This window comes from Mycobacterium colombiense (genome assembly GCF_001953985.1).
GTDB classification, from domain to species: domain Bacteria; phylum Actinomycetota; class Actinomycetes; order Mycobacteriales; family Mycobacteriaceae; genus Mycobacterium; species Mycobacterium colombiense_B.
Genome location: NZ_MBEI01000031.1, coordinates 115,344 through 278,673 on the forward strand (window position 1 = coordinate 115,344; position 163,330 = coordinate 278,673).

163 protein-coding genes and 2 pseudogenes (1 of these 165 running past the window's edge) are annotated in these 163,330 nt (G+C 66.7%); 83 read left to right on the forward strand and 82 right to left on the reverse strand.

Translation table 11 applies throughout. The features are described from left to right. Together A5732_RS06525 and A5732_RS06530 are read right to left on the reverse strand one after the other, a co-directional pair. Nucleotides 1-768, reverse strand: partial view of a fumarylacetoacetate hydrolase family protein gene (locus tag A5732_RS06525; RefSeq protein ID WP_076101606.1) — the 5' portion only. 171 nt of this gene lie to the left of the window's left edge; the window shows 768 of its 939 coding nt (coding positions 1-768); its start codon is at nucleotides 766-768; its stop codon lies beyond the left edge, outside the window. After that, nucleotides 765-1,895 carry a VOC family protein gene (locus A5732_RS06530; protein WP_076101608.1) on the reverse strand — a complete coding sequence of 377 codons (1,131 nt, stop codon included), beginning with the start codon at nucleotides 1,893-1,895 and terminating at the stop codon, nucleotides 765-767. The genes A5732_RS06525 and A5732_RS06530 overlap by 4 nt, the downstream gene beginning before the upstream one ends. Before the next feature lie 98 nt (nucleotides 1,896-1,993). On the opposite strand from A5732_RS06530, the gene A5732_RS06535 reads away from it, so the two are divergent. After that, entirely contained in the window at nucleotides 1,994-2,644 is a 651-nt protein-coding gene (locus A5732_RS06535) for a TetR/AcrR family transcriptional regulator (protein WP_076101612.1), read from the forward strand. 56 nt (nucleotides 2,645-2,700) lie between these two features. Here A5732_RS06535 and A5732_RS06540 read toward each other — a convergent pair whose 3' ends face one another. Further along, nucleotides 2,701-3,537 carry a pyridoxamine 5'-phosphate oxidase family protein gene (locus tag A5732_RS06540; protein ID WP_249266862.1) on the reverse strand — a complete coding sequence of 279 codons (837 nt, stop codon included), beginning with the start codon at nucleotides 3,535-3,537 and terminating at the stop codon, nucleotides 2,701-2,703. Between the two features lie 70 nt (nucleotides 3,538-3,607). Then, nucleotides 3,608-4,945 carry an acyltransferase family protein gene (locus A5732_RS06545; protein WP_076101615.1) on the reverse strand — a complete coding sequence of 446 codons (1,338 nt, stop codon included), beginning with the start codon at nucleotides 4,943-4,945 and terminating at the stop codon, nucleotides 3,608-3,610. A gap of 92 nt (nucleotides 4,946-5,037) precedes the next feature. Here A5732_RS06545 and A5732_RS06550 point away from each other — a divergent pair, with 92 nt between their 5' ends. Further along, nucleotides 5,038-6,009 (forward strand): aldo/keto reductase, encoded by a 972-nt coding sequence (locus A5732_RS06550; protein ID WP_064954236.1) that lies wholly within the window; start codon nucleotides 5,038-5,040, stop codon nucleotides 6,007-6,009. On the opposite strand, the gene A5732_RS06555 is transcribed toward A5732_RS06550, so the two are convergent. From A5732_RS06555 to A5732_RS06565, 3 genes are all read right to left on the reverse strand, one after another. After that, entirely contained in the window at nucleotides 6,006-7,106 is a 1,101-nt protein-coding gene (locus A5732_RS06555; RefSeq protein ID WP_076101618.1) for an NAD-dependent epimerase/dehydratase family protein, read from the reverse strand. The two genes, A5732_RS06550 and A5732_RS06555, sit on opposite strands and share 4 nt — an antisense overlap. A 7-nt stretch (nucleotides 7,107-7,113) precedes the next feature. Continuing rightward, complete coding sequence (locus tag A5732_RS06560; RefSeq protein ID WP_076101621.1) at nucleotides 7,114-7,632, reverse strand: nuclear transport factor 2 family protein; 519 nt, start codon at nucleotides 7,630-7,632, stop codon at nucleotides 7,114-7,116. Between the two features lie 62 nt (nucleotides 7,633-7,694). Beyond that, nucleotides 7,695-8,501 carry an acyl-CoA thioesterase gene (locus A5732_RS06565; RefSeq protein ID WP_076101623.1) on the reverse strand — a complete coding sequence of 269 codons (807 nt, stop codon included), beginning with the start codon at nucleotides 8,499-8,501 and terminating at the stop codon, nucleotides 7,695-7,697. Nucleotides 8,502-8,631: 130 nt separating this feature from the next. Between A5732_RS06565 and A5732_RS06570 the strand changes: the two genes are divergently transcribed. The 5 genes from A5732_RS06570 (at nucleotide 8,632) to A5732_RS06590 (ending at nucleotide 13,102) form a co-directional block, all read left to right on the forward strand. Further along, entirely contained in the window at nucleotides 8,632-9,018 is a 387-nt protein-coding gene (locus A5732_RS06570; RefSeq protein WP_076101625.1) for a DUF1801 domain-containing protein, read from the forward strand. 79 nt (nucleotides 9,019-9,097) lie between these two features. Then, nucleotides 9,098-10,327: an acyl-CoA dehydrogenase family protein gene (locus A5732_RS06575; RefSeq protein WP_076101629.1), complete on the forward strand. Its 1,230-nt coding sequence runs from the start codon at nucleotides 9,098-9,100 to the stop codon at nucleotides 10,325-10,327. A 14-nt stretch (nucleotides 10,328-10,341) separates the two neighbouring features. Continuing rightward, the gene (locus A5732_RS06580; protein ID WP_076101633.1) at nucleotides 10,342-11,208 is read left to right on the forward strand and encodes a hypothetical protein; all 867 of its coding nucleotides are present in this window, start codon (nucleotides 10,342-10,344) and stop codon (nucleotides 11,206-11,208) included. An 85-nt stretch (nucleotides 11,209-11,293) separates the two neighbouring features. Then, nucleotides 11,294-12,223: a TIGR03564 family F420-dependent LLM class oxidoreductase gene (locus A5732_RS06585; protein ID WP_432760656.1), complete on the forward strand. Its 930-nt coding sequence runs from the start codon at nucleotides 11,294-11,296 to the stop codon at nucleotides 12,221-12,223. A gap of 96 nt (nucleotides 12,224-12,319) precedes the next feature. Further along, a complete protein-coding gene (locus A5732_RS06590; protein WP_065076399.1) occupies nucleotides 12,320-13,102 on the forward strand; it encodes an SDR family oxidoreductase in 783 nt (260 codons plus the stop codon). Here the strand turns inward: A5732_RS06590 and A5732_RS06595 are convergent. From A5732_RS06595 to A5732_RS06620, 6 genes are all read right to left on the reverse strand, one after another. Further along, entirely contained in the window at nucleotides 13,095-15,995 is a 2,901-nt protein-coding gene (locus A5732_RS06595; protein ID WP_076101636.1) for an RND family transporter, read from the reverse strand. The genes A5732_RS06590 and A5732_RS06595 overlap by 8 nt on opposite strands. Then, nucleotides 15,992-16,426: an MmpS family transport accessory protein gene (locus tag A5732_RS06600; protein WP_269203706.1), complete on the reverse strand. Its 435-nt coding sequence runs from the start codon at nucleotides 16,424-16,426 to the stop codon at nucleotides 15,992-15,994. Before A5732_RS06600 ends, A5732_RS06595 begins: the two co-directional genes overlap by 4 nt. 302 nt (nucleotides 16,427-16,728) lie before the next feature. Continuing rightward, complete coding sequence (locus A5732_RS06605) at nucleotides 16,729-17,337, reverse strand: TetR family transcriptional regulator (RefSeq protein ID WP_065029863.1); 609 nt, start codon at nucleotides 17,335-17,337, stop codon at nucleotides 16,729-16,731. 210 nt (nucleotides 17,338-17,547) lie between these two features. Then, complete coding sequence (locus tag A5732_RS06610; RefSeq protein WP_076056614.1) at nucleotides 17,548-18,474, reverse strand: alpha/beta hydrolase; 927 nt, start codon at nucleotides 18,472-18,474, stop codon at nucleotides 17,548-17,550. A gap of 71 nt (nucleotides 18,475-18,545) precedes the next feature. After that, the gene (locus tag A5732_RS06615) at nucleotides 18,546-19,217 is read right to left on the reverse strand and encodes an enoyl-CoA hydratase-related protein (RefSeq protein ID WP_076101641.1); all 672 of its coding nucleotides are present in this window, start codon (nucleotides 19,215-19,217) and stop codon (nucleotides 18,546-18,548) included. Nucleotides 19,218-19,256: 39 nt separating this feature from the next. Beyond that, a complete protein-coding gene (locus tag A5732_RS06620) occupies nucleotides 19,257-19,874 on the reverse strand; it encodes a TetR/AcrR family transcriptional regulator (protein WP_076056436.1) in 618 nt (205 codons plus the stop codon). A gap of 108 nt (nucleotides 19,875-19,982) precedes the next feature. Between A5732_RS06620 and A5732_RS06625 the strand changes: the two genes are divergently transcribed. The 3 genes from A5732_RS06625 to A5732_RS06635 all read left to right on the forward strand — a co-directional run bounded on the left by A5732_RS06625 (nucleotide 19,983) and on the right by A5732_RS06635 (nucleotide 22,332). Then, complete coding sequence (locus tag A5732_RS06625) at nucleotides 19,983-20,990, forward strand: CobW family GTP-binding protein (RefSeq protein ID WP_076056612.1); 1,008 nt, start codon at nucleotides 19,983-19,985, stop codon at nucleotides 20,988-20,990. Between the two features lie 26 nt (nucleotides 20,991-21,016). Further along, nucleotides 21,017-21,844, forward strand: coding sequence for an acyl-CoA thioesterase (locus A5732_RS06630; RefSeq protein ID WP_076101644.1), 828 nt, complete (start codon nucleotides 21,017-21,019; stop codon nucleotides 21,842-21,844). A gap of 257 nt (nucleotides 21,845-22,101) precedes the next feature. Next, nucleotides 22,102-22,332 carry a DUF6400 family protein gene (locus tag A5732_RS06635; RefSeq protein WP_231120100.1) on the forward strand — a complete coding sequence of 77 codons (231 nt, stop codon included), beginning with the start codon at nucleotides 22,102-22,104 and terminating at the stop codon, nucleotides 22,330-22,332. A gap of 865 nt (nucleotides 22,333-23,197) precedes the next feature. Here A5732_RS06635 and A5732_RS06645 read toward each other — a convergent pair. Together A5732_RS06645 and A5732_RS06650 are read right to left on the reverse strand one after the other, a co-directional pair. Continuing rightward, a complete protein-coding gene (locus A5732_RS06645; RefSeq protein WP_076056432.1) occupies nucleotides 23,198-24,310 on the reverse strand; it encodes an oxygenase MpaB family protein in 1,113 nt (370 codons plus the stop codon). Nucleotides 24,311-24,606: 296 nt separating this feature from the next. Beyond that, entirely contained in the window at nucleotides 24,607-24,852 is a 246-nt protein-coding gene (locus tag A5732_RS06650) for a hypothetical protein (RefSeq protein ID WP_076056431.1), read from the reverse strand. A 340-nt stretch (nucleotides 24,853-25,192) separates the two neighbouring features. On the opposite strand from A5732_RS06650, the gene A5732_RS06655 reads away from it, so the two are divergent. The 3 genes from A5732_RS06655 to A5732_RS06665 all read left to right on the forward strand — a co-directional run bounded on the left by A5732_RS06655 (nucleotide 25,193) and on the right by A5732_RS06665 (nucleotide 28,078). Continuing rightward, nucleotides 25,193-26,020 carry a DUF1906 domain-containing protein gene (locus A5732_RS06655; protein ID WP_076056418.1) on the forward strand — a complete coding sequence of 276 codons (828 nt, stop codon included), beginning with the start codon at nucleotides 25,193-25,195 and terminating at the stop codon, nucleotides 26,018-26,020. A 238-nt stretch (nucleotides 26,021-26,258) separates the two neighbouring features. After that, entirely contained in the window at nucleotides 26,259-26,717 is a 459-nt protein-coding gene (locus tag A5732_RS06660; RefSeq protein WP_076056416.1) for a DUF1942 domain-containing protein, read from the forward strand. A 110-nt stretch (nucleotides 26,718-26,827) separates the two neighbouring features. Continuing rightward, nucleotides 26,828-28,078, forward strand: coding sequence for an HNH endonuclease signature motif containing protein (locus A5732_RS06665; RefSeq protein ID WP_076101647.1), 1,251 nt, complete (start codon nucleotides 26,828-26,830; stop codon nucleotides 28,076-28,078). 79 nt (nucleotides 28,079-28,157) lie between these two features. Here the strand turns inward: A5732_RS06665 and A5732_RS06670 are convergent, their stop codons facing one another. From A5732_RS06670 to A5732_RS06695, 5 genes are all read right to left on the reverse strand, one after another. Next, nucleotides 28,158-28,766, reverse strand: coding sequence for an LGFP repeat-containing protein (locus tag A5732_RS06670; protein ID WP_076056412.1), 609 nt, complete (start codon nucleotides 28,764-28,766; stop codon nucleotides 28,158-28,160). Between the two features lie 743 nt (nucleotides 28,767-29,509). Then, nucleotides 29,510-29,641, reverse strand: a complete 132-nt coding sequence (locus tag A5732_RS27720; RefSeq protein WP_283160279.1) for an MFS transporter small subunit — start codon at nucleotides 29,639-29,641, stop codon at nucleotides 29,510-29,512. After that, nucleotides 29,638-31,035, reverse strand: a complete 1,398-nt coding sequence (locus A5732_RS06685) for an L-lactate MFS transporter (protein ID WP_076101821.1) — start codon at nucleotides 31,033-31,035, stop codon at nucleotides 29,638-29,640. Before A5732_RS06685 ends, A5732_RS27720 begins: the two co-directional genes overlap by 4 nt. Before the next feature lie 228 nt (nucleotides 31,036-31,263). After that, nucleotides 31,264-31,845, reverse strand: coding sequence for a dihydrofolate reductase family protein (locus tag A5732_RS06690; RefSeq protein WP_076101652.1), 582 nt, complete (start codon nucleotides 31,843-31,845; stop codon nucleotides 31,264-31,266). A 275-nt stretch (nucleotides 31,846-32,120) separates the two neighbouring features. Further along, nucleotides 32,121-32,549, reverse strand: a complete 429-nt coding sequence (locus tag A5732_RS06695; RefSeq protein WP_076056404.1) for a cellulose-binding domain-containing protein — start codon at nucleotides 32,547-32,549, stop codon at nucleotides 32,121-32,123. A 160-nt stretch (nucleotides 32,550-32,709) separates the two neighbouring features. Here A5732_RS06695 and A5732_RS06700 point away from each other — a divergent pair, with 160 nt between their 5' ends. Further along, nucleotides 32,710-33,159: a hypothetical protein gene (locus A5732_RS06700; RefSeq protein ID WP_076056402.1), complete on the forward strand. Its 450-nt coding sequence runs from the start codon at nucleotides 32,710-32,712 to the stop codon at nucleotides 33,157-33,159. A 93-nt stretch (nucleotides 33,160-33,252) separates the two neighbouring features. Here A5732_RS06700 and A5732_RS06705 read toward each other — a convergent pair whose 3' ends face one another. Beyond that, complete coding sequence (locus A5732_RS06705; RefSeq protein ID WP_076101655.1) at nucleotides 33,253-34,032, reverse strand: ArsR/SmtB family transcription factor; 780 nt, start codon at nucleotides 34,030-34,032, stop codon at nucleotides 33,253-33,255. Between the two features lie 64 nt (nucleotides 34,033-34,096). On the opposite strand from A5732_RS06705, the gene A5732_RS06710 reads away from it, so the two are divergent. Continuing rightward, the gene (locus A5732_RS06710; protein WP_076056398.1) at nucleotides 34,097-34,516 is read left to right on the forward strand and encodes a nuclear transport factor 2 family protein; all 420 of its coding nucleotides are present in this window, start codon (nucleotides 34,097-34,099) and stop codon (nucleotides 34,514-34,516) included. Between the two features lie 30 nt (nucleotides 34,517-34,546). On the opposite strand, the gene A5732_RS06715 is transcribed toward A5732_RS06710, so the two are convergent. Beyond that, a complete protein-coding gene (locus A5732_RS06715) occupies nucleotides 34,547-34,762 on the reverse strand; it encodes a DUF3072 domain-containing protein (protein ID WP_076056608.1) in 216 nt (71 codons plus the stop codon). A 201-nt stretch (nucleotides 34,763-34,963) separates the two neighbouring features. Between A5732_RS06715 and A5732_RS06720 the strand changes: the two genes are divergently transcribed. From A5732_RS06720 to A5732_RS06730, 3 genes are read left to right on the forward strand one after another with little or no spacing between them, the layout of a single operon-like run. Then, nucleotides 34,964-36,466: a DUF3375 domain-containing protein gene (locus A5732_RS06720; RefSeq protein ID WP_076056396.1), complete on the forward strand. Its 1,503-nt coding sequence runs from the start codon at nucleotides 34,964-34,966 to the stop codon at nucleotides 36,464-36,466. Next, nucleotides 36,463-37,173 (forward strand): DUF4194 domain-containing protein, encoded by a 711-nt coding sequence (locus tag A5732_RS06725; protein WP_076101659.1) that lies wholly within the window; start codon nucleotides 36,463-36,465, stop codon nucleotides 37,171-37,173. Before A5732_RS06720 ends, A5732_RS06725 begins: the two co-directional genes overlap by 4 nt. Continuing rightward, complete coding sequence (locus A5732_RS06730; RefSeq protein ID WP_076101662.1) at nucleotides 37,166-40,528, forward strand: ATP-binding protein; 3,363 nt, start codon at nucleotides 37,166-37,168, stop codon at nucleotides 40,526-40,528. Before A5732_RS06725 ends, A5732_RS06730 begins: the two co-directional genes overlap by 8 nt. Nucleotides 40,529-41,067: 539 nt before the next feature. On the opposite strand, the gene A5732_RS06735 is transcribed toward A5732_RS06730, so the two are convergent. Further along, nucleotides 41,068-42,072: an RNA polymerase subunit sigma-70 gene (locus A5732_RS06735; RefSeq protein ID WP_171974970.1), complete on the reverse strand. Its 1,005-nt coding sequence runs from the start codon at nucleotides 42,070-42,072 to the stop codon at nucleotides 41,068-41,070. 144 nt (nucleotides 42,073-42,216) lie between these two features. Here A5732_RS06735 and A5732_RS06740 point away from each other — a divergent pair, with 144 nt between their 5' ends. Further along, nucleotides 42,217-42,939, forward strand: coding sequence for an SDR family NAD(P)-dependent oxidoreductase (locus A5732_RS06740; protein WP_076056389.1), 723 nt, complete (start codon nucleotides 42,217-42,219; stop codon nucleotides 42,937-42,939). An 80-nt stretch (nucleotides 42,940-43,019) separates the two neighbouring features. Then, complete coding sequence (locus A5732_RS06745) at nucleotides 43,020-43,811, forward strand: SDR family NAD(P)-dependent oxidoreductase (protein ID WP_076101667.1); 792 nt, start codon at nucleotides 43,020-43,022, stop codon at nucleotides 43,809-43,811. An 81-nt stretch (nucleotides 43,812-43,892) separates the two neighbouring features. Here the strand turns inward: A5732_RS06745 and A5732_RS06750 are convergent, their stop codons facing one another. Then, nucleotides 43,893-44,204: a hypothetical protein gene (locus A5732_RS06750; protein WP_064954201.1), complete on the reverse strand. Its 312-nt coding sequence runs from the start codon at nucleotides 44,202-44,204 to the stop codon at nucleotides 43,893-43,895. Nucleotides 44,205-44,367: 163 nt separating this feature from the next. Between A5732_RS06750 and A5732_RS06755 the strand changes: the two genes are divergently transcribed. The 7 genes from A5732_RS06755 to A5732_RS06785 all read left to right on the forward strand — a co-directional run bounded on the left by A5732_RS06755 (nucleotide 44,368) and on the right by A5732_RS06785 (nucleotide 51,146). After that, nucleotides 44,368-45,063 carry a DUF899 domain-containing protein gene (locus tag A5732_RS06755; RefSeq protein ID WP_076056385.1) on the forward strand — a complete coding sequence of 232 codons (696 nt, stop codon included), beginning with the start codon at nucleotides 44,368-44,370 and terminating at the stop codon, nucleotides 45,061-45,063. Next, complete coding sequence (locus A5732_RS06760) at nucleotides 45,060-45,533, forward strand: SRPBCC family protein (RefSeq protein ID WP_076056383.1); 474 nt, start codon at nucleotides 45,060-45,062, stop codon at nucleotides 45,531-45,533. Before A5732_RS06755 ends, A5732_RS06760 begins: the two co-directional genes overlap by 4 nt. Nucleotides 45,534-45,697: 164 nt before the next feature. After that, on the forward strand, nucleotides 45,698-47,002 hold the full coding sequence (locus A5732_RS06765) for a cytochrome P450 (RefSeq protein ID WP_076101671.1): 1,305 nt from the start codon (nucleotides 45,698-45,700) through the stop codon (nucleotides 47,000-47,002). 204 nt (nucleotides 47,003-47,206) lie between these two features. Continuing rightward, nucleotides 47,207-48,670 (forward strand): biotin carboxylase, encoded by a 1,464-nt coding sequence (locus A5732_RS06770; protein ID WP_139334797.1) that lies wholly within the window; start codon nucleotides 47,207-47,209, stop codon nucleotides 48,668-48,670. Next, a complete protein-coding gene (locus tag A5732_RS06775; protein ID WP_076101673.1) occupies nucleotides 48,667-49,833 on the forward strand; it encodes a serine hydrolase domain-containing protein in 1,167 nt (388 codons plus the stop codon). Before A5732_RS06770 ends, A5732_RS06775 begins: the two co-directional genes overlap by 4 nt. A 113-nt stretch (nucleotides 49,834-49,946) precedes the next feature. Next, nucleotides 49,947-50,579, forward strand: a complete 633-nt coding sequence (locus A5732_RS06780; protein WP_076101676.1) for a maleylpyruvate isomerase family mycothiol-dependent enzyme — start codon at nucleotides 49,947-49,949, stop codon at nucleotides 50,577-50,579. Nucleotides 50,580-50,834: 255 nt separating this feature from the next. Continuing rightward, the gene (locus A5732_RS06785) at nucleotides 50,835-51,146 is read left to right on the forward strand and encodes a DUF732 domain-containing protein (RefSeq protein ID WP_076101679.1); all 312 of its coding nucleotides are present in this window, start codon (nucleotides 50,835-50,837) and stop codon (nucleotides 51,144-51,146) included. Here the strand turns inward: A5732_RS06785 and A5732_RS06790 are convergent. Then, complete coding sequence (locus A5732_RS06790; RefSeq protein ID WP_076101681.1) at nucleotides 51,101-51,811, reverse strand: TIGR03086 family metal-binding protein; 711 nt, start codon at nucleotides 51,809-51,811, stop codon at nucleotides 51,101-51,103. The genes A5732_RS06785 and A5732_RS06790 overlap by 46 nt on opposite strands. A gap of 45 nt (nucleotides 51,812-51,856) precedes the next feature. Between A5732_RS06790 and A5732_RS06795 the strand changes: the two genes are divergently transcribed. Beyond that, nucleotides 51,857-52,291, forward strand: coding sequence for a MarR family winged helix-turn-helix transcriptional regulator (locus A5732_RS06795; RefSeq protein WP_076101684.1), 435 nt, complete (start codon nucleotides 51,857-51,859; stop codon nucleotides 52,289-52,291). A gap of 80 nt (nucleotides 52,292-52,371) precedes the next feature. Further along, nucleotides 52,372-52,914 (forward strand): FKBP-type peptidyl-prolyl cis-trans isomerase, encoded by a 543-nt coding sequence (locus tag A5732_RS06800; protein ID WP_249266868.1) that lies wholly within the window; start codon nucleotides 52,372-52,374, stop codon nucleotides 52,912-52,914. A gap of 30 nt (nucleotides 52,915-52,944) precedes the next feature. Here the strand turns inward: A5732_RS06800 and A5732_RS06805 are convergent, their stop codons facing one another. Both A5732_RS06805 and A5732_RS06810 read right to left on the reverse strand, forming a co-directional pair. Beyond that, on the reverse strand, nucleotides 52,945-53,388 hold the full coding sequence (locus tag A5732_RS06805; RefSeq protein WP_076056365.1) for a limonene-1,2-epoxide hydrolase family protein: 444 nt from the start codon (nucleotides 53,386-53,388) through the stop codon (nucleotides 52,945-52,947). 98 nt (nucleotides 53,389-53,486) lie between these two features. Beyond that, nucleotides 53,487-55,772, reverse strand: a complete 2,286-nt coding sequence (locus A5732_RS06810; RefSeq protein WP_076056363.1) for a SpoIIE family protein phosphatase — start codon at nucleotides 55,770-55,772, stop codon at nucleotides 53,487-53,489. Between the two features lie 179 nt (nucleotides 55,773-55,951). Here A5732_RS06810 and A5732_RS06815 point away from each other — a divergent pair, with 179 nt between their 5' ends. After that, the gene (locus tag A5732_RS06815) at nucleotides 55,952-56,599 is read left to right on the forward strand and encodes a heme oxygenase (biliverdin-producing) (protein WP_065055177.1); all 648 of its coding nucleotides are present in this window, start codon (nucleotides 55,952-55,954) and stop codon (nucleotides 56,597-56,599) included. On the opposite strand, the gene A5732_RS06820 is transcribed toward A5732_RS06815, so the two are convergent. Further along, on the reverse strand, nucleotides 56,586-57,347 hold the full coding sequence (locus tag A5732_RS06820; protein ID WP_076101686.1) for an SDR family NAD(P)-dependent oxidoreductase: 762 nt from the start codon (nucleotides 57,345-57,347) through the stop codon (nucleotides 56,586-56,588). The genes A5732_RS06815 and A5732_RS06820 overlap by 14 nt on opposite strands. A gap of 12 nt (nucleotides 57,348-57,359) precedes the next feature. Beyond that, entirely contained in the window at nucleotides 57,360-57,824 is a 465-nt protein-coding gene (locus A5732_RS06825; RefSeq protein ID WP_076056359.1) for a lipocalin-like domain-containing protein, read from the reverse strand. Between the two features lie 245 nt (nucleotides 57,825-58,069). Here A5732_RS06825 and A5732_RS06830 point away from each other — a divergent pair, with 245 nt between their 5' ends. The 3 genes from A5732_RS06830 (at nucleotide 58,070) to A5732_RS06840 (ending at nucleotide 61,127) form a co-directional block, all read left to right on the forward strand. Beyond that, nucleotides 58,070-58,753 (forward strand): GAP family protein, encoded by a 684-nt coding sequence (locus tag A5732_RS06830; protein WP_076056357.1) that lies wholly within the window; start codon nucleotides 58,070-58,072, stop codon nucleotides 58,751-58,753. Between the two features lie 52 nt (nucleotides 58,754-58,805). Further along, nucleotides 58,806-59,573 (forward strand): class I SAM-dependent methyltransferase, encoded by a 768-nt coding sequence (locus A5732_RS06835; RefSeq protein WP_064954185.1) that lies wholly within the window; start codon nucleotides 58,806-58,808, stop codon nucleotides 59,571-59,573. Between the two features lie 96 nt (nucleotides 59,574-59,669). Continuing rightward, nucleotides 59,670-61,127 carry an aldehyde dehydrogenase family protein gene (locus tag A5732_RS06840; RefSeq protein ID WP_076056355.1) on the forward strand — a complete coding sequence of 486 codons (1,458 nt, stop codon included), beginning with the start codon at nucleotides 59,670-59,672 and terminating at the stop codon, nucleotides 61,125-61,127. A 5-nt stretch (nucleotides 61,128-61,132) separates the two neighbouring features. On the opposite strand, the gene A5732_RS06845 is transcribed toward A5732_RS06840, so the two are convergent. Then, entirely contained in the window at nucleotides 61,133-62,368 is a 1,236-nt protein-coding gene (locus A5732_RS06845) for an osmoprotectant NAGGN system M42 family peptidase (RefSeq protein WP_076056353.1), read from the reverse strand. Nucleotides 62,369-62,486: 118 nt separating this feature from the next. Further along, nucleotides 62,487-63,368, reverse strand: coding sequence for an HpcH/HpaI aldolase/citrate lyase family protein (locus A5732_RS06850; RefSeq protein WP_076056351.1), 882 nt, complete (start codon nucleotides 63,366-63,368; stop codon nucleotides 62,487-62,489). Between the two features lie 187 nt (nucleotides 63,369-63,555). On the opposite strand from A5732_RS06850, the gene A5732_RS06855 reads away from it, so the two are divergent. Continuing rightward, complete coding sequence (locus A5732_RS06855) at nucleotides 63,556-64,479, forward strand: class I SAM-dependent methyltransferase (RefSeq protein WP_076056349.1); 924 nt, start codon at nucleotides 63,556-63,558, stop codon at nucleotides 64,477-64,479. 26 nt (nucleotides 64,480-64,505) lie between these two features. Here the strand turns inward: A5732_RS06855 and zwf are convergent, their stop codons facing one another. Continuing rightward, nucleotides 64,506-66,005 carry a glucose-6-phosphate dehydrogenase gene (gene zwf / locus A5732_RS06860; RefSeq protein WP_076056348.1) on the reverse strand — a complete coding sequence of 500 codons (1,500 nt, stop codon included), beginning with the start codon at nucleotides 66,003-66,005 and terminating at the stop codon, nucleotides 64,506-64,508. 135 nt (nucleotides 66,006-66,140) lie between these two features. Here zwf and A5732_RS06865 point away from each other — a divergent pair, with 135 nt between their 5' ends. After that, the gene (locus A5732_RS06865) at nucleotides 66,141-66,323 is read left to right on the forward strand and encodes a hypothetical protein (RefSeq protein WP_040629827.1); all 183 of its coding nucleotides are present in this window, start codon (nucleotides 66,141-66,143) and stop codon (nucleotides 66,321-66,323) included. Nucleotides 66,324-66,353: 30 nt separating this feature from the next. Here A5732_RS06865 and A5732_RS06870 read toward each other — a convergent pair whose 3' ends face one another. The 3 genes from A5732_RS06870 to hrpA form a co-directional block, all read right to left on the reverse strand. Beyond that, nucleotides 66,354-67,331, reverse strand: a complete 978-nt coding sequence (locus A5732_RS06870) for a hypothetical protein (RefSeq protein WP_076056346.1) — start codon at nucleotides 67,329-67,331, stop codon at nucleotides 66,354-66,356. An 81-nt stretch (nucleotides 67,332-67,412) separates the two neighbouring features. After that, the gene (locus A5732_RS06875) at nucleotides 67,413-68,921 is read right to left on the reverse strand and encodes an FAD-dependent monooxygenase (protein ID WP_170880167.1); all 1,509 of its coding nucleotides are present in this window, start codon (nucleotides 68,919-68,921) and stop codon (nucleotides 67,413-67,415) included. A 114-nt stretch (nucleotides 68,922-69,035) separates the two neighbouring features. Then, the gene (hrpA, locus tag A5732_RS06880) at nucleotides 69,036-72,944 is read right to left on the reverse strand and encodes an ATP-dependent RNA helicase HrpA (protein WP_076101688.1); all 3,909 of its coding nucleotides are present in this window, start codon (nucleotides 72,942-72,944) and stop codon (nucleotides 69,036-69,038) included. 136 nt (nucleotides 72,945-73,080) lie between these two features. On the opposite strand from hrpA, the gene A5732_RS06885 reads away from it, so the two are divergent. The 4 genes from A5732_RS06885 to A5732_RS06900 all read left to right on the forward strand — a co-directional run bounded on the left by A5732_RS06885 (nucleotide 73,081) and on the right by A5732_RS06900 (nucleotide 75,961). Further along, entirely contained in the window at nucleotides 73,081-74,103 is a 1,023-nt protein-coding gene (locus tag A5732_RS06885) for a YihY/virulence factor BrkB family protein (RefSeq protein ID WP_076056342.1), read from the forward strand. Nucleotides 74,104-74,162: 59 nt separating this feature from the next. Then, on the forward strand, nucleotides 74,163-74,936 hold the full coding sequence (locus tag A5732_RS06890; protein WP_076101691.1) for an enoyl-CoA hydratase/isomerase family protein: 774 nt from the start codon (nucleotides 74,163-74,165) through the stop codon (nucleotides 74,934-74,936). Further along, complete coding sequence (locus tag A5732_RS06895; RefSeq protein WP_249266860.1) at nucleotides 74,933-75,193, forward strand: DUF3253 domain-containing protein; 261 nt, start codon at nucleotides 74,933-74,935, stop codon at nucleotides 75,191-75,193. Before A5732_RS06890 ends, A5732_RS06895 begins: the two co-directional genes overlap by 4 nt. A 105-nt stretch (nucleotides 75,194-75,298) precedes the next feature. Next, nucleotides 75,299-75,961 carry a cutinase family protein gene (locus A5732_RS06900; protein ID WP_065056928.1) on the forward strand — a complete coding sequence of 221 codons (663 nt, stop codon included), beginning with the start codon at nucleotides 75,299-75,301 and terminating at the stop codon, nucleotides 75,959-75,961. 6 nt (nucleotides 75,962-75,967) lie between these two features. Here A5732_RS06900 and A5732_RS06905 read toward each other — a convergent pair whose 3' ends face one another. Both A5732_RS06905 and A5732_RS06910 read right to left on the reverse strand, forming a co-directional pair. Next, a complete protein-coding gene (locus tag A5732_RS06905) occupies nucleotides 75,968-76,642 on the reverse strand; it encodes an IF2 family translation initiation factor (RefSeq protein ID WP_076101694.1) in 675 nt (224 codons plus the stop codon). A 27-nt stretch (nucleotides 76,643-76,669) separates the two neighbouring features. Continuing rightward, a complete protein-coding gene (locus tag A5732_RS06910; RefSeq protein WP_076101822.1) occupies nucleotides 76,670-77,227 on the reverse strand; it encodes a CsbD family protein in 558 nt (185 codons plus the stop codon). Nucleotides 77,228-77,440: 213 nt separating this feature from the next. On the opposite strand from A5732_RS06910, the gene A5732_RS06915 reads away from it, so the two are divergent. From A5732_RS06915 to A5732_RS06940, 6 genes are all read left to right on the forward strand, one after another. After that, complete coding sequence (locus A5732_RS06915; protein WP_076101697.1) at nucleotides 77,441-77,989, forward strand: thioredoxin family protein; 549 nt, start codon at nucleotides 77,441-77,443, stop codon at nucleotides 77,987-77,989. A 62-nt stretch (nucleotides 77,990-78,051) separates the two neighbouring features. After that, complete coding sequence (locus A5732_RS06920) at nucleotides 78,052-79,068, forward strand: zinc-dependent alcohol dehydrogenase family protein (protein WP_076101702.1); 1,017 nt, start codon at nucleotides 78,052-78,054, stop codon at nucleotides 79,066-79,068. A gap of 65 nt (nucleotides 79,069-79,133) precedes the next feature. Then, complete coding sequence (locus A5732_RS06925; RefSeq protein ID WP_065056931.1) at nucleotides 79,134-79,388, forward strand: hypothetical protein; 255 nt, start codon at nucleotides 79,134-79,136, stop codon at nucleotides 79,386-79,388. A gap of 281 nt (nucleotides 79,389-79,669) precedes the next feature. Next, nucleotides 79,670-79,918, forward strand: coding sequence for a DUF6480 family protein (locus A5732_RS06930; RefSeq protein WP_076056333.1), 249 nt, complete (start codon nucleotides 79,670-79,672; stop codon nucleotides 79,916-79,918). Nucleotides 79,919-79,982: 64 nt separating this feature from the next. Further along, the gene (locus A5732_RS06935; protein WP_076056331.1) at nucleotides 79,983-80,201 is read left to right on the forward strand and encodes a DUF3072 domain-containing protein; all 219 of its coding nucleotides are present in this window, start codon (nucleotides 79,983-79,985) and stop codon (nucleotides 80,199-80,201) included. After that, entirely contained in the window at nucleotides 80,198-80,449 is a 252-nt protein-coding gene (locus A5732_RS06940; protein WP_076056330.1) for a hypothetical protein, read from the forward strand. Before A5732_RS06935 ends, A5732_RS06940 begins: the two co-directional genes overlap by 4 nt. Before the next feature lie 18 nt (nucleotides 80,450-80,467). On the opposite strand, the gene A5732_RS06945 is transcribed toward A5732_RS06940, so the two are convergent. The 3 genes from A5732_RS06945 to A5732_RS06955 form a co-directional block, all read right to left on the reverse strand. After that, nucleotides 80,468-81,310 carry an MOSC domain-containing protein gene (locus A5732_RS06945; protein WP_076056328.1) on the reverse strand — a complete coding sequence of 281 codons (843 nt, stop codon included), beginning with the start codon at nucleotides 81,308-81,310 and terminating at the stop codon, nucleotides 80,468-80,470. 62 nt (nucleotides 81,311-81,372) lie between these two features. Next, nucleotides 81,373-82,143 carry a C39 family peptidase gene (locus tag A5732_RS06950; RefSeq protein WP_076056326.1) on the reverse strand — a complete coding sequence of 257 codons (771 nt, stop codon included), beginning with the start codon at nucleotides 82,141-82,143 and terminating at the stop codon, nucleotides 81,373-81,375. Nucleotides 82,144-82,278: 135 nt separating this feature from the next. Continuing rightward, the gene (locus A5732_RS06955; RefSeq protein WP_076056325.1) at nucleotides 82,279-83,661 is read right to left on the reverse strand and encodes a PPE family protein, SVP subgroup; all 1,383 of its coding nucleotides are present in this window, start codon (nucleotides 83,659-83,661) and stop codon (nucleotides 82,279-82,281) included. A gap of 455 nt (nucleotides 83,662-84,116) precedes the next feature. On the opposite strand from A5732_RS06955, the gene A5732_RS06960 reads away from it, so the two are divergent. Both A5732_RS06960 and A5732_RS06965 read left to right on the forward strand, forming a co-directional pair. Continuing rightward, on the forward strand, nucleotides 84,117-85,283 hold the full coding sequence (locus A5732_RS06960) for a glycosyltransferase (protein ID WP_076056323.1): 1,167 nt from the start codon (nucleotides 84,117-84,119) through the stop codon (nucleotides 85,281-85,283). 60 nt (nucleotides 85,284-85,343) lie between these two features. After that, nucleotides 85,344-86,387: a class I SAM-dependent methyltransferase gene (locus tag A5732_RS06965; protein WP_076056321.1), complete on the forward strand. Its 1,044-nt coding sequence runs from the start codon at nucleotides 85,344-85,346 to the stop codon at nucleotides 86,385-86,387. 9 nt (nucleotides 86,388-86,396) lie between these two features. On the opposite strand, the gene A5732_RS06970 is transcribed toward A5732_RS06965, so the two are convergent. Beyond that, nucleotides 86,397-87,887 carry an FAD-dependent oxidoreductase gene (locus A5732_RS06970; RefSeq protein WP_076056320.1) on the reverse strand — a complete coding sequence of 497 codons (1,491 nt, stop codon included), beginning with the start codon at nucleotides 87,885-87,887 and terminating at the stop codon, nucleotides 86,397-86,399. Nucleotides 87,888-87,949: 62 nt separating this feature from the next. Then, nucleotides 87,950-88,771 (reverse strand): hypothetical protein, encoded by an 822-nt coding sequence (locus A5732_RS06975; RefSeq protein WP_076101704.1) that lies wholly within the window; start codon nucleotides 88,769-88,771, stop codon nucleotides 87,950-87,952. Between the two features lie 168 nt (nucleotides 88,772-88,939). On the opposite strand from A5732_RS06975, the gene A5732_RS06980 reads away from it, so the two are divergent. From A5732_RS06980 to katG, 3 genes are all read left to right on the forward strand, one after another. After that, nucleotides 88,940-90,226, forward strand: a complete 1,287-nt coding sequence (locus A5732_RS06980; RefSeq protein ID WP_076101706.1) for a L,D-transpeptidase — start codon at nucleotides 88,940-88,942, stop codon at nucleotides 90,224-90,226. A gap of 90 nt (nucleotides 90,227-90,316) precedes the next feature. After that, nucleotides 90,317-90,757, forward strand: a complete 441-nt coding sequence (locus A5732_RS06985) for a Fur family transcriptional regulator (RefSeq protein WP_076101708.1) — start codon at nucleotides 90,317-90,319, stop codon at nucleotides 90,755-90,757. Nucleotides 90,758-90,806: 49 nt separating this feature from the next. Continuing rightward, nucleotides 90,807-93,047, forward strand: coding sequence for a catalase/peroxidase HPI (gene katG / locus A5732_RS06990; RefSeq protein WP_076056313.1), 2,241 nt, complete (start codon nucleotides 90,807-90,809; stop codon nucleotides 93,045-93,047). Between the two features lie 163 nt (nucleotides 93,048-93,210). Here the strand turns inward: katG and A5732_RS06995 are convergent, their stop codons facing one another. Further along, nucleotides 93,211-94,020 carry a DUF1906 domain-containing protein gene (locus tag A5732_RS06995; protein ID WP_076101711.1) on the reverse strand — a complete coding sequence of 270 codons (810 nt, stop codon included), beginning with the start codon at nucleotides 94,018-94,020 and terminating at the stop codon, nucleotides 93,211-93,213. Between the two features lie 321 nt (nucleotides 94,021-94,341). Between A5732_RS06995 and A5732_RS07000 the strand changes: the two genes are divergently transcribed. From A5732_RS07000 to A5732_RS07010, 3 genes are read left to right on the forward strand one after another with little or no spacing between them, the layout of a single operon-like run. Continuing rightward, entirely contained in the window at nucleotides 94,342-95,592 is a 1,251-nt protein-coding gene (locus A5732_RS07000) for a glycosyltransferase family 4 protein (protein WP_076056310.1), read from the forward strand. Further along, on the forward strand, nucleotides 95,586-96,344 hold the full coding sequence (locus A5732_RS07005) for a class I SAM-dependent methyltransferase (protein ID WP_076101713.1): 759 nt from the start codon (nucleotides 95,586-95,588) through the stop codon (nucleotides 96,342-96,344). The genes A5732_RS07000 and A5732_RS07005 overlap by 7 nt, the downstream gene beginning before the upstream one ends. Beyond that, nucleotides 96,331-97,407 (forward strand): prenyltransferase, encoded by a 1,077-nt coding sequence (locus A5732_RS07010; protein WP_076101715.1) that lies wholly within the window; start codon nucleotides 96,331-96,333, stop codon nucleotides 97,405-97,407. The genes A5732_RS07005 and A5732_RS07010 overlap by 14 nt, the downstream gene beginning before the upstream one ends. A 12-nt stretch (nucleotides 97,408-97,419) precedes the next feature. Here the strand turns inward: A5732_RS07010 and A5732_RS07015 are convergent, their stop codons facing one another. Further along, the gene (locus tag A5732_RS07015) at nucleotides 97,420-98,082 is read right to left on the reverse strand and encodes a class I SAM-dependent methyltransferase (protein ID WP_076101718.1); all 663 of its coding nucleotides are present in this window, start codon (nucleotides 98,080-98,082) and stop codon (nucleotides 97,420-97,422) included. Between the two features lie 125 nt (nucleotides 98,083-98,207). Between A5732_RS07015 and A5732_RS07020 the strand changes: the two genes are divergently transcribed. Then, nucleotides 98,208-98,900 (forward strand): cutinase family protein, encoded by a 693-nt coding sequence (locus A5732_RS07020; RefSeq protein ID WP_076101720.1) that lies wholly within the window; start codon nucleotides 98,208-98,210, stop codon nucleotides 98,898-98,900. 259 nt (nucleotides 98,901-99,159) lie between these two features. After that, nucleotides 99,160-99,813, forward strand: a complete 654-nt coding sequence (locus A5732_RS07025; RefSeq protein ID WP_076101722.1) for a carboxymuconolactone decarboxylase family protein — start codon at nucleotides 99,160-99,162, stop codon at nucleotides 99,811-99,813. 364 nt (nucleotides 99,814-100,177) lie between these two features. On the opposite strand, the gene A5732_RS26925 is transcribed toward A5732_RS07025, so the two are convergent. Continuing rightward, nucleotides 100,178-100,381 carry a hypothetical protein gene (locus A5732_RS26925; RefSeq protein WP_139334790.1) on the reverse strand — a complete coding sequence of 68 codons (204 nt, stop codon included), beginning with the start codon at nucleotides 100,379-100,381 and terminating at the stop codon, nucleotides 100,178-100,180. 258 nt (nucleotides 100,382-100,639) lie between these two features. Between A5732_RS26925 and A5732_RS07030 the strand changes: the two genes are divergently transcribed. Beyond that, complete coding sequence (locus A5732_RS07030) at nucleotides 100,640-101,488, forward strand: glycoside hydrolase family 16 protein (RefSeq protein WP_076101724.1); 849 nt, start codon at nucleotides 100,640-100,642, stop codon at nucleotides 101,486-101,488. A 9-nt stretch (nucleotides 101,489-101,497) separates the two neighbouring features. On the opposite strand, the gene A5732_RS07035 is transcribed toward A5732_RS07030, so the two are convergent. Both A5732_RS07035 and A5732_RS07040 read right to left on the reverse strand, forming a co-directional pair. Beyond that, entirely contained in the window at nucleotides 101,498-102,340 is an 843-nt protein-coding gene (locus tag A5732_RS07035; protein WP_076101727.1) for a class I SAM-dependent methyltransferase, read from the reverse strand. Between the two features lie 30 nt (nucleotides 102,341-102,370). After that, a complete protein-coding gene (locus A5732_RS07040; protein ID WP_076056296.1) occupies nucleotides 102,371-103,039 on the reverse strand; it encodes a hypothetical protein in 669 nt (222 codons plus the stop codon). A 192-nt stretch (nucleotides 103,040-103,231) separates the two neighbouring features. On the opposite strand from A5732_RS07040, the gene A5732_RS07045 reads away from it, so the two are divergent. Continuing rightward, a complete protein-coding gene (locus tag A5732_RS07045; RefSeq protein ID WP_044485686.1) occupies nucleotides 103,232-103,486 on the forward strand; it encodes a hypothetical protein in 255 nt (84 codons plus the stop codon). Nucleotides 103,487-103,558: 72 nt separating this feature from the next. On the opposite strand, the gene A5732_RS07050 is transcribed toward A5732_RS07045, so the two are convergent. From A5732_RS07050 to A5732_RS07065, 4 genes are all read right to left on the reverse strand, one after another. Beyond that, on the reverse strand, nucleotides 103,559-105,013 hold the full coding sequence (locus tag A5732_RS07050; RefSeq protein ID WP_076101729.1) for an aldehyde dehydrogenase family protein: 1,455 nt from the start codon (nucleotides 105,011-105,013) through the stop codon (nucleotides 103,559-103,561). 112 nt (nucleotides 105,014-105,125) lie between these two features. Beyond that, complete coding sequence (locus tag A5732_RS07055) at nucleotides 105,126-105,536, reverse strand: VOC family protein (RefSeq protein WP_064954148.1); 411 nt, start codon at nucleotides 105,534-105,536, stop codon at nucleotides 105,126-105,128. 4 nt (nucleotides 105,537-105,540) lie between these two features. Further along, a complete protein-coding gene (locus A5732_RS07060; protein WP_076101731.1) occupies nucleotides 105,541-105,993 on the reverse strand; it encodes a helix-turn-helix transcriptional regulator in 453 nt (150 codons plus the stop codon). Nucleotides 105,994-106,007: 14 nt separating this feature from the next. Continuing rightward, nucleotides 106,008-106,910: an NAD-dependent epimerase/dehydratase family protein gene (locus tag A5732_RS07065; RefSeq protein WP_076101733.1), complete on the reverse strand. Its 903-nt coding sequence runs from the start codon at nucleotides 106,908-106,910 to the stop codon at nucleotides 106,008-106,010. An 88-nt stretch (nucleotides 106,911-106,998) separates the two neighbouring features. Between A5732_RS07065 and A5732_RS07070 the strand changes: the two genes are divergently transcribed. After that, nucleotides 106,999-108,684, forward strand: coding sequence for a sensor histidine kinase (locus A5732_RS07070; RefSeq protein ID WP_253189019.1), 1,686 nt, complete (start codon nucleotides 106,999-107,001; stop codon nucleotides 108,682-108,684). Next, complete coding sequence (locus tag A5732_RS07075) at nucleotides 108,666-109,349, forward strand: response regulator (RefSeq protein WP_076101738.1); 684 nt, start codon at nucleotides 108,666-108,668, stop codon at nucleotides 109,347-109,349. Before A5732_RS07070 ends, A5732_RS07075 begins: the two co-directional genes overlap by 19 nt. On the opposite strand, the gene A5732_RS07080 is transcribed toward A5732_RS07075, so the two are convergent. The 8 genes from A5732_RS07080 to A5732_RS07115 form a co-directional block, all read right to left on the reverse strand. After that, complete coding sequence (locus tag A5732_RS07080) at nucleotides 109,261-112,200, reverse strand: RND family transporter (RefSeq protein ID WP_081396000.1); 2,940 nt, start codon at nucleotides 112,198-112,200, stop codon at nucleotides 109,261-109,263. The two genes, A5732_RS07075 and A5732_RS07080, sit on opposite strands and share 89 nt — an antisense overlap. A 116-nt stretch (nucleotides 112,201-112,316) precedes the next feature. Further along, nucleotides 112,317-113,684 carry a hypothetical protein gene (locus A5732_RS07085; protein WP_076101740.1) on the reverse strand — a complete coding sequence of 456 codons (1,368 nt, stop codon included), beginning with the start codon at nucleotides 113,682-113,684 and terminating at the stop codon, nucleotides 112,317-112,319. A 29-nt stretch (nucleotides 113,685-113,713) separates the two neighbouring features. Continuing rightward, nucleotides 113,714-115,075: a hypothetical protein gene (locus A5732_RS07090; RefSeq protein WP_076101742.1), complete on the reverse strand. Its 1,362-nt coding sequence runs from the start codon at nucleotides 115,073-115,075 to the stop codon at nucleotides 113,714-113,716. Between the two features lie 28 nt (nucleotides 115,076-115,103). Next, nucleotides 115,104-116,465: a wax ester/triacylglycerol synthase domain-containing protein gene (locus tag A5732_RS07095; protein WP_076101744.1), complete on the reverse strand. Its 1,362-nt coding sequence runs from the start codon at nucleotides 116,463-116,465 to the stop codon at nucleotides 115,104-115,106. A gap of 184 nt (nucleotides 116,466-116,649) precedes the next feature. Beyond that, the gene (locus tag A5732_RS07100; protein WP_076101746.1) at nucleotides 116,650-118,017 is read right to left on the reverse strand and encodes a hypothetical protein; all 1,368 of its coding nucleotides are present in this window, start codon (nucleotides 118,015-118,017) and stop codon (nucleotides 116,650-116,652) included. A gap of 153 nt (nucleotides 118,018-118,170) precedes the next feature. Then, on the reverse strand, nucleotides 118,171-119,514 hold the full coding sequence (locus A5732_RS07105; protein WP_076101749.1) for a hypothetical protein: 1,344 nt from the start codon (nucleotides 119,512-119,514) through the stop codon (nucleotides 118,171-118,173). Nucleotides 119,515-119,536: 22 nt separating this feature from the next. Continuing rightward, on the reverse strand, nucleotides 119,537-120,988 hold the full coding sequence (locus tag A5732_RS07110; RefSeq protein ID WP_076101751.1) for a condensation domain-containing protein: 1,452 nt from the start codon (nucleotides 120,986-120,988) through the stop codon (nucleotides 119,537-119,539). A 253-nt stretch (nucleotides 120,989-121,241) separates the two neighbouring features. Beyond that, nucleotides 121,242-122,426 (reverse strand): acyl-CoA dehydrogenase family protein, encoded by a 1,185-nt coding sequence (locus A5732_RS07115; protein WP_076056277.1) that lies wholly within the window; start codon nucleotides 122,424-122,426, stop codon nucleotides 121,242-121,244. A gap of 78 nt (nucleotides 122,427-122,504) precedes the next feature. Here A5732_RS07115 and A5732_RS07120 point away from each other — a divergent pair, with 78 nt between their 5' ends. Both A5732_RS07120 and A5732_RS07125 read left to right on the forward strand, forming a co-directional pair. After that, nucleotides 122,505-122,885 (forward strand): NYN domain-containing protein, encoded by a 381-nt coding sequence (locus A5732_RS07120; RefSeq protein ID WP_076101753.1) that lies wholly within the window; start codon nucleotides 122,505-122,507, stop codon nucleotides 122,883-122,885. Continuing rightward, nucleotides 122,882-123,850, forward strand: coding sequence for an NAD(P)H-dependent flavin oxidoreductase (locus A5732_RS07125; protein WP_076056274.1), 969 nt, complete (start codon nucleotides 122,882-122,884; stop codon nucleotides 123,848-123,850). Before A5732_RS07120 ends, A5732_RS07125 begins: the two co-directional genes overlap by 4 nt. A gap of 19 nt (nucleotides 123,851-123,869) precedes the next feature. Here A5732_RS07125 and tpx read toward each other — a convergent pair whose 3' ends face one another. Further along, nucleotides 123,870-124,364, reverse strand: a complete 495-nt coding sequence (tpx, locus tag A5732_RS07130; protein WP_076101756.1) for a thiol peroxidase — start codon at nucleotides 124,362-124,364, stop codon at nucleotides 123,870-123,872. A gap of 110 nt (nucleotides 124,365-124,474) precedes the next feature. Here tpx and A5732_RS07135 point away from each other — a divergent pair, with 110 nt between their 5' ends. Further along, nucleotides 124,475-125,425, forward strand: coding sequence for a GlxA family transcriptional regulator (locus A5732_RS07135; RefSeq protein ID WP_076101759.1), 951 nt, complete (start codon nucleotides 124,475-124,477; stop codon nucleotides 125,423-125,425). A gap of 19 nt (nucleotides 125,426-125,444) precedes the next feature. Beyond that, nucleotides 125,445-126,188: a DJ-1/PfpI family protein gene (locus A5732_RS07140; protein WP_076056268.1), complete on the forward strand. Its 744-nt coding sequence runs from the start codon at nucleotides 125,445-125,447 to the stop codon at nucleotides 126,186-126,188. 25 nt (nucleotides 126,189-126,213) lie between these two features. On the opposite strand, the gene A5732_RS07145 is transcribed toward A5732_RS07140, so the two are convergent. Further along, nucleotides 126,214-126,852 (reverse strand): winged helix-turn-helix transcriptional regulator, encoded by a 639-nt coding sequence (locus A5732_RS07145; RefSeq protein ID WP_076101823.1) that lies wholly within the window; start codon nucleotides 126,850-126,852, stop codon nucleotides 126,214-126,216. Nucleotides 126,853-127,003: 151 nt separating this feature from the next. On the opposite strand from A5732_RS07145, the gene A5732_RS07150 reads away from it, so the two are divergent. Next, complete coding sequence (locus A5732_RS07150) at nucleotides 127,004-127,411, forward strand: N-acetylmuramic acid 6-phosphate etherase (RefSeq protein ID WP_065126319.1); 408 nt, start codon at nucleotides 127,004-127,006, stop codon at nucleotides 127,409-127,411. 176 nt (nucleotides 127,412-127,587) lie between these two features. Here the strand turns inward: A5732_RS07150 and A5732_RS07155 are convergent, their stop codons facing one another. After that, a complete protein-coding gene (locus A5732_RS07155; RefSeq protein ID WP_064952901.1) occupies nucleotides 127,588-128,064 on the reverse strand; it encodes a nuclear transport factor 2 family protein in 477 nt (158 codons plus the stop codon). Nucleotides 128,065-128,121: 57 nt separating this feature from the next. Here A5732_RS07155 and A5732_RS07160 point away from each other — a divergent pair, with 57 nt between their 5' ends. Next, nucleotides 128,122-128,892, forward strand: a complete 771-nt coding sequence (locus A5732_RS07160; RefSeq protein ID WP_076101761.1) for an SDR family oxidoreductase — start codon at nucleotides 128,122-128,124, stop codon at nucleotides 128,890-128,892. Between the two features lies 1 nt (nucleotide 128,893). Here A5732_RS07160 and A5732_RS07165 read toward each other — a convergent pair whose 3' ends face one another. Genes A5732_RS07165 through A5732_RS07175 form a run of 3 tightly spaced genes read right to left on the reverse strand, consistent with a single transcriptional unit; the run spans nucleotide 128,894 to nucleotide 132,229 of the window. Next, on the reverse strand, nucleotides 128,894-129,667 hold the full coding sequence (locus A5732_RS07165) for a YqjF family protein (protein ID WP_076101763.1): 774 nt from the start codon (nucleotides 129,665-129,667) through the stop codon (nucleotides 128,894-128,896). A gap of 5 nt (nucleotides 129,668-129,672) precedes the next feature. After that, complete coding sequence (locus A5732_RS07170; RefSeq protein WP_076101766.1) at nucleotides 129,673-130,350, reverse strand: hypothetical protein; 678 nt, start codon at nucleotides 130,348-130,350, stop codon at nucleotides 129,673-129,675. Nucleotides 130,351-130,390: 40 nt separating this feature from the next. Then, nucleotides 130,391-132,229 (reverse strand): fatty acyl-AMP ligase, encoded by a 1,839-nt coding sequence (locus tag A5732_RS07175; protein WP_076101768.1) that lies wholly within the window; start codon nucleotides 132,227-132,229, stop codon nucleotides 130,391-130,393. 209 nt (nucleotides 132,230-132,438) lie between these two features. On the opposite strand from A5732_RS07175, the gene A5732_RS07180 reads away from it, so the two are divergent. Further along, a complete protein-coding gene (locus A5732_RS07180) occupies nucleotides 132,439-132,906 on the forward strand; it encodes an SRPBCC family protein (protein ID WP_064952906.1) in 468 nt (155 codons plus the stop codon). A 57-nt stretch (nucleotides 132,907-132,963) separates the two neighbouring features. Here A5732_RS07180 and A5732_RS07185 read toward each other — a convergent pair whose 3' ends face one another. From A5732_RS07185 to A5732_RS07205, 5 genes are all read right to left on the reverse strand, one after another. Beyond that, on the reverse strand, nucleotides 132,964-133,335 hold the full coding sequence (locus A5732_RS07185; protein ID WP_076101770.1) for a hypothetical protein: 372 nt from the start codon (nucleotides 133,333-133,335) through the stop codon (nucleotides 132,964-132,966). Nucleotides 133,336-133,496: 161 nt separating this feature from the next. After that, nucleotides 133,497-134,660, reverse strand: coding sequence for an LLM class flavin-dependent oxidoreductase (locus tag A5732_RS07190; RefSeq protein WP_064952908.1), 1,164 nt, complete (start codon nucleotides 134,658-134,660; stop codon nucleotides 133,497-133,499). A 167-nt stretch (nucleotides 134,661-134,827) separates the two neighbouring features. After that, a complete protein-coding gene (locus A5732_RS27290; protein WP_171974971.1) occupies nucleotides 134,828-135,232 on the reverse strand; it encodes a hypothetical protein in 405 nt (134 codons plus the stop codon). A gap of 630 nt (nucleotides 135,233-135,862) precedes the next feature. Beyond that, complete coding sequence (aceA, locus tag A5732_RS07200; RefSeq protein ID WP_065052293.1) at nucleotides 135,863-138,151, reverse strand: isocitrate lyase ICL2; 2,289 nt, start codon at nucleotides 138,149-138,151, stop codon at nucleotides 135,863-135,865. A 245-nt stretch (nucleotides 138,152-138,396) separates the two neighbouring features. Beyond that, on the reverse strand, nucleotides 138,397-139,110 hold the full coding sequence (locus tag A5732_RS07205) for an MBL fold metallo-hydrolase (RefSeq protein WP_076101772.1): 714 nt from the start codon (nucleotides 139,108-139,110) through the stop codon (nucleotides 138,397-138,399). A 95-nt stretch (nucleotides 139,111-139,205) separates the two neighbouring features. On the opposite strand from A5732_RS07205, the gene A5732_RS07210 reads away from it, so the two are divergent. From A5732_RS07210 to A5732_RS07230, 5 genes are all read left to right on the forward strand, one after another. After that, nucleotides 139,206-139,532, forward strand: coding sequence for an ArsR/SmtB family transcription factor (locus A5732_RS07210; RefSeq protein WP_076056252.1), 327 nt, complete (start codon nucleotides 139,206-139,208; stop codon nucleotides 139,530-139,532). Beyond that, nucleotides 139,529-139,945 carry an SRPBCC family protein gene (locus A5732_RS07215; protein ID WP_076101774.1) on the forward strand — a complete coding sequence of 139 codons (417 nt, stop codon included), beginning with the start codon at nucleotides 139,529-139,531 and terminating at the stop codon, nucleotides 139,943-139,945. Before A5732_RS07210 ends, A5732_RS07215 begins: the two co-directional genes overlap by 4 nt. Before the next feature lie 43 nt (nucleotides 139,946-139,988). Continuing rightward, the gene (locus A5732_RS07220) at nucleotides 139,989-140,435 is read left to right on the forward strand and encodes an SRPBCC family protein (protein WP_076056250.1); all 447 of its coding nucleotides are present in this window, start codon (nucleotides 139,989-139,991) and stop codon (nucleotides 140,433-140,435) included. A gap of 65 nt (nucleotides 140,436-140,500) precedes the next feature. After that, nucleotides 140,501-141,112 carry a YbhB/YbcL family Raf kinase inhibitor-like protein gene (locus A5732_RS07225; protein WP_076101779.1) on the forward strand — a complete coding sequence of 204 codons (612 nt, stop codon included), beginning with the start codon at nucleotides 140,501-140,503 and terminating at the stop codon, nucleotides 141,110-141,112. A 17-nt stretch (nucleotides 141,113-141,129) separates the two neighbouring features. Further along, on the forward strand, nucleotides 141,130-141,984 hold the full coding sequence (locus A5732_RS07230; protein ID WP_076101781.1) for a lipase family protein: 855 nt from the start codon (nucleotides 141,130-141,132) through the stop codon (nucleotides 141,982-141,984). A 10-nt stretch (nucleotides 141,985-141,994) separates the two neighbouring features. On the opposite strand, the gene A5732_RS07235 is transcribed toward A5732_RS07230, so the two are convergent. After that, the gene (locus A5732_RS07235; RefSeq protein WP_076101824.1) at nucleotides 141,995-143,572 is read right to left on the reverse strand and encodes a phytoene desaturase family protein; all 1,578 of its coding nucleotides are present in this window, start codon (nucleotides 143,570-143,572) and stop codon (nucleotides 141,995-141,997) included. Between the two features lie 112 nt (nucleotides 143,573-143,684). Between A5732_RS07235 and A5732_RS07240 the strand changes: the two genes are divergently transcribed. After that, nucleotides 143,685-144,284 carry a TetR/AcrR family transcriptional regulator gene (locus tag A5732_RS07240; protein WP_076101825.1) on the forward strand — a complete coding sequence of 200 codons (600 nt, stop codon included), beginning with the start codon at nucleotides 143,685-143,687 and terminating at the stop codon, nucleotides 144,282-144,284. Between the two features lie 21 nt (nucleotides 144,285-144,305). On the opposite strand, the gene A5732_RS07245 is transcribed toward A5732_RS07240, so the two are convergent. Then, the gene (locus A5732_RS07245; RefSeq protein ID WP_076101784.1) at nucleotides 144,306-145,175 is read right to left on the reverse strand and encodes a LysR family transcriptional regulator; all 870 of its coding nucleotides are present in this window, start codon (nucleotides 145,173-145,175) and stop codon (nucleotides 144,306-144,308) included. Between the two features lie 109 nt (nucleotides 145,176-145,284). On the opposite strand from A5732_RS07245, the gene A5732_RS07250 reads away from it, so the two are divergent. After that, complete coding sequence (locus A5732_RS07250) at nucleotides 145,285-145,677, forward strand: tautomerase family protein (RefSeq protein WP_076056244.1); 393 nt, start codon at nucleotides 145,285-145,287, stop codon at nucleotides 145,675-145,677. A 5-nt stretch (nucleotides 145,678-145,682) separates the two neighbouring features. Further along, nucleotides 145,683-146,663: an NAD(P)H-dependent flavin oxidoreductase gene (locus A5732_RS07255; protein WP_076101826.1), complete on the forward strand. Its 981-nt coding sequence runs from the start codon at nucleotides 145,683-145,685 to the stop codon at nucleotides 146,661-146,663. Here A5732_RS07255 and A5732_RS07260 read toward each other — a convergent pair. The 3 genes from A5732_RS07260 to A5732_RS07270 are packed head-to-tail and all read right to left on the reverse strand — an operon-like array spanning nucleotide 146,657 to nucleotide 149,531. Further along, nucleotides 146,657-147,370, reverse strand: coding sequence for a hypothetical protein (locus A5732_RS07260; protein WP_076101787.1), 714 nt, complete (start codon nucleotides 147,368-147,370; stop codon nucleotides 146,657-146,659). The two genes, A5732_RS07255 and A5732_RS07260, sit on opposite strands and share 7 nt — an antisense overlap. A 16-nt stretch (nucleotides 147,371-147,386) precedes the next feature. Further along, a complete protein-coding gene (locus A5732_RS07265) occupies nucleotides 147,387-148,832 on the reverse strand; it encodes a class I adenylate-forming enzyme family protein (protein ID WP_076101789.1) in 1,446 nt (481 codons plus the stop codon). Nucleotides 148,833-148,841: 9 nt separating this feature from the next. After that, nucleotides 148,842-149,531 (reverse strand): hypothetical protein, encoded by a 690-nt coding sequence (locus A5732_RS07270; protein ID WP_249266864.1) that lies wholly within the window; start codon nucleotides 149,529-149,531, stop codon nucleotides 148,842-148,844. Nucleotides 149,532-149,647: 116 nt separating this feature from the next. Here A5732_RS07270 and A5732_RS07275 point away from each other — a divergent pair, with 116 nt between their 5' ends. The 5 genes from A5732_RS07275 to A5732_RS07300 all read left to right on the forward strand — a co-directional run bounded on the left by A5732_RS07275 (nucleotide 149,648) and on the right by A5732_RS07300 (nucleotide 152,973). After that, nucleotides 149,648-150,130, forward strand: a complete 483-nt coding sequence (locus A5732_RS07275) for a carboxymuconolactone decarboxylase family protein (RefSeq protein WP_065054162.1) — start codon at nucleotides 149,648-149,650, stop codon at nucleotides 150,128-150,130. A 17-nt stretch (nucleotides 150,131-150,147) separates the two neighbouring features. Continuing rightward, entirely contained in the window at nucleotides 150,148-150,777 is a 630-nt protein-coding gene (locus A5732_RS07280; protein ID WP_076056237.1) for a nitroreductase family protein, read from the forward strand. Further along, a complete protein-coding gene (locus tag A5732_RS07285) occupies nucleotides 150,777-151,271 on the forward strand; it encodes an SRPBCC family protein (protein ID WP_076101791.1) in 495 nt (164 codons plus the stop codon). The genes A5732_RS07280 and A5732_RS07285 overlap by 1 nt, the downstream gene beginning before the upstream one ends. Before the next feature lie 70 nt (nucleotides 151,272-151,341). Beyond that, nucleotides 151,342-151,947, forward strand: coding sequence for a hypothetical protein (locus tag A5732_RS26935; RefSeq protein ID WP_081395998.1), 606 nt, complete (start codon nucleotides 151,342-151,344; stop codon nucleotides 151,945-151,947). A 60-nt stretch (nucleotides 151,948-152,007) separates the two neighbouring features. Next, the gene (locus tag A5732_RS07300; protein WP_076101794.1) at nucleotides 152,008-152,973 is read left to right on the forward strand and encodes an FAD-dependent oxidoreductase; all 966 of its coding nucleotides are present in this window, start codon (nucleotides 152,008-152,010) and stop codon (nucleotides 152,971-152,973) included. On the opposite strand, the gene A5732_RS07305 is transcribed toward A5732_RS07300, so the two are convergent. Continuing rightward, nucleotides 152,970-153,365, reverse strand: coding sequence for a phage holin family protein (locus tag A5732_RS07305; RefSeq protein WP_064951455.1), 396 nt, complete (start codon nucleotides 153,363-153,365; stop codon nucleotides 152,970-152,972). The genes A5732_RS07300 and A5732_RS07305 overlap by 4 nt on opposite strands. A gap of 47 nt (nucleotides 153,366-153,412) precedes the next feature. Further along, on the reverse strand, nucleotides 153,413-154,480 hold the full coding sequence (locus A5732_RS07310; protein ID WP_076056231.1) for an amidohydrolase family protein: 1,068 nt from the start codon (nucleotides 154,478-154,480) through the stop codon (nucleotides 153,413-153,415). Nucleotides 154,481-154,556: 76 nt separating this feature from the next. Between A5732_RS07310 and A5732_RS07315 the strand changes: the two genes are divergently transcribed. Then, entirely contained in the window at nucleotides 154,557-155,819 is a 1,263-nt protein-coding gene (locus A5732_RS07315; RefSeq protein ID WP_170880165.1) for an MFS transporter, read from the forward strand. A gap of 2 nt (nucleotides 155,820-155,821) precedes the next feature. On the opposite strand, the gene A5732_RS07320 is transcribed toward A5732_RS07315, so the two are convergent. Further along, the gene (locus tag A5732_RS07320) at nucleotides 155,822-157,126 is read right to left on the reverse strand and encodes a competence/damage-inducible protein A (protein WP_076101796.1); all 1,305 of its coding nucleotides are present in this window, start codon (nucleotides 157,124-157,126) and stop codon (nucleotides 155,822-155,824) included. A 36-nt stretch (nucleotides 157,127-157,162) separates the two neighbouring features. On the opposite strand from A5732_RS07320, the gene A5732_RS07325 reads away from it, so the two are divergent. After that, the gene (locus A5732_RS07325; protein ID WP_076101799.1) at nucleotides 157,163-157,657 is read left to right on the forward strand and encodes a macro domain-containing protein; all 495 of its coding nucleotides are present in this window, start codon (nucleotides 157,163-157,165) and stop codon (nucleotides 157,655-157,657) included. Here A5732_RS07325 and A5732_RS07330 read toward each other — a convergent pair. Further along, entirely contained in the window at nucleotides 157,636-157,959 is a 324-nt protein-coding gene (locus A5732_RS07330) for an MTH1187 family thiamine-binding protein (RefSeq protein WP_076056226.1), read from the reverse strand. The two genes, A5732_RS07325 and A5732_RS07330, sit on opposite strands and share 22 nt — an antisense overlap. 51 nt (nucleotides 157,960-158,010) lie before the next feature. Between A5732_RS07330 and dtd the strand changes: the two genes are divergently transcribed. After that, a complete protein-coding gene (dtd, locus tag A5732_RS07335; RefSeq protein ID WP_064951434.1) occupies nucleotides 158,011-158,442 on the forward strand; it encodes a D-aminoacyl-tRNA deacylase in 432 nt (143 codons plus the stop codon). A 66-nt stretch (nucleotides 158,443-158,508) separates the two neighbouring features. After that, nucleotides 158,509-159,288 (forward strand): annotated as a pseudogene (locus A5732_RS07340) (class I SAM-dependent methyltransferase); the annotation flags it as partial. A gap of 9 nt (nucleotides 159,289-159,297) precedes the next feature. Here the strand turns inward: A5732_RS07340 and A5732_RS07345 are convergent. The 3 genes and pseudogenes from A5732_RS07345 to A5732_RS07355 form a co-directional block, all read right to left on the reverse strand. Further along, nucleotides 159,298-160,450, reverse strand: a pseudogene (locus A5732_RS07345) (alcohol dehydrogenase catalytic domain-containing protein); the annotation flags it as partial. Between the two features lie 10 nt (nucleotides 160,451-160,460). After that, on the reverse strand, nucleotides 160,461-162,410 hold the full coding sequence (locus tag A5732_RS07350; protein ID WP_076101806.1) for a flavin-containing monooxygenase: 1,950 nt from the start codon (nucleotides 162,408-162,410) through the stop codon (nucleotides 160,461-160,463). Between the two features lie 107 nt (nucleotides 162,411-162,517). Then, nucleotides 162,518-163,330, reverse strand: an 813-nt coding sequence (locus A5732_RS07355) for an HNH endonuclease signature motif containing protein (RefSeq protein WP_142256567.1), incomplete at its 5' end; no start/stop codon positions are given.

Here is a 163,330-nt window from a genome sequence, read left to right on the forward strand (position 1 = left end):
CAGCGGCTTCGGCGGAGCGCTCAGCGCGGTTCCGGCCGGGGTTCCGGTGAGCACCAGATCGCCGGGTGCGAGCTCCTGAAACTGGGTGAGTGACTGCAGCGCCTGCAGCGGACGGTAGAGCATGTCGGGGTCGACGAGCGCGTTGTGGCGCTCGTCGCCGTTGACGCTCAGCCGCAGCCGCAGGTCGCCGAACCGCTTGAGTTCGTCCGCGCTGAGCAGCACCAGCTCCGGGCCCACCGGGGTGAAGGTCGGATACGACTTGGCCTCGTAGAACTGGGTCTGCGGAAGCTGCACATCGCGCGCCGAGACGTCGTTGGTGACGACCAGCCCGGCGATCAGGTCGCCGAGGTTGGCATCGGAGATGCTGGTGCCCACCGGGATCGTACGCCCGATCACCAGACCGATCTCAACCTCGTAGTCGAGGAGCTTGACGTGTGCCGGTTTGACGATGTCGTCGAACGGGCCGTTGATCGACGCCGACGCCTTGCGGAAGAAGGTCAGCGGAACCGACGACGGGTCCATGCCCGCGTCTTTGACGTGCGACTCGAAGTTGGTCATCTGGGCGATTACCCGGCACGGCCTGGTCACCGGCGAGACCAATCGCAGACCGTCGAGATCCACCAGGTCGGCACTGTTGGCGGCCGCGTCGATAGCGGCCCGGTCGGCCAGCAGCCCCGCGGTGCTGGTGGCGGCGGTCTCGATCTTCGCGGCGCCGTTCGCGGTTTTGAGCCACCAGCCGTCGGCGGTGTGGAGGACGGAGACGGTCATGAGGTAGGCACTTTCAGTAGTCCGGCCAGGCGGCCGATATCGAATTCGTTGCGTGTGCGCAGCGCGGTGGCGATCGAAACCAGTTCGTGGCGAGCGGATTTGAGGTCTGTGCCAAGGAAGTCCCGGCTCGCCGCGGGTCCCCACTGGGCCAATCCGGAGGCGGTGAACGGCGCCCATCCGGATTCCAGGGTGTTGTCGAACAGGTCGCCGTCGGCGAAGTGCTCGAACAGGTAGCCGTCGGGATCGCGCCAGTAGTCGAAGATCTGGCTGCCCTGAATGTGTCTCCCGATTCCCCAGGACCGGAAATAGCCACGCTCGCGCAGGTATTCGCCGCCGGCGGCCAGGGCGTCGAGGTCGCTGACCTGATACGCCGAATGAACGTAACGGTTGGCCGGGCCGAGCGCCAACGCCAGCGTGTGATGGTCGGCCGGGGTGAGGCCTCGATCGCAGCGGATGAAGCTCATCGTCGGGCCCCGGCCGCGCTGGCCGGGGAAGTACAAGAAGTCGCTGACGATCATCCCCAGGTTGTCCAGGTACCAGTTCAGCGCCTCGAGGTACTTCGTCGACTGCATGACCAGATGGCCCAGACGCAACACGCGGGCGGGCGCCCGTTGCGGACGCTGGGTTTCGTTGAGGCGTCGCGGTTTGACTCCGTAATTGAGCGAAAGAGGTTGCTGCGCACTGAGTTCAGGCAGCTCTATCATGCCGGCGGCAACGCTGACCGGCGTCCCGCTGGGGTCGACCAGATCGACCGCGAGGCCGCCGACGGCGTCGGGTAGCGGTCGCGTGCGAGCGCAGTGGGCATCGGCCAACCTCAGCACGTCGGCCTCGTCGCCAGCACGGAACGCCACACCGGCGAAGCGTCGCCTCGGTCCGCGACGCAGGATGAGGCACGGTCCGCCGGGCAACGTGCCACGCAACTGCACTTCGTCCGGGGTGCGCTGGGCCGTCTGAAAACCGAAGGCCCGCGCGAATGCCTCGGCGCGCGCCAAGTCCGGTCGCTCGAACACCAGCCAGGCGATGTCGACGACTTTGATCACCGGGTTGCGCGGCCGGCCGGGGTGCTCGCCGGGTAGCGCACCCTGCGGGCTGTGCGCATCCCACTGGGCGCTGTTGATCAGGTTCATCGGCCGTCTCCAAACTAACTGACGAAATCGTCACATACGAGTCAACGTTCAGTCAAGCTTTCTGACGGAATCCTCATAACTGATGCATACTGCTGGACATGAGCGCGATGCCCGACCGTCAGACGCCCAACCGCTTGGCGCGGCGCAAGCAGCGCACCCGCGCGGCGCTGGTCAGCGCCGCGATGCGGCTGATCGCCGAGGGCAGGGTCAATGTGCCGGTCCTGGAGATCACCCAGGCCGCCGACGTCGGGATGGGTTCGTTCTACAACCACTTCGACAGCAAGGAGCAGCTGTTCGACGCGGCCGTCGCCGACGTGCTCGACGCGTACGGGGCGATGCTGGACCGGCTCACCGAATCCATCGACGACCCGGCCGAGACGTTCGCCACCAGCTTCCGGCTGACCGGCCGGCTCTTCCGGCGTCGCCCGCAGGAGAGCCAGATTCTGTTGGCCAACGGGTTGGCCCTGTTGTCCGCACCCAACGGGCTGGCGCCACGGGCGCTGCGCGACATCAGGGCGGGTGTCGAGGCCGGCAGGTTCACGGTCGACGATCCCGAACTCGCCCTCGCCATGGCCGGGGGCGCGTTGCTCGGGCTGGGCAACCTACTGCGCGATCAGCCGGACCGCGACGACGCCCAGGCTGCCGACACGGTCACCGAAAGCGTTCTGCGGCTGTTCGGGCTCAGCGCCGCTGAGGCACGCGCGGTGTGTCGACGTCCGTTGCCGGACAGTGTCTTCGGCGAGGCTTAGCAGTTGTGACCCGACGCCCGATCAAGTTGTGGCTCAAGGCATGCCGATTGGCGTCGCTACCTATGCATGGCCAGGCCGGCCAGCGTTGCGACGGCGTCGACCGAGAATGCGACGTTCCTCCCGACAGCGCCATCATCACCGGCCGCGCCGGGACTGGTCCATCGCACGTGTGCGGTCCCACTGACCTGCAAAGTGGCGCCGGTATCGAAATCGAGGAACAGCAAGGCGGCTTTGTTATCGACCGCCAGGTTGCCATAGCTGTTGAACATGTTGTTCCCCGCGAAATCCGGCCACCACAACCGGTCCGGTGAGTCGACCCGGACGAATCCGGGCGGGCCTCCTCGGTGTGATGCATCGCTACCACGGCTGGGATGGCTTGTGCCCAAGAAGAACGTGTCGGACGTTGCGATCATCGCTCGATCGGAGGGGCCGAGAAACGCTGCGTGTCCCGGGCGTTTCGAAGGAGGGGCAGCAAGATTAGCGACATCGATCGCGCGGCGGTGAATGTACTTGGGGCAATTGCCGTACGACTGGTCAACGCGGACGGTCATGCTTTGGTGGTCAGCACCGACGAGTTCGCCGTTTATTCGTAGCCTGCGGCGGGTGGCGAAGTCGATGGCGATCAATCCGACCTGCTGACCGGTCCGGATCTCGTGCAGGGGATCCCCGTCACGGGGAGAGGCCGACACGCGCAAGACACCTTCGTGCCCGCGGAGAAAACCCGGTGCCGCGGCCAACGGCGAGACCCAGAGCACGCCGTTGTGGTCGCGTCCGGTCAGCGCGGCGAACCGCTGTGACGCGAGAAAGCGTGCCGCGCCTTGGGACAGTTCCGACGAGTCAAGCATGCTCTCCAGCCGCCCGGCCTCGGCTTCGACACCCGCTCGGCGCTGCATTGCGAGTTCCCCCTCATGGAACCCGGTCGCGAACATATCCGTCGTAACAACGTCACCGACGCAATGCTTCCTAGCGGGTACGGAAGCGCCCGGAAGGGGTTGGCGCAGGAGCTGCGGTGCGGGTCGCGGGGCGAATCGCTGCCAGCAGCGCTCCGGCCGCGAAGACCACTGCGGTCAGCCACGCAAAGTGCCCGTCGGGAGCGAAGCCCTCGGCGGCGATCATGGACAGCGCGTAGGCCGCCATCGCGGCACCGGCCAGCATCACCGGCTCCACCCAGCGCTCGGTGAGCGGGACACCGAGCAGGGGCAGGGGAGCGGCGAAAAATCTTCGCGCCCAGAACAGCAACACCATCTCGCCCGCGGTCACGACGCTCAGGATGACCACCCATTCCAGCCGGGCCAGCCACCAGGCCGCGCTGCCTTCGGGCGGCTGCGGCAACAGCCCGGCCGGATACCCGACGATCGCCACGATCACGACGGGAATCATGTGCCACAGGTAGAGGGCCATGATGTTGTTGTTGGCGACCGACAACACTCGCTCGACGCGCATGGCGCGTAGCGCGCGGTTGAGGGCGGGAGCGACCGCCATCGCGATTCCGGTTTGGGCGCAACCGAACGCCAACAGGGCCACGGTCGGTGGTGTCGTGTTGTCGATCGTCTGTCCGGGAACGCCGATCATGCTGATCGGATAAATCTTCAGCCAAACCAGCAGCGCCAGCGCCGCGGCGGAAACGCCGGCCAGTAGCCAGGGCCTGCGACCGGCGAATGACCCGCCGTGCCAAGCGATCCCGAGCTGATACAGCGTGCCCCACCCCAGCAGATAATTCACCCAGTTGAGGGAGTGCACATGCCCGGCGAGCCGGGCGACATCCACCGCCGCGACGGCCAACGCGAGCACCCCGGGCGCCAGCATTCCCCAACGGCGTTGTGCGACAATCGCAATCGGTGTCAGCGATACCACTACCAGATACACGGCCAGGAACCACAGGTGCATCGCCACCGCCCAGCCGGCGTACTCGAGCACCGAGCCGGCCACACCGCAGGCGCCCAGGACGACCACCACCAGCGACACCAGCACGATGTAGACCGCCGTCGGCCCGAGGACTCGCGCCAACCGGTGCTGCACCCAGGTTCGGCGCGAAACGCCGTCGGTGTCGTGGCGATGTGTCCAGGACACCGCGGCGGCGTATCCGGCAACCAGGAAGAACGCCGGAACCGCCTGGAAGGGCCACGTCAGCCACTGCGTCCAGGGCAGATCCACGAGCGGATTCTGCCGGCCGAATTGCCCGTCGTGGTAGGTCACCGATCCGGCCAGCCAATGTCCCAGCACGATCAGCACCACACCCGATACCCGGTAGTAGTCGACCGCCAGATTGCGGGCCGGCCGTGGGGTGTTTGCGCGGTCCATCAGATCGGGGGAAGCTCGACGCGGTACACAGCGCCACGGTACCGTCCGGCACTCAGCGGGGTCTCGCGCAACCGTAGAACAGGAGACATCCCATGAAATTGGCTCAACTCGCCGAGTTACAGGTCGGTCGCATCGGATTGGGTGCGATGGGCATGTCGGTGGCGTACGCCGGCGCGGGCAGTGACGACGCCGAATCGATCCGCACGGTTCATCGCGCGATCGACCTGGGTGTCACTCTGATCGACACCGCCGAGGTCTACGGCCCGTATGTCAACGAGGAACTTCTGGCCCGTGCCCTGCAGGGACGACGCGATCAGGTAGTCCTGGCAACCAAATTCGGCCTGATTTCGCACACCGGCCGCGACGGCCTCGACAGCAGCCCCGCCAGCATCCGCGTCGCCGTGGACGGTTCGCTTCAGCGGTTGGCGACCGACCATATCGATCTGTATTACCAGCACCGCCTCGACCGCCAGACCCCGATCGAAGAGACGGTCGGTGCGCTGGCCGAGCTGGTCGCCGCCGGAAAGATCCGGCACATCGGTCTGTCCGAAGTCGGCGTGGACACCATTCGTCGCGCCCATGCGGTGCACCCCATTACGGCCGTCCAATCGGAATACTCGCTGTGGACGCGCGATCAAGAAGACGAGATTCTGCCGGCGCTGCGCGAGTTGGGGATCGGGTTTGTCGCCTACTCGCCGTTGGGCCGCGGCTTCCTCACCGGCGCCATCCGCTCCACCCAGGAGCTACCCGATACCGACTACCGCAAGACCAACCCGCGGTTCTTCGACGACAACTTTCAGCACAACCTGCGGTGCGCGGACGAGGTGCGCGACATCAGCGCGGACGTCGGCGCGACGCCGGCTCAGGTCGCCTTGGCCTGGCTGCTCGCGAAAGGCCCTGACATCGTGCCGATTCCGGGAACCAAGCGTGTCACGCGCCTGGAAGAAAACGTCGGTGCCGACGCGGTGGAGCTGACCGCCGACCAATTGGCCAGACTCGATGGACTCACCCCGCCCGTCGGAGGGCATCACGCCGAGGCGCAAATGGCCTGGATCGATCGCTAGTCGACGCTGGCCAAAGCCGCTGTGCCATATTTCTTTTCGATCAGCGACCACGGGTCGGCATAGGGACCGCGTCCCTCGAGCCGGCGCTGAATGGAAAACACGGCCCGCAGCACTGGGCGTAGCACCGGGCCAAGCAGTCGCAGCACGATCCGCAGGCGGCCCTGCGATTCGGCCACCCACGCCAGTGTCTGGCTCCAGTCGTGCTCCTGAAAGTCCAGCAGCGCCTGCGCTTCGGTCGTGTCGTACCAGCCGGTGAAACTCCAGCCGCGGTCGTCGGCCGGGTCGCCGGGCAGGCCGGCCGAGGGGCCGAGCGGACCCAGGCCGGCGGCACTCATCAGGTCGTCCTGCAGGCGGTGCTGGAGCAGCACGTACGTTTCGTTGCCGCCGACGAGCACGACCCTGCCGGAGATGGTCGCCTCGCGATCGACGCCGTTGGCGAATGCCAGCGCCACGTCTCGCGCGTCCACGGCGTGAATGCGGTTGTCGCTCGGCATCGAACGCATCAGGATGAGGTAGTCGCCGTTGATGCCGGCCTGGGTGTCCGGCGAGATGACGCCCGCGAGCCGGAAGAGCGCGTACGGCACGCCGCTACCGCGGATGGCCGCCTCGGCGAGCACTTTGTCCTGGCCGTATTGGTCGATGGGGTTCACCGGGGTGTCCGGGGTGATCCGCTCTGGTTGGCGGTAGGGGTTGCGCGATCCGTACACCGCGGCGCTGGACGCCATCAGGAACAGAGGCGGGCGGGGGAGTGCCGAGCAGCCCGCCAAAAGGTTCTCGGTGCCACCGACATTGACCCGCCTGGCCAGTCCGGGATTGCGGTACGACGGTGGGGACACGATGGCGGCCAGGTGAACAACGGCCCCGGGCCGATGGGCGGCGATGAGAGCGTTGACCGCCTCGGCGTCCAGGAGATCGGTGTACGCGGGAATCAGCGTCCCCGGATGGCCGCCGGCTACGAGTTCTTTCTCGACTGCGACGGTGTTGTCGTTGCGAAGGTCCATCGCGATGACGGTCCGTCCCCGGTCCAGCAGGATCTGCGTGCAGCGCTTACCGACCTGCCCGAACGCGCCGGTGACCAACACTGTGTCGACGGTCATGGGCGCGTCACCGATCCATCAGACGGCCGGCGATCCGGCCGATGGCCGTGCGGACCCGGGGCGAGACGTAGATCGAGAAGAACGGCGTCACGATGTCCTCGCGGAGTCGAGTTAGCTTGGAGCTCTTGATAAGCCACTGGCCGGCGACGTTCTCGTAGGTCTCGTGGTAGTGGCCGTAGCCGACCAAGGTCACCCCGGGCCCGAATCGGACCACGTCTTGCAGCGCCCATATTCCGCGCGCCGTCGTCGCCGAGGTGAGCTCGATTTCGGGTGTGTGCACCTGGTGGGCGGTGGGCTGGGTCGGGCGGCCAAGGGCCCGACGGGTGAACGCCACGAAATCGTCGGCGCCGGCGATCACCTTGCCGCCGGCTTCGGACGTGTCACTGACGAAGTCGTCGGCGAAGATCGTCCGCCACGCCGCCCAGTCCTTGGTGTCCAGGTGGCGGCAGTAGCGGGCTTTGAGCTGCTTGATGGCTTCGATCGCCGGCAGCGTCTCGGCCACCAGGCCCTCCGCGCGCTCTGTCATTGCGGCTCGATTCTTTCGGTAAGCGTCCCGGCGTGACGTTTCACTGGCGAAGTGTAAACCCGTCACCCTTTGAAGTAGACGATCTGATGTGTGGTGGCCAGCAGCCCACCGTCGGCGGTCCACACCTTCGCGCTCTGGTCGAAATAACCGCGGGTGAAGCGGTTCGCGTGCGCGCTGGCCAGCACGAAGTCGTTGTGTAGGGCGTCGAGCTGGGACTGATCGGCGTGGAAATACGTGGTCAGCGAGATGGTCCCGGACGGCAGGAAGCCGCCGCGGCGCAGGAACACCCGCGGGTAGAAGATGTCGCACAGCGCGGCGAGCGCGGGGTAGTCGACCGGTCGTCCCGCGCCGTCGCGGACCCACAGGGTGGAGGTCGACGACGGGTTCGGATCCCCGCCTTTGCCGGGCATCGCGCCCTCGACGTAGCGCATGTCGTAGAGCCTGGTCCATCGAACGAGGCCCGGATCGACCGCGGGCACCTGCTCGGGCGCCGGCGCACTCGGCGGGCGGCTCTCCGTGTCGGCCCAACTTTCGCGCCGGACCGCGAAGATCGCGGTCGCCGTCGTCTTGACCACGTCGTCCTGGCTGAGCTCGACGATCCAGTGCTGATTGGTCCGGTTGGTGCGCGCGGCGCGCAGCGTGATGTCGAAGTCGCCGTCGGCGATGGGAGCGGCATAGTTGACGGTCAGGGCCAGCGGTTCCCCGATGCGCTCGGGGTGTGCATCGACGGCGCGCAGCATGACGGCGGCGGTGATCCCTCCGAACGGTCCGACCATGTTGGCCCACTCCGGGTGTGTGCGGCCGCGGCTGACGTTCGCGCCGATCGGGTCGAGCTGCAGGGCTTCGTCGAAGGGATGTGTGTCGGTCATAGTGATCGACCGCAGATTACTTGCGGGCGGCGGCGCCGCCCGACATGGGGTCTTGGCGTGTGGGCCGCGGCGGACACCATGGGTTGATGTACGGTCCGGCGAGCGACTACCTCACCGAAAGCGAGCCACGATGGCGAAACAGGACGACGCCGCAGCCAAATCTCCCGCCGAACTGATCGACGCCCGGATCAAGGAGTTGGGGGATTGGCGCGGTGAGACGCTCGCGCGCATCCGGCAACTAATCAAGAAGGCTGACCCCGACGTGGTCGAAGAGTGGAAGTGGCGCGGCGTTCCCACCTGGTATCACGACGGGATGATCTGCACCGGCGAGACGTACAAGAACGTCGTGAAGATGACGTTCGCCAAGGGCGCGTCGCTGCAGGACCCCGCGGGTCTGTTCAACTCCAGCCTGGACGGAAACACCAGACGGGCGATCGACTTCCACGAGGGCGACAAGATCGATGAGAAGGCGTTGACGGCGCTCATTCGCGCCGCGGTGGCGTTGAACCGCTCCTGAGACGCCAACCTGTACACCCGCGTGGCGGTGCTGTACAGTCGCCCAGCACAAGGTCGACGCTCGAATGAGAGGCCAGCCGGTGACTTCCGAGTCGGTCGAGGAATTTCGGAGCCGGGCCAGGGCCTGGCTGGCCGCGACCATGCCACGACTCGATCCGGCCAAGGCGGCGCAGCTGGAGCGCGATGAGTTGCCGTCCTGGCACCGGGCTCGCGAACTGCAAAAGCTGCTGTGGGACGGCGGATTCGCCGGGATCTGTTTCCCGCGGGAGTATGGCGGGCTCGGGCTGAGCTACGAATACAAAAAGGCGTTCGACATCGAGTCCCAGGGGTATGAGACTCCGCTCCTGCTCAACGTCCCGTCGTTCGCCATCTGCTGCGCAACGATTCTCGACATGGGTAGCGAGGAGCAGAAGCGCACGCATATCGCCGCCGCGCTGCGCGGCGACGAGGTGCTGGTGCAGCTGCTGTCCGAGCCCAACGGGGGATCGGATCTGGCGGGCGTCATCACCCGCGCCGAGCGCCGGGACGGACGATGGATCATCAACGGCGCCAAGACCTGGAGCACGTGGGCGTTCGCCGCCGACTACGGCCTGTGCCTGGCCAGGACCAACTGGGATGTGCCCAAACACGATGGGCTGACGATGTTCCTGGTGCCTTTGCACCATCCTGGCGTCACCATCAACCGCATCCAGCAGGTCAACGGATCCATCGAGTTCTGCGAGGAGTTCTTTGACGACGTCGACGTCGGCGACGATGCGGTTGTCGGTGAACCGGGCAAGGGATGGGACGTCGCGTCACGGCAGCTCTACCATGAGCGGCGCACGATGGGGGACGGCTCGGAATACACCAGCGGGCCGGGAATCGCTGAGGCCCACGATGTTTCGGTCGATCTGGTATCGCTGCTCGAAAAGACGAACCAGGCCGGGAACCAACGACTCGAGCAGATGGTCGGCCGGGCGCTGGTGCACCGGGCCGTGCACGGCCAACTCAGTGAGCACGTCTTCCACGCCGTGGCCGGCGGATCACTGCCGCCCGCGGCCGGGTCGATCATCCGCCTGTACATGGCCGAGGTGCACGACGTCGAGACCGATACCGCGCTGGCCGTGGCGGGCCCGGCGGCCGTGGTTGACGACGACGGCGGGTTGGTCGATATCGGGACGCGCTATCTGGGCCGGCAGACCGCGAGCATCGGCGGCGGTACCACGGAGATGGCGCGCAATGTGATCGGCGAGCGGGTGCTGAACTTCCCGCGCGAGCGTGCCGACGACCGCGGGATGCCTTTCAACCAGGTGCGCCGCGGTAAAAGCTAAGGAGGCGAACGGAATTGAGCGGTCAACTTCGTGACATCCGGGAGTTGATGGGAGACTCCGATGCCTACCGCGACGAACTGTACCGGCGTTGGACGGGCCTGCTGAGCTACCGCTACATCGGTCGCAAACACTCGTCGATGAACCTGGGCGAGACCGACGACACCGTCACCATCCGCCGCGACATGCGCAACGAGGCGGGCGGAATCATGGTGGCGCCGTTGGCCATTTCGTCCCCGGAGGGCTGTCAGACCGATATGGTCGCCGTGCCCAATCCGGTCATCGCGTCGGTACAGATCGTCGATCCCGGCTACGACGTCGACAGGATCGAGATCGTCGGGTCGGGCATCGTGCACCAAGGCCGCACCATGGGCTACGGGCGCTGCACCATCGTCGACGCCGACAACCCCACTCGGGTGATCGCCTTCAACGAGGGGCAGGGCGCGATCATCGGCATCCCGCCGGAAGGTCTGGACCGCATGGATGTTTCGGGCACCGAACTGGTGGTCGAGGACTCTCCCGATCTCCCGCCGCTGTGGCAGGCCTTCGGTGCCAGTCGGCGGGGCGACGGCCGCTGGATACTGCCCGAGCTGAGCACCGAACTCGCGTCCCCGGACGCCGCGCTGCACATCGGACCCCAGCACGTCGTCCTCGAAACCGCGGCGATCGATCTCGCCGCCGAGGTCGCCGGGACCAAAAAGCTGCAGGTCGTCAGCTGGCATGTGATGTTCATGTCGCGCGGCAAGGTGGGGCCGTTCCGGGTCGAGGGCACCGCCCATCCGGGCGGGCCCGGGCGCGTCGGCGTGCGCATGCTGCTGCACGACGAGGGCAACGCCGACAAGGCGGTCACCTCGGCCGCCGCCGTCTTCGACATCGTCGGCTGAGCCGGGTTCGGCCGGCCGACTTGAGAGTTGGTCGGGAACGCCCAGGCGGATCGCGCTAACCTTCCGGGGGACGCGAAGGAGCGTGATGGTCATGCAGGTTTCCATGTTCGGGCAACTCAGCGGATCGGGCAGCGAGTCGCCGATCGACGCCACGATCGCCAACCTCGCGATGCTTCGCGATGAAGGTTTCAAACGCGTGTGGATGAGCCAATTGCCTTACGAGCCCGACCTTCTCACGATCCTGGCCATCGCAATGCACGAAGTCGACACGATCGAGGTGGCCAGCGGCGTGGTGCCCATCCAGAACCAGCATCCGATGCAGATGGCGCAGCGCGCCCTCACGGTGAGCCTCGCCTCGGGTGGCCGCTTCACGCTCGGACTCGGCATGACCCACCAGGCGGTTACCGAGGGAATGTGGGGCATCCCGTGGGACAAGCCGGTGCGCAGGCTGAACGAATACCTCGACGGGCTGCTGCCGCTGCTGGCCGGTGAACGCGCCGACGCGACGGGGGAAACGGTGACCACTCGGGGCGCGCTGATGATCGCGGGGGCGCCGCGGCCCGACGTCTACATCGCGGCGCTGGGTCCCCAAATGCTCAAGCTCGCGGGGCGGCGCACGTCGGGCACCTGCACCTGGATGACCGGACCCGCGACGCTGGCCGGGCACGTCGCGCCGACGCTGCGCCAGGCCGCCGCCGATGCGGGACGCGAGGGTCAGGTGCGCGTCGCCGCGTCGTTGCCCGTCAGCGTCACCGATGACGTCGACGCCGCCCGCAAGCAGGCGGCCGAACAGTTCGCCATCTACGGCCAGCTGCCGTCGTACCGCGCGATGCTCGACCGCGAGCGCTACTCGGGGCCGGAGGATGCCGCCATCATCGGCGACGAGGACACGGTCCGCGGCCGGCTCGACGAACTGCGTGCCGCGGGTGTCGACGAGTACGTCGCCGCGGCATTCGATCCGTCGGCGGAGGGCCGGGCGCGCACGCGGGCGCTGCTTCGGGCGTACGACTTTTGACCGGAAGAGATCGTCCAGCCCGGTCCTTTGGCTATGGCCATACATAGCCTCCGGTACGTATGGTGCATAGACGAACTCACACGACAGGAGAACGCAGTGGCAGAACGGTTGGCGGGCAAGGTCGCGCTCATCAGTGGCGGCGCCCGGGGAATGGGCGCATCGCACGTGCGGTCGCTGGTCGCCGAGGGAGCCAAGGTGGTGTTCGGTGACATCCTCGACGACGAGGGCAAGGCGGTGGCGGCGGAGGTCGGTGACGCGACCCGCTACCTGCACCTCGACGTCACCAAGCCCGAGGACTGGGACGCGGCGGTGGCCACCGCCCTGGGCGAGTTCGGCCGCATCGACGTGCTGGTCAACAACGCCGGCATCATCAACATCGGCACCCTGGAGGATTACGCGCTCTCGGAATGGCAGCGCATCCTCGACATCAATTTGACGGGCGTGTTTCTCGGCATCCGCGCCGTGGTCAAACCGATGAAGGAAGCGGGCCGGGGGTCCATCATCAACATCTCCTCGATCGAGGGCATGGCGGGCACGATCGCCTGCCACGGTTATACCGCAACGAAATTCGCCGTTCGGGGACTGACCAAGTCAGCCGCGCTCGAGCTGGGCCCGAGCGGAATCCGGGTCAACTCAATCCATCCCGGGCTCATCAAGACGCCGATGACCGACTGGGTTCCCGACGACCTCTTCCAGACGGCGCTGGGCCGCGCGGCCCAACCGGTGGAGGTCTCCAACCTCGTGGTCTATCTGGCCAGCGACGAGTCCAGTTACTCCACCGGCTCGGAGTTCGTCGTCGACGGCGGCACCACCGCCGGCCTGGGACACAAGGACTTCTCCAACGTCGAGACCGGCGAGCAGCCGGACTGGGTTACGTAGCGGCGGTTACCGATTCGCGTTCCTTGGCCGGCTGGGGCCAGGGTGATGGAACCGGGCGCTGACGGACCCGTTGCGGCCACCAGAACCACTTGCCCAGTAGCGCGGCAATGGACGGTGTCATCAGCGACCGCACGATCAGGGTGTCGAACAGCAGACCCAATCCAATCGTGGTGCCGACCTGGCCGATGACCGTCAGCTCGCTGACCGCCATGGTCATCATCGTGAAGGCGAACACCAGCCCCGCCGACGTCACCACCGAACCGGTGCCGCCCATCGACCGGATGATGCCGGTGTTCAGGCCGGCGTGAATCTCTTCCTTGAACCTCGCCACCAGCAGCAGGTTGTAGTCGGCGCCCACGGCCAGCAGGATGATGACCGACATCGCCAGCACCATCCAGTGCAACTCGATGCCGACGAGGTGCTGCCAGATCAGCACCGAAAGCCCGAAGGACGCGCCGAGCGAGAGCAAGACGGTTCCCACGATGACCGCCGACGCCACCACCCCCCGCGTGATGAGCAACATGATGATGAAGATCAGGCACAGCGAGGCGATCCCGGCGATCAACAGGTCGTAGGTGTTGCCGTCGCTGAGGTCCTTATAGATCGACGCGGTGCCCGCGAGGTAGATCTTCGAGCCCTCCAGCGGAGTGCCCTTCAGTGCTTCGTAGGCGGCCTTCTTGATCGCCCCGATGTGCGAAATGCCTTCCGGCGACATCGGATCGCCGTCGTGGCTGATGATGAACCGCACGGCGCGCCCGTCGGGGGAAATGAAGTTCTTCATGCCCTTCTTGAACTCTTTGTTATTGAAGGTCTCCGGGGGCAGGTAGAACGAGTCGTCGTTCTTCGAGGCGTCGAACGCCTTGCCCATGGCACTGGAGTTCTTCTGCGCCTCTTTCTGCTGGTCCTGTAGCCCCTTCTGGGTCGAATACATGGTCAGCATCGTCGTTTTCATTGCCTTCATGTTCTCGAGCATGGAAGGCATCAGCGCCACCATCTGGGGCATCAGGGTGTCGAGATGATCCATGATCGGCAACAGGCTCTGGATGTCGTCGGTCATCGTGTCGATGCCGTCCAGGCCGTCGAAGACCGAGCGAAGCGACCAGCACACGGGAATGTCATAGCAGTGCTTTTCCCAGTAGAAGTAGCTGCGCATCGGGCGGAAGAAGTCCTCGAAATCGGCCATGTGGTCGCGCAATTCGTTGATATCGATGGTCATGTCATGCATCTTTCTGACCATGACATGCATGTCGTTGGCCATCTGCGCGGTGATGCTCGACATCTTCTCCATGCTGTCGATGGTCGTCTGCATCATGTCGGCCTGGTGCAGCATGTCGGCCATCTGATCTTCCTGGTACTTCTGGTTCATCTGCTGGCTGACGCCCTGCATGCTGATCTGAAAGGGAATCGATGTGTGCTCGATCGGCGTGCCCTGCGGACGGGTGATCGCCTGCACGCGCCCGATGCCCGGGACCCGGAAGACCGTCTTGGCGATCTTGTCGATCACCAGGAAATCCGCCGAGTTGCGCAGGTCGTGGTCACTTTCGATCATCAACACCTCGGGGTTCATCCGCGCCTGCGAGAAGTGCCGGTCCGCCGCCGCATACCCCTCGTTGGCTGGCAGGTCCGTCGGTAAGTATTTGCGGTCGTTGTAGTTGGTGCGGTAGCCCGGCAGGGTCAGCAAGCCCACCAGCGCGACCCCGATCGTTATGACCAGGATCGGACCGGGCCAGCGGACGACCAGCGCGCCGATCTTGCGCCACCCGCGAATCCGTTGCGTGCGTTTGGGTTCGAGGGTCTTGCCGAAACGCGTGGCCACCGCGACGACGGCCGCACCGAGCGTCAGGGCCGCTGCGACCACGACCACCATGCCAATGGCCAGCGGAATACCCAGCGTCTGGAAATACGGCAGGTTGGTGAAGTGCAGGCAGAATGTCGCGCCGGCGATGGTCAAGCCAGACCCGAGCACCACGTGGGCGGTGCCCTTATACATGGTGTAGTACGCCTCTTCGCGGGTCTCGCCGATGGCACGGGCTTCCTGATATCGGCCTATCAAGAAGATCGCGTAGTCGGTGGCGGCCGCGATCCCCAAGGTGACCAACAAGTTCGTGGCGAACGTGGAGAGCCCGATGAGGTTGAAATAGCCGAGGAACGCGACCATTCCGCGCGCGGCCGACAGCTCGAGCACCACCATCACCAGCGTGAGCAACACGGTGACGACCGACCGATAGACCAACAGCAACATGCCGATGATCACGGTGAACGTGGCGGCCGTGATCAGCTGCATGCTGCGGTCGCCGGCCTCGTGCTGGTCCGCTGACAGGGCCGCGGGACCCGTCACGTAGGCCTTCACCCCGTTGGGTGGGGGCACGCTCTTCACGATGTTCTGGACGGATTCCACCGACTCGTTGGCCAAGGCCTCGCCCTGGTTACCGGCGAGGTACACCTGGACGTAGGCGGCCTTGCCGTCGTTGCTCTGCGCGCCCGCTCCGGTCAGTGGATCGCTCCACATATCCTGTACGTGTTCAACGTGTTTCGTGTCGGCGTCGAGCTTCTTGACGATCAAGTCGTAGTAGGCGTGCGCATCCGCGCCCAAGGGATTCTGGCCCTCGAGGACGATCATGACCGAGCTGTTGGACTTGTACTCGTTGAACACTGCGCCCATGCGCTTGGTCGCGACCACCGACTGCGCGTCGTCGGGGGCCATCGACACCGAGCGCATCTTTCCGACCTCCTCCAGCTGGGGGACGGAGACGTTGAGCACCGCGATGATCGCGATCCAGCCCAGGATGATCGGCACGGCGAGCGTCCGGATGAGCCGGGGGATCTTGTCTCGCACGGGTTCGTTGACGACGGGAATGGTGTCGGTACGGGCGTCGTTTAGCGTTGCGCTCATGCGGATTTCACCATGCAAAAGGTCAGGGCGTGCACGCCGTGGGTGAGGTTCTCGTCCTTGACTTCGTCGTCGATCGTGATGCGGCAACCGAGGGAGTTGCCATCGCTTTGCGCTGACAGGTTCGGGAACACCGAGGGCGCGGTGGTGCTCAGGACCAGCGTCCACGGCAGCGGCGCGCCGTCGATCCGCCGCGGATCAGCGGACAGGTCCAAGTAGTTCACGTTGGCCTGGCTGGCCGAGCCGAAGACCTCGTATTTAACGACCTTGGGCTTGAAGGGCTTTGAGTCATCGAGCCGCGGGCTGCTCATGATGCCGGTGTCGTGCGCCCCGAAAAACGATTTGACCCGGACGACCGCAAAGCCGCCGACCACCACGACCGCCACGATCAACAGCGGCAACCAGGCGTTGCGCACAAGTCTTGATATCTGCACCTAGGTGATCCCTTCCCCGCCACGCAGTAGTGACGTGGATCAGCGTTTGCGCGACCGGAGGTCGTGGGCAGGTGAGTGCCCACAAGTCGCATTGCTCAACAACGAAGTACGTCGATTGCCACGGCTCGCGCGCGCTGGAGCGTCAAACGCGGTGAATGTTGCCCACCCACACCGGCTGACGCCCCCGGCACCGACACCCGGCTCAGCTTGTTGCTGAAGCCTCCCCGGGCACCGCCACCAGCGCATAGTACATGATGTGCATATCTTGCAGTGCATGCAACATTTGCTACTGGTGTTTCAAATCACTTTGTGAAGATGCTGTTCACCAGCGCCGCGGCACGCTCAACATAGGGCATCGGCGTGTCGGCGGTTTCATTTGCCTCGCCGCTCGCCCACCTTTCGATCCCGGAACGCACCGCCGTCAGCGCCAGTGCGGAGATCAGCGCCGCCATCTCGTCGTCCGGCTTCATCGCCTGGCGACGCACGATGATGTCGGTCAACTGTTTCTGAAACCGTTCCAAGTCGGCGAGGAACGCCGCCAGCACGGCGGGAGAGGTCTTGGCGAGTTCGAGCATGTGGGCCGCGTGCTCGCGTTGCGGGGGCACGTCGCGGAGGTGGTGTGCGGCCAAGGTGATCAGCTCCGCCAGCACCACCGAGTAAGGGGCGGGACCTGCGGCGACGAAGTCCGCGACCAGCTCCGGAGGTATGTCCGAGGGGCCGTAGGCGAGCGCGGACTCCTTGTTGGGGAAGTAGTTGAAGAACGTGCGCGTGGCAATGCCGGCTTCGGCGCAGATCTCGTCGACGGTGACCTTGTCGAATCCGCGTTGCAGCGTGAGGCGCACCGCGGCATCGCGGATGTCGGCGCTCGTCTGGCGGCGACGGCGCTCTCGTAGCCCTACGGGATTGCCCATCCCCCTATAGTTGCACGTTGTGCACACTTTGCAGTCAAAAGGTGCCGCGTTCGGGGTCGATGCGCGCGTGGTCATGCCCGGCAGCAAAGATTCGCCGATCGAGCCCGGTGGCCGATGCGACGCGCGGGCTGCCGTCGCCCTGCGGCATAAGACGTTGTAGCGCAACGTAATTCGGCTGAGTGCCGCGGATGATGCGCTGAATGATGGCGGTCAGCCGCTGGGCGCAAGCGCGCCCCGCAGGTAATCGCATTGGCTTTCAAAGAACCGCGTCGATATCGGCGCCTTCTCCGCGAGCTGATCGAACGCATGAAACGCGCCCGGGACGAACTCCTCGTGCACCGGCACGCCCGCCTCGCGCAGGCGTCGCGCGTACTCCACGCTCTCCTGATAGAAGAGGTCCAGCGTTCCGACTCCGATCCAGGCGGGCGGCAAGCCGGACAAATCCTTTCGGCGAGCCGGTGCCGCCTCTTCGGGGTCGGCCCCGTTGAGGTACCACTGCCAGGCCAGTTGATTGTCGGATTCGGTCCACATGATGCGCCGGGGGCCGTCGCGCCTGGCGCCGGTGCGATCGTCGAGCATCGGATAGACCAGCATTTGGAAGGCGATTCGGACGTCGTTGCGGTCGTGCGCTCGCTGAGCGACCGCGGCCGCGAAATGCCCGCCGGCACTGGCGCCACCGATGGCGACCCGATCCGGGTCGACCCACGGCTGGCGGGCCAGCCACAGCAGCGCTGCATAACAGTCTTCGACCGGTATCGGATAGGGGTGTTCGGGAGCCAATCGGTGTTCTACCGCCGCAATCGCGAACCCGGTGCGCTGCGACAGCTTGCGCAGGTACTTATCGTCCTGGGCCGCGTGCCCCATAAGGGTCCCGCCGCCGTGGATCCACAGCAGCGCGGGTGCGCGGTCGGGGAGGCCGGCCGGGCGATGCAGACGGACGGTGACGTGCTGGTTGACGGCGGTGACGGGCACGGTGCGGAGACGTCCCGCATTGCCCATCATGTTCATGACGGCACGCTGAAACTTGAAACCGCGGTGCAGGGCATAGCCGCGCGGCACGAATCGCGCGACCTTGCGAAGACCGGGGTCTAGAACTTGTGGGGACGTGAAGGCGTTGTCGGGGAGCCCGTTTGCCATCGAAAGCCCCTGTCCCTTGCGCCGGCAGACATCGCTGACCATACAGGAACGTGCTTGGTGTCCAAGGGCAGTTATTGCGACTCGTTCGGGTCGTCGACCAGCGCGTGTACCGCGCGATCGAACATGGTCTGCTTTATCGCGCCCAGCGTGCCCGGATCTTTGCCCTGCAGGGGGCGCACCAGTTCGAGGGCCGTGTCGGTGACCGCGTCCTCCGGGCAGGTGGCGTCGACGATGCCGAAGTCTTCTGCGTCGGGGCCGCTGAAACGTCGGCCGGTGGTCATCGAGGCGATGGCGGCGCGGGGCGTGAGTTTGGATTGGATGAGCGCGGCCATGCCGGGGTTGAACGGGATGCGGATGTCGACCTCGGGAAAGCAGAAGTACCCGCGGTCGGCGCGCATCACGCGAAAGTCGTGCGCCACGGCCAGCATCGCGCCGGCGCCGAACGCGTGACCCACCACCGCGGCCGCGGTGGGTAGGGGCAGGGTCAGCACGCGTGCCAGCAGCTGGTGCACCCGGCCGATGTACCACTGCCCCCGGTCGGTGTGCGCGCCCAGCCATTCCAGATCCAGGCCATTGGAGTAGAACTTTCCAGCGGCGGTTGTGATCAGCGCCTGGGCGCCGTCGGAGACGGCTTGGTTGAGCGCATCCTCGATGTCATCCAGAAAGGCAGGGGAGAAACGGTTCTCGTCCTCGCCCAGGCGAACGATGGCGATTTTGTCGGCGTAGTCCAATGTGACTGTCATGTCTTCCTCCTGAGTTGCGCTGATAGTTAGGACGTTTCGTCAACCGTGCCGCTGCCGCGGCGGGGGCCCTACCGTCAGCACGGCGCGCACGGCCGCGTGCAGCTGCGCACGCGCGGTGGCACTCCCGAGCCGGTCGCGGCGCAGCAGCAGCGCGGTGGGCAGGTCGACGACACAGCTCGTTATCGCGTCCACCGCCGCGGCATCCTTGCGGTCCCAGGCTGCGAGGGCCAGCCGCACCATGAACGCGACGAGATGCTTGTCGAGTCGCCGCAGCTCGTCGGCAACGTCGCCGGGAACGTCGTCGGCGAGCACTTCCTCGCGGCGCACGCGCAGCACGAGAGTCGATGAACCGGGATACCGCTCGGTGAACACGACCGCCGCGTCGGCGGCGGCCACCACGGCATCGATGGGGCCGCCGCTGGTCATTGCTTGGTCGGCCAACGAAGTCTGCACCGCCAAAAATCGCTGACCGGCCCGCAACCAAGCCTGGCCCATCAGACCGCCCCGCGACGTAAACGTGTGATACACAGCGCCGTTGGACATACCCACCGTCGCGCCGATCGCCCGGATGGTCACCGCGGCCGGGCCCGACCGCGCCACCAGGTCCTCGACGGCGTCGAGCACGACGTCGCGATCGTGGACACGGGGGCGTGGCATGCGGCCACTATAACAGAGCGCGTGCTCTGTTACTCTCGGCCGGCGGCTGAGCCGCTCGGGACCGCGGTTAGCATCGGGTGTCCGGATGTCGATGTGGAGGGCGATGCATTGGCTGCGATACCCGTCATCGCGCTCACCGGCCATCTCGGAGCCGGCAAGACCACGCTGCTCAACCACCTGCTGCGGCATCCTGGTACACGAATCGGTGTGGTGGTCAACGACTTCGGTGATATCAACATCGACGCCGGTCTGGTCGCGGGCCAGGTCGACGAGCCGGCCTCGATAGCCGGAGGATGCATCTGCTGCCTGCCCGACGACGGCGGGCTCGACGAGGCACTGATCAAGCTCGCCGACCCAGCCCGGGGCCTCGATGCGATCGTCATCGAGGCCAGCGGTCTGGCCGATCCGGTAGCGATCGCGCGGATCATCGGCTTCAGTGAGATCCGTGGCGTCCGGGCGGGCGGGCTTGTCGACGTCATCGATGCCGTGAACCACTTCGACACCGTCGACTGCGGCACATTGCCGCCGGTGCGCTACGGCGCGGCCTCGCTGATTGTGGTCAACAAGCTCGACCAAATCCCTGAGGAAGAGCGCTCGGCGCTGATGCAGCGCATCACACAGCGGGCGGCACAACGCAATCCGCGCGTACATGTCGTCGGCACAACGGCTGGCCGGATAGACCCGGGACTACTCTTCGACGCGTCCGCCGCGCCCGACCAGGCTGGTCAGCTCTCGTTTCTGGATTTGGAGCCCGAGCACGACCACGACCACGTCCACGCCGACGCCGTCACGGTCAGCAGCACCGGCTGCGTCGACCCCGATGCCCTGCTCGACCTTCTCGAAGATCCACCGGCACAGGTCTTCAGGATGAAAGGCATTGTGGCGGTGCGCCACCGCGCGACGGTCCGCGACCATGTCGTCAACCTAGTGGGCAGCGCGATCGATATCGGCAAGGCACCACCGGGCGCCGCGGCCAATTGTCTGGTGGCGATCGGGATGCATCTCGACATCGACGGCGTCCGTGCGCGACTCGACAACGCGCTGCAGCCCGCGTCCGCGCCGGCGTCCGCGCAGACGCTACGGCGGCTACAGAGGTACCGGCGACTCGGCGCGTGAGTAGCGATCCGGCAAGATACGTCGTGATGTCATCTTCGCTGGGCGACGTGCTCGCCACCTTGGAGCTCGAGAGGGTCGACCAGTGGGTCTTCGTCGGGCGGCAACTAGATGCACCCGCCAACCACATTCTCGGAGGCCATATCTCCGCTCAGGCTCTGCTGGCGGCAAGCCACACCGCGCCTGGTCGCACCCCGCACAGCATTCACACGTACTTCCTGCGGCCCGGCGATTCGCGCCGGCCGGTGGACTTCGAGGTCGTCGACCTCCAGGAAGGCCGGAGGTTTTCATCGCGACGGGTCACCGCGCGCCAGGACGGCAAAATTCTGATGGAGGCGATGTCGTCGTTCAAAGTCGCCGATCCTGCGCCCACTCAGGTCGTCTATCAACCACCCATGCCAGAGGCTTGCGACCCGGAGTCGCTGCCGTGGGTTGCGCCGCATCTGGCGGAGTCCGACGACAGCGTCCCGGCGCGCTGGTCGAGCCTGCGCTGGTTCGAGCGCCGGATCATCGACACCGAGGTCACGCCACCCGCACGGGCGCCGATGTGGTGGCGGCCCGACGGCGAGGTTCCCGATGATCCGGCGCTGACGGCCAGCCTGGTGGCCTACCTGTCGGCGGTGACCTTGACCGAGCCTGCGTATGCGGCGCGCGGTGGTGTCGGGGCTTCGGCTCAGCGTGATCATTCGGTGTGGTTCCACGCGCCGGCCGCGCTGTCGGACTGGCTTCTCTACGATCGGTCATCCCCGAGCTGCGCGGGGTCCCTGGCGCTGGCGAGTGGGACGATGTTCAATCGCAGCGGCGAATTGGTGTGCACGGTAAAACAAGAGATGTACTTCCCACCGCACACCGCCTGAGGCTCGTCAAAAGCTCTGTCCTGCAGGGATATTCGTCACAGTGACGTATTGTCGGCGATAGGCGGGAAAGGGGAGCGGTGGGTTCGCGGGCCCTTCCGGGCGTGCGGCAGCCCGGCGACCCGTGTTGTCGCCGTCGCGTCCGCCCGTGCCGAGTGTGACGAACCTCAACCGCCAACAGTGACGTAGGTCATAGACCCATCGGCGGCAATCGGGTCATCCTGGGCCCTTCGTTTGCATATCTAATGGCTGGGAGCGCGATGGCCGACCTCGACTTTGCCTATGACCTGACCCTCGACGAGGCGCGCAGGCGCAGCGCGATGTTCGAAGCGATGGGTGACGACTGGGACCCGATCGCTGTACTGAGCGAGGAAGATCAGGCGTACGACATGCTGTATTCGAATCTGGATGAGGAGCAGCAACGGGTCTACGACGAGTTGGTGCGCGCCGGCGTTCTGCCCGAACGGACCGCTGCTCGTGCTACCGATTGATCCGACCGCCGATCGCGGCCGCCGCGCATGGTTGCCCTGCCCGCGCTGCGATCACGGCGCCACGTGTGGTGACTGCCGAAGCACCCGCAACTGCGATACGCATTGGCAGTATCTCCTGAGTAACAAGGGCACCCTGGTGCATCTGCAGTGCTCGGATTGCGGCCATCTCTGGTCGACCGACACGCACCGCCGCACACGCCCCAGGTCGTGGAGGCACAAGCCGAACTAACACCGGCCAACGCCGCGTCTCAACACCATTGCGCCGCAACGATATTCGTCACAGTGACGTATCGAGGGCGAAGAAGTGGGAGGAGGGGATTGGGGTGTCCCGGCGGTGCGGGTAGGCAGAACCCTTGTTGGGAACCATTGCTTTGACGGCGCCCCGCTTGCGACTCGACCCTGATGGCCCGGCGTGCCGACGGCCGGTGTGGCGCATCGCTGAGCGACCGCCGGGGATGCCTCGCGGTGACGTCTCGAAAGCGCCTGCGGTGCACGGCGATTCGTCACAGTGACGTATTGATCCCTGTGCCGCTTAGAAGGCGGGAGGGGTAAGCGGTGGCCATTCGGTGGTCGGTGCTCGAGTTGATCGCCGGCCATCGACCCGCGGCGTCCGCGGGCCTCCAAGCCCGTCGACAATGCCTTATCTGCACGGCGACGGGCGAGGCCGCGCAGAGTTGCGGGCGACCGGGTAAAACGGCAGGTAACCGACCAGGATGGCTTGAGCTCGGTGTTAGCGCTTGCCGATAAGCGACATTATGTCAAGTTGGATATCGCCTAGTGCAACCGCTCTACCAGCTTGAATTCAGCGAAACCACCGTACCCCGGGACAGGCAGTGCGGCGGGTTAAGCCGGCGGCCCAGCAACCTTATCTGCTGGAAGCAAGCACCCCATTTGCCCCGTCTGGTGGTGTCGTTTCGCGCGCGGCGCGGCGGGCGCGACTTTCCCGGAGTGCTTGCTGTGCGGACTCCAGGGTGATGTTGCGTGGATCGACCTGTTCCCGCTTGAAGCCTTCCACCGCAATCGGCAAGTAGAGAAACTTCAGCGGGACGAGGCGCTCGAGGGCTGCATAGAACCGCCGATACATATGCATAAAGCGGCGCGCCATCTCCTCGTCCTCGGGCGTCCACTCTAAGTTGAACAGCTCCCGCACATGGGGCGGAAAACTGTTGACCACGACTTGTCGCCGCGCCGCCACCCAGGGCCACACTGTCTTTTTCAGGACCGGAGGCCACCACCGCGGCGCCGGGCGGCGCTCCACAAATTGTTCCAGCATGACCTGACTTACCTGTGAGTTCACCAAGTAATTACGCTCGATGTTTTCCAGATACTGCTCGAAATCGTCGTAGGTATCCGGTTGAGGGCTATCGTCGACGCCCCACATGCTGTACCACTCCTTGGATTCCTCGAATATTTGCTCCTTCATCGCCCGTGGCATGGACCCGTCGAAATACAGCTGCTCGGTGATTATTATCAATAGGTGATAAAAGAAGGTGACGTGTGCGAAATAGAAGGTATCCGCATTCAAAGAATGATACGTGCCGTCCTGCAATGTGCCTTTGACGGACTTGTGCATATTCCGAGTCTTCAGTCCGTATTTCTTCGCGTCTTCCGGAGCGTCGTACACCGTACCGTAAATGTACTCACGAGATCTCTGACGGCGTACTTTGTATATCTTCGACCGTGCGCCGAGAGAACTGTCACCAGTGAAAAGAACAGAATTCGCGGTCGCTTTCGCCATCTGCGGCCACGCCCCCGCAATGGTGCCCACTACTCCGCTGCCGAAAAATATCACATCAGTACGCCCCCAGTACTTCCATATCAGGGAGCCGGCGGGAAGCGGATGCTGAGTAAGATCTTTCCGTGACAAACTGTCGTCGCCGGTAAATTCTGTCACCTTAACATCGTCCGAAATCACGAGCTCTGGATCAAATGTTGTCTGCATGATTTTCCTGAGCGCCCTGAGACCCCGGACCGCCATGTAAAACTCCTTGCGTTGCCGATACTCGTCACTTGATTGAGCTCAGTACCCGGCCGTTTCCACGCCCGGCCTCGGGTAGCTGATCGACTATCAGCTAACCACCGCTATGCCGACTGTGTCTTGGGTTTCGAAGGCTCTGTCGTTCCTCGTCGTTCCTCCGCGGGTAGCTCATCGAACAGCGGAGTGTTACCAGTAAAGCGAGCTGATGGCGCTGAGTTCGTTTTCGTTCGACCGCGGCTTCAACCGACGCTAGCCCCGACTGAGCGGCTACCACTGTGGCGCGAAGCTGCGTCGGGCTAACCCATTGTCAAGATTGCGCCCGCGGCGATGCCAATCACTGTCACAAGGGATACGAAAATCACCGTGATCGCCGCGCGCACGATCTCTTCTTCCGTGAGTCTCGGGCGCGGCTTCAATTCGACGCGGACGGTATCCCTTGGGCAGCCAATTGCGTTCAGTTTTGCGACCGCCAAAAGGAGATCGTCACGCCCGTCAGCTGCGTCTTCCTTGACTGTGTTGTGCGCGGCGATTGTGGTCGTCATATCAGTCCCCCGGGCTTGTGGACGCGCATTGGCGTGACTCGACGGTCGAAAGCTTCGGCTTTCTCGTATACCCGACGATACGAGTGCGAGATCACGATTGCGGTAACGATCCTTAACGGTGACAGCACACAGTCCTGCTCCCGCACTGCGTGGCGAGCAGTGACGCTGGGCGATCGTAAGATAAGCCTGACATCAATCTGCTTGCACGGCGGGTTGTTTCGCACGCGGCTTCCGAGATTATCGCCGAACGGTCACCCCTTGGTATCTATTTGGGAATGCAACCGCGTTTCGGCTGGCGCGGGTCTATCGGTAATAACAGTTACATCGTTAACATCGCGCGATGCAGAGTTTGCCCCCGCCGGCCAGCGAAGTGCGACTGGGCACGGTTTCCCGGCGCGACGCGCTGCGCTATGCGGCCGCGTTGGCCGGCCTGGGCGCTGCATCGATAGCCTGCGGCATGCCCACGGCGGCTGCCGCCGCTCCCCCTCAGCTGATCGACTTCGCTGCGCGCCAGATCCCGGCGCAGCAGATCCGCGCTGCCGGCTATAGCGGCGTAATCAACTACGTTTCGATGTCACGTCCCGGCTCGTCGTTTGGCGCCAAGCCGATCACTCGGTCCTACGCCGACTCGCTGATAGCCGCGGGCTTGGCGATCGTCAGCAACTACCAGTACGGCAAGCCGGGTGGGTCGGCACCGTCAGACTTCACGCGGGGCTACGCGGGCGGCGTCGCAGACGCGCGCACCGCCTGGAGTTTGCACACCGCGGCAGGCGGCGGCCAGAGTGCGCCGATTTTCTTCACCATCGACGAGGACATCAATCGCGACACCTGGAATCACACCGCGCTGCCGTGGTTTCGCGGAATCAACTCGGTTCTTGGGGTTCAGCGCACCGGGGTCTACGGAGGCGTCAGGGTGTGCCAGTGGGCCGCGGCCGACGGCGTTATCGGGTCTTCGAGCACACCTGGCCGTCGGTGGGCCTGGCAAACTCGAGCCTGGTCCGGTGATCAGGTCCACCCCGCCGCCGTTCTCTACCAGCGCGTCGTGAGCACCGCGTCCAATCCCGGGCCGAAGGTCGGCGGACTCGAAGTGGACGTCAATGACGTCCTGGCCCCCGACTGCGGCCAGTGGAACCTCCATGCGGGTCGCCCAAGGGGCGATGTGCGATAGGTGTTGATGCCCGGCGCGACGGCGGCCGGGCGGACGACTGCCGCGCGGCGGTACGCGATTGTTCTCATGGGCTTCCTTTCGCGCGTTACAGAAAGCGAGCCAGGGCACCTGAGTAATCGGTGCGCAGGATCCGGCAGGCGATATCCAGCAAACATCAGGTTTGAAATTTCGGGCTTTGGATAGACCTCACTAAAGCTGCCGCTCCTGGATAGCCGGCACCTTAAGAAGGGAGCCCGACGTGGCATTCTCACACATTGCATTGAAAACAACGGCAGCAACAGCTGCATTGGCGGCGGCCGGAATCCTCGCGGCAACGCCAGCATTCGCCGATCCGCAAGTGCTGCAATTCGGCCAGCAGGCAGAGCTTTCCAGTAATGGTGGCACTATCGACTACATCGTGAGCAACCTGCAGCCCAGCGGCCACAACGACGGCATCTGGTACTCCGACGTCACGGCCAAGGGTGTGAGCGGTAATGCAACTCCGAACATTGCGGACTTCAACGCTCGGGCTGTCAACAGCTCCACGTTCGCGGTGATGAAGGGCAATCAGACCGACGGCCTTCCTGAGGGGCCACTCCCCTTAGGCACTCCGGTTACGGGGCGCATCTACTTCGACGTTCGCAGCGGTACGAACCCCGACAGTGTCGTCTACCGGGACGCCGGAGGCACGGACAAGGTTGTCTGGAAGGGTCCGTAACTCGCCCACCTAGTGCCTAGTGCGCAGACTTAGCGCACTCCCGCGGTACGCCCACAGTCTCCGCAGGGGATGTGGCCAAACTTGTCATACCTCCCTGCAATGCTGAGGTCATGTCCCCGGCCGCGACTGCAGTCAGAGTCGAAGCACGCCCTAACGAGCGTCTCGAGGTGCTCTTCGACGAGCTGGCCGAGTTGACCGGTCAGCGCAACGCGATCGATGGACGCATCGTCGAGATCGTCGCGGAAATGGAGCGCGACGAGCTCTGTGGTGCTACCGGGGCGCGGTCTATTGCGGCTCTGGTGGCCTGGAAGACCGGCTGCTCACCGAGTAACGCCGACACGATCGCGACCGTGGCGCACCGGCTCGACTCGTTTCCCCGCTGCGCCCAGGGCATGCGGGAAGGCCGCTTCTCGCTGGACCAGATTGGCGTGATCGCGCAGCGAGCTGGCGATGGATCCGACGAGCACTATGCGGAGCTGGCCAGCAGTGCCACGGTCAGCCAACTGCGTACCGCGGTCAAGTTGGAGCCGCGGCCCGAACCCGGTCCTCGGCCCGAACCGCAGCCAACGATTACCAAGACCGCCAACGCCGAGTTCGCCTGTTGGAGAATCACACTCCCACACGACGACTCGGCGAAGTTCGACGCCGCGCTGCAGTCTCACCATGATGCGCTGATCGCCGAGTGGAAAGACGCCTGCGACCTCAGCAGCGAGGTGACAGGTTTGCAACTCCCAATGCCGACGAACGTCGATGCGTTCCTACGGCTGGTCGAGGCCGGATGGGATGCGGAAGCGGAGCGTCGACCCCACGGGCATCGCACCACGGTGGTAGTGCATCTGGATGTCAAGGAGCGCGTCGCCTCCCTACATTTGGGCCCGCTGCTCACGAGCTCCGAACGGCGGTACCTCACGTGCGACGCCACCTGTGAAGTGTGGTTCGAACGCGGCGGCGACGTGATCGGCTCCGGTCGGTCGACTCGCGTGATCAGCCGCCGGCTCCGCCGCGCGCTCGAGCATCGGCACCCCACGTGCGCTGTTCCCGGTTGCGGAGCCACGCGCGGTCTGCACGCGCATCACATCCGGCACTGGGAAGACGGCGGCGCTACTGAGCTGGACAACCTCGTGCTGGTGTGCCCCTATCATCATCGTCAGCATCATCGAGGCGACATCACCATCACCGGGCCAGCCAGCCACCTCGTCGTGACCGACAGCGCGGGGCACGAACTCCACCCAGGATCGTTGGCCCGGGTGCCGAAGTGCCCTCCACCCGCAGTCGCGCCATGTCGAGGACCGACCGGAGAACGGGCCGACTGGTGGTGGTACGAACCGTTTCAACCCCAACCGCCACCGACGACCAACTGACGTTCGGGACGACGCTCGGGCACCCGCCTGATCGCCTCGCATCAAATTCACGAGCAATTTGATGAACGCCCGATTCGGCCTACAGCCCGGACGGTACGACCTTGCCGTTTACCGTCACGTCGACCTGGCCGGTCTTGGGGTTGTACTCGATCTTGCCGTGCTCAAAGTTCGACACGAGCAGGTCACCGACGGCGTTCTGGTCGCTGATTGGGAGGCCCAGCGGACCCGCCGAACCGTTAGTACCGGTGGTCGCAGGCGTGCCGTCCGGGTTGCGTGGGATATTCCAGGCCTCCCGGATCTTGCCCAGGATGATGTATGCGGGCGTGCCGGCCTGGTCGTTCTTCGCGGTGATCGCGCCGCCCTGGAATTGCTGGAATACCACGCCACTTTCCCGGGTTCCCGCGTTGCGGTCGCCAGTCAGTGGCTTGCCGAGAGCCTGCTTCTGCTCCTCGGTTGCCGATGAGTACTTGGCAGCGATCGGGCCGGTCAGAGTCACCTCGACGTCCCTCTCCCCGGTGAGCTTCACCTCGGTGGGCTGCGCTGGGGATTTAGACGTGGTGGTGGCCTGCGCCCCGACCTGAGGCGACGCCGACGCGTCGACGCTCTTGCCATTGCTGCAGCCCCCAGCGATCAGCGCGACGGCGGCCAGGCCGGCGACTGCCGCGTGGCGGTATGCGATCGTTCTCATGGGCTTCCTCTCGCGTCTTCCTGTGGTGTGGGTCCAGCGGCGGCTGACTTCCTCGCCCGGCCGCGACTTCGAACGAACTTACGCCGCGGTCATAGGCGCCGAGCTAGCGCACCTGAGCGAGGAGCACCGGTGCTCGACGGAATCCACCAAGTACGACTGGATGATTCGCGGGCGATGCGACCACGTCTTGGATGCCGTACTGCCTTGCTTTCGCGGGACCCGTGTTGCCTTCGCGCCGGCGACCAAAAGACTCGTTGAGCGCAAGGATTGGATTTGGCGCCCGCGCCGTTGTATAGGCAAGGATGGCTAATCTCGCATCCGTCGAGTCGATTCAGCACCTGCACGGAGTCCAGATGAAGCTAGAGCATTTTCGGCGTTGCGCTGTCGTGTTGGGCTTTACGACGGTGCTTGCATCTTCTGTCCCCGTTGCCAGCGCTGACCCACCAGATCCGCACACGCCGGACATCACGAAGAGCTACTGCCCGGGTGGGCAATGGGGTTACGGCAGTTTGGGAGTGTGCGACGGCGAGAAGTACCCCGACGGCTCCTACTGGCACCAGTGGTTGAGAACGAACATCGGCGGGCCGAGGTTTCACTACGACTGCGTCGGCGGCGACGAACCTCTCCCGGGCCCGCCACCGCCCGGTGGATGCGACGGGGCAATCCCACCCGCGCCGCCCGACCCGTCCGCGACCTGACCCCAGCTGACGCGGTGGATCCATTGTCCCGTCATGTGCCGTCCATCAATTGCCGAATAGCTGGGTCGCCTTCGTTACCAGCTCCACGCCGCCATACCCGAACGGGAGGCCGACCCATAGCCACGACACCGCGACGAGGGCGAGTTGGCCGCGCCGTTCGGTTTGCGATTTGGTCATGGTTGTTTCTCCGGTTGCCGCTGGAAGACCGTCGTTGGCTCGAGTAAGGCGTTCTCGGGCAACGCGAGCTCGTGGTGTTTGGTAGCCACGGGCCTGATCAGTTCGTTGCAGACCACGCCGGCGAGTAGCAGTGCAATCATCACCGCGAACGACACGATGTAAAGATCCGGGCCGTGCTTTCCCATCGTCTTCTGCGAGTCGGCGATCGCGTTGACGATCAGTGGTCCCAGCACGCCGGCAACTGACCACGCGGTGAGCAGTCTGCCGTGGATGGCACCAACCTCGTAGGTGCCGAACAGGTCGCGCAGGTAGGCCGGGATCGTGGAGAAGCCCGCGCCGTAGAACGACAGAATCAGCAGCGTGCAGACGAGGAAGGTCACCTTGTTTGAGTTGGTCGTCAACTCCATGGCCAGATACAGCAAGGCGCCGCCGCCCAGGTAAAGCCGGTACATGTTCTTGCGGCCCAGCAGATCTGACAACGACGACCAGCCGATCCGGCCCGACATATTGGCTAACGACAGCAATGCGACATACCCGGCGGCTGCCGACGCCAGCGCAGCCGATTTGGGGACAGTCGGGAAGAAGTCCTGATAGATCGGTGCGGCCTTCTCGAGGATGCCAATCCCAGCGGTCACGTTGAAGCAGAGCACCACCCACAACAGCCAGAATTGGGGCGTTTTAATCGCGTTGGCAGCCGATACATTGGCTGCGCTGATCAATGTTCCGGGCTTGTACGGTTCGGGTTCCCAGCCCTCCGGCGTCCACCCGGGAGCCGGCACTCGCACCAGCATCGAACCCATCGACATGAAAACGGCATAGGCGCAGCCCATCACGAGGAAGGTTTTCGCAACACCGTCAGCGGTGCGGCCGAACACATCGAGCAAGGTGCTTGTCCACGGCGACGCGATCAGCGCTCCACCGCCGAAGCCCATGATGGCCAGGCCGGTCGCCATGCCCGGCCGATCTGGGAACCACTTGATCAGCGTGGAGACCGGCGAAATGTAGCCGATACCGAGCCCTACCCCGCCAACCACTCCGTAGCCGAACACAACGAGCCAGTATTGATGCAGCGTGACGCCGACTGCCGCGATCACCAGCCCGCTGCAGAAGCAGGCGGTGGCCACGAACATCGCCCAGCGGGGGCCGCGGTGGTCGACGCGCGTGCCCAGCGCCGCCGCCGAAACGCCCAGCATCACAATGCCGACCGTGAACGGCAGCGCGCTGGCCGTACCGGAGATATGCAGCGTTTTCTCCAGTGGAATCTTGAATACGCTCCAGGCGTAGACGGAGCCGATGGCCAGGTGGATGGAAAGCGCCGCCGGGGGTACCAGCCAGCGGTTCCATCCGGGCTTGGCAACGATTCGCGAACGGTCTAGCAAACCTACGGTTGTCACGAATCCCTCTTCTCGGGCCGCCGGGTGGGAGCTCCGTCCCGTCGCCACTATCGGATCTGCGAAACCGTCGGGTCAATATCGCGTCGTCTATCGTCTTATAGACGAAATCTATTGAACGGGAAGCGATTTAGGCCCTAGCCGAGATGCGGCATACGCCGACCTGTGGTATGAGGTTGCCTGTTCCGCGGCGCACAAGGTGTTGATGCCCAGTACGCCAAGCCGACGGGCTCAGACATGCAGGGTGGGCCGGTAGGTGAGCTCTTGGATGTTGCCGTCCAACGTCCTGCTTTCGATCAGCTCGAGGTCGAAGTCGGCCGCACCCTGGAAGATTGGGTTATCACCGGTCTGGCCGGTGATCACGGGAAACAGCGTCACCTGGACGCGGTCGACGAGGCCGGCGGCCATCAGCGCTCGGTTCATCGAGAGGCTGCCGTGCGAGCGCAATGGCATCTCGGACTCCTCCTTGAGTCGGGCGACGATGTCGACGGCGTCGCCGCTCACGACGGTCGCGTCAGGCCAGTCGAGAGGTCCATCCAGGGTGGTCGACACCACTGTCGCCGGCAGGTGCCTCATCAGGGTCACCCACGGGTCGCGCACCTCGGAGTCCTCGCTGCTCTCGGCGAGCATTTGTGCGAATAGCCGGTATGTATTGGCGCCGAATATCATTCGCTGCTTCTCGCCGTACAGCGCGAGGCGGTGGTCGAGCAGTTCGGGGCCTTGCTTGCCCCAGTAGCCGCCCCAGTCGCCGCCGTTGACGCCGCCGAAGCCGTCGAGGCTGGAAAAGACGTCGAAGGTGTAGGTAGCAGTCATTGATGCTCTCCTCGGATGCGGTTGATGGCGTGTTGGGGATACAGACCGGAAGCCATGGCGAAACTAATCGCCTATGAACACTCCCGGACCGCGGCTGTCCGCGGGGTACCGGTGACTCAACCCGCCGAACCGCGCCCTCTAGTTCGAACGCAGCCGGCGACCTTCAACCCGAATGGATGCTCTCGAAAGGGCGCTGCTCGCACGGCGACGCGCGGAGTCCCACGGCAATGCGTTCGGCCGTACGAAAGCCGTCGCGCCCTAGTGCGCATTCGCCTCTAAGTGCACGGATATTGCCCGTTGAGCACGCAATTCGCCGGTGGCGAGTAGGAACCGCTCAGCACGCCTCTGAGACCCCCGGTGGCCGAACCGCCGGGTGGTATCACGCGATTCCAATTCGCGGGGGTGAGTACGTAGTGCGTGCCGGATTGGGTGACGGTGCTATTCCACGTGTGCAAGACGGATTGTCCGGGCGGCATGTCGAATTCGAGCTTCCAATCGGACAGCGGCGCCATGCTCGCGTTGGTAACGGTGAAGTTGGCGATGAAACCGGTCTGCCACGTATGTGCCACCGACAACGTCGCCGCGGCCGCGGCCGCGTGGGCCACCGGGCTGATGGTCAGCCCGAAACCGGTAACCAGCAGTGCCGACACGGTTACGTGAAGCGCTGTGCGCCAGCGCTTCACGTAATTATTTCGTCGGGCCATAGCAGCCAACACTATAGCCAAACGCGCGATATCGGCGCTCGCGCCACGGGTAAGCTGCAGTACCTTTGCTGAACCGAAACCGTGATGAAATTTTGGGTGAAACTCGACTGGGCGGCCCGAAAGCCCCCGATCCCAGCGCCGGTCATCGTAGGCTCCGGGCATGCGTTCGCGTCGTCATGCCGTCGGGGTGATTATCAGCGTTGTTGCGACTGGCGTCGTCGCCGCGACGGGATGCACCAAGAACACCGCCGGACACGCGGCACCCACCAAGAGCGGTGTGGGCAACTCGCAGATCAGCGCGTCGGCGCTGCCGTCGCCGACCTCGGTGGGGCCAACCGGTCAGCCAGTCGGCACGGCGATAATGAAGGTCAGTGGTGGCAGCGCCCCGGTAACGATCCGTTACCGGATTAATGGGGGCCCGGAGCAGACCGAGACCAATGTGCCCCTGCCGTGGGAAAAGCAGTACTCCGTTTACAACGAACTGGAGTCGCAGGTAACGGCCGACGGCGGGGACGTCGCCCTCACCTGCACGATAACCATGGATGGCGACAAGCTGGTGTCCCTCAAAAGCGAACCGCGGCCGGTATGTAACTTCGCCTACTGGGGCTAGTCACCACTCGCGGATCGGCCGGCGACGACTGAGGCAATCGAGCCCTGGTGATTAAAACCCTTCTGTCCGAAGCGCTATCGGTCCCCTGCCCCATCAGTCCCAGTCTTCCGCCACGCCGAAGGCATCGCTAATCCCTTGACGTCCGGTGTCGGTGAGCACGACCGCGCGGCGTTGGTTGATACGACGGATCCAGTCGAGGTCGAACATGCGTCGGGTAAGCGCCACGCCGAGCGCGCCCGCGAGGTGGTGTCGTTGTTCCGACCAGTCCACGCAGTAGCGGATCATCCGCTTGTTGTCGTTGCCGAGGTCTATACCCAAGGCGGCCAATGTTTCTCGTCCTCGCGGAGTCAGCCGGTAGGTCAGGTCGGATCCGGGTGTCGACAGCCGGTCGGCGACGGCCTCTTCGGGACGGTAGCGTCCGTCGCCGCCCGTGAGCAGATCGTGGTCCAGCATGGCGCTCATGACGGCCACCCCCAGCCGGCCGGCCAGATGGTCATAACAGGTGCGGGCCCTCCGCAGCGTGTGCGCACGCGTGCCCTGGCGCAGCGAGCGAATCGGCTCGGGCGCAGAGATTCGGGCGAGCGCCTCCAAAGCTTCGGCGACAGGCGAGCCGGCCAGACGAAAGTAGCGGGCACGACCTTGGCGGTGCACGGTCAGCAGCCCCGCGCGCACCAGCTGGGCAAGATGCTCGCTGACCGTGGAGGCCGCCACCCCGGCTTCGGCGGCCAGCACGCTGGCGGGCAACGCGCGCCCGTCGAGCAACGCCATCAACACCCGCGCCCGGGTGCGCTCGCCGATCAGCGCGGCAACGCCGGCGATGTTGGCGTCACCGCCATGCCCGGCGGCGATGGCGACAGCGGGATCGATGGACATGCCACCACGATAGGCGGCATTTATTTCGGCCGGCACCGAAGTAATTCGGCGTAAGGATGGGGTTATGGACACCCACGACACCACCGCGATCGAGGCAGTGATGCACGCTTGGGAGCGCGCACTGGCCGCCCACGACCTGGACGCCCTGCTGGCCTGCTATGCGCCCGATGCGACCTTGGAAAGCCCAGTGGCTGCGCACATTACCGGCGGGGACGGGATCCGCCGAGGCCACTCCGAACTGCGGCCGTTCCTGGCCGAGGTGGTAGCTCGCACCCCGAAGCTGCGCACCTATCACCGGGCCGGGTTTTTCACCGACGGTCGCCGCGCGACTTGGGAGTATCCGCGTGTGACCCCCCAGGGTGAGCAGATGGACTTCGTCGAGGTCATGGAGATCGAAGACGGCTTGATCCAGGCCCACCGCGTGTATTGGGGCTGGCGCGGCGTCCAGGTCCTGATCAACGACGAATACCACCGGGATTCTTGAGTTTTCGGCCAACGGCGGCGTGCGGCGGGCTCAGTTCACCCCGCGCCCGGTGCTTTGCTGCAATTCATCAATCATGCTGGACGCCTGGGCTTTGGTCAGGTCATCGGGGACTTCCCGGCCGGCCTCCTGTGCGAGTGTGTGCAGGTAACTGCGCTGTGGTCCCGTCATCGGCTCATCACCCGTGGTCCAATCGGATGGATCCTTTTCCGCCGTTTCGTTCGGCGCCTGTCGGGTGTCTTCGCTCATGTCGCCATCACCTCCCACCCCGGAATAACCATCGCACACTTGTTCGAAACATGTTCTCCAGCGGCGGTCTGCAACAGGTGACCACTGGGGTTTGAGCGATGCATGAGAGAGCTGTGACCAACCCACTCAAACCAGCCCCCGACACTCCACGCACCGAACGGCGATTGTCGGCGCCGTGCCATATCTTGGACCGTCCGAGAGATGATCGATCGAGACGGAGGGCATGTGCTGGACGACGACACCACGCTGTCGCCTGCCGACCTGCTCGAACTCAATCGTGGCCTTCAGGGCTCGCCGACGGTCCGCCTGCTGGCGACGCTGAACCTCAACCTCTACGCCACCCTGATGGAGCGCCAGCTCAGCGGCGGCGTGGTTCCCGAGACTGACCTTGTCGTACGTCTCGAGCGCGACCTCGCCGAACTCGATCAGGCCGGCGAGCAGTCCGGCCTGGCCCTGATCAAGTCCTGGGCCAGCCAGGGTTGGCTGCACCGCGTCGCCGACCAGCGCTCCGGTGTCGAGCGCAACCTGTGTTACTTGACGCAGGAGGCGCGCCGGGCGCTCGACTTCCTGCGCGGCATGCGGCGGCAGGACACCATCGCCACCGGCGGCTCGATCAACGGCATCGCATCCCGCCTCAAGCAGGTCGCGCTGCGCGTCGGCAATGACCCCGACCGCATCCGCGCCGGCATAGCAGCCGAAATCGCCGCGCTCCAAAGCGAACTCGACGCGCTCGAACAAGGTGTCACAGCGGCCGAGCACAGCCACGACGTCGACCTCACCGACGCCTACGACGAGGCCCACGCCATCGCCCTGCAGATGGAACGACTGATCACCGACATCGGCCAGTACGGGACCCTGATCGAACGAGCCACCGCCGCCCTCGACGAGCCGATCGACAGCAACGTCGAATACCGCGACCGGCAGCGACGCATGTACGCCGACTACGAGGCCGCCTGGGAATCCCAGGGCCGCGACTCGCACCGCGCATTCCTGCGCATGATCAACGACCCCGACCAGCGCGCCGAGTTCGAAGCCGACGTCGCCGCCGTCGCCGAGGCGCTTCCCGCCCTCGACCCCGCCCTGCGCAAGGTGATGGCCGGCTTCTTCGAACTTGTCGGTCATCAGATCGACGAGGTGGAACGCATCCAGCAGCGCTGCGCGCAGCGCGTCAAACGGTTCACCGCGTTCGGCACCCTCGAGCAGAGCCGCGGCGTGGCCCGTCAGCTCAACGAGGCCATCGGCGCCGCCCGCAACCTGCTCAAAGCATCGCTGACCGACTCACGGCTGGACATCGAACTTCCCCTGGCCCGCCACGCGTTCAGTTCGGTTGGCGCGCTGAGCTTCCGGATTGGTGACCTGTCCAACCCGAAGCCCGCTCAGGTCGCCGAGGACGAGGTCGACCTGACCAGCTTCGCCGCGCTCACCACCCAGGTCGACGCACCCGCGATGTCGGAGATGATCAACACCGCAATCAGTTCTGGGTCGAGACTGTCCCTGCCAGATGCGGTCGCGATGCTCGATTCGGCCTACCTCGGCCACGTCATCGTGCTGTGGTCCTGGGCGCTCAAACAACCGGAATCCGCACAGGGTTCCGAGTCGGTCACGGTCCGCTTTCAGTCCCTGGACGGGCGCGACCGCGAAATGGAGGTGCCGCACTTGATGTTCACCGAGCCGGTTTCCACCCTGCTGGGGGCCACCGCGTGACCGTCGAAGAGACCGTCGACTACAGCGGGTTCTCCGCACTCCCCCAGGTCGACCAGACGGCCCGCGCCCCGCACCAGCGCCGACCGCGGTTCGACGGCGACGTATCCGAGCTGCCCGACCGTGCCTGCTGGGCGCTGCAGCAGCTGCTGACGCGCCGCTACATCAGTGCCGAAGCCGATCGCGACGTCTACACCTGGGTGCTGGAGTACCGCGCCCAACTGTCGGTCAGACTGTCCGAACTGGATCTGTTGCTGCGCGTCGTCGAGGGCGCCGACGTCGCGTTCGTCGAGCAGGCCCGCTACGAATCCGCCCGGGGCGTAAAGCTTTTGCGCCGTGAGCCACTGCGCACCTATGACTCGATCCTGGCGCTGCACCTGGCGCAGATGATGCGCGCTTCTGGTGACCAGGCGGTTGTGATCAGCCGCGACGAAATGCATGGGCTGTTCTCCGGCGTGCTCAACGATGTCGACCGCGACGCCGTCACGTTCGCCGCGCGCATCGACGGCGCCATCGCGCGGCTGGCGTCTCTGGAGATCTTGCGCAAGACCCGCGACGACGAGGACAGCTACACCGTGAGCCCGGTCATCAACGCAGTCATGACGGCGTCGGTGATCACCGAGCTGCAGCAGCAGTTCGAGATCCTTCTGGGCGGCGGCGTGTCCGAGGAGCAGTGTCCCGACGACGAGGAGGAACGCGAGGATGACTGAACAGTTCCACCTGTCGCGCCTGCAGGTCATCAACTGGGGTGTCTTCGACGGGTATCACTCCATCCCGTTCAGCGAAGGTGGCGCACTGATCGCCGGCGCCTCCGGCAGCGGCAAATCCTCACTGCTGGACGCTATTTCGCTCGGCTTCCTGCCGTTCAACCGGCGTAACTTCAACGCCTCCGGCGACAACACCGCCGCCGGGTCGAGCGCGGGCCGGCGGACCGTCGACAAATACGTCCGCGGCGCCTGGGGTCAGCGCAGCGATGCCGGCACCAGCAAGGTCATGTACCTGCGCGGCGACGGCACCGCGTGGTCGGCGATCGCCGTCACCTACCGCAGCAACACCGGCCGCACCGTCACCGGCCTGGTGCTCAAGTGGCTCACCGGCGAATCCCGGTCGGATTCCTCGAGCCGGTTCGCGCTGGCCGACGGCGACCGCGATATCGAGAACGTCTGCAACCGCTGGGCCGCTGCCCGCTTCGACGCCGCGGTGTTCAAAGACGACTGGCGATTCTCCACCAAGGTGGAATCGCAGTACCTCGCCCAGCTGTACGCCACCATCGGCATCCGTGCCTCCGACGCCGCGCAGCAGCTGCTCGGCAAGGCCAAATCACTGAAAAGCGTTGGCGGGCTTGAGCAGTTCGTCCGGGAGTTCATGCTCGACGAGCCCAGCAGCCTGAGCCGGTTGCCCGAAGCGCTCAAGCAGATCGACCCCTTGGTCGACGCCCGTGAACTGCTGGCCGTCGCGCAACGCAAGCGCAAGATCCTCGGCGACATCGAAAAGATCCAGCAGCGCTACGCCTCGGAGTCCTCCGACCTGGGCATCATCGATCTCGTCGACCAGCCGATGGTCCGCGCCTACACCGATCACGTCCGGCTCGCGCAGTGCCCCGCGCAAATCGAATCGCTCGACGCAACCATCGATCAGCTCGGCAACGAATACGAAGACGTCACCCGCCAGCTCAATCTTGCCAAGGCCGAGGGCGATTCGCTGAACGCGCAGATTAGCGGATCAAGCACCAGCCTGGGGCCGCTGCAGTCGCAGGTGGCCGCCGCCGAGGCGCACGCCGAACAGGTGTCGCGCCGGCGGACCGCCTACGAATCCATGCTCAACACACACGGTCTCGACATCCCGGACACCGCCGACGAATTCTGGAATCTGCGCGAGGAACTCAGCACGCGGGCCACCGAGTTGCTGGCCAAACTGGATCGCGGCAGGGAAGCCTCGACCGATGCCGAGTACGCCCAGAAGGTCGCCCGCATCGCCCGCGACGACGCCGCCAAGGAACTCAAACGCGTCGAGCGCGTGGGCTCGGCGCTGCCGGAGTTCGCGCTCACCATGCGCGAACAGATCTGCGCCGCTGTGGGTATCGATCCCGGTGAGCTACCCTACATCGCCGAGCTGATGGATCTGCGGCCCGAGCAGAGCCGCTGGCGCGTCGCGGTCGAAAAGGTGCTGCGCGGTGTGGGTTTGCGGCTGCTCGTCCCCGACAGTCACTACGCGGCGGTGCTGCGGTTCGTCAACGAGACCAACATGGGTGGGAGACTGCAGCTGCACCACGTCCGCGTCCGGTTCGTCGGCGCGCAGGTCGCCGAGGCCGAGCCGAACACGTTGGCGGGCAAGCTGTTCGTGGTCGACCCCACCCATGACTGCGCCGCCGAGGCCGCCGACGTCATCGCCGCAGCCGGTGATCACATCTGCGTCGACACCCCCGATGTGTTCTCCCGGTTCCGGCGCGCCGTCACCGACACCGGCCTGTACAAGGACTCCGAGCGCCTGGCCATCAAGGACGACCGACGGCCGCTCAAGCAGGCCGATTACATCTACCAGGGCGATGTCGCCGCCAAGGTCGACGCGCTGACCGTGGATCTCGCCAACGCCGAAGAGGCGTTTCGCCGGGCCCGCAACGTCGCCGACGAGATCGCCGCCGAGCGTCAGCAGTGGCGGGACCGGGCCGCGGCGTTCAAGGCGATCTGCGATCAGTTCGAGCAGTGGACCCACATCGACACCGAGACCGCCGATGGGCACGCCGACCGGCTGCGCGAGCAGTTCGAGCTGCTGCTGGCCGACAATCCCGACATCGAGGCGCTCACCGCGCGCGCCGAGGAGTGGTGGGAACAGATCCAGGCGCTGATGACCCGCCGCGGCGCCATCCAGACCCGCCGCGACGACCTCGACGGTCGCCGCACCCAGCTGCTCGAGTTGCAGGAACGGCTCGCTCCGGCATTCGTGTCCGAGCCGCTGACCGACCTGCTGAACCGCTACGCCGCCGACGTGCCGGTTTCGCTCGACATGCTCAACCCGGAACCGCACCGCGACGCCGTCTTTACCGCGATCCGGCGCGAACGTGAGCAGCTCCGCGAAAGCCGCAGGCGCTCATACGATGAGCTCGCGCGCATTCTCAACACCTTCGACACCGCGTTTCCCGACGCGATCCCCAACGACAGCGACGTGTTCGACGAGCGCGTGCACGATTACGTCGCGTTGTGCCGCCACATCGACGAGCGGGAACTGCCCGAGGCCTACGAGCGGATGATGCGGCTGGTCACCGAGCAGGCGCCCGACGCCATCCTGACCCTGCACCGGGTGGCCGAGCAGGAGGCCCGGCGGATCAGCGAGCAGATCGAACGGGTCAACACCGGCCTGGGGGCGGTGGAGTTCAATCGCGGCACCCGGCTCACCCTGCGCGCCACCTCGCGCAGCCTGACCGCGGTCGCCGAGCTCACCGAGATCGTTCGGGCCATCTCGCGGCGCATCGCCGAAGTCGGCCTCGGCGACAAGCAGGCCATCCTGGACCAGTACGCCGACATCTTGCGGCTGCGCAACCGGTTGGCGTCGACCGCACCGGAAGACAAGGCCTGGACCCGCGACGCCCTCGACGTTCGCAACCGGTTCACCTTCGACTGCGCCGAATGGGACGTCAGCAGCGATGAGCTGATCCGCACCCACAGCAACGCCGGCGACAACTCGGGTGGCGAGCAGGAGAAGCTGATGGCCTTCTGCTTGGCCGGTGCGCTGAGCTTCAACCTGGCCAATCCCGAAAGTGCCGACAACAAACCGGTTTTCGCCCAGTTGATGCTCGATGAAGCATTCTCCAAGTCCGACCCACAGTTCGCGCAGCAGGCTCTGCAGGCGTTCCGCAAGTTCGGTTTCCAACTGGTGATCGTGGCGACCGTGCAGAACGCCACTACCATCCAGCCCTATATCGACAGCGTGGTGATGGTGTCCAAGCGCGAAGCCACCGGCCGCAACTCTCGCCCGGTGGCGACTGTGAGCACCAAGACGATCACGGACTTCACAGCGCTCCGGCACGAGATGCGGACGTCGGCTGCGCTGGTCCCGGCCGGGGTCTGACGCCCGTCGCTGAGACGGAGCACCTACCGCCAGCAGCTTTTTGGGATCGGTAGCCGAGCAAAAACGTAAGACTTTCGCAAGCTTTCGGCGTTAAATGCCTGATAGCAGCGAAAGGACGATGCTGTGGACACTTCCCGGACCCTGAGGAATGTTGTTGGTGCGGCCCTGTTGTCGGGCGGCCTCGCGGTGGCCGGAATGGCACTCGCACCGGGTGGCGCACACGCCCAGCCCGGCCCGTTGCCGGCCACGCACGGCTTCGTACCAGAAGACGGGCCGGTACCGCCCGGCGCGAGCGGGCCCTACACCTGTTGCCCAGAAGACCAAAAGACCGGGCTGCACCCCCAGACGGGCCGTGGATGCCCGGGGACGCAAGTCAACTGGGACGCGAGTCAGTGCCACACCTGGTACGGCGTCGTCTGGGGACATGGCAACGCCGCCCCCGGTATTTGGGAGGGTGGCCCACCGCCGCCCGAGGCGACGCGGAAGCCGTGGTGCGGATTCCCCTTCATGTGTTCGGGAACCCCGTGATCCCGCCCCGATCAGTTCGGCAGTGAGCGTGGGAGTCCCCAGTGCGGCAGTAGGTCGTTGTCGAAACGGGTGAGTGCGCTGATGCGGCCGCCCGCAAGGGTCAGCACAAGCAGCCCCGCCCCGCGCTGGACGTTGCCGCGGCGAGCGCGGAGGTAGGCGCCGAAGGCGGGTTGGCCGTTGGCGCGGGTGGGAATCAGGTGATACGCGCGGGCTGTATGAAAGATGCTGGCGTAGAAGCGAGCCACGACGTCGCGTCCGTGGTATTCGAGGGGAATCGGCGGCATGGAGACCCGGACGTCGTCGGTGAGCAGGTCGACGAGGGCGTCGACGTCGCCGTCCTGGTAGGCGCGGACGAATTTCGTCACCAGCGCCTGTTCGGCTGGTGAGTCGGGAGCGGGGGGCGCTTCGGCTTCGTGTTCTGAGAGGTGACGCCGTAGGCTGGAGCGAGCGCGCTTCAGCGCGCTGTTCACTGATTCGACTGTGCTGTCCAGCATTTCGGCGACTTCGCTGGCGTGGTAGCCGAGCACTTCGCGCAGGATGAGCACTGCGCGCTGGCGGGCCGGTAGCACGTTGAGCGCGGTCACGAACGCCAGTGAGATGGCCTCGGTTTGCTCGTAGCGTGCTTCCGGTCCCGGCGGTGCATGCAGCGCGCCTTCAAGGAGAGCATCAGGATATGGCTCAAGCCAGGTGATTTCGCCGAGTCGGGTGGGCTCCGGCGGATTAATCCCCGGCACGTTCCACGCCTTGGCCGGGCGTCGACTGGTCATGCGCAAGGTGGTGAGGCAGCGGTTGGTGGCGATGCGGTAAAGCCAGGTGCGGATCGAGGCGCGTCCCTCGAACCCGTCGATGCTCTGCCATGCCGAAAGTAGCGTGTCCTGCAGCGCGTCCTCGGCGTCTTGCAACGACCCGAGCATCCGGTAGCAGTGCACCAACAGCTCGCGGCGGTGCGGCCCCGTCAAGCGCCGGAACGCCTCCCCATCGCCGGCCCGCGCCCTGGCTATCAATTCGGTTGCCATCACCTACCACTTCGCTTCCTTCGTCTCGTTTACATATATGGACACCGGCCGGGCCCAAAAATGGGCGCGCCATGGGCGCCCAGTTTCTGCGCCACGCGGCATCCATACGTCCGACCGCTACTTGCTTGGATTAAAGGAGGACGCATGACCATCGCTGGAAAAACCGTCTTGGTCACCGGTGCCAACCGTGGCATCGGGAGGGCCATCGTCGAGGAGGCTTTGCACCGGGACGCCGCGCGGGTGTACGCCGGTACACGCCGGGCGGTCGCCCACCCGGATCCACGCGTGCAGGCCCTGAGGCTGGACATCACCGATGCAGCGCAGGTTGAGCACGTCGCCAGGGAAGTCGAATCCCTCGACATCCTGATCAACAACGCCGGGGTGGCACTCTACGACGACCTGAGCGATCGCGCCGTGCTCCAACAACACCTCGCGGTCAATCTCTTCGGCACGTATGACCTGACGCGGGCATTGCTGCCGTCGCTGATTCGGTCGCGGGGAGCCATCGTCAACAACCTCTCGGTGAACGCGCTGGCCCCGCTGCCCCTGATTCCCGCCTATTCCATCTCCAAGGCGGCCGCATTCAACTTGACGCAATCCTTGCGGGTTCTGTTGTCAGGACAGGGTGTCCGCGTTCACGCGGTACTGACCGGCCCGGTGGACACCGACATGACCCGAGGGCTCGACATACCCAAATCGGCTGCGGACTCCGTGGCGCGCGCCATCCTCGACGGGGTGGAGCAAGGGGCCGAAGAGATCTTTCCCGATCCGATGTCGCAGTCGGTTTCGCGGAGCTGGCACAGCGGCGCGGCCAAGGCGCTCGAAGTCCAATACTCCGGTCTGATGAATCCGGAACCGGCCCGCTAGACCTGCAAGTGCCACTAATGAAAGCCGAAACACATTCAGCCGCAACCAATCCGCCGCTTGACGGCGGAAGGAGGACCACAATGCTGCTCGACAACAAGACCGCGATCGTCTACGGCGCCGCAGGTGCGGTCGGCGCCGCGGTTTCCCGCGCATTCGCCCAGGAGGGCGCACGCGTCTTTGTGACCGGTCGCAACTTCGAGGCGATCAACACCGTCGCCAAGGAAATCACCGCTGCCGGCGGAACGGCGGAAGCCGCGCAGGTTGACGCGCTCGACGAACAGGCGGTGGCGGAACACCTCGATGCCGTCGCCGACAAAGCGGCGACGGTCGATATTTCGTTCAACGCCATTGGGATCGCGCAAGATCATCTGCAGGGAACACCGCTGACCGAGCTGTCACTCGAGAACTTCTCGCTGCCACTCACTACGTACGCTCAGGCGCATTTCCTCACCGCCCGGGCGGCCGCACGACACATGATCCCCCAGAAATCGGGAGTCATCCTCATGCACACACCCGAGCCCGCCCGACTGGGCATACCGCTGCTCGGCGGCATGAGCCCGGCGTGGGCCGCGATGGAAGCACTCAATCGGGCGTTCTCGGCGGAATGGGCGCCGCACGGCGTGCGCGCCGTCTGCCTACGCACCAGCGGCATCGAAGAAACCTCGACCATCGACGTCGTCTTCGGCTTACACGCTCGCGCATACCACACCACCCCAACGGAATTCGCGGCCAAGATGGCCGCCAACAGTCACCGAAACCGGGCGACTACCCTGGCGGAACTCGCCCAGGCCGCTGTATTGGTGGCTTCCGATCGCGCGTCGGCCATGACCGGGACTGTCGCCAATCTGACCGGTGGGATCATCGTCGACTGAGCGGCAATCGCGAAGTCATCGTGGCACAGGCACTGCGAGAAATACTCGGGTTCGTTGGGGGACGGCGCTTCAGCGTGCGTATCAGCCGCCGGCGGGCGGCCGGCATTCGTTGGCGCCCGGATCCCACCACCAGCCGTTGTCGCATGCGAGCGGTTGCGGCCCGACGCCGAGGGGCCTGCACACGTTGGCGGTCGGGTCCCACCACTGGCCCGGGTCGCAGGCCAAGGGTTGCGGCCCGACTCCGAGCGGTCGGCAGACCTTGCCGGTCGGATCCCACCACTCACCGTCTGCACAGTCGGCCTTGCTCACCGCGGGCGTCATGATCGTCACGGCCGCCATCGACACGAACGCCAACATGACGATGACTACAAAATGGCGAATGAACGTCTTCATCGGGGCCTCCCATCGTTCTTTCAGTATCGAACCCAGCACGGGGCATGCCGGTCAAGAGCATTTCTCGCGATCGAGTAGTCCGGTGGCGTCTTTTCCCGATGAATTTGGGGCCGTCGCGCGGTCAGACCTTCCAAACGGACAAATCGAGAGCAAAGGTGGAGCCATGGCCACGAAAAATACCGCGTTGCCGCCGGTCGTCGATCACCACACCTGGCGCGCCGCGCTCGACGAATTACGCAAACGCGAGAAAGCCGCCACCCGCGAGCTGGATGCGATCGCCGCCCAGCGACGGCGGCTGCCGATGGTCGAATTGCCCGATTACACCCTGGTCGGTGCCGACGGTCCGATCCGGCTGGCCGACGTCTTCGAGGGCCGATCGCAGCTGATCGTCTATCACCACATGTGGTCCGACGGCGCGCAGTGGCAATGCGGCGGGTGCACCGGCTTTACGTCGCAATTCACCCGACTGGAATTCCTCGACAATTACGACGCCCGATTCGTCATCGTCACGAACGGACCGATTGAGGAAGCACTCGCCTATAAGCACCGGGTCGGCAATCGCATGGACTGGTATTCGTCGTCGCAGAGCACGTTCGCCGCCGACATGGACGCGCCGCCGGGCGGTGGATTCGGCGTCAACGTGTTCTTACGCGACGGCGAGACGGTGTACCGCACGTGGCATACGAACGGGCGCGGCACCGAGCAGCTCAGTCACTCCTTCGGGTTGATCGACATTCTGCCGTGGGGTCGTCAAGAGGAATGGCTCGATTCGCCCGAGGGTTGGCCCTCGCGGCCCACGTACTCGGGATGGCTCGACTCCCCCGACATCGCGGCCGCGTACGGACCGGACAAATCATGAGTGCCGACGAACGGTACGCCGTCACCCGCACCATCGCCGCGACCCCGGCGGAGGTTTTCGCCGTCCTGGCCGACCCGTCCCGCCACCAGAACACCGAGCCCACAGACTGGGTCCGCGACGCGGTGGCCACCGAGCCGATCACCGCCGCGGGACAGATATTCGCGATGAACATGTACCTCACGCAGGCGGGGGGCGACTACGTCACCTACAACCTGGTCAATGTATTCGACAGGGACCGTGCCATCGGGTGGCTGCCGGGGATCCTCGACGATTCGGGTAACCACACCCCCGGCGGTTGGTTCTGGCGTTACGACCTCGCCCCGAACGGTGATCGCACGGACGTCACCCTCACCTACGACTGGAGCGGCACACCACAGACGTTCCGGGACCGCGTCGGCCAGATGCCGATTTTCGCTGAGAATTATCTCGCCGAGTCACTGGCCACTCTCGAGCGATCGGTCGCGGGCTGAGCAATCAGCTGCCTAAGCACCCGCTCCAATAACAGATTTCGCGCGGAGCCCACGCTCGAGCGCGGATCCCGCAGCACGCGGCAGCCTTAACTCGCCCGCCGGCGTCGGCGACTGTGGCGTGCGCGCCTCTATCCATAAGGCTTGGCAGAGCGAACAATGCGGGGATGGACCTCAAAACCCGGTCGCATTGGCTGCTCGGGTACGGGCTGGCTCGCGCGACACTGAAGTTGCTCGCCCGCCGGGGCGATCCCTTCGCCGAATTGGTGATCGATAACCACCAGCCCGACAACGCACATCGCCTCATTGAGCAGATCCGCGAGCGGGGCCGTATGTCGGCGGTGATCGGCGGCTGGGTCACCGCCGATGCGCAGCTCGTGCGTGAGGTGTTGCGCGACGATAGGTTCCGAACCGCTAAACCCCACGATCGGTCGCCGTTTCGGATCGCTCAGTGGGCGCAGGCGAAGACGAATCCCGGTGTGCTGAACGGCCTGGAGCCACCGTCGTTGCTCGTCATCGATCCGCCCGAGCATGAGCGCCTACGACGGCTGGTCTCGCGGGCGTTCACCCCGCGGGCGATCGACCGACTGCGCCACCGCATCCAGGAGATCGCCAACGCCGCGGTCGACGATCTCGACGGCGACGCTGATTGCGACCTGATCGCCAACTATGCCTCGCGAATCCCCATCGAGGTCATCGCCGAGATGCTGGGAATCCCCCGCGAGGAAATCCCCTATCTGCACGCGTTGGCCGACCCGGGCGCCAAACTGCTCACCACCACGGTGCCGTCGTGGGCGGATTTCCAGACAGCGCTCACGGCATTGCGCGAGTTCGAAAGCTACAGCGGCGCGCACATCGAGCGGCTCCGTCGCAGTGGCGGCGACAGCAGCATCTTGTCTGCGGTCCTTCAGGAAACCGAGCTGACCGCCCTCGAAGTCAAGATGTTCGCGGGCCTGCTGCTCGGTGCCGGGTTCATCACCACCACCCACGCATTCGGGAACGCCGTCGTGACGCTCGTCGATCACCCCGACCAGTTGGCCCGCCTTCATGCGAATCCCGAGGGCTGGCCCAACGCGGTCGAAGAGACGCTGCGCTACAACTGCGTCGCTCAATTCGGCGCTCGGGTGGCCACCCAAACATTGCAGATCGACGGCCACACCGTGCATGCAGGCTCCACCGTCTTCCTCAGCATCGCCGGAGCCAACCGCGATCCGGCCGTCTTCGAACGCCCCGACGAATTCGACACCACCCGTGTCAACGCCCGCGAGCACATCGGCTTCGGCACCGGTGTTCACGCCTGCCTCGGTGCGCCGCTCGCCCGCATGGAGCTGAACGTCGGCCTACAGGCGCTTTTTGAACGCTTTCCCCAACTCGCACTCGCGGGCGCACCGATCCCGAACGACAGCACCCTGTTGCACGGAATCAAGTACCTCCCCGTCAACCTCGGACCCGCCAGGGTCAGCGCAGGCTAGCCGACACCCCCGCAAGCCAAATTGGTTGTAGGACAAGGGAATAAACGATGGACAAAGCCTAAAGGCAAGGTGCACCGTCCGGCCGCCTTTCGGCGTTCGGTACCGCTCCCCCTTCGACACGGACGCCGACAGGGCGCACACTTGTCGAATGGAGGTATGTCAATTCATCGCCGTTGCGCTGACCGCGCCACCTCTGGCCACGTGATGGGGGCCGAGCCACGCCGGACGTTGAACGGCCTTTCGGACATACGCGCGTTCTTTCACACGAACAAGGTGCCGCTGTACTTCATCTCGCCGACGCCGTTCAACCTGCTCGGCGTTGACCGATGGATACGAAACTTCTTCTACCTGACCTACTTTGACTCTTTCGAGGGCACACACTCGCGCGTGTTCGTGCCCCGGCGGCGGGACCGCCGTGATTTTGACTCCATGGACGAGGTGTGCAGCCACCTGCTGTCCGATCCCGAGACGGTCGAGTTCATCGCCGGTAAAGGTCCCGGTGGCAAGTGCTGCTTTGTCATGCTGAACGAGGAAATCCAGGCCCTCGCGCGGTCGGCAGGCCTCCAGGTCATGCATCCGCCGATCGAGCTGCGCCAGCGCCTGGGCTCCAAGATCGTCATGACGCGTCTGGCCAACGAGGCGGGTATACCGAGCGTGCCGCACGTGATCGGGCGGGTCGGCTCCTACGACGAACTACTGGCGCTCGCACAAAACGCCGGACTGGGAGACGACCTCGTCATCTCGGCCGCGTACGGCAACGCCGGCAGCGGGACGTTCTTCGTCCACGGTCAGCGCGACTGGGACGAGCATGCCGGTGACCTGACCTCGCAGCCCGAACTCAAAGTCATGAAGCGCATCCGCAACGTCGAGGTGTGCCTCGAGGGAGCCGTGACCCGCCACGGCACCGTGGTCGGCCCCGCGATGACGAGCCTCGTCGGTTATTCGGAGCTGACTCCGAGCCGGGGCAGCTGGTGTGGCAATGACATCTGGCGCGAGGTGTTGCCGCCCGCCCAGACCCACGCCGCGCGGGAAATGGTGGCAAAGCTGGGCGACGTCATGCGCGGCGAGGGTTACCTCGGCTACTTCGAGGTGGACCTCCTGCATGACCTGGACTCCAACGAGCTCTACCTCGGCGAGGTGAACCCCCGCCTGTCCGGTGCCAGCCCGATGACGAATCTGACCACCGAGGCCTACGCCGACATGCCGCTGTTCCTCTTCCATCTGCTCGAGTACATGGACGTGGAGTACGAGCTCGACATCGATGAGATCAACTCGCGCTGGGAGTGCGGCTATGGCGAGGACGAGGTCTGGGGTCAGGTGATCATCACGGAGACGTCGCCGGACGTCGAGCTGTTCACCGCGACGCCACGCACCGGGGTATGGCGCATCGACGACGACGGTCGGGTCTCCTTTTCGCGGACCGCCAACGACTGGGCCACGCTGCTCGACGGCTCCGAGGCCTTTTACATGCGGGTCGCGGCGCCTGGCGACTTACGTTCCGAGGGCGCCCAGCTCGGCGTGCTCGTCACTCGCTCACACCTGCAGACCGACGACTATAAGCTCAGCGAGCGCTGCCAGCGCTGGGTCAAGGGCATGAAGGCGAAGTTCGTCTCGACGCCCCTGACGCCGGCCGCGCCGATCGTCTCGCGGCTCGTCGCACGAGCGTGAAAGGCGCCCCGGCGGGTCTCTCTCTGGACAACTGGCTGTCGGCACCCTACGCGCATTGGTCCTTCCAGCACGTCGAGGACTTCGTGCCGACCGCGGTGATCTCGCGCGGGACGGGACCAGTCGCGGCGTTGCCCGGGGCCGCATCTCCCTTGGCCGAGATACCTCTGGTCACCGCCGGCGAGGTCGCCACCACCGTGGGCGGGGTGATGGCCGCCACCGCAACGGACGGATGGGCCGTCGCGCACCGGGGATCGTTGGTGGCCGAGGAGTACCTCGGCGGCATGGGCCCAAAGACCCGACACCTCCTGTTCTCGGTGAGCAAGTCGCTGGTCGGGGTGGTCGTCGGTTCGCTGCACCAGGACGGTGCGATCGCGCTCGATGCGCCGGTCACGAAATATGTTCCGGCACTGGCTAATTGCGGTTACGCGAGCGCGACGGTGCGGCACCTGCTGGACATGAGGTCGGGCATCGGCTTCTCGGAGAATTATCAAGACCCGGCCGCGGAGATACATTTTCTCGACCAGGCGATGGGCTGGGCGCCCAGGAGTAGTCCCGATGCCCCCGCCACGTTGCAGGAATTCCTGTTGACCTTGCGGCAGAAGTCCGCTCACGGCGGCCCGTTCGAATATCGTTCGTGTGAAACCGATGTGCTGGGCTGGATCTGCGAGGTCGCCGCCGGCGTGCGAATGCCCGAACTGATGTCGCAACTCATCTGGGGTCGCATCGGCGCCCAATGCGATGCCACCCTGGCTATCGACCCAGTCGGCACCGGGTTCTTCGACGGCGGCATCAGCGCCTGTCTCACCGATATGATCCGGTTCGGAACGCTGTTCTTGCGCGACGGTGTCTCGTTGACCGGCCACCAAGTGGTGTCGGCGGCGTGGATCGCCGACACCCTCGACGGTGGGCCCGACTCGCGCCAGGCGTTCGCCGCCAGCCCCGACGACAACGAAATGCCCGGCGGGATGTACCGCAACCAGATGTGGTTCCCCTATCCGGGCGACGATGTCGTGTTGTGCCAGGGCATGTGCGGTCAGATGATCTACGTCAACCGTCGCGCGGAACTGGTCGCCGCCAAGCTGTCCACCCAACTGGACTCGCACGAACCGCACATGCTCGACACGTTGCGGGCATTCGATGCGGTGGCACGCGAATTGGATTGACCGGCTGGCCCGCCGGTTCCGCGGTATCCCTACCCACCTTCTACTGATCGCCTGATGAACCAGGTGTACCGCGACCTAGACGACGTCGGTAGCAGGTCCATAGAGTAGCTGGTGTGGACGACGGTCAGGTTTTCGCAGCTATCGCTGACGAGCGTCGGGCGCTAGCTGATTTCCTCGATACCCTCACCGACGAGCAGTGGGCGGTGCCTTCGTTGTGCCAAGGCTGGATGGTGAGCGACGTCGCCGCACATCTGGTGATGCCGCTGATCACCTCGAAACCAAGATTCGTGATAGAGATGGCCAAAGCTCGGGGCAACTTCGACAAGGCGAACATTGCGCTAACGGCCCGCGTTGTTCGCAGCCATTTCAATCACTTTGCCGAACTATTGCGCGGGAACGCCGACAGCCGGTTCACTCCGCCCGCTATCGGTCCGCAGGCGCCGCTGACCGATGTCGTGGTCCATGGCCAAGACATTCGCCGGCCCCTCGGCCAAAGCCGATCCTTCAACGTAGACCGACAACGTGTCGTCCTCGACTTCCTCGTCACGCCAACAGCGAGACGAATGTTCAGAAGCCCTTCCGGGATACGTTGGAAAGCAATCGATCTCGACTGGTCGCATGGAAACGGCCCTCAAGTCGAAGGTCCAGCAGAGGCACTCATGCTGACACTGAGCGGCCGCCCGGCCGCGCGGGCCGACTTATCCGGCGAGGGCACGATGCGACTCCCTAACCAGTTCAAACCTTGACCTCGACCTTGCGGGTACTGCTCCGGCCGGTAACGCTCGCTTCTGCTCAGCGACCAACAGGAAGCCACAATTCCCCAGCGTGCGAGAGGGCTACCGGGCCATGGCTAATGCGAGGAACTGAGCTGTTCCCGATGGCTGTCCTTTGGGCCTTTCGCTATTCTTCATATTCGCGCGGCTTTGGACCGGCACGCTTCTGACTCCAGGGAGAAAGAAATGCCCTCACCTCGAAGGCTGGCCAGAATTGCTGTCCCCTTCATGGCTGCCGCCGCATTTGCCAGCAGCGCCGGCATTGCTTCCGCAACACCGCAAGACGATGCGTACCTCGCGCAATTGCGCGCCGTCGGCCTCACCTGGCCGCCGAAGACAGAAGAGGCACTGATCGCCGAGGCGCACGATGTGTGTTACGACCTCACTTGGGGTTGGACGCCGCAACAGATCGCCGACGACCTGCACGCCCGCTTGGACACCAAGGGTGTGACGTTGCTCGACGTCGGAAGCCTGGTCAACGCCGCCCATTCGATCTATTGCCCCGGCAACGTGTGTGACGCCCCCAGCCTTTGCACCTGAGGCCGCACGACATTGGCCGCAGGAGGTCTACGCCGGTTGTTGTCGGCTGAACTCCATGCCGGCGAGCGTCCGAGATGACGCAATAGGCGGTCGAAGCCAGTGCCGTCCGGCACTTGGTCGAGCGCCGGCCCAAACGGGGCGGAAGCACCGGTGCGGTAGTTTCCGCCCGGAACTTGCAATCCGAGCGCCAGCGCCGTGTCAATCACGTTGTCGGGCAAGTTTAATGGGACGCGAACTGCGCGGGCCACATCCCAGCCGTGCACGACGTAGTCGACGAAGTGAAACCCGATCGCCTGCTCGAAGGGAAACACGGCACCCTTGCCGAAGTCGGGTAATTCGAAGGGCACGCCGAGCGTCTCGTCCGCGGCGATTGCCGTGAGCAACTCGCAAGCGGCGGCCGCATAACTGCCTGCGGGGTCGGCCGCTACCGCGTCGATTACCGCAGAGGTCTCCCACACCGCGGGATCGGCGCCGGCGCCGTGAGCGGCCGCCGTGAACCCTCGATGCTGCGCGGTCATATGGGCCAGCAGTTCAAGCAGATTCCAGTCGCTGCATGGGGTTGGGCGCTCGAGGTCGCTCGTGCTGACCTTCTGAACAATGTCGATGGTGGCCATCACTGCCTCGCGGTGGTGTGTTCGCAGAGTATCTATTGTATGCGGAGTCATATCGTAAGCATACGCATATAATCGTGTTTCCTCTACTATCGCGCCATGACCAAAGGGCGGCCCCGACCTGATCTTGCCGCGATGCTCGGACCGTTGGTGCGCGAACTCGTGGCTGCCGAGCTGCCGATTCTTGAGCGCCACGGGCTATCGATGTGGGGTTATACCGTGCTGACCGAGCTGGACAACTCGCCGGTGCGGACTCAAGCCGCCCTGGCCGCGGCTATCGGCGCGGACAAGACCCGCATCATCGCTGTCCTCGACGATCTGCAGCAGCTCGGGTACATCGACCGCCGCCCCGACCCCGACGACCGTCGGGTCCGGCTGCTTGAGCTGTCCGAGCGCGGACGGACGATCAAAAGACAGGCGCAGCAAGCGATTCAGCGTGGCGAAGAGCGTTGGCTATGCCAGCTGGCTCCGTCGGACCGCAAGTCGCTGTTGCGCATACTTCAACAACTCACGCCTCGCCCACCCGATGATTGACCCTACCGGGCGATTTGTGGTGCCCCGCGACTCTTGAGCAGCAATGTGGCTGTAGCGTGACGGCCGTGAAACCCTCCCGGATGTATTCCTCCGTCGCGCTCGCGGCTTCCGTCGCAGCAACCGTCATGACGTTCGCCGGCGCCGGCACGGCCACCGCGGCGGGCTCATGCCCCACCGCGGCGCCGCAGAACGGCGGAACGCCCGACTGGACACTGAGCGGCACCACCGGCAGCGTCGCGGTCACCGGATCCACGGATACGACCGCTCCGCTGGTCAACGTGACCGCACCGTTCAGCGTGGGCCAGACCCAGGTGCATACGCTGCACGCCGGAGACGGGCCGGTGGTGTCCAACACCGCCAGGGTCTCGGTCTGCTACATGGGCGTCAACGGACGTGACGGGTCAGTGTTCGATAGCAGCTACCAGCGCGGCGCCCCGGTCGACTTCCCGCTGACCGGAGTTGTGCCGGGCTTCCAGAAGGCCATCGCAGGCCAAAAGGTCGGGTCGACGGTCGCCGTTGCGATGGTCCCCGCCGATGGCTACCCCCAAGGCCAGCCCAGCGCCGGGATCCAGCCCGGTGACTCGCTGGTGTTCGCGATCAAGATCCTCAACGCCTCGGGTTAGCTCGACCCGTCAAATCCCTTGTGCCAAAGGTCAATCGACTAACGGCGCGAACATGAGCGCGGGATCTATGCCGAGTTGTTGGGCGATGTGAGTGGTGTCCCAATACTCACGCCAGTGCGTGATCGCACCGTCGCGCACCTCGAAGAGCGCCGTGACGTGGAACGTGACCGTTACGCCGTTCATCGCGTTCACGTCGACCCGCTCGACGACGACGGTGTCGCCGTCGGACACGATCGTGCGTATTTCGCTGCCCTCGATCATGCCCGTCGACAGGGTGTTGTGCTTTTCGAGTTCCGCGCGCGCCGCGTCACGTCCGCGGACGATCGGTGAGAGCGGCACGTGGAGCTGCCAGACGAAGTCCTCGGCCATGAGGGCCGTCATGGCGTCTATGTCCATGCTCCGGCCGTAAGCGGCGTGTATAAAATCGACCACGATCTTTTCGTTGTTGTTCTTTGTCACAACACTTTTGGCCATCTCATAGTCCTTTAGGGGCGGTTACGGTTCGTTATTCGTCGAACTGTAGATGGCCGTCGCCCGATTAGGCGCTGATATACGAATCGCTTAGCGAGGGTTCAGGGACGCCGCAGCGTGATGATGGTGACGTCGTCGTCGGTGTGGCCCGATGCCATCGCCGTCCAGATTCCGGTCGCGGCGATGTCGCCGGCCCGGCCGAGGTTTTCGGCCAGCAGGTCGAGGCCGTCGTCGATCGATTCACCGCGACGTTCCACGAGGCCGTCGGAGAACAGCACCACGCCGTGTCCGGGTTCGACGGTGAAGGTGCTGGGTGCGTATTTCACGCCTTTGACGCCGATGGGCGGCGAGAGCTTGATCGGTGCCGGTACCGCCGGCGCGCGGGAGTTCGTCAGGTAGGGCATCAAGTGACCGGCGGACGCCGCCTCCACCCGGCCCGAGTCGAGGTCGACCCGCGCGGCGATGACGGTGGCGAACGCGCCGCGAAGCATGTGCAGGCAGAAGTCGTTGAGCTGCGCCAGCGCCTCGGCCGGTGCGGCGCCGGCGAACAATTGGGCGCGCAGGGCGTTGCGGAGCGCGGCCATGGTGCCGGCTGCGGCGATGCCGTGCCCGGCGACGTCGCCGATCAGCACGATCAGCCGGCCGTCGCGGAGCTCGAACGCGTCGTACCAGTCGCCGCCGACGTTGTCGCCCGCCGCCGGCTCGTAATGCGCCGACAGTTCCCAACTTTCGAGCGCCGGGATCGACTCGGGCAGCAGGCTGCGCTGCAGCGTCTCGGCCACGCGCAGCGCTCCGCGCGTGCGGCGGTACAGCGACTCGACCAGGTGGCGCCGCAATGACCCCGCGGATTCGGCCTCGCTCTGCGACCACGGCTCGCTGCGCTGGTGGACGATCTCGCGCCACCGGTCGAACGACTTGCGCGGGCTGAGCCGAAGTTGGTCACCTTCGCTGACCGCGATCGCCTTGTTGTACGGGTCGCCGCCCCAGTCGACCGAGCGCAGCACCTCCCGCCGGAACCAGATGGCGTATTGCCCGTCAGGCAGGTTGAGCACCAGCGCCCCGGCGGCCACCTGGGGATCGAGATCGAGTTCGGGCAGTGCGCCCGACAGGCACTCGCTGCTCGCGATGTCCTCGTCCACGTCACGCGCCCAGGCGGCGACGGCCGCCACGATGTCCGGTGGTGGAACCGAGCCACGCATCCGCAGATCGCCCCCGATGTCGATGACCACGCCGTCGGCGGGCACGAGGTCGAGCAGGTCGGGAGCGCCGAGCAGCGCCTCCGACAGCGGTTCGCCATCGTCCAGCGTGGCGGCGAGGAGCTTGGCCAGGACGGCCTGCGCGGCCAACCGCTTGTGTAGTTGTTCGTCCTCGAATCGGTCGACGAGTCGCAGCGACAGGGTTGAGCCGAGGAACTCGGCCGCCGCCCGGGTGCCGAACGGCGGCAGGTGCGGACCTGCGTAATGGTGACAGGCGATCAGCCCCCACAGCCGCCCCTGCCGCAGCAACGAGATCGACATCGACGCGTGCACACCCATGTTCTGCAGATATTCGACATGGATGGGCGACACGCTGCGCAACGTGGCATACGTCAGATCCAGCGGCGTGTTGTTCACCGGGTCGACGCTCGGCACCAGCGGTGCCGGCGTGTAGTCGACGTCGGAAATCAGTCGAATCCAGTTCTTCTCATACAGCGCGCGCGCCTGCGCCGGGATGTCGGTAGACGGGTAATGCAGGCCGAGGAAGGAGTTGAGGTTGTCGCGCCTGGACTCGGCAACAACCTCGCCGTTGTATTCCTCGTCGTAGCGGTACACCATGACCCGGTCGAAGCCGGTCAGATCGCGGACGGCACGCGCGGCGGTGGCGTACAGCTCGGTCAGCGTGGAGGCCCGGTTCAACTCCTCCACCGCGCCGCGGACCGCCTGATACGTGTTGGGGAAGGAGAACGGCCGCTCGCCGTAGGCGATCTCGAGCTCCACCAGCACCACACCGCCCGGCTCGCGGTGCAGGATCGCGTCGAAGGCCCGCGGCTCGCCGGCGACCTCGATGGTGAGCTCGAGCGGATTGTTCTGGCGCAGGCTGCCGAAGGTCGCCGCGGCCTGCTCGATGCGGGCGGCTTGCTCGGAACCGATGAGCGCCGACAGGTGCCGGCCCAGGACGGCGTCGACGGGACGGCCGAGCAGCTCGGCGACGTTGGCGCTGACCTGGCGCACCTCGAACGCGGGCTCACGCACCACCGCGAGCACGCCGCGCGGCTGGATGCTGCCGGGGATGTGGATCGGCTCACGCGCGCAGTTGTCCAGGTCGATCGGGGTGCCGACCGGTACGAGATCGTCGATCGACTGATCCGCGGGGGCCGATGGCCACGCGGACCGCTCGTCGTCGGTCACGCGAGCGGCCTTATCGGATTTGTGAGGTGTAGCAGCCAGATCTCCAAGCTATCAATGTGTGTCCCATTCTGGACCAGGTCAGCCGCGGTTCGCGCTTCCACGTGGATGTGGCCCGGGCTGATTCGCATCCGCCGCGGTAACGCGCCCCGCCGCGATCACCAATGTAATCTGAGCAGGTCATGTGCTCGATCGCCGTCCCAGCAAGTCGCCGCCTGTCGGTCGCGATGAAGGATGGCTCGGCGGCCGAACACGACGCCGCCGAACAGAGCCCGTTCATGTCCGAGCTGCTCGCCGGACGGATTGGCGCGGCGGGCTATTCCGACTATCTGCTGCGGTTGCGCGTGGTGTACGCCGCCCTCGAGGACGCCGTGCGGGCCCGGTGTGACGACTCGATGGTTGCCGCTGTGTACGACCCCGCGCTGGAGCGCTTGACGGCTATCGATGCCGACCTCGAGCATTGGCTGCCCCAGGGTGCCGCACGCGATGTCGACTCCCCCGCGGCGGCGGCCTACGCCGAGCGGCTCGGCGCGCTTACGTGGGGAGGTGCGCTGGTCGCCCACCACTACACGCGCTATCTCGGCGATCTCTCCGGAGGCCGGGGCATCGGCAAAATCCTGGACCGCACATTCGATCTCGGCGGCGCCGGCCTTGCGTTCTACGACTTCCCGGTGCGGCCCAAACCCTACAAAGACGCCTATCGCGCCCGCCTCGACGCCCTTGCCGCCGACACCGGTGAAATCGATCGCATCGTCGGCGAGGTGAAGTTCGCCTTCGGCCTGAACCAGGCCATCTTCGATGAATTGGCCGACAGCGTCATACCTGGTTGAATCCGCCGTCGGCGGTGACAGTTGATCCGGTGCTGAAGCTGGACAGATCGCTGGCCAAAAACACTGCGGCATTGGCGATCTCGGTGGGATCGGCGAAGCGGCCCAGCGGGATGGTGGCGATGCGTTCGGCGCGGAACTCTTCGATCGAAGCGTCGGGATCGGTCTGTGCGGCCAGCGCGTTGCTTCCCGGCGTGGCTGTGGAGCCTGCCACGATCACGTTGACCCGGATGTTGCGGTCGGCGAGTTCACTGGCCCACGCGCGGGCCAGTGACCGGACGGCCGCCTTGGTGGCGGCGTAGATGCTGAGCCCGGCGCGGCCCCGGTCGGCGGTGGTGGAGCCGGTCAGGATGACGGAGGCGCCGTCGTTGAGCAGCGGCAGCGCTTTCTGCACGGTATAGACGACCCCCTTGACGTTGGTGGTCAGCAGCGCATCGAGATCGTCGTCGGTGATCTCCCCCAGCCGCGCCACCCTCGTCGATCCGGCGTTGGCCATCACGATGTCGAGACCGTTACCGGCGGCCGCGACCTCGGTGTAGAGCCGGTCCAGGTCCTCCGGTTTTCCGACGTCGCCGCGCACTGCGGTGACGCGCGGGCCCAATGTGCTTGCCGCATCGTCGAGTTCGGGCTGGCGCCGGCCTGTGATGAACACCCGGTCGGCGCCCTCGTCAAGGAACCGCTGTGCGGTGGCAAGCCCGATCCCGGAGTTGGCGCCGGTGATGACGGCGATCTTGTTGTCGAGCAATCCCATTCGGTTCTCCGGCTATCCTTGTTTCGCGCGCTGCCAGATCAGGCGGCCGTTGCGCAGCTTGCCCTTGATGAGCACGGGCTCGGCGGGGCCGAGCTGTAGACGGTCATCGCCGACTTGCGCTGCGCGATACTGGGTTCCACCGATCCAGTTGGGTAGCAGGCTGACATCGACGTGGTGGGCGATGACGCCGCCGTCGAGAACGCTGTATGGGCCGGCGTAGGCGAGATAGCCCCTGGCCGACGCGGCCAATTCGTCATCCGTGGCGATTTGAAGATCGCCGCGGGCGATCGGCGCGCGGTCCGCGCGCATGAGCTGGGCGGACATGTAGCCGTCCGCGGTGTACATGATGATTCCGCGCGCGTCGGTTCCCAGCGGATAACGCACATTCGAGCCATCCACGTCGGAGCTCTCGTAGGACTCCAACGTCCAGGCCCCGACGAGGTACTCACGCAGATCCCGCGTGGTGAGTGTGGTCATCGTTGGCGCCCCTCCGTGATGTGCTGTGACCGCTTGACCGCGTCCGACGCATCGATAATGCCGCGCATAACCTGTCCCAACGCCATCGCCCCCGCATCACCCGGGGCAACCGGCGGCCTCGCCCGACAGGTTCGGACCGAACTAAAGTCTGCGGCATGATCGCCGCTTTCGTCCTGTCGCCGTGGTCAGTGCGCCGCCCGCCGCGGGCAGCCGGTGAATCCGGACGCTAGGCCCGGTACAGACGCGTGGCGGCCCTGGCGCTGGCGCTGGCCGGACTGGCGTTCCTCGACTCGCTCAATGTGCTCAACGTCGGAGTGGTCTCGGCCGTCATCTTCGACAGCCGGCTGGCTCGCCGGTCACCGATTCCCGGCGCCCTGAGCTACGTCGCGGGCGTATTCGCGGTGACGACCGCCTTCGGCGTGTGCGCCGTGCTGGGCATCGGCTTCATCACCGAGGTGCTCGACTTTCATCTGACGCCGGCCATTCGCTTCCGGGGCGAACTGCTGCTGGGGCTCGTCCTGGTCGGCTTGGCCTACTTCCCGCTGACCGCACAATCGTCGGCACCCGGCTGGGCGCTGGCGGCGATGCGGCAACGGCCGTGGCTGCTCGGATTCCTGGGGCTGGCGGTGGGCAGTGGGCAGGCTCCGACGGCGGTGCCGTACCTCACCGGGTTGGCGATGCTCGCCGCGCTGCACCCGCGACCGCCGTTCTGGCCACTGGTCATCATCGCCTACTGGGCGATCGCCCTGTCGCCGCCGCTGCTGATCCTTGCCCTCTCGCTGAGGAAAACCATGCGAGCCAGGCGCATTCAGCGCGCGATCGTCCGGGCGCTCAGCCGCTACGGGCCGATGTCGGTGCGGCTGTTGTTCCTGGTTTTCGGAACCGGGCTCATCGCCGATGCACTCGTCAATCACAGCGCACTCTGGTGACGCACCAGAACTTCTCATGTCTCGCACAGCGAGCCGGATTACCTTGTCGCGTGTGACTGATCGTCGAGAGCGCGCGATGTCCTTCGGTTCGATCGCCGAGGACTACGACGGGCTGCGACCGCACCCGCCGCAGCAGGCGGTGGACTGGTTGTTGCCATCCCGCTGTGAGGTGGCCGTCGACGTGGGTGCGGGCACCGGGTTGTTCACCCGCACGCTCGTCGGCCGCGCGGCGCACGTCGTGGCCGTCGAGCCCGATGCGCGGATGCGCGCGGTGCTGGCCGAGCGGTCTCCCGGGGTTCGCGCCGTGGAGGGCACCGGCGAGGCGATTCCCCTTCCCGACGATTCCGCGGACGCGGTGTTCGTCTCGTCGGCGTGGCACTGGATGGACCCCGAACGGGCGGTGCCCGAGATCGGCCGGGTATTGCGCGACGGCGGGCGGTTCGGGCTGATCTGGACCAGTCGAGATCGCGACGTCGACTGGGTTCGCGACCTCGAGGTGCTGCCCAAGGACGACACGTCCGAACTGGATGCGCCCGACCGCTTCCGGCGGCGCCACGAGAACGTTGTCCTGCCCGATCCGCAGATTTTCCACAACGTCGCGCGGGAGACGTTCGGGTTCGTGCGGACCATGAGGATCGACGATGTCGTCGCGATGCTCGGCACCTACAGCCGGGTGATCATCGCTTCTCCGGATGACCGCGCGCAGCGGCTCGCCAGCGCCCGAGCCGTCCTGGCCGAGCGATTCCCCGGCGCGGAAGCCATCGACATCCCGATGCAGTCCCGGTGCTGGCGCGCCGACCGGATCGCCCGCGGTCGGTAGGGGCCGCGCCGGTGTCTGTTTTCTTCCGAATGTCATAGACAGCACGGGGTTAACCGCGTAACTTCTGCCGCAACCAGCCCGGCGAGGAGAAGACGCATGACAGTGCAATCCGTACTGGACGAGGTTCGGGAACGCCCCGGTACCGGTGACGTGATCCCGATCTTCGATCCCTCCACCGAGGAGCAGATCGGCTCGTTCACCGACTGCGGCACCGAAGCCGTCGACGAGGCGGTTGCGCGCGCGAAAGCCAGCGCGGAGTCCGGGATCTGGTCCGGCAAGCCCGATTACGAGCGGGCCAAGATCCTGTGGCGCGTCGCGGACCTGATCGACGAGAACGCCGAGTTGCTCGCCGAGCTCGAAATGCTCAACGCCGGAATGTATCCCGCTCAGGCGGAGATGCAGGTGAAGATCGGCGCCGAGTGGTTCCGCTACTACGCCGGCTGGTGTACCAAGATCGACGGCATCGCGCGGGATGTCAACACCGGTGGCCTGACCGGCGTCGACTCGCACATGCACACCTACACGGTGCGCGAGCCCTACGGCGTGGTCGGGCTGATCTTCCCGTGGAACGGGCCGGTGTTCAACTTCTGCGCCAAGCTCGCGCCGGCGCTCGCCGCGGGCTGCAACAGCGTGGTCAAACCCGCTGAGGAGACGCCACTTTCAGCGCACGTCCTCATGCGCCTGCTGGCCGAGGCCGGGGTGCCCGACGGGGTGGCCAACCTGGTCAACGGTTACGGGCACACCGTCGGCGCGGCCATCACCGCGCACCCCGACGTGGAAAAGGTCGCCTTCACCGGCTCGACGGAGGTCGGCCGCGCGATCGTGCACGCCTCGGCGGACAGCAACCTCAACAAGGTCACCCTGGAGCTCGGCGGCAAGTCGCCGGTGCTGATCTTCGACGACGCGAAGCTGAAGAAGGCGATCCCGATGTCGGCGTTCGGCACCTTCGTCCACTCGGGGCAGGCCTGCGTGTGCGGATCGCGCATTCTGGTGCAGCGCGGCGTCTACGACCAGGTGGTCGAGGGCATGGCGATGGTCGCCAACGCCATGAAGATGGGCGGCCCGAAAGAAGAGGGCACCATGAGCGGCCCGCTGATAAGCCAGAAGCAGCTCAAACGCGTGCTGGGTTACCTAGAGCAGGGCCGCTCCGATGGCGCGGAGATCGTCACCGGTGGACACCGGCTCGACCGCAAGGGCTACTTCGTGCACCCGACGGTCGTCACCAACGTCGATCCCGACACCAGCCGGCTGTTTCAGGAGGAGATCTTCGGGCCGGTCGTCACGATCCTGCCCTTCGACGACGAGGACGAGGCCGTCGCGTTGGCCAACAACAGCACCTACGGGCTGGCCGCCACGGTGTGGACCAAGGACCTCGGTCGCTCGCACCGGCTGGCCAAGCGGCTCAAGGCCGGGACCGTCGGGCTCAATTGCGCTTTCCCGTACGACCACTCGATGCCGTTCGGCGGCTACAAGCAGTCCGGCTGGGGCCACGAGTCCGGCAAGGCCGGCATCGAGACCTACCTACAGACGAAGATCGTCTGGGCCCAGATGTAGCGGCGTCAGGCCTGGGGGCCCTCCGAGGGTGGCCAGACCGTTCCGGGCGACGCTTCGCCGGGGCTTTCGAAATCGCCGCGGGCCAGCGGCACCCACCGCTCGCTGGGCGCGGGCTGCTCCGACGACGGAAAGTCGCGCAGAGCGCCCGTCGGCTTGGCATCCCATTTTTCGAACGTCAACGGTGTCTGCAGCCAGCAGTGCAGGAGGTTGTAGGCGGCTTCCAGCGAATCGATGTGCGTGCGCTCCCAGCCATGACTGCCGTCGAGGCCGAAGCCGACGAGCGCCGCGCGGGTGTTGGCCCCGGCCTCGATAGCCGCCGCGGCGTCGGAGCGGTAGTAGCGAAAAATGTCGCGGGCGAACGGAATTCCATGCTCCTGCGCGAGCCGGCAGAGTTTCCGCGTCAGGTGGTAGTCGAATGGGCCGTGCATGTCGGCCATCGGGATCGTCACGCCGTCCTCGAGTGAATGCTGGCCGGGCGCGCAGACCGCGTTGTCCACCGAGACCAACTCGGCGACATCCGCGGGCAGGCCGTGACTGGCTCCGTGGCCGACCTCCTCGGTGATGGTGACCATGATGGTGGTGCGGTGCGGCAGCACCACCTTGTTCTCGGAGAAGTTCTTGGCCAGGGCGAGCGCGATCGCGACGCCCGCCTTCCCGTCCAGATGACGGGAGACGACGAAACCGTCGGCGGTGAGCTCGGGGCTGGTGATTAACGCCACGAAATCACCGACCTGCAGGCCGAGCCGAACCAGGTCCTCCCGCGTCGAGACCCTGCGGTCGATGCGGACCTCGACGTGCTCCCAGTTGGTGGGTTGGGTGTCGATCTCGTCGCCGAATGCGTGCCCGCTGGCTTTCAGCGGCATGACCGTGCCGGTGATGAACGCGTCGGGGTCGTCGATGAAGATGCGCACACGGGCGCCGGCGGCGAACCGCGCCGAAAAGGTACCGACGGGAACGATTTCGAGGCGGCCGTTGTCCTTGAGGTTGCGGACCATGCAGCCGATGGTGTCGGAGTGCACCACCAGGGCCCGGTCGATGGTCGGGGACTCACCGGGCAGTTCGGCGGTCAGCGCGCCGCGCCGGGTCAGCGTGAACGGCACCCCGAAATGGTCGAAGATGTCGCCGATCACCTGCATCACTGCATCCGTGCGTCCCGCCGGGCTCGGGGTCTGCAGCAGCGCGAGCAGTGTGTCGATCATCCAGGTGCGGTCGGCCTCGGCCATGCCCGCGGTCTGGCCCACGTTATCTCCTCTCGAGCGGTCGCCGAACGCGTTCAACCTACCGTGTGGGCGGCACCCGACGCCCGTTGCGGGCCGCCGCCGCGCACCCGCCCCCGCGCGCCCGACATGTCCACCGGTCCTAGGAGGCGGATTCCATCTTCGAGATCAGATCCGCGAGGGTCAGGATTCGCTGGGCGTCGCGGACGTGCAGGCTCTCGATCATGCGGCCGTCGACCGTGATCACGCTGGTCCCGGCCGCCTGCGCCTGCTCGTAAGCCGAGACGATCTTGCGGGCGTCCTCCAGCTCGTTATGTGACGGACCGAACAGCTCATTGGCGGGGGCGATCTGCGACGGATGGATCAGGGTCTTGCCGTCGAATCCCATCTCGCGGCCCTGCTCGGCCTCGGCCCGGAATGCGCCCTCGTCGGTGATGTCGTTGAAGACGCCGTCCAAGATCACCTTTCCCGCCGCCCTCGCTCCCAACAACGCCAGGCCGAGGGCGGGCACGGCGGGTGCGCGCCCGGGGACGTGCAGGCCGTGCAACTCGTTGACCAGGTCGTTGGTGCCCACCACCAAGCCGGCCAGGCGATCGCTGGCCGACGCGACCTCCTCGGCCCGCAGGAAGGCCCGGGGCGTTTCGATCATCACCCATAACTGCAACGACTTCGGCGCCCCCGAGGCGTCGAGCGCCTCGGCCAGAGCTTGAACCTGTTGACCCGTCTCGACTTTCGGCACCAGCACGCCGTCGGCCGTCGATCCGGCCACGGCGGCCAGGTCGTCCCGGTGCCATTCGGTGTCCAAGCCGTTGATCCGCACCACGACCTCGCGGGGCCGGTAGCTCCCCGACGAGATCGCGTCGCACACCGTCGCCCTCGAATCGGCTTTCGCGTCGGGTCCCACCGCATCCTCGAGGTCGAATATCAGCACGTCCGCCGGCAGCGACTTACCCTTCTCCAGCGCGCGGGGCTTGTTGCCGGGCAGGTACAGGGCTGATCGGCGCGGGCGCAGGGTCGGTGCCATGGAGTGATTCGCTTTCGGAGTCGTCGTGCAGGGGGGACGAGAGCCAGATTGCCCGCGCGGCGGGTGCGTGGTGCGCGCGGCATAGCCAGAAAGTACCCTTCGGTACCGGTGGTGTAGTCGCCGGTGGTGAGCGGCCCCGAGGGCGAATTGGCCGACGCGGCGGGTGGATCCCGGAAGGGGAAATGCAATGTCATCATCTGGCTCGGCGCGTACCGAGGGCGACAGCTGGGACCTGGCCTCTAGCGTCGGGGCGACCGCGACGATGGTCGCGGCCTCCCGAGCGCTGGCATCGCGCGAGCCGGATCCACTACTCGATGACCGGTTCGCCGAACCGTTGGTGCGGGCGGTCGGGCATCCCTTCTTCATCCGGATGCTGGACGGTCAGATCCCGCTCGACACCGACGACATGCCGATGACGCTGCAGCAGCGGCGCGAGCAGATGACGGTACGGACCAGGTTTTTCGACGATTTCTTCGGCGCCGCCACCGCCGCCGGAATCCGGCAGGCCGTCATCTTGGCCGCCGGACTCGACGCGCGGGCCTATCGGTTGTCGTGGCCGTCGGGCATGGTGGTTTTCGAGGTCGACCAGCCTGAGGTGATCGCCTTCAAGACAGCCACGCTCGCCCAGATCGGCGCGGAACCGACTGCCGAGCGCCGGACCGTCGCCATCGATCTCCGCGATGATTGGCCAACGGCACTGCGCGACAGTGGGTTTGACACCGACTCGCCCACCGCCTGGATCGCCGAAGGCCTGCTACCCTATCTACCGCCCGATGCCCAGGACCGGCTGTTGGACAACATCACCGCGCTCAGCGCGCCGGGCAGCCGGCTGGCCACCGAGAACATCACCGACATGAGCGTCTTCACCGACGAACGGGCCCGGGCGATGCGCAGCACCTGGCGCCAGCACGGACTGGACATCGATGTCGCCGAGCTGATTTGGCTCGGGGAGCGCCGCCCCGCCGCCGAGCACCTGGGTGCCACCGGCTGGAATGTGACTTGCCACCCCACCGAGCAGGTCTATGCCGATTACGGATTCGTGCTGCCGGACAACGCAATCCTCAAGCAATTTCGTCACGCGATCAGTTACCTCAGCGCCGAATTGGGCTGAGCTTCGGGAAGTTTTGCAGACTTCCGCTAAGCCCTGGCCTCGCGCCACTCCCGCTCGAACGGCAGCCGCCACGCATTCGGCGCGATCAACTGGTGAATCGCGTTGGGGCCCCACGTGCCCGGCTGATACAACTTGGCAGGCGGCGGATCGGTGAGCAGGTCTTCCGAACGCTCCCATAAGGATTCGATGCCTTCGGCGGTGTTGAACAGCGTGTGATCGCCGCGCATCGCATCCAGGATCAGTCGTTCGTAGGCCTCCAGCACATCGACGACGGTCTCGATCTCCTGCGACGAGAACTGCATCGACAGCTTGTCCAGCTTCATGCCGGGGCCGGGCCGCTTGCCATAGAAGGACAGCGACACCTTCGAGTTGTCGGCCAGGTCGAAGGTGAGGTGATCGGGACCCTGGGTGCCCACCCCGGATCCGGGCGGGAACATCGTTCGGGGGGCCTCTTTGAACGCGATCGAGATGACGCGGATGCCCTCGGCCATCTTCTTGCCGGTGCGCAGGTAGATGGGCACCCCGGCCCACCGCCAGTTGTCGATGCCCACCTTGAGCGCGATGAACGTCTCGGTGTCGGAATCCTTTGCCACGCCGTCCTCGTCGCGATATCCGTTGTATTGACCGCGCACCACGTTCGACGGCTTGACCGGCAGCATCGACCGGAACACCTTGTTCTTTTCCTCGCTGATGGCAAACGGTTCGAGCGCCGTCGGCGGCTCCATCACCACGAACGCCATCACCTGGAACAGGTGGGTGACCACCATGTCCTTGTAGGCGCCGGTATCTTCGTAGAAGTTCGCCCGCTGATCCAGGCCCTTTTCTTCGGGGATGTCGATCTGGATGTGGTCGATGAAGTTGCGGTTCCAGATGGGCTCGAAGAGGCCGTTGGCGAAGCGGAACGCCAGGATGTTCTGTGCGGCCTCCTTGCCCAAGAAGTGGTCGATGCGGAAAATCTGGGATTCCTCGAAGGTTTCGTGCACGAAGTCGTTCAGCGCCACCGCGCTGGCCAGGTCGGTGCCGAACGGTTTCTCCATCACCACTCGTGAGCGTTCGACCAGCTTGGCGTCGCGCAGCATGGAGATGACGGCGCGCGCCGCCTTGGGCGGCACCGACAGGTAATGCAGTCGCCGGACGTTGGGCCCCAGGTTCTCCTCGGCCTGCGCCACCGCCTCGGCCAGCGCCTCGGGTCCGGCGCCCTGGGGGACGTAGGTGACGATGTTGGCGAAGTTCGACCACTGTTCGGGCGTGAGTTTGTGCGTGCCGAAGGAATCGATCGCCTTCCTGGCGAGATCGCGGAATTCGTCTTGACTCAGGTCTTCCAGCGACGTGGCGACGATCTGGATATCGGGCGCCAGTTCGGACTGGTCCAGGTACGCCAGGCCGGGGAGCAGCTTTCGTTTCGCCAGGTCGCCCGTCGCCCCGAAAAGGACGATGACGTGCGGGTCGAGCGGGTCGGCGTGGTGGCGACGCTGGCGTGCGTCAGGAGCCGGGTAGGCGATGGTCTGGGGTTTCTCGGTAGCCACTCTTGCGATACTTCCACCGCCACGGCGCTGTGTCTCGTTTCGTTTTACGGCCGCCGGATCTGGTTAGCGAACGCGCGATCGGGTATTGAATAGCGGCGGGTTCCCGGCGCCGGGGCCCGTCCCCCACCAACGCCCATGGAAAGCGACATGACCAAACCCGACAAAGACCCGCTGAGCCGCGCTCAGGAGCTGGAAAACATCGTCGATCAGCTCGAGGAAAAGGTTACTGAGGAGAGCGAAGCCGAAGGCGTTCCCGGCAACCGCAGCGACCGGGAACAAGCGGCTGTCCGCGGCACGACCAGCGAGCCGCCGGACTAGCGGGTCGCCGGCCTGGCTCAGTGAGCAGCGTCATTCGCTCGGTATATCGATGGCGTGCGCCTTCAGCGTCGCCAGTAGCTCGGCCGACGGCCATTCGTCGGCCCGGTAGCGGACCGGATTGATTCCCGCGACGGGAAGGATGCCCACCACATCGACCACCGTCGGGAACGGCACGGTGAACTTGTCGGACACATTCGACGGCTCGCCCACCACGAACGTCACGTAATCGGTCTGCGGCAGCTCCCACGGGATCCCCTGGCCCCACACCGCATTGGTGCGCCGGCCCCAGGCCGTCTCGATCATCTGCGCGTCGCCGACGTATTGAGGGAACAGCTCGCGCTCATAGTGCTCCCGCAGGAATTCGGCCTGGTGCTTGTATTCCGCTGCGGCCAAAAGGGTTCGGGCCCTCAGCGCCAACCCGCGCAACGGGTGCGGGCCGGCCTGATCGAACGGCGCGATGATGCTGCCCACGATGGTGTAGCCCTGCGGCGAGATGGGCTGATCGGCGTCGTGGTACATCTGCTCGGCGACCTCGAAGAGGTCCGCGGCGTTGTCGGGCGCGTCGGTGCCCAGCAGTAGCACGCCATCGCCCGGGAAAAACACCAGTGGGCGGGGGCCGCCCGCCACCGCCAGCGAACCCAGCCAGCCGGTGGCCAGGATCATCGAATCGATGTAAGTGCCGCCGTCCGCGTCTTTCAACAGGTACTTCTCGCCCGGCTGGAAGGCCTGCTGACGCGTGGAAAGGTTCTCCCTGGCCACCGCGAACGCCTGATCGCCGGTGATGCCCCAAGCGCCCGTTTCCGCCGGCGACACGACGGCCCGCACGGTGGGGAGGTCGACAACCACCATCTCGTTGATGAAGGGGAACACCGGGCGGACCCAGGGCTGGGCCCCGCTGTTCACCAAGCCGTTGACGTAGCTTTGCGGCCGCAGCACCGGCCGGAGCAAGGGTTGGGCCTCGGCCCAATTCATGGGCGGAGTCGGCGGTTGCTCGGTTGCCATGTCCACGGTCGGCGCTTCCTGCTCTTGAACAGCGAACACGCACGTTACACCCTGCCCCGGCCAGCACAAGTCACCCTTTTGGCCGTCTCACGTCGCGGTCGCCGGCCCGAACCAGGTGGCGAGGGCGTCGCGTAGCGCCGGGTCGGTGCCGGCACCCGCCCAGGCGACGTGCCCGTCCGGCCGGATCAACACCGCGGGCGGCACGCTCACGGCGCCGAGCACCGGAAGCGCGCACCGCTCAACATGTTTCGCGTCCACCGTCGGAACCCGGTCCGCCCAGGGCGCGATGTCGATGCCGCCGGTCTCGCCGAAATTGAGCAGCACCGGGCGGGCGTCTCGCAGCAGGTCGAACACGCGCAGCGAACCGCCGGGGGTGAGCAGGTTCAGGTCGGGCATGCGGCGTCCCACCAGCGGGTGTCCCTCGCCCAGGTCGTAATGGATGTCCAGGCCGGACATCATCGCGGCGAAGCAGGTGCGGGGTTCGTCCATGGCGAGAAGGTCGGACACGGTGTCGCGCAGTGCCTGGGCGCGCTCGTCGGGGTGAAGCAGCGCCATCTGCGCCAATGCGTTGCGCAGCACCCGCCGGGCAACCGGGTGCCGTTCGGCGTGGTAGCTGTCCAAGAGGCTGTCGGGCGATGTCTTGTTGACCACCTGGCCCAGCTTCCAGCCCAGATTCACCGCATCCTGCACGCCGGTGTTTAGGCCCTGCCCGCCCACCGGGTGGTGGATATGTGCGGCGTCGCCGGCGAGCAGGACGCGCCCGCGGCGGTAGGCGGCGGCCTGCCGCGCCGCGTCGGTGAACCGGGAAAGCCAAGTGGGACTGTGGATTCCGTAGTCAGTCCCGTATACGGCGACGAGCGCCTGGCTCAGGTCGCGCAGCGTGGGTTCGGTGGCCGGTCCAAGCTGCGCCTCGGTGACCATCACCCGAACCGGTCCGCCCTCCTCGGCGGTGGACAGGGCATGGACGCCGAGCGCGTCGTGGCGGATGCCCCACTGCGGGGATTGCCCGGTGCCCCAATCCATTTCGACCTCGGCGAGCAGATAGCTGGTCGTCGCGTCCCATCCGGGGAATTCGATGCCGGCCGCCTTGCGGATCACGCTGCGTCCTCCGTCGCACCCGACGAGGTACTCCCCCCGCATCATGCGGCCGTCGGACAGGCCGACGTCGACGCCGCTGCCATCTTGGGCAAACGTTGTCATCTGCGCGCCCCGGTAGATCGGCACGCCGAGCTCGCCGACCCAGTCGGCGAGGATGCCTTCGATCTCGTTCTGCCACAGCGCGAGTCCGTAGGGGTGCCGGGTGGGAAAGTCACTGATGTCCAGCCGGATCTGGGAGAACCCGGCGACCTGCGCCACCTGGCCCCGGGACAGGAACCGATCGGCGATGCCACGCTGATCGAGAACTTCGATGGTGCGGGAATGCAGGCCGCCGGCCCGAGCTCCGATCAGGTCCTGGCTGGCGCGCCGCTCCACAATGGCGGCGTCGACCCCCGCCAAAGCCAACTCACCGGCCAGCATCAGCCCGGTCGGGCCGCCCCCGCCGATCAGCACCGCGTGCTCGACGCCGCGGTTCTCCGATACCCCCGAAACATTCACTTCGCCACCCCGATTCGCCTGAATTCCGGTCGAAGACAGCGATTTTGCACCATCACCCGGGTCTTGCGGCAAGCCCCGGTATGCGCTATAGGTTGAAAGTGGCGGGGAAAGCAATCACCAGCGGTCGCGTACCGCGTCGATCGCGCGGTAGATGCGCTGCTCGCTGACCGGGCGAGGCGTGCCGAGTTGCTGGGCCCACAGGCTGACCCTGAGTTCCTCGATCTGCCGGGCGATATCGCGAACCTCGACGGCCTCCCTCGCCGGCCGCGGCAGCTCCTGCACCAGCTCGTCGAAGGCCTGCTGCACGGCGTGCACTCGCTGCATGCGCTCCCGATCGGCCTGGGCGGCGCGAGGCAGCCCGTCGAGGCGGCGGCGAATCCCGAGCAGGTAGCGGGTGAGATCCGCGAGCCGCGCGGCCCCGGTGGCGGTGACGAAACCGGCCGGCAACAGCCGATCCAGCTGCGCACGGATGTCGGCGATCGCGTCGGTGTGCGCGGGCGGCGGGTTCGCGGGCAGCAGGAGTTGCACCTCCTGAGCGGCGGCCAGCACCCTCTCGACACGGCCCACGATGTCGACGGTGGTGGGCAGCAGCGACTTTGCCGCCCGCTGTTGCAGCGCGACGAACTCCGCGCGCGTCCACACCGGCGCCGACACGAGCGCGTCGGCCGCGGCGTCGGCGCAGTCGTCCAGCAGCGCGGGCAGATCGCCATCCGGATTGGTGCCGAGAGCGAGTCGGGTCCGTGGATCGAGTTGACGGGCAATGGCTTTGACCGGTGAAGCGACGCTGAGCCGCACCAACCGCCGGATACCGGGCCCCATCGCCTGATCCTGCTCGGCCGACGTGGCGAACACGCGAAGGTCGACAGCGCCGCCCGCGTCGACGAAGGCGGGAAAGCCTCGCACGGTGCGTCCATCGATCGTGCGTTCGACGACGCGCGCCAATTCCTCGAGGTCCTCGGGCCAGCCGCGCAATCCGGTCCGCTCCAGCTCCCCGGCGACCGCATGCGCGACGGCCTGCCGGGCCGGCGCCGTGAGCCGCTCCTGCAGCGCCCGCAGATCCTTGCCGCGGGCCACCTCGGCGCCGTCGCCGGACTCGACCGCGAACGTCACCCGCAGGTGCGGGGGCAGCTTGTCCAGGTCGAAGGCCTCGATAGGCACCAAAACCCCGGTGCGACGGCGTAACTCGCGTTGCAGCGCCGGCAGCAGCGGCTCGGCGGCCGGATCGATTAACGCCAGCACCGCACGGGCCGTGTCGGGGGCGGGAACGAAATTGCGGCGCAAGTCTTTCGGCAGTGAGCGGATGAGCGCGGTCACCAGTTCCTCGCGCAGCGCCGGCACCTGCCAGGCGAACTCGTCGCCGCCCAAGCGCGCCAGCACGTCCATCGGCACGTGCACGGTGACGCCGTCGTCGGCGGCGCCGGGCTCGAACCGGTAGGTCAACGGCAACGCGACACCGCCGGTGCGCCAAGTGCTCGGCCGGTCCGCGTCGGCGGTCTCGTCGGTGCGCAGCAGGTCGGTGCGGGTGAACGTCAGCAGGTCCGGTGTCTTGTGGCGCTGCTTCTTCCACCACGCGTCGAAGTGTCGGGCGGAGACGACGTCCGCGGGGATCCGGGCGTCGTAGAGCGCGTACACGTCGTCGTCGCCGACCAGCAGGTCGCGGCGGCGGGCCCGCTCCTCCAGCTCCTCGAGCTCGGCCCGCAGCCGCGCGTTGCCCGCGAAGAAGTGATGGCGGGTGTGCCACTGGCCCTCGACCAGCGCGTGGCGGATGAACAACTCGCGCGCCACCACCGGCTCGATGCGCGCGTATCCGACGCGGCGGCGCGCGGCCAGCGGCAGCCCGTACAACGTCACCCGTTCGTAAGCCATCACCTCGACGCGTTTGGCGTCCCAATGCGGTTCGCTGTAGGTGCGCTGCACCAGATCGCCGGCGACGCGCTCCACGACCTCGGGCTGGATGCGCGCGGCGGTGCGCCCGTACAGGCGGCTGGTCTCGACCAGCTCCGCCACGACGACCCAGCGCGGCGGCCGTTTGGTGAGCGCCGAGCCGGGCGCCAGCACGAAGTGCGAGTTGCGCGCGCCCAGGTATTCGCGGGTGTCCTCGCGGCGCATGCCCACATGTGACAACAGCCCCGCCAGCAGCGCCGCGTGCACCCGCGCCGGGTCGGCCGGATCCTCGGACGCGGCGTCTTCGACGATGCCCAGGTCGCGGGCGATGCTGCGCAGCTGCCCAACCAGGTCCTGCCATTCCCGGATGCGCAGATAATGCAGGAACTCCGAGCGGCACATCCGGCGAAACGCATTGCCGGATAATGACTTCCGCTGCTCGCGCAGATAGCGCCACAGGTTGAGATAGGACATGAAGTCGGAGTGCTCGTCGGCGAAACGGGCGTGCTTTGCGCGGGCCGCCTCCTCGCGGTCGCTCGGGCGTTCGCGCGGGTCCGGGATCGTCAGCGCCGCGGCCAGCACCAGCATCTCGCGCACGCACCCCTCGGTCCGTGCCTGCAGGATCATCCGGCCCAGCCTCGGATCGACGGGCAATCGCGCGAGGCGGCGGCCGAGATCGGTGATGGTGCCGTGCTGGTCGAACGCGCCGAGTTCGGCCAGCAGTTGCACGCCGTCGCGGACGGTGCGCCGGTCCGGCGGATCGAGGAAGGGAAACTCCTCGATGTCACCGAGCTGGAGGGCGGCCATCTGCAGCAGCACGGCGGCGAGGTTCGTCCGCAGTATCTCGGGTTCGGTGTACCGCGGCCGCGCCGCGAAGTCCTGCTCGGAGTAGAGCCGGATGCACACGCCGGGCGCGACCCGGCCGCAGCGGCCGGCCCGCTGCGCGGCCGACGCCTGCGAGATGGGCTCGATCGGCAGCCGCTGCACCTTCAATCGCCGGCTGTAGCGCGAAATCCGGGCATTGCCCGGGTCGATGACGTAGCGGATCCCCGGCACGGTCAACGACGTCTCGGCGACGTTGGTCGCCAGCACGACGCGGCGCCCGCTATGCGGCGCGAACACCTTCTGCTGCTCGGCGGTGGGCAGCCGCGCGTACAGCGGGAGCACCTCGGTGTGTCGGAGCCCACTCAAAGCCTCTGCGGTGTCACGGATTTCGCGCTCGCCGGAGAGAAAGACCAGGATGTCGCCCGGCGGCTCGGCCTCGAGTTCACCGATCGCGTCGACGATCGCCTCGACCTCGTCGCGGGTCTCGGTGCGCACGATCTCGTGGTCCGGGTCGTCCGGATCGTCGTCGGAGGCCGAAGCCACGGCAACCTCCAGCGGCCGGTAGCGCACCTCGACCGGGTATGTGCGGCCGGACACCTCGATGATCGGCGCGTCCCCGAAGTGCGCCGCGAAGCGCTGCGGCTCGATCGTCGCCGAGGTGATGATCACCTTCAGATCGGGTCGCCGAGGCAGCAACTCACGCAAATAGCCGAGCAGGAAGTCGATATTGAGGCTGCGCTCGTGGGCCTCGTCGAGGATCAGGGTGTCGTAGCGCAGCAGGCGGCGGTCGCGCTGGATCTCGGCGAGCAGAATGCCGTCGGTCATCAGCTTGATCAGGGTGCGATCGCTGACCTGGTCGGTGAAGCGCACGGTATAGCCGACGGTCTCGCCGAGCGGGCTGCCCAGCTCATCGGCGATGCGCTGGGCGACGGTGCGGGCGGCCAGCCGGCGGGGCTGGGTGTGGCCGATGGTTCCGCGAATGCCGCGGCCGGCCTCGAGACAGATCTTGGGCAGCTGGGTGGTCTTCCCCGACCCGGTCTCCCCCGCGATCACCACCACCTGATGTGTCCGGATGGCTGCGGCGATGTCCTGCCGCCGCTCGCTGACCGGCAGGTCGGGGTAGGCGACCGTGGGGACGGCGGCTTGCCGGGCGGCGACGACCGTGTGCGCCGCGGCGACCTGTTCGGCGAGCTGCCGCAGTTTCTCGGGCGAAGCGCCACGGAGGTTCTTCAACCGCCGGCCGAGGCGGGCGGCGTCGCGCAAGGGCAGACCGTCGAGTTGTTTGCGCAACTGCGCTACAGACGGTTCGGCCACCCCGCACAGAATAGGCACTCGCGCGGCCGCATCCGCACCGCGTCGGCTGACGTGCTGGGTTGATCGGCGCCAAATCCGGGTATCACGTGGCGAGTGCATCGAATTGGATGCCGGCTGGCGGGGGAAGTGATCGGCGATGGTCGGTTGGCTGGACGAGCTACAGCGGCGTAATCGACTCGTCGGTGTGCTCGTAGCTGTCGTCTACAAATACAACGACGATCAGGGCGGCTACCTCGCCGCCCTGATCACCTATTACGGGCTGGTGTCGCTCTTTCCCCTGCTGCTGCTGTTGACCACCGGCCTGGGGGTGGTGCTGGCCGGCCGGCCCGATCTGCAGGCACAGGTGCTGCACAGCACCTTGAGCCAGTTCCCAGTGCTCGGCGACCAGCTCCATCACCCCCAGGGGCTCAGCGGTGGAGCGGTGGGCGTGGCCGTGGGCCTGCTCGGCGCGCTCTACGGCGGTCTGGGCGTGGGACAGGCGCTGCAGAACGCGATGGACACGGTGTGGGCGGTGCCGAAGCACAAGCGCCCCAACCCGATTCGGTCCCGCCTGCGCAGCCTGCTGTTGTTGTTGGTACTGGGTTCGGCCGCGATCACGGCCACCCTGCTGGCCGCGGCGGGCCACGCCACCGGAGCGCTCGGCATTTTCAGCAAGATCGGCCTCGCGCTCGCCGCGGTGGCGATCAACGCAATGATCTGCCTGGTGGCCTTCCGCGTGACGACCGCGCGCGCCCTGACATACCGACAGGTGCTGCCCGGAGCGGTTGCCGCGGCGTTCATTTGGCAGATGCTGCAGTGGTTCGGGGCCGGCTATGTGGCGCACACCGTGAAAAAGGCCAGCGCCACCAACAGTGTGTTCGCGCTGGTGTTGGGGGCGTTGGCGTTTCTGTTCCTCGCGTCGGTGGCGCTGGTGATGTGCGCAGAGATCAACGTCGTCCTGGTGGAGCGGCTCTACCCGCGCGCGCTACTGGGCGCGTTCAGCGACGACGCGGATCTGACGTCGGCGGATCGGCGGACCTATACGAAAAAGGTCAAAGCCGAACGGGTCAAAGCATTCGAGCGGGTACATGTGCACTTCGACGACATCAAGCGGTTGCCCGCGAAAACGGTTGGGCGCCTTGGGGTATTCCACGACTCTCACCGCCCGCGCACGCCATGAGAAGGGGCTTGTTCCCGGCTTGTGGCGAGGTTGTGGGCCCCGCGCAATAGTCTGCAGTCATGAGTCTGGTCACCTATGAGCTGCAAGACCACGTTGCCACCATCACCCTGAACCGCCCTGAGGCGCGCAACGCCATCAACGGCGCGCTGCGCCAGGATCTCAACGCCGCCTGGGATCGCTTCCGCGACGACCTGGACGCGTGGGTCGGGATCCTGACGGCCAACGGCAGCGTCTTCTGCGCCGGCGGCGACCTCAAGGACGGCGAAGGCTCGGTCGGCACCTTCGGCGGCACCTTCTGGGAGAAACCGACCATCAACTCGTTCGAATCCGGCATGGAATTGTTCAAGCCGACCATCGCCGCCGTGCACGGCCCGTGCATCGGCTACGGCGTGACCGGCGTGCTGTTCTGCGATTTCGTCATCGCCAGCACCGAGGCGACGTTCTGCTTCCCGGAGGTGTCCATCGGCGTGCCCACCATCGTCGGAGCCATTCGGCTCCCGCACCGGGTGGGTTGGGCCAACGCGATGGAGCTGCTGCTGACTGGCAAACCCATGAGCGCCGAGCGGGCCAAGGAAATCGGCCTGGTCTGGAAGCTGGTCGAGCCCGACGAGCTGCAGGCCGAAGCCCGGGCCTGGGCGCGCACCCTCACCGAGGCCGCACCGCTGGCCCAGCGGGCGACCAAAGAAGTGGCGTGGCGCACCGCCGACATGGGCTGGATCGAATCCGTGCGCTTCGGCGAGACCATGCGCAAGGTGGCCGGTGCGACCGAGGACGTCGCCGAGGGGCTGCGCGCCTGGGCCGAGAAGCGCAAACCGCAGTGGCGCGGCCGGTGACCGCCCCGATGAGGCAGCGGCTCGAGTCCTCGATCCGGGCGCTCGCCGAGCAACGTGGCCCGTGGAGCAGCATCTGCCCGTCGGACGCCGCCCGCGCGGTCGGCGGCGACGATTGGCGCGAGCTGATGGACGATGCCCGGGCAGCCGCCCGGCGGCTCGCGAGGTCGGGCGACGTGGAGATCACGCAGCGCGGCAAGGTCGTCGACCCCGACGCCGACTGGTCCGGGCCGATTCGCATCCGAACCACCGGGCGATAGGCATTACGTTGCGCTGCAACGTCATTCGCCTGCTCGAGCGGCGGCTTCTCGCCCCGGCGTCAACCGCCGGGACGGCCACGACCGACGATATGACAGGATCTCGGCATGAGTGCACGCAGATTTGCTCGCTGGGTTGGTATCTCGGTTGCGACGACGTGGGCGCTGCTGAGTGCACCCATCGGAACCCCCACCGCCGTCGCCGATGGCTGCTCGGACGTATCGGTGGTTTTCGCCCGGGGCACCCACCAGGAGCCCGGCCTGGGCAACATCGGACAGGCGTTCGTCGACTCGCTCACGTCGCAGCTCGGCGGTAAGTCCGTCGACGTCTACGCGGTCAACTATCCCGCCAACGACGACTACCACAACAGCGCAAACGCCGGGGCCAACGACGCCAGCGCACACGTCCAGGACGTCGTCGCCAGCTGCCCGAACTCGAAGATCGTGCTCGGCGGCTACTCGCAGGGCTCGACGGTGATCGACCTGGCCACCAACGCGATGCCGCCCTCGGTGGCCGACCATGTCGCGGCCGTCGCCCTGTTCGGCGAGCCCACCAGTCAGTTCTCCAGCATGCTGTGGGGCGGCCAGCCGCTACCCACGATCAACCCGGCGTATGGCGCCAAGGTCACCAGCATTTGCGCGCCCGACGACCCGATCTGCTCCGGCGGCGGCAACATCATGGCGCATGTTTCCTACATCGACGCCGGGATGACCGCTCAGGCCGCGACGTTTGCGGCCAACAAGATCAACCAGGGCGCCCCGAGCGTCTGACACCCGTCAGTCGTTAGCCCGCTCCTCCTTGCGTTGCCGCTTCTCGGCGGCCGCCAGCTGCGCCACCCGATCCGCCTCGGCGCGCTGCTCGGCGGCCTCGCCGAGCTTGTCCTCGGCTTGCGCGACTTTGGCCGCGGAAGCCTTCGCCGCGGCCTTCTCGGCGGCTTGAGTCCTGTCCTGAACCTGGCGCTTGGCCGAGTCGACCGTCTGCTTGCGCTGGGAGGCGGTCTCGTCGGCGCGCCGCTTGGCCGCGGCGCTCTGCTGCTGCGCCGACTGCGCCGCTTCGCGTTTGCGCTGCTCGGCGCCGATTCGGACCTCTTTGATTTTCTGCTGGGTGGCCTTCTGCGTTTCCTCGCGCACCTGGACTGCCTCGTCGCGGGTGCTCCTGAGCTTGGCGTCGGCCTGTGCCTTCCGGACCGCGGACTGCGCGTCCAGTTGAGCCGCGCGGCCCAGCGTGTCGCTGCGTTCGACCAGGGCGGCTCCCCGCTCGGCGAGCGCCGCGTCGCCGAGCACACTTCCGACGGTGCTGTCGAGCATGCCCAGCGAACGCTCGTACAGCAGTCGCGCCGGCGCCTCGGTGGCGATGCGGTTGACGACCTGGTCCTCGATCAGCTGCAACGGGAATCGGGCGAGTTGGTAGTGAAACCGCAGGACTGCCAGCGGGACTTCGGAAATTTTCATCAACTTCTCCTGGGGTGAGGCCCGCCGTCAGGGCAGGTCGGCTTCGTCGGTCACGTTCTGGGCCTGGCGCCGCAGCCGGTCGGCCTCCGACCCCTCGTTGCGGGCGACCTGAACCGAGCTCTGGTGCTCGGCGACGGCGTCGACGACGTCCTCGGACGCCTCGCGGATCTCCGCGCGCTCTTCGGCCTTCGCCAGCTGGATGTCGCGCTGCGCGTCTACCTCGGCCTGGGTCTTCTCGGCGGTCGCCTGCTGATGCGCCGCCCGGTCGGCGGCACGCTTCTGGGCGGCCTCCTGGGCCTCGATCGAATCCTCGGCGGCCACGGCCTGCGCGTTCGCCGTCAGGCGCTGTCGGGCGCCTTCGACCTTGACTTCGGCCGCGTCCTCCCGGGCCTGTTTGGCCTGGGCTTCGGCTATGGCCTCGGTCGCATTCGCTTCTTTGCGTTCATGCGCCTGGGTCTGCTCGAGTTGCCCCTCGGCGGTCAGCGATTCGTTGCCCGTGACTGCGCCGACGACCTCTTTGGCTTTGCCCTTGACCGAGTCGATCAGGCCCCTTCGCGCTTCGTCGGCCTTGTTCTGCTCACTCATCATTCTCCTTGCGGCGTTGGCCAAAAACGTTCGTTCGTGTCCGGTGTGTGATTCCACGAACTGGGCCGATCAAACCCGGACTTGTGTTGTGTCACCCGGCGCCCAACGCGCGAATCGCGCTAACCGCTCGCAATTAACCGACAGCACAACATGTCTCGTGGTCAAAGCTCCGCGTGGTGCGCGAACAGGTCATCTGGCGATACTCTGGCCGGCATGGCCATCGAGTCCACTATGCTCGCCCTCGGTACCGTCGCCCCGGACTTCGCGCTGCCCGAGCCGGCTACCGGCCGCACGCTCAGTCGCGACGATCTGACGGGCCCAGCCCTGGTCGTCACCTTCATCTGCAATCACTGCCCGTACGTGAAGCACGTCGCCGACGGCCTCGCCGCGCTCGGTCGTGACCTCGCCGAGCAAGGCGTTGCGATGGTGGGCATTTCGAGCAATGACGTGGCCACCTATCCGCAGGACGGGCCCGATCAGATGGTCGCGGAGGCACGCAGCCATGGCTGGACGTTCCCGTACCTCTACGACGAAACCCAAGACGTTGCCCGCGCTTACTCGGCCGCCTGCACGCCCGACACCTTCGTGTTCGACGGCGAACGCCGGCTGGTCTACCGCGGCCAGCTCGACGACTCCCGGCCCAAAAACGGCCGGCCGGTCACCGCCGCGGACGTCCGCGCCGCGGCCGGCGCGGTGCTGGCCGGGCAACCGGTGAATCCCGAACAGCGCCCGTCCATCGGGTGCGGCATCAAATGGCGTTGAGGCACGGTTAACAACATCGATTTCGGGTAGCTGGGCTCCCACGACCGCGAGAGCGAGGCGTTATGCGAGGAGCTGTGATCTACGGCGCCGGCGATGTCCGATTCGAAGACCTGCCGGATCCCGAGATCGTCGCCCCCACCGACGCGATCATCCGCACCACCGCGACCTGCGTGTGCGGCTCGGATCTGTGGGACTACCGCGGCATCAACCCCGTTCCCGAGCCCAAGCCGTTCGGTCACGAGTACTGCGGTGTCGTCGAAGCCGTCGGCAGCGACGTCACCTCGGTCAAGCCCGGCCAATTCGTGATCGGATCCTTCTACGCCTCCGACGGCACCTGTCCGAATTGTCGCAACGGAGTTCAGAGTTCGTGCGTAAACCGCGTGCTGATGGGCGGCTGCCAAGCGGAGTCCGTGCGCATCCCCTGGGCCGACGGCAGTCTCGTGGCACTGCCCGACCAACCCGACGAGGAATCGATCCCGGACTTACTGACCCTGTCGGACGTGATGGGCACCGGGTGGTTCGCCGCCGAAGCGGCCAACGTCGTTCCCGGCATGACGGTGGCCGTGGTGGGTGACGGCGCGGTGGGGTTGTGCGCGGTGCTGGCCGCCCGCGAAAAGGGCGCCGAGCAGATCATCGCGATGAGCCGCCACGAGCCCCGCCAGCAGCTGGCCCGTGAATTCGGCGCCACCGACATCGTCACCGAACGCGGCCACGACGGGGTCGCGGTCATCAAGGAGATGACCGAGGGCGTCGGCGCCGACGCCGTGCTGGAATGCGTCGGCACCGGCCAAGCCATGCAACAAGCCATCCAGTCGGCTCGTCCCGGCGCGTTCGTCGGGTTCGTGGGCGTGCCCCACGATGTCGCGATCACCGGCGAGCAACTCTTCAGCTCCCAGGTCGGGCTGCGCGGCGGACCCGCCCCGGTCCGGCACTTCCTGCCCTCCCTCATCGAGTCGGTGCTCGACGGAAAAATCAACCCCGGCAAGGTGTTTGACCTGCGCCTGCCCCTCGAGCAGGTCGCCGACGCCTATCGGGCCATGGATGAGCGCCGCGCCATCAAGGCCTTCCTGCAGCCCTAGGTGAGGTCGGTCACTGCGCCGGCCGACCGGACGCCCGCCGCGTCTTTTCGGCTAACGTCGACCGTATGTCCAAAGTCTCCGGCAACGACCTGATCGACGACGTCACCCCTGGCGACATCATCGCCGTGGACCGCGGCGCGGGTGAACAGCCCTACAAAGTCGTCTTCAAGGATCCCAGCGACGCGGGGTACCTCATCACATTCGAGACCGACGGCGGTGAGACCTTTCAGCTCGATCTGGCGGCCGGCACCCGGGTGAAACGGTCCCTCGAGGCGAAATGGGAATCCGCGCAGAGCCCGACCCCCAACTCGGAGAGCTGAAGCCCGCCGTCGGCACGGGCCCGTCCCGGAACGCGTTGGCGGACAGTCCTTTCGATGACCGACGCGCACGCATCGGGGATGGCCTGGCGCTGAGCCACGGATGACGCCGGCAACTCCTGACGTACCGGGCGTTTGGGCGCCCTCTGGGCGGGTACCGCCATGCCCCGACGGAGGGAGCGCGCGGTGAGACCTGGTCAAGGGCCGGAAGAACACTTGCATCTGGGCGGTGACATGGGCGCAAGCTTGCGGCCCCGCCCACAACGGCGCGGCCGGTGTCAACCATGACCGCGCAACCTCCAGACCCTGACCCGACGCAAATACCGGGGCTGGAGCCAGGAGGAGGTGCCGCACCGGGCACCACTCCCCCGGCCGCGCCCCAAACCTCCGGGGTGTCCGAGCCGCAACCGCCGAACACCCGGCGATTCACGCCCAGCTCCGTGCTCACCGTGGTCGCCGTCTCCATCTTCGTCATCGCGTTCATCGCGGTGGCGGTGCTGATGGTGATGAAGATCGTTGCGGCGACCGGTTAGCATGCCGAAACCATCCACGACACTTCCTGATTACGTCGGCTTCCTAGCGGGCATAGCCAGATGCATGATCGACGATGCCGCGCGGGCGCCACAGGAGAATCCGGAAAAGGACCGGTCGCAGTGGGTGACCGGCGACGAACCCATGACCGGGCCGCAGCGCAGCTACCTGAACACGCTGGCGCAAGAAGCGGGCGAAGAGATCCCGGACAACCTCACCAAGGCCCAGGCCTCCAGCCTGATCGACGAGCTCCAACAGCGAACCGGGCGCGGCGGCGGGTCATGACCATCGGGGCCGAGGACGTGCGACGGCTACTCGCCAGCCCGGACGCGGACGCGACGCTGGTGGTGATCGAGGGGCGCGCCGCGGTCGTCGCGCCGGCTGATCTGGACTCGACCGAGTACCGAGGGGCCCTACAGGTTGCGACGCGCCAGGAATTGGTGCAGCGAGTCGGACACGAGGAGCTATCGGACCGCGAGGTAGCCGAGCAGGCCGAGGAACTCGACACGGCGCTGCGCAACTTGGGCGGCTGACGCGTTGCTGCGGAGCCGCTATGGCCCGATGGTGACTGGGTCACCGACGCGGACAACGCCCTGGGACACCACCGCGAGGTAGGCCCCCGCGCATGGTTGCGCGCCGTGACCGCCTGTGTTCAAACGGTTTTCGGCCGCGGGGATGCGAAGCGCCTGCGGAGCTCGCGGCAACGGCCCGTGTTCGAGGGTGGGGACGACGCAGCGCGACGTGGCCGTCAGGACGCGCAGCCGCGCCTCCCCGACCGCGATTTCGCTGCCCACCCAGTCGTTTTCGGCGTACGGCGGATAGTCGGGCGGCGTCGCGATCACCAGATTCGGGCGGTAGCGCAGCGCTTCCACGCCGATGTGTTCGAGGGTGGCCGTCGTGATCGCATGCAACGGGGCTTCGTCGGTGAACGACTCGCCCGGCGTGGCCGCGGCGATCCGCAGGATGCGGCCGTCGACCTCGGCGTCGAGGCCGAGTTCCAGCAATTGCTCCGGATCGGGGCGCACCAGTGTCGCGCCGTCGGGGCGTTGGGTCACCAGCCGGATCCGCCGGCCGGTCAGCCGCGAGATCAGCTCGTCGACGCCCGGATCGTCGGCGGCCACGTCGGTCCCGTCGGGCAGGCTGATGCGCACGCCCTGGGAGTCGGCGTGTGCGGTGCACGTCAACAGATCACGCCACAGCCGCGGATTCTTGGCGCTGGCCACGTGCCCGGTCTCATCATCGAGCAGCGCCAGCCGCCGGTCACCCTCGGCGCCGCGCTCGTCGACCAGCAGGCGATCGAGGGCCTCGCCGAGCATCGACTTCACCGGATAGCGAAGCAACGCCTGCACCCGCATCCCTGCGGCATCGGAGGCCTGGGTGGTCGAGTTGTCCATCACGCGCCTTCACTGAAGTTCCACTGCTCACTGTGCCCGAAATGGCCTGGCACCACCAGGGATCAGCCGGGCGCCGCGGTCACCACGATCGACTGATCACTGGTCTGCCAGGCCGTCATGAACGTGCCGAAGCTGACCTGTTCGTCGGCGTGGTCGATGCCGGGGTCGTTGAGGTGCACGATCTCTTTGGCGGTGTCGATGCCCGTGACGACCAGGAAATGGTCACCCTTGGTGCGCTGGTCGTCGGCGTTCAAGATGACCGAGGAGTTGACGAAGGCGATGATCTTGCGGTCCTTGGCCAGGTATTGCTCGAGGAGCGGCAGTCCGTTCTGATCCCGGTCGGAGGTGGAGGTCATCTCGGACTTGATCCCGAAGTGGTCGAGCAGGATCACCAGGTCGGACATCGAGATGCCGGCGTCCGGGCCGGAGTGGCTCGGGTCGTTGCGCGGTGCGTAGATAGGTCCGGGATTGGCGCCCGACGGCGTCGACTCCGCCAGGTCCAGCATCTGCCGTTCGGTGGGTGCGTGGCCGGTGACCTCGCCCACCACGTCGGCGATCGAGACGAGTCCGCAGTTGTCCTCCAGCGATTGCGCCACCCAGTACTTCGCCGCGGCGGCGGGGTTGCCGTACATGCCGGGGGCGGTGGTTGCCGGTCCGGTTCCTGGCGCGGACGATGAATTAGTCTGTGCCGCAACGACTGTGGTCAACGAGGTGGTGGCGGCCGTGGTCGCCGGCGGGGCGCCGCCGCACCCCGAGACGAGCGCCGCGGTCAAACCGATGCATGCGCCGATCACCGCGGCGCGGGCCGCGGGGGCGCTCGGAAATGTGAGCATGAGCGAGACAGGTCCCGTCGACGGTCGAATGGCCAGCAAACGGTAGCACCCGCAGCGCACCACTAGTGCCGAATAACCCGTCAACCTTTGTGCTCGCCCGGGTTGACCGACGAACGCACAGCGCCGGGCCCCGGATCAGCTTGGCAGCAGGCGCTTTTTCTGCTCTTCGAATTCCTGCTGAGTCAAAATTCCCGCGTCGCGCAGCGAAGCCAGTTCGCGCAGCTCGGCGGCGATGCTCGTGATCGGGCCGCCCGCGGCAACCTGCGGCGGTGTCGTCGACTCGGTCTTCGGCTCCTTCGGCGCCTCGCGCGTCGCCTTCTCGATCTCGCCGGCTCGGGCCCGCTCGCGGCCCAGCGCCCCGCCGGTACCGGCCATCGCGCGCCCGGCCATGCTGGCCACGGCCATCTCGCCGAACAAACTCCCGGTGCCGGCGGGCGCGGCCGCGGCGGCGGCTTCCGCGGCGGCACCGGCGCTGGTGGCCGGAAGGACCAAGGCGGCCGGACGAATCGCCGGGGCGGCCGCAGCCCAGCCCGGAGGCACCGACAAACCGCCGACCGTGTTGGCCTGACCCAGCCCCGCCGACGCCAACGTTCCGAATCCGCCGGCCGGGTTCGTGATGACCGGGAATGGCGAGGGCGGCACGGCGCCCGTTCCGGGCCAGGACTGCACCCCGGCCCAGCCGCTGATGATGTCGTCGGTGTGGAAACCGGTCAGTGCGCCGGCGATGTCGAAGGGCAGGGCGATCGTGGCCGCGGGTGCGTCGACGCCGAGGCCGGCGACGGCGGCCGGCGCGTCAAGGAAAACCGTGATGAGATCGGCCTCGAGATTCAGCAGGTCCGTCGCCGAGGTCGGCGTCAATGCGGCCGGGCTGACCGCGGCGCTGTTCAGCAAGTTGGGGACCGCGGAGAACGATTGCTGGGTCACCGCATTGCGTGCGGTCCCCGCGGCGGTGCCGGTGGCCTGGGCCACCGCTTCGGACTGGCCGGCGCCGGAATTGCTGGTCGGGTCGGGTTGGGCGAACGGTGTCAACCGCGTCGCCGAGGCCGTCGTACCCGCGTAGCCGAACATGGCCGCAGTGTCTCGCGCCCACATCTCGCCGTACTCCGCCTCGGTCGCGGCGATCGCGGCCGTGTTCTGGCCCAGGATGTTGGTCGCGACGAGCGCCGCCAGCTGGGTGCGGTTGGCCGTGACCACCGGGGGCGGCACCGTCTCGGCGAACGCCGTCTCGTACGCGAAGGCCGCCACCCTGGCCTGGTTGGCGGTTTCTTCGGCCTGGGCACCCGTGGTCCTCATCCACTCCAGATAGGGGGTGATCGCTGCGACCATGGACGCCGACGACGGGCCGACCCATGGGCCGGAGGTCAGGGCCGTGATCTCGGCTTGATAGGAGTTCGCGGTCGTTTGGAGTGCGGCGGCCAATTCATCCCAGGCCATCGCGGCGGCCAGCATCGGCCCCGACCCCGGACCTGCGTACATGCGCGCGGAGTTAACCTCCGGCGGCAGTACTGCGAAGTCCATGTCGTTCTCCTCCGATCGCTTACGTCAGCCGCGAGGGCATCGACGGACGCGATGCGCGTCGTATGGGGATAGCCAACCCAGCAGCAAACAAATCGCATTCCCTCCCGTGCTGCCAGTGCCGCGAACGAAGACAACCGTCCCCAGTGCTAGCGGACCGGCCTCACACGTTCGCAGGTGCCCCCACGTCAACGAATACAGCGAAATTGTTGCCGAGGGTTAACGATAGGTTACCTGCACATGACGGCCGAAACTCACAAGGGTTAGGCGCGTATTGCGCAAATCACTCTCAGCCGGCTCTCAACGAGAGCGGACCGGTCCCGCCCAGTGTCCGAAGGACCGGTTGGTGTTCTAGGACTCCGCAAAAGTCCTGTTCAGAGGGGCGGGGCCGCGCCCAGCGGGTCTGAAGGCGCCCGCTCTGCTTGGATTTGTGGCGTCCCCGCGAGTGAGGTTTGTTGATGAAAATTGTGCTGGCCGCCTACGGCAGCCGTGGCGACGTCGAGCCCTGCGTAGCCGTCGCACGGGAGTTGCACGGCCGAGGGCACGACGTGGTGATCGCGGTGCCGCCAGACAAGCTCGACATGGCCGAGTCGGCGGGGCTTGCCGCGGTCGCGTACGGGCCCGACAGCCGCGAGCAGATCAACATGGCGACCAATTTCGTCCGCAACGTCGGGAATCCGATCACCGCATTGCCGCAACTCATCGAGCGCGTCACGACGGTGTGGACCGGCAAGAGCGAGACGCTGACCTCGGTGGCGGCCGGTGCCGACCTCCTGGTGGCCGGCATGAACGAGCAGCGGCTGGCCGCCAACGTCGGGGAGCGTTTCGGCATACCGCTGGCGGCGCTGCACTTCTTTCCTGCCGAGACCTTGGAACTCGGCCGGCTGCAGTCAGAGGTCACCGGCGCGGCCGAAGCGGCACAGCGTCGAGCGCTCGGTCTGCCCGACAATCCGTCGACGCGGCCGGCGCTCGAGATTCAGACCTACGACGAGCTGTGGGCGCCCGAACTGGCAAAGCGATGGGCCGGGCCGGAATACCGACGCCCCTTCGTCGGTGCGCTGACCCTCGGGCTGCCGGCCGACGCGGACGACGAGGTGTTGTCCTGGATCGCCGGCGGGACGCCGCCAATCTACTTCGGATTCGGCAGCACGCCGGTCACCTCCCCCGCCGAGACGGTCGCGGTGATCAGCGCGGCCTGCACGCAAATCGGCGAGCGGGCGTTGATTTGCAGTGGCCCAAACGATTTCACTCATATCCCGCCCGCCGACCACATGAAGATCGTGGAGGCGGTGAATCACGCCACCGTCTTTCCGGCGTGCCGAGCGATCGTGCACCACGGCGGCGCCGGCACCACCGCCGCGGGCATGCGGGCGGGCGTGCCCATGCTGATTCTCTGGCTCTGGCTCGATCAGCCGATCTGGGCCGACGCGGTCGGTAGGTTGGAAGTCGGCGTGGGGCGGGCGTTCTCGGCCTCCACCTTGGACTCGCTGGTCGCCGACCTGCGCTCGGTGCGGTCGGCGCACTACCTCAGCCGTGCCAGGGAGGTGGCCACCCAGATGACCACGCCCGACCAAAGCGTCGCCGCGGCGGCCGACCTTCTCGAAGGCGCCGCCCGCCGGGCGTAGCCGCGCCGCCCGTTCCGTCCAGCGGTGGTGCAAAGCCCCCCGGTCGTGTAAAAGGTTCTGGTGCAGGATCCGCCGAAAAGGTCGTTCGACCCGTCGATGCTGCGCGAGGCGATGATCAGGCGGCTGTATCGGCGATTGTCGGCCGAGGGCCACATCCGGGTGCCTGCGGTGCCGGGCCTGATCGACGAGTACGTCCAGTTGTGCAACAACGTCTGCGCCACCCTGGGTGTCTGGTGTCCTCCCGAACAGTCCGCACAGTTGCGGGCCGCGCTGGTGGCCGAGTTGGCGAAGGCCTTCAAGGCCTCCCCCCGTTCCGAGGTCCTGATCTCGTATCAGGCTCCGTTCGGCACCGGGGTGAATTTCCGGGTCCAAGCCGATTGGCGCACGGTCGAGGCCGACTACGACCAGTGGATGGCGATCCGCCCGCCGCCGCTGTTCGGGACCGAGCCCGACGCGCGCGTGCTCGCGCTGGCGGCGGAGGCGGCCGATCCTTCGGTCTATCGGGTGCTGGACGTCGGCGCCGGAACCGGACGCAACGCGCTGGCCCTGGCCCGGCGCGGGCACCCGGTCGACGCGGTCGAGATGACCGCGAAGTTCGCGGAGGTGATTGTCGCCGAAGCCGCCGGCGAATCGTTGGGCGTGAACGTCATTCAAAGCGACGTGTTCACGGCGATGGAGGGCGTACGCGATCGGTATCAGCTGATGGTGGTCTCGGAGGTGGTCTCGGACTTCCGCACGCCGCACGAGTTGCGCGGCATGTTCGAACTCGCCACCGATTGCCTGGCCCAGGGTGGCCGCTTGGTTTTCAACACCTTCCTGGCCCGCGACGGCTACGTTCCCGACGACGTCGCGGTGCAACTCAGTCAGCAGTGCAACAGCATGATCTTCACCCGCGATGAGGTGACCGCCGCGGCGGCCGGCCTGCCGCTCGAGCCGATCGCCGACGACTCCGCCTACGAATACGAGAAGGCCGGGTTGCCGTCGGACGCCTGGCCGCCGACGGGCTGGTTCGAGGGATGGGCCGGCGGCCTCGATGTGTTCGACGTCCAGCGCGACGATTCCCCAATCGAGTTGCGCTGGCTGGTGTTTCAGAAGGCGGGCTGACCGCGGCGGCTAGGCGGTCAGATCGCGGGTCGCCGGGCCCTCGAGCAAGGTGCCGTCGGGTGCGAACCGCGAGCCGTGCAGCGGACACTCCCACGCGTTGTCGGCGTCGTTCCAGTTCACGATGCCACCCAGGTGCGGGCACACCGGCGAGACGCGGTGCTCGGTGCCGTCGACCCGGCAGCGGGCCTCCAGGTGCCAGGGCGGGCCGCTCACCACGCCGCCTTCGCCGTCGGCGGGGCTGCGGCGGTGAGTCCGTATCGCCGGGGTGATCCAACCCTTCGTCAGGTTGAAGCCGACCTCGAGGTTGGCTTGCAGGGCCGTCGCCAGACCCGTCAGCTCGTGCGGACTCCAGCTGGCGAACGCGCGGGCCCAGTCCATCCGCCCGCCCAGGATGCGGCTGGACAGCGCCAACGCCGCGGCCGGACCGTTGGTCATCCCCCACTTGTTGAAACCCGTTGCGACGAAGATGCTTTCGGTGTTCGGCAGGATGGGGCCCACGTACGGCAGATGGTCGACGGGGGTGTAGTCCTGCGCCGACCAGAAGTGGGTCTGCACCGCACCCGGATAGTGCTTGCGCGTCCACGTCGACAGCTCGTCCAGCGCCTCGGACGGACTCTTCTCACGACCCACCGTGTGCCCGGCCCCGCCGACGATCAGCCGCTCCCCGTCGGCGACCGGCGCGTAGCGCACCGACCGTGTCGGCGAGTCGGTGGAGATCATCATCGGCCGGGTGATGTTGCCCGGAACCTTGAAGGCCAGGCAGTAGGACCGGCTCGGCTTCACCCGCGCGAAGTATCCGCCGCGATCCAGGATCGGGATCCCGGTGGCGAGCACCAGTTGGGCCGCCTGAAGTTCGACGTCCCGCTGTGCGGCGTCGTTGACATGCACGCGCACCCTTTTGCCGCGCCACGACACTCGCCGCACCCGGGTGTGCTCGACCAGCCGTCCACCGCGATTCAGCAGCTCGACGGCCAGCGAGTCGAGGAAGGACATCGGATCGAACTGCGCCTGATCGGCCAGCCGCACGCCGCCGTGATAGGCAAACGGCACCTCGGCATCGTCCTCCCACACCGCCGGCAGGCCGACCGCCTGACACGCCGCGAGCTCGGCGCGCGCCGACGGGACGCCCCGCACGGACTGGGCGTAGGTGTAGGCATCCTCGCGCTGCACCGCCACGCCCTGCGCCTCGCAGTGACCGAGCACCCACTCCTGGCCTTCGCGATTGCCGTCGACGTATGCGCGTGCGACATCCCGGCCGTGCCGTGGCAGCACCTTGGAAAGCTGACTGCCCTGCAGCAGGCTGATTTTCGCGGTGGTGTTTCCGGTCGCGCACGCGCCGACCGTGCGCGCCTCCAACACCAGCACATCCTTGCCCGCGCGGGCCAGCAGCACCGCCGTCATCAGGCCGGTGATGCCGGCGCCCACGACGATGACGTCGGCGGACGCGGATCCCTGATCAAGCCGGCTTGGGGCCCAAGGCTGTTCGGAGCGTTCGGTCATCCACAAAGAAGTCACGGCTGAGCTGATACCCCGGACCGACCCGGGGAAACGCCGCGACCAGCTCACGCCCGCTTCAGCCGGGCTTTTGCCTCCTTCACGGCGTCCGCGGCGGTTCGGGCGGCTTCCCTCGCCTTGTCGTAGTCCTTTTCGGCGGCGCTGAGTTCCCGCTCGGCCGCCCGCAATGCCCGGGCCGCATCGTCGCGTTGCTGTTGGGCGGCATCCCGCTGGGCCTGTCGCTCTTTAACCAGGTCGTCGGCCTCGGTCTTGGCGCGTTCGGCGGTGGCGACGGCCGCGCTCAGTCTCTCGCGCCGTCGCTCCTGTGCCTTGTCGTCCGCCGACCGCTTCGCGGGCCGCTTCCGCGCCGGGGCGCTGCGTGGCTTCGCCGGTTCGCTGGGAGTATCCACCGATTCCGGCACCGCGTCGCCGAAGGCGCCGAAACCCGACCACTGCTCGGGCCGGGCCAATCTGCCCAGCCGCCCGCTGATCTGCGGGTCGGCGATCGCGGCCTGCAGCGTGCTGGTCACGTCTTCGCGCACGGTCGCCGACGGTTGCGTCAGGTCGGCCGCCCGCAGCGCCTTACGGGTGAGTTCGTCGATGAGTTTGTATTGCTCGGCCGACAGTTCCCGGATGCGCCCGCCGTCCATCGCTGCGTGCGCGGCGCGCAAGCGCTCCCCGAGGTCCGCCAGCCGCTGCCGGGTGTCGGCGTTCCGGAGGGCCAACCGGTTGACGATCCACGCCGCCGTCGTCGGTTTGTTGGCGGCGGAAATCCGTTTCGCGGCCTCGGTATCGCCGCGCTGCTTGGCGTCGGCTGCCAATCTGGCGCGCTGCGCGGTGAACTCCTTCGGTGGCACCTCGTAGAGGCTGTCGAGTTCCTCATCGGCCATGCAGCCATGATCTCTCGCGGACCGCCGGTGGTGGCCAACAGTGACGAAGCCCAACCGCGCGACGGTTTAAATACCGCCCGTCGCGGGATACCTCATCTACAACATCGACATCGCCGGGCAGAAGTTCGCGGCCTGCGAGTAAACAGAAGGCAGGGTTTCGGCAGCTTCATGACGTCCAAGTTCAGCGATCAGTTCGTCGGCCCGATCCTCCGGATGAGCCGCGCTCGCCAGCTCCTGCTCGCGCTGTGCGTCATCGTCGCCGTGGTGGGTGCGATATACGTTGCGTCAACCTCGCACTGCTCCGGCGACGGCTGCAGTCAATCCAGTGCACCCACCAAAACCGCTGAGCCGGCCCAAATAACGATCACCCCGGGTCCCAACGCCCATGATGTCGACCCCGTTGCGCCGGTCATGGTCAAAGCCGACAACGGGACGCTGACGGGCGTCGACATGGTCAACGAGAGCGGCAAACCGATCGAGGGTGTCATGACCCCGGACAACACCGTGTGGAAGCCCACGGTCCCGCTGGGCTACGGGCGCACCTACACGCTGACGGTCCGCAGCACCGGCGTCAGTGGCGTTGCCGCCAAGCAAGTTTCGTCGTTCTCCACGCTGAAGCCGTCCAATCAGACCAAGGTGTCGTTCACCACCACGTCGGAAGCCACGTTGCGCGATGGCGGCACCTATGGCGTCGGAACCGTGATCGTGGCGCACTTCGACGAGAAGATCGCCGACCGTGCCACGGCCGAGCGGCAGCTGTCCGTGACCACCGACCCGAAAGTCGAGGGTTCCTGGTATTGGGTCGACGACCAGAACGCGCATTGGCGGCCCGAGCGCTACTACGCGCCGGGCACGAACGTCACCGCCGAGGCGAAGATCTACGGAATCGCCTTGGGTGACGGCCTGTTCGGGCAGGACGACACCAAGGTGTCCTTCCGTGTCGGCGATGCGCACATATCGATCGCCGACGACGCCACCCACCAGGTCAGCGTCTTCAGCAACGGAAACCTCCAGCGCACGATGCCGACAAGCATGGGAATGGGCGGCACCGAAGACGTCGGCGGCAGGACCATCTCGCTCTGGACCCCGTCCGGCGTCTACACGGTCCTGGACAAGGGCAACCCCGTCATCATGGATTCTTCGACCTTCGGCCTGCCCAAGAACTCGAGGCTCGGATACCGCGAGACCATCAACTGGGCCACCAAGATCAGCTCGGACGGCATCTATCTGCACGAGCTCGACGCGACGGTCTGGGCCCAGGGACATCGCGACACGTCGCACGGCTGCCTGAACCTCAATGCCGACAACGCGAAATGGTTCTTCGACTTCTCGGTACCCGGCGACGTGGTCGAAGTCCGCAACAGCGGCGGGCCTCCGCTGACCCTGGCGCAGAACGGCGATTGGACGCTCAGCTGGGACGAGTGGCGCAAAGGCAGCGCACTGAAGCCGACCTGACCGTGATGCAGCTCATTCGTTACCCGCAGTTGTGCCCCACTTCACAATAAAGTCTTGACTCGTTCCAAATAAGTGCGTCATATTGGTGGCGTGTCATCGACGGCCGATTACGCGGACAGGTTGCGGATGGCCGATCTGCGGGTGACCCGGCCCAGGGTTGCCGTGCTCGAAGCCGTGGACGCCCATCCGCACGCCGACACCGAGACGATCTTCTCGGCGGTCCGCGTCGGCCTGGCCGATGTTTCGCGCCAAGCCGTCTACGACGTGCTCAATGCGCTGACCACCGTCGGTCTGGTGCGTCGCATCCAGCCCTTGGGCATGGTCGCGCGCTATGAATCGCGGGTCGGCGACAACCACCACCACGTCGTCTGCCGATCCTGCGGGATCATCGCCGACATCGACTGCGCCGTCGGCGACGCTCCCTGCCTCACCCCCTCGGACGACGACAACGTTCTTGATGGCTTCGTTCTCGACGAGGCCGAAGTCATCTACTGGGGCCTGTGTGCCGATTGCTCGACGGCAGGTTCCTAGATCACAGCCGTGATCGCAGCCCGATTCACCCACCCCCGAAAGGAATGCTGTGTCATCTGATACATCCGCTAGCCGTCCACCCCAACCCGACGCCGGGACGGCGAGCAAAAGCGAAAGCGAAAACCCAGCAATCCCTTCACCGCAGCCCAAATCGAATGCGCCACTGACCAACCAGGACTGGTGGCCCAACCAGGTCGACGTGTCCAGGCTGCACCCGCATGTCGCCCAATCCAATCCGCTCGGTGAGGACTTCGACTACGCCGAGGAGTTCGCCAAGCTCGACGTCGATGCGCTCAAGGCCGACATGGTCACGCTGCTGACGACCTCGCAGGACTGGTGGCCCGCCGACTACGGCCACTACGGCGGCCTGTTCATCCGGATGAGCTGGCACGCCGCCGGCACGTACCGCATCTATGACGGCCGCGGCGGTGGCGGCCAGGGCATGCAGCGCTTCGCCCCGCTCAACAGCTGGCCGGACAACGCCAGCCTGGACAAGGCGCGCAGGCTGCTGTGGCCGCTGAAGAAGAAGTACGGCAACAAGGTGTCCTGGGCGGACCTGCTGCTCTTCGCCGGCAACGTGGCCCTGGAATCGATGGGTTTCAAGACGTTCGGCTTCGCCTTCGGCCGCGAAGACGTCTGGGAGCCCGAGGAAATCCTGTTCGGTGAAGAAGAGGAATGGTTGGGCACCGACAAGCGCTACTCGGGCAAGCGCGATCTCGCGCAGCCCTACGGCGCCACCACCATGGGCCTGATCTACGTGAATCCCGAAGGGCCCGAAGGCAAGCCGGACCCGATCGCAGCCGCGATCGACATCCGCGAGACCTTCGGCCGGATGGCGATGAACGACGAAGAGACCGCCGCGCTGATCGTCGGCGGCCACAGCTTCGGCAAGACCCACGGTGCCGGTGACGCCGACCTGGTCGGCCCCGAGCCCGAGGCCGCCCCGATCGAACAGCAGGGGCTCGGCTGGAAGAGCGCCTACGGGAGCGGCAAGGGCAAGGACGCCATCACCAGCGGCCTCGAGGTCGTCTGGACGCCGACGCCCACCAAGTGGGACAACTCCTTCCTGGAGACGCTGTACGGCTACGAGTGGGAGCTGACCAAGAGCCCCGCCGGGGCCTGGCAGTTCACCGCCAAGGATGGCGCGGGCGCGGGAACCATCCCCGATCCGTTCGGTGGGCCGGGGCGCGCCCCGACGATGCTGGTCACCGACATCTCCTTGCGGGAAAGCCCGATCTACCGCGACATCACCCGGCGCTGGCTCGACCACCCCGAGGAGCTGGCCGACGCCTTCGCCAGGGCGTGGTACAAGCTGCTGCACCGCGACATGGGTCCGGTCTCCCGCTTCCTGGGACCCTGGATCCCCGAGCCGCAGCTGTGGCAGGACCCGGTTCCGGCCGTCGACCACGCGCTCGTCGACGACAAGGACGTCGCGGCCCTGAAGAGCAAGGTGCTCGCATCCGGTCTCTCCGTCCCCCAGCTGGTCAAGACCGCCTGGTCGGCCGCGATCAGCTACCGCAACACCGATAAGCGCGGTGGTCCCAACGGCGGGCGGCTCCGCCTCCAGCCGCAACGGAGCTGGGAGGTCAACGAGCCCTCCGAACTGGACAAGGTGCTGCCCGTGCTGGAGCAGATCCAGCAGGACTTCAACGCCTCGGCCTCCGGAGGCAAGAAGATCTCGATTGCGGACCTGATCGTGCTGGCCGGTTCCGCGGCGGTCGAGAAGGCGGCCAAGGACGCCGGTTACGAGATCTCGGTGCACTTCGCCCCCGGGCGCACCGACGCCTCGCAGGAGACCACCGACGTGGAGTCCGCCGCCGTGCTCGAACCGCGGGCCGACGGGTTCCGCAACTACGCGCGGCCGGGCGAGAAGGCCCCGCTCGAGCAGCTTCTGCTGGACCGCGCGTACCTACTCGGTGTGACGGGTCCGGAGCTCACGGTGCTCGTCGGCGGACTGCGTGCGCTGGGCGCCAACCACGGCGGCAGCAAGCACGGCGTGTTCACCGACCGGCCGGGCGCGTTGACGAACGACTTCTTCGTCAACCTGCTCGACATGGGCACCGAGTGGAAGGCTTCGGAGACCGCGGAGAACGTCTACGAAGGGCACGACCGGGCATCCGGCGCGCTCAAGTGGACCGCGACCCCGAATGACCTTGTCTTCGGCTCGAACTCGGTGCTGCGCGCATTGGCCGAGGTCTACGCCCAGGACGACGCCCAGGGCAAGTTCGTGGAGGACTTCGTCGCGGCGTGGGTCAAGGTCATGAACAACGACCGATTCGACCTCAAGTAAGAACGGGTCTTGATCGAAAGCGGCACCCCGCGAGCGATCCGCTCGCGGGGTGCCGTTGTTTCACGTCGGGGTCAGCGATCCCGCGACACGTAAACCACGCACACGACACGCCGCAATCGGTCGCCCTGATTTATGTCTCGTGTAGCGGAGAGGGACGTCCGGGTCAGCGATCGAGATCCCACTGCCCGAAGTCGGCGGCGAGGACGTCGTCGACGTCGACATTGATGCCGCCCAGCAGCGGCCCCGGATTTCCCGGACTGTTGACGACCGTTTGGTAGAGAACCGCGGCCGGTTCGCGATCGCCGTGCGACCAGGACCTCGTCTGCCACACCCATTGGTGTCCGGCGCTGGTGGACGGACCGACGACACCGTCCCTGATCGCCCATCCGCACACCTGGGCGTCTCCGTAGATGCCGGTGCGGCCCACGCCCAACACCGAGTTGATCCCTCGAAACCATTGGACACCAGCACTATTCCAAGCGTTGGCGTCGATGGCGTCGTCGACGCTGAAGAAGATGGGCGCCGAGTTGGGGCCGCCCGCCGCGGAGTGCAATTGCATGGCCGTGTGGGCGTCGGCCACGCCGCCGTCAAAGCCCCGGGTGAAATCCGACGGGTCGGGCCAGCCGGGCTTGCCGTACTGGAAGTTGCTGACGATATGCAGCCCCGCCGCGCGCAGCGCGTCGGCGTAGTCCCGGGTCAGCGGTTTGGCCTCGAAGTTGGCGCCCGGCCGCGACTGCGACACGTAATTCACCACGCCGTCGTAGCCGGCCGACTTGATCTCGTCGGGAGAGATCCGGCGCTCGGCGAAATCGATCAGCCTCATGCCGGTCGCCGACGCCGTCGGGGCCTCGGCGCCCGCGCCCAGGCTCAGTAGGGCCGGCGCCATGGCATAGGCGCCGGCGTATTTGAAGAGGTCGCGCCTCGAAGGCGATCGCCGATCGCCGCGTCCACCAGGTCCGGCCGAATCCCGCACCGCGCGATGGTAACAAAAGCCCACGCCTTCTTTCGGCCGTTCTTCGCCGGTCAGCGCAGGTCAACTCCGGGGGCCGCGCGGCCGGAACCGACCGGTCGGAAAGATGGCGGGTATCGCGCAGTGGCATGATCTTTGCGTGCCGGACATCCTGGGGACCGCCTACGCGCGGGACGGCGGATCTCCGGCTCGTTGCGCTCGATTAGGTGATCGAACTATAGTCTGGACACATGTCCAGTTTGCTGTCACGGAGTTCGGGAGCCCGTTGACCGCGATGGATTCGGCGCCATTCCGCGGTCATTTTCCAGCAAAGAAGAGTTGAGTATGCGAATTGCCCTGCTGTCCTACCGTAGTAAGACCCATTGCGGCGGACAGGGCGTCTACGTGCGCCATCTCAGCCACGGTCTGGTGGAACTCGGTCACGACGTCGAGGTGTTTTCCGGACAGCCCTATCCCGACCTGCTCGACCCGCGGGTCCGGCTCACCGAGGTGCCCAGCCTTGATCTGTATCGGGAGCCCGACCCCTTCCGGGTACCGCGGCCAAGCGAGATTCGTGACTCCATCGACCTCTTGGAACTGCTCACCACGTGGACCGCGGGCTTTCCCGAACCGCGAACGTTCACGATGCGGGCCGCCCGGTTACTTGCCCAGCGGACAGCGGATTTCGACGTCGTCCACGACAACCAGAGCCTGGGCACCGGACTGCTCAGCATCGCCGAGGCGGGACTTCCCGTCGTGGCCACCGTGCACCACCCGATCACCCGCGATCGGGTGCTGGACCTGGCCGCCGCGCGATGGTGGCGAAAGCCGTTGGTGCGCCGCTGGTATGGGTTCTTGGACATGCAGCAAGAGGTCGCCCGGCACATCCCCGACCTGTTGACTGTCTCGTCGTCGTCGGCCTCGGACATCATCGCCGACTTCGGCGTGACACCGGAGCAACTTCACGTCGTGCCGCTGGGGGTGAACACCGAGCTGTTCAAACCGGGAACCGGTCCCCGCGAGCCCGGCCGCATCATCGCGATCGCCAGCGCCGACACCCCGCTCAAGGGTGTGCGCACCCTGCTGCAGGCGGTCGCCCGGCTGCGCACCGTGCGTGATCTCGAGTTGCGGTTGGTCGCCAAGGTGGAGCCCAACGGCCCGACCCATAAGCTCATCGCCGAACTCGGGATCTCCGACATCGTGCACATCACCAGCGGGCTGTCCGACGCCGAGCTGGCCGCCCTGTTCGCGTCCGCGGAGGTCGCCTGCATTCCTTCGCTCTACGAAGGGTTTTCGCTGCCCGCCGTGGAGGCCATGGCCAGCGGCACCCCGATCGTCGCCAGCCGGGTCGGCGCGCTGCCGGAAGTCCTTGGGACCGACGGTGCTTGCGCCGAGCTGGTGCCGCCCGCCGACGTGCATGCGCTGACGCACGCGCTCGGTGAACTGCTGGACTCCCCGGAAAAGCGCCGCAGCCTCGGCAAGGCGGGCCGCGCCCGTGCCGTCAACGTCTTCAGCTGGGAAGCGGTGGCCGCTCAGACCGTTCGGGTCTATGAGCGGGCGATCGCACGCAACGCGCAGAGCGGAGCCCCATGCTGACAGTCGATTTTGACCGGCTCGGGATCGGGCGGTCGACCAAGGTCATCGACGTGGGATGCGGAGCGGGCCGGCACGCGTTCGAAGCGTATCGGCGCGGCGCAGACGTCGTCGCCTTCGACCGCGACGAAGCCGAATTGCGTTCGGTGGACACCATCCTGCGTGCGATGGCCGAAACCGGTGAGGCGCCCGCCGGCGCCTCGGCCAAGGTGGTCGTCGGTGACGCGCTCAAGCTGCCGTACGCCGACCAGACGTTCGACTGCGTCATCGCGTCGGAGATCCTGGAGCACATTCCCCAAGACGACGCGGCGATCGCCGAGCTGATCAGGGTGCTCAAAGTCGGTGGCACGCTTGCGGTCAGCGTGCCGCGGTGGCTGCCCGAGCAGGTGTGCTGGTGGCTGTCCGACGACTACCACGCCAACGAGGGTGGCCACGTACGCATCTACCGGGCCAGCGAATTGCGCGGCAAGATCCTCGGCGGCGGACTGGAATTGACGCACACCCATCACGCCCACGCGCTGCACTCCCCCTTCTGGTGGCTCAAATGCGCTGTCGGCGTGGAGAACACCGACCACCGCGCCGTGACCACCTACCACAAGCTGCTGGTGTGGGACCTGATGCAGCGGCCGAAGATCACCCAGCTGGCGGAGACGCTGCTCAATCCGCTGGTGGGCAAGAGCGTAGCGATGTACTTCGTCAAACCGCAGGAGGCGAAAAGCAAAGCGACTGAAGGGTATTCAGTTGCATCGGTCTAACCCGCCCGCAGTTCCGGGGGTCCTCACTCCCGAACAATGCCGACAGACCGCGCTTTCCATCGCCGCCGCACAGGAACCATCGGGTGCCATTCCCTGGTTCGAGGGCGGCCATACCGATCCGTGGGATCACGTCGAGTGCGCGATGGCGCTCACCACCGCCGGGCTGCTCGAGCCGGCGCGGGCCGCCTTCGACTGGAGCCGCCGAACCCAGCGCCCCGATGGTTCGTGGCCCATCCAGTTCCGCGCGGGTGTCGTCGAAGACGCCAACAGCGACAGCAACTTCTGCGCCTACATCGGCGCGGGCGTGTGGCACCACGTGCTGGTCACCGGCGATGAGACGTTCGCGGCCGAGATGTGGCCGGTGGTGCACAAAGCGATCGACTTCGTCATCGACATGCAACTCGGCTATGGCGAGATTGGTTGGGCGCGAAGCGAAGCCGGTGTGCTGCCGGAAGCCCTGCTGACCGGGTGCTCGAGCATCTTTCACAGCATCCGCTGCGCGCTCGCCCTGGCCGCCTTGGTCGAGGACCCGCAGCCGGAGTGGGAGTTGGCGGTGGGCCGCCTGGGTCACGCCATCGCCGCGCACCCGGACGCGTTCACCGAGAAGGACCGCTACTCGATGGACTGGTACTACCCCATCCTCGGTAGCGCCCTGCGGGGTCCGGCGGCGGCCGCGCGCATCAAGCAGCGTTGGGACGCCTTCGTGGTCGACGGCCTGGGCATCCGCTGTGTCGGCGATCGTCCGTGGGTGACCGGTGCCGAAACCTGCGAGCTGGTGATGGCGCTGGACGCCATCGGGCAGCACGCGGACGCGCACCGGCAGTTCGCCGCGATGCAGCATCTGCGCGAGGCCGACGGATCGTATTGGACGGGACTGGTTTTCGCGGACGGCAAGCGGTGGCCCGAGGAGCGCACCACCTGGACGGGTGCGGCGATGATCCTGGCGGCGGACGCCCTGTCGAACACCACCGCCGGGGCGGGAATCTTCCGCGGCGACGAGCTGCCGGTGGGCCTGCAGACCGACTTCGATTGCGAATGCGTCGTCACCGGTCCGGGCCGATAACCCGCTGCTCCGCTAGAGCTGCTCCCCCGGCTCACCACTGACACGTTCGAGCAGCCGCAGCGACCCGGTGGCCGACACCTCCCGGAACTGTCCGGAATCGAGTGCGCGGCAGTAGATGTAATACGGTGGCCGCCCGCCGTCCTTCGGGTCGGGGAACACGTCGTGGATGACCAGCGCCCCACCGGTGTCGACCCATTTGGCCCAGCCGTCGAAGTCCTGGTTCGCGGCCGCCTCGCTGTGGCCGCCGTCGATGAACAGGAACTGCAGCGGCGCGCGCCAGGCCCGCGCCACCAGCGGTGACTTGCCGACGATCGCGACGACGTGGTCGTCCAACCCGGCGGTATCCAGCGCACGGCGAAACGTCGGCAGCGTGTCGAACAGGCCCGTGGCCTCATCCACCATCGACGCGTCGTGATACTCCCACCCGGCCTGGTGCTCCTCGGAACCGTGATGGTGGTCGACCGTGTAGACCACGCCACCGGTCTGTTGCGCCGCCGCACCCAGCAACAGCGTGGATTTACCGCAGTACGTGCCGATCTCGACGCCGATGCCGCCGCCGAGGTACCGCAGCGCGGCGTCGTACAGCGCGCGGCCCTCGTCGGCCGGCATGAAACCTTGCACCTGTTCGGCCAGCGCGAACAAGCGCTCGGGCGCACCCGCGTCGACGTGACTCATCAGCTGAACCTATCGTCTCGATCGGCGCCGCCGACATCGTGGTCGTTGTTCGCGCTGAGCGATCAACCACGATCTGTATCCCGGCTGCCCAGCGGGCGGAGCGGGTTCGCTCTACCATCATCTTCGTGCGCGCCTTGCTTGTCCGTGAATTTGCTGGTGTCGGCGTTGTCGCGGTGATGGCCGCGGCCGCCCTGATGTTGCCCGCCGCGGTGCTGCCGCCCGGCGCGCCGGGGGCGGCGCCGCCGGCCGGGGCCGCGAACTGCCCGCCGGTGCAGATCGTGTTCGCCCGCGGCCGTAACGAATCGCCCGGGCCGGGCGTGCTGGGCAACGCGTTCATCAGCGACGTCCGGTCCAAGGTGAACCGGACCGTCGGCGTATATGCCGTGCAATACGGGGCCGACACCGAGGTCGCCCAGGGCGCCAACGACATGAGCCACCACGTCCAGGACATGGTCAACAACTGCCCCGACACCCGACTGGTGCTGGGCGGCTACTCGCTTGGTGCGGCGGTCACCGATGTCGTGCTGGCGGCGCCCATCGGCGCATTCGGTTTCGACAGCCCGCTGCCGCCGGGCATCGATCAGCACATCGCCGCGGTCGCGTTGTTCGGTAACGGAAGCCAATGGGCGGGTCCGATCACCAACTTCAACCCGACCTACAACGACCGGACCATCGAGTTGTGCCACGGCGCCGATCCCGTCTGCAACCCGGCCGACCCGAACACCTGGAAGGAAAACTGGCCACAGCATCTCGCCGGCGCCTACATCGACGCGGGTATGGCCAACCAGGCCGCCGACTTCGTCGCCGGCAAGCTCTGACCCGCTTCGCCCTACGGCGCCCTCTCTCCCGACCATTAGGCAAGGCTGAAATCCGCTAGCGGATGTGCTAGCTGATTCGCGCGTCGACCGCCGAGTATGCGGGCCGGCAGTGGCCCGAGGTCCGTGATCGCGTCCCTGGCCGAGGACTTACCGCCCACTGAGCTGCTGGCGCGAACTGCGTTGCGGCAGTCGCGGAACCTAGGATCGAGAGCAATCTGCGGTAATGCCACATTCGTGCCGCCAGCTGAGAGGAGACGCGATGCCGCGTCTTAATCCAATCCCGCGGGGTGAAGTCAGCGACGAATTCACGCTGAAGATGTACGACTTCATGTTCGGCGATCGTGATCCGGTCGCGGAGCCGGGCGCCGTGGGCGGCACACCCGGCAATTGGTGGACGGTGATGGCACAATCGCCCGCCGCGCTGCGCCATGCGGTGCGCGGCTTCCGCCTCTACCGCGAAGAGGTATCCATCCGCGCCGATCACCGCGAGCTGGGCCAGGTCCGGGCGGGCTGGGTGGTCGGCAGCCAGTTTGTCTTCTCGCAACACTGCAAGGCGTGCCGGTCGGCGGGACTGTCCGAGGAGAAGATCGCGGCCATACCGTCCTGGCAGACCGCCGAGTGTTTCGACGACACCGAGCGGCTGTTGCTGGCGTATGCGGACTGCCTTGCGGTACAGCATGGTCGAGTGCCAGAGCGGTTGTTCACCCAGTTGCGGGAAGTCTTCACCGACACCGAGATCCTCGAGTTCACCTACACCACCACGATGTACGTGATGCACGCGATCATGTCTAGGGCGCTGCGGCTGGAGTTCGACGACGTCGACGACCCGATCGTCGAGGTCGACGATTCGACGGGCGGTGGTGTGCTCGATATCGGAGCCGCGACCTCCGGACGTGACGACGTGACGCGCTAAGCGGTTTCTCGACGGCGCGGAATGGGCCCGGCCTTTCATGCTGCGCGCACCAGCCCACATAGCCGAGGATCAGCCGCGCTGAACACCCCGCCGACAATGATCAGACCGCGTTGAGTGCAAATTGCGGCCGCGAAGGCGAATGCCGCGGTTAGCGGAACGGTGCGTCGCCACCGCTTCCCCGGCGTTGGACATTGGCAGCTCTCATCCAATAGTTACTACGAGCAGTAGTAGCTATTGGGGACGCCTCTAAATACCTCAACTAGAACTTGAGAGTTTCGGCCGATCCGGCCGGATTAACTGTTTGCTCCGGGCCTAATTTTTCGGGCCCGGATGCGAACGGGGTCACGCCAATTGACTGACGAATTCAGGCGGGAGTGTTGCCGCTGGAGTACAGCTTGAAGTTGCGCACCATCGGAACCACCGGGTTACCAGCTGCGGCGCGCTGGCGGGCGCGGAAAGACGGATGACGGCGCATTGCCTCGTTGCGTTCGCGTTCGCGACGTTGAGCGGCGGCCCATGCTGGATGCGACTGAAGGAATATAACCGTGCCTTCTTGTGTATTCGCCACGATCGTCACTCCTCTCAGTACCACCCGCAAAAGCTACAACAGTGTGGTTATCGGATCGTGATTCCAGAATGCCCGCCGAATCCTGAGACCAAACCACCAGTCAAGGTGAGAATTGGCCATGAATTCGCGAACGTAATCCGTTGCCACTGCTGTGCTGTCGTCCGTGCTGGTACGACCGCGATCAGAACGATAGCGACGGGCACCGACAAAATTCCCGTTTGAGCCTCGTGCACGGTTGGCTGCTAGGGTCCATTGCTTATGCCGGAGATCGATCGCCGCCGCATGATTCTGACAACCGGGATCGGCGTGCTGGCAGCCACGCTGCCCGCCCCGAAAGCCTGGGCCTACCCGCCCCGACAGGACGAACCTCCCGGGCGGATTCCGCCGCCCGCGGCGCCCAGCGGCCAAAACGGGAGCTACATCTTCTCGGACGAGTTCGACGGCCCGGCCGGTTCGGCCCCTGACCCGTCGAAGTGGGCGATCGCGAAGGCCCGCGAGACCATCAAGGATCCCACCTTTTGGGAGCAGCCCGAACACATCGGGCAGTACCGCGACGATCGCCGCAACGTGTTCGTCGACGGCAACTCCAACCTCGTCCTGCGCGCCGCCAAAGACGGTCCGACCTACTACAGCGGCAAGGTGCAGAGCAATTGGCGCGGCGGCGTCGGCCACACCTGGGAAGCTCGGATCAAGCTGAACTGCCTGACCCCCGGCGCCTGGCCCGCGTATTGGCTCGGCAATGACGATCAGGGCGAGATCGACGTCATGGAGTGGTACGGCAACGGCAAATGGCCGTCGGCCACGACCGTGCACGCGAAGGCCAACGGCGGCGAGTGGAAGACCCACAACATCGCGGTGGACAGCGGCTGGCATACCTGGCGCACGCAGTGGGACGAGGCGGGCATCCGGTTCTGGAAGGACTACACCGACGGCGCTGCGCCCTACTTCGACGTGCCGGCGAGCTCGCTGCCGGACTGGCCGTTCAACGGGGCCGGCTACACGGTCTATCCGGTCTTCAACCTGGCGGTCGCCGGATCGGGTGGCGAAGACCCGGGCCCGGGCACCTACCCCGCCGACATGCTCATCGACTGGATACGCGTCTGGTAGGCGGCACTCTCAGTGCGTCAGCAGCGCGACCGCAGACGTGGGTTTGCGGCCCGGCCGGCGCAAATCCGATCGCCGCCAGGTAAGCGGGCGCATCCAGATAGGTAAGCGGTGGAGCCGGTTGGCGGCTTCGAGCACCGACTCCGCTTCGAGGGTCCGCCAGCCCAGGTCTTCGAAGAAGGCCAGCCCGTTGTCTGGTGCGAACTTGAACGGCGCGTTCTCCGAAATCCCGGCGAAGTTCTTGTTGATCCGCTCTCGCAGGCCGGGAAAGGCGAAATCGATCATCCACCAGGCGACCTCGGGTCGCTTGATCGCGCCCGAAAGGGCCGCGACGTCGGAGGCCTCCAGGTACATCGACAGGCCCTCGGTCAGCACGAAGGCATTCGTCGCGCCGTCCAGGGCCTCGTCGAAGAAGCCGTCTCGGGCGTGCGGGTCGGCGAGGTCGACCGCTATGCGGTTGAGCGCGCAGCGCGGGGCCTGATCGGCAAGTGCTTGCGTCTTTTCGGCGAGCAGCTTGGGGAGATCGGCCTCGATCCAGGTGAGATCTGGTGGGAGGTCTAAGCGATAGGGCCGGGTGTCCAGGCCGGCGGCCAGATTCAGAACGCGGTCACAGCCGTGCGCGAGTGCGTCGGCGATGGCATCGTCGATGAGCTTGGTCCGTGCGACCAGCCACCAACCGCTGCGATCCGTCCACGGAGCGTTGTCGACGATCGCGCGGCCCTGTTCACCGGCGAGGCGCTCGGCGAGGTGGTCGTTGAACAGCGCATCGGGGCGGGCCGATTCGGTCGCCCGGTGCAGCGCCGTCCATCGGGCCGTATCGGAAACATGGGTGATGGTGTGCGCCGGACCAGACATACGTTGCGTTATAGCAGTACCGTCCGCGCCCTACTGACCAGCCCTGCCTCCGGCGAACCAGGCCTCGGTGACGGTGCGGGTCGCGGGCGGTGGAAGGACGGCGTCCGGTGCGCCGAGGCGGCCGACCTTGACGGTCCACGCCGGCGACGAGCGGTCGATGCAGGATCCGGCGCCCTGGCTGGGCAGCCACAGCACGGCAAGGTCGCTGCCGCATCCATAGACGCCGGTGTACCCGTCGGCCCGGCCACCCCACGCGCCGCCGTTGCGCAGCAGGCAGCGGGTGCCGTCGTCGAGGGTGAGCGCGAACGGATCCGGGGTGGCCGTCGGGTGCACGGGCGGAAGCTGGCCGTCGAACGTCACCCGGTGCATCTGCATGTCCCACGGATTGTCCACGCACAGAAGCGATCCCGGCGTCGATGGCCAGCAGGTACCGGCTCCGGCCGCACTCGGCGAACAGTAGTAGACGTTGTCGGCAACCGCCGACGGTGACGGTTGCGAGCAGTCGCTGGCCTGCCCGACGTTGCCAGGCCCGGATGCCACCTTGTAGCCGTTGATCGCTTCGCCGCTGGGTCCGACGGCCATCACGGTGATCACCTGGGTGGCCGGCGGATCCGCGCCCGCACTGCCGGAGGCCGAGATCGCCATCAGCGCGGCCAGCAAGGCGATACAGACCTGCGCCATGCGGTGCACCACGTTCATCGAGCCAATCCTTCTGCCGGCCCCCTTTGTGCAGAGTAGAGCGCATCCGAGGCCGGCGGCCCGGAATCGGTGGGTCCGTTGTCGGCATCCGTTCAGGGCCGCGTGATTGGGATCGGTAGCCGAGGGACGGGTCTGTACTTACCGCAACGACGCCGCCACTCAAGGCGGCGCCCCACGAAAGGAAGACAGCAAATGAACATCGTGCCGACCAGCATCCAAGAGCAGATCAACCGTGTCGATCGCCAGCGAAGCCTGTACATCGGGATCAGCACCGGCCTGCTCGCGATCTGGAGCGTTTACCGGCTGATCTGGATGCTTTATCTCGGAATGACTTTCGGCTGGTTCTTCGGCGCGATGGCTTTCCAGGTGGTGCTGTGGGGTGTGATCGGGACCGCCGCCGCGGTGGCCTCCGTCGGGTTCCTCACCCGCTACAACAAGGGATCTTGACTCGTCTGACGGCCGTCGGAGAAGTCCCGGACCTGGCTGGGGTCCGGGACTTTCCGTTGTGCGACAACGGGTTCAGAGCTGAGCCCAGACCGACTTCGTCTTCAGGTAGATTTCGAGGCCCTCTTTACCGAACTCGTGACCCCAGCCGGACTGCTTGTAGCCGCCGAACGGCACATCGTGGTCGAAGACCAACTGGCAGTTGACCTGAACACTGCCGGCCTGCAGCCGCCTCATGATGCGGTGGGCCCGGCCCAGGTTCTCCGTCCAGGCGGTGGCCGCCAGGCCGTAGGTGGTGTCGTTGGCCAGGGCCACGGCCTCGTCCTCGTCGTCGAACGGCAGGATCGTGACCACCGGCCCGAAGATCTCCTGCTGGTACAGCCGCATGCTGGTGTCGACGTTGGTGAGCACCGTCGGGTGCACGAAGTAGCCCTTGCGGTCCAGGCGGTGCCCGCCGGTGACCACCTCGACGCCGTCCCTCTTGCCCTCGTCGATGAAGCCCATGACGCGGGTCAACTGCTTCTCGCTGATCAGCGGGCCGCTGACGCAGCCCTCCTCGCTGGGGGCGCCCAGCTTGAACGAATTCGCCATCATCGCAATGCCTTCCACGACCCGGTCGTAGACGCCGCGCTGGGCGAAGATGCGCGACCCGCACACGCAGCCCTGGCCGGAGTGCACGAAGATGCCCAGCGAAGCCATCATGATGGCGTTGTCCAGGTTGGCGTCGTCGAAGATCAGCACCGGCGATTTGCCGCCGAGTTCGAGCGTGACCTTCTTCAGGTTGTCGGCCGAGGCACGCACGATCTCCTTGCCGACCTCGGTCGAGCCGGTGAAGGCGACCTTCTGCACATCGGGGTGCGCGGTGATCGCGGCGCCCGCGGTGTGGCCGTAACCGGTCAACAGGTTGACGACGCCCTCGGGCACGCCGGCCTCGTGGATGAGCCTGTCCAGCAGCAGCGCCGACAGCGGCGTCTCCTCGGCCGGCTTGACCAGCAGGCTGCCGCCCGCGGCCAGGGCCGGAGCAAGCTTGGCGCTGGCGTTGAAGATCGGGCCGTTCCACGGAAAGATCAGGCCCACCACGCTGTACGGCTCTTTGAGCGTGTAGGCGTGCATGTTGACGTAGTTGTCGGTCGCGATGCCGTCGGTCTTCACGTCGTACGCGACGCCGTTGATCTTCGAACACCAACCGGCGTAGTAGCGGAAGAACTCCGAACAGGTGGACATCTGCAACTGGGCCTGCATCAGCGGCATGCCAGTGTTGAGCGAGTCGAGCTGGGCGAACTCCTCGGCGTGCTCGTCGATCAGCTCGCCGATCCGCCACAGGATCTTGGCCCGCTCGCGGCCCGGAAGGTCCGACCAGATCCCCGACTCGAAGGTCGCCTTCGCTTTCGCCGCGGCCTCGTTGACCGCTTCTTGGCCGCAGTCGGTGAATTCGGTGATCGTCTCCTCGGTCGCGGGATCGATGACCGAGATGACGTCACCCGTTCCGGGGCGCTTGCGAATGTCGTCCAATACCGCCTGCACCGTCATCTGATCCCTTTCGTATTGCCGGTCGTGGCGCCCCGGCGCCCAATGCGCTCAGTGCTGAGCACTTGCCTAGCATTGTGCACACGGCTGGTCAAGCATCCGCACGCGGATCCGCTCAGCGCAGTTGTTGGATGCGGATGAGGTTTCCCGCCGGGTCCCGGACGGCGCAGTCGCGAAGCCCGTACGGCTGGTCGGTGGGCTCCTGGACGATGTCGACGTCGCCGGCCTGCAGCCGTTCGAAGGTGCCGTCGAGGTCGTTGGTGGCCAGCAGCAGTGTGGCGTAGCTGCCCTTGGCCATCATCTCGGCGATGGTGCGGCGCTCGTCGTCCGTGATGCCCGGGTTGGCGGCGGGCGGGTTCAAGACGATGGACGTGTCCGGCTGGTTCGGCGGACCGACCGTGATCCAGCGCATCGTGCCCTTGCCGACGTCGAGGCGGACCTCGAATCCCAAGACGTCGCGATAGAAGGCGAGCGATGCTTCCGGGTCTTCATGGGGAAGGAAGCTCGAGTGAATGGTGATGGTCATGCGGTCAGGCTAGGTGCGGCCCGACGGCGGATGCTTCTCGATTCCTGATCGGTCTCGTCACCTGTTTGGCAACGCACGGCGGCATGCCCGCCAGCGCGCCGGACGCTCGGCGCCGATACGTGCTGGGCGGCACACCGACCAGTTCGGTGAATCGGGTGCTGAAGGTGCCCAAGGACGAGCATCCGACCGCGAAGCACACCTCCGTGACGCTCAGATCGCCGCGGCGCAGCAGTGCCATCGCCCGCTCGATGCGTCGCGTCATCAAGTAGGAGTACGGCGATTCGCCGTAGGCGCGCCGGAATTCGCGGCTGAGGTGGCCGGCGGACATGTGCACCCCGCGCGCGAGCGCTTCGACGTCCAGCGGCTGCGTGTACTCCCGGTCGATGCGGTCGCGGACGCGGCGCAACAGGACCAGGGTGCGCAGGTGCTGCGCCGCTGCGTCGGGAGTATTGGCCACGGGCGATGCCGCCTCTAGACGGCGACGAGCTCGGGGTGGAACTTGGCCGCCATGCGGCGTATTCCGTCGCGCCAGTCGACCGAGGTGCCGCCGATGAGTTCGTGCATCCGGTCGATGGTGGTGGGGTTGCCGCGCAGCGCCTGGTCGCTCGCCTCGAACATCGGCTCCCTGCCGACGAGCGAGCCGAGGTAGTCACACCACTCCTGCAGGCTGACCGTCTGGTCGCCGCACCAGTTGACCGTGGTCGCCGGGACCGACGCGACCTCGAGCAGCTTGGGGATCGTCGCGATGATGTCGTCCTCGTGAATGGGGTTGTAGCGGGCGGGTTCACCGGGTGGAACGGGAATCGGGATGCCGCCCAACATCATCTCCATGTGGTAGAACGGCCAACCGCCGTTGTCGCCGTAGGGAACGTTGAGCCGGGCGATCGTGGTGGGCACGCCGACGACGCGCGCCACCGACCGGGCGACGACTTCCCCGGCGATCTTGGAGATGGAATAGGTGGGGAACAACGGCTTGTGGTTGTCGCCCAGGGCGGACCGCTCGCTGCGGGGGTCGTCGTCCGGGGGGTCGTACACGGCGGCCGACGAACAGTGCAAAAACGCCTTCGCCTTGCGGCAGTGGGCCATCAGCAGGCCGACCGACTCCGCATTGGCCGCCAGGTCCTTGTCCCAGCTTCCGCTCTTGGCCACCGCCAAGTTCAGGACATAGTCGAAATCCGTTGGCAGAGCGGTGAAGTCACCGGCGGCCAGATTCACCTTCTCGCAGCGGATCCCGGCCTTCTCGAGGCCTTCGCGCGCGGCGGGGTCGGTGAAACGGGCGATTCCCCAGACCTCGTTGTCGGCGGCAAGCGCCCGGGCGATGGGGGTGGCGATTTGACCGGTCGGGCCGGTGATCAGGATTTTTGAGCCGCGCATGCGCGCAATGGTAACGAGGAGCGGCGCATCCCGACAGAGATCATCGTGCTTTCGCGCATTCTGCTCACCTGCGCGGTAGTGTCTGTCCATGGCTCCCAGGGGTCGCATCGACTTGCGACTCGCCACCCAGGTGATGCTGCTGCAGCTCGTCATCGTGACGTTGACGCTGATCGTCGCTTTCGGGCTCTTTGCCGCATTCAACCGGGCGCGCTTGGACAGCCAATATCACGTTCACGCCACGGATATCGCCCGCGTGGTCGCCTCATCCCCCACGGTGGTCACCAACATCGCGCGCTACGACGGCGCCCCAATGACCCCGACCCCGCAGCTGATCGACGAACTCGCCACGGGTCCGATCCAGGGCGTGGCGTCCCGGGTCCAGGAGCGCACCCATGTGTTGTTCGTCGTCATCGCCAACGTGGACGGCATCAGGGTCGCCGATCCGCAGCGCGACAGGTTGGGTCGTCATATCAGCGCCGACATCGCGGCACCATTGGCCGGGCAGGAGATGGCAGCACATGACGACACCGTTCTCGGGCGGGCCATCGTTGCGAAGATCCCCATCTTCGAGCCGGGTACCAACCGGGTATTGGGGGTAGTCGTCGTCGGCCTGTCCACCAAGGCATTTGATGAGCAGTTTTCGAAGAACCTCCGCGTGTTGGCCGCGATGGCCGGCGCTCTGCTGGTCATCGCTATTGCCGGCTCGGCGGTGTTGGCCCGGCGCTGGCGAGGGCTGACATTGGGTCTGCGGCCGGCGGAGATCACCGGGCTGGTGCGAACCCAAGCGGCGGTGCTGCAGGGCATCGGCGAAGGCGTGCTCGCCGCGGATACGTCCGGCTACACCACGTTCGTCAACGACGAGGCATGCCGGCTGCTCGAGATCGCCAACAAGACGGGACGGCCGGTCGACCAGATCGGCCTGACCCCACGGATTCTCGACGTGTTCGAGGCCGCCGATTCGGCCCCGGTGTTGGCCAGCGTGGGCGAGCGCATCGTCGTCGTCTCGGCGCGGCCGGTATCGCGCGAAGGACGGGCGCTGGGAACGGTTTTGGTGGTGCGGGACCGAACCGACGTGGAATCGCTGACGCGGCAACTCGACGCGGTGCAGGTGATGAGCACTGTGCTGCGCGCACAGCGCCACGAGTTCGCCAACCGTCTGCACCTGCTGAACGGGCTGTTGCAGGGCGGTCATGTGGATGAGGGATTGCAATATCTGGAAGAAATTCTCGGGTCGGGCCCGCTGGGATCCGCGCTGCCCGGCATCGAGGCCATCCGCGATGCGTATCTGCAAGCATTCCTGGCGGCCAAGGGCGCGGCGGCCCGCGAAGCCGGGGTGACGCTGACGATCGGCGAAAACACCTGGGTGTCCGGCCGTCTCGGGCTGCCCGTCGATGTGACCACCGTGGTGGGTAACTTGCTGGACAACGCGATCGATGCGGCCCGGACGGGCGGCAACGATGTGAAGGAAGTGGAAGTCGAACTGCTGCAGAATGGTTCGACGTTGCATATCACGGTCGCCGACAGCGGCGACGGTGTAGCACCCGACTTCGTCGATCACCTCTTCACCGAGGGCACCACGACCAAGCCGGACTCCGGAATACCTGGCGGCCGCGGCATCGGGCTTGCGTTGTCGCGCCAGATTTCTCGCGCGCTGGGCGGTGACCTGTGGCTGGCCAGCGCCGGCGACGCCGAACTGCGGTTGCGCGGTGCCGAGTTCATCGCCCGGCTGCCGGGCGTGATGGTAGAGGAGGAGCAATGGGCGACCCAGACCTGACGGTACTGGTGATAGACGACGACTTCCGCGTGGCGAATCTGCACGCCGAGGTCGTCAACACGCTTCCCGGTTTCGCGGTGCGCGGCACGGCGAACACGCTCGAGGCCGCGCGGAAGGCCGATCCCGTTGACCTGGCCCTGGTCGACGTCTACCTGCCCGACGGGTCGGGAGTCGACTTCGTCCGCGAACGTGACGGCGACAGCATGGTGCTGAGCGCGGCCACCGAGGCGGCGACGATCCGGGCTGCGATGTCCGCCGGGGCGCTGAGCTACCTCGTCAAGCCGTTCGCGCCGCCCGAGTTGGCCGCGCGGCTCGCCGGCTACGCGCGCTACCGCAAGGTTTTGGCCGGCCCCAACCTGACCGCCGGCGACGTGGACACGGCTCTAGACGCGCTGCGGCCCAGGGTCGCTCCCCCGCCGGCCGCCACCATCGCGGCCTCATCGACGAAACAGCTTGTGCTGCAGGCATTACGAACGGCCCAGCAGCCGATGTCGGCGGCCGAGGTCTCCGCCGCGATCGGAATATCACGGGCGACCGCGCAACGGTATCTGGCGGCACTGGCCACGGCCCGCGACGTCACCGTCGGCTTGCGATACGGGACGACCGGACGACCGGAACAAGAATTCGCGGCCGCCGCCAAGCGGCCGGGCGGGCCCCCGCGTTGAGTGCCTGTCGGTCGGCGTGATTCTTCTGGGACGGCCACCAGTTGGCTTTCCCGACCAATGCCGCCATGGCCGGCACCGTGACGGTGCGAACCACAAAGGTGTCGATCAACAGGCCCATGCCGATGATGAGCCCGGTTTGCACCATGGTCGACAGGCTGCCGAACAACAGACCGAACATCGAGGCGGCGAAGATGATGCCGGCCGAGGTGATGACGCCACCCGTGGAACGGACCGCCCGGATGATGCCGGAGCGGATGCCCGTGCGGGACTCTTCACGAATTCGCGTGATCAGCAGCAGGTTATAGTCCGCCCCGACGGCGACCAGCACGATGAACGCCGTCGCCTGCACGTTCCAGGACATCCCCTGATGCAGCAGGAACTGGAAGAAAACGACTCCGAGGCCCATCGCCGACAGATACGAGATCACCACGGAGGCAATCAGATACAGCGGTGCCACGATCGCGCGGAGCAAGATGACCAGGGTGATGAAAACAACGAGGAGCGTCATGATGACGATCAGCCGGAAGTCGTCGTTGTAGTAGCTGCGCAACGTGCTGTACATCGCGTTGGGTCCGACCACCGATATCGATGCGTCCGCGAGCGCGGTGTTCGGCTGGGCGCCGCGCGCCGTGTCCAGAATCGATGACACCTGGTCCAGCGCGGCGGAACTGAAGGGGTCGAATCTCGTTTCGACCAAATAGCGCACCGAATGGCCGTCGGGCGAGAAGAACAACTTCGCTGCCTTCTTGAATTCGTCCGAGGTGAGCACCTGGGACGGGATGTACACGCCCGACATCGAGGGCTGCGTGGCGTCACGCTTCATCGACAGCAGCAGGTCGGCCGCCTGGTTCATGCCCAGGCCCATCTGCTTGACCTTGTCGACGAGTGCACGCACGCCGTCGGCGAGCCGCCGGCTGCCATCTGCGAGCTGATCGGCCGCTGCCTGCATTCCCGCAATCTTGCGCTGCATGCCGGCGGCGTTGTCATCCAGCGCCCGCAGACCATTGCTCGCCGTTGCCAGCTGCGCGGTCAGAATCCGCACCGCCGCCTGCATGCCCTGTACCGCAGGCTGCTCGGTCGAACCGTCGAACATCGGGCCGGCCGCCGCGGCGACACTGTTGGCCAGCGCGGAGACGGACCCGTTCGTGAGCCCACGGACGTTGTCCAGGGCGTTCGCCGCGGTGGCGAGCTGCTGCTGCACCTGGTTCAGGGCCGCGGTGAGATGGGTCATGGGTCTACTGGCGCCGCAGATTTGGTCGCGCACCTGCGCGAGGGCCGCCGCCAGTTGGTCCGCGCCGTTGGTCAGCGCGTCGAGGTCACTCGTCCTGTCATTGATCTGTGTCGAGGCGTCTTCGAGCTTGCCGCCGACCGCTCCGGCTTGAAAGCTGATCTTGGCCTGATCCAGCGGCTGGCCGCTGGGTCGCGTGATGCCGCGCACCGCAACGATATTGGGCAGCTGAGACACCCGCTGAGCCATCTGGTCCAGATCGGCCAGCGCACGCGACGTCCGCAGGTCGTGCGGGGACCGAACGTAGACGTACTGCGGCAGCAACATACTTTTCGAAAAGTGTTCTGCCATCGTCGAAAAGCCGACGTTGCTCGGCGCCGACCGCGGCAGCTGCAGGCGGTCGTCGAACGTGGGCCGCACGAACGCCGCGCAACCGGCCAGCGTGATCAACAACGCGAGACTTCCCAGCAGATGCGCTTTGGGCCGACGAACGAGCTGAACGGCTGAGCGCTGCCACAGCCGGCCGGTGAGCGCCGCTCGCGGCGTCACCCATCCGCGCCGGCCGGTGAGAACGAGGATGGCGGGCAACAGCGTGATCGCGGCGAGAAACGCGATGCCGATCGAAATCGCAAGCGCCGGGCCGATACTCGTGAACGCCGGCAGGCGGGTGAATATCATGCCGAAGAAGGTGACGGCGACGGTGGCCGCCGACGCCGCGATCACCTCACCGATGGAGCTCAGTGCTCGTTGCACGGCCAGGTCGGAGTCAATGCCGGAGCGGAGGTGCTCGTGGTAGCGGCTGATCAGGAAGACGGCATAGTCGGTGCCGGCGCCGAAGATCATGGCCGTCATCAACGCGATCGTCAGCGACGACACCCCGAGCCCGAGCTGAACGAGTCCGGACACCACGCCCTGGGCAGACGCCACCGAAATGCCGATGGTGATCAACGGCAGCAGCACGGTCACGGGTCGCCGGTAGATCACCAACAAGATGACCAGCACGAACAAAGCGGTGACCATCTCGATCGTGCGCATATCGCGAGCGGTGACGATCGCCAGGTCGCCGGCCATGGCACCCTGCCCCGTCACCTGTGCGGCCAGCGGCGTGCCCGCAGTGGAGCGTTTCGCGATTTCGGTGATCCGCTGGTAGGCCTGGGAAGAGTCGGGCGACCCGACGGGCGCCCGCAGGATCACCGCCATGTAGAACGCTTTGTTGTCCGGACTGATCAGCAATGAGCGCAGCGCGGGTGTCGTGACGATGTCCTGCACGCCGGCCACGTCCTTGGTGTCGTCGCGAAACGTGGCGGCCAGCGTGCGGTAGGCGTCCTCGTCGGCCGGTTGCAGGCCGCGGTTGTCGGTGAGCACGACGATCAAAATGTTCTGGCCGGATTCACCGAAGTCCTTGGCCATCTGCTCGGTCGCGGCCATGGCCTTGGGCGGCAGCGGCTGCACCGTCTGGCCTTCGACCACCTTCGTCAGCGGGGGGAAGGCCACGGTCAGCACGGCTACCGTAGCGACCCAGGCGGCGATGATGAGCCAGGGCGCACGCGTGACGAAGCGACCCAACACCGAGAACACGCCGCGAGGTGCCGAGATGTCAGGGACGTCGGGCTTTTTGGTCATGGTGACACCCTTCATTGGCGAGCCGCGCGGTTCGAAGACACCTGGCGCGTTACTTGTCGAGACCGAACTTATGGAACTGCCGGCACCCGTGTCGCGCTTGTAAGCGATAGTCGGAATTACCGACGATCTAGCGGTTCTGCGCGTTGTGCTCGCACCGGCCCCGGGCATGGCCAGCCGATCGTGGCGGTGAGCGAGAAGTCGCTGAGGACGCGCGAAATATGTTGCCGTAAGCTGGCATTCGAGTTGGCGCGGCCCTCCTCATGCGCAACGACCGAGACGAAGACCCGTCCGTGCGTTCTTCCCGACAGCACCCCCAGCAGTCCGCCGGTCTGGTGCACCGTCGCCTTGGTCACCCCCGGGACGAGCAACCTGACGGCGAAGTGGTCGGCATCCGTGCCGTCCGGCCGGGTGGCGGCCGGGTTGACCGCGCCGAGGTTGGACGACCCGCTCGTCGTGGCGCCGCCGAGGGCCACGCCGGCCAGGCGCCTGATGAGCCACCGCGGCGTCAGCGGAGCCAGCGGCAGCAGCGCCAATCGTTCGTCGGGGGCCTCCTGATGGCGGATCAGCGCTTGTTTGATCGCGGCCCGGATCTCACGCAGATCCGTTGGCGCGCCTGCGGGGTCGACCTCGATGTCGACACTGGTGATGGCGTTGGCGCGAGTATCGCCGTCGGCGCGTTCGTTGACGGGTATCGCCAACGTGGCTACGCCGTCCCCGGCGACCCGCCCGAGTCGCTGGGCGAGGCCACCCGCCAGTCCCGCGAGCAGTGCGTTGCTGGTGCCTCCCAACGACTGGGCGCGGGCATCCCACTCGTCGGCGTCGACGAAGATCGTTGCCTTCGCGAGCTCAACGCGTTCGTCTGGTCGGACCAACGGCTCACGCGGTGCGCGGGGCGGCTCTGTGCCACGCGACGCGAATCGTGCCGCGGCGAGGACGGCGCGGCCGACGGCGGGGACATCGCGCGCGGTCTGGCGGGCGTCCTCGCGGAGCGCCCGCCAGCGCCGGCGTGATCCGGCGGCGGGCCAGCTGATGGGGTCGTGGCGCCCGGTTGCCGCGTCCGCCAACGCCTCGCACAACCCGACGCCGTCGATGAGGCTGTGGGAGATGACGAAGCTCACTCCGGCGCCACCGCCGGTGAACGGCAGCACCGCGAGGTGCCATCCGGGCCCGTGCTCGGAATCCAGCGGGGTGTTGGCCTGCTCGCTGAGCCAGGCGTCGAATTCTTCGCGTGCGCGGGGCCTTTCGGCGATTGCGAGGTCGGACTGATCCTTGGGGGCGACCCAGCGATGGCGTCCGAACGGCAATCGCGACCGTTCGATGCGCCTCGACAGCCGTCCCCGCTGAAGATGCCGATGGAACTGGCGTAGACCGTCGATGTCGATCGCTCGGTGGTAGATCCACACGCACTGCAGCAGGTTGGTGGTGCCGGTCGCCCGCTCGCCGAGAAACGCGCTCTGGTCAACCAGGTCGATGACGTTGTCCATTTTGCTCGAGCTCCTTTTTCCTGGCTTGCCTACGCCGTCAGGCCGGCCACTGACACCGGACGTGGCCAGCCGATCGTGGCGGTGAGCGAGAAGTCGGTGAGGGTTTTCGAAAGGTCTTGCCCCAACTTGTCATTCGAGTTGGCGCTGCCCGGCTGATACGCAAGGACCGAGACAAAGACCCGACCGTGCGTTCTTCCCGACAGCAGCACCAGCAACCCGCCGAGCCGGTGCATGACGGCCTTGGTCACACCCGGGCCGAGAGGCTTCATGACGAAGTGGTCGGCGTCGGTTCCGTCCGGCCGGCGGGAGGCCGGATCGACCGCACCGAGGTTGGAAGAGATGACGCTGGCCGCACCGTTGGCGGAAACGCCCACGCATCGCCGGACCAGCCACTGCGGCAACAGAGGAGCGAGGTGCAGTAACTCCCACCGCACGTTGGTCTCATCCGCAGAACGGATCAGCGCCCGCTTGATGGTGGCCCGGATCTCGCTCAGATCCGTCGCCGCGGGTGCGGGGTCGACGCTGAAGTCGACGTTGGTGATGGCGTTGGCGCGGGTATCGTCGGCGGCGCGTTCGTTGACGGGCATGGTCACCGCGACGGAACTGTCCGCCGCGATCCGCCCCACTCGCTGGGCGAGTCGAGCCGCCAGTCCCGCGAGCAGCGTGTTGCCGGTCCCGCCCAGTGACTCTGCGCGGGCGTCCCATTCGTTGGCATCGACGAAGATCGTTGCCGTTGGCAGGGTGATGCGCTCGTCGGCCGGGCCCGAGATGACGGGCGGCTTGGCAACGGGCGCCGTGGCGCCGGCGCTGCTACGTCGCGCCAGTCGGGCCGCGGCCACGACGGCACGCCCGATGCCGGGGATGTCGCGCGCGGTTTGGCCGGCGTCCTCGCGGACGGCTCGCCACCATCCGCGTGACCCGGCCGCGGGCCAGTCGATCCGGTCGTGGCGGCCGGTTGCGGCGTCCGCCAACGCCTCGCACAACCCGACGCCGTCGCTGAGGCAGTGCGAGATGACCAGGCTGACCGCCGCGCCGCCGTCGGTGAACGGCAGTACCGCAAGGTGCCAACCGGGTCCGTGCTCGGCGTCAAGAGGAGTGTTGGCTTGCTCCCCCAGCCAGCCGTCGAGTTCTTCGCGCGAGCGTGGCGTCGCGACGACCTCCAGGTCGGACTGACCCTTCGGCGCCACCCAGCGATGGCGTCCGAACGGCAAGGGCGACGGCTCGATGCGCCTCGACAGCCGCCCCCGCAGGAGATGGCGATGGAACTGGCGCAGTCCGTCGATGTCGATCGCGCGGTTGTAGATCCACACGCACTGCAGCAGGTTGGTCGCGCCGGTCGCGCGCTCGCCGAGAAACACCGTCTGGTCGAACAGATCGAGTACGTTGTCCATTTCCCGCGCTCCTTTTCTTGTCGTTTGCTTATGCCGCCAGATCGGCCACTGACGCCGGGCCTGGCCAGCCCGTCGTCGCGATGAGCGAGAAGTCGCGCAGAACGCTCGAAATGTCATGCCGCAGAGCGTCGTTCGAGTTGTGGCGGCCCGGCTGATACGCAAGGATCGAAACGAAGATCTGTCGGTGCACTCTTCCGGACAGCAATGCCAACACCCCGCCGGTGCGGCGCATTATGGCCGTGGTCACGCCCGGGTAGAGGGACTTCATGGCGAAGTAGTCGGCGTCTGTGCCGTCCGGCCGGATGGCGGCAGCGTCGACCGCACCCAGGTTGGATGACACGACGTTGGTCGTACCGCCGGTGGCCACGCCGACCAATTGCCTGACCAGTCGCCGAGGCAGCAGCGGAACGAGGGGCAGCAGCGCCCACCGGTCGTCGGGCACCTCCCGGTGCCGGATCAGCGCTTGCTTGGTTGCGGCCCGGATCTCGCCCAGGTCCGTCGCCGCGAGTGCGGGGTCGACCGTGATGTCGACGTTGGTGATGGCGTTGGCGCGGGTGTCGCCGGCGGTGCGTTCGTTGACGGGTATCGACGGGGTGGCCCGGCCGTCCGCGGTGAGCCGTCCCACCCGCTGGGCGAGGCGGGCCGCCAGTCCCGCGAGCAGGGTGTTGCTGGTTCCTCCGAGAGCCCGCGCGCGGGCATCCCACTGATCGGCATCGAGAAAAATCGTTGTCGTTGACAGAGTGGCAATCTCGTCGGGTCCGGGGGTCGGCGCCGCCGGCTGGGCACTGGGCGCCGCGGCATGGTCGCGGTGCCGTCGAGCGAATTGTGCTGCGGCGACGACGGCGCGGCCGATGTTGGGGATGTCGCGTGCGGTCTGGCAGGCGTCTTCGCGCAGTGCCTGCCACCGCGGACGTGATGCGGCGGCGGGCCAGCTGTTCGGGTCGTGTTGTCCGGTGGCCGCTTCCGTCAACGCCTCGCACAACCCGACGCCGTCGATGAGGCAGTGCGAGACGACCAGGCTCACCCCGGCGCCGCCGTCGGTGAACGGTAACACCGCGAGGTGCCATCCGGGTCCATGTTCGCCGTCCAACGGGGTGTTGGCCTGCTCGGCCAGCCAGGCGTCGAATTCCTCTCGTGCGCGCGGCCTCTCGACGATCTCGAGGCCGGGCTGATTGGTGGACGCGACCCAGCGATGCCGGCCGAACGGGAGGGGCGAGCGTTCCATGCGCCTCGACAACCGTCCCCGCTGCAGATGGCGGTGGAACCGCCGCAGGCCGTCGATGTCGATGGCGCGGTCATACATCCACACGCACTGCAGCGCGCAGGTGGCTCCGGCCGCCCGCTCGAAGTCGAAGTAGGCCTGGTCATACAGATCGAGTACGTTGCTCATTTTTCTTCAGTTCCTTTTCGCCTGTCGCGGTGAATCGTTGGGGCGCAATGCGTTTTGTCTCGCTTGAAGTGACGGTATGGCTCCGCGTGCCGCCCTGTCGCGCTTGTGCTTGATAGTCGGACTTAGCCGCGATTCCGCGGTTTCGCGCATTGTGCTCACCCAAGAAGGGCGGGCCTTTGTCCGCCTACCGCGCGCCCGCCGACTGGCTCATGGCGCTCCAGCCCGTGGTGGCGGTGAGCGAGAATTCACCGAGAGCGCTCGAAACATGCTGTCGCAAATCGTCGTTCGAGGTCAGCCGGCCCGGCTGATACGCGAGAACCGAGATGAAGACCTGCCGGTGCACGGTTGCGGAGTGCACCACCATCAGCCCGCCGAGCTGCTCCATCATCGCCCGGGTCAGGCCCGGGTAGCGAGACAGCAGGGCGACGTAGTCGGCGTCTGTGCCGTCCGGCCGATTGGCTGCCGGAGGGGCCGCACCGATGTTGGATGCGACCACGACGTTGGTCGCACCGCCGGTTGCCACGCCGACCATTCGCTTGATCAGCCGCTCGGGCAGCAGGGGAACCAGCGGCAGCAGCGTGCGCCGTTCGTCGGGCACCTCCCGGTGGCGGATCAGCGCCTGCTTGGTTGCGGCGCGGATCTCGCGCAGGTCCGTGGTCGCGGGTGCCGGGTCGACGGCGATGTCGACCATCGTGACGGCGTTGGCGCGGGTGTCGTCGGGGGTGCGCTCGCTGACGGGGAGCGCCAAGGCGACCGAACCGTCCGCGCCGACTCGCCCCACTCGCTGGGCGAGCCGGGCCGCCAGTCCCGCGAGCAGCGTGTTGCTGGTCCCTCCGAGTGAGCGCGCGCGGGCGTTCCAGTCGTCCGCGTCGAGAAAGAACGCCGCCGTTGGGAGCGTGACGATTTCGTCGGCTCCGGCGATGAGCGCGGGCGGCGTGGAACCGGACGGAACGACCGATCCGGCACTGCGGCGGTCACGACGAGCCGATCGCGCCGCGGCCACCGCAGCGCTCAAGGCCCGGCGGATGGCGGGGATGTCGTGCGCGGTCTGGCGGGCATCCTCGCGCAGGGCCCGCCACCGCGAGCGTGACGCGGCGGCGGGCACGCCGACCGGGTGGTCGTAGCCGGACGCCGCTTCCACGAGCGCCAGGCACCCTCCGATGCCGTCGGTGAGGCAATGCGTGACAACGAAGCTCACCCCGGCGCCGCCGTCGGTGAACGGGAGCACCGCGAGGTGCCATCCGGGTCCGTGCTCGGCATCCAGCGGGATGTTGGCCTGCTCGCCCAGCCAGGCGTCGAATTCTTCGCGCGGCCGAGGCGTCGCGATCTCCAGTGCATCGCGATCGCTGGGCGCGACCCAGCGATGCCGGCCGAACCGCAGGGGCGAGCGCTCGATGCGCCTCGACAACCGCCCCTGCTGCAGGTGCCGATGGAACCGGCGCAGACCGTCGAGGTCGATCGCGCGGTTGTACATCCAGACGTTCTGACCGACGCCGGCCGCCGCCCCGAGGCGAAAGAAGGTCTGGTCGACCAAATCGAGTACGTTGTCCATGTCGGAGGGTCCTTTTTCAGGTGCCATTTGCCCTGGCGGCGAATGACATTGGGTGTTCGCTCGAGATTCAACGTAGGGCGCGACTTCCGTCCTGTCGCGCTTATGAGCGTTAGTCGGTATTAGCGGCGATCGGCCCGATTGTGCGCATTGTGCTCACTGCGCGGAGACCGGGTCGTCGCATGGCCAACCCATCGTCGACGGGAGTGAGAATTCGTCGAGCACGCTCGAAATGCGTCGCCGCAGAGCGCTGTCCGAGTTGACGTCGGCCGGAATATACGAGACCACGGAGACGAAGACCCGTCCGTTCATTCTTCCCGAGAGCAGGGATAGCAGCCCGCCGAGCTGGCGAATCATGCCCGTGGTCATCCGCGCGCTCAGCGACCGGATGGCGAAGTGGTCGGCGTCGGTGCCGTCCGGCCGGTTCGTGGCGGGTTCCACCGCACCGATGTTGGATGAGCCGACGGTGGCCGCGCTGTTGGTGGCGGCACCGACCCATCGCTTGCCGAGGCGCTCGGGCACCAGGGGCATCAGCGGCAGCAGCGTCCATCGCGCGTCGGGCTGGTGCTGCGAGCGGACCAGCGCCTGCTTGGTCGCGGCGCGAATGCCGCGCAGGTCCGTGGCCGCGTGGGCGGGGTCGACCGTGAAGTCGACGCTTTTGATGGCGTTCGCGCGGGTGTCGCCATCCGTGCGCTCGTTGATGGCCATCGTCACAGCGACCGAGCCGTCCGCTCCGACGCGGCTGACTCGCTGGGCGAGGCGGGCCGCCAAGGCCACGAACAAGCCGTTGCCGGTCCCCGCGAGTGCCTGTGCGCGAGCGTCCCATTCGCCGGCATCGACGAAGAAGGTCGCCGTCGGGAACGTGATCTCCTCGTCGACCGCGACGGTCGGTGCCGGGGCCGCCGGTCCGGTGGCGGCGCTGTCGCGAAGGAATCGTGCGGCGGCGAGGGCGGCGCGGCCGATCGATGGGATGTCGTGCACGGTTTGGCGGGCGTCTTCGCGCAGTGCCTGCCAGCGCCTGCGGGACCCGGTGGCGGGCCAGTCGACGGCGTTGTCATCACCGGTGGCCGCGTCAGCCAAGGCCTGGCACAGCCCGACGGCGTCGGTGAGGCAGTGCGAGGCGATCAAGCTGATCCCGGCGCCGCCATCGGTGAAGGGAAGCACCGCGAGGTGCCATCCCGGTCCCCGCTCGGCATCGAGTGGGGTGTGCGACTGCTCATCGCACCAGGCGTCGAATTCCGCACGCGGCCGGGCGGTTTCGACGATCTCGATCGCCGGCTGATCGCCGGGCGAGACCCAGCGGTAGCGGCCGAACGGCAGGGGCGAGCGCTCGATGCGCCGCGACAATCGGCCGCGCTGGAGGTGGCGGTGGAACCGGCGCAGGCCGTCGATGTCGATGGCCCGGTCGTACATCCACATGCACTGAATCACATTGGTCACACCGGCCGCCCGTTCGACGCGAAAGAAGGTGTCGTCGACCAGGTCGAGTACGTTGTCCATGTTCATCGATGTCCCTTCGTCGTCACGCGTTGATGGCTGCGCGGTGGCCGCAGTTCGCGTGCGCGGCAACCGCATCCACCCAGTCGGAGGTGGTCTTGACGGCCCGGGCGAACGACCGGGCCAGCGCCTCGAGATAGTGCTGCACCGACGCGCGCGCCTCGGCGTTGTCCGGGAAGGAGATGGTGGCCGTGGTCTTGTCGGCGTGGCGGTTGATCCACAGGTTGATCCCGCCGTGCGACAGGTTGTCCGCGTAGGTTCCGAAGTTGTACTGGTCCAACAGGTCCGCGGCCGGCACGGCGCGGAAGTCGATGAACGACACCATCATCGCACGGGCCGTCGGTGCCTCGATCCACAGCCCTTGCGGGTCGGCCAGCTCGATGGCCCGGTCGAGCGGGACGGCGGCGAGATGCTTGGCGCCGTCGAATGATTCCTGTGCGGCCCGTGCCGCCTCCGGGAAGGAGCCTGCGACGGTCGGCACGGTGACCGGGATCAGGCTGGCGAACCAGCCCACGGTCATCGAGTCCAGTGCCGGCGTGCGCGTGTCGTACGGCGTGAAGCCGTGAAACGTGTCGTCGCCGGTCAGCTCGTGCTCGGTCAACGCGGCGCACGCCAGGACTCCCCCGCTGAACCGCGCCCCGGCCGCGCGGCAGGCGGTGTCGAACGACTCCGTCTGGGTCGCATCCAACAGGTCGACGGTCAGGAAGTCGCCTGCGGTGTCGGTCTCGGACGCGGGCAGCGGAAGCGGAAAGCTGGGCCACTCGCCCGCGGTGGCGCGCGCGAACTCGAGCCACGCCTCGACCTCGGGGGAGGCCAGGGTCAGCCTTTCCAGGTTGTCGCGCTGGCGTTGCGCGTAGCCGCGATAGCTCGCAGTCTGCGGAAAAATGGCCGGCCCCGCGACGCCGTTCGCAATGGCCTGGTATGTCGACTGGATGTCGAAGAAGATCAGCCCGGCAGACATGCCGTCGATGTGGAGATGATCGACGCTGGCGTAGAAGGAGAAGTAATCGGCGTGCTGGACGATGCCGAAGGTGAAGCAATCCCACTCGAGCGTGCCCGGTGTCGTCGTCAACGCGTGCTCGCGTATTTCCTCGGGTGTCAGGTACCCGAATTCCCTTGGGGCAAAGTCGATGACGTCGGGGTCGTCGATGGTCCGGCGGATAACGACCTCGTCGGCGAATTCGAACGCATCGTGGTAGGTGTCGTGCCGGCGGACGTGCGCATTGATGGTCGCCGTCATCGCCGCGACGTCGCACACGCCGGGGATGTCCCACGCCACCACCATCAGCCGGGGAAGCTGCCTGCCCGTGGCTTTGCCGTTGTAGGCGGCGCGGAGGTGCCGGGCTCGCTGGTAGCTCGGCGGCAGATCGCTGCGCCGTGCGTTTTGCGCCGCTTCCCGCGCCGCGGGTGAGGCCATCCAGGTGGTGACCGAACCCGCCGGTGGCTGCCATCCGGTGATCTTGCCCAGCGTGACCATGTCTGAATCCTGTTCTCTGCGATGCCGACCTTCGGTGCGCGGCGCTGAACTCCGGAAGTGCTATCGGAGAAGGGATTTCACGCTGCGGCCGGGTGGCGTATTCGGTTATCGGTGAAACCGAAGTTACGGCGCGCCCGCACCGGTGTCGCGCTTGTGGGCGATAGTCGGGATAACCGACGATTTCGGGGTTTTGCGCATTGTGCTCGGCCGCGGCTCAGTGGAGCCGACGCGAACTCGAGCCGACGTCAGTGACTTACAGGCCGGGCTGGTCGTCGATGATGCCCAGCCAGATCTGGGCGACGTCGATGGCCACCTTCTCGCTGATGAAGGCGTGCTGTGTTCCGGTGTAGATGTCCCGGAAGGCGCGCTCCAGCCGGCTGCCCTCCCGGATCGAGCTGGTCCCGGCGACCAGGTGGGCCCATTCCGCGCAGCCGCGGGCCACATCGGTGGCATAGACGGCGGCTACCCGCATGTCGGCGCGAAGCGCCGGTGTCAGGTCCTCCCCGGACGCCACCGCCGCCTCGGCGGTGGTGAACGCGTCGAGCACCAGCAGGCGGGCCGCACGCCAGGCCGCGCGATGATGCGCCAGCCCCTTCTGGAAGGTGGGCCGGCTGGCCAGTGCTGCCATGTCACTCATCCGGAATTTCGTCGCGGCCAACTCTTGAACGTCGTCGAGCATGCTCTTGGCCACGCCGAGCGCCCAGGAGGCGTGCCCGGCGGCGGTCACGGGCATCAGCCCCATCCGGGTGGCCGGCGAGGTCCCCCGGTAGGGCTGTCGCACGAACAGTTCGAACGTGCGGCTCTCGGGCACGAACAACTCCTGGGCGCTGTAGTCGTAGGAGCCGGTCCCCTTCAGCCCTTGGACGAACCAGCCGTCGTTGAAACTGATCTCCTCCCGCGGAATCACGGCGACCCGCATCTCGGGGAAACCCTCACTGATCCAGCGCATCTCGCCGTTGTCCATCGGCAGGAAACCGGCGGCGACGTATTGCGCGTGACCGGTACCCGAACCGAAGTTCCACGCCCCGGTCACCCGGTAGCCGCCGTCGACGGCGGCGCCTTGCCCGTTGGGAAAGAACTGGCCGCCCAGGGTGACCCGGTTGTCGTGTGCGGTAAACACTTCGGCGAAGCCCTCGTCGGGCAGGTAGGCCGCCGCGGCAAAGGACGACGGCAGGTTGGCGATCCCGACCCAGCCGAATGACCCATCCTGCCAAGCCATTTCGATCCAGGTTTCGATCATCTCGGTGAACGACGGCTCGACACCGCCGGCCGCGACCGGGTTGAACGCCGACATCAGCCCGCTTTCCCACATCGCGTCGACGATCGCCGGGGTCAGGGTTCGCGCCCGCTCCGATTCGGCGGCTTCGGCGCGCACCAGGTCCCGCATACCGCGGGCCAGCGCGATCACCCGGTCTTCGGTGTCGGCGATCGAGGTCATGAGGGTGACCGTATCAACCACTGCCGGCTTCTCGAACGAAAATCAATCGGCCGCGCCGGGTCGTTTACCGTGTGGGTTGTGCGCTGGATCGTCGACGGCATGAATGTGATCGGAAGTCGTCCCGATGGCTGGTGGAAAGACCGCAACGGTGCCATGGTCACATTGGTCGAAAGCCTGGACCGATGGGCGTCGGCTCAAGGAGAAACGGTGACAGTGGTTTTTGAACGACCGCTTTCGACGGGCATCACCTCATCGGTGGTCGAGATCGCGCACGCACCCAGGGCGGCCGCGAATTCGGCCGACGACGAGATCGTCCGGATGGTCGCGGCGGACGCCGCGCCGCGCGACATTCGCGTGGTGACGTCCGACCGAGCGCTGACCGAGCGCGTGCGAAGTCTCGGCGCATCGGTCCACCGGTCGGAGGGCTTCCGCGACCTGATCGATCCGCGGGACCGATGACCACCGGCGGCCCGAGTCCGGCACCCAACCGGGTCTGCGCGCTCGCGCACATCGACATCCCGATCATCCAGGCACCGATGACCTACATCGCCGGCGCCCAGCTGGCGGCCGCGGTGTCCAATGCCGGCGCCCTGGGCATCATCGAGACCACCTCGGACCAGGGGCGTGCCGACCTGCGACGGGTGCGCGAGCTGACCGGCGGTGCCGTCGGCGCGAACATCGCGTTGCTGTTCAACCGCGACCCCGCGATGCTGGATCTGCTCGTCGCCAACGACATTCGGTTCGTCACCACCTCGGCCGGCAGCCCGTCGGTGTTCACCGAACGTCTGCACGACGCGGGCATCACCGTGTTCCACGTGGTGGGCACCCTGGCCGCGGCCAAGAAGGCCGTCGATGCCGGAGTGGACGGGCTGGTGGTCGAGGGTGTCGAAGGAGGTGGATTCAAGAACCGGTTTGGCGCGTCGACCATGGTGCTGCTGCCGCTGGTGGCGGCACACGTCGACATCCCGATCGTGGCCGCCGGAGGGATCTGCGACGCGCGGTCCATGGCGGCCGCGTTTGTGCTCGGCGCCGAAGCCGTGCAGATGGGCACCCGGCTGCTGGCCTCGGCGGATTCGCCGGTGCACGGCAACCTCAAGCAGGCGGTCGTCGACGCCGACGAGACCGGCACGGTGATGCTCCCCCTCGACGGCACGCGAATGATGCGCGTCATCCGCACCCCGGCCGCAGAGCGGCTCGACACCGCGACATCCGCCGAAGCGGGCGCGGCGGCGCTACAGCGCGTGCAGCGGCTCTACTTCGAGGGCGACCTGGACGCCAGCGTCGCCAACACCGGCCAGGTGGCCGGGCGCATCCAGGATCTGCCGCCGGCCGCCGACATCATCGACGAGATGTGGCGAGGCTGCCGCGAGGTGCTGGCGGCCACGTCGGAGCGGATGGGCCGGGCCGAACTCGAAGAGGCCTAGCCCGGGGCGGGCGGGAAGGTCAGCCCGCCGCCCCCAGCGCCGCGTCGTAGTTGGGCTCCTGCGCGATCTCGGGAACCAGCTCGGTGTAGACGACGTTGCCGTCGGCGCCGACCACCACGATCGCCCGGGCAAGCAATCCGGCCATCGGACCATCGGTGATGGTGACCCCGTAGTCCTCACCGAAGCTGTCGCGGAAAGCCGAACCGCTCTTGACGTTCTCGATGCCCTCGGCGCCACAGAATCGCGCCTGCGCGAACGGCAGGTCCTTCGAGACGTTCACCACGGTCGCCCCGGCCCCGGCGGCGCGCTCGTTGAAGGTCCGCACGCTGGCGGCGCACACCGGCGTGTCGATGGACGGAAAGATGTTGAGCACCAAGGGCTTACCGCCGAACTGCTCGCTGCTCACCGGGGCCAGATCGCCGCCGACCAGACTGAAGGCCGGGGCTTTGGATCCGACGGCAGGCAGCTCGCCGACAGTGTTGATCGGGTTTCCACGCAACGTTATCTGTGCCATGGGCAACAGTCTGCCAAGGCCGCCGTGGCCGCCGTGGGGCAGGTCCTATGTCCTAATCAGTGGGATACATGGCGTAGACGACAGGCCCCGGCGTGCCCAACACTGAATCCATGCCTCGCAAGGTGGTCATCGTCGGTTTTCCCGGCGTGCAGGCGCTGGACGTGGTGGGCCCGTACGACGTGTTCACCGGCGCATCGCTGTTGACGGGCGGCGGCTACGACGTCGCGATGGCCTCGGTCGGTGGCCAACCGGTGCAGACGGCCACCGGGCTGGCTTTCGTGGCGACCCCGTTGCCGGACCCGGACGACCCGGTTGACACCGTCGTTCTCCCCGGCGGCGCCGGCGTCGACGCCGCCCGCTCCGACGCCGACCTGGTCGCCTGGATCAAGTCCGTCGCCACCCATGCCCGCCGGATGGTCACGGTGTGCACCGGTGCGTTTCTCGCCGCGGAGGCGGGCCTGCTGGACGGGCACCGGGTGACCACCCATTGGGCCTTCGCCGAGCGGTTGGCAAGTGAATTCCCCGCCATCGACGTCGATGCCGACCCGATCTTCGTGCGAAGCACCGACACCCTATGGACCGCCGCGGGCGTCACCGCGGGCATCGACCTCACGCTCGCGCTGATCGAAGACGATTACGGCACCGAGCTCGCGCAGACCGTCGCCCGCTGGCTCGTGCTGTATCTGCGCCGGCCGGGCGGCCAGACGCAGTTCGCCGCGCCGGTATGGATGCCGCGGGCCAGACGGGACTCGATCCGCGAGGTGCAGGAGACGATCGAGGCCGAGCCGGGCCGCCCGCACAGCATCGACGAGCTGGCTCGCCGCGCTGCGATGAGCCCGCGGCACTTCACCCGGGTATTCACCGCCGAAATCGGTGAGGCGCCCGGCCAATACGTCGAACGCATCCGCACCGAAGCCGCACGCCGTCAGTTGGAGGAGACCGACGACACCGTCGTCGCGATCGCCGCTCGGTGCGGCTTCGGCACCGCGGAAACCATGCGACGCAATTTCCTTCGCCGCGTTGGTATTTCGCCCGACCAATACCGCAAGGCGTTCGCCTGACATCGAAAGGACGATTCTGATGACCCAAATCGCCATCGTGGCCTATCCGGGATTCACCGCGCTGGACATGATCGGTCCCTACGAGGTGCTGCGCAACCTGCCGGGCGCCGAGGTGCGCTTCGTGTGGCACCAAGCCGGACCGATCACCGCCGACTCGGGGGTGCTGGTCATCGGCGCCACCCACTCGCTGGCCGAAACCCCCTCCCCCGACGTGATTCTCGTTCCCGGGGGCCCGTCGACGCCGGTTCATGCCCGTGACGACGCGCTGCTCGACTGGCTGCGGCAGGCGCACCACAGCGCGAGCTGGACGACGTCGGTGTGCTCGGGGTCGGTGATTCTGGCGGCCGCCGGCCTGCTCGACGGCCGCCGGGCGACGTCGCATTGGCTGACGGTTCCCGCGCTGAAGGCATTCGGCGCGGTTCCCGTGGCCGACGAACGGATCGTGCACCAGGGTGACATCGTCACCAGTGCGGGCGTGTCCGCCGGGCTCGACCTCGCGCTGTGGCTGGCCGGCCAGATCGGCGGCGAAGCCCGCGCGAAGGCAATCCAGCTCGCGCTCGAATACGACCCACAGCCGCCGTTCGACTCGGGTCACATGTCGAAGGCGTCGGCGACCACGAAGGCCGCCGCGACGGCGCTGCTGTCCCGCGACAGTGTCAAGCCCGCCAACGTGAAAGCCACTACCCTGCTCGCCTGGGAGCAGGCGCTGGGCAAGGTCCGGTCGCGGCGCCGGGGGCGCCAGCCGGATCGCTCGCCGGTCTAGTCGCGCCCGACGCGGGCCGCGAGCATCACGCGTCTGCCGCAAGTCCAGACGGTGCCGGCAGGGGAAATAGCTGCCGGAACCTCTCGACGAGGGCACGGTCGCCGACGATGCGCAGCGACCCAGAGTCAACCATCTGGTCAAGGCCATTGTCCGTGCGGAGCAACGCGAGCAGCGTGGCCTGATCGGTTTCCAGTGTGACGTCGGGGTGATGGCTCTCGCCGCGCGTGAGGTCAAGCTCACCGCCGGTGATGCGGAGCTGGAATGGCTGGTCGCTCAGGCGTATCGCGATGGTTGCGTCCAACCCGGACGCGGCTCGGCGGTCGAAGAGAGCAGTCAGGGAAAGCATCAGGGAATCGACGCCAAGTGGCGCGTCATAGGGCATGGCCGGTGAGCGACTCGCCCAGCGGGCCAGTCCGAGCACGATTGGCGCCAATTCGGCCCCCCACGGCGTCAATTCGTAGACCCAGGACGCGCCAGGTGGGGCGAGGCGACGCCGATGCACTACTTGCACGCCGCTGAGTTCGCGCAATCGCTGGGTCAGCACATCCGGGCTGACACCGGGCAACCCGGCGAGCAGATCGGTGAAACGTTTTGGGCCCAGTAGTAATTCGCGAACCACCAATAGTGCCCAGCGCTCGCCGACAAGATCCAGCGCATGCGCCACCGCGCAGCCGGTGTCATACCTCCGTCTACCTGCCATGCGACCCATGCTACCAGCGGCGATCGTATTTTCCAAGTTACTACTTGGAATTTCCAACTAAGCGGTCTACTCTCAAACTCGTTCCACCTGAACGACCATCAAGGAGACGAGAGCCATGCCCGTATTCACCGTCGACGCCCCGATCGGGGCGTCCCAGAACGCCAAGCAGAAAATGTTGAAGGAGATCACCGACGCGCTCGATGAGGCCTACCCCATTCCCGATACCCGCGGGTGGCTGCGCGAGTACCTGGCCGACAACGTGTCCCAAGACGGTCGGGTGCGAGCCGAGCCGGTGCGGCCGGTGGTGTCCCTCGAGGCACCGGAACTGACCAACCTCGATGCAAAACGCAAGCTGGTGCAAAAGATCGAGGCGGCCGTCGGCGCGGCCTATGACGGGATCGCCAACATCGAGGAAGTCCTCGTGTTGATCAACCACTACCCGTTACGGGACGTCGGCTGGAGGGGGAGCCTTCAATCCGACAAGCCGGAAATTGTGGAAGCCGTTGCCGCGCTGAATCGCTGAGATCCCAGGCGGCCTTGCGGATCGGCTTGGGCCAGGGTGCGTAGGCCATGCCCTGGTCCAAGCCGGTGTCCGCGCGGTAGTAAGGCTATCGAGGTGGGGTGATCTGTGTTGGCGCCAGAGCATCGAAATGATTTGTGGCACAGCATTACCCAGGGGCAGGGCCCCTAGCCCCGACGCTAGGCGCCGGGCTGCAGGATCTCGGTCGTGGCGAGCTGGCCGCCGGCCTGCATCCACGCCGCAACGACGCCGGGAGCGTCCCGGTCGGGGTTGTAAATGTCTTCCTCGCTGGAGAACAGGCCGTCGCCGGCGTACACCAGCCGGGTCCAGTTCGGAAACCAGAACGGTTCGCCCTTCGGATCGGTCGGGTGGTCCAGCAGGTTCTTGATCATGACGACGACGGCGTCGTTGTCCTCGTCGTGAGCCACCCAGTCGTTGGGGAAGCGCATGTGCGGGAACGGCGCCATCACCGCGACGATCCAGTCGCGGACCGCCTCGCGCCCGTGAAAGACGCCGTAGTGATGCTCGGTATAGACGACGTCCTCGGTGAAGAGGTCCGCAAACGGCCGCCAGTCGCCCGAAGCGCTGCACCCTTCGACGACTTTGGTGTAGTTATCGACGGCTTTGTCGATTTCTGCCCTGGTGAATTTGCCCATGCGGACACACTAGAACGTGTTCCGGTTTTGGGCCGCTCGTATGAATGGGGATCTCGGATGAACGTGATGGACTTGTTCGGCCTGCGCGGCAAGAGGGCGTTGGTCACCGGGGCGTCCAGCGGCATCGGCAGGAAGGTGGCCCAGGCCTACGTGCAGGCCGGGGCGGACGTGGCCATCGCGGCGCGGAATGTCGAGGCGCTGGAACGCATCGCCGGCGAGCTGGCGGCGGACGGTGCCGGCAAGGTGGTGCCGATCCGATGCGACGTGACCCGGCCGGACCAGGTGACCGGCATGGTGGACCGGGTGATCGCGGAGCTCGGCGGCATCGACATCGCGGTCTGCAACGCCGGCGTCATCGACGTCGTCCCGATGCTGGACATGTCGCCCGAAGAATTCCAGCGCATCCAGGACACCAACGTCACCGGTGTCTTCCTCACCGCGCAGGCGGCGGCCCGGGCGATGGTGGCCCAGGGGCGTGGCGGTGTCATCATCACCACCGCCTCGATGTCGGGCAGCATCATCAACGTTCCTCAACAGGTCGGCCACTACTGCGCCTCCAAGGCGGCCGTCATCCACCTGACCAAGGCCATGGCGGTCGAATTCGCGCCGCACAACATTCGGGTCAACAGCGTCAGCCCCGGCTACATCCTCACCGAGCTCGTCGAGCCGTTGACGGAGTTTCACCGCCAGTGGGAGCCGAAGATCCCACTCGGGCGCATCGGCCGCCCCGAAGAGCTCACCGGCCTCTACGTCTATCTGGCCAGCGAGGCTTCCAGCTACATGACCGGATCGGACGTCGTGATCGACGGCGGTTACACCTGCCCCTAGCTCACCGGATCGGCCGGGGCCGCCCGAAAAGCGTTCGCACACCGCCGGAATACAGCGCGCGCAACCGCTCGCCGGCCGGCCGTACCCCGGCGGCCCGCACCAGTTCGCTGTCCAGCTCGACGATTTCGGCCGCACGAAGGGGCCAGCGCCCATGCTCGTTCGGCACCCACCACGTCCGGCCCGCCTTACGCGTATGCGCGCCCCACCGGGCCGTCAGCCAGACCTCCAACGGCGTCGGCTCGACGACCTCGCCCACGGCGATCTCGATCCGGTTGCGCAAGCCGCGCCGGGGCCATCGGCGCACACTGTCATACACGACACGGTCGCCGTCGCGCCGCATCCGCATTCGGGCCCACGTATACGGGACGCCAAGACCGATGCGGGTGACCGGCACGACGGCTAACCGCGCCGTTTCCAGCGACCGGAAGAGCACGCCGCGGCGGCCGGCTTCATCGATCGAATACAGGCGGACGTTGGTCTCCAGGAAGCTGCCAAAGTACGGAAGCGGAAGCGCGGAGCCAATTTTGGTGCTGCTCATGGCAAACGGAATCAGCCCGACATACGTCAACCCATCGGCAAAGATGTCGGGACGGGTGCCGGGCGGGTACATCTGTTCGACGCTTTCGGGGCGCACCGGCCAATGGATGAACGTCAGATGACGCCAGTGCTGGTCGAACGTCACCGGCAGAGGAAGCGGCGGCGGGGTGAGCGGATACCCCTCGAGCCCGTGCGGCCCATTGGGTTCGGCGGCCGGCGGGCCGGGTGTTGCGCTCACGAGCCTTATCCCTCCAGCTCGCCGGATATCCCGCGCTCGAGGTTCGCCTGTGTCGCCGACGGCAGCACCAGCAGGCCGTCGAGTTCGTTGCGGGCCACGTCATAGGCGCGCTGGCGTTCCAGCGGCGCCGCTGCGGGGTCGGCCGCGACCCGTAACAGGCTCTGCGCCCGCGTAATTCGCTGCTGATCCGACCGGGAGAAATCGTTGCGGCGCCGGCGGATCGCTTCGGCCTCGGCGGCGTTGAACGCGGTGACGTAGTCCTCGACGGCGGCCATGTATCGCGCCGCGCCTTCGCGGTCGTCGAGCAGATCCTCGGCCTTGACGGGGCGCAGGAAGTCGGCCCGCAGCTTGGCTTTGTGGAACGCGATCGTGTTCGCGTCGCGCATGTCGGTCATCAGGGGGAAGTCCAGCAGCTTGGCGACGTCGAGTTCGTACTCGAGCCAGCGCTCGTCCGTGCGGGCGTGCTCGTCGAGGACGCGGCGGATCGAGCGCCACTGGGCCGCCTGATTCACGCCGGCCCCATCCGCGGCGGGCGTCTCGGGTGTTGGTGTTCGGCCGATTTCCCGCGCCCGTTCGTCGGTGCGCCGGCGGTAGGCGCCGAACGCGCGTACCGCGGCGACGATCGCGCCCGTCAGCGGCAGGATCAAGATCAACAGCTCCGCCAACCGGAATATCAAGCCCACCTGGCCAGGATGCCAGGAACTCCCCGGTGTTGACTCCCGGTTAGCGGACGCCCAGGGAGCCGTCGAGGTACTCCGCCCGGCAGGCCCTGCGGGCCAGCTTGCCGCTGGTGGTGCGCGGGATTGCGCCGGCCGGCAGGAGACGGACGTCCGAGACGTTCAGGCGGTGCCGCTGCGCGACCGCCGCGCGGATCGCCTCGATCGCCGGCTGCGGATCCTGACGGCTGGTGCCCGCGGCGCGTTCGGCGATCACGACGAGCCGGGCGGCATCCGGGTCATCGCCGTCCGCCACGGAAAACGCGGTCACGTACCCGCGCCGGACGATTTCCGACGCCTCGGCGACGGTGGCCTCGATGTGTTGCGGGTAGTAGTTACGGCCGTCGATGGTCAGCAGGTCCGCGATCCGGCCGGTCACATACAGCTCGCCGTCCAGGTACACCCCCAGGTCGCCGGTGCGCAGCCAGGGGCGGTCCGGATCGGCGCCCACGCCGTGGCTGCCCTCCGCGAGCCGCGATCGCAGCTCGGCCCCGAACGCCCGCCGCGTCTCGCCGGGCAGCCCCCAGTAACCGCGTCCGACGTTATTGCCCTGCAACCAGATTTCGCCCACCGCGCCGTCCGGCAATTCGGATCCGGTCGAGGGGTCGACGATCACGGCCCATTCGCTGCGCGCGACCTGGCCGCACGACACCTGCGCGACGGCGTTGGGAAAATCCGCGTCGACGCGCACCGCGTGTCCCGCGCCCAGCCGTTCGGAGTCGAAGTACACCGCCGTCGCCTCGGCGGCGGGGGCGATGGTCGCGACGAACAACGTGCCCTCGGCGATGCCGTAGGACGGCTTGAACGCCGTGCGCGGCAACCCGTACGGCGCGAACGCCTTGTTGAAGGTGCTGATCGCATCGATGCTGACGGGTTCGGAGCCGATGATCAGCACCACGTTGCGCAGATCGATGTCCGCACCGCGGCCGGGCAGGCCGCGCTGCGCGGCCCACTCGTAGGCGAAGTTCGGTGCGGCGGTGACGACGTTGCCCTGCCGCGACCCGTCGGACAGGGCCTGAATCCATCGCTGGGGACGGCGGACGAACGCGGTGGGAGACATCAGTGTGGAGTGGCCGCCGTAGACGGCCGGGAAGCCGATCATCGACAAACCCATGTCGTGGTAGAGCGGTAACCAGCTGACGCCGTGGGTGTTTCGGTCCAGCAGGTCGATCGACAGGATCATCTGTACCAGGTTGGTGCCCACCGCGCGGTGGGTGATCTCGACCCCGACCGGCGGCCGGGTCGAACCCGACGTGTACTGCAGGTGCGAGACGTCATCCATGCCGAGCTCGGTGGGCACGAACGACTCCCCCGCCGAATCCGGTATCTCGTCGATGGCGATCACCCGCGGCCGGCGCAGGTGCGGGTGGCCGGCCAGGAACTTCTCCACCGCCGCCCGGGCGGACGTCGTCGTGAGTAGGACCGTGGGCTCGGAATCGCGCAGCGCGGTATCGAGCCGTTCGGCGTGCCCGGGCAGTTCCGGGGCGAACAACGGCACCGCGATGGTTCCGGCCTTGACCGCCGCGTAGAAGCCGGCGACGTAGTCGATGCCCTGCGGCGCGAGGACCGCAACGCGCTCACCGTGACCGGCCACCTGCTGGATGCGCGCGCCGATGGCCTCCAGCCGGACGCCGAACCGGTTCCACGTCACCTCTTCGGCGTCGCCGTCGGCCGAACGACTGTAGTCGAGGTAGCGATACGCCACGGTGTCACCGACGTTCGCGATGTTGCGGTCGATGAGCGAGATTAGATTGACCCCGGGCGGCATCATGACCCGGCCGGCCGCGTCCAGGCAGTCTTCGATCCGAAGTAGGCCACCGGCACCTGGGCCGTCCTGCCGATCCATTACTGCAGTCTAGGCAAGCCGATGCGACGGTCCCTGTGCGGTGAATCGGCAAACATCAAGAGCGGCGGACGCATTCGCCGGTTCCGGCAGACGCTCGATCACCGGGTTGACAGAGGCGATCCACCCGCTCCGGCCGACGCCCGGCGTGGGCGGTAGCCTACCGGCGAGCGGCGTCCACGGCCGTCCGTCTGCTACCACCAGGAGTTGTCATGCCGGGCCGGAACTTTTCCTTCGAAATCACCCGCACCAGCAGCGCGCCCCCCGCGACGGTCTTCCGGCTGGTAGCCGACGGCGCCAACTGGTCGCAGTGGGCCAAGCCGATTGTCATGCACTCGAGTTGGGCTCGCCAGGGCGATCCCGCGCCGGGCGGCGTCGGGTCCATCCGCAAGGTGGGCATGTGGCCGGTCTACGTGCAGGAGGAGACGGTCGAGTACGAGCCGGACCGTCGCCACGCCTACAAGCTGGTGGGCCCGGCCACCCCGGCCAAGGACTACGGCGGCGAGGTGGTCCTCACGCCGAATGCGTCGGGCGGGACCGACATCCGCTGGACGGGCTCATTCACCGAAGGCGTTCGCGGGACAGGCCCGCTGATGCGCGCCGCCATGGGCGGAGCGGTCCGGTTTTTCGCGGGCCGGCTGGTGAAGGCGGCCGATCGCGAATCCACCGGCGGCCGGTAGCTTCTCGCATGGCGCATGACGGCCGCGCGCAGCGGCCGCCACGTTCCGATTCACGATTTACGGGTTGTTGAACTGGTTCTCGTAGGTCTGTTGCTGCTGCATGTCTTGATTGAACTGCTGCTGGGCCTGCTCGTTTTGCTCTTCGGCCTGTTGCATCGACTGCTGCAGCTGCTGCTGATTCAGCTGGGCCTGGTCGTCACCGCCATCGGCCGCGAGGCCGCCGCCGGCGAGGCCCGGCGGCGCCTGGGGTGAAAAGGCCATGTCCGTCAGGCGCACCGATCCGGATCCGAGCGTGGTCCCGGGGGTCTGGGGCTGCGCCGCGTCGTAGAGGGCCAGGACCGCCAGGGTCGCGGCGCCCGCGAGCGTGAGGCGCAGTAGTCCCCGGCGGCGTCCGCCGGCGGTCGTGGGGCCAGCGGTGTTGGCGGTCATCCTCCAGGTATGCGCCGCGTCCTTAGCTGCCCCCTGGGACCCGGCTGTCGGCTTGATATGAAGCCGCGCGGCGGCCGCGCCCGGCCCGCGTCGGAAAGCCACGCCGCATCCCAGCGAAATGCGGGGGCCGCCAAGGGAATTCGCGCGGGCGGGGTGCAGCGCTACTTCGCGTCGACCTCGTCCTGGTACTTCTTGGTCATGTGCGCCACGGCGTCCAACTGTGACTGCGCGAGGTTCTCCCGGGCCTGGCCGGCGCGCGCGGCGGCGTCCAGTGTCGGCTGCGCCTGCCCCTGGAAGTGCGGCATCACCTCGGCGGCGAACAACTCGGCGGACCGCCGGGTGGCGGCCGGGTTGGCCCACTCGTGGCCCATCTGCAGCATGCAGCCGAAACCGCCGGACTGATCCCACAACCGCTGCACCTGTTCGCGCGCCCGCTCGGGCGTGCCGATGACGCCCGCCCCGTTCTCATTGATGACGTCGATCATTTCGTCGAGCTGCTCGCCGGGCATCGTCATCTGCGGGAACGCGGCCACCTTCTGGAAGTAGCGGAACCACGGCTCGATGCCGAACTTGACCTCTTCACGGGCTTGCTTTTCGGTCTCGGCGAGGTGGAACAGGCCGACCAGGCTCCAGTTCTTGCGGTCGACCTGCGTGCCGAATGCCGCGGCGCGCTCCTCGACGATGCCCCAGTGGTAGGACAGCGCATTGAAACCCTCGACGGTCAGGGTCGCGCCGATGGACAGCAGGCCGATGCCGTGCTTGCCGGCCAGCCGCGCGCCCGTCGGTGACGCGACCGCGGCGACGGACAGCGGGATCCCGCCGTCGGAGTACGGGGCAAGCTGCAGCTTGGCATCGAAGAGTTGGTGGGTTGCGGTCTTGGCGCTGACCGTCTCCCCCGCCAGCAACCGCACGACGATGTCGAGGTTGGTTTCCAGCAACTCTCGGGTGTCGGTGGGGGTGAGCCCGATCATCGACGAGTCGCTGGGCAGCGAGCCGGGCCCCACGCCGCCGATGATGCGGCCGTGCGTCAGGTGGTCCAGCAGCATCAGCCGGTCGGCGACCCAGAGCGGGTTGTGATACGACAACGAGATGACCCCGGTGCCGAACCGGATCCGCTTCGCCCGTTCGGCGGCCGCGGCGATGAAAATCTCTGGGGAACTGATGATTTCGCTGCCGGCCGAGTGGTGCTCGCCCAGCCACACTTCGTCGAAGCCGAGGGCGTCGAGGTGCTCGACGAACGCCAGATCCCGCTGCAGGGCCAGCGTCGGGTTGGTGCCCGCGCGGTGGAACGGGGCGATGAAGTATCCGAACCTGAGCTTCGACATTGAAGTCCCCTTGCATCCGAGTTGCGGAGAACCATAACTCGGATCGCGGGCTCGCCCTAGGCCGGACAAAAGGGTTCAGCCGATGGGGCCAGGTAATCCCGGCCCCACCGGCTAGGGAAACAAGCTGTTGTGGTGCGTTTCAGCGCCGGCTCAACGCGGGTCGGCGATCAGTAGCCGCCGCAGACGTTGCCGACGCAACCGCCACCGCCGCCCGGTCCGCCGCCGCCACCGCCGACGCCGGGAATGCTGCCGCCGCCTCCGCCGGGGCCGCCGCCACCGGTCGGGCCGCCGGGCACGCCACCGCCGCCTCCGCCGGGGCCGCCGCCACCGGTCGGGCCGCCGGGCACACCGCCGCCGCCTCCGCCGGGGCCGCCGCCACCGGTCGGGCCGCCGGGCTCGCCTCCGCCGGGTGCAGGTGCAGTAGTGGGCGCAACGCTGGACGACGGCGTGGTCGTCGGGGTGGTGGTGGTGCTGCTCGGGCCGCCCTTATGGCCGCCGCCGCAGGCGACCGACAGCACGAGCATCGCCGCACCGCCGAACAGCGCGACCGTCGTCCTCGGTCCAGATCTCATCAGATCCCCCAATCTCCACTTGCGTCACTTCGCCCCGCCCACTTTTTCTTACCCTCGGGCGCGGCCGCGCAAACAGATTTCGGCGCCGAGATTGTGCCAGACGAAGACGGCCCATCACTCTGATGTGATGGGCCATCGCGAACGGTGATCGGCTAGCAATTAGCTCCCAGGATGCAACCGGCGAGCGTGGCGATGTGTACGCCTGGCGCGGGCGCGGCGGGTTGCGTCGTCGTGACACCGGGTGACGGATGCGTCGCCGCCGTCGATGCGCTGCCCGTGGGGCTAACACCGCCGGCACCGAATCCGACGGTCAAAACAACCGCTGCCGCACCACCGAACCCGGCGATCGCCTTCTTGATTGGGGTTCTCATCAGGGGCTCCTCCCTGTTCTGCGCGTTTGTTAAATCCGAACGCACGTTTGTTACAGGCTAATTCTATACCTGGGCAACTGTTTGCACGGTAAATTTTCGGCATCGGCACGGTGGCGAAACGATGCGGGCCGAACACGCGCGCGAAGGGATGGCACGAACGGGGGCCAGCACCTTAAGCGAAAGCGGGCCGGCCTGGATCGATAGCGGCGATCAGCGGCCGCCGCGCGCGTCGATGGGGCGACCGCTGTCGGTCCGCTGGCTAATTTTCTTTCGTGATCAGCTTGCGCAGCGCGACCCGGTCGGGCTGCAGCAACTCGGCGATGCGGGGCCGGTTCACCTCGGCGACGATGATCTCGCCGACCTCCTGGTAGACCTCGCTGAAGATGCCATGCGATTTCATCTTCTCGGTCTGATACTGGTTGTCCTCGGTCGGCGTCACGTAGATCACCGCGTCGGCCTTGAAGCGATGCACCAGCCAGAGATGGATCAGCGTCATCAGCCGCTTCTGCCGGAGCTTCTCGGCGAAGGTGTTCTGGTCGCGCACCTGAAGGATGCTGCGGCCGTGCCGGTCCTTGATCGGGTCGACGACGACGTTGGCCAGCTGCTCGTCGTCGTTGCCGTAGATACCCAGCTCGAGCACGTCCGAGCCGGCCCGCCGGGGCCGCAGTTGCACGCGGAGTTTCTCGCCGAGGCTGTAGTTCTCGCTCCACATCGCCAGCCACTCCTCGAGCAGCTTCTTCGGCACCTCGGTCTGCACCAGGTGCTGGTGCTGGGTCGAGCCCTCGCCCATCGCCTTGGTGGTCGCGGTGCGGCCCGAGGAGGCGGTGAGCGCCGCGTCGCTGCGCGGGCCGCCGACCAGGGTTTGCGGTGTGCGGTAAGGCGATTCGACCAGGCGCATCTTGCGCTGCAGGCGCGCCAGCGCCAGCATGCCGTCCTGTTGCAGCGAGGTGGCGAACTCCTCGGCCGCGACGCCGTCGATCTGGTGGCCGCCATAGGTGATGAAGTTGAAGACGAAGCCCATCTTGCCCAGTTCCTCGGGGAACTGTTTCATCTGCTCGTCGGTCATGCCGGTGGTGTCCCAGTTAAACGACGGCGACAGGTTGTAGGCCAGCATCTGGTCGGGGAACTCGGCGTGGATGGCGTCGGCGAACTGCTTGGCGTCGGCCAGGTCGGCGGTCTTGGTTTCCATCCAGAGGATGTCGGCGAACGGCGCGGCCGCCAGTGATTTGGCGATCGCGTACGGGATGCCGCCGCGGATCTGGTAGTAGCCCTCAGGGGTCTTGGACAGCTCGCAGTCCCAACCGGGGTCGACGCCCAACTCTTTCGCCTTGGCCTTCGCGGAGTAGAGGGACGCGCGCGCCGCGAAGGCTCGCCACTCGTCGACGCTCATGTCGGCCGGCTCGCCCTCGCTGGCATCGAATTCGAGCACCTCGGCCACGGCCTCGCCGTAGGTCATCAGCCCGGCGTCATCCTCCCAGGCCGCCACGAACCGCGACTCGACCTGGTCGAACAGGTCGTCGATCGACTTCTGGCCGTTCTCGCGCCACGCGTTGACGGCGTCGGAGATCACGCCCTGGATGCCCTGGCGTTCGAGCCAGTCGCCGGCCTCGGCGTATTCGCCCTCGGGCAGCGCATAGAGCAGGTGACCGTTGAGGTCTTTGACACCCAGCTCGTAGAAGCGGCGCACCATCGCCAGGAAGCACGACTTGTAGGACGGGATGTTGAGGTTGGTGGCGCCGAGCAGGAACGGTTGGTCGCGCTCGTCGGCCCGGCTGTCGAGCAGGTTGGCCGCCTCGGCGTCGGTGCGGGCGACGATGATGCCTGGGACCTTCATGATGTCGAGCTGGAAGCGCGCCGCATTGAGGCGTTTGATCTGCTCGTCCGACGGGACCAGCACCTTGCCGCCCTGGTGGCCGCACTTCTTGGTGCCGGGGCGCTGATCCTCGATGTGGTACCCGGGCACGCCGACCTCGGCGAACCGTCGGATCAGGTTGCGCACGTGCGGATCACCACCGTGGCCGGTGTCCGCGTCGGCGATGATGAACGGCCGGTAGTCGTACTCCGTGGCGGTGGCCCGCTGCTGCTCGCTCATGTTCAGGCGCTGGTACTGCTGGTTGCGGTCGGCGGTCAGCAGCGCACGCACCAGCACCGCGGCGTCGTCGGGCACCTGACTCAGCGGGTAGCTGGCGAGGTCGGGTCCGGGATCCTCGGTGGTGGAGCCCTTGGCGGACGTCGCCCAACCACCCAGATAGATCCCCTCGATGCCCATGCGCTTCATTGCGACGGCCTGGCCCGGCGAGTACGGGCCGAACGTGGTGATGCTCTTCTTCTCGGCGAACAGCTCGCGCAGCCGCTCGTAGAAGGCGGCCGCCGCGTTGCGGGCGACGGTGTAGTCGGTGGGGATGGTGCCCCGCTGCTCCGCTACCTGGCGAGCCGTGAAGAGGCGCGTGATGCGAGAAAAGCGCGGGTCGTCGAAGTATTGCTGCGTGGCAGCGACCTCGTCGTCAAACGATGGCCGGACTTGGGTGTCCCTATCAATGATCGCCATGTCTTCCGCTCCTCTTCGCACACGATTCCACTGAACGTGAGTCTATCCCCGGGAACGGCAGTTCAATCAGGGGTCGAGGGACTGGACCCAAAACTGTTGCCGCACCCAGTACTTGCGAGAGCTATTCGGCGCCGGGTCGGTGATCGGCGGGGATCGTTCGCTGGCTGGGATGCTCGCCGAGCCGTGTGCCGCGCCCTGGTCGGCCGTCAACGCTTGGGAGACAATACTTTTCGGCATAGTCTCGATCACCTGGCGGCTGCACGACGGGACAGCCAGTCCCGCTGGCGCCGCACGAACCCCGCGTCGACGACGTCGCCATGGCCCGGGACGTAGATCGCGCCGGGGCCACCGACCGCCAGCAGCCGGTCCAGGGTCGCCGGCCAGGCCGCGACATCGGAGTCGGCGTCGATCGCGGGGTCGCCGGACTCCTCCACCAAGTCGCCGGTGAACACCACGACCCGCTCGCGATCGTCCCTCCCGGCCGCGACCACCGCCAAGTCCGATGCGGTGTGGCCGCGGCCGAGGTGGGTGATCGTCACCGTCCGGTCCCCCAGGTCGACGACCGCGTCGTAGCCGCCGCGGTGCGCGGGCCGTAGCGCGGCGATCGCCGCGTCAACCTCGGCGGGGTCGGCGCCATGCCGCAGGGCGTCCTCGCGGAGCTGGTCGGTCGCCGAGGAAAGGTGTTCGGCCACCTCGGGGGCGCTGTGCACCCGTGCACCGGCGAACTGCGATGAACCCAGCACGTGGTCGAAGTGCTTGTGCGTCAAGACAATATGGTCCACCGGGCGCCCGGCGAGCAGCCGGACGTCCGCGTCGATCGCGGCCGCCTCGGTGAGCGTGGTTCCGGTGTCGACGAGCAACGCCCCGCCACTGCCGCACACCAGCCCGATGGTCACGTCACAGAACGGGAGCCGGCAGCGATGCACACTGCCGGTCAGTCGTTCCCAGGCGAGATGCACAGCCTCCGAAGGTAGCCGCGCCGACTTCCGGTCGCCGCCCCTTTCCCCCGTGACGTTATGTCAGAAATAGTTGACATGTCGGGAATGTCCGACATATGTTGCGGGATGTGGGCAGTGTCGATCGCGTCTTTCTCGCCTTGGCCAACCCGGTGCGCCGCGAGCTGCTGGAGATCCTCTTCGACCAACCGCGGTCGGCGGGGGAACTCAGCGAGCGGTTCGAGCTCAGCCGGCCGGCGGTCGCCGAGCACCTCAAGGTGCTGCGCGAGGCCGGCCTGGTGGCCGACCAGCCGCACGGGCGGCATCGCATTTACCGCCTGACCGCGGAGCCGTTGGCGGAGCTCGGCGAGTGGCTGCATCCCTTCGAGAAGTTCTGGCGTGCCCGACTGGCCAAGCTCGCCGAGGTAGCAGAGGAGCTGAAATGACCGAAACGTCACGGTTCGCGACCATCCGGGTGGATCAATTCGTGGCGGCGCCCATGGCAACGGTGTGGCGATTGCTGACCGAACCCGCGCTGCTGAAGCTGTGGTGGGCCGAGGGGCAGGTGGCCGCGGTGGTGGGACACCAGTTCACTCTTGATATGCCGGGCTACGGCAAGCAGCCGTGCACGGTGCTCGAGGTCGACCCGCCGCACCGGTTCGTCTATACGTTCACCGCCGCCTGGACGCTGACCTGGCGGCTGGAAGCCGAAGGGGACGGCACCCGAGTGTTCTTGGAACACAGCGGCTTTGACCTCGACGACGATCGCATGGCGCGGGCGTTCGAGCGGATGGGACCGGGATGGCGCGACGTCGTGCTCCCCCGGCTCGCTCGGATTGGCGCCCAACCAAGTCCTTGACGCGCCTGGTTTCGAGCCGCACCGCACCGGCTATTTCCCCGACATGGCTATCACCGATTCCCGCGAAGTCGTCATCGAGGCGACGCCCGACGAAATCATGGATGTGCTGTTCGACATCGAGTCGTTGACAGAGTGGTCGTCGGCGCACAAGAAGGTCGAAGTGCTCGAGCGCGACGACCAGAACCACCCGACCAGATCCAGACAGGTGGTCAAACTCGTCGGCGTCAGCGACGAACAGGAGCTGGCGTACACCGTCCATGACGACGGCGTGGGCTGGACCCTGATCAGCGCGAAACAGCAACGCGCTCAGGAGGGTCGGTACACGCTCACCCCCGAAGGCGACTCCACCCGGGTTCACTTCGAGCTGACGGTGGACCTGGTGGCGCCCGTGCCCGGGTTCCTGGTCAAGAAGGGGGCCAAGAGCCTGATGGACACGGCCACCGAGGGACTGCGCAAGCGGGTGCTCGAAGTCGAGAAGCGCGGCAAGTAACGCCACCGCGCCCGGGTGAAATCGGGTCCTTCCCCACCGCGGGCGCGCGAGTCAGACTGTTATTCATGGAATCGACACCGGCGGGCACGCTTCATCGGATCGCGGCGATCGTCGGTGCGCTGGCGATCGCGCCGGGGCTGGCCGGCTGCGGCGGCCAAGGTCATAGCCATCAGACCACACCGTCGACGCCGAAGATCACCACCCTCGGCCGCACGGCGGCGCCGAACGCGCCCGGGGACGGGCCGATGACGATCAGCAGCCCAGCCTTCGCCGACGGTGCGCCGATTCCGGTGCAGTACACCTGCAAAGGCGCTGACCTCGCGCCGCCGCTGGCCTGGTCGGCGCCGCAGGGCGCGGCGCTCGTCGTCGACGACCCCGACGCCGTCAACGGCCTGTACATCCACTGGGTCGTCGTCGGGATCGCCCCCGGCTCGGGCAGCACCGCCGACGGTCAGACCCCGGCCGGGGCGACCGCCCTGCCGAACACGGCGGGCCAGTCCGCTTACAAGGGTCCCTGTCCCCCGGCTGGAACCGGCACGCATCACTACCGGTTCACCCTCTACCAGCTGCCCAATGACTATCAACTGGCCGGCGGCCTGGCCGGCGTTCAGGCGGCGCAGACGATCGCCGGCGCGGCGACCGCGCAGGCGCAGCTCACCGGAATGTTCGGCGGCTGAACCCGAGCGGGCCCGCCATGCCAACACCACCGACGTTAGACGTAACGCAGGCAATACAATTCGCTCAGCTCGTCAACGCGACCTACGGGACGCCGCCGGGCGATCTGACCAATAGGGCGGGTGAGGCGCTGAGCGCCGGCGGCGTCGACTACACCGTGGTCACCACGATCTACGCCAACGATCTGGCGACCGACATGAACCCGGCCCGTGGCGTCGCTGAAGTGTCCATTGGGCTGATCTGCCAGCAGGACAAGACCGGCGACGTCGCGATCGCGATCCGTGGCACCGAGGGATGGCTGGAGTGGATTCACGACGTCGACTTTGTCCAGGTGCCCTGCCCGTTCCTGGCCGGTGCCGGCCACACCGAAGACGGCTTCACCGACATGTACGAGTCCCTGCGGACCGGAGCCACACCGGGTTCGCCGACGGTCGTCAACGCGCTCGGGAACCTTACGTTCCCCCAACCCGTCGGCTCGGTGACGATTTGCGGGTACAGCCTGGGAGGGGCCCTGGCGACACTGCTCGCCCTGGATGTGGCGGCGAATACCGCGTTTACCAGCCCGGCCGTCTATACCTATGGCAGTCCACGCACCGGCGATTCGCTGTTTGCGGCCACGTTCGACCAGGTAGTCAAAAACTCGTGGCGCGTCGCAAACCGCCTGGACATCGTCCCCGCGCTGCCCCCGCCCCTCGCCTACGAACACGTCCTCAATCCGGTCGAGCTCATCCCGGTCCGCTTGGCTCCGTGGCCTCCGAAGGCGCTGGTGAAATACACGGTGTCGTGCGAACATTCGCTCGCGACCTACCTGTATCTGTTGTCGCTCCAAACCACCGGCGCGGCCCTCCCCCTGGAACCCGGCTGCCAACCCTGATCACCCCGGCTCAGGACGCGTCGTCGAGCACCTGATAGGCGGCGTTGTAACCGGGGGTGAAGGTGATGCCCGGTCCGCCATGGCATCCGGCGCCGGCGAGATACAGGCCGTCGATTCCGATGGGCATATCCAGGAAGCCCTTCGGGCCGGGCCGGTTGGGACCCATCAGGTCGGGGTGCAGCAGCCCGTGGCAGAAGTCGCCCGAGGGCGCGCCGAACATGGTGTTCATGTGGTAGGGCGCGAACGTGATGTGGCGTATCAGGATGTCCTTGAAGTTCGGCGCCAAGCGGGTGATCTTGTCGATAACGCGTTGCGCCATCAAGTTTTTGAGGTGCCCGTGCTGGTCGCGGCTGACCTCGACCGGGAACGCGTAGGCGAACGCGCTCGCCGCGTGCTTGCCGGGCGGCGCCATGCCGGGATCGTGCACCGATGGGATCTGCATTCCCATCGACGGATTGTCCGGAACGACGCCACGCCGGCAGTTTTCCCAGTGCAGCTGTTGGGATTCGGGTGATCCGAAGATTCCGACCGACTGTTGCATGCCGTCGGCGTTGAGGAAGTCGTACGGCGGGGCGAATTCGGGCAGCCCATCCAGGGCGAAGTGGATCTGCACGAACGAGGCCCGGTGGTCGCGCCCGGAGACGCGTGAGACCAGTTGTGCCGGAACATGTTCGGGAGCAATCAGTTCGGTGAGCGTGATATCCGGCGACAGGTTGGATACCACGATCGGCGCCGATATCGTCGATCCGTCGCGCAGTCGCACACCGGTCACTTTGCCGTCGTCGACGAGGATCTCGTCGACCTTGGCGCGGAACCGGATCTCGCCGCCGTGGGCGACGAAGAGCTCGCGCAGATGTTCGGTGAGTGCGCCGATGCCGCCCTTCAGCTTCGTCATCATCGCGGTGCTGGCCGCGTCGTCTTGGGGCACGGCTAAAGCAAACGCCAAACAGGTTGCGCTGCCCGGTGTGTACGGGCCGCGGTAGGTCGAGTTGACGGCCAGGAAGGCCAGCATTCCGCGCATGACCGCGTGCTTGTCTTTGTCGGGTAGGTAGCGGTCGATCACGTCCATGGCCGAGCCGAACAGCATCTCGTGAATCGCCCGGCGCTCGGCGTCGTCGGTCGCGCAGGCATACATCTCATCGAGCGTCTTGGGCGGCCGGCGGACGTCGAAGCGGCCCAGCGCCTTCGCCGGCCCCTGACTCCAGCCGATCAATTCGGCCATGCCGGTGACCGCCTCGAGGCCGTGCCTCTCGCTCAGATGCGTCATGAGCCGCATCGGGTCACGGTAGAAGATCATCGGCTCCTCGCCGTGTTCGCCGATGTTGATGGACATCACGTCGGGCTCCACCGCCGGCAGCGTATCCAGCCCGAGGTCCTTGGTGAGCTGGCTCGCCATGGGGAACTGCACCGAACCGGCGATCTCGTACCGGAAGCCGTCGATCAGTTCGACCGTCGCGGCCATGCCGCCGCCGTAGGTGTTGGCCTCTAGGCACAGAGTGTGCAGGCCCGCGCGTTGCAGAATCGCCGCGGCGGTGAGCCCGTTGTGCCCGGCGCCCACCACGATTGCGTGGTACTCGGTATTGGTCACGATGTTGGCCCTCGCCTCCGTCGGGTGATCGCGTGCCAAGAATATGTCAGTACTGACACAATTGGAAGATGTCAGTCGTGACCCGCTCGCCTGGGATACGATCACCGCTGAGATGACCGCCCCGGGCAACCGTCATGAACAACGACGACGATCGACGCATGAGGCACTTCGCCAAGCGGCGTTGAAGAGCTTCGCCCACAAGGGGTTTGCCAACGTCACCGTCACCGAGCTGGCCCGCGAGGCCGGTGTCACCGAACGCACCTTCTTCCGGCACTTCCCGACCAAGGAAGCCGTGCTCTTCCAGGACTACGAGACCCAGTTGGAGTGGCTGGCCGAAGCGCTTGCCCAGCGACCGACCTCGGAATCGCTGTTCGACGCGGTGCTGGCCAGCGTCGCCGCATTCCCGCACGACCTCGAAGTGGTCCGGCAGGCCGCGACCGCCCGGGCCGAGCTGATCAGCGCCGAGCGGATCGCCGGTCACCTGCGGGTCGTGCAGTCGTCGTTTGCCCACGTGCTCACCGACTTCGTCAGGCGACGCAATCCGGATCTGGCCAGCATCGACCTGGCCGCCGAGGTCGCGGGTTCCGTGATTGCCGCGGCCCTCGTTGCGGCAGTGGAGAATTGGGGCCGCCGAGGTTGTTCCGGCGACCTCGGTGCAGATGTGGCCGCGAGTTTGGAACTGGTGCGTTCCGGTCTGGCGTCACTCGCCTGATGGTTCGCGTCCTCGGGGGCTTTAGTGCTCGGTCGCGGCGTCCACGGCCGCCTCGATGAACCGGCGCAGCGCAGGGCCGTTGGCCCGCTTCAAAAACGCCAGGGCGACCGGAATGTCGGGAGCACCCGACAGCGCGACGAACCGCACACCCGGGTGGATGTTGCGTCTGATGGCGACGTCGGGAATGACCCCGATGCCCCGGTCGGCGGCGACGCATTCGATCCACTCGTCGAAATTCGTTGTCTCGACCACCGTTTCGGGTCCCGCGCCTGCGGGCCACGACCAGGGTCCGGTCGTGCCACTGGCGGTGTTGACCACGAGTGGCCACCGTGGCACCTCGGCCCAGTCCAGCTTCGCACGCTCCGCGAGGGGCGAATGAATCGAACACACCGCCACGCGTGGCTCGTCGAAAAGGTGCACGATCCGAACGGAGGTCGACGTGACATGCCCGCGCACCAGGGCGACGTCGACCCTTCCCTGCTGGACCGCGCCGAGCGCGTCGTCGGTGCGGATCAGGTTGACCGTGGTCCGGGCGGCCCGCTCGAATTGCGCGACGGTGTCCTGCGCCCACGGGTCGGGCAGCAGCCAGCTGAACCCGAGGCGGATGCTCGCCTGTTGCCGGACGGCGTCCACACCGCGCCCCAACTCGGCAAGGACGCGTTCGACGTGATCGAGGAAGATCCGCCCGGCCTGGGTGGTCGCCACGTGTCGCGAACTGCGGTCCAACAGCGTCGCTTCGAGCGCGTCCTCGAGCTGCTGGATGGTTCTGCTCAGGGCGGGCTGGGTGATGCTGAGTTCCTCGGCGGCCTGCGTGAACGAGGCGAGGCGTGCCACCGCTTCGAATGTCCGCAGGTGGCGCAACTCGACTCGGCCGGCCTGCACCGCGTCCATGCCTGATGAGCATAGATCGCCTACAGAAGGCATTTCACGCGGGATTCCGGTGGACCTACCGTCGGTTGCAAAGGATGCGCAATCCGCGCGTTGTCCGCAGGAGGAAAAAATGCCGCTGTTGTACATCGACCTCGTCGAGGGCCGTTCGCCGTCGGAGGTTCGTGCGCTGCTGGACGCGATCCACGAGACGGTGGTCGAAGCGTTCGGCGTCCCGGAACGGGATCGCTACCAGGTGGTGCACACCCACCCGGTCCACGAGATCGTCACGCTGGATACCGGCCTGGGCATCGACCGTTCGTCTCGCCAGGTGGTCTTGCACATGGTGAGCCGGCGACGTCCACGCGAGCTCAAGCAGAAGTTCTATGAGCTGCTGGCGTCCCGTCTCGCGGATCGCTGCCGGCTCGACCCCGCCGACCTGATCGTCTCGGTCACCGAAAACGACGACGAGGATTGGTCTTTCGGCCACGGTAGGGCGCAGTTCCTCACCGGTGAACTCAAGTGAGCGCGATTGATTTGACGACGCGGCTCACCGAGTCGTTCGGAATCGAGCAACCGATCGTGCTCGCGCCGATGGCGCTGGTCTCCGGCGGTCGGCTCGCGGCGGCGGTGACGCAGGCGGGCGGCCTGGGCCTCATCGGTGGCGGCTACGCCGACGCCGAATGGCTGCGAACCCAGGTCGGCCTGGCCGACGGCGCCCGGGTCGGATACGGGTTCATCACCTGGAGCCTGGCCCGCAACCCGGGGGCGCTCGACATCGCACTGGAGCAGCGGCCGGCGGCCGTGATGCTGTCGTTCGGCGAGCTACAGCCTTTCGCCGACCGCATTCACGCTGCCGGCGTCCCGCTGCTCGCGCAGGTGCAGACCCTCGATCAGGCAGGCCGGGCCTTGGACGCCGGGGCCGAAGTCATCGTGGCTCAGGGCGGCGAGGCCGGTGGCCACGGCATGAGCGTGCGGTCGACCTTCACCCTGGTGCCCGAGGTCGTCGACTTCGTGGCCGATCGCTCGCCCGACACATTGGTGGTGGCCGCGGGCGGCGTGAGCGATGGTCGCGGGCTGGCGGCCGCGCTGGCACTGGGTGCCGATGGCGCGGTCGTGGGAACCCGGTTCTGGGCGACGCCGGAGGCGCTGGTCTCACCGCGCGCGCAGCAGCGCGCCGTGGCGGCCGGCGGCGACGACACCCTGCGCACCCGCGTCTATGACCTTGTGCGCCGCCTCGAATGGCCCACCGGATACAACGCGCGGGCGCTGAGCAACGCCTTCCTGGACACCTGGCACGGCAACGAGGCCGAACTGTCGGCGCAACTGCCAGCAGCGATCGGCGCCTACGAAAAAGCCGTCGCCGCAGAGGATTTCGACACCGCCGCCATACTGATCGGCGAGGGGGTGGGGCGGATACGCGAAGTCCGTCCCGCCGCTGACATCGTCTCCGAAATGGTCGGCGAAGCGGCCCACATCCTGAATCGGGCGGCCGGATCAACAGCTCAGTAAAGGGGTGACCAGTCCGAGGTGCGCAACAGCCGGCTTTCCCATTGATCGCGGAACTGCAAAGCGTCGAACATGTAGCTGCCCGGCGCCCGGTGCTCGGGCGGGATCTCCTTGGTGAGCAGGTGGACGAGCGCCGCGTAGTTGTTGGAGTCGTCAATCCGTTGCCACAGCATCGCTTCTCGCCGACGATAACTTCCGTGCGCGACCTGAAAGCAGGCCTGAATATCAAGGATTCGCATCCGTTCCGGTGCCCGGGACAGCGGCCGATAGTAGATCTCGTCCCAGGAGCGGATGTACTCGTCGAGCGGCGCGTAGGGCCACCCGGTGTCTTCCATGAACAGTGCCAGGGGGTGAGTGGACCCATCGGTGGGCACCGTCGTCAAGTCCACGGTCTGAAGCGGTGACCACGACACCGGCAGCAGGATCTTGCCGCTCACCTCGTGACGCAGGTTGTCCATCTCGCGCATCCAGGGTCGGAGGTCACCGCTCTGCGCCCGGCGGGCAAGCCTCTCCCAGGCGGCGCCGTCGACGATGCCCGTGATCGTGACCACGTTGTACGACATCCCCGATCCGTGGGCGTGGTTGGCGTACCAGAGCAGCCGAGCGTCGTCCTGTTCGGCCAATGTCGGCATCCAGCCCTCGCGGTAGGCGGCCTCGAAATCGTCTTGGTGCGCGCCGACGACTTTGTGGGTCTCGTGGAGGAAGAGCATTGGAACTCCCAGGGTTTCAGGCGCCGGTCGCAATCAGCGCTGCGAGCTCGCGGCGGTTGATCTTCCCGGTTGAGTTGTAGGGGATGTTGTCCACGATCGCCAGCCGCTCGGGCAGCTTGAAGTAAGCGATCAACTCGCGACAGTGCGCGCGCAGCTCCTCGAGAGTCACTGGGGCGCACGCCACAACCGCGGCCCCCACCCGTTGGCCGAGCTCCTCGTCGGCGACGCCGATAACCGCGACATCGCGCACCGCCGCGTGGGAACGAAGCGCCTCCTCGACTTCGGTCGGGCCGAACTTCTCGCCCCCGCGGTTGATGGTGTCGCTCAGCCGTCCACTGGGGAAGATGTATCCGTCGGAGTCCTGGCGGGCGAGGTCGCCGGTGCGCAACCAGCCCGCGGTGACGTTCTGGGTTGTGTTCACCCACAACTCGCCGACGGTTCCGATCTCGACGTCGCTTCCCGTGTCGGGGTCCACGACGCGCACCTCAACTCCGGGTAGCGGCCGCCCCACGGAGCCCGCGCGAGCGGGATCTCGGTGATCGTCAGGCATCAGTGTCGTGTACGCGCCGAGGGTCTCGGTCTGACCGAATACGTTGGCGAACGCCACATGTGGAAGCGCGGTCATCGCCCTGCGCACCAAACTGACAGGTGCGGCGGCGGCCCCGTAGGCGATGGCGACTAGCGACGTCAAATCCGTTGCGGGGAAGTCGGGATGGTCGATGATGCGCTGCAGCATCGTCGGCACCATGAACGTGGTCGTCACGCGGTGCTGTGACACCAGGCGTAGCCACTCGCCGGCGTCAAATCGCTGCTGTACCACCGAGGTATTGCCGGAGTACAAGCTGCCGAGGATGCCCAGCGCGCCCCCGACATGGAAGAACGGGACGCACATCATCCCCACCGACGGCCTGGCCTGCGCGCGAAATGGCGCCGCCATCCCTGTGATTCGTCGGGTGAGCTGCGCGCTGGTGATGACGACCGCCTTGGGGAGTCCCGTTGTCCCGCTGGTGAAAAGGATCAAGGCGTCCCGGTCGTCGGCAGCGGCGACGGCTTCGTCGCCGGGCCCGACGGTGATCGCGGCCAGGTCCGCGTGGGTCAACACCGTGGGTACGCCGGCTTCGCGGAGCCGGTCGGCGTACGTCGCACCCGCCACGGCCACGCCGGCGCAACCGGCGTTGTCGAGCAGCCCGCGGATCTCCGGCGGGGTCAGCGCGGGGTTCATCAGCGCGGCCGCGGCACCTATGCGCGCGGCTCCCAGCAAGGTCGCGATCGACAACAGGCTTCCGCCGTCGAGGACGGCGACACGCTGGCCGGCCCGCACACCACTGGCGGTCAGGCCGGCTGCGCACTGGCGGACCGTATGCGCCACTTCGCCGTAACCGATGGGCTGCCCATCGATGATCAGCGCGGTCCGGGCGGGCTCGCTGGTTTCGGCGGTGTCGAGGATCGTCCCGATGTTCATGCGTGCCGTTCAGTACAAGGGTGACCAGGCGGAGGTACGCAGCAGCCGGCTGGTCCACTGGTCGCGCAGGTCCAGGGCATCATGCATCCAGGTTCCCGGGGCGCGGTATTCGTCCGGGATCCGCGTTCGGAGGAGTCCGAGGAGTTGCTCGGGTCGCTGGATGCGCTGCATCAGGATGACCTCGCGCCGAAGATGACTGCCCAGAGCGGGCTGGAAAGCCGCCTGAATCGTCAGCATCGCGGACGGCCGTTCGAGGCCCGGGGCATACACATCGCTGCAGCGGTCGATGTATTCCTCGAACTTGTCTTGGTAGGGCCACATGGTGTCTTCCATGTAGAGGCTCAGCTCGTGTTCTCGCCCGTCGACCGGTATTTCGTCGAACATCACGTTCTGCATCGGCGACCACGGAAGTGCTACCAGCAGTTTGGCTTCGACGTCGTGCCGCAGTTCGTCCAGTCCGCGCATCCAGGTCTGCAGGTCGCCTCCTTGAACCCGCAGTGCAAGACGCTCCCACGCCGTCCCGTCCCTGACGGCGGTGACGGTGACGACCGTGTAGGACGGGCCACTGCCTTGGGCGTGGTCGGCGTACCACAGCAGCCGTGCGTCGTCGCCGTCGGCGAGCTTGGGCATCCAGCCGTCCCGGAACGCGGCCTCGAAGTCGTCTTCGTGGCGGCCGCGCACTTTATGCACCTCGTGCATGAACAGCACGCCGAGACGGTAACTCCAAACCCATTGTCCGGTCTATGCCTGGCCTCGACGACCACGATCTGGTTTGCTCAGCTCAGTACGTCTCTTCACCGGGCAGGAGTTCGCTGATGGCCCGTCTCAACGTGCCGGACGGCCCCGGCGGCGAAGCCGCCATGATCTGGACGCTGCGGCCGCAACTCGGCGACATGGTCGAACACATGATCCGCGGCGCCTATCAGCAGAGCATCCTTCCGGCCGACGAGCGGGAGCTCGCCCGGATGCGCATCGCCCAGATCAACGACTGCGTGGCCTGCTCGGATTTTCGCGCCCAGTCGGTGCTGGACGCCGGTGTGGCGCCCGAGCTGTACGACAATGTCGCCGCCTACGCCAGTTACCCGGGATACACGCCGCGCCAACGCCTTTGCATCGAGTACGCCGAGCGCTTCGCCACCGATCACGCCTCTCTGGATGACGCCTTCTTTCAACGACTTCGGGAGTCGTTCTCCGACGAGGAGATCCTGGACCTCACGCTGTGCGTTGCCGTCTTTCTCGGCCTGGGGCGCTCGCTGAGCGTGCTGGGCGTCGACCAGTCCTGCGCCATCGACCTCTGACAACCCGGAAGGAACCAATGGACATCGCCACCGTCGACGAACTGCTGAGCACCACGCGGTCGGTTCGCAAACGCCTCGACCTGACCCGTCCGGTCAGTCGCGAGGTGATCCTGGAGTGCATCCAGCTGGCGATGCAGGCGCCGACGGCCAGCAACACGCAGGACTGGCGCTGGCTGGTGATCACCGATGCGGACAAGCGAGCCGCGATCGCCGAGATCTACCGCAGCATCGGGGCGCAATACCTGGCGTACGCGGCCGACAACGCGACGGACCCGCAGACGCAGCGGGTGTACCGGAGCGCGATGAGCCTGACCGAGACGCTGGCCGACGTGCCGGTGCACGTCATTCCGTGCATCGATCAGCGCATCGACGGCGCGGCATTGGGCATTGCCGCGGCGGCCTGGGCATCGATCATCCCGGCGGGCTGGAGCTTTCTGCTGGCATTGCGCTCGCGGGGGCTGGGATCGGTGTGGACGACGATGCATCTGTTCAAGGAGCAGGAGGTCGCCGAGCTGCTCGGCATTCCGCCCACCGTCACGCAGGCGGCGCTGTTCCCTGTCGCCTATACGGTCGGCACCGACTTCCGGCCGGCCAAGCGGCCCCCCGCGGAGACCATCACGTTCTGGGACAGTTGGGGAGACGGCTGATGCAGTCCTACACCGTGCGATTCCACGTCGACGCTCCGCCGCGGAAGGTCTGGCGGGTGCTGCATCCGCCGCCGCCACCGAATGCCCCACGCCCGCGGGTGGTCACCTGGCCCACCGGCAGCATGGAAATCCTCAACGAGGGCAACGAAGCGGGCGAGGGCTTGGTCCGCACCTGCATCTTCGAAGTGCCCAAATACCTGCTGACCGGCGGCAGGGCCCGATCGTGGGAAACGGTGACCGAGGCAGAGCTCAACAAGCTCTCGCGCTACGTGGCCGTCGGCGCCCCGCTGTGGTCGCGCGCCGAGGGCTATCACCGGCTCAAAGAGCAGCCCGACGGCACCACCGTGGTGACGTTCCACGAGACCTATCACGCCTACAACCCGGTGCTGCGCTTCTTCCTCGAACGCCCGGTGCACGCGAAGATCTCCCGCGGCAACCTCGAGACCTACGAGCACGCGCTCGGTTACGCGGGCCGAGTGCGGCGGCTTGCCTAGCGGTAGTTGCCGCAGGGCCGATTTCACAGGGATATGAATTAGGTTCTTGACCCCGGTACCCTCGATGTCTATGGGTGGAGTACCTACTGCGGCGAGGTTGCTTGCCGCGAGCCTGATGATCGCGGGCTGGGCCGCGTCCACCGTGGTCGCCAGCGCCGATCCGGACGAGACACAGGGACCGGCGCCGGGGGCATCCGCTGCACCGGCACCGGCCGCTTCTCCGGCGCCGTCGCCGGGCGCCCCGCCAGAACCAGCCGGGCCGAAGACCTCCATCGACAAGGACGGCATCTACGCGGTGGGAACTGACATCGTGCCGGGCATCTACAGCTCCGGGGGTCCCGTCGACAACGGCACCTGCTACTGGAAGCGGACCAGCAACCCGGACGGCGCCCTGATCGACAACGCCATGTCGAAGAAGCCGCAGGTAGTGCAGATCGATCCGGGCGACAAGGCGTTCAAGACCTCGGGCTGCCAGCCCTGGCAGCTGACGCCGGACGCGGTTCCGCCCTCCACCGCGCCGCCCGCGGGTGTGCAAGGCACGCTCGGCATCCTCAACAGCCTGCTGGGCGGTCAACAGCAGGCGCGCCCGGCCTCGCCGGCCCCCCAAGCCCCGGCCGCCTCACCGGCCCCGCAGGCGCCGGCGGCTTCACCGGCCGCGCCGGCCCCGCATTCCTGACCCGCCTCAAGGGCACTCGACGCTGACCCGCGACGGGCCTCTTTTCGCTACCGTGGCGCCGTGGCACATTCGGAGCGGATTGTCGTCGTCGGTGCCGGCGTCAGCGGATTGACGTCGGCCATCTGCCTGGCCGAGGCGGGCCGGCCGGTCCGGGTATGGGCGGCCGCGACGCTGAAGCAGACGACGTCGGCGGTGGCGGGCGCGATCTGGCTTCCCCCCCGGCCCGCCGAGCGTGCGGCCGAGACGCTGGGCTGGGTCGAGCACTCGCTGCGGGTGTTCACCGAGCTTGCCCAGGATCCCGACTCCGGGGTGCAGCTGGCGCCGGTGCTGGCCGTCGGTGAGCTGAACGCCAGTCAGGCGATGTCGCCGTCGGCGGCGGCGCTGATCCCCGACCTGCGCCCGGCCGACCCGGCCGATGTCCCCGAGGGCCTCGGCGCCGGATTTCGCGCGACCGTGCCGATGATCGACATGCCGCACTATCTCGATTACCTGACCCGGCGCCTGGCGTCGGCCGGCTGCGAAATCGAGGAGCGTCCCGTGCAATCGCTCGACGAGGCCGCCGACGCCGCCGCAATCGTCGTCAACTGCGCCGGGCTGGCCGCCGGCTCGCTGACCGGTGATGACACCGTGCGGCCGTTGTTCGGCCAGCACGTGGTGCTCACCAATCCCGGTCTGCGGCAACCGTTTGTGCAAATCAATGACGGTCCGGAATGGACCTGCTACTTTCCCCACCCGGAGCGGGTGGTCTGCGGCGGTATCAGCATCCCGGACCGCTGGGACACCACGGCCGACCCCGACCTGACCGAACGCATCCTGCAGCGCTGCCGCGGCGTCGAGCCGCGGCTCAACGACACCGAGGTGATCGAGGTGATCACCGGGCTGCGTCCCGACCGTCCGTCGGTGCGGGTGGAGGCCGAGCCGCTGGGGCGGGCGCGGTGCATCCACAATTACGGGCACGGCGGCAACGGCGTCACCCTGTCCTGGGGTTGCGCGCGCGACGTCGTGAACCTGACAAAAGATGGCTAGCGCCCGGCGCCGGTACGCCGAATCACCAAGGACAGCAACCAACTAACGATCGACAGCACGATCGCGGCCCAGATCGCGGTCCACCAAAAGTGATCTATCTGCAGGCCCCAATGCGTGGTGTGCTCGGTGATCCGCGCGGTGATCCAGAGCATCAGCGCATTGACGACGACATGAAACAGGCCGAGCGTCAGGATGTACAGCGGGATCGACAAGATCTGGACGATCGGCTTGATGAAGGCGTTGACCAGACCGAAAATCACGGCGACGACGAAGATGATGCCGACCCGCTCCAGCTTCGTGTCTCCACCCACGAAGCGCAGGCCGTGCACGAAAAGGGTGACGATCCACAACGCCAATCCGGTCAATGCGGCGCGCAACAGAAAAGGACCCATGCCCGGAAATCCTGCCATCCGCCCGGCCGGGAAGTAAGCCGGAAAGCTCAGTTCAGGTTGTAGAAGCGCTGCGCGTTCAAGCCGCCGATCTTTTCCCGCGAGCCCTCGCTGATGTCACCACGGGTGCGCAGGTGCTTGGTGCTCTCCGGCCACTCGCCGTCCCAGTGCGGGTAGTCGCTGGCGAACATGATGAAATCGTCGCCCAGCACATCGATCACGCCGGGAAGGATCGGTTCCTCCGGCTCGCACGTCACCCAGATGTTGCCCGCGGCCAGATAGTCGTGCGGGTCGCGACGCCAGCCGCGCTCCACCCAGTCGCCGCGCTTCTCGTAGTGTTCGTGCAGCCGATCCATGAAGAAGGGCACCCAGCCCGCGCCCGCCTCCAGGAACGCGACCCGCAACTCCGGATGGCGCTCGAAGACGCCGCCGGACACCATCGCGGTCATCGCCGTCATCTGGTCGAACGGAAAACTGATGCAGTGCACCTGGATGTAGTTCGTGAAGCGGTCCACGCCGATCTTGGGCAGATGAATGCCCGGGGCGCCGTGCACGCCCAGCGGCATGCCGAGCTCGACGGCGGCGGCGTAGAACGGGTCCAGGTCGGGATGGTCGAGGTTGCGGCTCTTGAGCGCCGGCGGCACCAAAGTCGCAATCAGCCCAAGCTCTTTCGCCTCCGTCATGATGTCGATGGCCACCCGGCCGTGCTCGATCGGTGTCACGGCGACGCCGCGCAACCGCCCGCCCGACGAGGCGCAGTAGTCCGCGATCCACTGGTTGTACAGGCGGGAGAAGCCGGCGGCGAATTCCGGATCCTCCAGACTCGGCGCGCACAGCCCCATGCTCGGATACAGCACCATCGTGTCGATGTGATCGAGGTCCGCGTCGCCCAGCACGCCCTCCGGTGAGCGGCAATTGATGTCAGGCGCCTTGCTGATCCCATGCTCGGGTGGGCAGCCCGCGCCCGGGCCCGTGTCCTCCGGGTAATTGCGGCCCTCGAGCGTCAGCCCCGGCCGCCCATCCGTGCTGAGCTTGACGTGCTGCGGCCAGCGTTTGATCGCTTCGATTGCCAGCGAAGAATTCTCGGCCACATGCCCATCGGCGTCGATGATCCGCATGTATCCGGAACTTACTCCGGGAGTCCGCATGGTGGAACAGGTCGCGGTATCGCGCCGTGTACTGCACGATGCTGACGTGACCACACAACGGTTGACCGCCGATCAGCGGAACTCCTTCATCGCGGCGCTCCTGGGCTGGACGATGGACGCCTTCGACTACTTCATCGTGGTGCTCGTCTACGCCGACATCGCCAAGACGTTCCACCACAGCAAGGCCGAGGTCGCGTTCGTCACGACGGCCACCCTGATCATGCGGCCCGTCGGCGCACTGCTCTTCGGGCTATGGGCCGACCGCGTCGGCCGGCGGCTGCCGCTGATGGTCGACGTGATGTTCTATTCGGTGGTGGGCTTCCTGTGCGCGTTCGCGCCGAACTTCACCGTGCTGGTCATCCTGCGCCTGCTTTACGGCATCGGCATGGGCGGTGAGTGGGGGCTCGGCGCCGCGCTGGCCATGGAGAAGGTTCCCGTCGAGCGACGCGGGTTCTTCTCCGGGCTGCTGCAGGAGGGGTACGCGTTCGGCTACCTGCTGGCGAGCGTGGCCTCGCTGGTGGTGATCGACTGGCTCGGCCTGTCGTGGCGGTGGCTGTTCGGCTTGAGCATCGTTCCCGCGCTGATCAGCCTGGTCATCCGGTACCGGGTGGAGGAGTCCGAGGTGTGGGAGGCCGCGCAGCACCAGATGAAGCTCACCAGCACCCGAATCCGCGACGTGCTGCGCAACGGCGCGATCATCCGCCGGTTCATCTACCTGGCGTTGCTGATGACGGCGTTCAACTGGATGAGCCACGGCACGCAGGACGTCTACCCCACCTTCCTGGGGGCGCACACCAACCACGGCGCCAACCTGGCCAGCACGACGGTCAAGTGGATCGTGGTGGCCTACAACGTCGGCGCCATCATCGGCGGGCTCGTCTTCGGCAGCCTGTCACAGCGATTCAGCCGCCGCTACACCGTCGTCTTCTGTGCGATCTTGGCACTGCCGATCGTGCCGTTGTTCGCGTACTCACGCAGCGCGGCGATGCTGTGCCTGGGTTCGTTCTTGATGCAGTTGTTCGTGCAGGGCGCCTGGGGCGTGATTCCCGCCCACCTCACCGAGATGTCCCCGGATGCCATCCGCGGCCTCTACCCCGGCGTGACCTACCAGCTCGGAAACCTGCTGGCGGCGTTCAACTTGCCGATCCAGGAACGCCTCGCCGAATCACATGGCTACCCTTTTGCTCTGTCGGCGACGATCGTGCCGGTGCTGATCGCGGTCGCGGTGCTCACGCTGATCGGGAAGGACGCCACCGGAATCCGATTCGGCACCACCGAAAGTGCCTTCCTGGCAAGCGAAATGACGTGACGCTATTCGCTGTTGTCCAGTAGGCGCCGCAGCAGGTGCATGGCCACCGTGGTCGAGCGCTCCCGGACATCCGAGCGGTTGCCGGGAAGCCGCAGCGTGCGGGTGTCGGTGCGGCCGTTGGCCGTTACGCTGAAACAGACTGTGCCGACCGGCTTTTCTTCCGTTCCCCCGCCCGGGCCGGCGATTCCGGCGATCGCGACCGCGGTGTCGGCCCCGAAGCGCTGCAGCGCGCCCGCGGCCATCGCCTCGGCCACCGGCTCGGACACCGCGCCATGCGCTTCGATCAGCGCCTGGTCGACCCCGAGCAGTTCCGCCTTCGCTTCGTTCGAGTAGGACACCACACCGCCGGCCACATAATCCGACGAGCCGGGCCGGTCGGTCAGGCGCGCCGCGAGCAGTCCCGCGGTGCAGGACTCCGCCGTCGCGATCCGGTGGCCGGCCAGGAGATGCGCGACCAGATCGTCGACGCGGGAGCCGTCCTCGGAGTAGAGCTGATGTCCGTGCCTCTCCCGCAGCAGCTTGACCAGCTGTGCGTACGCGTCGGCGGCGTCCGGCTCATAGCGGGTGACCATTTCGATCTCCCCGCGCCGCAGGCAGGTGGTGATCTCGAGTTGCCCGAAGCCGGGGACGACCTGTTCGGCGTCGCGCAGTGTCTCGGCCAGCCCCGACTCGGGCAGCCCGAACATGCGCAGCATCTCCTGCCGGTAGACGGTTCGGCCGGCGATCGCGTCCTGCGCCGCAGGTGTCTCGATGGCGGTGTGCCACATGGGCTGCAGCTCGCGCGGCGGACCTGGCAGCACGATCACCGTCGGCCTGCCGGGCACGACGACGCCGGGCGCGGTGCCGACCGGGTCGAGCACCTGCGCCCCCGCGGGCACCATGGCCTGCTTGCGGTTGGCGGCGCGCAGCGACTCGAAAGTGCCGGGATCCAAGGCGGATTGGAACGCGGGGTTGCGCGCCATCAGCTTCTTGAGGATGTTGGCGATCTTCTCCTCGACCTCGGCGTCCAGCACCAGCTCCCGTTCGCAGAACCGGGCCACCACCTCGACCGTCATGTCGTCGGCCGTCGGCCCCAGGCCGCCGCTGGTGACGATCAGGTCCACGCCCTGGTCGGCGAGGAATCGGAGCTGCGCCTCGATGTCGGCCGGCCGGTCGCCGCAGATGGTGATGTGCGCCAGCTCGACGCCCAGTTCCAGGAGGCGATCGGCGATCCAGGGGCCGTTCGCATCTTGGACGCGTCCGGTGAGGACCTCGGTTCCGGTGACAACGATTCCTGCGCGTGCGCTCACCGCCCTGAGCCTACGCATGGGTGCGAGGGCGGTCGTTGCGAGGACAATGAGCCCATGATCCAGTTAGAGGTAATTCAGGCCGACGTGACCAAGCTCGAACTCGACGCGATCACCAACGCGGCCAATACCGAGCTGCGGCATGGTGGCGGTGTCGCCGCGGCCATCTCGCGCGCGGGCGGGCCCGCCGTGCAGCGGGAATCGACCGAGAAGGCGCCGATCGGGCTCGGGGAGGCGATCGAGACCACGGGCGGCGACATGCCGGCGCGCTATGTCATCCATGCGGCGACGATGGAGCTCGGCGGCCCGACGTCGGCCGAGATCATCACCGCCGCCACGGCTTCGACGCTGCGCAAGGCCGATGAGCTCGGTTGCCGCTCCCTCGGGCTGGTGGCCTTCGGCACCGGTGTGGGCGGCTTTCCGCTGGACGAGGCGGCGCGGCTGATGGTCGACGCCGTCCGGCAGCACCAACCCGGTTCGCTGCGCAAGGTGGTGTTCGCCGTACACGGCGAGCCGGCCGAACGGGCGTTTCAGTCCGCGGTGGGCGGCTGATCCCCGGACAGGTAGCGCTCGACGGTCGCGACCTTCTGCGTCATCGCGTCGCTGGTCCCGGCGCGCCAATCCGCCTTGATCACCGTGCTGACCCTGGGCGCGCGGGCGGCCACGGCCTCGACCGCGCGCTGCACCACGGCCATGACTTCTGCCCAGGTTTCGCCTTCGATGACGGTGAACATCGAATCAGTCTTGTTGGGCAGCCCGGATTCGCGAACCACGCGAACCGCTTCGGCGACGATCTCGCCGACACCCTCGCCCACTCCCATCGGGGTGACGGAAAACGCGACGAGCACGGACACCCCACGAGCGTACCCAACCTGTGAAAGGCCGATCTGGCACCATCGAGGCCCATGCGGGTAGTGGTGCAACGAGTCTCGTCGGCAACGGTGTCGGTGGAGGGCGCGGTGGTCGGGGCCATCAGCCCGGATGGCCAGGGCCTGCTGGCATTCGTCGGCGTCACCCATAGCGACGACCGTGACAAGGCTCGACGGCTCGCCGAGAAGCTCTGGCAGCTAAGGATTCTCGCCGACGAGCGCTCCGCGGCCGACGTCCGGGCGCCGATCCTGGTCGTCAGCCAGTTCACGCTGTACGCCGACACCGCCAAGGGCCGCCGCCCGTCATGGAACGCGGCCGCTCCAGGAGCGGTCGCCGAGCCGCTGGTCGCGGAGTTCGCCGAGGCTTTGCGGCAACTCGGTGCCGAGGTGCAGACCGGCGTGTTCGGCGCGAACATGCAGGTCGAACTCGTGAATGACGGTCCGGTAACGGTGATCTTGGAGCTCTGAAGCCGCCCCGGCAGGTACCGTGGAAACGTCGGCTCTTTGCGGTCGGCGCCGACGGGAGGGGCAAGCATGAGCACGACACCCGAATTCGGGTCGCTCCGTTCCGACGATGACAACTGGGACATCGTCAGCAGCGTCGGGTATACAGCGCTGCTGGTGGCGGGATGGCGTGCGCTGCATGCCGTGAGCCCGCGGCCCTTGGTGCGCGACGAATACGCGAAAGTCTTCATCGCCGCGTCGCAGGACCCGTATTTGGCGGGCGTGCTCGCCAACCCGGGTAGCTCCGACGATGAGATGGCCTTTCCGCGGCTGTACGGCGTGCAGACCCGGTTCTTCGACGACTTCTTCGAGGCCGCCGGCGCGGCGGGCATCCGGCAGGCGGTGATCGTGGCCGCCGGGCTGGATTCGCGGGCCTATCGGCTCGAATGGCCGGAAGACACAAGGGTGTTCGAAGTCGACCTGCCGAAGGTTCTCGAATTCAAGTCCCGGGTTCTCGCGGGTCAGGGCGCCACCCCGAAGGCCCACCGGATCGAGGTCGCCGCCGATCTGCGCACCGACTGGTCGCGGCCGCTGGAAGTGGCCGGGTTCGACGTGGAAAGTCCTAGCGCCTGGTCGGTGGAGGGGCTACTGCCCTACCTGACCGACGAGGCGCAACACGCGCTCTTCACCCGGATCAGCGGGCTCAGCGCGCCGGGCAGCCGGATCGCCATCGGTGCGCTGGGATCGCGCCTGGACCACGACCAGCTCAACGCTCTGGAGGCCAACCACCCGGGCGTCAATGTGTCTGGCAATGTGGACTTTTCGGCGCTGACCTACGAACCCCAGTCCGACCCGGCGGAGTGGCTCGCGGCCCACGAATGGAACGTCGAGCCCGTCCGCAACACGCTCGATCTTCAAGCCGGGTACGGCATGACCCCGCCGGACGTCGACGTGAAGATCGACAGTTTCATGCGGTCGCAATACATCACGGCGACCAGGTAACTAACTAGGGCTTCAGCAGGATCTTCACGTCGTCGCCCGATCGGGACTCCGCGGTCGCGTAGCCCTTGGCCGCTTCGTCCAATGGCATTGTGGTGGTGAAGATGCCGTCGACATCGAGCCGGCCCGACTGCAGCAGCGGGATCAGCTCCGGCCAGGTGCGCTGCACCGGCGCCGTGGTGAATCGGATGGTCGTGCTGCGGATCAGGCAGCCCAGCGCGTTGAGCGGGAACGGATTCATGTCGTGCACGCCGACGACCGAGACGGTACCGCCCGGCCGCACCGCGTTGATCGCGTCAGACAGGGAGGCGTCCGTGGCGACGGCGTCGATCACCGCATCGGCGCCGCGGCCACCGGTGGCCGCCATGATCGCTTCGAGTGCCGGCACCTTGAGCGGCGTCGCTCCCCACCGGGCGGCACGCTGCAGTCGGCCGTCGACCTGGTCCACCGCGAAAACCGTTGCCGCGCCCTGAAAAAGCGCGCTGCGCAGCGAACACAGTCCAACCGCACCCAGGCCGATGACCGCCACCGTGCCGCCGAACGGAATGTCGGCACGCTGCGCGGCGGCCCAGCCGGTGGCCAGGTTGTCGGTGAGCAGCAGCGCCTGCTCGGTGCTGATGCCCTCGGGCATCTTCAGCAGCTGGAAATCGGCGGCGGGCACCGCGAGCAGGTCGGCCTGCGCACCGCCGAGCACACCGCCACCGAAGATCTGAAAACCTGAGTGGCACATCACCGGATCGTGGGTGGCGCATCCCGCGCACGCGCCGCAGCCGGTGACCGACGACACCAGGACCTGATCGCCGACCTTGACGTTGCGCACGTCCGGACCGGCGTCCACCACGGTGCCGATGGCCTCGTGGCCGAGCGCGATCGGGTCGGGCATCGGGAAGTCGGCCTCGTAGAAGTGCAGGTCGGATCCGCAGATGCCGGCGGCGGTCACCTCGACGATCGCCCCGTCTGACCCGGGAAGGGTTGGATCGGGCCGGGTGTCCACCCGGATGCTGCGGGGCCCGTCGACGACTACGGTGCGCATGTTGGGATGCTCACTTTCCTTGTCGCACTGAATCTTTCGTTCGCACTGAAAATTGTGACCAGTCGGGCTCGCGCACCGCCGACCAGTACTCGTTGAGCCGCCATGGGCTCACGGTGTGGATCTCGCCGTCGGCGTTCTTGAAATACGAATGCTTGACCGCCGGATGCGACCACACCATCTTCTTGATCTGGGTCTGCGTCCGCCGGTGCCAATCGGTGGCGGCCTCGGGCTTGGGTTCGATGGAGTGCACGTCGGTCTCGGCCAGTCGCGCCAGGCACTGGTCGACGTAGCGCATCTGCAGCTCGGACTGGAAGATCAGGCTGCCTCCGTGCGCCAGGTGAGTTCCCGGGCCGTAGACGATGAAGAAGTTCGGGAATTGCGGGACGGTGATCCCGAGGTAGGCATAGGGGCGGCTCCCCCACATCTCATGCAGGTCGGTCCCGTTTCGGCCGGTGATCTTCAGCGGCCACAGCACGTCGGTGTGCCGAAACCCGGTGGCGTACACGATGACATCGACGTCGTGGGTCACGCCGTCGTCGGTGACGATGCCGTGAGGCGCGATCTTCGCGATGCCGGTGCGCACCAATTCGACGTTGTCGCGCTGCAGTGTTCGCAGCCAGCTGCCGTTGTCCTGCAGGGTCCGTTTGCCGCAAGCGGGATAGTCGGGCATCACCTTGGCCAGCAACTCCGAATCCTCGGTCACCTGGCTGGTGATCCATTGCGAGAACATCATGTGTGCGGCGGCGTTGATCTCGCTGACGGCGTGATCCTGATCGGCGTAGCCCGGGTCACCTTCGGCGGCATCCAGGCCTTTGTCCGATCCGGGCCAGAGCACCAGGAACCGGTACCAGCGGCCGTAGAACGGAAGGTGGCGCATCGCCCAGCGCACCCCGTCGCCGACCTCGTCGTGATACATCGGGTTGGGGAACATCCACTGCGCGGTCCGCTGGAACACGGTGAGGTGCTCGACGTCCCCGGCGATCGCGGGGGCGATCTGGAAGCCGCTGGCACCCGCGCCGACGAGCGCGACCCGCTTACCCTTCAGGTCCACCGAGTGGTCCCAGGCCGCAGAGTGAAAGGACGGCCCCTGGAACGTGTCCGCCCCGTCGAAAGCCGGAATGTTGGGACGGTTCAGCTGGCCCACCGCGGTGATGAGCGCACGTGCCCGCACGGTGGTCGTCTCGCCGTCGGCCGAGCGCAGCGTCACGCTCCAGGTACCGTCGTCGTCGTTCCACTCGGCCGCGAGCGCTTCGGTCCGCCACAGCACGTGCTCACCCAGGTCGTGTTGGTCGATGACCTTGGTGAAATAGTCCTGCAGCTCGTATTGCTCGGCGAAGAAATGCGTCCAGTCGTTGTTGGGTTCGAAGCTGTAGCAATAGAAATGGTTCGCCACATCCACCCGGGCGCCGGGATAGCTGTTCTCCCACCACGTTCCGCCGGGGCCGGCGTTCTTCTCCACGATGGTGAATGGGATGTTGGCCTGCTTGAGGCGGACGCCGGCCAGGATGCCGGATTCGCCACACCCGACGACCAGGACTGGAAGCTCGGCGGCGCGCCCGGCCGGCAACGCGGCGGGACGCCGGGGATCGACGCCGTCGAGATCGAGCTCCTCGGAAACCAGCGGCAGGTAGTCGTCCGGAACGTGCTCGCACGCAGCCCAATCCATCATCTCCCTGATGAGTTCCGGGCTCAGCGGCTGCGGTTCGGGGCAACCGCGATTCCGGTACTCGGTGATCACCGTCAGGGCTTCGGCGCGGGCGCGGGCCTTGTCCTCCTCCGACATGAACCCCTGGACCTCGTTGAGGAAGATGCCCATCTGCTTGAACTCGCGGATGAACCTCGGGTCGCCGGTGATGTGGACGAGCGAGAGCAACAGCGTGGGGATGCTGACATCCTCTAGCGCGGCGGCGATCTCGGGTGTGGATGTGGTGAAGGGATCGCCCGCGTAGCGGCTGCGCATCAAGCGGATCCTCTCGATGGTTTGGAAGCCAATTACGCTACGCGTAGTTTCGTAATTGGCAGCACTACGCTACCCCGTCGCTCGGCACGGGATCAAGGGATCCGGCGCTACGGATCGTCGCCGTTGCCGTCCTCGTCCGCGACGATTTTTTCGGGGTGATGGAAGGTGTTGGTGCGGGGTTGGCCGCGGTCGAGGTGGGGTGGCGGGATCCATTCGGTGTCGCCGTTGGCGTTTTTGCGGGTGATCCAGCCTTGTTCGACAAGCCGGTGGTGGGGTCCGCAGGCCAGGGTGAGTTGGTCGATATCGGTGCGGTACGTCGTGGCCCAGTCTTCGACGTGGTGGACCTCGCAGTAAAAGCCCGGCACGTCGCAGCCGGGATGGGAGCAGCCGCGGTCTTTGGCGTGCAGGACGATGCGCTGGCCCGGTGAGGCCAGGCGTTTGGTGTGATACAGCGCCAGTGCTTTGCCGTGGTCGAAGATGGCCAGATAGTGGTGGGCGTGGCGGGCCAGCCGGATGACGTCGGACATGGGCAGCAGCGTGCCGGCGCCGGTGAGGGCTTTGCCGGTGGTCGATTCGAGCTCGGCCAGGGTGGTGGTGACGATGATCGAGGCCGGTAACCCGTTGTGCTGACCGAGCTTTCCGGAGGCCAGCATGGCGCGTAGGGCGGCGTTGAGCCCGTCGTGGTTGCGCTGGGCGGCACTGCGGGTGTCGCGCTGAATCGCTTCTTCTGAGGGGGCGCCGTCCACGACCGGTGTGTCGTCGTCGGGGTTGGCCATGCCCGGGGCGGCGAGCTTGGCCAGTACGGCCTCCAGGGTGACGCGGGCTTGCGGGGTGAGCCAACCGCTCAGGCGCGACATGCCGTCGGGTTGCTGATTGCCGAGCACCAGACCACGCATCCGGGCCCGGTCGGCGTCGGTGTA

Bases quoted from the DNA above. Each gene is read 5' to 3' on its own strand.
- A5732_RS07280 (WP_076056237.1), top strand. From the start codon at position 150,148: ATGGACATCGCCACCGTCGACGAACTGCTGAGCACCACGCGGTCGGTT.
- A5732_RS06760 (WP_076056383.1), top strand. From the start codon at position 45,060: ATGAGTGCCGACGAACGGTACGCCGTCACCCGCACCATCGCCGCGACC.
- A5732_RS06740 (WP_076056389.1), top strand. From the start codon at position 42,217: ATGACCATCGCTGGAAAAACCGTCTTGGTCACCGGTGCCAACCGTGGC.
- A5732_RS06865 (WP_040629827.1), top strand. From the start codon at position 66,141: ATGGAAAGCGACATGACCAAACCCGACAAAGACCCGCTGAGCCGCGCT.
- A5732_RS07035 (WP_076101727.1), bottom strand. From the start codon at position 102,340: ATGTCTGGTCCGGCGCACACCATCACCCATGTTTCCGATACGGCCCGA.
- A5732_RS06695 (WP_076056404.1), bottom strand. From the start codon at position 32,549: ATGGCCCGACGAAATAATTACGTGAAGCGCTGGCGCACAGCGCTTCAC.
- A5732_RS06765 (WP_076101671.1), top strand. From the start codon at position 45,698: ATGGACCTCAAAACCCGGTCGCATTGGCTGCTCGGGTACGGGCTGGCT.
- A5732_RS07215 (WP_076101774.1), top strand. From the start codon at position 139,529: ATGACCGAAACGTCACGGTTCGCGACCATCCGGGTGGATCAATTCGTG.
- A5732_RS07135 (WP_076101759.1), top strand. From the start codon at position 124,475: ATGCCTCGCAAGGTGGTCATCGTCGGTTTTCCCGGCGTGCAGGCGCTG.
- A5732_RS06850 (WP_076056351.1), bottom strand. From the start codon at position 63,368: ATGGCACCGACCCTGCGCCCGCGCCGATCAGCCCTGTACCTGCCCGGC.
- A5732_RS07185 (WP_076101770.1), bottom strand. From the start codon at position 133,335: ATGACCGCCAACACCGCTGGCCCCACGACCGCCGGCGGACGCCGCCGG.
- A5732_RS06630 (WP_076101644.1), top strand. From the start codon at position 21,017: ATGTCATCTTCGCTGGGCGACGTGCTCGCCACCTTGGAGCTCGAGAGG.
- A5732_RS06530 (WP_076101608.1), bottom strand. From the start codon at position 1,895: ATGAACCTGATCAACAGCGCCCAGTGGGATGCGCACAGCCCGCAGGGT.
- A5732_RS06560 (WP_076101621.1), bottom strand. From the start codon at position 7,632: ATGACAGAGCGCGCGGAGGGCCTGGTGGCCGAGACGCTGCCGGCGATC.
- A5732_RS07095 (WP_076101744.1), bottom strand. From the start codon at position 116,465: ATGAGCAACGTACTCGATCTGTATGACCAGGCCTACTTCGACTTCGAG.
- A5732_RS06790 (WP_076101681.1), bottom strand. From the start codon at position 51,811: ATGACTCCGCATACAATAGATACTCTGCGAACACACCACCGCGAGGCA.
- A5732_RS06950 (WP_076056326.1), bottom strand. From the start codon at position 82,143: ATGCTCACATTTCCGAGCGCCCCCGCGGCCCGCGCCGCGGTGATCGGC.
- A5732_RS07075 (WP_076101738.1), top strand. From the start codon at position 108,666: ATGGGCGACCCAGACCTGACGGTACTGGTGATAGACGACGACTTCCGC.
- A5732_RS06755 (WP_076056385.1), top strand. From the start codon at position 44,368: ATGGCCACGAAAAATACCGCGTTGCCGCCGGTCGTCGATCACCACACC.
- A5732_RS07275 (WP_065054162.1), top strand. From the start codon at position 149,648: ATGGCCCGTCTCAACGTGCCGGACGGCCCCGGCGGCGAAGCCGCCATG.
- A5732_RS07050 (WP_076101729.1), bottom strand. From the start codon at position 105,013: ATGACGGTGCAGGCGGTATTGGACGACATTCGCAAGCGCCCCGGAACG.
- A5732_RS06605 (WP_065029863.1), bottom strand. From the start codon at position 17,337: ATGGGCAATCCCGTAGGGCTACGAGAGCGCCGTCGCCGCCAGACGAGC.
- A5732_RS07160 (WP_076101761.1), top strand. From the start codon at position 128,122: ATGAACGTGATGGACTTGTTCGGCCTGCGCGGCAAGAGGGCGTTGGTC.
- A5732_RS06565 (WP_076101623.1), bottom strand. From the start codon at position 8,501: ATGACCGACACACATCCCTTCGACGAAGCCCTGCAGCTCGACCCGATC.
- A5732_RS06665 (WP_076101647.1), top strand. From the start codon at position 26,828: ATGTCCCCGGCCGCGACTGCAGTCAGAGTCGAAGCACGCCCTAACGAG.
- A5732_RS07070 (WP_253189019.1), top strand. From the start codon at position 106,999: ATGGCTCCCAGGGGTCGCATCGACTTGCGACTCGCCACCCAGGTGATG.
- A5732_RS06920 (WP_076101702.1), top strand. From the start codon at position 78,052: ATGCGAGGAGCTGTGATCTACGGCGCCGGCGATGTCCGATTCGAAGAC.
- A5732_RS06735 (WP_171974970.1), bottom strand. From the start codon at position 42,072: ATGGCAACCGAATTGATAGCCAGGGCGCGGGCCGGCGATGGGGAGGCG.
- A5732_RS06620 (WP_076056436.1), bottom strand. From the start codon at position 19,874: ATGCCACGCCCCCGTGTCCACGATCGCGACGTCGTGCTCGACGCCGTC.
- A5732_RS06915 (WP_076101697.1), top strand. From the start codon at position 77,441: ATGGCCATCGAGTCCACTATGCTCGCCCTCGGTACCGTCGCCCCGGAC.
- A5732_RS06710 (WP_076056398.1), top strand. From the start codon at position 34,097: ATGGACACCCACGACACCACCGCGATCGAGGCAGTGATGCACGCTTGG.
- A5732_RS07090 (WP_076101742.1), bottom strand. From the start codon at position 115,075: ATGGACAACGTACTCGATCTGTTCGACCAGACGGTGTTTCTCGGCGAG.
- A5732_RS06815 (WP_065055177.1), top strand. From the start codon at position 55,952: ATGTGCTCGATCGCCGTCCCAGCAAGTCGCCGCCTGTCGGTCGCGATG.
- A5732_RS07040 (WP_076056296.1), bottom strand. From the start codon at position 103,039: ATGAACGTGGTGCACCGCATGGCGCAGGTCTGTATCGCCTTGCTGGCC.
- A5732_RS06930 (WP_076056333.1), top strand. From the start codon at position 79,670: ATGACCGCGCAACCTCCAGACCCTGACCCGACGCAAATACCGGGGCTG.
- A5732_RS07110 (WP_076101751.1), bottom strand. From the start codon at position 120,988: ATGGTCACGCTGGGCAAGATCACCGGATGGCAGCCACCGGCGGGTTCG.
- A5732_RS07055 (WP_064954148.1), bottom strand. From the start codon at position 105,536: ATGACCATCACCATTCACTCGAGCTTCCTTCCCCATGAAGACCCGGAA.
- A5732_RS07305 (WP_064951455.1), bottom strand. From the start codon at position 153,365: ATGGGTCCTTTTCTGTTGCGCGCCGCATTGACCGGATTGGCGTTGTGG.
- A5732_RS06750 (WP_064954201.1), bottom strand. From the start codon at position 44,204: ATGAAGACGTTCATTCGCCATTTTGTAGTCATCGTCATGTTGGCGTTC.
- A5732_RS06700 (WP_076056402.1), top strand. From the start codon at position 32,710: ATGCGTTCGCGTCGTCATGCCGTCGGGGTGATTATCAGCGTTGTTGCG.
- A5732_RS06800 (WP_249266868.1), top strand. From the start codon at position 52,372: ATGTATTCCTCCGTCGCGCTCGCGGCTTCCGTCGCAGCAACCGTCATG.
- A5732_RS07285 (WP_076101791.1), top strand. From the start codon at position 150,777: ATGCAGTCCTACACCGTGCGATTCCACGTCGACGCTCCGCCGCGGAAG.
- A5732_RS07005 (WP_076101713.1), top strand. From the start codon at position 95,586: ATGCTGACAGTCGATTTTGACCGGCTCGGGATCGGGCGGTCGACCAAG.
- A5732_RS07250 (WP_076056244.1), top strand. From the start codon at position 145,285: ATGCCGCTGTTGTACATCGACCTCGTCGAGGGCCGTTCGCCGTCGGAG.
- A5732_RS07175 (WP_076101768.1), bottom strand. From the start codon at position 132,229: ATGGATCGGCAGGACGGCCCAGGTGCCGGTGGCCTACTTCGGATCGAA.
- A5732_RS06610 (WP_076056614.1), bottom strand. From the start codon at position 18,474: ATGGCAAACGGGCTCCCCGACAACGCCTTCACGTCCCCACAAGTTCTA.
- A5732_RS07210 (WP_076056252.1), top strand. From the start codon at position 139,206: ATGTTGCGGGATGTGGGCAGTGTCGATCGCGTCTTTCTCGCCTTGGCC.
- A5732_RS27290 (WP_171974971.1), bottom strand. From the start codon at position 135,232: ATGAGATCTGGACCGAGGACGACGGTCGCGCTGTTCGGCGGTGCGGCG.
- A5732_RS06635 (WP_231120100.1), top strand. From the start codon at position 22,102: ATGGCCGACCTCGACTTTGCCTATGACCTGACCCTCGACGAGGCGCGC.
- A5732_RS07325 (WP_076101799.1), top strand. From the start codon at position 157,163: ATGATCCAGTTAGAGGTAATTCAGGCCGACGTGACCAAGCTCGAACTC.
- A5732_RS07220 (WP_076056250.1), top strand. From the start codon at position 139,989: ATGGCTATCACCGATTCCCGCGAAGTCGTCATCGAGGCGACGCCCGAC.
- A5732_RS06550 (WP_064954236.1), top strand. From the start codon at position 5,038: ATGAAATTGGCTCAACTCGCCGAGTTACAGGTCGGTCGCATCGGATTG.
- A5732_RS06855 (WP_076056349.1), top strand. From the start codon at position 63,556: ATGTCATCATCTGGCTCGGCGCGTACCGAGGGCGACAGCTGGGACCTG.
- A5732_RS06670 (WP_076056412.1), bottom strand. From the start codon at position 28,766: ATGAGAACGATCGCATACCGCCACGCGGCAGTCGCCGGCCTGGCCGCC.
- A5732_RS07015 (WP_076101718.1), bottom strand. From the start codon at position 98,082: ATGAGTCACGTCGACGCGGGTGCGCCCGAGCGCTTGTTCGCGCTGGCC.
- A5732_RS07265 (WP_076101789.1), bottom strand. From the start codon at position 148,832: ATGAACATCGGGACGATCCTCGACACCGCCGAAACCAGCGAGCCCGCC.
- A5732_RS06650 (WP_076056431.1), bottom strand. From the start codon at position 24,852: ATGACGACCACAATCGCCGCGCACAACACAGTCAAGGAAGACGCAGCT.
- A5732_RS06795 (WP_076101684.1), top strand. From the start codon at position 51,857: ATGACCAAAGGGCGGCCCCGACCTGATCTTGCCGCGATGCTCGGACCG.
- A5732_RS06955 (WP_076056325.1), bottom strand. From the start codon at position 83,661: ATGGACTTCGCAGTACTGCCGCCGGAGGTTAACTCCGCGCGCATGTAC.
- A5732_RS07030 (WP_076101724.1), top strand. From the start codon at position 100,640: ATGCCGGAGATCGATCGCCGCCGCATGATTCTGACAACCGGGATCGGC.
- A5732_RS07350 (WP_076101806.1), bottom strand. From the start codon at position 162,410: ATGCGCAGCCGCTACGCGGGCGATCCCTTCACCACATCCACACCCGAG.
- A5732_RS07245 (WP_076101784.1), bottom strand. From the start codon at position 145,175: ATGGACGCGGTGCAGGCCGGCCGAGTCGAGTTGCGCCACCTGCGGACA.
- A5732_RS07105 (WP_076101749.1), bottom strand. From the start codon at position 119,514: ATGGACAACGTACTCGACCTGGTCGACGACACCTTCTTTCGCGTCGAA.
- A5732_RS06535 (WP_076101612.1), top strand. From the start codon at position 1,994: ATGAGCGCGATGCCCGACCGTCAGACGCCCAACCGCTTGGCGCGGCGC.
- A5732_RS07115 (WP_076056277.1), bottom strand. From the start codon at position 122,426: ATGACCTCGATCGCCGACACCGAAGACCGGGTGATCGCGCTGGCCCGC.
- A5732_RS06745 (WP_076101667.1), top strand. From the start codon at position 43,020: ATGCTGCTCGACAACAAGACCGCGATCGTCTACGGCGCCGCAGGTGCG.
- A5732_RS06570 (WP_076101625.1), top strand. From the start codon at position 8,632: ATGGCGAAACAGGACGACGCCGCAGCCAAATCTCCCGCCGAACTGATC.
- A5732_RS06585 (WP_432760656.1), top strand. From the start codon at position 11,294: ATGGTCATGCAGGTTTCCATGTTCGGGCAACTCAGCGGATCGGGCAGC.
- A5732_RS07225 (WP_076101779.1), top strand. From the start codon at position 140,501: ATGGAATCGACACCGGCGGGCACGCTTCATCGGATCGCGGCGATCGTC.
- A5732_RS07155 (WP_064952901.1), bottom strand. From the start codon at position 128,064: ATGGGCAAATTCACCAGGGCAGAAATCGACAAAGCCGTCGATAACTAC.
- A5732_RS06935 (WP_076056331.1), top strand. From the start codon at position 79,983: ATGATCGACGATGCCGCGCGGGCGCCACAGGAGAATCCGGAAAAGGAC.
- A5732_RS07085 (WP_076101740.1), bottom strand. From the start codon at position 113,684: ATGGACAACGTCATCGACCTGGTTGACCAGAGCGCGTTTCTCGGCGAG.
- A5732_RS06975 (WP_076101704.1), bottom strand. From the start codon at position 88,771: ATGGCCGATGAGGAACTCGACAGCCTCTACGAGGTGCCACCGAAGGAG.
- A5732_RS06890 (WP_076101691.1), top strand. From the start codon at position 74,163: ATGAGTCTGGTCACCTATGAGCTGCAAGACCACGTTGCCACCATCACC.
- A5732_RS06715 (WP_076056608.1), bottom strand. From the start codon at position 34,762: ATGAGCGAAGACACCCGACAGGCGCCGAACGAAACGGCGGAAAAGGAT.
- aceA (WP_065052293.1), bottom strand. From the start codon at position 138,151: ATGGCGATCATTGATAGGGACACCCAAGTCCGGCCATCGTTTGACGAC.
- A5732_RS07190 (WP_064952908.1), bottom strand. From the start codon at position 134,660: ATGTCGAAGCTCAGGTTCGGATACTTCATCGCCCCGTTCCACCGCGCG.
- A5732_RS06910 (WP_076101822.1), bottom strand. From the start codon at position 77,227: ATGAGTGAGCAGAACAAGGCCGACGAAGCGCGAAGGGGCCTGATCGAC.
- A5732_RS07320 (WP_076101796.1), bottom strand. From the start codon at position 157,126: ATGCGTAGGCTCAGGGCGGTGAGCGCACGCGCAGGAATCGTTGTCACC.
- A5732_RS06825 (WP_076056359.1), bottom strand. From the start codon at position 57,824: ATGACCACACTCACCACGCGGGATCTGCGTGAGTACCTCGTCGGGGCC.
- A5732_RS06820 (WP_076101686.1), bottom strand. From the start codon at position 57,347: ATGGGATTGCTCGACAACAAGATCGCCGTCATCACCGGCGCCAACTCC.
- A5732_RS06960 (WP_076056323.1), top strand. From the start codon at position 84,117: ATGAAAATTGTGCTGGCCGCCTACGGCAGCCGTGGCGACGTCGAGCCC.
- A5732_RS06545 (WP_076101615.1), bottom strand. From the start codon at position 4,945: ATGGACCGCGCAAACACCCCACGGCCGGCCCGCAATCTGGCGGTCGAC.
- dtd (WP_064951434.1), top strand. From the start codon at position 158,011: ATGCGGGTAGTGGTGCAACGAGTCTCGTCGGCAACGGTGTCGGTGGAG.
- A5732_RS06970 (WP_076056320.1), bottom strand. From the start codon at position 87,887: ATGACCGAACGCTCCGAACAGCCTTGGGCCCCAAGCCGGCTTGATCAG.
- A5732_RS07180 (WP_064952906.1), top strand. From the start codon at position 132,439: ATGCCGGGCCGGAACTTTTCCTTCGAAATCACCCGCACCAGCAGCGCG.
- A5732_RS06615 (WP_076101641.1), bottom strand. From the start codon at position 19,217: ATGACAGTCACATTGGACTACGCCGACAAAATCGCCATCGTTCGCCTG.
- A5732_RS07230 (WP_076101781.1), top strand. From the start codon at position 141,130: ATGCCAACACCACCGACGTTAGACGTAACGCAGGCAATACAATTCGCT.
- A5732_RS07065 (WP_076101733.1), bottom strand. From the start codon at position 106,910: ATGCGCGGCTCAAAAATCCTGATCACCGGCCCGACCGGTCAAATCGCC.
- A5732_RS06980 (WP_076101706.1), top strand. From the start codon at position 88,940: ATGACGTCCAAGTTCAGCGATCAGTTCGTCGGCCCGATCCTCCGGATG.
- A5732_RS06645 (WP_076056432.1), bottom strand. From the start codon at position 24,310: ATGGCGGTCCGGGGTCTCAGGGCGCTCAGGAAAATCATGCAGACAACA.
- A5732_RS06940 (WP_076056330.1), top strand. From the start codon at position 80,198: ATGACCATCGGGGCCGAGGACGTGCGACGGCTACTCGCCAGCCCGGAC.
- A5732_RS07150 (WP_065126319.1), top strand. From the start codon at position 127,004: ATGCCCGTATTCACCGTCGACGCCCCGATCGGGGCGTCCCAGAACGCC.
- A5732_RS07025 (WP_076101722.1), top strand. From the start codon at position 99,160: ATGCCGCGTCTTAATCCAATCCCGCGGGGTGAAGTCAGCGACGAATTC.
- A5732_RS06770 (WP_139334797.1), top strand. From the start codon at position 47,207: ATGGGGGCCGAGCCACGCCGGACGTTGAACGGCCTTTCGGACATACGC.
- A5732_RS07080 (WP_081396000.1), bottom strand. From the start codon at position 112,200: ATGACCAAAAAGCCCGACGTCCCTGACATCTCGGCACCTCGCGGCGTG.
- A5732_RS07100 (WP_076101746.1), bottom strand. From the start codon at position 118,017: ATGGACAACGTACTCGATTTGGTCGACCAGACCTTCTTTCGCCTCGGG.
- A5732_RS07260 (WP_076101787.1), bottom strand. From the start codon at position 147,370: ATGCTCTTCCTCCACGAGACCCACAAAGTCGTCGGCGCGCACCAAGAC.
- A5732_RS06595 (WP_076101636.1), bottom strand. From the start codon at position 15,995: ATGAGCGCAACGCTAAACGACGCCCGTACCGACACCATTCCCGTCGTC.
- A5732_RS06555 (WP_076101618.1), bottom strand. From the start codon at position 7,106: ATGACCGTCGACACAGTGTTGGTCACCGGCGCGTTCGGGCAGGTCGGT.
- A5732_RS07125 (WP_076056274.1), top strand. From the start codon at position 122,882: ATGACCACCGGCGGCCCGAGTCCGGCACCCAACCGGGTCTGCGCGCTC.
- A5732_RS06730 (WP_076101662.1), top strand. From the start codon at position 37,166: ATGACTGAACAGTTCCACCTGTCGCGCCTGCAGGTCATCAACTGGGGT.
- A5732_RS06925 (WP_065056931.1), top strand. From the start codon at position 79,134: ATGTCCAAAGTCTCCGGCAACGACCTGATCGACGACGTCACCCCTGGC.
- A5732_RS06805 (WP_076056365.1), bottom strand. From the start codon at position 53,388: ATGGCCAAAAGTGTTGTGACAAAGAACAACAACGAAAAGATCGTGGTC.
- A5732_RS06885 (WP_076056342.1), top strand. From the start codon at position 73,081: ATGGTCGGTTGGCTGGACGAGCTACAGCGGCGTAATCGACTCGTCGGT.
- A5732_RS07240 (WP_076101825.1), top strand. From the start codon at position 143,685: ATGACCGCCCCGGGCAACCGTCATGAACAACGACGACGATCGACGCAT.
- A5732_RS07270 (WP_249266864.1), bottom strand. From the start codon at position 149,531: ATGCACGAGGTGCATAAAGTGCGCGGCCGCCACGAAGACGACTTCGAG.
- A5732_RS06905 (WP_076101694.1), bottom strand. From the start codon at position 76,642: ATGAAAATTTCCGAAGTCCCGCTGGCAGTCCTGCGGTTTCACTACCAA.
- A5732_RS07310 (WP_076056231.1), bottom strand. From the start codon at position 154,480: ATGCGGATCATCGACGCCGATGGGCATGTGGCCGAGAATTCTTCGCTG.
- A5732_RS26935 (WP_081395998.1), top strand. From the start codon at position 151,342: ATGGGTGGAGTACCTACTGCGGCGAGGTTGCTTGCCGCGAGCCTGATG.
- A5732_RS27720 (WP_283160279.1), bottom strand. From the start codon at position 29,641: ATGACCAAATCGCAAACCGAACGGCGCGGCCAACTCGCCCTCGTCGCG.
- A5732_RS06690 (WP_076101652.1), bottom strand. From the start codon at position 31,845: ATGACTGCTACCTACACCTTCGACGTCTTTTCCAGCCTCGACGGCTTC.
- A5732_RS06540 (WP_249266862.1), bottom strand. From the start codon at position 3,537: ATGCAGCGCCGAGCGGGTGTCGAAGCCGAGGCCGGGCGGCTGGAGAGC.
- A5732_RS06945 (WP_076056328.1), bottom strand. From the start codon at position 81,310: ATGGACAACTCGACCACCCAGGCCTCCGATGCCGCAGGGATGCGGGTG.
- A5732_RS06705 (WP_076101655.1), bottom strand. From the start codon at position 34,032: ATGTCCATCGATCCCGCTGTCGCCATCGCCGCCGGGCATGGCGGTGAC.
- A5732_RS06655 (WP_076056418.1), top strand. From the start codon at position 25,193: ATGCAGAGTTTGCCCCCGCCGGCCAGCGAAGTGCGACTGGGCACGGTT.
- A5732_RS07000 (WP_076056310.1), top strand. From the start codon at position 94,342: ATGCGAATTGCCCTGCTGTCCTACCGTAGTAAGACCCATTGCGGCGGA.
- A5732_RS06785 (WP_076101679.1), top strand. From the start codon at position 50,835: ATGGCTGCCGCCGCATTTGCCAGCAGCGCCGGCATTGCTTCCGCAACA.
- A5732_RS07045 (WP_044485686.1), top strand. From the start codon at position 103,232: ATGAACATCGTGCCGACCAGCATCCAAGAGCAGATCAACCGTGTCGAT.
- tpx (WP_076101756.1), bottom strand. From the start codon at position 124,364: ATGGCACAGATAACGTTGCGTGGAAACCCGATCAACACTGTCGGCGAG.
- A5732_RS06900 (WP_065056928.1), top strand. From the start codon at position 75,299: ATGAGTGCACGCAGATTTGCTCGCTGGGTTGGTATCTCGGTTGCGACG.
- A5732_RS06840 (WP_076056355.1), top strand. From the start codon at position 59,670: ATGACAGTGCAATCCGTACTGGACGAGGTTCGGGAACGCCCCGGTACC.
- A5732_RS07140 (WP_076056268.1), top strand. From the start codon at position 125,445: ATGACCCAAATCGCCATCGTGGCCTATCCGGGATTCACCGCGCTGGAC.
- A5732_RS06720 (WP_076056396.1), top strand. From the start codon at position 34,964: ATGATCGATCGAGACGGAGGGCATGTGCTGGACGACGACACCACGCTG.